Here is a 230,686-nt window from a genome sequence, read left to right as displayed (position 1 = left end):
AATCCAGAAAGTACTTTTCACCGTCGAATTCAACAAGCGGCTTAGGCAGAAAATCTCTCAGCTCAGAGATAACCCCGACTGCTCCTGAACCAGGCCCTCCACATCCATGTGGTGTCCCAAAGGATTTATGAAGATTGAAATAACACATATGGAAGCCTGCTTCTCTCGCTCTGGCAACGCCATACAAACCATTGGCATTTGCCTGGTCGTAGCAGTTCAAACCGCCCGCTTTTGTAACCAAATCGGTAAATTCCTTGATCCTGGGATTGAATATACCGGTATCCTCGGGATTGGCAACTACAAAAGCGGCAGTCCTCTCACTTACAGCAGCCTTAAAAGCCTCGTAGTCCGGCCTGCCATTTTCATCAGCCATAATGGTTATTATCTTATAGCCCTTAAGAGCAGGAGCTGCAGCATCTGATGGGTGAGAATAAACCGTAGTTATTATTTCGTCTCTCTGTTCTTCCTCTCCTCTAAGCCTGTGGTACATCCTTACGATCGATGCCATAGTCATAGTAGCCTGAGATCCACCTGCTGCCTGGAAGCTGAAGTGATCCATGCCTGATATCTCTCGCATCATCAGATCGGTCCTGTGGATTATCTCAAGGATCCCCTGGGTAGTTGATGTATCCTGTAAAGGATGAAGCTCTGACATCTTCTCCGATGCGGCCAGCTTATCATTTACGACCGGGTTGTATTTGACAGTACACGTTCCCTGACCTATTTCAATATTTATATTTCCACCAAGAGTCTCCTGGGAGAGTCTCAGGTAGTGCATAAGTACTCTTTTCTGGTTTATCTCGGGAAGCTTAAGCGGGACGCTCCTTCTCATTCCTGCTGGAATGCTGTCAAAGCCATTTCCAACCTTCTCAACTATTTCTTCCTCAGCCTTGGGTACGAGTATTCCACGCTCTCCGGCTGAACCAAGCTCAAAAATTATAGGTTCATTCCACCTAGCCTGATGAAAGCTTCTAACTCTATTTTTTCTTATTATCCGCTTCATGATATCAGTCCTTTCTATGGATTATTCTTCAACGATTTCTTTGATTGCAGAAACCAGCCTGTCGATATCTTCCTTCATGTGTACCTCTGTTACACAATATAGAGCGCACTGCCCCATCTCAGGGAAGGCCTTTGACAGGTCTTTGCCTCCGAATATTCCCTTTTGAAGCAAGGCTTCGTTTATCTCCTCCACAGTTTTTCCTGTACCATTGAAATCGACTACGAACTCCTTGAAGCTGAAACCTTCAAACCTTGAGCCGACAACGCCCTTTAACTCTGAAAGTTCCTTGATCGTATATTGGGACTTCTGGATTATGTTTTGTCCAAGCTCCTCCATTCCCTTTGGACCCATGGTTGAAAGGTATACCCCTGCAGTTATGCCTAAAAGCGCTGTTTGGGTGCCGACGTACTCCTTGCCCTTTTCCCTGAGGTTTCCAAAGGATGTCCTTTCGTAGGCAACATCTCCAAATCCGTACTCTCCCTCTACAATTGTCGGTGCCACACCGAACAATCTTGATGGGAACTCCATGACAAAGCGTTCCTCGTTTCTTGTGGAAATAAATCCTGATTGCCCGCCGCCATAGTTCATATGCATCCCCAGTGGTTGAAGATCACCACAGATTATATCAGCTCCATATGCTGAAGGAGGTTCGATCACTCCAAGGCTGCTTGGGTCTACCCCTACGATAGATACTGCTCCAGCTTCATGTGCCAGTCTTGATATCTCGCTTCCTTTGGTCTCAAGGAAGCCAAGGAATGATGGGTTTTCAAAGTATACAGCTGCAATATTGGAGGATAGCTTCACCTTAAGATCCTCAAGGTCCATCATTCCGGTTTTTTCATCGTATGCCAGTTTACTTATCTTAACTCCCGGGTCGCAATAGTTTTCTATTATCATCGATCTGTCAGGATCGATGGTACCAACTACAAGAGCCCCTCCCCTTCCGGTCATTCTGGAAGCCATTCTTATCGATGTCGCCGCTGCCTGTCCCCAGTCGAATGTGGGAACGTTCACTACCTCCATGTCCAACAGTTCCGCAACCAGCGACTCATATTCAAATAAGGTTTGAAATCTCCCGTGATCGTTGTACGGCTCACCAGCATATGCAGTTAAAAACTCTGATCTGCTGTTTACTTCATCGCATATAGCTGGTACATAGTGCTGCCAGCATCCGGCTCCTAAAAAGTTTAAGTATTCCTTGGCTGTCATGTTTTTGGACAGCAGCTTCTCGACCGCCCTCCTTAACTCATACTCTGAACCATATGGCTTTGGAAGATCAAGAGGTCTGTTAAGCTTAAGCTCCTCTGGGATCTCAGCATGAAGGTCCTCGAGAGATTTCAATCCAAGATAATCCAGCATTTTCTTCTGGACCTCAGCTCCGGAATTTGGTATGTACGGATGGTTTTTAAATCCATAGTCTTTCATTATCCTTTTCCTCCCTTTTATGCTATTCCGCCGCCGTCCACAACCAGTGCGGCTCCCGTTATCCACGAAGCCATATCGCTGCTTAAAAACAGTACCGCCTTTGCAATATCCAGAGGTGTCCCAAGTCTTTCAAGCGGCCTGCCCTTTGCAGAATCGGCAAGGAACTTGTCTATCTCGACTTCTCCAAGCTGCTTCCCCTCATCTCTTAGCATGGCTGTATCCGTATCCCCGGGATTTACTGAATTAACTCTTATATTTTGTGGACCGTGATCGATCGCCATCGCCCGGGTTAGATTTACAATGCCACCCTTGACGGCACAGTATGCTGCCGCTTTGTCTCCACCCTTCAAACCCCAGCCGGAGCCGGTGTTTACTATGCTTCCTCCGCCATTTCTTGCCATTACGGGGATGGTGTATTTTGAAAGAAGGAATGTTCCCTTAAGTCCGACGCCAAGGACGAAATCCCATTCCTTTTCGCTTAGATCCACCACAGTTTTTCTTACAGTCACGCCGGCGTTGTTGAAAAGAACGTCGATTTTGCCATATTTTTCATCGATGCTATTAATTACTGAGCTTACATTCTCCTCATTTGTAACATCACACTTCATAAAAATTGCCTTATTGCCTTCGGCTGCAATCTCCTCAACAGCCTTCCCACCCTGGCTCTCATTTATGTCAAGAAGAACCACAGATGCACCATGCTTTGCAAACAGCTTCCCTGTCCCAAGACCTATACCTGAAGCTCCACCTGAGATAACTACAACCTTTCCGGTAAAATCCAATGGATTATACATATACTTGCCCTCCTTTGTACTTGTTATACTTATTAGGATGTATTGCATTTCCCATGCCAACTTCCTATTATCTTAAAAATAATTTTGAAATATTGAGTTTCACCCGATTCAAAGAAAATAAAACCTTTTATTGTTGTAAGACTGCTTTTATGTGATATACTAAAATTGTCGCATTTGTCAATTTATTTGTCTATTTTGTCAAGGAGCTGGATATTATGAACCTGAATTCAATCAAAAACAACCTTAATGACATAATCTCGACTATGACCACTCTGACTAATATGGAATACGCGATATTTGATACAGAGGCAGAGCTTGTCAGCAGCACCGGTGTTTATCTAAAAAGAAAAGGTCAAAGTGTACATACCGCCTCCATAGAGGAGGTCCTAAGCTTGGGAAATGTCGTCGTCAATAAGCCTGGGCTTATGAAGTCCTGCATCGGTTGCCGTTTTGCCAACAACTGTCCATCAACTATTGAAATACTGTCCTGCGTGAAGCTGGATGGCCAGCCCATCGGGGTTGTCAGCATGACTTCCTTCACTCAAGAGGGGCATGCCCTGATCGAGGAAAATTTACATAAATATATGGAGATACTGGGTTATATGTCAAACCTCATCTCCATGTATGCACACAATGAAGTTGCAAGAAGTACTCCAGGGATCCTAAGCAAGGCAATTGAGCATCTGATCAGGGAATCAGGAATGAATTACATGGTCATTGACAGAAATGGATATCTGCTCCACTGGGATGACGGCACACAGGAGCTTCTCTCGTATTGCGACCTCTACACCCAAAGTCTTGGAATGATATTTCCACAGGAGTTTTCAGGCTGGATCTTCGGATCGTCATACCCCTCCAGCAAAAGCTTGGTCTTTGAAGGATTCAGCGGGGAGGTATTCTCTACTCCGCTATCAACTGAAAATGGAATCGAGGGCTATGTACTGCGGTTTGATAAACGGGATGGCGAAGCCCTGAAAAGGTCTCCTTCAGCAAGCTATCTTGATAGAATAATCACCCGGGATCCTAAGCTTATGGAGGTTAAAAGGATAATAGATAAAATATCCTCGTCGCCTTCATCGGTCCTTATAACAGGCGAATCAGGTACCGGCAAGGAAATAGCAGCAAAAGCGATCCACTTTACCAGCAACCGCAGCAATAAGCCGTTTATTCCGGTCAATTGCGCAAATATTCCCGAGAGCCTTTTTGAATCTGAGCTATTCGGTTACGAGGAGGGAGCATTTACAGGAGCCAGGAAAAGAGGTAAGCCAGGAATACTTGAATTGGCAAATAATGGGACAGTCTTTCTTGATGAGATAGGCGAGCTTCCTCATCATTCCCAGGCTAAGCTCTTGAGATTCCTGCAGGATGGAGTTATACAAAGACTGGGCAGCATTACAAACATCCCGTTGAATGTGAGAATAATAGCAGCAACGAACCAGGATCTTGAGCTATTGATGAGCGAAGGCAAATTCAGGGAGGATCTGTTCTACAGATTAAATGTGGTCCCGATCCATCTTCCGCCGCTTAGAGAAAGGAAATCAGACATCCCCATTCTGATCGACCATTTTATCAAGGCTATGAACTCAAAGCTTTCAAAAAGATTGTTGGGAATCGATGATCTGGCTTTAGAGGCTATGATGGACTACTCCTGGCCAGGGAATGTCAGGGAGCTTGAGAATTCAATAGAATATGCTATGAATATGGAGGAGACCTCCAGAATAAATCTGACAAGTCTGCCGGCACGCATATTCAGTAACTGCGAATTAGAGTCAGATCTTCGTTCTAAGCTATCCAAAAGCGAGTCATCGATAATCATATCTGCATTGGATAAAAATGGCTGGGATATGAATGGGAAGATCAAAACCGCTGAAGAACTGGGTATCAGCCTAAGAACCCTCTACAGAAGACTAAAATAAGCCACCGGGGACGGTCCTTTTTGGCAGGAATTGTTTATTATTTTAGAAAACTCCAGCCAAAAAGAACCGTCCCCGGTGGCCCAGTGTCCTTATCTTGTTCCTGTCATTTCTTCCTCTCCCAGGAGGATCGCCGCTATTTTTTCTGCTGTCATTATGCCTGCCTTCACTTGAGCCTCCCTGGTGCTTGCCCCAAGATGTGGAGTAGCTACGACATTGTCAAGCGTAAGCAAGGGATTGCCAGTACAAGGCTCCTCGACAAACACATCAATGCCGGCCCCAGCTATCCTGCCTTCCACAAGAGCTGTATAAAGAGCATTCTCATCTACCAAACCACCTCTTGCGCAGTTGATTATCCTAAGATCCTTTTTCGCAAGCTTGAGCTCTTCCTCACCTATAAGTCCAATGGTATCCTTAGTCTTTGGCATATGCACTGTGATAAAATCACATATTTTCATAAGCTCATCTATTGTGTCTACCTTTTTCACATTCAACCTTGCCATATCCAACTCAGGTATAAAGGGATCATATGCCACAGTTCTCATCCCAAATGCCTGAAGTCTTGCCGCAACCATTTTCCCGATCCTTCCAAGTCCTACTATCCCAACGGTTTTATCGTAAAGCTCAACTCCCATCAATCTGCTTCTCTCCCACAGACCATCCCTGAGAGTGCTGTCTCCTTTGGGCAAGTTTCTGCAGACAGCAAGAAGCAGAGCAATTGTGTGCTCAGCAGCTGCTATCGAATTTGAATCAGGAGCATTGATACACTCTATCTTCCTCTCAACTGCATACTTCACATCGATATTGTCCATACCGTTTCCTGCTCTACCAACTACCTTCATTTTCGAAGCTGAATCAAGAAGCTCTCTATCCACCTTTGTTGCGCTCCTTACTATAAGTGCATCATAATTCCCGATGATATCCAACAGCTCTTTTCTTTCGAGATTCAGTTTCTCATCAACCTGCAAACCTCTTTTTCTCATCAATTCGATGCCTCTTCCGTCGATTTTTTCAGTTACCAGTACCTTCATTTTGACCCCTCCTATTAGAATTTTTGAGAATAAAAAAACTCCTGCCCATGACATATCATTGTCAAGGGCGGGAGTATACTCGCGCGGTGCCACCTTAATTCATCATCCAGACTTCGAATGAACTTTTCGCGTGTAACGGCGCTACGACCGGACAGGTCTTCCCTGTCTGCTCAGGAGTGGATTCGCCGTTTTCATTCACCAATTCGCACCAAACATTGGCTCTCTTTATCCTTACTTGCGGTTACGATCTCCATTTTCGCAAAACTATTCTCTTGTCTCGCTTTACTGCATTAAATATATTACTGATATTCTAATCCATCCTGGAGCTTGTGTCAACCTTTTTATTTATGAATTTCCACGATCCTTCCCATCAGGATCAAATGGTGATCGCCCTGAGGATAGCTTCCTCTATTGATCGAGGGAGCAAGCTTTTCAGGATCCAGTTGAGCCTTATAATCAACCTTGCACTCATAGCTTATTTTGCAGTCGCCAATATGGGGTACAGACACCTTTGAGCCTTCGATCATCTTAAAACCGCATTCATTGATTTTATCGATGTCCCTGCCAGATTTTGTGCCGCAGATCCTAAGCTCTTCCTTCATTTTCCCTTTATGGGGGATACTTACGACAAATTCATCTGCATCCTTCAATAACTCATAGGTATACCTTGTCGGCCTAACGGCGACCATCATATGGGAATGATTCCACATAAAACCTAAAAATCCCCATCCTATCTGCATTACATTGACCTTGTCATCCTTCCTGGCAACAAGGAAAGCCCGGCCATCTTGTATATCATTCAACACCTCTTCCGCATCCACAAAAAAATGTTCTCTCATGTCTCTGCCTCCTGGTAATCATCTATGCCAAAATCATAGCTTCGCGAAGCTTTGCTCAAAGTCCTTTATGAGGTCTTTTACATTCTCAAGACCAACAGATAATCTTATCAATCCGTCAGTTATGCCTACCTCAAGTCTGCTCTCCGGTGGAACGCTGGCGTGTGTCATGCTTGCCGGGTGTTCGATCAAGGTGTCCGGATCTCCCAGGCTTACTGCTATCGAGGCAATCTTTAGATTGTTCAGGAATTTCTTTCCTGCTTCAAAAGCACTCAGGCCTTTAACATCATCCTTAAGCTCAAATGCTATCATACCTGTATACATACCATTCAACATCTTCTTAGCCAGTTCATGCTGTGGGTGGGATTTCAAGCCTGGGTAGTATACCGTTTTTACATACTCACTTTTTTCAAGATATTCAGCCATTTCCATCGCATTCTTACAGTGCTCTCTCACCCTGATCGGCAGGGTTTTCATGCCCCTCATGACCAGATAGGAGTTGAAGGGACTTGGAGGAGTACCACATATCTTTGTGACATAATTCCCCCTGATTACTGCTATGTCATCCTTTGGTCCAATGATAACGCCGCCGATGACATCGCCATGTCCATTTATGTATTTAGTTACACTGTGAATAACAAAATCTGCACCCAGCTTAAGTGGGGAAAGGATAGGAGGTGGCGAGAATGTATTGTCCACGACCAGCTTTACTCCATGTTTCTTAGCAATTTTAGCTATCTCTTCGATATCTGCAAGCTTAAGAGTCGGATTAGTGACGGTTTCGAAGTATATGACCTTGGTCTTTTCATTTATGGCCTTTTCAACTTCCTCAGGCTTCGTAGTATCTACAAAGGTAACGTCGATCCCTAAATCCGGCATATTGGTCCTCATTACCACTGAGGTCCCTCCGTATATTGTGTCTCCACAAACTATGTGGTCGCCCGTTTTGACAAGACCCAATAGAACAGCACCTATCGCTCCCATTCCCGATGCAGTTGCAACGCAGTCCTCTCCGCCTTCAAGAGCGGCACATTTAAGCTCCAGGGCTCGATTAGTCGGGTTTCCTCCTCTTGAATAGACATACCCGGGTATCTCCTTACTGAACTTTGCAGCTCCTTCCTCTACAGTCTCAAAGCAGAAGGTTGAGGTTTGAAAAATCGGGGTCGACAAAGCACCTGTTCCCTTGTCAGGCTCCTGACCGGCATGGATCACCATGGTTTCAAACATCACGTCATTCAGGTCAATTTTACTCATTGATTACCCCTCCTCAAAATTTAATAGTATTCTTTAACCTCAGTATCATAGTATCTGTTAAGATCATATGGTATGAATATTCCTTTATCCGTGACCACCCCGCTAACCAGGTGTGGAGGAGTGATATCAAAGGATGGATAGTAGCCTTTTACGCCTTCCAAAGTATTTTTAACGCCTCTGGCTTCAAGCACCAATTGTGGATCTCTTTCCTCAATAGTTACAGAATCAATGGTTTGATGAGCTTTATCAGGTATTCCTGTGACAAAATATGGTACTCCATGATATTTTGCAGATATTGCTATCTGATAAGTCCCAATTTTATTTACCACATGACCATCCATGCATATAACATCAGCCGCTGATGTGAAAAGATCTATCTTGTTCCTCTTCATAACAAAAGCAGGCATGTTGTCAGTAATTACAGTAGTATCGAATCCCATATCACAAGCTACGCTGGCGGTAAGCCTCGCCCCCTGAAAATATGGCCTGGTTTCCGGGACAAATAGCTTAATATCCTTTTCTCTTTTCCTTGCTACCCTAAGCATCATCCCTACAATGGTCTCTCCAAAGCACTGAGTCATTATAGTTCCCTTATCCGGAAACATGGTAACCAGGTGCTCAGCTACCACCTCGATGGTTGAATATCTCCTGTTGAGAGAATCGATCGTTCTCATAAATATTGCTTCATCGACCGGTCTTCCTTCGTCCATAGCCTTTCTTGCAGCCTCGAGACATCCATTGGTGGTAAGAACCATTCTATTTGCCGTGGTAGGTCTGGCATGAGACAGGGTGTATGCTGCCTTCTCAAGGTAATCCAACATTTCCTTCCTACCAAGATCCCTGCACTCAAAAGCTGCCAAAGCCATACCCATCCCGGCTGCCGTATAAGGTCCGGCACTCTGCGTAACCATATCAGCGATCGCCTGAGCTACCTCCTGGTGTGTGCTGCAGGTCACAAATTCAATCTTTGTCGGGTACATCCTTCTATCCAAAATCCTGACCTTACCATTCTCATACCATGCAACATTTTCATATCTGAGCATAAAGGCCAGATCATCGTCAAATCTTTTCACAATATAGCCTCCCTAAACAAGTTCTGAAAGTATCCTTTCCTTGATCCCAACTGCTTTGTGCATGACCTTCTCGATATCTATCGTTTTAAACTCCCCATCCTTATATACGATTTGACCGTCTATCATGGTCATACAGATGTCATCTGATTGTCCCGAATACAAAATATTGGCCAACTCGTCAAAAACAGGCTGAAGATGTGGCTTATCCATATCGAAAATAACTAAATCAGCCTTGTTGCCGACCTTGATGGATCCGCAATCCTCTCTGTCTTGAGCCCGGGCACCATTTATTGTGGCAAGCTTTAAAAGCTGAGCAGGATACATAAACTCAGGATCCTGGGTTGAGCCCTTGTTTATCATTGCTGCAAGATATATCTCCTCGACCATGTTCAGATTGTTATTTGAGGAAGCCCCATCAGTACCTATAGTAACGGGTATCCCTGCTTCTATCATCTGCTTTATTGGAGCAAATCCGCTTCCAAGCTTCATGTTGCTGGATGGGCAATGTACAGGTACAACTCCCTTGGATTTTATGATCTCAATATCGCTGTCCTCTACCCACACACAATGGGCAGCTGTAGTTGGCTGATCGAATAAACCACATTCAGCAAAATACTCAGCAGGAGTCTTACCATACTTTAGCTTGCAGTTATCATGCTCCCCCTGTGTCTCGGATAGGTGAGTATGAACGATCAGGTTTCTCTCTCTGGCATAATGAGCAACCTCCCGAACGAGACTTTCTCTTGATGTGTACTCTGCGTGCAGCCCTATATCTATCTTAAGTCTCCCTGTCTTATCCCGGGAAGCAATGTCCAGCAACCTCTCAGTATCCTTGTAGCCTTGCAATTCAAATATCGATGGCTTTTTTGAGTTATAAGAAAGTCCATGGGACAGATTGACTTTTATACCGCTTTCAGATACTGCCTGAGCCATCATCTCTATCTCAAAGTACATATCCGTGAAGGATACGACTCCACTCTTTATCATCTCTGCTATCCCCAGAAGGCTGCCCCAATAAATGTCCTCACCAGTAAGCTTTGCCTCAAAAGGAAACATTTTTTCTGCAAGCCATCTGTGAAGCGGAAGACCTTCACCATAGCCTCTTAACAGCGTCATGGGCACATGGCAATGATTGTTGAAAAATCCAGGAAGTACCACTTTATTCTCCCCATTGTAAGTCTCGCCAAAATATCCTTCCGGATGTTTATCGCCAATATAACTGATCCTGTCATTTTCAATCAGGATATACTTTCCTCTTTCAACCTGAAAGCTTTCATTTACAAGGCAAGTGTTCTTTATAAGCATAAAATTCCCCTTTCAGAAATTATTGATCCTGAATTCCTTTCCTCTGTATCTTTTTTCTGCCAAATTTAATTATATTGGTTATATCGTTAGTAATAGATTTTAATATCGTCTTATGACTCTCGGCAATCAGAAGATCGATTGTCGATCTAAGCTGCCTTTGGGTCTCCTTATCCAAGGTTTTAAGAGCCTTTATCATTGCATCGGCAGCATTGATTTTCTCATTGTTCAAATCGCTCAGGCTCTTTGCACCTGTTCCCTGAAGAATATCAAACAATGTATTTACAAATCTCTCCCTGTCTTCATTGGAGAGCTTTGTAAGCCATGACCTTACTGCTTTGTTTATATTTATACCTTCCTTGCTTAGCCCCGATTTGTAAATAAACTCATTGCCCATGATCTCCCAAAGAAATGGATTATGCTGATACATTGCAAGACCGCTGCTCTTTACGACATAGTATTCCTCACCATGTTCAAGAAGCATTCCGATAATTGATGACTCTGGAAGGAATGTCACGATCTTCTCGATTATAGCCTGATATCCCGGCGCTTTAACAACCTTAGGTTGAAATCCGGGACCATCATTATTGTATATCTCGACTATACTCTCCCTGTAGGCTCCCTCCATATTTGCCGAAGCATATACCGCAAGATTTCCACCCTTTGAATGACCTCCAAGATAAAACTCGCCTGAGTAGTTTTCCATCACCCATTTAGTGTACTTTACTGCCTCCCTTTGTGAATGGACCTCATCTTTGAAGCTCATCTGCAGATCCTCCTTCCAGCCTGCAATTGAGTCATCAGTTCCTCTAAAGGCAATGAAGTGAAGGTCGTCAAATATTGTAAATACCATTGCAGAAAACTGCTTTGCCCTTTCAATGTCGATCTGGTCCACATATCCTGAAAGCTTCAGTTCTCCAAACCTTTTTGTTGCTGCAGCTCTCTCCAGAAATACGGGGGTATCCTTCAAAAATGGAAGGTCTTTAAGGTGTTCAGTCGTTTTAGTTTCCTTAAATCTCAATGCCGCATCCTTCAGGAGTATATGCCCGCTCTCTCCGGCTGCTGGGACGATGCCGCTAAAATCGTTATAACAAAGTACAGACAAGACAAGGTTGTCCACTTCATTGAAGTCATCCTGTTTAAAGGAGAGGTCACCTCTCCAATCTAAATAATCATAGATGTTTCCCATAATCGCACCTCTTAACTCATATACATTCCTATTGATATAGATTATACCTCAATATTAGTAAGTTTCTTCAAATATTTGATCGAGTAGGGGAAAATTAATTCCCCTCTCACACCACCGTACGTGCCGTTCGGCATACGGCGGTTCAATTCAAATAATAATCCAAACAACTAATGAGACCTCGCTTTGCGAGGATTTCTTTTGATATTTTACGTAAACCTGTGGTTTTAGCCACTGCCTGGTAATGGTTGTTAAACCCTACCGACTGTCTTACCATCCATTCCGGAGCACCGAGTTTTCTTAAGCCCCACATTCTCTTCTGACTGGTTTTCCACTGCTTCCATATCACGATACGGATTCTTGTACGCAAGTGTCCATCTATTCGTATCATATTAGTCTTCATTTTACCTATTCGAAAGTAGTTTATCCAGCCTCTGATTACCCAATTGAGTCTCTTTATTCTATCGTCCATGCTGATTGACCATGAGCGTTTTGTGAGCTGCTTGAGTTTTCTCTTGAATTTAACTATGGAGTCCCGATGAGGCCTTGCCTCCCATTTACCATCCATCTTCACAAAACCAAATCCTAAATATTTTAGCTTTGTTGGTTCTGTGGTTCTTGTCTTTTCTGCGTTGACTTTTAATCCGAGTTTTCTCTCTATCCATTTTGTTATGGTGTTCATAACTCTGTTGGAAGCTGCACTACTTCCTACTGCTATTACACAGTCATCTGCATATCTAACAAAATTAAGTCCTCTTGCTTCAAGCTCTTTGTCAAGCTCATTGAGCATGATGTTACTGAGTATTGGGGAGAGGTTTCCTCCCTGCGGGGTCCCCTCGTTGGTTTCTTCATATTTTCCTTTGTCCATCACTCCTGCCTTTAGATATTTAGCTATGAGTGATTCTGTGTCAGGGTCTTGTATGATTTTGCCTACAAGGGTCATCAGCTTGTCTTGTGGTACATTATCAAAGAACTTCTCAAGGTCAATATCCACTATGTAGATATATCCGTCATTCAGATATTCCAATAGTTTGATGACTGCCTGTTGTGCTCGTCTACCCGGCCTGAAACCATAGCTGTATTCGCTGAAATGTGGCTCCACTATGGGTGTGATTACCTGCACTATTGCCTGTTCTATGATTCTGTCCATCACTGTGGGTATACCAAGTTTTCTTACTCCACCATTTGGCTTTGGTATTTCAACTCTTAGCACCGGCTGAGGTTTGTACTTTCTGTTACGAATACGTTCCTTGATGTCTTCCCAGTTTCCTTTCAGATATTCATCAATTTCGTCTACACTTATGTTGTCTATGCCTCCTGCTCCTTTGTTGGCTTTTACCTTCTTGTATGCAAGCAGCATATTCTCTCTTGATAATATCTGTTCCATTAGTTGTGACATGATTTGTCTCCTTTTCCTGTTTTGCTTTCATGCATATCAACCTTACCTCCTGTGAACCCTTCGCTCCGTTACGTCTTCGCTACTGAGATTCTCGTCAGGCCTATGCATTTACATCCGTAAGTCCATTTGACTTTGAATTGTTCAGTCCTTCCTTGTTTCCAAGTACTATGACCTCTGCTGACTTCTCATGGTTCGTTATTACTACGGTTTTAGCCGCCCATGAGACCTCACGGGATAAGTCCTCTGTCTTTCCTCGTCTACCTGCCTGATCTACCTGCATGGGTTACGATTGCCTTTTGGACTTCACTGCTTTTGGCCAGCTTATCCTCCATGCAAGCCTTGGTATCAGGTTTCTGTCCGTCAGGCTACGATTTCGCTATTGCTTCCTCTCGCCCACACCTCACGATGTGAACCTTGCAAGTCGCTATAGGGTTCGTCGGCAACTACGCCCCTTGTGGACTTTCACCACAGACAGAAGGCATGCCCGTCGTACCAAATAAGGGATGCCTTTCCAGACATCCCTCGTACTAATCAATTATTCCTTTCAAGTAGCTCCTGAATTCCTCTCCTATGTCCTCTCTTCTGAGAGCATACTCCACTGTAGCCTCAAGAAACCCTAATTTATTGCCAACGTCATATCTCTTCCCCTGGAATATATAGGCATACATAGCCTCTCTTTCAACAAGGAGCTTCAATGCGTCAGTCAGTTGGATCTCTCCATTTTTCCCGGGCTTTGTCATTTCGATGCATTCAAAGACAGCCGGATTTATTATATATCTTCCAAGGATAGCAATATTGGATGTAGCCAACTCCCTTGCCGGCTTCTCAACCAGATCCTTTACCTTGTATATCTTATCCTCAATATACTTCCCGTCAATTATGCCGTACTTTGATACATCATCATCTGAGACCTGCTGTACTCCAAGGATCGTGGTCTTGTATTTGTCATAGACCTCTATCATCTGCTTCAAGCATGGCTTCTCACTGTATACGATATCATCCCCCAGAAGTACTGCAAATGGCTCGTCTGCTATAAAGCTTTTTGCACAGTGGATCGCATGGCCTAGACCTCTGGGCTCCTTCTGTCTTATGTAGTGGATATTAGCCATATCGGATATCCTTCTTATCTCCTCCAAAAGCTCCCGCTTGTTTGATCTTTCCAGTTCCAGCTCCAGCTCTACGGATTTATCGAAGTGGTTCTCGATCGAAGATTTATTTCTGCCTGTGATTATTAGTATTTCCTCTATCCCTGAATCAACGGCTTCCTCAATTATGTACTGAAGCGTCGGCTTATCGACAATGGGAAGCATCTCCTTTGGCTGAGCTTTTGTCGCCGGTAAAAACCTTGTTCCCAAGCCTGCTGCCGGGATTACTGCCTTTCTGACCCTCATTTGACTACCTCCTGTTTCAAAGAAGCAAAGCTCCTTTCTTATCTGTCATTTATCTTACAACATTTATCATTCAGTTGAAAGCCTGAAAAACAAAAACCACAGGTTCATTGACCTATGGCTATACCTTACGATGCATTTATTACAGCAGATCTGTGGTAAGCTTCCTTCATTGAAGATCTGTTTGACCTAAGCAAGCTTTCCGTTTCCAGATATTCATTTGCGACAGGACAATATTCGTAGCTTGCGGGGTAATGGATCTCTTCCCCCTTGTATTCTCCGCATTCCATGATCTCAACTATTTCAACCTCATGCTCCTGCATACACAGGTAGCAAAACTTCTTCCCTTCGACCCTTCGCACAGCAGCATCACGTCCTTTCGCAGATAGGATAATTGCATTTGCCCCTATAAAGCATTATAGCAAAATATAGCTGTTGTGTCACAATATTTGGATATTTGATGTTTGTTTTTTTTGATTTGTCAAATCCTATCCTTTATCTCTTGGCAGCTCAAGCTGATGTTTCCTCTCTAAAGCCTTCTCCTTGGAAATCCTGTTTTTCCTTACCATATCAGAATTTTCCATGTATCTGTGCGATTTCCTGCAATATTCATAGATTGCATTGAACATGATCTCTTCACCCTTGTATTCAACACAGTCGATGCTTTCAACTATGTCGACCTCGTGGACTTCCTTGCATAATATGCAATATTTAACTTCGCTACCAAGCTTTTTCATCCATGCACCTCTCTCTTCCATGCCCAATTACTATGTAGTCAATTAAAGTTTCCCACCTAAAATTTAAGTTAAAAAAAGAAATTGGTCCTAACAGATATTCCCTTCACTCATGCAGCCCATAGCTTCAAGTCCCTTTTCCATAGCCTGAACAAGCAGCTTCGACCTTTCCCAGTTGGCTTCCGAGTTGTTTATTATAACATCACAATATCTGTTAGTTAATTTTACCTCCATCTCATAGGATGCCAGACGCCTCTCTATCTCAGGTTCGTTCCTTTCTCTCATCCTCCTGACGCATTCGATCGCAGGAGCAGTGATACCAATTACAAGAACCTTGTCTCCATATCTATCCTTTAGCTTCTTAGCTCCATTCTTGTCAACAATTATTGAAGCAGTGCCATTCATATCGATCACCCGGGATATTGCTCTTAAGCTGGTTGCATAAAAATATCCATGATACTGTGTATACTCAAGCAGCTCACCCTCCTCATGCATTCTTAGGATTTCATCTCCTGATGAAAAATGATAGTGCACTCCATCCACTTCACCTTCTCTTGGAGCTCTGCTTGTGTATGTAATTATCTTCTCCATGCTGAGCTGATTTCTTAGAGTTGTCTTACCGGAACCGCTTGGCCCGACAAATACAATTATGTTTATCATAAGCTTACTTCCCCCTTAAAAACCTATTGATTATTGTTTACTTCAAATCTCCAGGCGTCCCTTACCATGTCCTCGAGGCTCTTATTGGCTTTCCACCCGAGTTCCTTATAAGCCTTGGAAGGATCCGCATAGCAAACGGCAATGTCCCCAGGTCTTCTTTCCCCGATCACAAATGGTACATCTACCCCGTTCACTTTTTTGAAGGTCTCAATCAACTCAAGTACAGATGTTCCCTTACCCGTTCCAAGGTTATATACACTGACACCTTTCCCCATATTCTCAATTGCTGCAATATGTCCTTCTGCAATATCAACTACATGAATGTAGTCCCTTACACAAGTTCCATCCTCAGTATCGTAATCATCACCAAATATTGTCAGTTTTTCAATATCCCTATTTGCCACCCTGGTAATGAATGGCATCAGGTTATTGGGTATCCCCCTTGGATCCTCCCCTAACAGTCCGCTTTCGTGAGCGCCAATTGGATTGAAATACCGTAGGAGGCATACAGAAAACCCTAAATTTACTTTTGCAGCATCTGTCAGGATCCTCTCGCTTATGGCCTTTGTTTCCCCATAGGGATTTGTTCGCTCCTTAAGGTCCATGATCTCTGACAAAGGAGATGGTTGGTTGCCATATACTGTTGCCGAAGAGCTGAATACAAATTTCTCCACGCCAAACTCAATGCAAAGCTTGCTTAGTACCATAGTGCTAACAAGATTATTGTAATAATACTCTATTGGCTTTTTTATACTCTCACCCACAGCCTTCAATCCTGCGAAGTGGATCACTCCATCAAATGAACTTGCCTCAAAAATTCTTCTCATCGAAGCCTCATCCGTTGCATCTTCTATGAAAAGCTTTGACTTTATGCCAGTTATCTCTTCGATCCTTGTCAGTACATCCTCTCTTGAATTTGAAAGGTTGTCCACTATCACAACCTTGTGGCCTCTTTTGGCGAGTTGGACAACCGTATGGCTTCCGATAAATCCAAGACCTCCCGTTACAAGCACCTTCATGATCAGTCCTCCTCACATATCGCTTTCGTAAACCGCTCTTATGCTTAGATTATAGCAAAACTATGGCTCTATGTCCTTGATTGATACAAAACAATAACGGCTTTATTTGATAATGCCGTCAGCTTTTTCTTTATATCCCATAGATATTAGTCAGTGAATCTTTGAAGCAACCAATTTTAGGAGGATCAGAAGATCCGGAACAGGCAAGTTTTAAACCTGAAGGATGCCCTGGTTCCCCGGGGCATCTTCTTGTAAAATGATTTATAGATCATATTCCTTGATCTTGTACCGCAATGACCTTTCACTTATCCCAAGGCTCTCTGCAGTCCACCTTCTGTTTTGCCTGTTATTCTCAAGTGCAAACCTGATAACTTTCTTTTCTATGTCCTTAAGTGATTCACCCTCATAAATCTTTATGTGCTTTTCGCTGGAATCATGATCCCCTCTAATAAGCGTAGGATTGTTAAGATTGAGTGCATCCACACCAATCTGGTCCTCTCCACTCAACAGTACAGCCCTTTGGATTATATTTTCAAGCTCTCTTACATTTCCCGGAAAGCTGTAGCTTTTCAACTGTTTCATTGCTTCTTCTGTCACACCATCGACATCTTTGCTGTAGGCTATCCTGTATTTGTGGATAAAATGTGGGACCAGAAGCTGCAGATCCTCAACCCTGTCCCTAAGGGGAGGAGCTACGATATTTATGACGTTTATTCTGTAATATAGATCTTCCCTGAAGTTTCCTAACCTGATTTGCTCCTTAATATCTCTGTTTGTGGAGCAAATGACCCTGACATCTACGGGGAAGTTTTTTTCATCTCCGATCTGCCTAACTTCCTTCTCCTGAAGAAATCTCAGGATCTTTGACTGCAGCCTTCCATCCATTTCGCCTATCTCATCAAGAAAAAGCGTTCCTTTGTCGGCCTTTCTGATAAGCCCGATATTCTCCTTGAAAGCACCTGTAAAGGACCCCTTCTTATATCCAAAGAGCTCACTTTCCAGGAGTTCACTTGGCATTGCCGCACAATTTATTGCAATAAATGGTTTCTTAGCCCTGTTGCTGCTGGTGTGGATGGTTTGAGCTATCAGCTCCTTACCGGTTCCACTTTCCCCGGTTATAAGGACAGTTGCATCAGTATCCTTTATCTTATCAACTACTTTCCTTATACCAAGGATAGACTTTGATTCCCCAATCAGCGTCTTCCTCAAATGACCCTGAAGCTGATCAAGCTCTTTCTTAAGATCCAGCTTCTCAGATGCAGTACTCAGTAATATCAATAGCTGTTCATTATCTATCGGCTTGGTTATAAAGTAGTATGCTCCTGCCTTTATTGCCCTGATCGAATTATCTATTGTCGAATATGCCGTCATGATTATAATTACAGCACTTGGATCTATGGAAAGGAGCTCTTCCATAAGATTTAAACCGCTTCCCTCTGATAATCTTAAATCAAGAAGCACAAGATTTATTTTCTCCTCAATAAATATCCTTTTTCCATCAGTCATGTTGTCACTTGTAAATACCTGGTACTCATCCTCAAGCAGAAATTTAAGAGCCCTGAGTATTTTTGCTTCATCATCGATAATAAGAATCTTTGTTTTCATATGCTAACACCCCTCATGACCTTGAGATATACCCCAAATCCCTTGCTTGCTCCATTAGGTTTGGCCTGGATGCTCCCTCCGTTCTCCTCGATCAGCTTTTTGACGATAAACATGCCAACGCCGTTGCCATTTTCCTTTGTCGTGTAGAAAGGCTCAAATATATAATCGAGTTGATCCTCCTTCATTCCGGAGCCATTATCTATGAACTCAATATTAACTATCTTCCCTTCCGGATACCCTCTTATTATGATGGTTGGATCTTCAGTATCAGCCAACGCATCCCTCGAATTTAGAAGGATATTTATTACTATTTGTTTAAAATGTCCCAGATCAAACTCAATAAACAAATCCTCAGGAACATCTATAACAATATTGATATCCCTAACCTGAAGTTTGATAAACTTGATCGCATTCTCAAGCTCATTTTTCAGGTTAAGCAGCTTCTTCTGAGGCTTGCGGGGAGATGTAAACTCCATGAATTCTGAAATGAGAGCATCTATCCTGTCTATTTCCTCAGGTATGTCCTCAGAGGCAGCTATCATAAATTCCTTATTATCAAGCTTGTCCTTCATCTGGGTTGTGTATATCTTTACAGACGTCAGCGGATTTCTGATCTCATGCGCAAGGGAGGATATTATCCTGTCCATAAACTGAAGCTTGTCATAGTTTCTCAGCTCGTTGATAAGAGCCTTTTCCTCTTGAGTCTTTTCATCTATGATCTTCTTTAGCCTTCTGTTGATAAGCTGTACTACAAAAACCAGCATCATGAGAGCAAAGATAGAAAGCAATAGTATTTTTATCTGAAGCTCTGTCTCTTCACCTGTGTTTCTTATGGGAGTGCCAAACCACTTTCTATGGATGGCATCATACATACCATTGGACTGGATCTCGTCTAAGCCTTCATTTAGCTTTCTCAATAGTACAGGATTTTCTTTAGAGACAGCCATGGAGTACCTTTGTTCGTTTAGTGTCTCGCCTACTATCTTGACCTGATCGATCCAACCTCTCTCATTACAGATATAACTGACTGTAAGAGTGTTCCCTACCATGGCATCCACCTGTTGGTCAACTAATGCAGCAACTGCTTCCTCCATAGTGTCATGCTGAATTATCTTTATGTCTTTTATTCTGCTTAACTCTAAATATACTACGTCCTCCTTCTGGATAGAGACCGTCTTCCCAACGAGATCCGAATTATTGCTTATGGAGTAATTAGAATCCATGACAAAAATTGACTGTGAATTCATCAACAAAGAGTCGGTAAAGCTAAACCTCTCCCTTCTTTCATCCGATTCCTTCATACCCTGGATGATATCAGCCTGCCCTCTATCGATTGAATGAAATGCATCCTCCCATTTCATGGGCATAAACTGAAACTCCATCCCGGTGACAAGGCTTATAGCCTTAAGAATGTCTACATTAAAGCCCTTGTAGACTCCGTCCACATCCAGAAACTCATAAGGTGGAAACTGTATGTCCCCGGCTACCCGATAGGTCTCAATATCTCCATAGCCATAGGCAGCATGGGTAATTAGCAATATAAGTATTAATGTCAAAGCAAGTGTTCTCTTTATCATTCTTCCCAGCCTTCCAATACTAGTGGATCAATAGCTATATATTACCATGAGGATAAACTTAACTCCAGAAAAAGCTTGTTACATATCAAAGATGCCTCCATCAAACCAATGGAGGCATTCTTGTCATTTCAAAATATACTCAGCAACTATAACCGGTGACTCTGCATTAAATATCCTTATCCACTCTTCACTATCCGTCTCAAGGACATATAGAGAGAATCCTTCAATGCCTATTCTTTCTTCATAGCTAATATGCTCGATCTCAAAATCATCCATGGAGAAAAATGCTGCAATTGCAGACTCCCTTACAAAATATTCCTCTCCCTCCAGAAGTACCTGAAGTCTGGCCAGGCTTCCGCTTTTTACTATAAAATTAAAGTCTCTGCAGTCAGGAGAGTTAGTGGATCTCGTTGTCCAGGCTCCGTCAAAGTACTCCACTTCATATGGCTTTAAGTGTCTGTCATACAGGCCATTGTGATATATAGAAAGCTCGCCCTTTAATGGCAGAATATACCTCTGATACCCTGTAAAATCGGAAAAAGTCGACTCTGTTGCCGTAAAGGTTGCAGAGGATATCCTCCATAAAAAATCCCTGTCTGCGAATACTGCATTCTCAGGGTATATGGCAAGTTGAGTGGTTTCACCACCTGCCCATTTGGCGGTAATGAAATCTTCCCTTTTTATTATTTTAGCCTTCATATGACCCACCTTCCTTTTACTCGAAGGAACCTTAACTAGTCTATCCTCAGCTCAACCAGAGCTTTATTGAACTCGGCTATCTTAACTTCGTCCTTTACCAGAGGAAGATTGGCCTCAATATTCATCAGACAGCCGTTAGTCCCGATCTTCGCAAGCTCGAATCCGATAACAAGGTCAGATTGACAATTTGGATTTGTTTTCCCGTCAAGCTCCTTGCCGATATCATAAACCCTTCTGCAAAGCTTTGCATTCTCCATTGGTGCTGATGCTCCAACAATTCCAGCATCAGCGATCGCCTTCTTCCTTATTTCCTTTTCTTCGTCAGTCTCCTTTGGAAGCTTGTAGGCATCAATGATCACACCATACGCATTTGCATCGGTGACGATCCCTTGAAGAAGCTTTTCTCTTATATCCTCAAGCTCCTTTGCATACTCAAGCTGAGCCTCTGCAGACAATCCGTAATCCTTCTTTGTGGATAGCTTGCATACCATTCCGATAAGACCGCAAGCCAGGGCTCCGGACAGCGCTGATGCACTTCCTCCCCCGACTGTTACATCATCTGTATCGAGTATAAGCTCCATTATACCCTTGTAATCCATATTCCATTCTCCTCCTGATTTCTTAAGACATAGGGCCCGCATCAGGCAAGCCCTATGGGGTATCCCATTATTCTTTATTGCTCGTCAAGAAGTCTCTTCTCAAGTATTTGCTCGATACTGAAGTTTTCAATTTGAAGATAGTACTCTGCTACATCAATCAGCGACTTCATAGGAATAGTTCCAATCACCTCGCTTCCAACTACGTTGACACCGTATCTTCTGGCTTCCATCTTAACCATTTCGAACGCCTGATATACTGCTGACTTTTCATAGTTTACAAGGTTCATTGATACTTGAGTCTGGTTTCTCTCCTCAAGCTTAAGTCCAATTGCCTTGACGTATCTCAAACCGCCGCCAAGATGTCTTACCTTCTTAGCTATTTTATCAGCGATTTCAACGTTTGGAGTATCGAGGTTGACGTTGAAGGCCACAAGAGGTACTCTGGCACCAACTGCAGTTGCTCCGCTCTTTGCATTCATCTCCTGCGGGCCAAAGTCCGGCTTCCATTCCTCGTCCTTTATCTTCTCAAAGAACCCTTCGTATTGACCCTTTCTCACTGATGCAAGGTTTCTTCTGTCTTCTTTAGTGCAAGCATCCTCATACAGGTATACGGGTATCCCCCAGCTTCCAATCTCAGCTGCTACTTCCTTCGCAATCTCAATGCACTCAGCGATTGTTACGTTCGATACGGGAGTAAACGGAACAACATCCGTCGCTCCCATCCTTGGGTGTGCTCCCTCGTGCTTGGTCATATCGATAAGCTCTGCAGCCTTTTTAGCTGTGTTGATGGCTGCTTCCTTGATTTTGTCGGGTGCGCCGATCATAGTTAAAACTGTTCTGTTGTGGTCCTTGTCTGAAGAGTAGTCAAGTATAGTTATGCCATCTATCTTTCTTGCTTCATCAACTATATTTTCTACTACCTCCAGATTTCTTCCCTCGCTGAAATTTGGAACACATTCCATTAATTTCTTCATATTAACCTCCTTCTAATACTATACCAAGCTTTCAACAAACGTCTTTATAAACCAAATAGTCTGTGGCTGATAGATAATGTCTACAAGAAAGGCTCCAACTATTGGAACTATCATCATAGCCTTTCTGCTCATACCGTACTTCTCATTTACTGCTGTCATATTAACTATAGCTGATGGAGTCGCTCCAAGTCCATGACCTGCAAGACCTGCAACCATAACTGCTGCATCGTAGTTCTTCCCAAGTATTCTGAAGACTACGAAATAGCCAAGAAGTGAAAGAACGACAACTTGTACGAAGAGCACTATCAGTACTCCACCGATAAGACCCGAGAGCTCCCAAAGCTTCAAAGTCATAAGCGCAAGTGAAAGGTAAAGATTAAGCATTACATTACCAATTTCATCAACAAGTGCAAAATCAAACTTGTAAAGGTGAAACTTTTCGTTTACGTTTCTAAGAATAACTGCTACAAACATCGCTCCAACATATGTTGGGAAGCCCATGTTGATTATCTTGCTGATCCATCCGGCTATTATTGTACCAAAAGCCATACAAATAAGTATCGCTGATACATTCTTTATTATATCAAGTGAGCTTAGCTTATGGCCAGTACTAACGTTGATGTCAGTAACAGAAGTATCAAAGGTTGAATCCTCTTCCGGCTTCAGGTCGTACTTTACGATAAGTCTTCTTCCAAGAGGTCCGCCAATAAGAACTGCAGATATCAAACCAAAGGTTGCCGCTGCTGCTCCAACGAGTGGTGCAACCTCATAGCCCATTTCTGCAAATGTCGTACCGTAGGAAAGTGCTGCTCCGTGTCCGCCTATCATTGATATTGCACTGGCAAGAAGTGCATATGGTGCTTCAAGCCCAATTACCTTTGCTACAGCAATTCCCAATGTATTCTGGATAATTGAGATCACGCCGGCAACAAGCCAGTATACTATAAGTAATTTACCACCCTTGACAAGGAGCTTGTAGCTTGCCCCAAGCCCTACTGTTGTAAAGAATGCAAGCATGAACGCGCTTTGAAATATATTTTCAAAAGAAAATGCGAACGATCCCGAAAGATGACCTAACCAGGTAACGAACATGAATATGAAGCCGCCGATTACAGGTGCAGGAATACAGTATTTATCAAGAATTTTGACCTTACCTTTTACGAAAAAACCAATAAGTAATAATGCCGCGGCGAGTGCCAGAGTAACTGCTGAGTCAAGACTAATTGACATTAGACCTTCAACCAATTCGAATTTCATAATATCCTCCTTTAGTATTTGAAAGTATGTTGCAAATAATTCCAGTTTATTGCTAACGCTTTCCCCTTACACTCCCTTCTATGGTCAATTTTCAATACACTTATTCACAATACATATATGCAATTTTCGAGCCAAGTATTTTCGATAAAATAAAATGTCTATTTTGTAGCGATTCTTTTTTTTAGCGATAGTAGATTGCAAAAAAGCAACAAAAATAGCCCTGCAATATTTGCATGGTGCAAAATTTGCAGGGCTATTTCTGATCTTCTATACTAACTTTACTTTGAGATAAAAGATATCTGTCCGTACTATTTACCAAACCCTCATCAGCTGCCTGAATGTAAAAAATAACATAGATATCCTTTTCTTTGAAGCACTTAGCATAGGTCCTTCCAAATAAGGTCATAGGAGGGAAATCAAAATCTTCTTTATAAGTTTTTGGCTTACCAAATTGAAGGTAATGCTGCTTAAATCCATTCGCTTTGTGAGCCATTGCTCGAGTTTTAATTTTTGCGTCGATCTTCACCCATCCATCTGATCCAAATGCGTTAATATAATTACTTATACTATCTGTTTCTGCCTCAAAATACAGATCCTCACTGTTCAATCCAAGCTGGGAAAGTATAAGGTTCGTGTAATCGTACATAGTAACAGACTCAATGAGTTCCATCAAGCTGAGGTCAACGGAGCCTTCCACAGGCTTTAACCTTATAGTATAAGCTCCATAAAAAGCACTGCTATACGGGGAATCAATGTCATATATCGTAGATCTGCCTTGGACAAAATCTCCAAAGGTGTAGTAAATGGAAATATCTGCAGTCCCCTCTTCGGAAATATATAGATCGGAAAGTGGGACCCCAGTAGCATTGAATAGGAGCATGCGGGGAAACCAGCTTAGACCCTCAGCTCGGGCACTACCAGGATCAGCAAATTGAATGCTCAATCCGTCATTCTTGCCGACAACATTAAATGATTCCTTCCATGATGCTGCTCCCATGATGATATGGCTTCGTATAGAAGGCATAATAGCTATGGTAACAAAAATCAAAATTAGAACTGTGAGGGAGTAGATCGGAAACTTAATATGCTTTTTCATTTTTGTATTTCCAGTATCATATCATACCAAACTGCCCCTCCATGAGTAGAATCAGATACACCCAAGTTTACAAACCCAACCTTGGAGTAGTAATGGATCAAATGCTCCTTGCAGGTGAGGATGAGTCCCTTGCGTCCGTTTTTCAAAGAAGCGTCTGTCAGATGCTTCATAAGCTTTGCTGCTACACCTTGATTTCTATACTCCGGAATAACGTCCAGATCCTCCGGCTTTACTTTTCTGATTGTTATTTCCACGCTTTATTACCTCCTGAAAACTATAGTAGTCAATTAATGCTGATGCTTTAGTCAAATATATGATTTCATCCTCATCACAAACCTCTGAATCAACAGGAGTATTTAAGCTATCAATGAAGTTTTCATCCTTTGATTTTAATGACTCCATAAGCTGGTTCAAACTTGTGTCCAAGTCATTTATTTTATATAGATCATATAAAAATTTATTCCCAATCATAACCCAGATCCTCTCCAAGGTATTTAATAAACTTAATCTGTCTTTCTCCAATCAATTTTAATGGTACATAACTCGATATAATATTGAAAAGGTCCGCTTTATCTCTACTGAATAATTCGTTCAAATCAAATACCTCATATAATTATTATCCAGTTCCCACAAGACTCCAAAGCCTCTTTCCTTAAGTTTTACCTTTAAGGTATCCAAAACTTCCTCATAGCTTTTCTCGGTCTTTACTTTATGCTAAAAAAGGTACGCACTTTTCGAGTAATATGAAAAAGCTTAGAACGTTGTTATTACAACATGTTCTAAGCTTTTTTTGATTTTTAACTGTCAAATGTGGGATTATACTAGGCAGTTACTAGGCATATACCTAATATAATATATGGCTAATATAGAATAATACAACAGTCTAAATTTTATTTTCAAATTTTCTTACTATACTCAACTTTTCTTTAATTATATTATTCATTCTATCAATTTCTTTACAGATCTTTCTAGAGTATAGCTTCCTGCTGTTCCTATCATTTTCGTCTACATGACTTTCTATTTCATCAATAACATCGTTATTAATTATTTTGGAATACAGGGAGCAGTAGGTTTTGGAATGGTCGTGGCCAACAATTCAATTGAAGATATGAAGTAAATGAAAATACCCAAAACGTCGGGGACGGTTCTTTTTGTTTTAAACAAAAAGAACCGTCCCCGCTTGTTTAATACTTGATAGTAATAACTGGCTTGATCAAGTCAGCTGGCTTCCTATGCATAAGATCTAAGGCTTTATCCAAACTCTCCATGCCCTCAAATCTGTGGGTAAGCAGTTTTGATGGATCCAAACGGCCAGCCATGATCAAGTTAGCTAGTCTTTCAGTTCTCATTCTACCTGCTGGCATCAATCCACCCACTATTTTAATGTGGCCCATACCAACTCCCCATTCAACTCTTGGTATTTCAATATTCTCACCACTACCCAGGTAATTTATGTTTGAGATTATACCTCCAGGTTTTATGACTTTTACACCGGTTTTGAATGTTTCCAAGCCTCCTCCTGCAAGAATAACCTTGTCAACACCCTTACCCCTTGTAAGTGACATAACCTGCTCTTCTATTGGACCTTCCTTGTAGCTGATTATGTCTGTGGCACCGTACTCTTTTGCAACTTCAATGCAGTTAGGTCTTGTGCCCACAGCTAATATTCTAGCTGCCCCCTTCAAAGCAGATCCTGCAACCGCCATCAATCCCACAGGACCAATTCCAACTACCAATACATCTTCTCCATAAGTTACTTCAGCCATCTCTGCACCATGAAAACCTGTTGGAACCATATCACTAAGCATTGTTCCCGTTGCTGGGTCCATACCTTCTGGCAATAGGGCCAGGTTTGCATCTGCTTCGTTAACGTGGAATAGTTCTCCAAAAACTCCATCTTTGAAATTTGAGAATTTCCATCCTGAAAGCATTCCCCCTGAGTGCATGGCAAATCCTCTTTGGGATTCCAGCGCCCCCCAATCAGGAGTGATTGCCGGTACTAAGACCTTATCACCAACTTTAAAGTCATTGACCAACTCACCAACTTCAACTATCTCTCCAACAGCTTCGTGCCCAAGTATCATGTCTTCCCTCTCCCCAAGTGCACCTTCATATACAGTGTGTATATCAGATGTGCAAGGAGCCAATGCAATTGGACGGCAAATGGCATCCAAGGGCCCGCATTTTGGAGCATCTTTCTCAACCCAACCAACTTCACCGATTCTCTTCATTGCAAAACCTTTCATTTTGAAGCCTCCTTCACTGATACCTAAATTCTACGTCGCTTTACGAAAACCATTAAACATCGATATTTCCGATGAACCTACGAAGAATTCAAGTAGTTGCTTCTACATTTTAACATTTCATGCACCCCCTTTCAACAAAATCATTTCTAATACTCTTATAGCACTTGATTTTGAAAGCGCTTAATAAGCCCCTTATTGAAGCAACATTAGACCTGAAATATTAAGGACATTCTTTTCAAAACTCAACATAAACATTTTTCATACACTTCCTTATAAGGAAATTTTTCAGACAGTTTCATAATGACAGACCTAGCCGTTTTAATAATTTTGGCAGCAAGAAACACGTATTTCAGACGGAATGTTTTGATTTGCTGTCTGTATTCAGACACGGCAAGGTAGTCAAACTTAAATAACAGAAACAGATTGTATGATAACATCATCATTTGAAAGACTGCTTCATTTGCCCAAAATGATTTTAGCAGAAGTTGACCCACTGCCATGTCGTATTTAGCTTCTTTGATATAATTTTCAGCGTTCCCACGCTTTTCATATGAGATAACCACCGCTTCTGACAGCAATTTTGTATTTGTCACAAAGAAAAAATACTCGTACTCATAGCCTTCTAAAAGTGATAATTGCGCTCTCTCTTTTTCTGGTTTTAGTACGCGAGATACTACAAATCTTCTTTTTTTCTCCCACTTATCTAACTTCGTAAACAATTCTGTAGTTTCTCTACCTTCTGTACCCTTAACGAATGGAATGGATAAATCCGCCACCTGAGATGTAAGTGTTGAATAAGCTTTTGCTTTGATTAAGTATTTGCATCCAAGAGACTCGATTGTTTCAATGATTTCTTCATCAAAGTAACCACTATCCATTCGAAATAAAATTTCTAAGTCGTCTTTTTTCAGGGTAGCTACGATTTCTTTAATCAGTTCAGCAGCACCATTTGCAGTGTAAGTATTGCCACTTCTAAAAAACCCAGTGACGAATGCTTTCAATTCGTCGCAAAATGCAAACTGGATATTGTAGCACCTGTTGCCTAGCTTTTTAGGATTGTATCCTTTGGTAGCGCCTTCTTGATGGCCTTCTACGTTTATAACACTGCTATCAATATCAATAGTGATGGATGTCAGTTTGCTTTTAGACAGTAGTTTTTTGAATACTTTGAAGTTGATTTCTCTGAACATTTGTGTTGTCTTAAAGTTGAATTTCCCCAAGAACCTTGATACTGTTTCAGGTTCTTTTACAGAAATATCGAATTCACGAACGAGCGGATCGGTTTTTAAGAGCTTCAAACGTTCTAGCTTATCTATACCTATAAAATGTCCACAGAGCATGGTCTTAATATGATTCATTTTGATTTTGTTTACAGAGTCACTCTCAAAGATGAGATTATTTTCAATCATCTCAAAAATGGCATTGTTTTTTACATTCTCTAGCAGAAGGAAAAGTCCTGCATTTGAGGTTAGATTCTTAGCATTAAAATCAATTTTATTAATCATAGGCCATCTCCTTCGCAGCGTTTCTATTGCTATATTCTTACCCAATGAGCAAGGCAAAAAACATATAAATAGTATCTTTCTGCTATTGTTTTCTTTCACCCAATGGGTGAAAGATCGGTTTTGGCTTAATCATTATTACAGCTTGCTTTAAGGGCTATTTCGATGTCTCACACGTAGAATCTAGGTATTATTATATCGTAATAATCAATCTGCCTCAATGTGTTGTGTTATGGGAGATTTAAGGGTTAATTATAAATATTTTCGAGTTACCAAAATGAATAGGTCACAAAATTGGGATTTTCTTCAAGCAGCTCAAAAATCCTTCTTGCTGGTCCTGGGAGAGTATTCTTGCCATTTTCCCAAGCTTCTATCGTCTTCTTAGATACTCCTAATAATTGTGCAAAATTTATCTGGGTAAGGTTCAATTTTCCCCTTAGTGTTTTGATTTCTTCCTTATCAAAATTAGAAACCGGTCTAATTATGATTTTATGTCTTCTTCCTTTAAGCTCACCTCTACTTATTCTAACTGCTTCATCAAGACACTTTATTATACTATCATAGCTCATTTCTTAGCCCTCCCCTCAATAGAATATCCCTTTAATTTATCAATATATTTCTTAGTCTTTTTATTGAAGAATACTAAATAATTTAATGAGATAAATTGTGATAAAAGAAAAAGAATCCGATTACCATACAAATTGTACCACCTGGAGAAAATATTACCCACTATAGTGTTTGATTATGTCATATTCTATCCCATAAACATTACATATTTGTAAATATTTTCAATTAGGTCTATAATAATATTAGATAGCATTACTTTAAACCAAAAGGAGGTCAAAAATGGCAAGGTTCAAAACGAGTGATAATGTAGAGCTTTATTATGATGTCCAAGGAGAAGGAAAACCAATAGTTCTGGTTCACGGTTGGTCGCAAAATAATGTAGGATTTGCTCCACAAATTCAGGAACTAAGCAAGCAATACAAGGTTGTTTCTTATGACCTCAGAGGACACGGCCAATCCGATAGGACAGAGAAAGGGCTTACTCTTGACAGATTTGCCCAAGATTTAAGAGAGTTGATGGAACACCTGGATCTCCAAAATATAACACTTGTTGGATGGTCAATGGGGGTTTCGACAACATTTAACTATGTAAAGAAATATGGCGTTGAAAAATTGTCTGGAATAGTATTATTCGATATGACGCCAAAGTTATTGAATGATGAAAACTGGAATATGGGGCTATGGCATGGAAAATATTTCTTGCAGGATGCACTTGATGACATGACTATTATGTGCAACGATTTTGCCGATTTTGCCGATCCATTCTTAAGGAAAGTAGCTCCTTACTTAGATGAGAACATGGTAAAAGGTGCAATGGCAGAGACGTTGAAAAACACTCCCCATGTAATGTATGCAATGTGGCATGCCATGGCATATAACGATTACAGAGATATATTGGGCAACATTACTGTTCCAACTGTAATAGCTTATGGCGAAAAAAGTACATTGTACTCCAGGGAAACTGCGGAATACTTAAATAAAAAAATTCCGGATTCTAAGCTTGAGCCGTTCAAAAATTGTACCCATCTACTGGTAATAGAAAATCCAGACAAAGCTACTCAAGTCATTGCAGATCTGGCTGCCAGAGTTTAATAAAGAAACAGCCCACTGGATCATAGAAATCTGATGGGCTGTTTTCTCATATTTAGTTCAATTCCGGACAATAAGGAAGCTGCGTTCACCAAATCAAAGATTTGGACTTCGCTGCATATGACCTGCGACGAAATCAAAAATTCTGTTAGGTCACAAATAGGAAGAAACTTGTTCTAAAACAAAAAATGTAGCTCATCTCATAACTGAGGTGGGTTATTTTTTTATGTCTTTATGCTTATCCTTTTCGTATTTTCTTGCTTATCCTTTGCTACTCGGGGCGAACACCAAGTGGGGAGTACAAAAAAGATTTCAGCAAGGTATAGTCCACATGCCTACAACTTACTTTTTAGGCTACGACACAGATAAGGATGGAAACATAATAATAGATGAAGAGCAAGCTAAAGTGGTAAGAAGAATCTTTGAAGAATTCTTAAACGGGAAGGGTACTCCCTCAATAGCGAAAGGATTAACAGAAGATGAAGAATTAACTGCCAGAGGGAATGTTACATGGACTTGTGATGCAGTTTATAAAATTCTAACGAATGAAAAGTACATGGGTGTGATTGCCTTGCTCAAAAAACAGTAACTTTAGATTTTTTAACACACAAGCGAGTTCGAAACAGAGACCATCAGCCAAAATTCCTAGTTAAAAATAACCATCCAGCAATTATATCAGAAGAGGATTGGAATGCAGTGCAACAGGAGCTTAAAAGAAGAAGTAAAATGCTACGTGACCCAGATGGGAAGTACAGCATGCGATATATCGGAATTGCAACATTTTCGAATATGCTTTTCTGCGGAGAATGCCAAAGACCGGTAACAAGAAGAAGACTAACTACCCATACTAAGAACAGAGAAAAAGTCCTTTTTTACTGTATGGCAGTGCAGGTCGGCTGCAAGGCTTGATAAAGAGTACAAAGGCTGTAGTTCAAAATATATCTGGGAAGAAGATTTAGAAAAAGAGTTTATGAAGCTACTAATTGGATTAAAGCAAGAAGAAAGACGTTATAGTACAGGAAGCACAAAATATTATAGATGAATATTCATTATCTGAAGCTGAAGAAGCAAGGCTTGAAGAACTTACACTCCAGATTGAAAAAATAACTGATAGAATCAGCGAAATGGCTGGCAGAGCACCTTCAAGAAATGACCCGATTTATGAGGCTACGATGCAACATTTAATGTACGAACAGGAAATTCTAAAGATAGAATTTGAAAGATTAAATGAAAATAATCAGGATACTATTTACATTAAGAACCATCTTGATGAACTCCTTAAATACATTGATGAAGTTGAAGATGAAGACTTCAGGGAAGATATTTTTAGAAAAACAGTTGAAAAAGGATGTGAAGTGGTCAACTTTTATTATGTCATTTACAAAAAAGGAATACTTTTCAACAATCATAGGGTGGAAGTACATTTTAAATGTGGAATTACATGCACCATTTGGGTAAATCATAAGAAAAAAGCTAAATAAATATAAAACCCACTAAGTAAGCAGATAGCAATTATCAAGCTACTTGGTGGGTTTTTTTATTAAACCACAGGATATAAGGAAACCATTGCTTCAATGAATTTTCCCCATTCCGGATTTATATTCTTTTCTTGCTTGGTTAAATAATATTGATACTTGTACAACATTTTAAGGGACTTATTATTACTGTTGTTCGTTTTATAAAGATAAAAAATAAGTTCATACATTTTAATAGCTTGTACATTATCTAAACCAGTTCTCCATGTTTCAGCCTTTTCTATTAGCTGAATAGCATTTGAATCATGTGCGGCAAAATAAGGTAGTCCCTTTACAGCAATATATGACAGCGATTTAACTTCACCACGATCATCTTTATTATCAAGCATTGGGTCATATTTTGTTAAAGGATATGTTTTTCCCTCTATTGAATTCCTAAGTATCTGCTCTTCCATAGTCAATGAAGAATCCTTATGAACTATCAACTTAGTAGGATTAGCATTAATATTTGTATCTACATAGAGTTTTAATGATGTAGACTTGAATTCATCATATACCGCTTCATGAATTGCTAAGTTAGGAAAGGCTTCTAATATAGGTTCTATCCAAATTCGTTTAAACACATCAAAGTCAAAGCTAACTTTAGCATATTTGCTTCTGTCTGGCGGAATAAGAAAATTAGCATCTAAAGTTATAATCTGATTAGGATTACTGAAGATGCTTTCTAATGCTGGGTTTGAGGAGGTTAAATCAACTTTCATCTCCAACCTCCCCATTAAAGAATTCTTCAAATTCTTCTATATCTTCATCTGATACTTCAAATTCATAACCAAAGTCATCGGGGTTTTTATTAAAGAGAGCTAATGTATTAGTAAATTTATCCTCATCTATAAGCTCATCTTCAAAGTTACGAATAATGATTTCTATATCTTTAGGAGAAGTACCAATGTTGTTTGTTGCCTTATTTAGCTTTAAAAATACTTCTTCATTAATTGCTCTACCCATGCGGCCATATTCACCAGCCATATCTCGTTCATCAATTGCAAATAATTTATAATATTGGTCATCAGATATAGCATTAATTTCTTTTAGTCTTTTGACAAGCGAGCGGTATGGAAGCCACCAAGTGCACTGTAATCTTGCAATGAAGCGTAGCAATGTTTTTGTTTGCTTTTTCTCAAGAGATGAAATTTTAAACTCTTTAAGAACAATGCTCTTTATATTGCTTTCTGGTAATAAGAACTCTGCAGCGAATCGGTTAGCTGTTTTTTCAATTAAGTCATTTTCTTCTTCAGAAGGACGGCTTAGATGAGAGCCAGTTTTAGTGTAATAATGATATAACTCATGAGCAATAGCAAAGATTTGTTTATCAAAATAATCAGCAGTATTTAAACCAATAAAAGCAAGTTCCTTATTGCCTTCTTTTGAATACATAAGAGCAGCAGAAAAAGCTGGCTTTTCACCCTCTGATTTAATAGGGTATTCTAATAATAAAATTCCCTCATTATCAAGAATTGTAAATATATCGTTAGCAATAGGAGTGTCTCCTACAAACCCTAAACTTTGACGTGTTCTTTCAGCAAGTTTGCGGATTTCCTCAATTTGTATTTCACTAAGAACGACTGAATGACTCATTTTCAAACTTGCTCCTTAAATTGATTTGTTGTCTAAGAGATAGCATCATTGAAAAAAGTTTTTCAACACCTTCTTTTTCACTATCGCTTAAAGCTTCACTGCGCATAGCCACAAAAGAGTTTTCATATTGGTTTTCTTCTATAAACAAATCTGTGATATCAAATTCTAGTGTATTAGATAAAACTTCGAATTGAGTAATAGAAGGAATAAAATCCTCTTTTTCAATACGACCAAGCATTACCCTATTTATGCCTGTAAGTTCACTTAATTGTACAAGTGTCAATTCTTTTTCATCTCTTTTTGTTTTTACAGTTTTGGCAAGTTTAGAAGTAGATAATTTTTTCATAGCTGGGCCTCCTTTCAATACTATACGTATGCCCTTTGTTTATTAAATGATACTATAAATTACACCAAATGTCAAATTTTAATTATAAATCAAAATAAAATTGATAAAATGAAATTTAAAGTAACATTTGATTATTATACTATCCAATTTATAAAAAATTAGTCTATAAATTATTGTAGGATATAAACAGGTACATTTATATTATTGATGATTAAAGATTATGTTAATGAAGTTTTTGTGAACAGCCAGACTTTTCCCTGCAAGTATAAGGGACTCGTTTCTTATTGCTCTTAGCCAGTAGTAATATTTACTTGGGCTTACTGAGTTCTCCTCACACCAACCCCTTACCGATTTCCCACTGTTTCTGCATTCTGCAATCAACTCGCGCCATTCTTTTACATTCGCTTGATGCTCTAAACTTCGCATATCCATAAGTCCTGAGTTTTGGAGTTCAAAAGAAGAGAACCCTTGATCTGACTTGTTTCAAGTCAGATCAAGGGTGATTTTTTTGTCCGATTATTTCAGATTCTTCGTCAGATCCAGTTTTGTCGAGCTGCGAAACTGCGTAAGGGTCATGTTCTTTCTCAGCGGCTTCATCCCAAGGATTCTGCCCAGGGTCAGGTAGGTTGCATTTACGCGGGTCGGTGTGACAATCAAATTCGGGAATTCACCTTGCACAAGTGCAATGGGGTCATGGATGGCTTCCATGAGTTTTGCGGCTGAAGCATCCTGCTCACCGTTTTGCACCAGAAGATGCTGGGCATAGCGCAACATACTCAAGGCCAGGAAGCAGAGGGTGAAATGCCCTCTGATATGTCCATCGGTATGGACATATACCGGCCGTGCCTTCAAATCGGTCTTCAAGACCCGGAAGCTTTCCTCAATCTTCCACAGTCCTCGATAGATGTCATAGACCTCCTGTGTAGAAAGGTCCAGATTGTTCGTGATAACGGCGTAGTATCCATCATAGCGCTCTGCTTCGCGGATCTTCTCTTCGCTCAAGGTCCAGTTTTCGGTCTCCAGCTCCATTTCCAGAAACTGGTTCATGCCACGCTTGATGGAAGCCTTCAGCTGCTGACTGACTACCTTCTCTCGGGAAACCAGTTCCCCGGTGGTCTTATCCAGTGTGTCCTTCCATCCGGACTCCTCCCAGACCAGTTCTTTGAATTCCTGTGAGGATCTTTTCAGGGTATAGCTGATCACGAAGTCATGTCCATGGGTATAGAGATACTCCAGATTTGCACCTCCATTCAGTCCCCGGTCGGCTACGATGGTGATCTTCTCCATTTTGTATAGGGATTTCAACCGATTCACCGATTGAATGAGTGTGTTCTGGTCCATGGTGTTTCCCTGGAAGAGTTCATAGGTAACAGGAATCCCGTTATTGTCGATGAGCAACCCCATGACCATCTGGACTTCATTATTCTTGTGTTCCTTCGGAAAACCGAACATCCGCAATTCGCCCCATCTGGTGCTTTCAAAGGAATAGGTCGTGACATCGTAGTACGCCCGACCGTTGTCACGGTTCGTGTTCTTCTCGAAAAACCTGCAGAGATGGGCGATCAGATCGTCTTTACAGGAGTCCAGGACATCGAGCACATCATACATCCGGTCCAGTTTCATCTCCTCCAAACCTGCATAATAGGTCTGGTCCTTGGCACAAGCCAAGACACTGCTCGGATCTCCACAACGGTGCAGCAGGAGGTAGAATATGGCTTCGATGACCTTCTGTGCATCACGTTTTCCTGACCGCTCCACAAAGAAGCTATCCAGCTTCAGCTGATCCCATAGTTGAAGAACCAACGCATGTCCGAAGTAATAAGAGGAGGTGACATCGGAGGCATCCAGAATCTCTTCGGAAGACACTTCCAGAGTCACCGGGGTTGCAGACAACTTCTTCTCCGCAGTCATCCGTTTGGCTTCCGCCTTCAGCTTTTCGATGATCTCTGGGTCCTCTGCCAACATGCGCTCATAGTTACCCAAAGTCTGGATCACATGGGTTTTCTTCTTGGTGGTTCCCGGTATTCGTGTATCTTCCCGGAATTGGATCACCCGGTACTTTCCTGATCCTGTAATTGCTACGTACATACTCCACCTCCATAGGATAATCTCAGCTATAGTATATCACATTATAACCGTACATAACAGGACATAATAAATATTTATTCATGAACAATAAAGATCCCTGAAATCAGCTCAAATGAACTGACTTCAGGGATCATGAATTGTCATATTCGTTACTTAACTCCAAAACTCAGGGTCCAATTCGGGACAAGAAGGAAGCTGCGTTCACCAAATCAAAGATTTGGACTTCGCTGCATATGACCTGCGACGAAATCAAAAATTCTGTTAGGTCATAAGATCGTCCCTCTTGTCTTAAATAATCTCTTTGATCAATTCGATTCCTTTTTCCAGCTGCCATTTTTCAACGAACTCATCCTCTGAGTGAGCCTGCCTGATGCTTCCAGCTCCAAATACCACTGTGTTTATTCCAGCCTCCTGAAAAAGGCTCCCCTCAGTCCAAAAATCCACCTCATGAAATTCACCATCGAACTTAGGGTCTCCATTTATGAGGGGCGGTCCATTGAATCTGTTTTCTATCCTTGTATCAACACAGTTAGACTTAATTATATCCAGAATGCTTTCAAGAGATTCAAAGGTCCGTATGGATGCCCTGTAGGTACATCTTTGGGAGACCACATTTCCTGCGGTCCCCCCTTCGATTATCCCGACATTGAAACCAAGCTCATCAAGCCTGATAACGTTGTGAGCTGCTTTAATGATCGCTCCCTTGGCTTTCGTTGAGGAATGGGCTGACTCTGCTACATCCTCCAGAGTAAAGGAGTAATAGCCCCTGTGCTTGTTCACAAGCTTAAGCTCTGTAGGTTCAAATACAACAGCCCGCTTGATCCCATTGACAAGTTCCGATTCAAGGAAATATTTTACCCCTGTCTTTACACCTGACTCCTCATCAACTGAGAATAATACCATAAGGTCCTCTGGTTTAGCCCTCTCTATCGCCTTTAGAACCATATAGATATTCCCTTTTGTGTCACAGGATCCAAGTCCATAGATCCTGCCATCCTTCTCATACATGCTCAATGGGTCCTGACTCCATGCATTGGAAGGCTTCACCGTATCCATATGACAGTTCAGAACTATCTCCGGCTTGCCGAAAATGCCAATCACATTGGTCTTGTTCTCGCTGATCCTTTGGATATGGACCTTACAATCGTCAATCGCTTCAAGTCTTTTGACCAGATAGTCGATCATTTCAGTATAGTTACCTTCGTATGTGTTTATTCCAATCAGGTCAGACAACAATTTCATCTGGTCCTCCTGCTCTCTTATTATTATACTTCCTGATCTGCTGCTATCTCGGATATAAGGAAATATGATATGTTGTTCTCAAAATTCTTGCCCTTTATGATATATTTCTTGCCGTTCTTGATCTCATCGTTGATCATTCTGTACACCTTGGCATTGTTTTGCGGGATCCAGAAGGTATCTCCCAGACTCTCCAGGTCATCCTTTGCCATCGGATAGTCACTAAGCTCATATTTTGCAGGAGTATTACCCAATATAGTTTCGAATACATTCTCCTTAGGTACCTTAGTCTTTATGAGCATGCTGTTCTTACGGGTGTGAACAAATCCGTATGACAGGATATTCAAAGGATATATATTCTTCAGGTAGATATATGAGCTTGCATTGTCAGTCTGGATTATGAATGTCAGATAATCCTTATCCTGAACAAAGTGCATAGCAAGTGCGAAGGTCAAAGATCCCAGCCCCTCACCCTCATGGGCTGGATCGACCAGCAGGGTCCACTCATGAGCCACCTTTGGATCAGAAACATTTCCAACCAGGCAAAGCTTTGCAACAGGTATTCCATCTATCATAAATCCTGCAGTAAGTCCTGCACCGATAGTTCCAAAGTTAGCAAAAGCCCAGTCCGGTGCAGCCATTCCCACTCCATATGCCTTTTCATTCAGCTGGACCATTTCATAGGTAAAATCATACCCTTCAGTAATTGCCGGGTCGATGAATTTTGTCTTAAAAGGGAAATCCTTCATAAGCTCTTTATATTTATTCCAGTGCAGTCTGTTTACAACAATAAAAACTTCAAGGTTAAGCTTTTCATATTTCTTTAACAATTCGATCATCATTTATTCCTCCTATTTAATATTTGCAAGTCTTTGCTGCATCGAATAAAGCTTTATAAATCCATTTGCTTCAGTTCCGCTCCATTTTGATTCCTGTGCATACATGGCAATGTTGGCATTGACCAGTGAATTAGGCGAGCTAAGCTCCACAACCTGTATGCTGTAAGGCTGGACCTTAATAATGACTGTGCCGTTTACCTTCTCCTGCACTGAGTCCGTATAAGCCTCGATGTTCTTTACAAGCGGCTCGTAATAAAGTCCTCCGTAAACAAGATCTGACCACTGGGTCGAAGCCTGCTTGCCAAACATTATCTGTCTCTTGGTAAGGACGATCTGCTCAAGCTTTTTGTGTGCCTCAATGATCGCAAGAAGTGCTGGAGATTCAAACATTATTCTTCCCTTTATCCCAATTATGCAGTCACCGACATATATCTTGCTCCCGTATCCATAGGATCCAAGCATCTCGTTAAGCTTTGATATAAGCTCAATTCCCTTGATTTCCTCATCATTTAGCTTTACAGGAAGCCCCTTCTCAAACTCTATCTTCAGATACTCTTCAGTCTTTGATTCATCTCTTCTTGTAAGAGTATATGCAAACTCGTCAGGTTCCTTGTTCTGGTCTATCTCTGTACCTGAAACTGTTATTCCAAAGATATTCTCATTTATCGAGTACTTCTTAAGCCCCTTGTCTACCTTAAAGCCTTTTTCCTCAAGATACTCGATCTCTTTTGCCCTTGTGATGTTAAGCTCCTTTATGGGCGCTATGATCTTTCCATTTGGACTAAGGGTCGTAAGCGATGCCTCAAATCTGACCTGGTCGTTACCAACAGCCGTCGATCCGTGAGCGACGATGTCAGTTCCCTCCAGCTTGGCAATTTTTAATATCTCCTCAGCTATGATATATCTGTCAGCGCACATCAGCGGATACTCGTCCTCGTAAAGACCGTTGAGCTTTATGAGGTACTGCATGATCTTTTCATATATCCCCTCTGTTGCATCGACTGTGTAATGCTTGATACTGCCGAGAAGCTTTGATTTCTCCTCTATTTCCTTGAGCTTCCCCTCACTGAAGCCTCCGGTGTTTACTACTGCTGTTACCACATCATAGCCCTTCTCCTTAAGATACAAAACACAAAACGATGTATCAAGTCCTCCTGAAAAGGCCAGTACCACTTTATCCATATTTCAGCACTCTCCCATCTATTTCTTTAAGAAATCCTTTCCCCTCTGGGTAGACTTCATTACTGCCTCCCTAGAAGGTCCTCCAATAAGGTTCCTTTTACTAACACACGTCTCAACAGAAATCTCCCCGTATATGTCCTCATCTATAAGCTCGCTGAACCCCTTAAGCTCATCCAAAGTAAGCTCAGACAGCTTCTTTTTCTCCTTTATCCCGTATTGGACGATTTGACCTGATATCTCATGAGTCTCCCTGAAGGGTACCCCTTTCCTGACAAGGTAGTCCGCAAGATCTGTGGCATTCGTGTAACCATCCTCAGATGCCTCATACATCCTGTCCCTGTTAAACCTCATCGTCCTTATCATTCCATCAAACACCTCCAAGCAAGCCTTCACGGTATCTATAGCATCAAACACTGCCTCCTTGTCCTCCTGCATGTCTTTATTATATGCCAGCGGCAGTGACTTCATCATGGTGAGAAGAGTCATGTTCGATCCGTATACCCTTCCAGTTTTGCCCCTTATAAGCTCGGCCATGTCAGGATTCTTCTTCTGAGGCATTATACTGCTCCCTGTGCTGTAACCGTCATCCATCTCAACATATGAGAACTCGCTTGTAGACCAAAGTATCAGTTCCTCGCAAAACCGGCTTAGGTGCATCATTATTATGGAAAGACCTGATACCAGCTCTATTGTAAAGTCCCTGTCGCTTACTCCGTCCAGGCTGTTGTAGGTTATGTCGTTGAATCCAAGGAGACTGCAGGTATACTCTCTGTCAAGGTCAAAGGTAGTTCCCGCTAAAGCACCAGAACCCAATGGCATTATCATGATCCTCTTCTTTGCATCCATGAGCCTTTCGATGTCACGCCTGAACATTTCAAAATACGCCATAAAGTAGTGGCCAAGTGTCAGCGGCTGAGCCTTTTGCATATGAGTGTAACCTGAGATTATGGTGTCGAGGTTACTTTCAGCTAATTTGAGTAAGGTCTCCTCAAGTTTTTTAAGAAGAGCAACTATATTGTCAACCTCCCTGCCAAGGTACAGCCTGAAGTCCGTTGCAACCTGGTCATTCCTGCTTCTTCCAGTATGGATCTTCTTTCCAAGGTCTCCGATCCTTTCAGTCAATGTGCTTTCAACGAAGGTATGTATGTCCTCATGGTCCATCCCGATCTGTACTTTGCCATCCTCAATATCCTGCAAAAGCTCATTCAAAGCCTTTTCTACCTTCGATGTTTCATCCTCTGTAAGCACCCCGCACCTGTTCAGTGTTTTGGCATGGGCAATGCTTCCAAGAATATCCTCCCTGTATAACCGCCTATCCACGTGAATTGAGGATTGGAAATCAAAGGCTGCTTTTTCAGTCTGATTTTCAAAACGTCCACCCCATAGCTTCACAATTATCACCTCTTTTAGTAGTTATATACAATAAAAAAATCCCGATCTCTTTAAAAACTAAGAGACGGGATCACCGTGGTACCACTCAAATTGACATATACATGTCCACTCAACACCTTAACGCAGGCTAACGTTCCTCCTACTGCTGTTTCAAAGGAATTCTCATTGGCTCTTTTCCCATAAGGCTTTAGTATCAGGCTTCCACCATCCCCGACTCTCTATACCAAGCTATTTATTGGTACTTCTCCAATTCATCGACATAAAGTATTAATATATTGTGGTAGATTATATAAAATAAATGCTTCTCATGTCAAGATTAATTTTTATGTAAATGACATAATAAAAGCTGACCACTTCGATGCCTTTTGACAGCGAAATAGATTACCACAAACAGAAGTATCACGGGAAGTTAAGGGTACTATTCCAGTAACTGAAGAAGATCATTCAATGGCTCATATCCTTTATCGTTAAATACATACTTCCGTACCTCACCATTGATAGTCGCTGTGATCAGTCCCATCACCTGGCCAGGTTTTTTCTGAAAGGTCATGGGCAGCTCACCAAAGAATTCTGATCCGAAGGATGATTCTATGAAGTCCAGTTCATTAAGGTGGATCGTTCTGATGAAGTTCAAGATGTTAAACTTGATCTGTTCTTCAAGACTCAAATCCCCGGCTTTAAGCATTTTCTTTACTGCAAGTTCTGAATACTTCAATTTGCCATCCCCTTTCAATACTCATAGGTTCTACTAAAATGAGACGATTTGCTCTTTCTCATATTGCTCTCCATCTGCATCTTCCCACATCGTTTTCACAGTAAGTTTTGACGGCGTTCCCATAGAATAAACAATATGTTCTTCAAAGCTCTTTCCAGCTTCAAGTATCTCATAAGGAACTTTGTCCCGCATAACAATATTCCTTAGATCTCCTGGGACATCGTAATCAACATGATACGCAGTAGCTTGACCAGAATTCCAAATCTTTAATCTGTACTTACCTTTTGAACGCCTTGATACGAGATGGATAAAAATATATGCAAAATATCGAGTTGTTTTTGAAATATGGCCTTTATTGAGCATATTCAGGGTTGACTTTGCTCGTTAATTATTCAATGAATAGAAGTGATTGCATAAAAATAAGAGCCCACCTCGGCTAAGAGATGAGCTCCAAAATTCAGGTAAATTCTATGAAATTATTAGCTATAAACCCTAATATTTTGACCCTGTTTCGATAGAAATTAGCGGTCATTTTTTTGTTATTTATTAAAATAAAAACCTTCTCCCAAAGTACACTCGAGTGAAATCTTCTTCAGTTAAACTATTTCTAAGTAGCTTTTCTGGATAAATCTATCCTAAAAATCCCGTTCAAGAAGAATTGCCCCACTGCTTCTTGCTATCACACAATCAAATAAATGAGCAAGTGCATCAAAATACTTAGGATGATCCTTTTGGCTGTATTTCAGTAATAGCTCTTTTATCAATTCTCTACATTCATCCCATTCCGAATTCTTCATTAGATTCTCAATCTTTTTGTACTCAGGCATTTCTAAAGGTATAAATCTCATTTCATACACGCTATCAGGATCAAGAACAATAAACTTGGAATAGAATATATGGCCCGCTTCCAATTCCAATAGATATCCGTATTCTTGTAATTTCTTCAAATAATCATAAATCACTTGAGTTAAGTCAGGTACATCGTTATAACCAGCTACATCTTTCATATATACTAAATCATAAATTAGTCTCCCTTTAAATTCTTCTTTTACATTTTCCTGAATCCTCTTCACTGATATAGGGTAGGTCTTGTCCCTGAATAGTTTCACCTTATTATTGACGTAACGATAAAAAATGTATGCTTGCCAAACTCTGCGATCACATCCAAAAACAACCTCTCCAGGAATTTCTACATTTATATACTCAGGAACTTTATGTAAAGAGATGTTCATTCCTTTTGAAGCTTTAATCCAGATTGGATCTGATGATAATCCCTTTTCCCACGTTTGTCTCAATTCTTCTTGATAATTACTATCGAGCAGTTTCTTAATTCTCTCGGCTTTGCCCTGTCGCTTTTCTTCATGGAATTTTTCAAGCCGTTTTCTTTTTTCTTCTGCTTTCTTCTGGGCTTCTTCTTCCTTTTTGAGTATCAGTAAGTACTCTTTTTTTAAGCTTTCTTTTTCCTTTTCTTCTACTGCGTTATAAACCCAGTATTTGTTCTCTGTACTATCGATAATTTGATTTCTCAAAAATTCCGGATCAAAGTCTGTATCCATATCAGATAGATCAATTTCCAAAGTGGAAATTCCTAAATTTTCAATCTTCTCAAATTTTTCATCATCAATTCCATGAGTTATGGTTATTTCTATCATTAAAGGACGCTCTTCTTTATAGGCGAGTATATCCGGAATAATATTCCCTACACGGCGTTCTAACGCAACACGGTCAAAAGATACTTCACGTTCAGCAGATACTTCTTTAGATAGATTATGATAACAAGCTATTACTCTAGGAATAATCATTCTTTTTTCTCTCTCAATTATTTCCTTGGCTTTCATATGTAAAGCAGTCTCAGTAGCATAATCACAGGTATCTGCATTGTGATGAGCAAACCGAGGTGTAAAATCTTCTTTAGTTTTGGGCAGCCTTGCTTGAAGTCTTTCTCCACAATTTGGACAAACACAATTACACCTCAAACCAGATTCATGTGGTAGTATTTCAGAAATATGTAAAAGCCTATCGACTTCCCCTTCTTTTCTTAATCCATATGGTAATTTAAATGAATACGCCAACCCATCACCCCACTCTACACTCGATTTACTTGCAAAATCCTACAGAAACTTCCCTAAGGTAAAGTTTATTCACTCTAGCTCCCTTGTAACAATTTCGAGATTTCCCCAAGGTATGGAAGAAGTGCAATTCCCACTTCAATACCTTTATCTGCCACATATTTAAGAATGGATCCCAATTTTTTAGATGCCTTTTCCTTATCCCCGCTTTTAGTCAAAAGTTCAAGAGAAGCTACTTTTTCCTCTAAACTTTCTTTTTCTTCTTTTGAAAGGACATCTTCAGGAAAATTGTTAATACTTTCTAAGGTTTGTTTTATCGTCACATTAACTGCCGCACTTGCCTTAGCTGTCGATAATGCTTCATTATTATTTGTGTTATTGATATTTAAATTTAAAATAGACTGTTTTAGTCTGAGCATTTCCAACTCAGCGCCTCTAATGTCATCCTCACGTTTTAAATTCGCTCGATAATTTGTTAGAATAGCCTTTATCACCGCTAAGTCTTTGAAATAATTAACAGAAGGCGCACCCCAACCATACATTGTTAGCTGGGACTTAATATCCGGAATCTCTGCTTCGAAAACGCCAATCACTTCATCCATAAGCATTTCTGCTTTAGATTGATCCTTCTGCTCAATATTCTCATCACACTTCTCAATATAACTATTTAAAATACTCATTTTGTCCATATAGACCCTCCGCTTTAGTCAATCCCATTTGTTTCATCTAAAAACACCCCACCAAGTAGCTGGATAACTTCAATCTGCCTACTCAGTGGGGTCGTTTTTCTATGTGCTACATCTTATACTAGTTGCGAATTGTAACATCTGTTTGGAGCTTGATGTTGTTGTGCCAGAAGTTATATTCATTTAGCTTTTGGTTTGCTTCATTATATACAGGCTTTGTCCCAGTCGGATCCTTGATTGTTACAATGAGGCAGAACTCTTGGCTTGGCACTGTACCTTCCATTTGAGACTTAACTTCGATGTGTTCTCTGTAAAGTCCCTTTATGTACAGATACCAGTTCTTGTCCTTCGTTAAGTACTTGAGTTGATTGCCATCAGTCATCTCAGATAAGTCAACTGCATACTTCTTAACAGGATAATACTTATCCCCGTATTTAATCAGCAATCTTTCTTTGAGAGCAAATTCATCCGTATTGCTTCTCATTTTCTTCTTGCTGTAATAATCTTCAAGAAGTACATTCTGAGAACCATCTCGTCCTACTGGATTAAGGATATTTCTTTTCGATGTGTCCCTGTCCTTCTTCGCATCATAGGTACCCATTTTGATATCCACATTAGACTGGCAATACTCTGCTCTCTGTGTTGAGTCAAGAATAGGGTTGTACACCAAGGTTACAATGATTTGTCCTGTGAAGTAATCACCATCCACAAGACAATCAGGCATCGGGAAGTCCATCATATCAATGTACTCACCCTTTGCAATTTCATCTCGTAGGATCAAGGTTACTTCATGAGGTGAATTATATAAGATTTCTCTTACGGGCTGTGGTTTCCCAAATCCCACCTGATTTACTCTTTCAGTTACTGGAACACTTAGATTCTCTGAATAACTCGCAGAGTGAACCATCAGCGCCTTGATTAATAACGGATCAAACTCCTCTTCCATTTCCTGATGCAAACCGGCTGCTAGCGCTGCAATACGAGGTGTGGAAAAGCTTGTCCCTACCGATTGACGGATAGCGCCATCCAATCCGAATGATTTAACCCCCGTTGTCACCATCCTCCCTGAAGCATCTACTCCAGCATTTCCGCCATAATGTACTACTTCTGGCTTAATGATGTAGGATGGCCCACGACCAATTCTTGTAAATGGGGATGGATTATCAACATCAGCTAAATCGAGTGCGGATTTTTTATGTGCTATAGATCCTACCACCATTGACCTTACACTATCAGCACCTTGATGAATCTTTCCTTTTGGATGGCCTGTCTTAAAATTTTTGCAGTTTCCCGCAGACTTACAGATTAATACTCCATACTGATCCTGCAGCGCATCCAGCGCAACAGCAAAATCGGAGAAACTATATTCATCCACTTCGTTGATAACGCTGATTGACAGATTCCACACTTTCACATCTCTGTGATGGGCTTTTACAGCCTCTTGTATATTTCGAATTAGCTCATCTTCTTCGATGCCTTCCTTATCAGTATCAGGATAAACACATGCATCCAGCACTTTAACGCCTTCAGTTCCTACCCAATTCTCACCTTCCAAGTGATCACCATAGACAACGACTCCAGAAACAAAGGTTCCATGATCCCTTTTTACATAAGGTTCTGGATATGCAGTGTAGCTTTCTTCTGCAAGCCATGGTTCTAGATGAGGTATGCCTGCTATTCCGTTATCCAAGATGCCTACCGTTGCATACTTCTTTCCTTCTTTAGGCCTTGAAATATTAATCGTTGCATCATCTTCTTCCATATCAAGCGCAACTGCATACTTTGGCATAGGTTCGATGGAAAATATAGCTTCAAAGATTTCATTTTTATTTAGTGTCATAAACTCATCAAGGTTAACACCTTTTACATTGTAGACTATATGACTTGATGTATAGTTGGTCCTGATTACTTCGTGTCCCATTTGCTTTATTGTTCTTTCAAAGTAGTTTCTAATGGCTGTATTTTGCTCGTAGTTTTGGAAATCAATAAGTTTAACTTTATAGTCAACAGGCTCAGCACTTTCGCTCTTATCGATCATCGGTTCAAAATCAGATATGCTGTCAATAGCAGATAAAGCGTGGGCATAGCGCTGAGTATTCTTCAAACGCTCAAGAATTTTATCTACTTCACGAGAATCATCTACTTTGATGATCAGTTCGTCTTCATCAGCTAGCCCCAAAACGTTATTATCTGTGCCAGTCCTAAACAGGTTGCTTACCTCTCGTCGATGGGTTTTTGCTGCTGCATCATCAATAATTTTCGTTTTGAAAACAACGGGAATTAAAGAATTTTCTCTTTCCTTTTTCAGCACTTCTGTCCTAAACTCCTGAAATGTATCAACAAAAACTCTCGACTTAATCTCTAGTTCTTCTGGACTTAATACGAACTTCGGTGGATCTCCTCCGCCGCCAGCTTCCACGCGCATATTGTCTACATCTCTTTTAGCAAAGAACTTAATAGGTAATCTTTCATCAGCCATTTTTTACACCGCCCCTTCTTTTACTCCGGAGAGTTAGCTACATCTCTCACCTTCCTAATCGAAAAATCATAATTATCGCTTATCTCCTTTTGCGTTACCCCATATTGCAAAAGGTATTTAATGAAGTCATTCTCGCTGATAATCTTATGGTTTCTGTATAAATACACTTCCTGCAGCATATCCCAATTGTGAGTCGTTTCCTTTTTGTTTATAATGGATTTCTTTATCGCGTTGTTCACTACTGTTTTAACATCTGCATGACTAATTCCATCGAAAGCAGCTGCCAGCATTTCCAGTTTCTTTTCATTCTCCATCACATTACTATTTTGGTTTTTTGTATGCAGCTTGATTAGCTGCATGATCTCATCTCTGTTGGGTTTCTCTAGTGTGATGATCTTAGAGAACCTTCTCCATACCGCCGGGTCTAATAGTTCATGATGATTAGTAGCTGCAATTAGAATACTGTTTTGACTAAAATCATCAATGTTTTGAAGCAAACTGTTCACAACCCTTTTAAGCTCTCCCAATTCGTGCTTGTCATCTCTAAGCTTTGCTACGACATCAAACTCATCAAGGAACAGGATACAGTCCCCTTTCGACGCATAGTCAAATATTTTTCTAATGTTCTTTGCAGTGCTCCCAAGTAGAGATGAGACCAGACCGTCAAGTCTTACGGTCACCAGTGGTAGCCCTGTCTTATATGCGATAAATCTAGCTACCGTTGTTTTTCCGCATCCGGGTGGCCCATACAATAACAGAGAGCTCACCATCTCAATTCCAGCTCGTAAAATCTCATCCCGTTGCCCATAGCTATTAATAAACTCATCGATCTCTTCATGAATGTAAGGCTTCAATATCGGTACCTCAAATGATTTATCTGGTATGAAGATATCCACCATATCCATACGGCTTTCAGAATCCACCGGTTTAGTGGAAAAATCATCTAAGGAGGCCATTCTCGTTTTCTTATTCACTAATAGAGATCGTATTTTCTTGGCTAGAGAAGCATCGCCAGATTTTTCTAGGTTTTCTGCTAGAACCTGGGCATAATTATATACTTTCTCTTTATCACCAATCATTCCGCCTTCTATAATTTTCACAATCTCTGTGTACATATCTCATTCCTCCAGACATATATATTCTAACCTCTCAGCGTTCACTTTGTCAATGTATTTGTTATTTTAATACCCATTTTTATTATTTTTATTCTGATTTTGTTATTTTATACTCGATATTCGTCACTTCAACCTTAGTTTTTGTCATTTTCCAGCACCTTCTTAAATGCCAAAATAAAACAACCAAGAAAACCTCCTTTAGTAAAGGCTTCTTGGTTGATTCATTTAGTCTATTAAATTGACGTGTATCGCTGATGCCTATTCATACCATCTTCTGGTATGGTGAACTTCAACTTTCCTTTCTTCATCAAAGGTCTTATCACCAGTTTCCTGAAATAACTGTAGGAAACTTCTTTTCTCTCGCACATAAAGGCATGTAATTCAGAATAGCTCTTAGGTTCCTGGCAAAATTCCAGCAGTTCTTTAACTTCCGGTCCCTCGAGATAAGCCTCTTTTTCTTCTGACCTTTGTTTATCTTTCCACTTTATAAGAAGCTTCTGAAATGCGCTGTATTTAAAGTCAATGGTCCACTGGATCCCGAGGCTTAGTTCGTAGACGATCCTTCCATCGCTATAAAGCTGTGCACTCTTTACTACTCTTTCAAAAATATCTTCTCTAAAGTATATCTCTTCACCGTGGCCTATTCCTTCATTTCTTTTTACTCGAGCATCATCAATGGTTTCCAGCTTCTTTAGGAACCATTCAAGCTCCGCTTTAAGATCCTCAACCTTTGCCTTTCGGTCCCTGAACACCTTTAATTCCTCTTGAAGATCAACCAGTTTTTCTGTGAGCTCATCAACTTTCTTGGAGTCCTGACCTTTCTTATTAAGCTCCTGGTCTACCGCATTATAAAGCTCTCTGTTAAGATCTTTGATTCGTTTATCAATACCTTTGATTCTCCACTCTTCCTTTTCATCTACTTCTTGGGTTCGTATATAGATGAGCACCTCATCTTTGAAAGAACGATGCTTTTTAATATCGAGAAGAGTCTTCATAAAATGCAGCTCCAGGTGCTTCTGATATACGCTTGTGGACTTACACGAGTCCACCAAGAAAGACTTGGCGGCTTTTGTGCAGATCCAGGAATGAATCTCATTAGAGCTCTGGATGCTTCTTCTATGGCCTATTTTACTTCCACATTCTCCACAGGTATAAATGTTTTCAAGAGAAGCGTTTTTCATTTTATCTTCCGGATAAGCTATGGACTTTTTATTCTCATATTTTTCTCTTCTAGCATCTAGTACCTTCTGCACCTTCTCCCAGGTCTCATTATCGACAATGGCTTTATGATGATTCTCTATGAGATACTGTGGCAGTTCTCCTCGATTCATTACCACCTTCTTCTCGATCGTGTCCTTGATATAAGCCTTTTGATAAAGGTAGTTACCCCTATAGATTTCATTTCTCAAGATATTTCTAATGGTTTGAAGATGCCACTGTTCATTGCCACCAGGGCCCTTCTTCTTCTCCATGGAGAGTTCCTTTGTAATTTCATGAATACTCTTTCCCCTTAGGAGCATCCGATAAATTCTTCTTATGATCGTAGCTTCTTCTTCAACCACCTCCCATTCACCTTTTCTGACCGTTCTAAAGCCATAAGGTGCAACACTGGGGTTTACTATCCCTCGTTCAGCATATCTCCGTTTTCCCCAAGCCATGGCTTCTCCCATGTTTACGCTCTCTTCCTGAGCAATACTTCCAAAAATAGAAATCATCAGCTCACTCTTCTCATCTTTTGTATGAATATTCTCTTTCTCAAAATACACATAAACTGGACTTGGCAGCGACTTCAGCATCCTGATCTGTTCCAGACAATCTAATGCGTTTCTACTAAAGCGTGAAATTGACTTGGTTAAGATCAAGTCCACATTCCCGGCTTTACATTCTTCGAGTAGTTTGAGAAATTCTGTACGGTTTTTCATAGAACGCCCTGATATACCTTCATCGGCATAGATGCCTGCATATTCATATTTGGGATCCTTTAGAATCAGGTAAGTGTAATAGGCTACTTGGGTTTTCAAGCTTACCTTTTGTTCTTCTGAATCTGTTGAGATTCTGCAGTAAGCAGCTGTCTTAAGTCTAGGTTTGTTAATGCTTGCCGTGTGGACTGAAGCATTCTGCATAATCATGTTGGCGCTAAGGCTTTTGTGCAGATTCTTCATAATATAGTCCCTTTGCCAAGGCTCAATTTTGATAATTTCTGCATTACTGTTTAAGTTCAACTCAAGCTCCTCCTTTCCCGTAGATTTATTTTCTGGTCGATTATAATCTTCTTGTTTCAAAACTTCTTTATTGTTTAAAAGGTCAAGTTCTCCTTGGCCTTCGTTAATTTCACTAATATCGGTGAGTTCGAATTTTGTCTTGAGACTCTTGTTATCTCTGGTTTTTTGACTCTTTTTATTTCTATCCTTCACAAGATAATGCTTGCAGTTTCCAATCTCAGTATGAGTTCCGTCAATCCACTGCACTAAAAAATCATCTCGTGTATAAGCAGTCATATCTGAAACCCAAGCTCGCAATATTTTAGTGGTGACCTTAGCGATAAACGAATCCAGCGTCTTGTTTTTCTTTAACCACTCCACTGCATCGATTCTGATGTACCTGTTATCCTCAATTTTCGCAATCTTGCTTTCAAAGGTGCGGTATTCTTCTTCCATCTTTTCTATGCTAATAGCTGAATATCTATCTGAAATGGCCTGCTGCCTTTTTACGATTTCAATTTCAGTGATAAACTTAAGCCTATGAAACTCAAAGTGATCATTTTGATTGATGACCTGTAGTTCTTTCAGCAGCTTAAGTACTACATCTTCATCGGTGAAGTCATATTTTTTATACATTGCTCTAAGCATCATTTCTCGAATATCCGCATCCCGATAAAGTTCAGAATCACAGACCCCCATGATTTTTGGGCTACACTTAAAGTGATGAGAAGCTCTATTGTGAATTATGGTAAAACTGTATCCACATCTTCCGCAAATTAGGCGACCTGACATGTGGTTTTTCTCTCGCTTCTCACTGGGCTTTCTTTCCTTCGTATTGGCCTCAAGCTTCTTTTGAACAAGATTGAAAATATCATTGCTAATGATCGGTTCATGAGTGTTCCCAATAAACACCTGATCCCGTTCACCACTATTAACCTTGTTCGTAAATAAATCTCTTTTCAGCTCACGTGTCAGCTTGTTCCCTGTGTAGGTGACGTTGGATAAAATATGCTTTATCATACCGCCTATCCAGACATCCTTCCCTTTGGCTGTTTTAACCCCGGCTTCTGTTAGTGCCCTGGCGATGTCCGTGAAAGTCTTTCCTTGAAGGTACTCTTCATACATCATTCTTACGATTTTTGCTTCATCTTCAAGAATAACCAATTGGGAATCATCCCCTGCATGGATGACTTTGTATCCATATAAGCGGTTGAACTTTGGGATACCCTTTAGAAACCTTTTCTCATAACCCCACATCGTAGAGTTTGAAATAGTTTCTATTTCCTCCTGTGCAAGCGCAGCATAAGTGCTTAAGAGGAATTTATTGTATTCTCCTGAAGTATCAATATTCTCTTTCTCGCCTCGAATCTAAAAGGATAAAAAGGAAACCCAATACACAGAAAAATGTCAAGAAATACTCTGTTTTTAACCAGTAATTCAAGAAATTTGAAGTCTATAACGCAAAAAAAGCCCACCACATTGTGATGAGCTGTAAACTTGATCTATATATACGCTCTCAGAGCGATTTAAAATTATCTGGATTAATCTTGGTTCATCTGAAATATGCTGAGTCGAATATACGACGTCTCATTATGTAATGCAAAACCACGAAAAGTCCACGCCTGAACTATACTATACTTAACTGGCAGATCGTTGCTTTTCAATTCTAATAAAACGATAAAACGAGTTTCTTCTATTATTTATGTACTTATTTACGCGGCTCTCATTCTAAATGATAATCTGCCCCAAGAGACGAAATTTTGAAGGGTCACTAAAAAAACGACGCTTCAGTTTGCCCTGTAACGAATTTTTATTGATTTTATGACCCGTAGTTCCACCCAAGGGCTAATTCCCTGAAATTAGCCGCAAAAGCGATTTAGTCATTTTTGCTTTAAAAAAGTTAATAACCCACCAATATTCAGTCTAAGTTTGGGACTTTACCGATCCTAGATGCCTTCTTGGTGGTTTATTTGATAAGTTGGATGAATAAAAAAAGCCCACCACTATGTGATGAGCAATCCTCTTATCTGTCTGAATAGTATTTTTGATTTTTGCTGGTTGGAGAATCTGGTAATGTCAACTTCAGAAGTCCCCCTTTAATCATTGGATTTAGTATTGTTTTCCTGAAGTGTTCTCTATCTTTCATCCCGAGCAAATCTTGAATTTCTTGTCTACTTTTTGGTTCATTACAAAATTCTAGAATCATCGTAATTCTCTTATCTTCTTGCGGGGAATCTTGCGGGGTATCTTGCGGGGTATCTTGCGGGGTCAATGGAATAATTGTCTTAAACACATCTCCCTCAATGAATTCAGGATCAGCACCCGAGTAGATCTTGTTGTATTTATAAATGTTCCTAACCCCTGATCCGAGTTCATCAACCCATCCAATCTCTTTAAAGAACTTTGCAATCTTCGGATTCTTGGGATAAGGTGAGAAGTCCTCAGGGTCAATCATTCCATTTCCGTGAGGCTTATTTCCATTTTCGATATAGACTCTGTCCTTCTCCACGACCAGCTTCGCAGGAAATGGATTGGAAAACTCCCTATGAATCAGTAAATTTGATATTGCTTCTCTGAAAATCTTATCTCTCAAGCTCACACGCTGATCACCTTCGAGATAGAATTTGTCATTGAGATGCTTGGCAATAAACTGCATTAATCTTTCATAGCTTCTTAGAAGATTCACTCTAATGTCATCCCGATCATCATATCGGTCAAGATTCTCTCTTCTTAAAATTGCATCTGTCCTATAGTGTGGAAGCGCTGTTTGTATCATCAGTTCACTACCAAAAATCAAGATACCTGCAAGGGTAATACCTTGCTCACCTGTGCTCTGATCCTTCAAATACATTCCTGCACTTTTCAACAGCTCGATGTTATCCATCGAAACCCATGGGTGACCGGGTTTTAAGTTTCCAACCGTTTTTCTAACTCTTGTGAACAATTCGTCTTCCAGCTCATCCATGTCAGCATAGGGAAAAATTCTGTTTTCTGTATATGTACTTTGTTTTCTCATGTACAATCCAGACACTAGATTTGTATTATTGGTAATGTCAAAATCTCCATCTTCATTTCGATCAAATATTTTCCCCTTACAACGATGTACCTGAGAACTCTCCGGTACGTTAATATACAGGATCGTCTTCCCATCTACTTCAACATCTTCTACCGCCAAGTAAAAAGCGGGATTAAGAGTTTGTGGATTATTAAGTGATGTAACAAAATCTTTCTTCAGCTGATCCACAGCTTCTTTATCGACGCCTACAATATCACCGTTATCCTTCACCCCAAGAAATAGATGTCCACCGTGGCGATTCAAAAATGCGCATACCGAATCATACACATCCTTATTTAACTTCTTTTTACTCTCTTTGAATTCTACAGTGATGCTTTCACCACTACTGATTATTTTCTTCAAACTTTCTATCTTCACTTACAACACCTCGTTTACGCCAAAGCATGGCGCCATAATTTAGTTTATCCATTCAATCAAATAATAATCATGCTTTTGAGAATTGAGATATCAATCCAAAAATATAAGCGGTATTTCTTGATTGCTCTCTTACTTCCTGACGTAGGTGAGTTTCTCCATTTTTCCACCGTTCATAGTATCCAGCTACATTTAGAAAATCTTCTTTAGTGATTCTTCTGGCTCCACTTAGCCGAACAGATGGGCTATTATCTGATGTGTTATCAACGTACAAATGTGCTTCTTTTGTATAAACATTAAACCACAGTGGTGTTCTATTATTCTGAGGAACTGTCGCTACATCAAAAGCAGCTTCAGTTGCTGTTAAAAGAATCTGATGCCATAGCTTTTCAAAATCCATTACTCAACACCCTCCTTCAACTGAATAATATTTCCAGGTAAAGCTTCAAACATTTCAGGGTAATGTCCACATCTTGCTCGGATCTGATTGTACATCGCCTGAGTCCCATCTTTCTTCAGGTACAACTTCCTTCTGTATATTTCATCTGAAAGCTCTGCAGCATGCATCTTTCTGCCTTCCACTTCCTTAAGTACAATTTTCATAGCTTCTTGTAAGGTTCTTTTTGGAATCGAGGGGCCTAGTATTTTTTCAATTGGCCCAGCACTCCGATCATACTTTAGTAGAATATACACCGGCTCGTTATCTTTTAGAATGACTACCTTACCATTCTTCTCAACGACTTTAAAAACATCATCCAGATCTGTTTTCAGTTTTTCGTAAGATATTAAACTCTCTAAACTCACTTCCATAGCTTTCACCTCACCTGTAGTATAGCACAACACTTAGTACAAATTCAATATTTTTGTACGTTTTTGTACTGATGTTATTTCCCTCAATTATTTCACAAAAAATAACCCACCAAGTAGCTTGATCATCATCCTTAACTTCCTGAAAAAATTAACTCTCAAACCCTATTTTAGGGTTTTTCATCCTCGTTTTCACTCATAAATGCCAAAATTTCATCCAGACTTTTGCTGGTGTTTACGAATGCATTTAGGAGTTCTTTTCCTTGCAGTTCCTGTTTCTTTTTCATCAAAACATTCAACTCGTTAAGCGCTGAATCGTACTTATCTTTCAACTGGGAAACCACTTCTTTTTGCTTAGATATTTTTTCGTCAATGGATATGCTTCGTCTGCCCATCTGCCTGCCCCCTTACAATCCTTCAATCATTTTTAGTTGACTGTTAATGCTTATCGCTTGTTCACGAATGTTTCTTTCAGTCAGATCAAATGCCTTAAGTATTTCCTTTTGTGTTGCAGTCACGGCATGATCCAAACGGTAATTACCATCACTCTGACGAATCATCTCTATTTTTTCCAGTTCCCTAAGAGCTGCTGGAACCGTCATGTAATTCTCGCTTTTGTTGTTTTTCTTCATCTGGTCTTTCAGATATGTGTAAAACTTGTTGCGTATGATCAGTGCGACAAACTCAATGAATATCTTGCTATTGACCGATTCACTTCCATGTACCCTGAAGCTTTTGTTGCCCAGATACGACTTGTCTCCTTGGAAGAGTTTCTCAGAACCATCTCTGCTTTTATACAGCTCAAGCGCTTCTTCTGCTGACATTTTTTCAGATGTGATTATTATGAAATATCCGCACAGCTTGATTTCCCTATCGATCACATCTTGACGCTCTCTTGCGAACATAAAGACTCTTTCATCCCCCTGACCATGATAAAAGGGTTCAAAGTAGTGGCATAAGGCACTCGGACATTCATATCCCATCTTCCCTTCCTGGGATTTTAAATATGAGGCCATTCTGTCGATTTTTTCTTCCAGTTGTTCGCGTTCGCCTGTTCTCTTGCTTTCGTTAAAGTATATATGAAAATATCTGTCTTTCTCATCTGAAGGGAACAGTTTCCCTTTCACGGTGCTTCCGCTTACTTTATAGTCCCGAATACTGTGTTTTCGGCTCTCTTCGAAAGTTCCTTTATTCTCCATCACCAGACTATGGGCGTACTTTTTCATTCCTTTCATCATGATGACGAAGTCATAACCGCATTTGTCCATATATCGGATGTTTTCTTTACTGAAATACCCTCGATCCAGAATGAATCCAACGTGTCGATAGCCATAGCCTTCTGTTTTTTCAAGCATGTACTGCAGCTGTGACACGTCTACTACGCTTCCGGGATACATTTCATAAAATAGCGGTTCTCTATTGTTCTTGTCGTATGCTATGGAGTAATTCAATATCGGTTTGTTCTGATCATCCTTGGCATGGCCAAATTCAACAAAATCCACATCTCCTGCCTGACAATTTTTGTTCGTCGAATCATAGGATATGTAGATTTTCTCTCTGTGATCCCGGTTTTCATTCCATCTGTTGAGAAATTCAACGCTTTGATCTTTCTTGATTGAAGCTATGAAATCAGACACTTTAGAATCGCTGTAAAGCCTCATTTTACTGGTAAATAGCGGATGGTTGTATGCATAATCCGGATAGTATTGACCAGCATTATTTTCAGTAATGATGGTATATATCGCAAGATCCAGAAAAAGGCCACTGTCTTTTCCTATTAGATCTCCAAGCAAAACATCCAAGTGATATTCAGCGACAATTCTTTTCAGAACCATATGTGCACCAACTCTTAAGCAAGCACTTCTGCGGGAGGATTTCTTTTCTTCAGGAAGCTTTGCTTCCGGATAAAAAATCAAGTATTTCTCGTTCGGAATCATCATCGTCTGATCATCTTCACAGAGCTTTCCGATAGGTGTACTTTTAGGAATGCTATACTTTTTTTCCGGGTCATAAATGCGATCTGTTTGATAATAAATGTAGGTGGTTCCTCTGATTTTCTTCCTAGTTACTTTTCCTTTTTCATCAGGTATTTTTACTCTCACATCAGTGTACATGTTGGCCTCCTATAGAGAGTTAATTAACTCTCTATAATAATACCATATTTCACTGGGAAAATCAATAAAAATCTGCTTTTCCCGTTGAAAAACAGACGTTTTCAGAGCATCAAAAACACTATTCGAATCCCTGAGAGTTAATTAGATTGGAAGTTCAGATTGGAAGTTCAGAACTAAGGTGCAAGTGAAATCGTAACAAAATCCGCTTGTTTTCAGTGGCTTGAGCTGTTTTTCAATGCAGTAAATAGAGGGAGCAAACAATTGAGTGTGATAAAGTTTGAGAAGTTAGCATCTGAGATCATCTCCATAATTTTTACAAGGCATATATTATTGTGCGCTTACTGTGGTTGAAGCCTATTCACTAAAACCCTCAGCAAGTTTATTGCAATACTAGCGATGCCATCCAGCTTGCCTTGGTCACAGTAACTATCACATGGAATGCAAGATCGTACAGACCCATAAGATCCACCTGAGTCTACTTAAATGTGAACTTTGCATCTAGGTTACACTAAGTCGTAAAAATCTGTGTGAAAAAGTCTTAAAACCCCTGTAAAATCAATGGAAATCGCTTGCAAAACGTAGGGAAAAGTAGTATAATTTTAGTGTAACAGTTACACTAAAGGAGGCTGCTCATGTACTACGATTACACGGTCAAAATCCCTCAGGTTAGGGGCAAGATAATCACCAAGAAAAAGGGCGATTCAACTTATGTCCTTTTTCAATACGGCCAACAATATAATGCTGAAAAGAAGTATGTCATACCCCAGCGTACTATCATTGGAAAAATTCATGAAGATAATCATGATCTGATGTATCCTAACGAAAAATTTCAGGATTACTTTCCGGATGTTACCCTTCCAGAAGAACTGCCGGAGTCTTATCGTAGCTGCGCTTTAAAGATTGGTTCATATGCGGTAATTCAAAAGGTTCTCCAAGAATATAAGTTAGAGAGTCTTCTGAATACATGGTTTCCAAAAGACTGTGGATTACTACTCGATCTAATGGCATATCTGATTGTTAATGAAGAAAATGCAGGCCAGTACTATCCTGATTTTGCATTTAACCACCCGCTGTTTTCAGAAGGAATGAGGATATACAGCGATTCAAAAGTAAGTCGGTTCCTTAAATCGGTTACTCGGGAACAGATTATTGGCTTCCTAAATGACTGGAACAAAAAACGTGATCACAGACAATGCATTTACATCTCGTATGATTCAACAAACAAGAACTGCCAAGCCGGTGATATCGATCTTATAGAATATGGCAAAGCGAAGGATGAAAAAGGACTTCCGGTGTTCAATCTTGCATTAGCATTTGATAAGACCAATCGAGTTCCGCTATTTTATGAAGAGTATCCAGGTTCAATAACCGATGTTTCCCAATTTGAGTATATGGTAGACAAGGTGAAAGAGTACAATTATAAATCGGTCGGGTTTATTCTGGACAGAGGATATTTCAGTAAAGCCAATATAAAATACATGGAAGATAATGGTTACTCCTTCATCATCATGGTTAAAGGTCGTAAAAACCTCGTATCTGAGCTGATAACAGCGAACCGAAATACATTTGAAACTGATCGTGAGTGTTCTATCCGTTCATACAGAGTATATGGAAAAACAGTTTTAGCTAAGTTGTATGAGGACGATGATGCCCTTAGATATTTCCATTTATACTTCAACCCTTCCAAACAGGCTGCTGAGAGAGAACAGTTGGAGCAACTGATTGAAAGACTTGGATTATATCTGGAAAAGCATATTGGAAAAGACATCACACTCGGGAACGTGTATCATGAATATTTTGACCTTCACTATAACAGCAAGCATACGCTTGTCTCGTATACAGAAAAAAAGGATGTAGTACGGAAAAAGTTGGAGCAATGCGGTTATTTCTGCATTATCACCTCTACTGAAATGACTGCATCACAGGCACTTATCCATTATAAAGGCCGAGATATCTCTGAAAAACTGTTCAGTACGGACAAATCGTTTATTGGCTCAAAAAGCAACCGAGTCCAGTCTTCCGAATCATTATCGGCAAAGCTGTTTATCGAATTTATTGCACTGATTGTCCGTAACAGAATCTACAACCTCTTGAAGGAAACGATGCTTCGATTAGAGACTAAACCGAATTATATGACGGTGCCTGCAGCGCTTCGCGAACTGGAAAAAATCGAAATGGTTAGGCGGGGTAAAGGCCATTATCGGCTTGATCACGCTGTAACAAAGCGGCAGAAGGTAATTCTCAGTTCATTCGGCATGGACGAGAATAATATTCGTGATATTGCAGGTGGAATCGGCAATCTATTGTCAAAGAACCAGTCGCTGATTACAAATACAGATATCCAGGATGAGGAGGAATACGACGATGGCTCGGACGAAATCGATAACTTCGATTGAAACTGAAATTGCAAAAATAAATAGTGAGCTAGCAAAACTTCACGAAAAACAGGAGGCTCTATCCGACAGACTGTTGGAACTTCAAAAGCGTAAGAAGGAACACGAGGCAAAACAAGTAATGGAGGCTTTTCAAAAAAGTGGTAAAAGCTTGCAGGAACTGATGACATTCTTAGATATCTGAGGCAACGTTTTTCAGCTTCAAAAAGTATTTAGTGTAACTTTTATGCAAAGTTCAGGTTAGATGGAACAACATTCAGATTATCCCCAGCTCTTTCCCATTGATCATCAGGTGCTCTGCCTTCTGCTGCTCCACTCGCTATATCTTCTACAACTCTGCTCAAGACTTTTTTTAAGCTGCCAGGAAGTTCTTCAATCCCTTTCTGTACAAAATAATCATCCAGGTCTAATACCTTATTCATTAAATCACGCCTTTCATTTACTATTAATACAATATTCTGTAAACTCATCTTCTTAAAAAACGGACATCTTTGCCTCTAAAAATGCCCGTTCTCTTTCACTGCTAATCTGGAAAGTTACTATCACAGCACATCCAGGTGTCAAAGTAATCACTACCGATCTGAAAAGTTTCCATCACTATGTATCTGGGATGTGTACCATCACAGCGCATTCAGGTGTTACCATCACTACTTATCTGGGGTGTCAATGTAATCGGTTCTGTCTGGGATGTCAAACTAATCAACCAGTCTAACATCTTCACCCTGTATATACCCTTATTACTTCTAACGCCTCATATAAGATTCCCAAAATTTACTTATGTGGATGAATAGGTTCTTGGGGAGTTGGTGCTCAATCACGCATACCGGAAGTGAAAACAAATTTAGAGAAACTCTCTATGCAGCTCCTCTTCCAAGCTTCTTCTTAATCGCTCCAACGATTACGTCAACATCTTCAATCTTCATAAAGTAGATAATCACGAAATATGATACCGCTCCAACACCGATTGCTATTAAAAGCGAAAGATTCTGAGACAAAGAAGTTGTTAAGTAATTAAAGCTGAGTTTTGCTAATCCGCCCATAACCAATGAAGCAAATAGGATTTTTAGGAATGAAATGCTGATTTGCTTCATGCCGAATGGGCCAATTTTTTTTCTGAGGCTTACAATTAACATTACTGTAGTAAATGTTGCAGCTATTGATGTAGCTAAAGCAAGTCCACTTATTCCAAAATATTTTGATAGAATAATATTTAATGCAATATTAGTACACATTCCAATAGCTGCATTTTTAACAGCAACTTTAGTTTCTTGCATAGCATAGAAAACCCTAGAAAGGATTTCTCTCAAGCCAATACCCAGTATACCAAATGAATAAAAAAATAACGCTGATTCCGTCAACATTGTTCCCTCGACACTGAATGCTCCTCTTGCAAAAAGCAACTCAATTATCTGTTTGGAAAAAACCATCAATCCTATTGCAGATGGTAGAATAAGCAACATCATTCCAACCATCGATTCTTCAATAATTCTAAATAAATCCGAACTTTTTCCCTTTGCTACTATAGATGAAATTTTAGGATAATAAACTGTAGCAATTGTTGTAACAAATAGTCCTTGTACAAAGTATATTAATCTATTTGAGTAATTTAATGCAGCTATTCCCCCTACAACTAAAGTTGAAGCTATTGTTCTATCCACAAGAACATTAATTTGATCTACCGAAACACCTATACTAGCAGGAAATGCTTGTTTCATCATCAATCTCAAGTTTTTACTTTTTAGATTAAAGACCCTCTCATAATTCAATCCATTAATTGCCGCACTGGGAGTTAGTATAATGACTTGTATTGCTACAGCAAATACACTCCCCAAACCAAGTACAAAATAATTATTGTCAAAACTTAGAATTATTGAAATAATGATTACAATATTATAAGGTATTCCAATTAATCCCGTTATTAGAAACTTATCTTTTATTTGTAAAAAGCTTTTTAAAACATATATGATTCCTGTAAAATAAATACCGACAACACTAATCCTTGTCAAGGTAACAGCTAACTGTAAAGTTTCATCATTAAAACCAGCTGCGAACATTTTAACAATAGAAGTTGTAAATAATAACACTAAAATTATTACTATGGTACTAATAATCAGAACAGAATTGATTACGTTATTAGTAAATTTAATTGCCTCATTATCTCCATGTTTATTTTGTATCTGATTATACATGGGGATGTAGCTTGTAGCAATTCCGACTCCAACGAAAGCAAATATTGTAAGTGGTATTGTCGTTGAAATTAAGTATGCGTCAGCTACATATGATACTCCATAAAAGTAAGATAATACAATATCACGGGCAAATCCAATTAATTTAGATAGTACAGTAACTGATATTAAGTAAAATATCGTTTTTTTCATATTAAATCCTCACTGGTATTATTGAAAAAAATAGTATTACAACTCATTTAGATGCCTCCATATTTTATCTGCCTGTTTCTCCCATACATAATTTTCCAAAATATGTTCACGAGCTTTCTTTGCTCTATCCAAAACTTTATTGTAATTTTCAGGATTTGTTATGCTGCTAATCTTATTAGCAATTGTAACCGGATTAGTATCGTCAATATAATTTATAAACTGATTCAAATCATTTGGAATGCTTGAAATTCTATTTGATATAACTGGAGTTCCACTGGCTAAATATTCTATAATCTTCGATGGAAGTCCATACTTATTGAGTTCAGGATCAGTTCTAATTAACAAAAGTATATCAGCAAATTGTTGAGCTTTCACAGCTTCCTTGTTTGATACTAATCCCATATATCTTATTCTTTTGCTATCAGATTGAATATTTATAATTTCTTGAACTAATGAGCCTTTTCCATATAATTGTAGTTTGAAATGAGATGGTAGGTGTAACACTGATTGTATCATTTCATGTACTCCATAATATTCTTCAATAGCACCAGTAAATGTGATATTAATTTGTGTTTTTTCCACTGATCTTTTATCATCATCTTTATATTTGATTTTTGCAATATCACTAACGCAATAATTTATCACTTTATATGGAACGTTAGGAGCAAAATCATTTGCAGTTTTTTCTACTAAAGTAACCATTGAATCATATTTTCTAAATGCCTTTAATGATACAAAATTATCGAGATATCTTGCTATTTCAAGGTACTTATGTCGTTTCTTTTGAAAAGTAATTGGTATATCAACGACTAAACATACTTTTATAATATTAAACAAGAGGTCGATTAGAAAAACTGGTATTGATAAGAACGACATGGAATTATATGTCATAATAACAGTCTTATTATCTGATTTTTTATTAGATTTTAACAATTTTATAAGTTCAATTATAAGTGTTAACATTATAGACAGTTGTTTTATAATTGGAATATTAATAAACCCTATAGCATTAGTTTTGATATAGTCACTTATTTGATATGTCTGCTTTCTGTGTAAGACTTGTTTCTCTCTTGGATAGCTTGCAATAGGAGTAATTGAAATAACATCAATCTGGTTCTCATATTTCTCACACAAGTGATTTAAAATTCCAATTTCCATATTGTTTCCTGCAACAGAAACAGCTTTTGATTTCTGAACTATATTTTCGGGAACAGCAAATCCAATATATATTAATCTCATATTATGCACTCTTTTCTTTCATTTTTTTTATACTTAATAACCATATCATAAGCCAAAACATGTTTCCAAATAACCCTTCATATGATTGAAACAATTGGTTATTTGCCGGAAGATAAAAGCATAATAACATCAATTGAACGAAAACAACTAAAGATATATAATCATTCTTATCTTTCGCTCGTTTCCATGTTCTAGCTAGTAGATAACCTATAAAAAACATTAGGATGACAACCCCAATAAAAGATATGTCAGATGCTACCCAAGTATAAAAAGTAGACCACTGCATGTGCCAATCCCAACCATCATTTAAATAATTTCTATAAACATACGTTCTCTCGAATAGATAATTTGTATTAAATAACCGCGATACATTAATTAATATAGCCATTGAACTACCGATTCCAAAAGTTGGTAAAAACGGTTTGCTAATAGCTAGTCCCAGTGCATAATATCCCTGAGTGAAATAATGGATAAATGCCCCAACAATTAGCTTTAACTGTCCTGACTTTATCCACGACAAAGAAATATGATTAACATCTAAAAAATATTGACCTGTAGGACCATATATCCTGATTCCATACCTATTTGGCGCACTATTACTAAAGTAAACAAAAAATAATAAAAACATAATAGATATTACTACAAGCAATTTTAATAATTTATTAAAGAATGTTATATTAACATTCTTATATAGAGAAGGGTTTAGTAAACTTTTTTTTCGCACTCTTGCAGATTTTACCGATTTATATAAAAATAGTACTAAAAAAATTATTAAGTAGTCAGCTAAAGTTTTATTTGTTCCTCTGAACAAATCAAGTCCTAACCCACCCAATACTCCAATTAAATACAAAATTTTCGTACGTTTTTTTAAATTTTCCCAATAAAATAACCCTAAAGGTATAAACGCTATTAGAAAAGGTGAAAAGAAAATTCTTAAATATGAAATGATAATTGAAAACCCTCTACCTTGTCTTAATGTTAACGATTCTGTATAAGCACCACCCAAATTATTAATTGCATTAAAATTAAAAATAAAACTACCTGTATTTAAGAAGTTGGTAAAAGGTATAAATATTAAAAATATAAGCATTGATCTCTTGAAAAATTTTATACCTCTTTCTAAATTTTTCGGAAATGTATTATCTTTCTTTTTAATTCCAACATAATAACCAAATAAAAGCATAACTTCTACAGAGACCAAGAACAAGTACAGCAATCCTTTATTTTCTACTGGATAGTTATAAGGTCCAAATGCAAATAATAGAACAGTTATTGTTAAATATGCTAATACAATGATTATTGGAAAGATATTTTGTAACGGCTCTCTCCTAATTGCTTTTCTCTCCAAATTTCCACCTCCAACTTTTAAATAAGTTATTTATACTATTTTAGATTCCGTATTAAGCAATTTTCCTTCTATATTATATATTTCAACATTATATCCGCTAAGGCTTTCTCATCGTACGGATCAAAATAATTCACTTTTTCATATCTATCCAAGATCTCATTTGAAAATGCACAATCAGAAGCAACTATTGGTGTTTCATACATTCTAGCCTCCAACAAAGGTAGTCCAACTGTTTCTAAATAAGATGGGAAAACTAATATTGATTTCGTATATAATTCAAACACTTTGCTTCTTTCTAATCTACCAATATATTCTATTGGTAGTTTGTTTTTCTTTACAATGTTTGATAAAGCTCTTACATGTTCATTTTCATTCCCTTTTAAAGTAAAAATAACTTTATAGTCATTTATTCCTTCTTCTTTAAGTTTTAAACAAGCTTCAACTATAACTTTATGATTCTTAAAAACTGCACCGTTTGCGGGATAAAAAAAAGTTGATAGGCTCTCTTTTGTTTCTTTAAAAAAATCCTTTACTGTAGTATTTATACTAGGTGGTTTCACTTCAATATTATCATGATGAATATTAAGTTCATCAGCAATCTTATCTGCCATCCATTTCGTTTGAACAATAACATTATCTGCTTTTCTAATAGACTTTAGTATGTTTCTCCCTATAAAATTCTGATATACCCATAAAAATCTGTTCTCATGAAAACTAAACCTGTGTTCAGAAAAAGGTATTGCATTGTGTAGGAAAACACTTTGCTGAACTTTCGTATGTGGTATTATAATGTTTTGTAATGATAATACCTTGTCAACATTATGTCTTTTTATTAATTTAGGTGCAATAAAATGGTCAAAATATAATCTGTGACCCCAGCTCTTTTTAATCCAAGGAAATCTGAGAACCTTTATATTTGAGGTTTCTTCTAGTTCCGGTAAACTTAATACAAAAATATATTCATTTTCATGATCAAGTTTAAATTCATTATAGAACTCATATAATACTGAAAGGGCACCACCACTCTCTGCCGGAACATCAAAAACCATTATTCTCATGATTTCCTCCACACCATCTTATTTACTATACCTGTATAACTCTGTATCAACTTTACAACCTTAGTACTTACATTCTCATCTACATAATTCGGAACGTCTTCTCCAATATCTCCTTGAGTATTCATTTCAACTGCCATATCTACTGCTTGAAGAACTTGTTCAGTAGTTATGCTCCCAATGACCATATTCCCCTTATCCAAGGCTTCTGGTCTCTCTGTACTAGTTCTCACAGACACTGCTGGAAACTTAAAATAAGAAGCCTCTTCTGCAATTGTCCCGCTGTCAGACACTACACAAAACGAATTCTGCTGAAGATGATTATAGTCGGCAAATCCAAATGGCTGTAAACTTCTCACATTTGAATGAAATTTAAATCCTCTTTGCTCTATGAACTTCTTGCTTCTTGGATGAGTACTGTAGATAACCGGAAGATCATAGTTTTCAGCCATAGCATTGACAGCATTCATTAAGGCCATAAAATTATCTTCATTATCGATGTTTTCTTCACGATGAGCTGATAATAGAATATACTTACCTTTTTCTAATCCCAATGTCTCAAGCACCTTACTACCATCGATTTTCTCTTTATTTACTTTTAATACTTCAGCCATAGGTGAACCAACAACGTAAGTCCGTTCCTTTGGGACACCTTCCCAATTCAAATAATTCCTTGCGTGTTCTGTATAGCAAAGATTTACATCACTTGTATGATCAACAATCCTCCTGTTAATCTCTTCTGGAAGGTTTTCATCAAAACATCGATTCCCTGCTTCCATATGGAAAATTGGAATCTTAAGCCTCTTGGCAGAAATTACACTTAGGCATGAATTGGTATCACCTAGAACAAGTAAAGCATCTGGTTGTTCTTGCACCATGATTTCATAAGATTTAGCTAATACATTCCCCATGGTTTGGCCTAAATTATCACCTACAACATTAAGATAAAAATTGGGCTCTCTTATTCCTAGATTTTCAAAAAACACTTGGTTCAGTTCATAGTCATAATTCTGACCTGTATGAACCAATATATGTTCAAAGTACTTATCGCTTTTCTTAATCACTTCAGAAAGCTTTATGATTTCAGGGCGAGTACCCACGATTGTCATTAATTTTAATTTCTTCATTTAAACTTGCCTCCTACTTGAAATAGTGTGCATAGAGATCTTTATGATTATCTATCCATTCTTTCATCTCAGCTACCATAGTCTCATAACTTGGTACTTCAAATGAAAAATCAGTCCGATTGTTAATTAAAGATTTGTCTAGCGAAAGATTATCACTTGGCAGAATCTCAATTTGACCATCTCTCATATATTTATTAAATAGCTTTAACAACTCGTACTTACTTATAGTTTCATTATTAACCAGATTATAAAGTCCTGTTAAATTTTCTTTTAGAGCCTGTTCCATTGCTTTTGCCAATGTCAATGTTGTTACACCTGTCCATATGGCTTTAGTGAAACCATTAATTTGATCATCTTGCTTCATGAACCAATTGAAAAGGCCTATTCCTCTTTCGCTCATATCTGGACCAATGATTGAATTTCTAAAAGTTAAATCCTTATTATTTTCTAATTCCCCCAACGCTTTTGATCTGTCGTAGAAGGTTTCTCCATCTCTGAATGAAGTCTCTGAGTAACCACCAGTCCTTCCAGAAAAAACACAGTCCGTACTCATATGAATAACTCTCGTCTTCATATCTTTCGTCGTATCACTTAGGAAATGTGGTAAGTAACTATTCAATAAAACTGCATTTGATTTGTGATTTTCTGCGTCTTGATTTAATATTCCAATGGCATTTATAATTGCGTCATATTGACCTTCATTGATAATCTTCTTTAGATTCTCGAAATCAGTGATATCACCATTTACATTGTTGCAGTAATCAACTTTACTTCTACTAAAAGCTGTTACATCATGACCAGCTTCTTTAAAATAGATTGAAATGGTATGCCCTGCCATGCCTGTTCCACCTAGGATTAAGACCTTCATTATCTTCCCTCCCAGTTTTGTAACTCTTCCTGTATATAATCAAGCTTAAGCAGCTTCTCTTTAATCTGCTCCACGTTGAGTCTTTCTGTATTATGAGAGTTGTAATCTTCTACTTGTTGAAGCTCTTCATTTCCTTCGATAAAGTACTTATCATAGTTAAGATCACGTTTATCTGCTGGAACCCTATAGAAACCGCCCATGTCTTGTGCCCCAATATGTTCTTCCTTAGTTAAAAGCGTTTCGTATAACTTTTCTCCATGGCGAGTACCAATAATTCTTATCTCGTTTTCAGCGTTAAATAGTTCTTTTACAGCTTGTGCTAAATCTCCAATTGTAGATGCAGGAGCTTTTTGTACCATAATATCCCCCGCTTCAGCATTCTCAAATGCAAATACAACAAGTTCAACCGCTTCTTCTAAACTCATCAAGAATCTTGTCATATTAGGGTCTGTAACGGTCAAAGGTTGTCCATTCTTAATCTGATTTATAAACAATGGAATTACTGACCCTCTTGAAGCCATCACATTACCATATCTAGTACCACAAATAAGTGTTCTATCAGGATCAACGGTCTTTGCTTTAGCTACAAATACCTTCTCCATCATAGCTTTTGAGATGCCCATTGCATTGATAGGGTATGCAGCTTTATCTGTAGACAGACAGATAACCTTCTTAATGCCCATCTCAATTGCTCCAGTAAGAACATTGTCTGTTCCCATTACATTCGTCTTGACCGCTTCAAGAGGAAAGAACTCACATGAAGGCACTTGCTTAAGTGCAGCTGCATGGAATATATAATCAACTCCATGCATAGCATTTTTAACACTAGCCAAATCTCTAACGTCGCCTATATAGAACTTTAATTTATCATTCTTATAAAGTTTTCTCATGTCATCCTGTTTCTTCTCATCACGAGAAAAAATGCGGATTTCTTTTACATCTGTATGTAAGAATCTCTTCATAACAGCATTTCCAAAAGAGCCTGTTCCACCAGTAATCAGTAATGTTTTATTTTTAAACATATTATTTTTCTCCAATCTTATACTTTATCTTTTCTAATGCATTTATATATTTCTTAGTTGCCATTTTTCTTGAATTATTTTTTGTTACATACTCCCTAGCATTCAATCCACACTGGTATGCATATTCTTTATTTTCATACATAGTTAGAATCGCATCCTTAAGTTTTAAAGAATTATCGGGTTCTAGAGCAATCCCACAATTTCCATTTTCAACAGCTTTACTTAATTCACTATCTATGTCGAAGCAACTTATTATGGCCTGTCCAGAAGCCATCATTGTCCATGTTTTACTTGGAAATCCATTTTTTGATGTACCACTCTTACCAATAACTACCCCTACGTCTCCTAAACTATAAACGTATGATACTTCTTCCAAAGGTTGCAAAGGAAATAGTTTAACATTCTTCACATCTAATCTACTTATATAATCTTCAACAAACTGCTTTCTTACGCCATTACCTATGATAACAAATTCTAGATCTTCAATGTGTTCTAAATCTTTTGCTGCATCAATTAATATTTCAACATTTTGAGGCAATCCAAGATTACCACAATAAGTAACATAAAACTTTCTTCTATCTAGTTTAAATCTTTCAAATAAAAGGTTCTGATTCCTTTCGATAGGTTTAACTTTATCTGTATCTATCCAATTATGAATAACTTCTATCTTGTTTTCGGATATTCCATTTCTGATGTTACGTTCTTTGAATAAATTTGACACAGTCACAATATAGTCACTACCTTTAAGAGATACTTTTTCTAAAAATTTCCCAAAAGAGTACATTAATTTTCTTTTCATACCTTTTTTTACAACTCCAGTAGAGATTAAAGATTCTGAAACTACATCACTCTCTAAATAGAGTAACGGTAATTTCTTAATTCTACTAATTAAAACACTCGTAGGTCCTATGAAGACTGGCATTGAGTGACTCATGATTATATCAATGTTTTTTTCTTTAACGCCTCTTATCGCCATGCCAACAGTTAACAAAAACATTCTGATTGCTCTTGAAATTAATGATTTTTCATTAGCTGAAACATAAACTCTACGTATGATTAATCTACCATCATATTGTACTTCTGTTTTCATCTCTTTATATTTATTTTTTACCTCTTCAGAAACTCTCCAAGGTGCTGGAGTCACTAAAACAACTTCATGACCCGAATTGATTATATCGTCAATAAGATCAATTCCTAGATGAGTTCCCCCTGCAATTTCAGGGTAATGGCTTGGTCTAAACATCAATATTCTCATAATGAACCTTCCTTATCATTGTAGTCAAATATTAATTTGCTCATATTCTTATATATCAAATCAAATAACCTTGTATTGATATTTTCTGAAACAAATGAATTATGAGGAGTAATTATCACATTTTCAAAATTCCATAATGGACTTTCTCCCAAAGGTTCTTCTTTGAATACATCTAACGCAACCCCTAAAAGTTTTCCATCGTTCAAAGTTTTGATTAATTCATTTTCATCAATTATCTCACCACGAGCAACATTGATGAGAACAGCATTCTCTTTCATATTATCTAATTGTTTCTTATTAATCAGATGTCTTGTCTTACTATTTAATGGTAAAGTTAATATCACTATGTCTGATTTTTTTAATGCAACATCTAACTCATTAATATTTATTGACTCATCAACATAATTAGATTGAATACTATTTCTCCCTACACCAACTATATTCACATCAAAAGCTTTCAATCGTTTGGCAACTTCACAACCTACATTGCCATACCCGATTATTGAAGCTGTCTTGCCTCTTAGTTCAAGCAAATCTCTTCTTTTGTCCCATATTTGGTTTTCCTGGTTTTTATAAAAAAATTTACTTTTCTTGTATATTTCTAAAATTTTTAGAATAACCCATTCAGCCATTGGAATGCTGTAGACTCCTTTGGCATTAAGAACAATAATTTTGTTTTCTCTAGCGTACTCGAGGGGTATTCTGTCTAGTCCAGAACTAGTAACCTGGATAACCTTTAATTTTTTAAACAGCGAAATGTCGCTATATAAAAATAAACTATTGCAAACAACTACATCAATGTTTGAAACATCAAAATTCAAAGGAACCCTTTCATCTTGAACCAAGATAACCTCATAACCCAATCCTATCAATTTATTTATTTGACCCGTTCCAAATCTATACGCACCTGCAAGTAATAATCTCATATTAAACAACCTCTTTTGGGGTTCTAGTTTTCATAAAAATACTTGTCAATCACAAAAGATATTCACTAAACTTATTACTGACTAAATATAATAGATATGCAGATAATATTATCAAAGTTGTAATAATTACCCAATTTAGAGGGAATACCATATCTGAGAACATTGGGATGATTACATACTGTACCGCATATATTTGTAAAGTAATTTGAGCAATAAAAGCAATAGGTGATTTTATAACACTTGGTAACTTAGTTAGCTTGTTCTCAATACTTGAAAAACATTTAAATGCAAAAAATAATGTTGCAAATAAAATTATCTGATTAAGTATCTGAAAGTTGCTGATGTATTGAACTCTAGAGAAAGTTATTTTTGTTAAAAGATAGGCCACCATTAGAAGTAACAAAAAAATCCAGTTGCTTAATCTCTTCTGATTAACGTATTTAAAATGATTTACTCTAAAATATAATCCTAAAAGCATAGACTGCAAAAATAGAAATCTAATCATCGGCTCTCTGACAGTGTCGATATGATAATAAGTTTTGTCATAGAAGAAAATGTAAATAATTAATTGAGTGAAGAACAGTCCAACCATAATAACAGGAGTTCTATTCTTTAAAAAATCATTTTTTACCACAATATAATACGGAATATATAGTATGGCAATTGATGCTATGAAGTGATAATAAGTTGGATAAATAAAATATTCAAATACTGACCAATTATCAAATGTATAAAACCCTAAAATTATATATATTAATGTTATGATCCAAATACTTGGATAGATTCTTAAAATTCTCTTTTTATACCAACTAGTGAATTTTTCTTTTATATTAACCAATACAAATCCTGACAGGGCAAAAAACAATACATCACCAAGTAGTCCGCCACTTGCAAGAATATCTATTGGATAAACACCAGTATAATGAGAGTTTGTTATTAAAATTGCAGCAAGTGCTCTTAAAAAAGTTGCATATTCAATCATAAATTCAACTCCATCTCTTTAATTAAAGTACTAAATAAGGTCAAACAAAATAATTCCTTACTTAGTTTTTTTGCTATTCTTGATTTCTTTAATTTTTTCACAAGTAATAATTCTATTTTCTTCAAAAAACTCTTTACTCTTATCTTTTAAATTCTTCTCATACTCACGCACTTCAGAAACCCCTCTATCAAATACTTCCTGAGCTTCTTCAATACCTTTTATCTTATTCACATTACAGAAGCTTCTGGAAAGAATCGCCATAGACGAACCTATTCTGTGATGTTCCGCTATGACATATTCAGCTGGAAGATCTCCCTGCCCTAGTTGAGCAATACCTCCAAAACCATAAGGAATGCCTCTACCCCTAATTTTTTTACACAGGTTTTCGACAGTGCCATCTGCTAAAAGCTCAAACATAAACTTCATACCATATCCAAGATGAAGATCATTAAGTCCAATATGAATATAGTCAATTCCATCAACGCTTAAAATGTCATCTATGCTTTCTGCTGCTTCAGGAGTTTCTAGTAACAGCATTGTCTTTGCTCTTCCACCTACATAATTAGAGAATTCTGCAACCTCTTCCTTAGACTGAAAAAAAGGAAGCATGACAATGTCTGCCCCATCATCAATAACTCGATCTATTTCAGCTTTAGATCCTTCAAATATTGGATTCACTCTAACTAAAAGTTCCGATGTGCTAAGTACTTCTTTTATTTTTTTTACATCATCAATATGATGACGCGATATAACTGTATCTAAATGACCTTGTCTTTCTTCTTTTCCATTTATCTCAAGGTCAATAAATATCCAATCAACCCCACTATTCTCTGCAATTTTTGCTATATAAGCATTATTCGTTATATACATCAACTTCAAAGCCATACAATACCCTCCAAACAAATATTTTTACACGCTAGTATTTTTCTTTGATGCGGTCTCTTTTACATTGAGGTTATCTTCCATTCGTAATACTTTGAAAATGGTCTTGAAGAATATCATCAAATCAAAATAAAGCGACATCTTATCTACGTACTCAACATTTAATTCAATTCGTCTTGGCCACTCAACTTCTTTTCTCCCATTAACCTGTGCCCAACCAGTAACTCCCGGTCTAACGTGAAACATTCTCTTTTGTTCCTCTGTGTACTCATTGTATGGCCATGGATGATATGTTAATGCTGGTCTTGGACCAATAAGAGACATCTCACCTTTTAATATGTTTACAAACTGCGGGAGTTCATCTATGCTTGTTTTACGTATAAACTTCCCTACTTTGGTAACTCTAGGGTCACCTTTTTTCTCATATACTCCACCTTTTTCAGCATCAACGCACATTGATCTAAACTTATAAATCTTAAAAACTTTACCGCTCAAACCTAATCTCTCTTGTTTAAAGATGATAGGTCCTGGAGATTCAAGCTTAATTACTATTGCTGTTATTATCAGTATTGGAGAAGTAATTATTAATCCAATCATTGAAATTGTGATGTCGAATAACCTCTTAAAAAATTTATAAATCATATAAGTCCAATCCCCTTTAACTTCCATCGCTTTTATGTAAATAGCTGGTCTAGTTAGCACCTCTAATTCCTAATTTATGTATAAAATCTATATGTAGTATGCCTCGCTTTTCCAAACACTATATCTTGCATAATTCTAAGTGTTGATTGGATGCTTAGACGTGTAATGCTTCTGTAACATTCGCCCTTATCCACCAATCCCTGAAACCCCTGGTATTACTGACTTGCAGCTTCTTTATCCTTTCACCATACTCACGTCGAAAATACATAATTCTCACAGTTTGTGAGTTTTTATCTACCACCATCTACCACCTTTTTCTGAAACCATTGATATCAATAAGTTTCAACGGTAGTCGATAGTTTTTTATGTTCCACTTTTGTGAGAATCCGATAACTACATGTTGTGGTCCGACATTTTTGAGCTACTATATCTTGTAATCCTATTAGCATACTCACGTCGAAAACCGATTTGACAGAATATTCCAAATTATGCAATATATTGTGGTTGAACATTTGTTCTACACAAGATGTTGTGTTTAGTGATTTCTACTCATCCTTACACTATACTCACCTTGACATTAATATGCGGAAAGGATAAATAAATGCAGTGTATTTTTTTTGAACATCTGTTCTCGATATTATAGATATTATATGCTCTTTTCATTTTTATTCGGAAACAATCCGGCACTATCCGGTATAATCCGGCACTATCCGGTACTGCCGGATTATTTCAACTTATAAAAAGTACTTGGTCCTTTTCCTTTTTTATCAATGACTTGTTTTTCAACCAAATCTTTTAGAATTTCTCTTGCTCTACGTTCCTCAACACTCAAAACAATTTTTGCATCTTTAGTTCTAATGATATCATCATGTTCTTTGAGAAACTCAACGATTTTTTGCTCTTGATCGGTTAGAAAGCTTCCGCTTCCAATATTTTCAGTTGAGCTTGCAACTTCCCGATACAAGCTCACATCCACAAAGTCACCTTTCTCCAAAATCTCTGGTTCTTTCAAGCCTCTATCTTCACAGCTCGATTTAATTCTGCGGATGCCGCTGCCCCACTGTTCGATATAGTTTAGTTCTTTAAAAACCCTGGCAATTACTTTATTCCGAATTTCAGAGCGTCCTTCCAGAATATCCTCTTGAGTGATAGTACTAGGAAACCCACCCGGAGACACAACATTAACTATATCATCATAAATGCCAATCTTTATATCCCTGCCGCCATTCGAATAATCTCTATGAACAACAGCATTGACTAGGCTTTCTCTAATGGCTTCTAATGGAATTTCATATTGGTCTTCTCTTTGCAAGCCTTTGATTTCGCTACTAAGTTTGATGTGATTTTTAATAAAATTTTCAGCATCCTCAAGTTGTGAAAAAAGGTCACCCTCATACTCTTTTCGATCCAAGAAAACATCCATAGAAGTACCTTTGAACCTGCTGCATTTCATCCTAACATGTTCGAGTTTCCCAAGTAAAATCAATAATCCATTGGATGGATAGAGTGTATTATTGTCTTCGATAACCAATTTAAAATTTTTCATCACCGCTTGGTCTAACACTTTTCCAGCCCGAGCGAACCTACCTTTTAATGTAGTAATATCTAAAGAATCAAGATCCACCTCTCTATTTGCTTCCTGGTCAAAGCTTATGTTCATTCGCTGTCTTTCCAGCTCAAGAATATTTTCATAACTTGCCTTGCGATTCGTTGCCCCTACTCTAATGTAAACGCCTTCGCTCTTTCCCTTGCTTTTCAGGTAGTATGGTAGAAGATTTCCTCGATAGACTTCAATGATCAGCAATAAATGGTCATCAATCGTTGTCGTATAGATATCGGGAAGAACAGTTGGATAACATGTTTCATAAATGATTGAAGCCACTTTATCCTTCAGTTCAAAAATATTGACATCGTGTTCAAGTCCAATGATTTCCCCTTGATCGTTAACACCAATAATAAGCTTGCCACCACCAGTATTGGAAAACGCAATGATTGTTTTTGCTAACGTATTGCTATTTGGCAGCTCGACCTTAAACTCTATAGTCTTACCTTCACCATTTTGTATCGATTTTTGTAAACTCATTTGGCGCCTCCTTTCTGGGTGTTTCTCAGGTTCCCATGAACATTTCTTTACACTGCTATTGCTATGTTTATTATAACTCATTCTCAAAAATCCAACTCATCGAATTATTCAAGTAGTTGCCTGGATCTAAATCTTGCATAACAAACTTAATTCTTGACATCTCTTATGCTACATCTTGTGGTTTTGGTCTTTCAGGATACTCACGTCGTATTATACACCCAATCTAGCGGCTACAAATAAGGAACTTCCCCATTTCCATCTCCGCCCTCTTCGTCTTCATCATCCAATTCAGCATGGCTGTGAATATTGCATATAAAAGTGGTTCCGCTAAAGGCTATTACACCTTCACATGGACATACACGATAAATACAGTTGGTCTGTTGGACTGTTGGAAAGTTGGTTAGGAAAACCATAAATCTTAGTTTAATTTGTGTTCCAAACTCTTGATCAATCCATTAAGTAATTTCCCAACATCATCTGCTATCATGAATGTAATTTCAAAACTATCATTTGAGATATATTTGAGGTCTTTGGAAAGAAGTAGCTGATACTTCACTTCTTCAAGTGATCCTCTTGATATCAATAAGAATCTCAAGTAATCTCTAACTGAATTCCTTGCCTTACCTTCAACAATGTTGCTGGGTATCGAGACCGCAGCTCTTCTAATTTGTGAAGTTAGACCAAATTGCTCTTCCTTAGGAAATTCTTTTGTTATCTCGTATACTTTGAGTACTAGCTCGTGTGATCTTTTCCATACAAGTAATTTGTTGGTTTCAGAATACATTGCATCCCCCTTATGTCATTAATTAACTCTCTGTAAAGAATGTAAGTATCTTTTCTTTGTTGTAACCTTTCTTTACCAGCTGTTGTTTAATTGAGTCTTCATAAGTATAGCTCGAAATAAATATCCCATCATGCTTATACTTCTTAATATCTACTGAAGATATTATCGGATATCCTACGATAGTTGTTCCTCTTTTTTCAAGATCATCATCTACCACAGCAACTATATCAATATTAGTACCTGAGCCATATTTAAGGACCCCAAGAATTATTTCTGCTACCTCTCCTGCTCCATACAGTAGAAGCTTTTTGAAATCTCTTTGCTCCAGTTCTCTGAAAAATAATTCTATGCCTTCTCTGGCAAGCTTATGCATATCCATTAGTTGTTCAATAAAGCTTATATTTAGGAAGTTTTTTCTCTTTAAGCCTTTTGAGGTTATGTGGTACTTCACTGTCTTTGATGTTATGTATTCTCTGGTTATATAGCCATTGGCTTCATATTCGTCCAGGTAAGCATTTATCATTGAAGCTGCTGCTCCAATCTCTTTGCCTAATTCTTTTTGTGTGGTATCTGGGTTTTGTTCTATGTAGTTCAGGATCATTAGTTCTTTGTATTTTGGGGTGGGAAGGAAAAAGCCGTTTTCTCTCATATTTATCTCCTATGTATTTATTCGTTCGGTGATTGAACAATATTATGATAGCATATTTACTTGTGGTATTCAATATAAATAGAGATAGTTGTGACAAATGTTTAGGATAAATATGAAGTTGGAAAGTTGGAAGAGTTGGAATGAAATGAAAAAGACAGGATCAACTCCTGCCTAATGATTGAATCAAGCCATTTAGTAATCTGCCTACATCTAAAGCAATATTAACAATTTCCGAATATCTTTTTTCTTCAAGATAACACAAATCTTTAGACAAAAGCAGTTGATATTTAACTTCTTCGAGGGATCCCCTAGCAATGAGAAGAAATCTCCGATACTCGAGATTACTACCTCTAGCTTTTCCTTCAACAATATTACTTGGTATCGATACTGCAGCTCTCCGTATTTGGGACGTTAGTCCGTATAGTTCTTCTTTAGGATAATTCAATGTTGCCTCATAGATCTTAAGTGTCAACTGATGTGCCTTCTGCCATGCTAATAATTTAGATGTGTCTTGGTACATGTCTGTCCTCCCTATAGTGTATTTAATAATATTATAGCAATTTTACACATTTTTGGAGGTATACAATAAGAAAACCTTCCCGATGAATGGAAGGTTTGGGACGGGATTTGTTTAATTGTTGATTTCTTTAAGTATACGCTTTACTTCATCGTCGTCGACCTGAGTGAAGTCTTCGTAGTAGGCTCCTACTGCACCAAGGAAGTCACTGGTTGCTTCTACGTAGACTACTTTGTCTACCATACCTTCAAGCTTAAGTGACGTTAGGTAAGGAACTATTGGTATTGCAACCACTATCTCCTTTGGTTCATGAAGCTTCATTTCTTCTATGGAGGCTATCATTGTAAGGCCTGTTGCTATTCCATCATCGACTATGATGGCTGTCTTTCCTTTAATATCCTTTTGAGTTGTATTACCAACGTATTCTTCTCTTCTTCGCTGGATCTCTTCTCTGGCTTTGTGCTTCTCTTCCTCAAGCCACTGGTGACCAAGCATTTCCAGCTCTGATTGATTACATATTGGTGCTCCATCCTCTGCCAATGCGCAGACTGCATACTCTGGGTTTGAAGGGTGCCCGATTTTTTTTGTTATTATAAGGTCTAATGGAGCATGGAGAGCTTTTGCAATTTCAGCACCAAGGATCACTCCTCCTCGGGGAAGAGCGTAAACGATGACATCCTCGGAGGCATAATCGGACAGCAGTTCTGCCAGTTTTTTGCCGGCTTCGGTTCTGTTTTTGAATAGCATAGGAATCAGCCTCCTTCGGAATAGGGGTCAGGGGTCAGTTTGTTAGTTGGTTAGTTGGTTAGTTGGTTAGGAAAACATCAAGAAAAAGTAATAATCTTAAATACATAAAATATATACCCTTTAGTTAAGGGAAAGCTACAAGGGGAAAGGGGAAAGAAAAATAGTAGTTAGGAAAAGATAAACCAATTGACAATTGACAATGGACAATTGACGATTGACAATTAAAAAATCAAAAGCAAAGACGAGAAACGAGGATCCCTAAACGTTGGTCGGGATGACTGGATGCAAAAAAAGCTCCAGTATGGTTAACCGGAGTTTTTTTGGTACATATGACTTTTTACTTGCTTTTATACATCTGGTGCTTCGTAGACAGTAATTGTCAAGTTGTCGATATATACAGCGACAACAGGCTTAGTAATAGACCAATCGGTTGTAAACTCCCACTTGATTGATATAGTCTCAGCATCAGGGGCTACAGGTATTACATAGCTCATCTTTTGCCAAGCGCTATAGCCTGAATTTCCGTTAAGGTAATTCCAACTGCCTTCATCCAGCTTATAGTACACACTGATATAATCGAATCCACCTTCAGTATTCCAAGCCTGCATCCATTCAATAGTTATTGAATCTGAATCAGGAAGATCCATTGGCTGAGTTGTAAGACTTATTAACATGTCGTCTGTGTACGTACTGGTTCTCCAGCTCATTATGCCTACTTCTTCATTATAGCCTGGGTATGCTGCCTCTGTAGAGTGAGTTGTGTATATCCAGTCATCTGTTCCTGACGAGATGTACCCTCCGTCGTTTTCTTCATAAACATCCAGTGTAACTGTATTTGTTTCAACGCCCTCTGTGTTTCCTGCTCCCAACAGCTTGAACTCGATCGTTCCATCTGCCGGATCATTTACAAATCTGATCCTTATGGATGTACCATCCGGAGATACAAGCATATCCAATAGACCCAGACCTGATGTTCCAAAGTCTATGTCCCAATTGGAGGAGTCTGCTGCGTACTCATTAAAGAGTGCACCTTCGATCTCTATCTCTGTAGTAAGTGCATTCCAGCCTGAGTCATTAACATAGTGTAATGCTGTTGGTTCTCCAAGTGTTACTATTACTTCTTCATCCCTTGCTATCCTTTCGGATTTCGCTAAGGTCCACACCGTACGTGCGACTTTCATCGCATACGGCGTTCCATCGATAACAGGATAATCAAAGCTGGTACCCCCATACCAAGCTCTGTTAACTTTAAATTATCATCAAGCTTTACTGATGTAAATAATAATATAGTCATATGTCACATATGTTTCCAGAGTAGAGATAGTAGGTATGATGTAGAAAAAGATAAACCGATTGACAATGGACAATTGACGATTGACAATAAAAAATCAAAAGCAAAGACGAAAAACGGAGATCCCTCCACGTTGGTCGGGATGACAGGAGTAAGGTTGGTCGGGATGACAGGAGTAAGGTTGGTCGGGATGACAGGAGTAAGGTTGGTCGAGATGACAGATCATGAACATAGACTCTGTAATATTGTTATATATTTGTCATCATTATCGGTTTTAGGAGAGAATTTATTCGTTAATTTCGTAACTTAATATTACGACATTTGCGTGAACATCATATATATCGTTTCTAATGTTTGCATTTTTACACATTTTTGTGCGTCAATTGTCTATCAATATTACTTGACATATGATTAATTCGGGTATATTATTTAAATATATATTGTTATATATTTAACGGTATGAATATAAGTAGTTCGCAGGAGATAATTCACAATTCACAATTAAAGGATTAGATCCTTCGCTGACGCTCAGGATGACAGGAACAAAGCAATTGACAATGGACAATTGACGATTGACAATGAAAATTCAAAAGCAAAGACGAAAGAATGGGATCCCTCCACGCTGGTCGGTATGACAAGGGAAGAATGGTCGGGATGACAAGGACAGAGATCCCTCACGGGCAGACAGGGTCGTCTGCCCCTACAACGCTTAAACTAATGAAAGGAGCTGATTTATTTGAGCAGACTTAGTATCATCACCAAGGATATGGCTCAGGCCACTGTTGAGGAGATGTATAAGGATCTTGAGAGGCGTATAGTAGCTTCTCCACCGGGCTTGTGCCCTATCGACCTTGCTTCCTCGTTCCTGAAGATGGCCCATGCCCAGACCTGCGGCAAGTGCGTGCCCTGCAGGATAGGCCTTGGACAGCTTGAGAATCTGTTGGAAGATGTGCTTGACGGGAAGGCAACTATGGAGACTATCGACTTTATTGAAAAGACAGCCCGGAGCATTTATTACACAGCTGATTGTGCTATCGGATATGAGGCTGCAAACATGGTCCTTAAGGGGATCGAGGGCTTCAGAGATGACTACGAGGAGCATATACTTAGGAACCGCTGCAACTTCGGTATCTACCAGTCAGTTCCTTGCGTTTCTCTGTGTCCTGCAGGTGTTGACGTTCCTGGCTACATAGCCCTTATTGCTGAGGGCAGAAACGAGGATGCAATAAGGCTTATCAGGAAGGACAACCCGATGCCTGCTACCTGCGCATTCGTTTGCGAGCATCCCTGTGAGACAAGGTGCAGAAGAAACATGGTCGATGACCCGATCAATATCAGGGGTCTTAAGAGATATGCGGTTGAAAATTCCGGTAATATACCGCTGCCTGAAAGGGCTCCCCTTACCGGCAAGAAGGTCGCTGTCGTCGGGGGAGGTCCAAGCGGATTGAGTGCAGCATATTACCTTACCCTTATGGGTCACGAGGTCGAGATATATGAGCAGAAGAAACACCTGGGCGGAATGCTCCGTTATGGGATCCCAAGCTATCGTCTGCCCCGCGAGATACTTGATCAGGAGATCGGGACAATGCTCTCCCATGGAGTGAAGGTCCACCTTGGAGTTACTATAGGTAAGGATATGTCAGTAATGGATCTTAAGGAAAAGTTCGACAGCATATACATAGCTATAGGGGCTCAAACCGACAAGAAGATAGGTCTTGAGAACGAGGATGCCGAGGGAGTTTACTCTGCCGTTGATATCCTTCGTGATGCAGGCGACGGATATTATCCTGAACTGAAGGGAAAAAGAGTGGTCGTTCTTGGAGGCGGAAACGTAGCGATCGACGTGGCAAGATCAGCCGTAAGACTGGGGGCAGAAAGCTCTGATATAGTATACAGAAGAAGAAAGGCTGATATGCCTGCAATGAAGGAAGAAATAGAAGCAGCAGTAGCAGAGGGCTGCGAGATCTATGAGCTTTACAGTCCCAAGAGGATCGAAACGGATGACGATGGCAGGGTTACTGCTCTTTGGGTCCAGCCGCAGATCGTAGGACAGATCGATGGCGGGAGGCCAAAGGCTGTGGATGCCAAGGAAGCTCCTGTAAGGATCCCCTGCGATGTTGTCGTAATAGCCATAGGTCAGGGTATTGAATCCAAGGAATTCGAGAAGGAAGGGATCCCCGTAAGAAGGGGCCTTATAGATGCTCTTAATACTGCCGGTGTAGTTGGAATGCCTGATGTGTATTCGGGCGGAGACTGTATATCAGGTCCTGCTACTGTAATCCAGGCGATTTCAGCTGGCAAGGTTGCAGCTGCTAATATTGACAATTATCTTGGCTTCCATCATGAGATAGTTGCGGAGGTCAAAGTACCCGAGCCGAGGATAGCTGACAGAGTGCCTTGCGGCAGGGTCAATATGAAGGAAAGACCTGTTGAGGAGAGGTCAGACGACTTTGAGCTTTCCGAGCTTGGCATGAGTGACCAGGAGGCTATGCAGGAGTCGAGACGCTGCTTAAGATGTGACCACTTCGGCTTTGGAGTATTCAAGGGAGGGAGGATCGAAAGATGGTAAATCTGGTTATTAACAACATAGCTGTCACTGTACCGGAAGGTACTACAATTCTGGATGCGGCTAAGAAATGCCATATCGATATCCCTAACCTTTGCTATCTTGAGGGTCTTAACGAGATCGGTGCCTGCAGAGTATGTGTTGTGGAGGTCGAAGGAGTTGAAAGACTGGTCACCTCCTGTAACAATACTGTTGAAGAGGGCATGGTAATACACACCAATAGCCCCAAGGTAAGAAATGCAAGAAGGAACAACGTCGAGCTTATACTTTCACAGCACGATGCGACCTGCACCACTTGTGTTAGAAGCGGCAACTGCAGCCTTCAGACAATAGCAAATGATCTGAATATAATAGAAAGTCCCTTTAAGCTTGAAATGCCTCATGCCCGCTGGACTGAAGGCTTCCCGCTTGTAAGGGATTATGAGAAGTGTATAAAGTGTATGAGATGCATCCAGGTGTGCGACCATGTACAAAGCCTTAAGGTTTGGGATGTTGCCAACACCGGTTCGAGAACTAACGTAGACGTATCGCATAACAGAAGGATCGAAGAATCCGACTGTGCCCTTTGCGGCCAGTGCATAACCCACTGTCCGGTTGGAGCTCTAAGAGAAAGAGACGACACCGATAAGGTGTTCGAAGCTCTTGCTGATAAGGACAAGGTTACGATAGTCCAAATAGCTCCTGCTGTTCGTGCGGCCTGGGGCGAAGGCCTTGGACTTTCAAGGGAGTTTGCGACGGTCGAAAGGCTTGCTGCAGCTCTTAGAAGAGTAGGCTTTGACTATATCTTCGATACAAACTTCACTGCTGACCTTACTATTATGGAGGAAGGAAGTGAATTCCTTGAGAGACTTAAGAATGCAGATAACGAGACCTTCCCAATGTTTACCTCCTGCTGCCCGGGCTGGATCAGATTCATAAAGACCCAGTACCCGGATATGGTCGATCAGCTTTCAACGGCGAAGTCGCCACAGCAGATGTTTGGTGCAATAGCCAAGAGCTACTATGCCAAGCTTTTAAATGTTGATCCGTCAAAGATCTTCAGCGTTTCCATAATGCCTTGTACTGCAAAGAAATATGAGGCTGGTGTTCCTGTACTAAGCGACGCCGGTGCAGGTCAAGACGTAGATGTAGTACTTACGACCCGTGAGGTGGAAAGACTTATAAGGTCTGAGCATATCACAGTCAAATACCTCGACGAGGAGCCACTGGATACCCCTCTTGGAATAGGTTCAGGTGCTGCTGTAATATTCGGAGCTACAGGCGGAGTTATGGAGGCCGCTCTAAGAAGTGCCTACTTCCTTGTAACAGGCGAGAACCCTGCTCCGGACGCCTTTAAGGATGTACGCGGCAGAAAGGGCTGGAAGGAAGCAAGCTTTGACATAGCTGGCACTACCCTTAAGGTGGCGGTTGCAAGCGGTCTTGGAAACACCAGAAGACTGATAGAGGCCATTAGACGAGGCGAAGTAGAGTATCATTTCGTCGAGATAATGGCTTGCCCAGGCGGCTGCGCCGGTGGCGGCGGACAGCCTATATGGGACGGTAAGGAGCTTGCTGAGAAAAGGGCTGAGGTCCTCTATGGCTTGGATCAGATCAGCAACCTGAGATTCTCCCATGAGAACCCATCGATCACAAAGGTTTATGATGAATTCTTTGGAAGTCCTCTTTCCCACAAATCACATGAGCTCTTACACACTGACCATCATGCCTGGGAGCTTGATCCCACCAAGAAGTAATCCAATGAGCCTCGGTCCACGACCGGGGCTTTTGTGATATAATAAACATATATTATTTGACTGGAGTGTATAAATTATGAAGAGATTTTTAAGCCTTATGCTTGTACTGTTATTGTCAGCTGGCCTTATTACAGGATGTGCTGCTCCATCCACTCCCCCTCCCGCTCCTGAGGAGCCACCGGTAAGTGAGGGGCCTGACGCACCTGAGCCTGTTGAAGAGCCTGCGGAGAGTATAAATATCAGATTCGCATTTATGGAGGGTGTTACTGCCCTTACTGCCGGTAAGATGATGAAGGAGGATACTCAGGTTGACTCTGCCTTCCAAATCCAGTATGACCTTTTAAGATCCACCGATCTTCTGACATCATCCATTATGAATGGCGAGGCTGACATTGCAATGATCCCCTCTACTCTCGCTGCATCTGCATACAATAAGAATTTGGGATATACTGTAGCCGGTACCTCCACATGGGGAAATCTTTACCTTATTGGAACTGAGGATGCGCCGTTTTTGGGGGCGCTTGTTGGCAGAGAGATCACTACCTTTGGAAAGGGACTTACACCTGATCTCATATTCAGGATGCTGCTGCTTAAGGATGCCATCGAGCCTGATTCAGATCTGACTCTGAACTATCTTGCAACTGCAGCTGAAGTAGGACCATATCTATTGAGTGGAAAGGCGACCTTTGCAATTTTGCCCGAGCCTGCTGTTTCAGGAGTTATTGCAAAGTCTGAAGGCAAGGTAAAGATTTTATTTGATCTTAACTCCCTCTGGGCTGAATATATGCAGGTTGAAAAGGGATATCCTCAGGCAAGCCTTGTAATAAAGACAAGCCTTATCGAGGAACACCCTGAGTTTGTGGAGAGCTTCCTTGCGGCCTATGAGGAAAGCATCCAGTGGGCTATGGAGAACCCCGGAGAGCTTGGATCAGTTTCTGAGGAATTAGAGCTTGGGCTTGCTAAAGAAGCTGTAGTTTCGGGTATCAAGAGAATGAACATAGGCAGCTTCCCGATTGAGGATTCTAAGGCGGAGTATGAGGCATATTACAGGGCTATAATGGATTTTGCCCCTGACTTTATTGGAGGAAAGCTCCCGGATGAAGGATTATATTACAGGTAAAAGGGGTTTAAGAGCAGCTGCCTGGGTCACCCTGATGGGTGGTTGGGTCCTCCTTTCCCTCCTTGTGGACAATGAGGTCATTGTTCCTGGGGTTGGGTCTACCCTGTTGCGCCTTTTGTTAATAGTCTCAGGCAGGGATTTCTTGAATATCGTGGGCTATACCTTCTTAAGGTGCATTGCAGGCTTTTTGGCATCGCTTCTTATTGCCGTAGCCCTTGGGGCTCTTTCGAGATGGAGTGTATTTCTCAGAGAGCTTATGGAGCCTGTGCTTTCATTCTTAAGCTCGGTGCCCATTATGGCGATAATAATCCTTGCCCTTATATGGCTTGACAGCCAGCTGGTGCCTGTATTCGTAGGCTTTGTCATGGTGTTTCCAATCCTTTATGAGACTGTGTACAACTCTATCGTAAATGTTGATGGGGACCTAATAGAAATGGCTCATATATTTGGGGTGGATCGAAGGACTATGGCAATAGATATCTACCTCCCCTCCATCCTTGCAGGGATAGGCCGTGTCAGCTCCTCTACCCTTGGCACCTCCCTTAAGATGGTCGTTGCAGGCGAGGTTCTTGCTCAGCCTAAATTTGCCGTTGGAACAAGGCTTATGCTTGAAAAGACCTATCTCAATACTGACGGAGTGTTCGCATGGATAATAGTTATTCTCCTTATGTCCTGGGTGCTGAAGCTATCTATGGATCGGATAAAGGCGGCCTGGGAAAATAAGGGATGGATGTGATCAGTATGTATGCTGTAAGGAATATATCAAAAAGCTACAATGAGCTTAAGGTGCTTGATGATATTACAATTGAATTTGAGGAATTCAAGACCACGGCTATCCTTGGTCCTTCCGGTTGCGGAAAGACGACGCTGCTTAACATAGTGTCTGGATTGGATCAGCCTGATTCCGGTGAGGTCGAGGGATTTCTGTATGAAAAGATTTCCTTTGTGTTCCAGGAGGATCGGCTGATCCCCTGGAGGACCGTAGGTGATAATATCCGCTTTGTGCTTAAAGGAAAGATGGATAAAGAGAAGATGGAATGGACTGTCAATAGGTATCTGGAACAGGTTGGACTTAAGGAATACATTAACTATTACCCTAAAAAACTTTCAGGGGGGATGAAGCAGCGTATAGGCATGCTTAGGGCCTTTGCCTACCCTTCGGATATGCTTCTTATGGATGAGCCCTTCCGTTCGCTTGATATTGCAAATAAAAGGGCTTCAATGGATTTTCTCAAGGAACTAATTGCGTGTGAAATGAGGACATGTATACTTGTCACTCACGACCTTGATGAAGCCGTTGAGCTTGGAGACAGGATAGTGATCCTTTCTGACAAGCCAACTAAGGTGAAGAAGGTAATCACAAATATGTACCGGGTCGATGGTACGGAGGAAAGCAGGGTCAAGGCAAGAAAATTGATCGAAAATGAGATACTGAGCGTTCGCTGCGAAGTTAAGGAATCTCAAAAGTAAGTAAAGTTGGAACGTTGGAATGTAGGAAAGTTGGAAAGGTGGAAAGGAGCAAGGGACTGGGGAAAGAAAGTTTAAATTGACAATTGACAGTTGACAATTAAAGAATCCTGTCATTCCGAGCGAAGTCGAGGAATCTCTTGAGGGACTGGGGACTATGAACTTGGGAAAAGTAGATAGTAGATAGTAGGTGTAGTAGATAGCAAAAGAAAAAATATCAAAAGACGGGGATCCCTCCACTTCGGTCGGGATGACACATTAATCTAGTAAATTAAAAGATCCTTCGCAATCGCTCAGGGTGACAGATAAGATTTTTGTCATCCTGAACCAATGTGAAGGATCTGGTTTTTATTGTCAATCGTCAATTGTCAATTATTGGTATTATATCGCCGTCCAGCCGCCGTCTACTGCAAGGTACTGACCGGTAGTGTAGCTTGATGCATCTGAAGCGAAGTATACTATTGCTCCGTCAAGCTCTCCTCTTTTACCTATTCTACCCATTGGGCAGTAGGTCTTTACAACCTGCGCAAAACCTTCGTTCCCAACAATTCCTGCAGTCATTTCGCTTTCAAAATATGCAGGTCCTATTGTGTTTACTGTAATGTTGTACTTAGCCCACTCATTTGCAAGAGCCTTGCTAAGCTGCATTACTGCACCTTTTGAAGCAGCATAGGCTGAAATAGGAAGTCCTGCCATAGCTACTACACTGTGGATCGAGCCAATGTTTATGATCTTGCCATATTTTTGCTCGACCATCAGCTTTCCTACTTCTCTTGCTGTGAAGTAAACTGCATTCAGGTTGATGTCTATGGTCTTGTTCCAGGTTTCGTCTGATTGAGTCTCAGCCGGCTCACCTGCCCCTATTCCTGCATTGTTTACAAGAATGTCTATCTTGCCGAAATGCTCTTTGACCTTAGCAACTGCTTCCCTTATCTGAGCGTTGTCTGTCACGTCGCATTGAATTGCAAGTGCCTTAACGCCAAGTTTTTCAATGTCTTTCTTTACTTCATCCAGTTTCTCGACTCTTCTTGCCAAAAGAGCTACATCTGCTCCCTGTCTTGCCAATGCTGTCGCAAATTGTACGCCTAATCCTGATGATGCACCTGTTACCAATGCTACCTTGCCTTTAAGATCGAATAAATCGCTCATTAAATCACTCCTTTTAGGTTGTGGTTATTCTACCGTTCTTGCTATTTATACCCAAACGGATTCAGATGTATCAACAGATTGCGACTTTGTCGCTAGAGGCGATTAGCATTATGCAGCAGGCGCTTGTAAGGGTGGTCTTTGACCGCCAGAAAGCGATGGATCGGTATCAATCGTCAATTGTCAATTATTCTTAACGCTTAACGCTTATTCTACGACATTCTCCTTCTTCTTACAGCTCCTGCCTGGAATTTTTTCTGACCCAGGATCAACAGCATAACAAGGAATAGTCCGACTATTGTTATTGCAAGAGTTGTGATTATTGTTTCATATTGATTGTTATAGCCTGACGGCAGTGCATGCTTCATTAGGATCCCAAAGTATCCCCACATAGGGACGAAGCTGAAAGCAAGGTCCATGTTTATGATGGCTATTATGCTTGTAAATATCGCACCAATAATAGCCACATACCTTACCCAGTCTACCTCAGGTATCCCGAAGAACCCAAAATTCAGGCTTACAAGCATTACTACTGTGTTCGCTACAAGTGCTACTGTTATCCATCCAAAATAGATGCTGAATGGAAGCTTAAGATATATGTATTGAAGTCTTGTCAGCTTATTTCTTTTTATATTTAATACTATCATGAACAACACAATCCATAATCCTACCATAAATATCTCAGAAAGAACCATCATGTCATAATGCCATGCGAACAACCAGGCAATATTAAGAACCGAGGAAATGGTAAACAATATTGCTGTTCCATCGAGTATCTGTGGATCGCTTAGAGAATCAATGGCCTTTATTATGTTGAGACTATACAATACGTATACTAATAGCATGAAATATATGAATCCCCAGATCGAGAAAGTCCATCCTGCTGGCGTAAACATATTTGGATACAGCTTATCTGTTATATCTGCCGTATATAGCCCATTCAACGGAAGAGCATTGGCCATATAATTGGTTAATATCATAAATAAATAGGATATCGCTGCCACTATGCTTAGTGTTTTGTTGTTATCATTCCTTGCTGCCATCTGTTTTCCCCCTGGTCTGGTTTGATTAATTATACTACTTACTTTAGCTAAAAATATTGAATTTGTCAAACAAACAAAGCCCCGACACAAGGAAAGCGGGGCTTTGTTCTAATGGTGATGCATTTATTAGGGTTTTACTGTTGGCTGTTAGTTGTTGCCATTACCTTTACCGTTGCCACCCTTATTGCCTGGGTTGCTTTCAGGTTTGTTGTCATTCATTTCTTGGTCCTCTTCAGTATCTTGTTCAATATTTCTATTTTGTGTTTCTACTTCTTCCTGTTTCTTTAGTTGTCCAGGTGCGGTTTCTTTGCCCCTGGATTCAGTGAATATTTTCATTAATTCTTCTGGTTTTTCTTTAGCTAGTACTATAAGAGCTTCTTCTAGGCTTTGGCCTCTTTCAACAGTTAATGCATAGTCTTTCTCTAAGTCAACCACTTTTTCATCATCAGCTAACAGCAGTTTATTGACAATATTCAGCTTACCAGGAGCAATGCCTTCTTCTTTGGCTTCTCTTACTATTTCATTTGTTATAGCATCAATGTTTCCAGGGCCTTTTTCATAGCCTTTCTCTACTTCATCATTTGTTGAATTCTCTTCTCTTACTCTGTCCTTATCTCCTTCGCCTTCATCTTCAGCCATACGCTCTCTGATTCTGTTGATAAACTCCTCTGTATTTTCCTGATTACGAGATGATGCGGTAATATATAGATTTTCATAGTCTTCATCTATTTTCAACGCAAATCCTCTAATAGCTTCTTCAATTTCTTTCCCTTTAAGGTCTTCAAGGCTTCCATACAAGTCATCAAATTCTTCATCTTCATCATCATCGTCATAATATACATCTACCACTTTACCGTCTTTATTTACTTTGAATAAAACTTCAAAATCTCCATCATCTTCTACATAAACATCAAAGCTCGGTGCTGCATTTACATAAGTCCCGGTTCCAACCATCGCAAATATAAGTAGAGCTGCAACCAGTGTACCCCACTTTTTGTTGAATAATGGCTTCTTATCCTTCATTCTGATAACATCTCCTACTTTATAGTCTTCATCCTTTATCTTAACTACTGTACCATCATCTTTTAGCACTGCTGCATAGCCGTTTTTCACTTCAAGTATTACTGCTTTCATAACTACCTCCCCTCCTGCCTTACATATTCATTTAGCCACGGATAATCTCCGGCCAGTATTTCTACCACTGCTATTATATATTTACGATGTCTTTCGAGAATTTTTCGGGGTACCCCTGAATTATTTTCAATAATTTTTATTGGCAGCTGATTGCTTTCTTTCATTTGATTTATAATCAAAGGATTCTCAATGATCCAGTTTATCGCCTTCCGGCAAGCATCCCTCGTTTTTTGTGCCTTTGGAGACGCATCTGCCAGATCCATGAAAGATATGCCGTACAGTCTAAGATCCTCTTCAAGTGCCCGGATCTCCAGCTTTATCTCATCAGATTCTCTTGATGTGTCCGGCTCATTTTCTATATCTTCAACATGGATAACTTCATTATTTCGACTATTTATCCTGAACCAGTCTATCAGTCTGCGTCTTATCAACAGCTCTGCAAAGGCCATGAAGCTGCCTTTCTCGAGGTCGTATTTTTCTACAGCCTCCACAAATGCAGACAGAGCAATCGACCATTCGTCGTCGCTCCTCGTTATATAGTGCTTTGAGGTTCTTGAAGCTGCTTTGATAATGAATCCCTCCTGAGATTTTACGAAATCCTCAAGGGCTGTTTCATCATCCTTAACTTGAACTACCATGTTGTCGATCTCCCGCATGTAAAACACCTCTGGCTTGGTTATAACATTATTCTACCACCGCTTTGATCAAATATGCAAAATACCATTAAAAAAAGGCCTCGAAGGCCTTTTACCTGACTGCTGCTATTATCGATATCTCAACAAGAATGGATTCATCTGCCAGCTTTGCTTCTACACATGCTCTTGCTGGCTCATGCCCCTCTACTACCCATGCATCCCAAATCTGGTTCATTGCATCGTAATCTTTTATGTTTTTGAGGTATATGGTAGCTGACAAAATATGCTCCTTATCTAAGCCATGGCTTTTAAGCAGCTCATCGATCTGCTTCAGTACGACCTGAGTCTGGAATTTAACATCGATGATCTCCTCATCACAGGTCTGCCCGCACAGATATAATACATTATTATGTACTACAGCACTGGAGTATCTTCCGTTGCTCCCAAATCTTTTTATATCCATGATACATCCCTCCCATTCTTATGTTATTAGTTTACCAGTTTATTGGGCCTTAGACAATACTTACAAATTTAATCGAACCTTCGAATTGTTACAAAAAAGAAAGACCCGGGTTTCCCCGGGAGAAAATTTTATACTGCAGCATCGTCATTGACGACAAGTACTGGGCAATGTGCTTCTGATACTACTCTTTGAGAAACCGACCCTACAAAGAATCTTTTTATCCTTGAATAGCCCCTTCTGCCGATTACTATAAGGTCTGCTCCCATTTCTTCAGCAGCATCTGCAATTTCTTCTGAAGGAGTTCCCACTGCTATCCTCTTTTCAGTCTTGATTCCAGTCAAGTCCAGTTTTTCGACAAATTCATCCAGTATCTTCGTCTGATGTTTTTGAAGCTCTTCTGTCAGCATATCCTGGTTGTAGACACCACCATATCCGCTGCTGCCTGTCCCGATTATCTCAGGCCTTCTGGCAACCGTCATAAATATCAGCTCACTGCCATACTTTTTAGCTATATCGATCGCCATATCTGCAGCTTTCCGGGATGTTGGGGAGCCGTCGATCGGTACGAGTATCCTGTCCATAAGCTACCTCCTCTCATTAAATTCCCTTGTATCTTCTTTTTATATATACCCAAATGGTAATAGTTTTGTGAAAATCCGAAAAATTTGTGATAAAATTATATGGACTAATAGGAGATCGATAGAATGTTAAAGAATAATTACCACAAAGTAATAAACACACATAATAGGAAGCTTCAAATAATCGCTTCTTGAGCTGCAGCTTGAGGCTAAGCAGGCCGAGGCGTCAGAAATGGATTCATATAAAGGGCATTGATATTACTCCTCATGGTGATACTGTGATAAGGGCTGAAGATTATCTGGTAGTATTGACCAATGTAAAAGATGAACCAAGAGTCAGAGAGTTGATGGCTGAGCTTACTGAAAGCTGATTAGGGAGGTGGATGATATGAGAATTGAATATCATGAATTTTACAGCTCCAGTCTTAACAGGATGATGCCTTTTAAGAGCTACGGGCATGGAGGTAAGCCCATTATTGTTTTCCCGTCATCGGGAGGCAGCTTTTACGAATATGAGGATTTTGGAATGATAGAGGCATGCAGCAGTCTTATTGAGGAGGGTGTCGTAAGATTCTATACTCCTGACAGTGTAGATCAGGAAAGCTGGCTCAATAAGGGTAAGTGGCCTGGTGATATGGCAAGAATGCATAATGCTTATGATCATTACATAGTCAATGAACTGGTCCCCTTTATATGGGCTCACAGTGGCTGGCAGGGAGGTTTTATGACTACAGGCTGCAGCATGGGAGGCTATCATAGTGCAAACTTCTATTTCAGGCATCCTGACGTGTTTGATTCGGTTATAGCGCTTAGCGGGTTATATGATGCAAGGTTCTTTGTAGGGAATAACCTGTCCGACCCCGATGTTTACTTTAATTCACCGGTGGATTATCTTTCAAATCTTAACGACCTCAAATATCTTGAGGCTTATAGACACGGAAACATAATTATCTGTACCGGGCTTGGAAAATGGGAGGAGGATACCATAAGGGACACCAGGCTATTAAAGGATATCCTCGACAGCAAAGGAGTACCTGCATGGATCGATTTCTGGGGGTATGACGTGGACCATGACTGGACATGGTGGAGAGTTCAGATGCCGTATTTCCTTAATAGCCTTAGGGCTCAGGGAAAGTTGTAATATAAAAATGCTGTCATAGGTTGTAGTTGGCTGAACCAGGGTGACCTGAAGCAGCAGTTTCTGGGTCGAGGCTGGATAGCTTGACGGAAGGAATCCGTATCTTGTTTCATTAGGATTTATATAGACCTTTGTTAATTATTTAATTTGGTGCAGAGATCTGTCATGATATTTGACATTAAAAAACAGGATGAGAATTTATCCCATCCTGCTAAGTGATATGAATTAGATAGTCTTATCAAGAGCCTGCTTAAGGTCTGCTATTATGTCATCGGCATGCTCGAGGCCTATGGAAAGTCTTACAAGACCTTCTGAAATACCAGCTTCTACTCTTTCTTCAGGTGTATATGGTGAGTGGGTCATTGATGCCGGATGCTGGATAAGCGTCTCAGTATCTCCAAGGCTTACTGCCAGAGTGCAAAGCTCAACGGAGTTCATAAGAGTCTTTCCTGCTTCGAAACCGCCCTTAAGTTCGAAGGCGATCATTGCTCCAGGAAGCATCATTTGCTTTTTAGCCAGTTCATACTGCGGGAAGCTCTTAAGTCCAGGGTAAAGGACCTTATCAACTGCAGGATGAGCTTCCAGGAACTCAGCTACAGCCTGTGCATTTGAGCAGTGCTTTTCCATTCTAAGGTCAAGCGTCTTCATTCCCCTGTTTATAAGCCAAGCATCGAATGGGCTCATTGAAGCTCCGGTCATATCTTTTACGCCAAACAGTCTTACCTGGTCGATGAATTCCTTCTTACCTACTGCAAAGCCTGCAATAACGTCTCCGTGGCCGTTAAGATATTTAGTAGCTGAGTGAACAACTACATCGCATCCAAGGTCAAGCGGTCTTTGAAGGTAAGGTGTGCAGTATGTGTTGTCTACAACTACGATACAGCCCTCGACCTCATGAGCGATCTTAGCGATCTCAGCAAGGTCTGAGATATTCATATTAGGGTTTGCAGGGCTCTCAAGGTAAACAAGCTTTGTATTAGGCTTCATTGCCTTTCTTACATTCTCAGGATCTGATGTGTCAACAAAGTCTACCTCGACATTGAATTTTGAGATCCCGTGGTTAAGGAATGCGAAGGTACATCCGTAAAGAGTCTTGGCTGCTACTATGTGGTCTCCGCCGCCAACCTGTGTCCATATGACAGAGGTAATAGCTCCCATGCCTGAAGACATAACTATAGCTGCTTCAGCATTCTCAAGGTTTGCAAGCTTCTCTTCAACCTGAGTGCAGGTTGGGTTTCCAAGTCTTGAGTATATGTATCCCTCTTCCTCCCCTGCAAATCTTCTGCCACCTTGCTCGGCTGAATCGAAGATGAATGTTGATGTTTGGTAGATAGGTGTTGCCAATGCTCCAAACTCGTTCTTTTGGTATCCTGCGTGTACTGCTCTTGTTGAGAAATTCATTTTGCTCATTTTTTCCTTGTTCATTTGAATCCTCCCTTTAGATAGTGAATAGTTAACAGTGAATAGTGAATAGATAAATACAAAAGCTGATAATGGGGGAAAACGTTTTACAGTCCCATAAAGTATGACTGCTTTATAACAATATTAAACCACATTAATCAAAAATCTTCAACTGGCAAATAAATACCCGGAACCGATATATTTCGATTCCGGGCTTAATTTCAATGTTATTTCGCGTTTTGGAGTGCCAGGGCTACAGCTTCCTTGATTGCCATTGAAGTGTAGGTCGCTCCAGATACTCCATCTACCTCAGGTGAGTTGGCTTCCACTATGGCAGCTGGAACTCCAGCTATAGCAGGATCTGAAATACCTTCTGTCTCCTCATGGGCGATGACCTTAACACTTGCTATCTTTCCGTCAACTACCTCAACGGATACCTTTAGACCCGGGTGCATTCCTGCATCACTTGAGCCTTCATAGACCCCGTCGACATATACTGTAGGTGCTACTGCTCCCTCAAGTGCAAGAGTAACCGCTTCTTTTATGGCCATAGATGTATAGGTTGCTCCTGATACTACGTCAACACTTGGAGTGTTGGCTGCTACGATTGCCTGAGGCATCCCAGAGATTGCCGGATCACTGATCCCCGGTGTCTCGTCATGAGCTATAACCTTAACAGCAGCTATTTTACCACCTGCTATCTCAACTGAAACCTTAAGGCCAGGGTGCATCCCTGCATCGCTTGAGCCTTCATAAACTCCGTCGACATATACCCTGTCAGCCGGTATGATCTCTTCTGCTGGCTCCTCTGCCGGCTCTTCCGCTCCAACAGGCTCAGATGCCAATGCATTTTGAACTGCTTCTATGATCGCTGTAGAAGTATAGGTAGCTCCTGATACGACGTCAACTGCCGGTGAGCCTGACTCAACTATTGCTGCAGGTACACCAGATATTGCAGGATCGCTTATTCCCGGAGTCTCTTCGTGAGCGATCACCTTTACTTCTGAGATCCTGCCATCTGTTACCACTACTGAAACCTTCAGGCCAGGGTGCATTCCTGCGTCGCTTGAGCCTTCATAGGTTCCGTCAGCATATGTAACTGGCACCTTGTATCCCGGTTCTGCTGCAAGGGCGTTTGCAACTGCTTCCTTGATAGCATTTGAAGTCATAGTTGCCCCTGACACTGCATCTATTTCTGTTGATTGAGCTGCGATTATGTTTGCGGGCATCTCTGCTATTGCCGGATCACTTATCCCTGGAGTCTCGCCATGTGAAAGAACCTTGACATCAGTTATCTGCTCACCCGCCACCACTACCTCTACTATTAGGCCGGGATGCATTCCTGCATCACTTAATCCCTGATATGTACCGTCTGCAAGTCCTGCTGCCATCCCCTTACCCATCATGGAATTTCCTGCGAACAATACTAAAGCTGAAATCACGATCATTATTATTGCACTGACTGCTCTGCTTTTTGGCATATCCACTTCTCCCTTTCGTAATGCTTGTATTTTTATGGGCTTCGGGTGTTGATCCCTCTACCGATGGTAATATTGATAATAGTCTAACCGATAAATATATTATCAAAAATACACCCCTTCTACAATAGAAAACGAGAAATTAAATATGGATAAAATGTTACAAAATGGAGGTTTATGGGCTTATGTCATTAATGCTGGATGAATTTAATCGATTACTGGGACAATAATAACCTGTCATCAGATAACTCATTACCTTTTGATCTTTTGTAGAATTTCATCAGTTTTTCGAGAGAAAACTCCTTTCTTTCCTCTTTAGTACATGAAAAAGCACCCTTTGCCACTCTTCCATAAGCCAGTGACAGGTTCTCAAGCATTGACAGCGAAGGAGCCGTGCCCAGGAAGAATACTTTAATACTGCTCTTCCCACCCATATAAGATCAGCCGATCCTTCCTGAAGAAGTTTTCCAACGGCAGTTGGGGCAGAGAAAACCCAGAGAAGACAAATGTCAGCTCTGGGTCATTGAAGTTAATGCAGAAGCTTTATCGATTTACAGTTTTGTTTCCGATTCTGTAGAAGTGTAATCCCAATTCCTTGAGTCCAGGTCCTTTATTGCCTCGACTACGGCATCTACCAGGACCTTTGTCATTTTTTCACCCTTTTCCGGAGTTGCCTTAGTTGCATCACCGGTTTGAGCAGTATTTGTTATCTCTGCAAAATCCCATTTCATTTCAACATACTTCGGAAGCTTGTCCGGGATCACACAGGTTGCGAGTTCCTTCTCGCACCATTCAGGGAACATGTAGTATGCGATCGAGGACTCGCCTTCACCAGCATGCCCAAGCCCGTTCCAAACCTCGAAGGTCCCCTCAGGCAGCAGGTCTCCTGCTGTTACCCACCATGCAGGCAGCGCTGCTATCCTTGCCTGGGGATACTTTTCTTTTATTTTCCTTGAAGCGATCTCCATGGGGGCGATGTTTCCGTCGTGGCCATTCATCAGGAATATCCTGTTCACGCCATTCCTTAGAACAGACTCGATTATGTCATAAATAACCTGTGTGACAGTATCATATCCAAGGGATATTGTGAATGGAAAGGTGTCATAGTGTGCACTGTACCCTACTGTTACGGGAGGAAGTACAAGCAGCCCATCTACCTTGTCTGCAATCATGCAGGAAAGCTTGTACGAAACTATGGTGTCAGTTCCCTCGGCAAGGTGCTTTCCATGGGCCTCGCATGATCCAATGGCAAGTATCGCCTTGTTATAGCCTCCTTCTTTAACCTGATTAGCTGTAAGCTTTAATAGTTCGTGATTAGCCATTAAGTGACCATCTCCTTTTTATTGCTTTTAATTGATTGTATTAGTTGGACATGCTGACTTCCTTCTGGAATACGAATTTACCGCCTTCAACTTTATTTATGGTTACTGATTTGTTTGGTACATGACTTCCGTCCTCATAGGTTATTACTCCTGTGACCACTTCAAGTCCTTTTGTTTGAGCGATTGCATCTCTTATTGCTGTTGGATCGGTTACATCTGTTGCTCTACCCAAAGCATCGGCTATTAGATACATTGCATCGTAGCCAAGGGCTGCAAATGCATTTTCAGGTGCTCTTCCATATGCATCGTTATATGCCTTAACGAAGTTTTGTACTTTCTCGTCTGTGTTCTCCAATGAAGTATGGGTTGCAACATAAGTATCCTCTGCAGCCGGACCAGCTACTTCAATTAGCAGTGGAGTGTCGAAACCGTCACCGCTTATTACAGGAAGTGTTACGCCCTTATCTCTGAATTGCTTTACTACAACACCTGCATCGTCGGGAACGCCTGATATGAATAGTATTTCTGCTCCGTTTTGATTAGCAAGGAATCTGTCGATTTGAGCTGAAAAATCCGGATCCTTATTCATATAGTTGTCCTTAAGTACGATCTCCCCACCCTTTTCAACAAATCTCTCTTCAAAGAAGAATGCAAGGGTCTTTGTGAACTCCATGGATTGGTCGATCAGCATATATGCCTTTGTTACTCCCAGCTCATCGATTGCATACTCTGCAGCTGCATATGCCTGGATGTCGTCGCCAAATGGAGCCAGGAATGCGAAATCTCCTACCTGGTCAGGCAGTGTCGGGAGAGTTGCCCCTGATGTAATGAACGGGATACCTTTCTCCTGGGCTACGTTTCCTGCTGCCAGTGCGTAGTTGGAATCTGACAAGCCTGAGATTACAACGCATTTGTCAACATCGATCATCTTCTTTACGTTACTTGCAACGGTTGTTTGCTCTGTTTTTCCATCATAGGATACTACGTTGATCATCTTGCCGTTTATCCCTCCGGCAGCATTTATTTCATCTGCTGCCAGCTTGAAGCCGTTGTACGAAGGCTCATCAATAGATGCCTGTCCGCCAGTGAGGTTGAATATGGCACCTACGTTTATTGTCTCTGCCCCGGCTTCCTCTTTTGTACCACAGCCAGCTATTGATAGTACCATTGTCAATATTATCAAAATGGAGACTGCTCTTTTAGTCATTTTGCTTTTCACTTCTACTCCCCCTTCTTTTTTCTTTTTTTATTTGAGATCCAGACACTTATTCGTGTCGGAATACTGCCAATACTTTTTATGCTGCCCTTTAGAGATTCCATGAATATCCTGTATTCACTTTTGTCAAATACGCTTTTGTATGTTTTAAGCGAGAATATGCTTTCAGTTATTATCTCGCTATATCCCATGATTCCCTGCCTTCTGAAGATAATTAGAACAATCAGAAACGACGAAAGAATGATGTTTGATATTCCATATAGCTCAGGTAGTCTCGTTCCGAATATCCTTAGTCCGTTCTCCAGCGGAGCCAGGAATTCCGGGATATACGTCATCAGGATAGACCCCACAACTGATCCGCTAAGGGATGACATCCCCCCAATTATGGAGGTTTGTACTATTTTAAAGCTGTAGTCGATGTAAAAAAACTTTCCGGATATTACACTTTGCATATGTCCCCAGAGGCCGCCTCCAACTCCTGCAATAAATGCGCTTATGCAAAAGGCTGACAGCTTTTTGGTGGTAAGATTTACACCCAAGGTCTGCGCCGCTACGTAATCATCCCTCATGGCTATTAGTCCTCTTCCGTATGCGCTGTTTATAAGTCTGTGAAGAAGGTATAAAACCAGGATCACGATTGTAAAAATGATCCAGGTAGATGCATACGGCGGAAGACCAGTCACTCCCCTCGCCCCGTTTGTAAGCTGGTCCTCGTTGTCCAATACCGCCCTTACAATTACAATCAGTCCGATAGTGGCTACTGAGAGATAATGCCCCTTGAACCTCAATACAGGAAACCCTATAAGTATTGCAACTATTGCTGCGAATATACCTCCTGCAAGAAGTGCCAAAGGAAATGGTAGAACCAGGTTCATAAGCCATTCGGGAAGTCCAGGCATGTAGGTTGCCTTTTGTGCTGCATTCAGGGTCAGAGTTGCAGACGTATAGGCCCCTATAGCCATGAAGGCTGCATGTCCCATTGAAAACATCCCTGAGAAGCCGTTTACAAGGTTCAGGCTTGCAACCAGGATTATGTTGATGCCAACCAGATTGATAAGCCCTGCGTAATATCCTCCACTGTCAAGACCTGCGTAAATGATTACTGCCAACGGAATAAGCACGAACAGGATGAGGCGGAATATATTGCTGTCTTTTAGCTTCATCAGCTTCGCCCCCCTTCGTTGGAGCCAAGTATTCCATTTGGCTTTATCAGGAGGACCAGGATGAGAACAAGGAAAACAAAGGCATCTCTGTAGGGAGTTATCTCTGTCGGCATCAAGCCTGCAAAGAGCATTTCAATGATTCCAAGAATGAACCCTCCCAAAACGGCTCCTCCAAGACTTCCGATCCCTCCCAAAACCGCTGCACAGAATGCTTTAAGTCCGGGTACAAAGCCCATCAGGGGATCTATTGTCTTGTATTCGCCTGCAAGCATCAGGCCTGAAAGAGCTGCCAATGCCGAGCCTATTGCAAAGGCGATGACGATTATTGTCGTTACGTTGATCCCCATCAGCCTTGCTGCGTTCATGTTGTCAGAGCATGCTCTCATAGCCATTCCAACTCTTGTATTCTTTATCATGTAGGACAGGGCAATAAGTATTACAAAAACTGCCACAAAGGTTATGATATTCATCGTCGATAATCTCACTGTCCCGAATGTATGAAGCTTTGACAGATAGTCCGGGAGGTGGAATGCGACTCTTTGAGGTGAAAAAACCATCACAATGATGTTTTGAATAAGTATCGAAACAGCCAATGACGATATAAGTGTAGTTTCCTCTCCGGAGCTTCTTAATGGCCTGTATGCCACCCTTTCTGCAGTTAGCCCGACTATTATTGAGAGAGCAACAGAAATGATTATGGTCAGCCACAATGGCATTCCATAGGTCGTGAAAAGGACCAGTATGGTATAGACCCCTACGGTCATTATGTCTCCGTGAGCAAAATTGATCAGCCTGAGTATCCCGTAAACCATTGAGTAACCAATGGCAACCATGGCGTATACGCTGCCAAGCTTTATGCCGTTGAACAGCTGACTTAGAAAATATCCAAAATCAGGCATCGTATTCACCTCCCAGGTAGGCTTTCTTGATCCCGGGGTCCTCAATTAGCTCCCTGCTCCATCCAGTTATCTTAATTACTCCAGTTTCAAGGATATATGTCCGGTCGGATATCTCAAGAGCATCATAAGCATTTTGCTCCACGAGAAGCATTGTGATCCCGTCCTTTTTAAGTTGTCTAAGTACATCAAATACATTTTGAGTCATCAGTGGAGAAAGTCCCATTGAAGGCTCATCCAGGAGTAAAAGCCTTGGAGCCCCCATAAGCGCCCTCCCTATTGCGAGCATTTGCTGCTCCCCTCCGGAAAGAGTACCTGCGGTTTGCTTTAGTCTCTCCTTAAGGATTGGAAAAAGCGTCAGTACCCTTTCAAAATTCCTTTCAACCTTCTCTTTATCCTTTTGCAGGAATGCTCCGAGCTTTAGATTTTCCTCTATGGTCATTTTCGTAAATATCTGTCTGCCCTCCGGTACTTGTATAATCCCTCTTTGGACTATGACATGACTGTCGACACGAGTTATATCCTCGCTATCCATGGTGATTTTACCGGATTCTGCTTTCAAAAGTCCTGATATGGTCTTTAATATGGTGCTTTTCCCAGCTCCGTTTGCTCCTATCATTGCAACGATCTCGCCGTCATTTATGTCCAGCGAAACGTTGTGGACCACTCTTATGGAATCGTATTTTACGCAAAGGTTCTCAATCTTAAGCATGCTCTCTCGCCCTCCCCAGGAATGCCTCGATAACCTTCGGGTCATTCCTGATCTCTTCAGGCAAGCCCTTGGAAATTACCTCGCCAAAGGCCATGGCGTAGATATAGTCACATAATCCCATGACTACCTTCATGTCATGCTCTATCAATACGATCGTAAGGTTGAACTGCTTACGGATATTTCTCAAGATATGTATCAATTCAGCACTTTCATGGGGGTTCATACCGGCTGCCGGTTCATCCAGCAGCAACAGCTTAGGCGATGCAGCCAATATTCTGGCTATTTCAAGTTTTCTTTGAGCTCCATAGGGCAGTGAGCCGGATACGTGCTGAGACATTTGATCTATTCCCATGATCTTAAGCATATCCATTGCCTTTTCATACAACTCTCTCTCTTCATTTTTAAAAGCCGGAAGCTGAAGAATAGCCTGAACATTATTGTAGTTTCTATGGATCTGTGCTCCAATAACGACATTCTCAATGACAGTCATTTTCTTAAAAAGCCTTAGATTCTGATAGGTCCTCAGTATTCCGAGCCTAGCTATCTTATGGGGCTTCATGCCTGTTATGTCGTTGCCCATATAAAAAATATTTCCGGAGGTAGGCTTTAATACTCCTGAAAGCATGTTTATTACAGTGGTTTTCCCTGCACCGTTTGTGCCTATCAAACCATATATCTTGTTCTCTTCAATCGTTGAATCAAAACCCTTTACTGCTCTTAGTCCCTTGAAATGCATCTCTAGAGCTTTGGTCTCAAGTAAAATGCTCATGTCTCTACTCCTTTGATTTTATGTATTTACTGCGCTTTATTATCGCATTAGTTTATTAATAATTCGATATTATATCACTTCTCAATAATGTTGTAAATTAATGCTAAAGCATAATTTATTCAGGGTATCGTGCTCACTTAAAAAAATATTTTCATCCAGGGCATAGAAAAAGCACTCTTTCCAGAGTGCAGTTCATTTTATCCGATCCTATTGTTTTAGCATCAGCTTTATTTTCAATATATCAGATGATCCAGGCCTATAGCCTTAACATCCTCAAGATTTACGGCTCCTGAGTCAATAAGGTATTTCATCAGCACGGGTCCGTTCTTTATTGATCTTTGCAGCGCCATGTGGGATATTATTGCAATATCGCCTCTATAGAATGCTTTGTTATTGTCTGCGTAATCATCTGATGTCAGCTCGAGCTCCCTTGTCAGAGGTGTTGGGTCATCCCATCTGAAATCCCCTTCAGAATCATTATAGCCCAGAGCTCTTAAGGCAAATGTCAGGTATTGGTAGGTTGTCACCAGGTCATTGGCACCAAATTTATCGGTGCTTACACCCTTGGTCAAGCCGTTCGCGAATGCATAGCCCACATAGGGCTCTGCCCATTGGTCGACGTCAGTAAACGGATGTTCCCAGGTCTTTGACAAGGCTTCTGCCTCCTTGCCAAGGAGCCTTACCAGCATCGTCAAGGCAACCTGTCGTGTGGGTGCCACTAACAGATCGAACTTGGGTCTTCCGAGGGCGTCTGTGCCTGTCCCCTTAAAAAGACCCAGTGCATAAAGATCATTTGCGGCTCGCTCCATCCTTCCAGTATCAGGACCGCCAGGTCCTCCAGATGTGCCTCCCAAGCCTCCGCCTGTGTTTCCTTCTCCTAAAATGCTGCCATTCAGCCTTAGATTTTCTATGGTTTCAACGTGAAGCATCCCATTGTTGTATATATTTCCATCAACGATGAGATGGCTGCCGCTTCTAAGCTCCAGCATTCCATTTACCACAAGATCCCCATCTATCCTAAGTCTGTTGTTCTCCATCACCATAACCGTGGTACCCTTAGGGACTTCAAGACTCTTAAGACTCATATCTAAGGCGATGTTGAAGTAGCCGGGATTCGCTACTGCACCGTTTATGATAAGCATTCCACCGTTATGCATGATCCCCTTTTCACCTGTAAGAGTTCCATTAACTACAAGGACTCCTCTTTGTTCCAGGGATAAGGATGAGCCTTCAGCTATCTTTAGGTCATTTACTACCAGCAGAGTATGGAGCTTTGCATTGCCCGTAAGTGTTCCATATTCTATGACTGCGTTGCTGCTCTTGAACGGATTGTTGATTTTGTCTACAGCGTGGGCGTTATCGACCAATATTCCATCCTCAAGCCATACATCGCCGAATCTTCCCGTATAGGTCCCGCTGTTTATAACAGTCACACCCATTATTCTTAAAGCTGATGCAGCTTGTCCAACAAAGTCCCCTCCATTTATAACCAAAAGTGAGTCACCAGTGTTTTCTATGGCTACAAAACCGCCTGTTATTTTACCGGGACCGTTTATGGTAAGTATATTATTCCCCTGCTGAGTAATTGGGACTCCGGAGTTTTCCCTGGCGTCATTCACGTAGGTATATGTGATCGAAAATCCATTCAGGTTCAGTGTGTGAGTTCCCCCTGTTATGATTATTGCAGTATCTGACCTGAGTGACGAGGGTATAACGATATTTGCGCCAAGGGTTACATTGCTTCCTGTGGTCGTCTCCAATGCCTTCTTTAACTCCTGATAGGTCGATACTGTAACAGCTGAAATATCCGCTGCAATAGCGACATTACCCAACAGCATTGAAATAATCAAAACAAAGATCAAAGGCTTCTTTATCCTGGTCATTAACTTCCCTCCTTATGAGCGTTATTATAAATAGGTATAGGTGACCATTATGCTTAAAAACAATAGCCGCAGGGCTTGTAGCCATTCATTATGGCGTGATCAAGGCTTTCAAAGTATATGAGGTTCTCTTCGCTGATCTGTCCGGGATGGGTGTAGTAAAGCTTATGGTATTTGTCGCTCTTTATGCTTCCCTTGTACTGTGCCGTCTCGGGATCACCGATTGGTCCTGACAGGGCTTTTGTCTTATCAATCACAAACAGATTTGATACCGGTTCTGAAGGCTGAGGCAGCGGGTTACCCCAGATCCCAAGCTTCTTCTCTTTCGCAATGCTCTCAAGGGCAGTAAACTCCTCCAGGTATTTTACATTCGGCGGATATGTTGCAACACTAGCTATGCCATTTTCAAGAAGAACCTTGTTTAGCATGATCCCATCCAGCCATATGTAGGCAAGAAGCCTGCCATATTGGTCCCTTTCCTCGATATCCAGCTCCAGCTCAGCATATCTTCCAGTAAGGGCTGCTTTTGCATATTCAAGTGCAGCGACTGCCTGAGGGTCATTGACCTGTTGACCATTAACGAATATCTCAGGTGTGTCGACCCCTATGAGGCGAACAGTTTCCTCAGCTCCGTTCTTTGATGCTACCAATGTGTCACCGTCGATTATCCGTACTATTTTATAAAGCATTATCTCGTTTATATCTGAGTTTACAAGTACGGTTTTTGAGTTACTGTCCCAGCCGACCTGTGCTCCAAGGCTTTCAGCTATGAATCTTGCGGGGACCATTGTCCTGCCTGATACTATGACTGCCGGGGCATCAAGCTCCTTTGCACTTCCGTTTATATATGCGATTTTACTGTCGATTGTCAGAGTTACGACTGTGCCATCTTTTGTTCCTGTTACAGTTCTTGTGCCGGGGTCCCAATTTAGCTCTGCACCTAATGCTTCAAATATTGCCCTTAGGGGGACCAGGGTCCTTCCATTTTGGATCTGGGGCATTACTTCCATATCCAGCCTGGAGTTGTCTACGTATACCTTGATAGGCTCTGCTGCAAAGGCGATATTTCCAATCAAGACGGATAATATCATAATGACGGTCAATAATATATTTATCTTCTTCATAGCGCACCTCCTTAGGATGATTATAACATAAAGGTACCGGTACCTAAATGGGAAGTATCCCCATGTTTTAGTACCAGTACCAATGGTCATTTGTTGGGCTTGCATACATACCAGTTTGAGTTCTTACCAATATTTATGACTCTCACTTCGGAGAAGCAGTTCTCCATTTCCTTCATGCAGTCCCTCATCTCCGGCTCAGCATGCTCGATAAAGTGAAAATAGTCTCCTCCTTCAAGCCATTCCACGAATGATGTGATCGGGGTCCTTTTATTATTGTAATCGTGTATTATGACGTACTCCCTGGCTACTCTGCTCATCTCTATATACATTTTCTTCCTTGAATCTTCCTTCATTCCATGGGCTACGTGAGATGCTATGGCTATGTCAAAGCTGTTGTCTTCAAAAGAAAGACCATCCAGGACACTACCAAGAATGAATTCCACTTTGCTATTCTCAGGTTTACCTTTGGCAACCTGCAGCATCCTCTCTGCGGGGTCGATCCCGGTCACTTCCAAGTCTTTCGAGGCTAAAACCGAGCACAGAGCCCCAGTTCCACACCCCACATCGAGTATTGTTTTGTAAGCTGTAATATCAATGTCTCCTTTTACCTCTTCTATAACTTTTATGAAGCTTCTTTTTTGATAATCGTAGAACCAGCCATATATTCCTGCAATTGAATTGAATATTCTTCTGCTTTTTTGTTCAGACAATTGATATCACCTCTTCGATAGTAAAGTCTGTTGTTAAATGATATCCCTAATGGCTTAAGTTCAAACATAAACACAAGACAAAAGCTGCCTGTAAATTCAAGCAGGCAGCTTTAGAGTAATTACATTCACTTGATAAATTACAGCAGTCCTATCCTCTTCATCGTAGCTTTCAATTCTCTTCTTTGGATCTCATCGATAGGCTCCATAACTACCTTGCATACGTCTGTCCTAATAACTCCCATCCAGTAAAGTGCTGCCTTATATGCTGGTATGTAGGAGAGAACATTAGGGAACGCGAAAGAATTGATCGTTGCCAGCTTCTCCAGGAATATTTCTCTTGCTTCATCGATCTTGCCTTCCTGAATAAAATTGAACATGTCTGTCTGTTCTCTTGGCAGGATATTGCTTGCAGCAGATGTCATTCCCTTAGCTCCATATAACAGCATCAGGTAGTTCATCTGATCATGGCCTGACCAGGCTTGAAGCTTGCCGCCTGTTGCTTCCTCATAGGCTGCGATCTTGGGTGCATATGGAACAAATAATTTAGCGCAGTGAAGATTCGGCATGTCGTCCGCCATTTTTTTCAAAAGCGGCAATCCCATCTCGATGCCAGCGCCTCCGTCGTAAACCATTATAGGATGCTCAGGCACTGAATCAGCTATATGCTTTATGTGTCTGTAGATACCATCTTGTCTATGAGGATGGTAGTATGGACCTGTGGTGAATATATAGTCTGCACCGTGTTCTGCTGCATGTTTCGCAAGCATTGCAGCTCTGTCGCTTGAAGAGTCGTTTACTCCCACTCCAACAGGAACCCTGCCCTTGGTTTGATCCAAAACTATCTCTACATATTGCATTCTTTCTGCTTCAGTAAGGGCGAAAACCTCTCCCGTGCTTCCAAGAGTCAGGATCCCATGAACTCCTCTGTCTATTACGTAGTCTACGAGATTTCTTGTGGATTCCTCGTCTATGGTACCATCCTCGTGAAGCGGTGTTACTGTAAGTACATGATTCCCGAAGAGTTTGTCTTTTCTTTGTTGTAACAATTCACTCATTACATCATCTCCATTCCCTCGTTATATTATTGATTATTCGAACTCCTTGAACAACTTCTGGAAGTCTTCAATGCTGTCCTTTATGTGGTAAACATGTTGGTCTTCTGGGAATTTCCCAGTCTTTACATCATCCACATACTCTTTGAATGCATTTGTGATAACTTCCGCTACATTGGCATATTTCTTAACAAATTTAGGTGTGAATGCCTGGAACAAGCCCAGCATATCTCCACATATTATCAGCTGCCCGTCGCATGGAAGTCCAGCACCTATAGAATATACAGGTATTGTCAGCTTATTGGCTATGAACTCGGTTAGCTCAGGTGGTACTGCCTCAACCAACAGGGCAAGAGCTCCAGCTTCCTGTACTGCAAGTGCATCCTTTATCAAGTCTCTTGCACTGTCTACATAAAGACCCTGTGCTTTGAAACCACCTAATTGTCCTGCACTTTGAGGCGTCAAGCCTATATGGCCAAATACTACAATACCAGCATCAGCAATCGCCTTGATCCTGCTTGCAACCCTTACTCCACCCTCAAGCTTTATAGCATCACAATCTGCTTCTTTCAGGAACCTGACAGCATTTGCAACTGCCTCACCATCGGTTGTGTGGTATGAGCCGAATGGCATATCTCCGATAACGAAGGTATTGGGAGCTCCTCTTCTTACTGCCTGGCAGTGGGATATACAGTCATCCATAGTTACCGGAACTGTCCCCTTGTAACCGAGAACTACCATTCCAAGTGAGTCTCCAACAAGAATCATATCCATTCCTGCCTGCTCAGCAAAGGAAGCCATTGGGAAGTCGTAAGCCGTTATCCAGGTTGCCTTTTCCTTGTTTTCCTTCATTTTGTAAAGATCCAATATACTCTTTTTCTTTGCCATAATTTTCCCTCCTATTTATTGTTAAATTCTTTACCTTTTCATAGGTTGTGGCAGTAGTATTTGCTGCAATTCTATTTACTTGTTTATTCGATCCGCCTATCCTGATGACCTACCTCCGAAATTTTACCTGCTGACTTCGTATTATTGTATATACTATTTAGCATCTTTTCCCATGAATCTTGAAAGATAGATCATAGCCAAAGGCGATACTAAAGCTCCTATACCAACTATCATGAAGGGCAATCCCCAATTGGGATATTCGATAGTCATTGAAAGACCCTTGTTGATGCTTCCCAATACGCGTCCAAATACATAGGGAGAAATGATGGTCGCACCAAATCCGACTGCAGACTGCACTCCAAGGAGTGTGGCGGTCTTGTCCGTGTCAGCGTATTCAGTGAGTATGACCTTATATATCCCGGAATCGGCAACGGCCCAAAAACCTACCCATAGAGCTATGGCTATTACCATTGCAGGGTTCATGCTGCTCATAAGACCGAATGCAAGCTCACCAAGTATGCTGAAAATTGAGGCTGCCATAATAAGCTTTATCTTGTTTAGTTTATCTGACATATAGCTAACTATAAATACTGAAGGAGCACCCAGAAGTATTACGTATGCTGCTATCCTTCCTCCATTTGCAACTGCCTCTGCCTGAGTCGCACCACCAAGATATATGACAGATGACAAGTAACTGCCTATCCAGCCCCAGAAGGTGTAAAGCTCCCACATGTGTCCGGCATAGGCTATTATCGATATTGCTATTACTGTATTTTTGAAATTCTTATTTATTATCTTCTCAGAGGGATGACTTGATTTTTGAATTGCAGGACTCGCTGTATCCTTTGGTTTTTCTTCAATAAACAGTATCAGCAGAAAACCTGCGATAAGGGCTGGTACTGATGTCCAGAATATCCCTGATCTCCACCCGCTGGCTGCAGCAATAGGAGAAGCAATGAAGTAACCTCCGGCATAAGCTATCGTCAATGCAGCTGTATAAGCACCAACAGCCATCCCTCTTTCCTTTTTGTCAAACCAGTTGGTCAGAAGTGCAATCCCTGGTGCATAAATCGCTCCAGCGCTTAGACCTGTTAGTATTCTGAAGAATAATGTGCTCTCAAATCCATTGGCAAGAAGTGAGAACATTATCGAGAATAAACCGGTAAGAATGGTTGCTATGGAAACAATTTTTTTCCTTCCAAATCTGTCAGCAAGCCAGCCTGTAAATATTACGGTCAGTACATAACCGGCCTGAAAAACAGAAAGTATTGTGCCCATTTCTGCTGTGGTCAGCGAAAGATCTGACTGAATAAAGCTGGATACTGCTGAGAAATTATACCAAGGCAAGTACCCCAGTATCATTGTGAATACCATTATCAATAGAACCTTGTATTTTTTTGCCATATTTATCCCCCAGTTGTTCAATTGTATAATCAACGTTAGAAAGGTTTATCTTTCTTTATTGCTTAACTTCCAGCCAATTGCCTTTGACATTTCTCCTGCGGTCTGTAATACAAATTTGAGATTTTTATCAAAATTATCCTTTATCCTGAATGCAGGACCAGAAATACTTATTGCTGCTGAAACCAGGCCGTTTGAATCTTGAATTGGTGCCGCGATACAATATAGTCCTTCCTCAGCTTCCTCGTTGTCTATAGCATAACCTTGATCTTTGATTTTCTTAAATTCAAGCCGAAGCTCCTCCCTATCAGTTATGGTGTTTTGGGTCCTCCTTGAAAGTGTCGTGCTGGCAAGGTATTCTTCGATTTTATCGTCACTCATGTTTGCCAGTAAAACCTTCCCAAAGGAAGTGATATAGGGTTCATCCCTGAAGCTCATATTTGAGGTGTGAGTAAGATTCTTGTTTGATCTTACTTTATCGACAAGGTAGGTCTTATAATCCTCAAGCACGCAGAAATGTACAGTCTCACCGGTTTTATCAGACAGATCCATAAGGAATGGCCTTCCCAATTCTGCCAGGGAATTTTCCCTTACAAGCTTTCCCGATATGGAAAACAGGACCCTGCCAGGGGTGTACTTCTTGCTTATCTTGTCTTGGGTCATATAGTTCAATTCAACAAGGGACGAGAGTATCCTGTGAGTAGTACTTGCAGGCAACTCAACTGCCTCGCTTATATCTATAACACCTATCCCGTCCCTTGAGTCGACAACCGCTTCTATGATCTTACATATTCTATCTACGCTTTGCATCTATTTCACTCTCCGATAATTCCACTGATTGGAATCATATTCTATTGGTTGATATAATTATATGGCTAAAAAAATACCTTGTCAATTGAATGACAAGGTATTTCGTAAATTTTTGATTATTTTATCCTCTTTTTAATGATACAATTATCAATCCAGCAAACACAAGAGCTATCCCAATCCATGATATAGGCGACAACTGCTCCTTCAACAGGAATACGCCCAGCATTGATGCTGTTGCAGGCTCTGTAAGAGATAGTGTCACTGCCTTATGCAAGGGTATACCTGACAGACCGTAAGTAAAAAGGACATAGGCCATGGCTGTCGCAAGGAGTCCCAAGTGAAGAGCTACTCCTATTCCTTGAATTGATCTAAGCCAGCTTAAGTCATACACAAACAGTAACGGTGATAAAAGTATAGCTCCAATGAAAAACACTACACCTGTAACTGCTAATGTTGAGTACTTGTCCAGAAGCTGCTTGCTGAACGCAGTGTATCCGGCGTATGCCGCTCCAGCGGCAAGTGCCAATAACACGCCACTTACATTAGCTGTAAGTTCCTGCCCTCCAGTTATTAGGAGAATACACCCTATTATTGAAACGATAGTTGCAACGATCCACTTGGAGTCTGGCTTTTCTCTTCCCATTACCATTGAGAATATACCTGCAAAAACTGGAGCACTCCCGATGGCTACAACAGTACCCATTGCAACACCTGTCTTCAGTACAGCTGCAAAAAAGAATAGCTGGTACGCTGCTACACTTACCGCAGATATGTAAGTATTTGGATTCAGCCAGATCTCTTTACCCTTTACCGCGCCCTTTGATAATGCAAGGATGGTTAAGGCTGTTCCTCCAACTGCAAGTCTTACTGCTCCTATTGATAACGGAGATGTACCGACTGGGGCAAAATGCTGAGCGGTCCCGGTTGTACCCCAGAGCACTGATCCGGCCAGGACCATGAGTATGTAAAATGCTTCGTTTTTCTTCATTATGCTGCTCCTTAGTAAGGTTTTTGATATGACTGTATTCTATCACCTTTAGCTAATCAATGCCATATATTGGACCTACCATTTAAAATATAAAGCACCACATTCTATAATGTCTACTATAGATTGTAGTGCTGTTAGACTTGGTACGCCCAGAGGGATCCGACCCCCGAACAACGATTTAATTGAACTTAAAAAGCAGGGATAGTCGTAAGAGATCGGAGTAAAAATAGAGAAATCATTTGGGATGGTACCCCATAGCTGACACAAATGTAAATAATAAAAACAAGGGTTGAAATTTCTCTAAGCCGTATACTTGATATATCTTAGAAGTAAAATCAGCAAGACCGCCCAACAAAAATGTTCCTACAAATGCAGCCTTCAAGGTAATTACTGAATCTTCTTCTCTTTTAAAGTTTATTATCATTATTGCAATAAGAGCCAACGCTATACCAATTACTTGTGAAATTTGGGTACTTCTCGGTAAGTGTGACGGATAAATCATAGTAGTGTTGTATCCTTGATACTGCTCCACAAACTCATTTATGAATGATTGGATCCATAGATAGATCATAAACTCACTACTTGCGATGATTTGTGAACCAATGCGCAATTGCATACATTTTGGTATATCTTTTTGGTTTTATCCTTTCTAATCAAATTTCCTATCGTAAAGCATCGCTGCAATCATAACGACGAATATTGATCCAGCATTATGAACTAATGCACCTGTAGTTGGAGTCAGCCAACCAAAAAATGACATTATGATAGCTAAAAAATTGATAACCAAAGACAAAAATATACTGAATTTTATCGTTCTAACTGTTGCATTGGAAAGACGCTTTAAATATGGTATCTTAGATATATCGTCACTCATAAGCGCTATATCAGCAGCTTCAACAGCTATATCACTACCCATGGCTCCCATTGCTACGCCTACTGATGCAGCCTTGAGAGCAGGAGCATCGTTTACACCATCTCCTATCATACATACTGACTTACCATCCTTGAGAAGTTTAATAATATTATTCACTTTATCTTCAGGAAGTAATCCAGCCTGAACAGAAGTTATCCCAACTTGCTCTGCAAAATAATTTGCCGTCCAATGATTGTCTCCTGTTAGAAGAATTGTTTGAGTTCCCATACTGTTTAGATCAGCTACCATACGATTAGCCGTATTTCTCAATACATCTGAAAGACCTATTACTCCTACGCAAATCCCATCCACCGCTGCCAAGATCGAAGCTTTCCCTTGTTTTTGAAGATTATCCAGTATATTGCTTATTTTATTTGAAATCTCGATACTGTTTTCTTTAAGATAGCTAACGTTTCCACAGTGCAAATCCTTATTTTCTACTTTGGCAAATATTCCCTTGCCTGCACTCATTTGAAATCCAAGTGAATCTTTTAATTTAAGCTTCTTTTCCTTTGCATGCTTGACTATCGCTCTCCCTACAGGATGCTCACTTCTTAGCTCTGCTGAGGCTACCAATATTAGGAGTTCATCATCACTAATATCATCTGACAAAGGTATTATATCACTTATTTCCAGACTCCCATGTGTCAATGTACCTGTCTTATCAAATGCTATCGTGTCTACTTTCCCCATCTTCTCTAATGCTTCCCCAGATTTAATAATGATGCCATGCTTCGTAGCTTGCCCGATCGCTGCCATAATGGCTGTGGGAGTAGCTAAAACTAAAGCACAAGGACAGAAAACAACAAGTATTGTAACTCCACGAACTATATCCTCAGTAACTAAATAAGTAATGATCGCAAGTAGCAATGCAGCAGGAACAAGCCATATTGCCCATCTATCTGCTACTCGTTGTATCTTAGCTTGTTTGTTCTCGGCATCTTTTACCATCCGGATAAGCTTCTGTAAAGAACTGTCTTCACCTACGTTTGTCGCCTCAATATCGATTGCGCCAAATTGGTTGATCGTGCCGCAATATACATTATCTCCAACTTCTTTATCTACAGGGAGTGATTCGCCTGTCATGATCGCTTGATCAACTGACGTAGCTCCAACGACTATCTTTCCATCAACTGGAATTGCTTCACCAGGAAGAACTCTAAGTCTATCGCCCACTCTTATTTCTTCTACATTAACCATTTTCTCATTACCTTCATTGAGTACACGCCCTTGTTGAGGTGTAAGTCCGATAAGTTTCTTAATTCCTTTCTTTGACCTTTCTGCAGTCTTATCCTCTAGAATTCCACCTAAAGCCATTATGAAAGCTACTTCACCCGCTGCGAAAACATCTCCAATTGCTATCGCTGCTATCATAGCTATGGATATTAATAACGCAGACGAAATTTTACTCATCCCTTCATTGTATATGACTCTCCAAATGGCTAGAGATAAAAGAGGTATCCCTGATATTAAAACTGAAAACCATGCTGGATCAAATAAAATATCTATTTTATTCAGCATGAATACAAGACTTACAACCAGGAATATACCGCTTATGATTGTCAAAGGAACTCCAGATAAAATGTGATTCAATTTTTTCATTGTCTAACCTCCAGTTGAATTATATCTTGAGTAGTGGTACAATATATTCAATATCGAACATAATGTCCATTATAATTATAGAAATGATTTAATTGACTTTCAACAACTAAAAAAGAGGTTATGTAAGATATTGGACAACTTATTGATTTTGTATGGAGGGAACAATATGGATAGAAGGCAAAGAAAAACTAGAGATTCTATTTTTGAGGCATTTAGTAATCTCCTTGAGAAAAAGCGATACAGCAATGTTACCGTCCAGGAAATCATTGAGGAAGCGGATATTGGGCGAAGCACTTTTTATTCACATTTCAATACTAAAGATGATCTATTAAAATCAATGTGCACTGATATCTTCAGTCACGTATTTTTAGACGATCTAACGGCAGAAGTAACACATGACTTTTCAAGCAGAAATAATGGGCTTGAAGCGAGATTATCCCATATACTTCATCATCTAAAAGATAATAAGAACAATATGATCGGCATACTATCGAGTGAGAGTGGAGAACTTCTAATGAAATATTTTAAAGAATATCTCCAGATTATGTTTTCCGATTATCTTGATGAAATTGAAACTAATGCACCTGTTGATTTTGTTTTAAACCATCTAGTTGGAAGCTTCGCTGAAACTGTGATGTGGTGGATTAGAAACAGAATGAAATATACCCCTGAAGATACAGCCAAATATTTCATTGAAATTAACAGATTTGACATCTCAGATAGAAGTACTTCGTAAGCATCAAATGATTGAGGAAATCGCATATTGATTTGAAACATCGAACGATTGAAATCTCAATATTATCTTAGGATTTTTTAAAGCAAAAAAAGGATTTCACCCCATTCGTGTCGAATATATTAAGTGAGAACAAAACATTTCAACTCGACAGGAGTGAATCCCTTACTATGTATATTTGACAAACGACTCTATTTCCTTCGAAGAAATTATTAAATTTCAGCAACAATCTAGGATCGAAATGATCTTAGACCAGATCGACCTATCTGTAGTTGCCAGGAAACTTAAGAAATCAAATTTCATGAGATGTCCTAAGGGCTACAGACCTGAAACTCTCATAGCCGCATTGATCGCAATGCAAGTTGAAAAAATACCGACCATCAAGCATCTGGTTAAACGAATCAATGAAGACCCTGTATTCGGGTACTCTTGTGGTTTTGAAGTACTCGGCAGCGTACCTCCTGAGTCAACATTCTCAAGGTTTTCAGACAAGCTCTCTAACTCTGAATGCCTCAATGATCTTTTCCATGAGCTTGTGCCCAAAGCTAAAGATATGAGAATTATTGATGGAACAAGAGTTGCCATCGGCTCAGCAAAGATCGATGCTTTTGAAGCATCCAAACCAAAGAAGGATATCATTAATGATGGAGTTCATCCCAATTGGGGGATGAAAAGGGACACTAATGGCAACAAGATCAGGTGGTCATGTGCAACTATATCCAATTTAACCTCCTCACCCTGACATCAGCCGCAATCATTTGTAAGGAGAGCAGCCCTAATAAAGCACCCTAGACCACTCTCCCATAACACATTACTGTTCCTTCTTGATTACTCTAATTATACCTTTTTTCCACATTATCCTTGCCCCTATAAGGGTAACAGGCAGCATAAGAATTATAGCTATCCCTTCAAGTCCAGGCCTTAAAACTCCAAAAATTGCTCCTGCAGAAACTAAAATAACGGGCAAAAGTATTGATAATAACTTATTTACAATTATATATTCGCCCTGTTCCTTTCCGATTAATCCCATTAGCATCCCTCCAAACAATGCTGGCAAAATATACGCTGTTGCCTGCCTTACAACCGGTGTTTCCAATACCGGTCTAAGAGGTACTATCAATAGAACACCTAAAGTTATTACAAACATGGTTAAGATTGATGAAGCTGCGACTGCAACAGTAGCTATTGCATCTCCTTCTGGTGTATTCTGCTCAGTCTTGGAAATCCTTTGTGCATTAAGAACGCAAGGAATTTTGAGGTTTAGAATATTTCCAGTTAGAAATGTCAAGTAGCTTGAAGATCCAAGTATCGGCGTATAACTGATTACCTCTGAAATTGTTATGGGTATGAAAAGCGCCAGTAACCCCACACCTCCCTTTACAACTGCTGAAATGGGAGGAAAGGCATCATATACGAAACCTATTATAAATGGAATTAAAAGCATGTATATTATTGCCACCAATGCTCCCAACCTTCCAAACCTATGTACCCACTGGTTATAATCATCAAGTATTATTCGTTCCTTAGATGTTTTCATTATATCCCTCCTACCCCAATAGTCTCTGCCAGAATACCGATGTAGCCATAGCCAGTATAAGTGTAAGTGCTAAAACGAAGTTACCTAGCCAGTATACTTTGAATTTCTTTATTATGATTCCAAGTATAACCGTAATAAATGCACTTGTTCCAAGTGTCAAGGCACTTATCCTATCAGAAATCACCATTATAGGAATAAAGACCGCTAATAGTGTCAGCATAAAACTTGAGTTCATTACCACACCCCAAGTATTTTCCTTCTTTTCTCTTGCTGCCATAAGCCCTACCATCATCTTTTTCCCAAAAGGTATAAGAACCATAAGCCCACCTAATATTCCAATTGTCATCACTATCATCATCGAAACAAAAACCGTCGGGTCATTTGCCTCTACCATAGCAGCTATGGAAGAGTACTCCATGCCTTTAGCAGCCATATCCGCAGCCATCAGTTCATAGCTAACCGAACCAATTACAGACAATCTCCACCATGGCCAAGGTATTCCCAAAACAGCCGCTAAAGAGAAAAATCCAACTACTATTGCAATACTAGGAACTACAGTAAAAGCTAGGGATGATTTAATTACATCATTAACTTGTTTTTTTGACATCCCCAGTTCTAATGACCTCCTGTAACTCCTAACCAGAAATATGGACGCATATATTGTTATATATATAAGGCCAATAATTACCAGAGTATAAAGTAGTGATCCGTTAGAAATTTCCGTAAACCCCAATGCTTTTCCTCCTTTCAGTTTTTTTATTTATTCTCTTCAAGCCATTTTATTGCAGCATAAGCGTAGATTGCAGCACCTCTTGGCAATACTGCCTCATTAAAATCTGCCTTTGGATGGTGTTGTGGATATGCATAACCATTGTTTGAATCTCCTGCCGAAAGTGCCAACATGATGGTTGGAACCTTTTCACTTACAAAAGCAAAGTCCTCAGATCCTGACATCGTGGTATTTCCCATTACATCTTCCCACTTAAGAACGCCTTCTCCATCGAACAGTTCATTCAGGGATTCAAATACTTCCCTGGAAAGCTTCCCATCCACCAACAATGAAGGACAGCCATCTATTATATTGACATCCGCTTTTGCTCTCAACGCTACTGAAGTATTTATAGAAATATCTTTGATTCTTTCCTTAATAAAATTTCTGATTTCAGGATTGAAGGTTCTTATTGTACCATTCATTTGAGCCTTGTCAGGTATAACATTTGATGTATCGCCAGCCTTGAACATCCCTATAGTGAGAACCGCTGTTTCTGAAGGTGGAATTTCTCTTGAATTGATTGTCTGAAGCGATTGGTAAATATGAGTGGCTACGTTGATGGGATCAATGGTTGTATTAGGCATCGCACCATGTCCACCCTTTCCCTGAACATGTATCTCAAACCAATCAGAAGCCGCCGAGCAGGTCCCCTCCGGAGGTATCACAACTATCCCTTCGGGTGATGGCACACCTGTCATTACATGAATCATAAGTGCCGCATCCACGCTTGGGTTCTCGAGCACTCCAGCTTTAATCATATCCTTTGCTCCCATTAAGGTTTCTTCCGCTGGCTGAAACATTAATTTAACCCTTCCGGGTATTTCATCCTCTACTTCTTTTAATATCTTTGCGGCTCCAAGCATCATTGCTGTGTGAAAGTCGTGTCCACAAGCATGCATCCTTCCAGATTCTGACTTAAACTCAAGGTCTGTTTCCTCCTTCACAGGTAGGGCGTCCATGTCCCCTCTTATCAGGAAAACCTTCCCATCATGATCAGAACCGGCAATGGCAACCAATCCAGATTTACCACAGTCCTGAACATCATAGCCCATTTCTGTGAGCCTCTTTCTTACATACCCCACTGTAACAGGTAATTCCAGGCCCAGTTCAGGATTCTGATGCAAGAAACGCCTGTCCCTTACAAGGTCTTCGCTGATTTCATTTGCAAGTTCAACTATCCTTTTGCTTTTTAGCATAATACCACCCTTTCATTATTGGTCATTATTGGTCATGTCTATTTATAGATATATTAGCAGAAGTTTTCTAAATAGTCAACCTATTATTTACATCTGCATCCATTGATTATCTTTGCCTTTTAATGTCATTTATTGTATTATGTTTGTGAGGTGATACACTTGAAAGTTTCCATAGGTTTAATAACTTCACAGCCACATATCCCCAATTTACAGATTGTGGAGTCAAGACTTAACAAGTTATGTAATATCAAATATCTGATCATAAATAAAAACGAGGATATTATAAGCCACTTTATTGAAAACTTCAATGAAGTTGATGCATTTGTCTTTTCAGGCACGTTGCTTCACAAGTATCTTACACAGAATGTTGATACCGCAGGCAAACCTTGCTATGTTATTTACGATTATCTGGCCAACGTTTACAAGGAGATTTTCTCAATATTTATGCACAACCCCCATATCGAACCAAACAGAGTCTACATAGACTTTGTAAACAAGGATTATATCCACGAATTTGAAGACATCTTTCAGCCAGACAATATGCCCTATGTATTTGCACACGCCCCCGAAGACCCATTAGAATACGTTGAATTTGTCCGTAACAACCATCTTAGACTATGGAGAGAAAAAAAAATTGACTTGTCAATTACAAGGTTTGGAATGCTTACAGAGGAGCTTGATAAAGAAGGGGTTAATTATCATTTCATCCACCCACCCGTGGAATATCTAATGAATCTTTTTATGAGTGTAATCAACGAAATAAAACTAATGAAACTCGAAAGCAACATGATGGCAACGGTTTATATCGCACCAGTAGCAGGAACCTACAAGTACCTGGACAATTTGGAAATGGATATTAAACTTCTATCTATTCAAAGAGAACTGCTAAACCTTATCAAGGAAGGAACATACGATTTTATAATTCAATCAAATAGCAAGAGAATTGAAATGCATTCAACAATAGAGGAGCTCATGAGGCTGACGGATCAATTTAATACTTGTGAAATCAGAAACTTTCTCAAGAGAAACATTGATATAGATTTTTCAGTAGGTTATGGTAGCGGCAAGAATCCTACGATATCAAAGGTCAATGCCCAAAAAGCCTTTGCCAAATCAGAAGAATCTGGGGGGCAGTACAGTTATTACAAGGCTGAAGATATAGATTCAGTAATTTGTCTGGGCGGTGAGAATCCCCAGGGTCAAGTGTTCAAATCAAACCCATTTGTGGATTCCTTAGCAACTAAACTAGATCTCAACCCAACCTATCTTTACAAAACGATTATTCACGCTACAAAAATTCAATCAAATAAGTATACTTCTCAAAACTTATCTAGTCTTCTCGGAATATCAACAAGGTCTGGCAACAGAATACTTAACAAGCTAGTGGAAAAAGGAGTTGCCACCGTAAATCATATTAAGAATGAGTCAAAAGGAAGACCTATTAAGGAATATAGGCTGTTGTTTCTTGAAAATGACGGAAGTATTAAGTTCTCTTGATTCTGGTCTAATAGATTTTAAAAAATCATAATGCAATTCAATGCAAAAGTGAGTTTGAGATATCTTGTAGGCTGTCTCAAACTCACTCGTATTTAGTAGTTTTTCATCAAATCCCCTATTCCAACACTTCATCAAGGGAAAATTTCTAGACTACCTTAAACTGATCCCCGTCTATATGGATATTGAGCCTCCCTCTGCATACATTTGTAAAGCTTTCTGCGATGGATAATACAAGCCCTGAACCCTGGCTTGACCATCAGATTTATGTAAGTCTACAAATATCCATGTACCTTCAAGGGAGTACTTAAGTGCATTGTCCAAGAGGTTTTGAATAACCCTGTAAAGCTTCTTTCTATCTGAAACCACCTGAACCGGCTCATGAGGAAGGTTCCGCTTAACCACCAAACCCGATGACTTGATGCTGTCATCCATATCAACAACTGTCTGTTCCACCAGTTTTTAAGATCCAGGGTCTCCAAATCAAGACTGATGTTCCCGCTGGTGCTTTTGGCCAGGCCAAACAAATCTGAAACATTGTTATTGAGCCTTTCTGACTTTTCAGACAGGATCCTTACATAATCCCTGAAAACCGGAGACAGATCCTCCGCCCTGGATAGTACGTCCACATATCTTATGATAGAAGTAAGGGGAGTCTTTAGGTCATGGGATACGTTGGGGACCAGGTTGATCTTCATCCTTTCTGCTTTCAGCAGACTACTCGGCCACAGTTCAAAGAATTCGAGGTTTTAGATGAGCAGTTTCATTCAATAATTGCCAATGCAGCATATAACGATGTTCTTCTAAAGTTTGCTCAAAACATAAATAAACTTAGAGGAAGCAAGTTGTGGGGAAACATGAAATACAAGAGTCTTCAAAAGGAAGGAAGAATAACAAGATATAAAGTCGAGCATAAAGCAATCTATTTAGAATTAGTAAACAGAGATTTCAACGAGGTTGACACCTTACCAAAAAATATTTGATTGATATAAAGGCTGATATTTGGATGACGTAGATTAAAAAACAATAAATATTAATAACTATTTATTCATTTAATTAAGGTATTAGTCCGTAATATAGAAACCGGAGAGGAGACCTTGTTAATGGTCTCCTCTCCGGTTTGACGACACTAGTTTTTAGAAAAGTGTATACACGCCCGATCCTGCTACTAAAGCAACTACAAAAACACCTCCTATTGCAACAAGGAACATCTGTACAAACAGTTTTCTTTCCTCTTCCTCTGAAGCTCCTGATGCCTGTACATACGAAGCTAAACCTAAAGAACCTCCAGTCGAAATAGGACTTGTACCAGCAACGTGAGCTGTATTTGTTATCGCTGAAACTAATGCAATAGCAGAAACCCCATCACCCACTGCTTCAATTACTGTATTAACAGTAGGTATAAGTGTAGGCATTACAACTCCTGATGTAGAACTAAACCAAGACATTATACCAGCAGTTAACCCAATAATACTAGGTGCAGTCGATGGAGTCATTATAGAGGCTAGTCCATTTGCCAACAAATTAATTCCACCGAGCTTTATAACCACACTCATAAGCACATTTACTCCAGTTACAAGTATTAGAGTACTCCATGGTATGCCTGCAATAACCTTCTTTTCGTTTGATACTTTTAATAGCAGTAAAAATACACCAATTGTAAATGCTAATAGTCCTACATTAAGTTTAAAAATAATTACTCCAATTACTAAAGCAGCCATTCCTGCTAAGGTTATCATTTGCTTAGTGTTAAACTTCGGCAGCTCTCTCCAGTTTAAAACCATATCTGACTTCATTTTATGACCTTTAAGTACGAAATAAATAACTATAAAATATACTGATTGCGCTATCAAAGAGTTAATGAAATACGGTGTTGCAATTCCTGTAATACCTTGATCAGCCGCTAATGAAATTCCCAGTATGCCAGTAGGAGCAATTGGTGATATACCGCCAGCAGCAGCTCCCAATACAGAAGTTGCTCCTAATAAAAGAGGCGAATACCCCATCGATGCCGCTAGTGCGCAAGTATATGGAGCCATCAATGACATGACTGGTATTGTTCCTGGACCGACTGCAGCGAGAATAGTTGAAAAAACAAAAACTATGATTGGAATAAGGTTTGTTCTCTTTCCTGCAAGAGATACTGTTTTCTTAGCTAGTAACTCTAAAGTACCATTTTCTTGAGAGATACTGAACAAAAACATAACTCCGAGCAAAGTGATAAAAAGACTGGTAGGAAAACCACCTGTAATATCCTTAACACTGACACCCCCAATTGAACCTAAAATCAAAGATAAACCTATAGCTACTAAACCGGTGTTAATCTTTCTAAAGAAACCGATTGCAATAGCTCCTACCAAGAACAATAATGATAACACTTCTAAACCCATCTTAACTCTCCTTTCAAAATTAGATTAATATAAATTAAAAGCAAGTTGATTGCAACTTATCCTCCTCTTTTTAATAAATTATATTAATTAATTGTTATAATTTTTTTACTAAACCCCTGCATATTATATCTCCAACAGATGATGTGGTACCTTTACCTCCCAAATCTGGAGTTAATTTTGCCTTATCTTTAAGTGCGTATACTATTGAATTCAATAGTGCTTCTCCTATATCTTCGTGTCCTAAAAAGTCCAACATCATTTTAATTGACCAAATCATTGCTATCGGGTTAGCAATTCCTTTCCCAGCAATATCAGGTGCGGATCCGTGAACTGGTTCAAACATTGAAGGAAATTTCTTTTCAGGATTTAAGTTTGCACCAGCAGCGAAACCCAAACCACCCTGAAGTGCGGCACCTACATCAGTCATAATATCCCCAAATAGGTTTGAAGCGACCACTACATCAAATCTTTCAGGCTTCTGGACCAAGAACATGGATGCAGCATCTACATGCAGTTCTTCTGTTCTTATATCTGCATATCCCGAAGCTATCTCTTTGAACAATGAATCCCAAAAAACCATGCTGTGATTTAACGCATTGGATTTTGTTATGCTGGTAAGCTTTTTTTCTTTGTTTCTCTTTCTGGAATACTCGAAAGCATATTCCATAGTTTTCTTAGTTGTTTCTCTTGTGAAAATACTTGTCTGAACTGCCAGAGTATCTACACCACCTACTGATTGAATTCCTCCGCTACCTGCGTATTCACCTTCAGTATTCTCTCTTATAAAGACCATATCTATCTCATCTGGGCCTTTCCCTGCCAACGGTCCATTTACATGGGGTAAAAGTTTTATGGGCCTTAAGTTTACATACTGATTAAAACCCTGCCTTATTTTTAAGAGAAGATCCCTAAGTGAAATATGATCTGGAACGTTTGGATAACCTACTGCTCCAAGAAGGATCGCATCGTGCTGCTCAAGCTTTTTCAAGCCATCCTTCTCCATCATTACACCAGTTTTCAAATAATATTCACAACCATAATCATAAAAATTAAGCTTAAAGTCTATATTTCCAGTAAGATCAGAAATTGCTGATAAAACCTTCACAGCTTCCTGCATTACTTCTTTTCCAACTCCATCTCCAGCAATTACAGCTAAATCATATCTTTTCATTTAGCACGTCACCTCTCAGTATCGCAAATTGATACATTCGACATATGGCTTACTAGCTCAGGCTTAATTTTGCCCTTAATTATGTTAGTTGTATCGAGAAGCTTATTTAAGTCAACACCTGTTCTAATTTCCATAGAGTGCAGCATATTTATCAAGTCTTCTGTAGCTACATTTCCAGCTGCACCCGGAGCAAAAGGGCACCCTCCCAGTCCACCTGTTGCTGCCTCAAACTTGTCATAACCGTTTTGTAAAGCTACCAGGATATTTGCAAGGCCCATCCCGCGGGTATCATGCATATGGAAACCAAACCTTAAATCAGGATATTTGACCTTTAAAACTTTCAGCATCCTATCTACTTGCATCGGATTTCCTATCCCAATAGTGTCTGCAAGAAAAATCTCATCTGCACCTATCTGGATCGAATTGTCAATCATGAATTCAACCTGTTCTAAAGGTATATCCCCGAGAAATGGGCATCCAAAAGCCGTGGCTATATCAACCTTAACTCTTAAGTGTGGAAGATTCGACTTTATTATCTTGAGTTCATCGAATGATTCACTTATACTTCTTCTAACATTTTCCTGATTATGCCTCTCGCTTGCCGAAACTACATAGCTGACTTCTTTTATACCGCAATCGCTGGCAAGCTGTGCACCTTTAAGGTTTGGCACCAAAGCCGTAAAAAGTATGTCAGGGTATTTGCTAATCATGTGTTTTGCTACCTCGGTTGCATCTCTCATCTGAGGAACAGCCTTTGGGTTTACAAAAGAAGTAACTTGTATCTTTTTAAATCCTGCCTGGATCAAGCTATCAACAATCTCTATCTTGGTCTCAGTCTCAATAAATTTATCTATGTTCTGGAACCCATCTCTGGGACAAACTTCTGTTATTAAAACCTCTCTAACATTCATAATTTTCTCCTTAAATAACCCTATTAGCCTTAAGCTCATTAACCATCTCACTGTCATAACCCATGTACTCAGCTAGAACCTCTTCATTGTGCTGACCAAGTAGCGGTGCAGGTGTTTTTACAATTGGCTTTGTTTCTGATAGTTTTATGTGTGATCCTGTTATTTTCATTTTCCCAGCAACAGGATGCTCAATATCAACAAACATTTCTCTGGCTTCAGCTATATGTGGGTCTTTAACTATCTGCTCGATATTATAGATTGGGGCACATGGAATGCCTGTTTCTAATAAAGCATCGATAATCTCATCAACTTTCTTGGTAATGGACCACTTTTCGACTATTTCTTTGATATCAACATGTTTTTCTACTCTTTTAGCGTTAGTATTGTATCGTTCATCAGTGATATATTCAGGTGTATTCATTATCTTACAAAGAATAGACCACAGCTTGTCGTTACCGCAAGCTATTACCAGACTACCATCAGATGCTTTGAATGAATCATAAGGATAGGTAGATTCATATCTATTCCCAATTCTCTGAGGTATTCTGCCTTCAACCAGGTAAATTTGATTTATTATTTCCATGCTTGCTACGACTGAATCTACAAGTGCTACATCTACCTTTTGTCCTTCTCCAGTTTTTTCTTTATGCTTTAATGCTGCCAAAACACCTATAGTTACGGATAATCCAGCAAGAACGTCTCCCATAGCAGTACCAGTCCGAGTTGGTTCACCATCAGGCCAGCCTGTTGTACTCATTAGTCCACCCATAGCTTGCGAAATTATGTCATACCCTGCTCTATCCATGTATGGCCCATAATGGCCAAACCCTGAAACACAACCATATACGATCCCTGGATTTATTTTTTTTAGGTTTTCGTAGCCAAGTCCAAGCTTCTCCATTGTTCCTGGTCTGTAGTTCTCCATGACTACATCAGCTTTTTTAATTAGCTCAATAAATATTTCTTTTCCCTTCTCAGATTTGAGATTTAGAGTAATACCCTTTTTATTTCTATTTAGATTCATGTAATACGAACTCTCTCCATTCTTAAAAGGTCCAAATGCTCTACTGTCATCTCCTTTTTCGGGAACCTCGATTTTTATTACCTCTGCACCTAAGTCAGCTAACATCATAGTTGAAAAAGGACCTGCCAATACCCTAGTTAAATCTAACACCATCACCCCAGAAAGTGCTCCTCGATGTGAATTATGCATATTTATCACTCCTATTCTTCATTTCTTTTTTTAAGAAATTCTACTAATCCGCCAGCGTTAATTATCCTCATCAAATGATCCGGTATTATTGTACACTTGTATCTTTTATCCTTAGTTACATTTATAATTTCTCCCTTTTGATAATTGACTTCCAATATATCTCCTTTCTCTATATCGTCAGTATCAGGTGATTCGAGAGCTAAAATTCCAAGGTTAATGCAATTTCTATAAAATATCCTTGCAAAATCCTTAGCAATTATTATATCTACACCAAGATACTTAAGAGTGAGTGGGGCAGTCTCTCTGCTGGATCCTGATCCAAAATTATGCCCAGCTACCAAAAGGTCTCCCTTCTCAAAGTTCGATGCGAAATCTGGATCGATTGGACTCATTGCGTATTTTGATGCATCCTTTGTACTCAATTCCATATATGCGGGAGGAGATATAATGTCAGTATTAATATTGTCACCATACTTCCAAACCTTACCTTTAATTGCATCCTTACTCATCATAATCCTCCTACTATAAATATTTTCTAGGATCAACTATCTTACCTTCAATTGCAGCTGCCGCTACTGACACAGGAGACGCGAGATAAATAAATGAATCCTTGCTGCCCATTCTGCCAAGGAAGTTCCTATTAGTTGAGGATATACAAACTTCTCCAGGTGCAAGTGCGCCTGAGTGCAGGCCTAAACAAGCACCGCAGCTTGGTGCGAGTACAATAGCTCCTGCTTCTGAGAGAGTCTGAAGTATCCCATCTTTAGCGCACATATCCCATACTTCCTTCGATGCTGGTGATATAAGTAATCTTACTCCTTTTGCCACTTTTCTACCTTTGAGTACCTCAGCTGCCATCATTAGGTCATAATATCTTCCTCCTGTACAAGAACCTATATATGCCTGATCTATCTTGACATCTTCTAACTCAGAAATATTTTTTACATTGTCTACCTCATGTGGACAAGCAACAACTGGTTCCAACTCATCTGCTGAAAATTCAAAAGTCTCACAGAATTCAGCATCATCGTCACTAATAAATGCTTCATAGTTACCTCTAATGTCTCTATCGTCAAGATACTTAATTGTTTTATCGTCAGCAGGAATAATCCCATTTTTTGCACCTTTCTCAACAGCCATATTAGTAATAGCCATTCTCTCATCCATATTTAGGTCGCTTATTGTTTCTCCTACATATTCTACTGCCTTATATGTCGCACCTGAATGACCTATGACTCCTATGGTTTTTAAAGCAATATCCTTTGCCATTACTCCTTTGCCCAGTTTTCCTCTCCATTCCACTTTTATAGTTTCGGGAACCTTAAGCCAAATCTCTCCTGTAACTAAAACACCAAGCATTTCAGTTGAACCAATTCCTGTTGAAAAAGTTCCTAGTGCACCATACATACAAGTGTGAGAATCTGTCCCAACAACAACCTGCCCTGGAAGAGCAAATCCATTTTCAACCATTATCTGATGACAGGGACCAACAAATTCAAAGTAATTGTCTATCTCATTCTCTGCAGCCCATTCTCTGGTGAACTTTACTATTTCAGCCTGTTTTGAATTTGCCGGCGGAGTATAGTGGTCAGAAATTATTACTACCTTATCCTTGTCCCAAACCTCTGCATTAAGTTCCTTCATTTTTTCGGCAATTTCTACCCTTGGTCCAAGTATGTCATCCATCATAGCTTTATCAACTTTGACCCATAGAATCTCTCCTGCTTTAGCCTCTGAACTACCTGAAGCTTTTGCAAGAATTTTTTCAGTTATAGTCATTCCCATGTAACTCAATCCTCCTTTTGTTTATGTTATTTAAATAAATCTCATTTCAACTAGTTATATTTGCAATTATCATGCCAATATTTTTCTAGCCTAAAATGCTCAAAAAAGCAGTATAAAAATAACACACGTTCATTATTTTAACATAATAATGAACGTGTGTTATTTTTATGAACGTTTATCTGTTTAATTTTTTCCATATTGTGGTTCTACTTACTCCGAGTCTGTCTGAAAGAATAGTTGAATTTTTGCCGTATTTTTCATAAAGAATATTGATTATTTCTTTCTGCATATCTCTAAGATTACCTTCTTTTAAGAAAATATAACCTTCTTGAGCTACGTTATTGATACTATCTTCTTTTTCTGAGCTGCTAAAATGATCTAGACAAATCTCTTCAATCGGAATGTGTTCATGCAGTAGCGATATCCTTTCAACAAGATTCTTTAATTCCCTAACATTTCCAGGCCAGTTATATGAGTAGAATTTATCCATCAGCTCATCACTTAAGTGTATAGTTTTCCCCATAAATACTTTCGAGAAGTACTCGAAAAGTTCTTTTATATCTTCCCTTTTGTTTCTTAGTGATACAGTCTCTAGCTTTAGAACGTTGAGCCTGAATAAAAGGTCATTTCTGAACTTTCCTTTTACTACAAGATCAGCAAGGTTTTCATTTGATGCAGCGATTACTCTAACATCGATATTAACGACATTGTTAGATCCAACACGCCATACTTCTTTCTCCTGAAGAACTCTTAATAGCCTTGATTGCAAGCTTATTGGAAGTGAACTAATCTCATCAAGAAAAATGGTTCCTTTATGAGCTAACTCAAACAATCCCATCTTACCGCCCTTCTTTGCTCCTGTAAAAGCACCTTCAGCATAACCAAACAATTCACTTTCAAGGAGATTTTCTGGTATAGCAGAGCAGTTTACGGCTACAAATGGATATTTCTTTCTGTCACTATTATTATGTATTGCTTGAGAAATGATCTCTTTTCCAGTGCCTGATTCACCTGTTATAAGAATTGTAGAACTTGATTTCGAATAAATTTTTGCCTTAGCTATGAGTTTTTTAGCTGAATCACTCTTCCCTACATAATCATCAAATGTATATTTCGCTACCAAACCCTTTTTATATAACTCAGATCTTATTTTTAGCTCATAATCTTGTATTTTGCTTATATCCTGAAATGTAGCAACTACACCTTGTATTTCTCCTTTAACCTTGATCGGAATTCTATTTGTAAGTATAGTTATATCATTTAATCTCTGGATCTCACCGACTTCTTCTTTGCCTGTTTTAAGTACTCTCAATAGCTTAGTTGTAGGTATATGTTCATCTGCCTTCTTGCCTATGACATCAACTGCTTTGATGCCGAGAATCTTCTCAGCAGCAGGATTGAAGAAAGTTACTATGCCTGAAGCATCGGAACCTATTATACCCTCATAAGAAAAATTTAAAATATTATTAAATCTCGCAGCCTGAAACATTTGTCTTCTGGAAACACTAATTATTTCTATTGCATTATCAATTGACTGCTTTACTGTCTCATAAGATGTTTTTAATAGTATGCTTTTTAGTCCTAAGTTTTCAGCAATCCTCTTAGTTACAATACCGCCAACTATTACTTCAGAACCCTTATCAACTGCCTCCTGAACCATTTCGCTGACTTCATTGATATTCTTGTACTGTGACTTATATAATAATTCAATATCAAAAATATCCTTGATCAGTTCATTTAGATATGGTGAATGCTCCGCAAGAACCAATCCAATTTTATTAGACACTTTAGTGGCTTCATTGATCGAATTTAATATATCTATCGAAGATATTCCACAGTTTACTACTGGAATATTTACAACATCAGATATATTTGAATAAGTAGCTCCCCTACTTATTATTATGTCATAGCCCATTTTTTCAAGATCTTTGCCCAGCTTCGCTCCTTCTTCAAAAGCTCCATAAAATACGTCTATAGGGACACCTATCTCTTTAGATATTCGAGAAACTAAGTCACCTAACTCGGTATAAGGTGATATAAAAGCAATTCTCATATATAGCCTCCAGACTTTATTAAACGTTTTATAAACTTAAATGAAAATTGAGGACCCCAAACTCTCTGTGGTACAATGTTTTTTGCCGAAAACAAATACCTCCCAGAAAGGATGAAGTCCTCATGCAAAAAATTGTATCAATCAGTTGTCCAAAGTGCAACGATAATCATTCCTTCTATCGTTACGGTAAAGATAACCTCGGTTTCCAAAAGTATCTCTGCCGTAAGTGTAACCATCAATTTGCACCTTACAATCCCGGTAAGAGGGATCCTGACAATCGGAAGTACCCAGATTGTCCTATGTGCTCCAAGGCTACTTTTCTTCACCATGACCATGAGCACTATTCCAATTTCAGGTGCTGCGATAAAAAGTGTAACCACTCTTTCTTTGTTGTAAAACCTTCGGCCTTCTTACCTGCTTCTGTTTCTAAGCTTGCTGGTAAGAATGATTTTTAGCGTATGAGATATCCTGTTCATGTCATTATTTCGGCTCTTTCCATGTTTTATCTTGGAAAGAATTCCTTCAGGAATATCGCTTTGATTCTTAGGGTTACCAATAATATCAAAGTTTCCCATACTACCATCGCCAACTGGTGCAGGAAGTTTGCCCCTTTGTTTAATAATCTTTCTTTGGAGCTTATGCCTTTGATGAACTTTGATTCTGAAACTCGTTTTGTCCTTGGATTTCACCTATCACCCTACAGAGACTCTGCTCAGGCCTTTACTATCTTTAATTCTGTAAAGGGTATAGGAAAGGTTTCTTCCATCGTCAGTGACCGTTACAGCGCCTACAAGGTGCCTGCCAAGTCTGTGTTTGACTCTGATATCAAGCACATCAGAGTTGAGAGTTTCAAGGATGATATCTCGAACAATTTGATTGAGTCTTTCCACCATCAATTCAAAGCTTGGTATAAGACAAAACAGGGTTTTAATTCATTTGACTCTGCAAATAATCTGATCAGCATGTTTGTGTTCTTCTACAACTTTGTCAGGCCACATTCATCTCTTAGTGGACTTACACCAGCTCAAGTTGTTGGACTAAGCCTTACTAAGAAGCAAAAGAGAAAGTATATTCTTATTGCTTGATTCTTCTATGATTTCGCCTAATTGTTTCTTAAAGGAGCGGCCTTGGAATGGTCAAGGGCGCGCGTAAGCGTGTTCATTTTACCCTTGACCTGGACTAGGATGATCCTTTATTGTCTTCCTGGCGAAATCCGAAGCAATTTTGAGCTATTCTATGAATACATTGTGCTAATCTTTCATATTTAGTTTACAGAGCCTTTAATTTTTGAAGCTATTTGGTTTATTTGATATTTTTAATCTACGTCATCAAAAATATCAGCCTTTATATCAATCAAATGTTTTTTGGTAAGGCTCTCAACCTCGTTGAAATCTCTGTTTACTAATGCTAAATAGATTGCTTTATGCTCGACTTTATATCTTGTTATTCTTCCTTCCTTTTGAAGACTCTTGTATTTCATGTTTCCCCACAACTTGCTTCCTCTAAGTTTATTTATGTTTTGAGCAAACTTTAGAAGAACATCGTTATATGCCGCATTGGCAATTATTGAATGAAACTGCTCATCTAAAACCTCGAATTCTTCAATTTGGTTTTCTGATAAAACTTCAGTCTCTTCTACGACATCTTTCAACCGATCCAAATCCTCTTGAGTTGCTCTTTGAGATGCCAGCTTTGCCAGCTGCGGTTCAATAATAATTCTTGCCTCAAAGATTTCAGTTGGGCTGATTCCGTCATTTTCTGTCAGTTCGTAAAACTCATCTTCAGCAGTATCTTTACATTCAGCTACAAAAGTTCCCAATCCGCTTTTTACTTCTACCAAACCCATTATTTCTAATGCGCTTATGGCTTCCCTGATAGTAGCTCTAGAGACCCCAAACCTTTCAGTTAAGACCCTTTCAGCTGGCAATTTATCTCCAACTTTTAGTTCTCCACTTGTTACTAGTGTCATGTATCGTTGATATATAAGTATATTAATATGTATATAAATGCTGCAATTACTACCGTTTCGTGATATAATAAAAGAAACGGCGGTGATATGAAAATGGCAAGGAAAAAGAAATATGTGATCAAATTAACAGAGGAAGAATTAAACAAGTTGAAATCTGTCATACGCAAGAAATCGACTACACGAACCATCAAATGCAGATGCCAAATCTTAATGGCCCTTGATGAAGCACATGGAAAACAGTATACGCAAGAACAGTGCGCCAAATCCATCGGTGTGTGTAACGCGACTGTTTATAATGTAATCAAGTATTATGTGGATGGCGGCATTGATAACGTACTCACAGTGGGAAGAAGCGTCAACTCAGACAACGCCCGCCGAAAACTGGATGGTCGAGCAGAAGCCAAACTCATTGAAATAGCTTGTGGACCAGCGCCCGAAGGTTATTCCAGATGGACACTGCGCCTGCTGGAAGAAAAAGCAAAAGTTGAACTTGAAGTTCCTGTTAGCAAAGATGCCATAGGTCGAGCCTTAAAAAAAACGAATTGCGACCTCACAAAAACAAGTACTGGTGCATCCCGCCAAAAGAAAACGCCGAATTCGTAGCCTGCATGGAAGATGTCCTCGACGTCTACGAATTGCCGTACAACATACTGAGGCCAGTTGTTTGTATGGACGAAAAACCCTATCAGCTTCTTGGGGAATCAAGAGAACCACTTCCCATGCGCCAGGGCAATGATAAGAAGACTGATTCGGAATATGTGCGAGAGGGCACTTGCAGCATCTTCGTCTTCACAGAACCTCTGGGCGGCTTCAGACATGTGAACGCCCGCAATCAGAGAACCGCTGTAGACTGGGCTGAGGAAATCAAATACCTTGCAGACGTTTGTTATCCGGATGCGGAGAAAATCATTTTGGTACTTGATAATCTGAACACCCATAAAATCAGTTCACTCTACAAAAGATTTCCACCTGCAGAGGCCAGAAGAATCGCCAGGCGCCTTGAAGTCCATTACACGCCAAAGCACGGCAGTTGGTTGAACATAGCTGAAATAGAATTGAACGTAATGACCAGTCAATGTCTTAATCGTAGAGTCGATGATCTTGAGAAGCTCCGTTGTGAGCTGGCGGTATGGGAAGTGAATCGAAATGAAAGATCATCCACAATCAACTGGCATTTTACAAACAACCAAGCCAGGACAAAGCTTGTTTCACTGTATCCTAAAATCGAAATCCACAACAACTAAAATGGCTGGCAGGGCTGGTCTATATTCTAATTGTCAACGATACATGACACTAGATTAGATATCTGTTCTACTACTAACATATAAAGCTTTTTGCTTTTTATTACTTCTTTAAACATATGACCACCCCATATTATTAACTAATATTTGCTTTTACCAGCGCTAAATACTTAACCATATTAAGTCTAGTATAAACACTAATTACATTCTATTCTTTATTAAAATATGTTTGACTCATTGTAAAATAAAATTGAACTAATATAAAAAGCCCATAGATGACTATCTATGTCAGAGATTAGACAAACCCTCTTTTAAGCGTAAGCCTGATGGAGGGTTTGCTCATTTAAAGAATTAAGTAAGATATTTTGTACTTTATCTAAAATAAATCCTCGATTTTTACGGGGATCTCCACCCAATTTACCATCTTTTTTCATCATCTTCGTCAGCTTCTTCAAATTTAGACATGCATAAGTAAGAGCTGCCTTGTATCTCATCTTTTCAGCCCCTACCATGGTTGTGTATCTAAAACCATGGGATTCTTTGGCGGTTCCAAATATCCTCTCTATGGTTTCTTTTCTTAACTTGTACAATGCTTTGCCTTCCTGAGTATAACGGATTGCTTCACATGCCTCTATGTAGTTCTGCCATATGTGTCGGGTCAGTATCTTTGTTCTATTTTTGCTTTTTGTGCATTCTTCCAGCCTACTGCAATTCTTGCAGATGTTAGGATCACTTTTGTATTCTCTGTAGCCTTCTCTGTTGGTTGTTCTGTACTCTAATCTTTGAGACTCTGGACACGTATAACTGTCATCTTTAGTGTTATATTTGTATTCTGACTTCTTTATCTGACCTCTTAAACCCTTAGGCCTTGTGTATGGCAGTACTGGAAGGATTCCTTTATCTAAAAGCGTCTTCGCTATGTATGGTGTCTTGTAGCCTGCATCCATTACTATTGTTTTTGGTTCAAATGATTCGATCTTCTTGAAAAAATCGCTGAAGGTGACGCTGTCATTCTCATTTCCTGGATATACCTCATATCCCAATATCCAGCCATTCTTATCACAGCTTGTCTGAACGCTGTATGCAAATACATCTTTATGTTCTCCCTTATGGAACAATCCACTTTCAGGATCTGTGGTGCTTACTGTTTTCTCAACTGTTTTCTCTCCACCGTCTTTGGGTGGCTTCAAATCTTTTTTATCGTGATCTTCTCTATCTTTGTTGATTTCTTCCATCAGTTCTTTCTGGTATGTTCTTGTGGCTCTTTGTACTTTCACTTTCTGAAGCTTGTGTCTGTTGGCACTTGCTTTTACATGAGTTGAATCTATGAATTGAAGCTCTGGGTCTACATATCCCTTCTCAAAACACTGCTCCAATATGTGCTCAAATATTTTTTCGAAAAGATCTGTGCCCTGGAACCTTCTGGTGTAGTTTTTACCAAATGTAGTAAAATGAGGCACTTCATCGTAGAAATCTAAACCAAGAAACCACCTGTATGCAACATTTACCTCGATTTCTCTCATAGTTTGCCTCATGCTTCTTATCCCAAAAAGATATTGAATGAAGGGTATTTTGATTAAAAGAACAGGGTCTATGCTGGGTCTTCCGTTATCAAGGCAGTATTTATCTTTTACAAGGTCATAGATGAATGAAAAATCTATAGCTTTATCTATGTCTCTAAGGATATGATCCTTAGGTACTACTTGATCGATCGAAAAGATTTGGACTTGATCTTTTTTCTCTTTTGGATCTCTGGTAAGCATATTTTACACCCCCTAATATTAGTTATATTATATCAAAATATCAGGTATAAATGTTGCAATTGCAGTGAAAAATCGGATTTATTTGCATGAAAAAGCTCAACAATCTTTATTGATTGCTGAGCTTTGTCTTCAGTCTGCCATAGATGACTATCTATGTTATGATTTTATCACCATAAAAAATCTGACACGGATGATAATCACTATGGACTACCATAATAATATCACTGATTCGATGGAAAACAAACACCTAACCTACGAGGAGCGAATGTTTATTCAATTCGGGTCTTTGACACTTACTTCAAAAAATAATCGCTAAAGCCATTGGAAAGGCTTTATTTTTTTGTCAATTTTCGGAAATATTTATTGCGTAATATATCGTAATATATTATAATATAAAGCAGAGGGGGAGTTTTAATATGAGATTATCATTTTCAAAGTCTAAGAATTCGACTTCACTTTATGTTATCAAAGATGTTATAGAAGGAAATAAACGTACTACTAAAATAGTTGAGAAATTAGGTACTGTAAGAGAATTAGAAGAAAAATTAAATGGACAAGATCCTATTGAATGGGCAAAAGAATATATTGATGAATTAAATAAAAAAGAAGATGAACAAAATAGAGATGTTATTGTGAAATATAGTCAATCAAGGCAAATTGATAAGAATATCCAAAGGTCTTTTAATGGTGGATATTTATTCTTACAGCAGCTTTATCATATGCTTGGATTAAATAAGATCTGTGATAATATCTCTGCTAAATATAAGTTTGAATTTAATCTTGACTCAATTCTTTCAAGGTTAATTTACGGAAGAATCCTTTTTCCTTCTTCAAAATTAAATACTTATCAGGAGTCTAGTAATCTTTTAGAAGAGCCAGACTTTGATTTGCAGCATATTTATAGGGCTTTAGAGGTTATTTGCTAACTTCTCATGATTTTCCTACTCAACATAAGAACGCCATCAGTGATTACTCAAAATGGATAGTGTTGAACCTTCTGTTAACTTTCAAGAAATGCCAACACCTCAGCTCTGGTTTTAGAACTTCGGGCTATTGCATTCAACAACTCCTTGGCTTCTAACGCTTTCTTCTCCTCGTAGAGATCGTCAAGCTCTCCAGATATTTTATCGCATCGTTCTTTCATTTTACGGAGTTTTTCTTCTTGTTCACGGATCTTTTCATCGATTGTTTTAGTAGACTTCGTTCGCGCCATCTTCGTCCTCCTCCTGTTCTGGAGCGGCTGCTCCCATAAGTTCTTTTCCTATTGACAATGCTCTTGCTCGCGCACTGTCTTCATCTATTCCGAATGCTCCTAAAATGGTCTTTTGTGTTGCGGTAATTGCATGATCTAATTTATAGTTACCACCAGGCTGCCTGATTAGTTCAATCTTTTCCAATTCTCGAAGCGCAGCCGGAACTGTCATATAGTTTGGTTTTTTTGCCATCTCAGCCATACGTTTTCTCAACTGGGTATATATCTTGCTTCTGATAATTAGAGCAATGAATTCTACAAATATTTTAGATTCAAGAGCGTCATTACTGGAAACTCGAAATGATTTATTATCAAGGAAAGATTTGTCGCTGCAAAATAACTTCTCAGAAGCATCACGACTTTTGTATAACAAAAGTGCGTCGCTGGCATTCATCTTTTTTGATGTCACAATTGTAAAATAACCACATAATTTCAGTTCTTTTTCAATAACATCCTCTCGTTCTTTATAGCCATAAAATTTGCGTTTACCATCTTTTTCATGATAGGTCAGTTCGTAATAGTGCTCATATTTTTTCCCGAAGTCTATATCTTTTCCCTTGCTCTTATTCATCATTTCTTCCATACGTTGTAGTTCATTTTCCAACTGAGCACGTTCCGCGCTTTCGCGGTCTACCTTATGATAAATATGAAAATATCTGTCCTTAGTATCATCTGCATAAAGTTTGTCACATACCGTCATTCCATAGGTTCTAAAGGCTTTGATCGCACAGTTTCTATTGGTTTCGAACTCTCCTTTATGATCCATGATTAAACCATTCACAAATGAAGCCTTTCCTTTAACCATAATCACAAAATCATAGTTGCATTGGTCCATGTAATTCAGATTATCCCTGCTGAAATATCCGCGATCAAGAACAAATCCAATGTTCTTGTATCCATATCCCCGGACTTTTTCTATAATATACTGTAGCTGCGAAACATCAACGATACTTCCTGGGTAACTCTCATATAGCAAAGGCTCCTGATTGTTTATATCGTAAGCAAGAGAATAGTTGACAACTGCAGCTCCAATGTCTTCCTTTGGATGACCATACTCAGCTTTTTCAATATCTCCAGCCTTACAATTTTTGTTGGTCGAATCGTAAGTTAAATATATTTGTTCTTTATGGTTTCTGTTTTTATTCCAGCTATTTAGAAAATCAATTCGATCATCTTCCGTGATCTCAGAAAAAAATCTGGAAATGGTTGAATCGCTGTATATTTTCTGCTCTGGAGTAAGAACAGGATGATTATAGGCATAATCAGGATAGTATTGAGCAACATTGCTCTCACAGATAATGGAATAGGTGGCTAAATCAAGCAATAGTCCTTTTCCACGATCGTCCCACGATGAAAGATGATTGGCAAGTTTGTAATCATCAATAATTTTCTTGATCACCAAAAAAGCTCCAACTCGGATGCAAGAACTGCGCGAAGCTGGGTTATTTGCTTCAACGGGGAGAATAATATCCGGAAAATACTTTTCAAAATTGGGGTTTGGATACATCATAGTTGGATCATCATTAGACAATTTTCCAATAGTAGTACGCATAGGCACATTATACTTCTTTTCAGGAACATATTTTCTGTCATAAGTGTACTCAATATAAGTTGTATCGCCACGTTTATTTCTTGAAATTTTCCCTGTTTTCTCGGGGATTTTTATCAGAAAATCGTAATACATCTCGCACCTCCAAAGTATGATATCCTACTCAATAATTATAACAAAAAAACCACTAAGGTGCAAGTGAAATCGTAACAAAATCCGCTTGTTTTCAGTGGCTTGAGCTGTTTTTCAATGCAGTAAATAGAGGGAGCAAACAATTGAGTGTGATAAAGTTTGAGAAGTTAGCATTATTGCAAAAGAAAGTGATTATATTCAGTCAAAATTCTATGAAAATAGTTTATCTGTTTCAAAAAGAAACGACCGTATTCTCTATTATGATTGCACTAATTATTTTTTTGAGATAGAAAATGAAGATGGACTTAAACAATATGGATTTTCTAAGGAACATAAGCCTAATCCTATAGTGGGAATGGGACTATTTATGGATGGTGATGGTATCCCCCTTGCTTTCGATATTCATAGTGGTAATACCAATGAACAAACTACTCTGAAACCGCTAGAGAAGAGAATTTTTAAAGACTTTGAGTTATCTAAATTCATTGTATGTACTGATGCTGGATTATCTTCAACAGATAATCGTAAATTTAATGACATAAATGGTAGAGCATTTATTACAACTCAGTCTGTAAAAAAATTAAAGAAACATTTGAAAGAGTGGGCTCTTGATCCAACAGGATGGCACCTAGCAGGCAGTGATAATTTATTTGATATTAACCTAATCGATCAAGATGGAGAAAACTATGATAAGTACAAAAATAAAACCTTTTACAAAGAACGTTGGATAAAAGAAGATGGGCTTGAGCAAAAGCTTATTGTTACCTATTCTCTCAAATACAGAGATTACCAACGAAAGATTAGAGCTGGGCAGCTAGAACGTGCAGCTAAGTTAATTACAAACAGAAAATCAGATATCAAAAAGAAAAATCAAAATGACTTCAGAAGGTTTATATCATCTACAAACGTTACAAAGGATGGAGAAATTGCAGATGAAACTATATATGGTATAGATACAGATGCAGTGGTTAAAGAAGAAAAGTATGATGGATTTTATGCTGTATGTACAAATTTAGAAGATGATGCTGAAGCTATTACAAAGATTAACCACAGAAGATGGGAAATTGAAGAATGTTTTAGAATTATGAAATCAGAATTTAAGGCAAGGCCTGTTTATTTAAGCAGAGACGATCGTATACAGGCACATTTCACTACATGTTTTCTTGCATTAGTTTTATATAGATATTTAGAGAAATTATTAGGTGAACAATTTACAAGTCAGGAGATTATTAATGGTTTAAGAGATATGAATTTCTACTCTATTCCAACAGAAGGATATATTCCAACCTACACGAGAACTGATTTTACTGATGCTTTGCATGAGGCATTTGGGTTCAGAACAGATTATGAGATAGTAAGCATAAAAAAGATGAAAAATTATTTTAAGGAAACAAAAAAGAAGAATACATTACGCAGTTTTTAAACAAAGCGAAAACTCTGAAGTGCACTAATTACAATGCATTCCAGAGTTTTTGTGCCTCTCAACTGTCAAAGATGGAATATTAAACATGCTAAACTAATTCGAGATAAATTGCAATAACAAATTGAACTAATTTTCAGATAATGTCCCGGGAGTTTGACAGTTTAATTAGAGAGTAACCCGGGAGTTTGACACTTACATATTACAAAACCCGGGAGTTTGACACTTACATATTACAAAACCCATTCAAAAGCTCTAAATAGCTTATTTTTTTTGCCTTTTTTGTTTTTTATATATCGCACTTTCTCGCAATGTGTTATAATATTGCTAATAGGAGGTGTTGTGTATCCTGGATTCCCGCAAACTCATAACGAGGCTGGGGGATCGATCCCTATGTTGTTGTAGAGAGCAATTTGCTCTTCAAGCATTTCTCCAAGACGTAGCTTCTGATGCGATTCTTCAAAGCATTCAATGACATCCAGTTTATCCAGGACACCTTGGATCGTGTATTCCTTAAATAGATTGGTATCTTGCATTTGTTTCTTTATGTATGACAAATAAATCAGCGCAATGAATTCTACAAATAGCTTCCCGTCTAAACTTTGTTCTGATGAGACCAGTGTTCTTCGCATATTCAATCGCTCTTTAAGATTGCCAAACGCCTTTTCGACCAAGTCCTTATTGCGATAAATTTCCAGGGCTGTTATTGCATCCATTGTCTCATTAGTGATTAAGGCAAAATACCCATAGTATCTTTTAGCAGCCCTCACCACATCTTCTTTGATCATCGCTTTTGTACCACGTTTTGGTGTTGTTTTGGTGTCGAAGTACTTCTTATACTGACTTTCATGCTCGGGAACTTTTTTCCCGGATTCCAACTCACGACGAAGTGCGATCAGATTTTTGTCAAATCGTTTTTCATCCTCAGCAGCCTTATCAATATTGAAATAGTAATGGATATAGATGCGTCGTTTATCTTCCACTGTGTCCCCTTTATTGGGGCGATCTTGACTATAGTGCCAATCTGATTGTACTGAGCGGTAGTAGAGTTCATATTTTTCGCTATAGTTCTCAAAGCTTCGAAAATCGTTATAAATCGGGTCCAACGCGCTCTTAATCAAGCTTGATGACATTTTTGCCGACATGAGAAACTTAAGATGATCTTTATAAAGAGCATTAATGTTTTTTTCACTGTAAAAGCCGCGATCCATGACGAGCTTTACTTTGGGATAGCCGAGAATATTGAAATCAGCCAACAAGTTTTTGATGGTTTTTGAATCAGGGATATTGCCGGCCAGCTTTCGATAACAAAATGGAAGATTGGATACTTCACCGAATACCATAGCCAAATTGATCTGAGGAAGTCTGTCATTTTCCTTGTTCAAGCCATATTGAACTTGACGCAATGACTCAGAATAGCTTGATACAGAAGTAATATCATAGGCCCAGTATTCCTTTTCGGCTCTTCGTTTACCTTGCAGCCTAAAGAAGTCGTTCTTTGCTTCTTCGGTGATGGATGCGAATAACTCGCTGCTGCACTGAGAAGTGATATCCTTTCCATAAGGATGCTTATGCAGGCTTCCCCATTTTTCAAATCTATATAAAGGATTGCTATCTTCCAGAATCAAATAGTAAGCGATCGAAAGCATCTGGCGGTAATCTTTTGGGAAGCATTTTTTCAAATCATCGGTAATACCAAGCTTTTCGCCTATCGCATCCAGCAGATAAGTTGCACCATAAAATGTTCTGGCAGTATGTTTCGTAAGCACGGGCCCCGGCTTTAAAGGTCCTTCAAGATCTTTGGACTTCTTTCCGCGGCCATCCGTTGGGATGATTTCGCCAGTCTCTTGATCAACTCTGCCAATCAGTGTGCGTTTAGCTCGAGATTGTTTCTTTTCTTTGTCCCAATAGGAAACCGATTCGTAAGCGTAAGTGATACCAGAACGCTTATCTGTTTGATGAATTATCGTTGCCATCAGCCTCACCTCGGTATGTGTATTATATTACATAACGAGTTTAACTAAAAGGATTATTTGTGCTAAATGTTTATTTTTCAATAGTTTGAGAGAATTACACCCGCATCATCGTTATGTATCGTGCGGAATCCAGGGTATATATCTAGCTTAGCGAACAAATAAAAGGACTGCATTGCTCCGGCTATTGCTCCAGAGAGAGGAAATGAACCCTATCCCTCCCTGGGGTATAACGCTACAATGCAGTCTTTTCAATGTTTCTATGTGGTACGCCCAGAGGGATTCGAACCCCCGACCAACTGGTTCGAAGCCAGCTACTCTATCCAGCTGAGCTATGGGCGCATGCTCAGTTGATTCACTATATTAGTATAATTCCAAACTAGTTAAATGTCAATCGACCTCAACTATCACTTCTATCTCTACAGGCATGTTAAATGGCAATACACTTGTCCCTATTGCAGATCTTGCATGTCTCCCCTTCTCTCCAAATACCTCGACCAATAAATCCGATGCACCGTTCAATACTTTTGGCTGGTCATAGAAATCATCAGTGCTTTGAACGAATCCGAGGATCTTGACAAATTTCACTATTTTGTCCAAGTCGCCCAATTCACATTTCAATACGCCCAAAATATTTATCATTGTCTCTCTTGCTGCTTGGTAACCTTCTTCTATAGAGAGCTCTGCCCCAAGCATTCCTACCGCCAGGATCTTTCCATCCCTTGTTGGTCCGTTCCCGGATGTATAGATCAAATTGCCAGTTCTTCTTGCCGTAACGTAATTGCCGGCTGCCTTCGTCTGTCCTGGAAGATCAATTCCTAATGCCTCCAGTTTTTTCTCAATTTCTGACATAAAATCATCTCCTGTCTTGATTCTTAATATAATAAGTTAATTCGAAAAAGTGAAGATAGAAAAATAAGGCTGCCTTACAGCAGCACTATGAGAGAATTAAAATCAAGCATGCAACCGATTGATCTTAGCGGCAATTTGCTATTTATTAATGTCGCAGTGAAGTACTCCACCCTGTGCATAATCTTCGAACTCCATCTCTCTGATTATGATCTTAACCGCCTCAGTTTTGCATCCAACCGTCTCCACCAAGGCCTCAGTAACCTTTTTCGCCATGGCTCTCTTTTGTTCTACTGTTCTTCCTTTAAGCATTTCTACTTGAATAATTGGCATTTGTATTCCTCCTTAGATATGTTAAAGTACGCCCAGCTTTCCAAGGGCAGCTTTTACAACTTGTTTTTTGTCTTCCTCAAGAGGTCTTAAAGGTCTTCGTGGAATACCACCCTGGTAACCAAGCATATCCATACCAGCCTTTAATGCTGGAACTCCCATTCCTCCGGTCACTATGAAGTTTATTTCAATAAGCTTTAATTGCAGCTCTCTTGCTTCTTCTAGCTTACCTTCTTTAACAAGCTTTACCAGTTGACAGCACTCATTGGGCAATATATTGCCTAGAGCTACAGTTGCACCTCTTGCTCCTACTGTTAGTGCAGGTAAAAGATATCCGGCATTACCTGCAAATACAACAAAGTCATCGTCCGTATCTCTTACTATCTCGGATAGCTGGACGATATTGCCTGATGTATCCTTTATTCCAACGATATTTGGATGCCTTGCAAGTCGTGCAATGAGCTTTGAGGACATATTTATGCCTGTATTGCCTGGCATATTATAAAGCATTACAGGGATAGGCGACTCATCCGCAACGTCTACAAAGTGATTATAGAGTACTTCCTCATTCATACTTCCTTTGTAGTAATGTGGTGGAAGGATCAGGGCTGCGTCTGCACCCAGCTCTGCTGCTTCCTTACAGAAGCTTATAGTCTCGAGTGTGGAGTCATAGGAAGTACCTACGATTATTCTTTTCTCCCTGGTGAAATTTTCGATACAGAACTTTATAAGCTCAAGCTTTTCAGCGTGAGTAAGGTATACAAACTCACCATTTGAGCCAAGAACTACGATCCCATCCAGATCAGTCTTTGCCAGTAGATCAAGATTGTGCTTCAGCTTTCCATAATCGATCGATTCATCCTCTGCAAATGGGGTGACGATCGGTGTGTAAATTCCTTTAAGCATTTTATACCTCCTAAGTATATTTTGGAGCTGGTGGTGGGAATCGAACCCACGACCTGCGCATTACGAGTGCGCTGCTCTACCTCTGAGCCACACCAGCAGATGTTACTATGGACATTGTATTACTCCCTGAGCCCAGAGACATCCTCCGCAAACTGGTGAACTATCAGTCCTGCAGTCTGCTTCATTTGAATTGATATCCTTGCATCCACCACATAAGACACAGGGTGAAAATTCAAATTCATATACGTTCTCTCTGAATTCTTTGTATTCACTGCTTTCCCAGATTTCCTTCAAAGATTTTTCTCTGATGCTACCAAGTGTATACTCATTCATCCTGCGTTCATTACCATTTAGAAAGGTCGTGTATGAATGCAGTAGCCCCATACATGGAGAAACCATTCCATCCCACCTTATGAAGGATATCCTGTCATGGACAAATCTGCAGTGGTCATCGTATGCCTTAAAGGTCTCGTTTAGGAGCTTCACCTTCATCATAGAACCTCTGATATCATGGAGAGCATCCTTTGTGGTCTCATTATAATCTATCCTTGGAAGACTTATCTCTGGGATTATTATCTCCTTAAATCCTATCCTCTCCTCCTCAGCCTTTGTGTAAGCCAGAGGCTTGAAGAGTACTTTTCTGCAAAGCATTTTACTTTCCATTTCTCTGTCGTATGGGATCACATTGCTCACTGAAATTTTTTCTGCCCAGACGTTTGCTGCAAAGCTTCTTAATTTTGAAAGTTCGTCGACATTATCTTTTGTAGCGACAAAGGCAATTCCTAAGGTCATTTTTTTGTCGCTCTCCTGATTCATTCTTTTGAAAAGCTTAAGATTATCATGGATACCCCCAAAATCAGCTCCCTCTCTTATTGCATTGAAGGTTGAAGTCTCTGTGCTGTCAATTGAAACCCACAATGTGTCCAGTCCGGATGAAAATAGTTTTTCAAAGCTTTCCTTATTCAGCATAGTCCCGTTGGTGGTTATCTCGACCTTTAGTCCCAAGACCTTAAGTGCAGCTATCATATTGAATATTTCAGGGTGGTGCATCGGCTCACCAAATCCGCCAAACATTATCGACTCCAGAGACGAAAACTCCTTTAGCTGGCTAACCAATGCATTAAAAGCAGACATTTCCATGAAGCCTGGCTTTTCGCTCCATGTCCTCCTTATGCAGGTAACGCAGTTAAGGTTACATGCCGAGGTAGGCTCTATGTATAGTCTTGATAGTGAATGGATGGAGGGTGTGAGTATTAGTTTGCCATTTTCCTCTGTGAGGATATACTCCATGTGTTTACCGGCTGAATCGGTACCGATATACTCAGCATCAAGCTTTATAGAACCATTGGTATCTCTTTGTATGTATTTGATTTTCCCCATCCTCTCACCTCCTTGATGATACTATTATAATGGGATTGTACATCTGTACCACGAATTTTTCAACATTATAACTAAGCCGGTATGAGAGCAAAGGCTGCCATAATGACCAGGTTTATTGTTATCATGCTTAGTATTGTTGAGGTGAAAACTGCCTGCGAAGCAAATTCAGGCTCATTATCCAGCTCGATGGATGTTAATACTACATTTACTGCAGTTGGTGCTCCAAGTCCAATTACCAGAACTCTGGCAAGCAAACCATCAATACCTAATAGTGTTACTATTAAAAAAGCTATCGCAGGGGATACAATCAATCTAATAAAGCTAGACAGATAGAGCCTGGAGTTGCTTATTGTAAATTTAGTTTCAGATAATTGAGCTCCCAAAGTCAAGAGTGCTATAGCCATATAGCCATCAGTTAAGATCTTCAGTGGATCTAAAATCGGATCGGGAATAATAACCCCTGAAGACTTCATAATTGCCGCAAAAGCCATTATATATAGCAATGGCATTTTTAACACATTGATCAAGGCTTCTTTTGGACTTCTATTTCCAGAGCTTGCAGTAAATATACCAATAGTGAAAAATGCAACATTATGAGCCATTAATATGATTGCCTGTATAGAAACTGCCACTGGGTCATTGAATAAAAGCTGAATCAACGGCAAGCTGTAATTCCCTGAGTTAAAGAATGTTGATGAATTTACAAAGACACTGCTCTCAGATTTTGAATATCCTCTGAATCTGGCTATTATCATAGACATAGCTACTATTGATATGATCGCAGTTAATGTTACCGTAGTTGCTGCTTTAATTACCTGGCTGCTTAGCTGACTTTCATAGACCTTGAGAAATAGCATTGAGGGCATCAATATATAAAACTGAAGCTTTGTAAGTGATTTGATGTCGATATGAAATGCAGTATTCATGACAGCGCCTGCAGCGATAACCAGGAAAATCGGTAGTATGACATTTATGAATGTAAAGCTGAAATAGGTCATTATAATTCTCCATGTAGTGTAGTCAGACAGGCCGTTTTATCGGTCTGTCCATGATCAAAATCTTATTTTGTCAAAAGTTATATCCTCTAGTGTTGAGCATCCGGTCATTAGCATTGTATCCTTAAGCTCTGCCATAAGTTTTTCAGCATAGATCTTAACTCCCTCTGCTCCTCCGCCAAAGGCCGAGATGGTAAATGTCCTGCCGATCAAAACAGCATCTGCACCTAAAGCAAGTGCTTTAAACACATCAGCTCCGGTTCGGATGCCTCCGTCTACGAATATCTTGATGCTCTTACCGACAACTTTTCTTATTTCAGGTAGCATTTCAGTAGTTGCCGGAGTATTATCCAGAACTCTGCCTCCATGATTTGAGACCACTATACCATATGCTCCCGACTGGGCTGCTTTTTCGGCGCCTTTACCGCTCATTATACCTTTTATAATGAAGGGCAGCCCGGTTGAATCGACTATTGACTTAAGATCCTCGACGGTCTTTGAGTAAACAGGTTTGCCGGAAGCAGCCAAATGAACCAGACCTGCTGAATCTATATCCATTGCAAGTGCAAGGACATTTAGGTCTTCGACAATTTTTATTTTTTCAAATATCTTTTCCTGAGACCATGGCTTAAGAGTAGGGATGCCCCATCCACCTACCTCCTTAAGAGGCTTTAAGGGTGCATTGAAATAGTCATCATTAGCACCATCCCCAGTGAATGCAGCTATTCCTGCTGCCTTTGCTCCCATAAGGGTCCTTCTGTGGTATTCTTCCTCTGACAGCTTCCCGCCGAAGTTAATGTCCATTCCTCCTATTGGAGCTACAAAAATTGGTGCTGAAAATTTTTTATCGAAAAGCTCGATTGAAATATCCTGACCCTTTCCCTTATAAATGGTATCCATTACTACCTTGACTTCGTTTAAATAGTTGAAGCTCCTTATAAATGAGCTGCCTGTCCACTTAGCACCTACTCCCGGTACCCATCCCCTGCAGGCGACACCATTGCATTCCTTGCAAACCAGGCAATTTGGAGTCAATATCTCCTTTGCCTTTTCTCTTACTTCGTCATAATTCATATGTATTCCTCCCCAGTCCCTATTGGAAATATTATGTTTAATATTATATCACTTTAGCCTGATATTTAGAAACCCTAAGTTCTTGCAAAAAAATATGAGGGGAATTTGTCCCCTCACATTATATCACTAATTAATCGTCATCTCTATCATCATCGTCATCATCATCGTCATCATCATCGTCGTCATCGTCGTCATCGTCGTCAGCTCTATCATCGTCATCGTCATCGTAGCCGTCCCAGTCATCATAAAGGTCATCGCTCTCGAATTCAAGAACCTTCCCGGTATACGCGTCTAACTCTATTTCATATTCTCTTCCTTCGCTGACTATTTCGATTTTGTATTCCAAATCATCGTCGTCATCCTCAAGCTCGATACTTTTGATCTCGCCTTTAACCATACTAAGTGCAATATTTTTTGCTCCTTCCACTCCGATGATCTGTTTCTGCTGATTTGCTGCATCCACTCTGACAGATTCAGATATACTGTTTGCATCAGTTTTTTTATCGTCTTTATTGTCATGATCATCATCATCGTCGTCCATTTCATGCTCTGTTATAGTTCCATTAAAAGCGTCAATTTCTAATTCATGCTTAACACCGTCTGCAATTATGTGAATCTCGTATTCAGGTTTGCCATCATCTGATTTGTCATCCAACTCCAGCTTTATGATCTCACCATTTACTCTCGCAAGTGCAATTGCCTCCGCATCAGCTCTGGTAATAATCTCTTTTGGTTCAACTGTTCTTTCATCGTCTTTATCATCCTCATATAAATCGTCATCCAGGCTATCTTTTAGCGTTTGTTTTATGACTCTGGCTTCTATCTGTTTGTTTTGCAGCATTGCTGCGATAGCTTTATTGACTCTTTCCACCAGTTCTGAATCCACTGTGTCATCGTTGACGGTTAAGCGCACCACATTATCCTTTCCCCCGGAGATATAACCTGTCAGTATCATTAAATCAACCAGATCATTCACCGTTCCCTCAAGGGATTTATCCTTAGGCTCGAAGTTCTCGAGCATCTTCTTTGCATCCAGGTTGAGAGGATTTATCTCTATTACCCTATCCAGCCTATTAGTTACAATTTCTATACTTGGATTTACGTCCATTTTGATAGCACCTGCAGGAACTGCCGTCAAATAACCTCCTGCTCCGACTACTATAGCTAATACCAATGCGATACCCTTTAGAATTTTTGTTTTGTTCTTCATTCTTATCCCTCCTGTTGTATTTGATACGTTAACTGATGAGGGATGACTTTTATTGCATCCATTTGATAATTATTTTCATAATTTCTATCAATCGTCATCTCTGTCATCGTCGTCATCTCTGTCATCGCCGTCATCGTCTTCATTGTTATCATCATCTTCTTCATCATCGTCTTCGTCATCTTCGTCATCTTCGTCGTCTTCGTCGTCATCGTCGTCATCGTCGTCATCGTCGTCTTCGTCGTCATCGTCGTCATAGTCATCACCATCAATGATTGAGGGTGCAGGTGCCAACCTTTCTATCTTCTCCATATCCTTTGTTTCAATTATCCTTTCAAGATCAAGTCCTATACCCTGACTTAATCTAACAAGCTCTTGGATCGACATGTCTGCAAGCTCTTCAACCTTCAGATCAGGATCAAGCACCATAAGATTCCTTATAAAGGTCATCATACTAACAGATACTCCGTACTCTTTCGCATATCTTTCAATGGATGAGGTCTCTTCCAGTCTCTGCGTCAGTACTATAGGCTCAATTTCATTCTTGTTAAGGTACTGATGGATCGACTGATCAAGTATTCTCTTTTTCTCTTCAGCCTTTTCATGATTCTTGTTGTAAACAGAAAGCAACAGAAATTCATTGTTTTCGCCTAGATATCCTTCGGACATCATTTTTTCCAGTATCTCCTCTGATACCAGAAGTACTGACTCATCTTTGTAGGAAATACCCTCGATTATTTTTTCTCCGTCCTTATTCCCTGCTTTAAGTGCTATGACCTTGTCTCTCCTGTTGGTTTCGATCGTTATACTTGGGTTTACATCAAGATATACTCTGCTGTCGACAGTGTTTGAAACCAACTGCCAGTTTAAAAAGACAGCGAGAAATACTGCTGCAATTGATGCATAGGGCACCAGTCTTCTTATTGACTTCATTACATTTCCTTGAGATGTTATTTCATCGTGTCTAAGCATCTTAGTTCGAGGTTTTGCTTTGATTTCCTCAAGAAGATCTATGGGCGCATTTTCTATTGAATTTTTAATGCTTTGTAGTATTTCGTGATCTTTCATGCCCTGACCTCCCTTTCTTCAAGGTGTCCCCTAAGCTTTTTAAGGGCTCTATGATACTTGGATAGTGTTGTAGAAAGGCTTAAACCGATGCTCTCGGCTATTTCCTTATGCTTAAGGCCTGTCACAGCATAGAGGAGCACTATCTCCCTCTCCTCCTCAGTCAGTTTATCCAGAACTGTCTGGAGCACTATTTTATCATCCATATCAGTAATGTAAGAAAACCTTTTGTCATCCTGTATGGTTTCAGGCTCAAGATTGGTTGTTCTTGACCCTTTACGCACTGATGAGTAATGAAGGTTTTTAGCTATGGTGAACATCCAGGCCAGGGGCTTGCCCATAGGCTTGTAAAGATGAGCAGCAGATAGTATTTTAAGATATGTCTCCTGCATTAGGTCCAGACTCTCCTGATGATCTTTTACAAGTGATAGGCTGAAGGCATACATGGTCCTCTCTGTAAGCCTGTAAAGCTGATCGAAGGCCTCCATGTCATTTTGTCCTATCTTCTTAAAAAGGCTTTCATCTATATCGATATTGTTGTATTTTTCAGGCTTTGGAGCCTGATCTTCGTATACGAAGGCAAACATCAGCATGGCTTTATCCCCTTTGATATTATAATGCATAGATACTTGGTTTTATTGCATACAATCGAACATTTTCTTGTATTTACCCTGTTAATTATTTTTTAAGACAAATATCTAAAGGTTACATTTCATTTACAAAGCTGCTCAATGGGTGTCAAACGATATACAATGGGTATCAAGTTATTTGAAATCATTTTCAAGGAGGCACTATGAAATATTTTAGACTGCTAATAATCACTCTTATGCTTTTGATCATGTTACCCCTCCCGACAGCTGAGGCTTCATCTGGAATAACAGAGTATAACATCCAGGTAAACGACCATTTTTCATACTCTCAACGTGAATTCAGGCTTCCTGATAAGGGATGGTTTTTTATAAGAAAAATCAGCAGTTCAGCTGATGACTCATATTTGACAAGCTTTGAGATCCCTGGAGATTCGGGGGCCTTGAGGTATTTCGATCCAGATGGATCTCTCGTAGAAACTGATTTGACAGGTGGAGTTCTTCCTGCAGGAAAAATGCTTTTTTTATCCACTGAAAAATATAACTATATATTAGGTCAGCCCTATTCCTATAAGGATCTGGGCTCTGGCACTGTTCAGAGTATAGGCGCTCACTCAATATCGATCAGTAAAGGTGAAGGGAAGTGGCTCGTGACTCAACGATTCAACCTTCTCCCCGGAAGCTTTGGGATCATGTGGGGTATAGGCTCAAGTGAGCCATTGGTCGATTTTAGCAATAAGTACCAAAGAATTGTATGGGGCAGCTATGATCTAAATGAGAATGCAAGACTTCTATATGATGGATACCATTATAAAAGTCCTTCGACTTATATTCCCTATGCCGAAGGATCATATTGGCGAATACCAAGTGACTACTTGACTAATTCACTCATTAAAAAAGGAGGCAGTCCGGCTTCAGATGTTCTCGGAAATGCTCTGTTAAGAATAGCTCACGGGAATATAAATGAAGAGGGTTATATCCCCAGTCTTCCAAAAAGCCTTTGGCTATATAATGACTATGGAATAAATGAAGGCTTCTTTGATACAAGGTTCAATGCCGACACTCTTGAAACGAATGTAATTGCTCACAGGAAGTTTGGAGATCAGGTTTTTAGAGATGCCTACCTTAGGCTTGCTGAGTACTACCTTATGCATGGGACCACAAGAAAAATCGTAAATTACGACAGTTTTGGAAATGAGGGTTGGCTGGTTGAGGATTACTATGGAACAGGCGGAAGCCCTACACATATTTCGCTTAATCATCAGCTTCAGGCTATCCATACATTCTATATGCTATATGAGGATGAGAAGGATGAAAGATACCTGGATTTTGCAGAAAAGATGCTCCAGGGCATAAAAAATACCACCTATTCATGGATAAATCACGATGGCAATCTCGAGTATGCATATCTTCAAAATGGTGAAATGGGACTAAGGGATTATGATTATCTGACATACAATGATCTTCTGAATGTACAGGATGATCTGATGAGGATTAAAGGTCAAAGAGATCCGGACCTTGATCTTTTGATACAAGGTAAGAAGTTTTGGATGGATGCAAATGGAATAACTGGATACAGAAAGTGGTAAAGGAAAGGTCTCTAAAAGAGGCCTTCCCTTTATTTTATAATTATCTCTGAAATTTGCACTGGATTAAAAAGCCTGATTGGCAATACGCTGTTCCCAAGTCCGCTGTCGATATATAGAGTAGTGTCCCCAATTTTCATTAACCCCTTGTCATATTCAGGGAAAAAGCCTTCACCTGGTGATAGTACTCCCCCAACGATAGGAAGTCTTACCTGACCGCCATGGGTGTGACCTGAAAGCATGAGATCAATTTCTCCGTGGAGGTACGGTATTGGTCTGTTAGGTGAATGAGCAAGGAGAATATTGTAATATCTGGCGTCAACAGAAGAAAATAGCTTCTCATAACCATCACTTGTCGAATAAAAATCTGAACCGTAGATCATTATGGTGTTATCCCCGATTGGAAGCTCAACTGACCTTTCATCCAGTATATCTACTCCTCTATCCTCAATACCATTTATGAATTCCCTGAAATGTTGATTGCCATGCTCGTGATTCCCGTAGACAAAATACACTGGCTTTCCTGTTTCCACGAGTCTATCAATAAGCTCATAGGAAAGTGAAAAGTCAACCGTTTTAAAATCTATGATGTCGCCTGTCAATGCAATGAAATCAGGATCAAAGAGCCTTACGCTTTCTAATACTCCATTCAGGTCCACTCTATCATTGGAGTGAAAATCTGTTATCTGTGTTATCCTTATCTCTTCTTCCAGCTTCTCAGTCTGGAGCTCCACTCGATTCACCCTAAAGTTTGAAATCTGATCATCTATATATAGAAATAACAATAAAGCCATTGCTAAAAGCAATATGAATATTTTCGACTTTTTCATATTTTCACCTGCTATCACAATTCTTGATCTATTGTGTGATTATATCATAAATAGAGACGATAATTAAGGCTAAGCAACCTAAATGATTATCATTTTATCATTTGAACTTGTCAAGTATTGTGACTATTTTGTAATTATTTGATGTCAGTTTTATCATGTTACTATACAATAGTGATAAGAGAATGATAAGCATTAAGCAAGCGAGGAGGTGTCGATATGAACAAAAGACTTATTTCGCTGCTGCTGGTATTTGCAATGATAATACCCCTTGTGGGCTGTGGTGGTGGTTCATCAGAGCCTGTTATGAAGGAAGAGTTGCTGATTGAAGGGATCGTTAATGGAGAAAACCTAATCCTGGGCTCTGAGGGTGTTGAGTTAAGACTCGATCCGGTATTCATATCATCGGATGTTAATGCAAGGATATCAAGGATTTTCAACGCTCCACCTCTCGATGAGGAAGGGGAAATAAATCTGCAGGTATATGACTTTTCACTTGAAGGTATTACTAAGGTCGACGGTGTAATTCAGCTGGCCATTCCTTTAATACTTGCCGAGGGAGAGATCCCTGGTGCAGCGTACTTAAACGAAGCAACCGGTCAATGGGAGCCTGTAGCATTTATGTATGATGAAGCGTCAGGATCTGTCGTTATACTTACAGACCATCTCTCCAAATATGGAGTTTTTACTTCAAGCAACAAAGGAAAGAGAAAAGCCAGGTTGGAATTTTTAGGTCTTTATGGTGAGGGCAGGGACGAGGACTTCCTTGAAGCTGTGGAGGAATATTCCATAGGTGGTGTTCCGGCATCTGAATGCTATGAAATAGGTGCAAGTGCCGTTGGAGATTCACTCCAGATCGGAGCTGATATTCTCGGAAACATAACTCAAAGTGCAGGATATCTTGCTTATGGTGAGGATGTTCTTTCGACTATAGGCGACCATGTTGGAAATATTGGGCTCCTCCTTTCAGTAGTACAAATAGGAACCAATATCTATCAGGGAAAAATACATGAAGCCGTCGTCGCAAGTCTTAAGACTTCGTTTACATACGTTATGGGAAAGGCAGCATCCAAGCTTAGCAGCTCGGTTATGTCTGCAAGTATGGCTGCAGTTGCTATCGTCGACTACTCTATAAATAAATTTGGTACTGAGGCAGTTGAGGGAAGATCTGAAATATACAGAGAAGCATATGCCCTGTATCATTCAAAGGGGAATCCCGGCTTCAAGGGCTCTGATTATTGGTATAAGACCTTCTACCCAATGTTTTCAGATCCGAAGATGACAGAGGAAGGACTCAAGACTGAAATCGATAGGATCGTTGTTGAGCATTGCAATGAATTCTGGCTTCCTCAAAATGAAGTTGAGGTAGCAGATTATATGTCTCAGGCAAGAGACAAATTTGGATTCTCTGCTGGAGGAGGCTTGAATAAGGGTCTTATGGAGGAGATAAGTAATGAGAGAAGATCCATGCTATATCAGGATGTCCTCCCTGGAGTGTTCAACCAGATAGCATTAAGGATCAATATGGATAACGAAAAGAGGCTTAGAGAAGAATATAAGTCGCTTTCTGACTATTTAAATACCTCTATTGCGTTTAACGTCACTGACCCCTCAAAGACATATGCAAAGCATCAGGTAAGGTTCTCAACCTTGAATGACAAGGCTGACGCAGCAAACTGGACCGGTAGATTTAAGGATGATGGCACCCTAAGCACAAGCTTTACACTTTATGGTCACTTATATTCAGGATCACCAAACAAGATAGAAATATATGGTCCCAATGCAGATTTGGAAAAAGATGAGCCTGTCGAGACCATAGAGTTCAAGGTGACTCCTCCTTCCGTTGATATAGTTATCAAAAAAGAAACCGGAAGACTGACAAGGCTGGTTTCTGCCAAAACATCGGAGGATGCGGTTTCCAACCTTCTTGTTGAGGATGAGTACAAATCATATTTTGCTGAGGATATGCATCCACTGCCAATGGAACATTTGCTGAGTCAACAGCCTATTACGATTCTTGAGAATAATGTTATAGACGTTAGCTTAAGCGGCAGCTGGGCAACAGATACTGTCAGCGGGAAAAATCAATACGCTGAATGGAGTACTCAATACAAGTATGACGTAAAGAATTTTCATCTAAATATACCAATAACCGTAAACAATGACCTTCCCGTTATAGGGACCGATAAGACAGCGCTTCTTCTCGATGGTAAGGGCACCTATAGCTACACTGTTACAATAACAACTGTGACGACATCAAACCAGGAGGTTCCTGCAATAGGTGAAAAGGCCTGGATTTCGGGTTCTGTAACTAGAACAACTACCTTCACTTCCTCTGGTGATGTAGAGCTTTATACACATAGCAATGCCATAGACAGCTCAAAACCAGTGACTGTACTTGAGAACGGGATTGAAAATCTTGAAACGAAGGCTGTGGTTCTTAATTTCCAAAACCCTGTAAATCAGGCGAATGTGGTGGAAAATCACTATTTGAAAACAACCTGGGAGGACAAGACTGAGAAGGAGGAAACCAGTACCAATGAGTATCCGATAGATGCAACTTATATTCTTGATAATGGATACCAAATATTTTTCAAGTATCCGGTTGAATAGAACAAAAACAGGAGGAGGCCAAATATGAACAAAAGACTTATTTCGCTGCTGCTGATATTTGCAATGATCATACCTCTAACAGGTTGCGGAGGTGGTGACACCAGCCCTCAGGTCAAAGAAGAATCACTTGCAGAGGGTGTTTTGAACGAGGAAAATCTGGTCCTTGGCTCTGAGGGTGTTGAGCTAAGACTCGATCCGGTTTTAATATCATCTGACACAAACGCTAAGATTACAAAGGTATCAAACGCTCCACCTCTCGATGAGGAAGGTGAGATCGATCTTGAGGTATACGACTTTTCACTTGAAGGTATAACTCAGGTTGATGGTGTAATTCAACTGGCTATTCCATTAGATCTTGCTGAGGGAGAGATCCCTGGTGCAGCGTACTTAAACGAAACAACCGGTCAATGGGAGCCTGTAGCATTTATGTATGATGAAGCGTCAGGATCTGTCGTTATACTTACAGACCATCTATCCAAATACGGAGTTTTCACTGTTACAAATGAAGGTACAAGGCGTGCCAGACTGGAATTTTTAGGTATCTATGGAGAGAACAAGGATGAGGATTTTCTTGCAGCTATTGAGGAATACTCCATAGGTGGTGTTCCAGCCGCACAGTGTATAGAGATCGGTGCTGGTGCTGCAGGAGATGCTATGCAGCTTGGATCTGACTTTCTTGGCGGTATAGTTCAAAGTGCGGGATATCTGGCATATGGTGAGGATGTGGTATCAAACATCGGTGACCATTTGGGCAATATCGGACTTATGGTATCCGTAGTGCAAATCGGAACTAACATTTATAACGGAAAGATAAATGATGCCCTTGTAGGCAGTATGAAGCTCTCTCATACATATATTATGAGTAAGGTTGCCTCAAAGCTTAGCAGCTCAGTTATGTCTGCAAGTATGGCTGCCGTTGCAATCGTCGACTATGCTATCAACAAATTCGGTACTACTGCAATTGAAGGAAGGGCTGATATCTACAGGGACGCATACTCTATATACTACACAAAGGGCGAGGACGGCTTCAAGGGATCAGATTACTGGTACAAGACCTTCTACCCTATGTTTAAGGATCCAACTCTGACTGAGGAAGCTTTGAAGGCAAAGATCGATGCGATCATAACTGAGCACTGCAATGAATTTTGGACTGGAACCAATAAGCTTGGTGTTGATTACTTTGTCTCTGAGGCCAGGGAGAAATTCAATTGGACCGGTGGTGGAGCTGGTCTCAATAAGGATCTTCAAGACAGCATTAGTCAGGAAAGGCGGGCCATGCTATATAATGATATACTCCCTGGAGTGTTCAATCACATAGCTCTGAAGATAAATATGGAAAATGAGATTAGACTTAGAGAAGAATATAAAGCACTTTCTGACTATCTGAACACATCGGTCAAATTTACCCTTAAAGATCCAAAGAAGACCTATGCCGGCCACCAGGCCAAGTTTTCCCCCCTTAGTGAAAAGGCTGTTGTTAAGGATTGGTCCGGAAAGTTTCAATCCGACGGCAGTATTACTACCTCCTTCACATTATATGGCCATATGCTTGCAGGATCTCCGACAAGCCTTAAGATTTGGGAGCCGGATGCTGATATAGAAAAAGATGAACCAGTCAGGGTCATCGATTTCAAGGTCACTCCACCATTGGTTGAGATAGTCCTGGGTGAAGAGATTGGCAGCCTTAAGTATGAAGGCGGCGACGAGACCAAGATACTTCAGCTTGGATTACATGCAGCGCTCCGAGAGGCTGACACTATCACCATAAACAAGGATGGCAGCTTCAAGGTCGAGGTTGGCTATGCAACTGCCAGTGGAGGCAGCGGAGATACCAGATATACAAGTGAGGTAAATGGAATCACTATAAGCGGCAATATAGATGCAGGTACTTTATCAGGAAGCGGTACCGTAGCGGGATCATTCAGGTTCACGAGGAAGGAGATAAGCCCTCTTGATGCCATGGAGGGAGAAACCAAAGAGTATGTAACCACTGATCTTTACGACGACTCCTTTGAAGGAACTGTTGATATCACAGGTTCTGGTGATAAGGTTACTTTCGAGATCAATCTGCAGGGTACAAGGATTGGTTCGTCGAAGCTTCAGTACCACTCAATAGACCCCTCAGGAAATGAATTCTGGGGTGATAATCCTACGGTCACGGACAAGTCTGGTGAAATATCTACGACAGGAAAATATACCTTCACAGTTCAAAAATAACGTAAAAAATGCTCCGACGGCTTTCAATTAAGCATTCGGAGCATTTTTATTATGGTGCGGGAAAGAGGACTTGAACCCCCACGTCGTTGACACTAGATCCTAAGTCTAGCGCGTCTGCCAATTCCGCCATTCCCGCAGGTGGTGGTTCATCAGGGGCTCGAACCCTGGACACCCTGATTAAGAGTCAGGTGCTCTACCAACTGAGCTAATGAACCATGATTTAGAATGGTGATCCATCCGCGACTCGAACGCGGGACACCCTGATTAAAAGTCAGGTGCTCTACCGACTGAGCTAATGGATCAGCTAAATGGGGTGGATAATGGGACTCGAACCCACGACCTCCAGAGCCACAATCTGGCGCCCTAACCAGCTAGGCCATATCCACCATGTAATTTTGGAGCGGGTGAAGGGAATCGAACCCTCGCACTTGGCTTGGGAAGCCAGTGCTCTACCACTGAGCTACACCCGCAACAATAAAACCTTTGCTGCCGATCCCAATTTACTGCCGCACTCCCAGCACTTTTTGTGCTGACTTATATGATTATAGCAGGGTTGATTTATGATGTCAATATAACCTTTGTGGTTCATCGGAAATTTTCATCCTCAAGAAATGATAGCTGGTGAAGGTTTTTATCCATCAGATTGCTTAGAGATATCCCGAGCAGTCTCAGGCTTTTATCCCACTCCATTTCATCGAAGAGTGCCCTGGAAAGCTGATAAATCTCATCCTTGTCGCTGATGTACCTATGATAGGTCCTTGATTTTGTATGGCTTTCAAAATCCTCATCCTTGATCTTCACAGTAAGTGTGCGGCCATGGAGATTCCTTTTAATAAGATCATCCTCAAGCTCCTTCGCATAATCCATCAGGAATTTATCCAGGAGCTTTTTGTCCCTTGTAGGTCTGAAGGTCCTCTCTACGCCTATGGACTTTCTCTTTCTTGTGGTCTCAATTTCTCTTGGATCGATCCCTCTTATCCTGTCGTATATTTCCTTGCCCCATTTGCCAAAGAAATCGACCAGGAAATCCTCGCTTAGCCCATACAAATCTTCTATAGTATATATTCCTATGTCCTCAAGCTTCTTTCTTGATTTTGCGCCAATCCCATAGACCTTGCCAACAGACAATGGGAAGAGGATCTGTGGCATCATATCCTCTGTGATCTTCATGAAGCCGTTTGGTTTGTTCCAATCCGAAGCAAGCTTTGCAAGGAATTTATTGTATGATACTCCTACTGATAATGTCAGACCGGTTTCCTCCAGCACCCGCTCCTTGATCATAGCAGCCAGCTCCTCAGGCTTCATTTCGATTCCGGAGATATCCATGTATGCCTCATCGATCGACAAAGGCTCTATCCTTGGAGTGATCTCCCTAAGTATTGAGAATACCTTCCTTGATACCTCCTGATACCTGCTCATTCTGCCCGGCAGATATATCCCATGGGGGCATCTTTCTCGTGCCATAAAAATCGGCATTGCCGAGTGGATTCCATACTTCCTCGCCTCGTAATTGCAGGTTGTTACGATCCCTCTCTGGCTTCTGCCTCCAACGATAACAGGTTTTCCTCTCAGTAAATGGTTATCTGCCTCTTCGACTGATGCAAAGAATGCATCCATATCAAGGTGTAAAAAATCAAGTGGTGACTCCATCTGTTATCCCTGCCTCATATAGCATATCTTTGCGTCTATCTTTGTCCCTATCTCCAGGACTCCGTAGCTGCCTGTGGTAAGCCCGCCTCTGGGCAGAGAAGGACTTCCCGGATTCATCATTATCAGATTCTCGTCGATCCTTCTCATCGGTATGTGAGTGTGTCCGTAAAGCACAACATTTGCACCAGATTCAAGGGCATGATAGTACAATCTGTTAAGGTCATTTTTCACATTATACTTATGTCCGTGGGTCAGTAGGATCTTTTTCCCCTCAACAGTTATGTGCTGCTCTCTGGGGTAATTGGTTTGCCAATCTCCATTCCCGGCTATTATGTGCGACGGTATTTTAAGCATTTCCTTGATCCTTTCGCCATCGGAAGCAAAGTCTCCGAGGAACACAAGCATATCGAATTCCTTTTCCTCCTTGAGCTTTGAAAGTATCCCCTGAACATGGCTGTGTGTATCGCTAACGACTAGTATTCTCATTTTCCTCACCCAATAATCCTGCCAATACTTCCCTTAAGCCGTCTATTGCCCTTCTTCTATGGCTGATGGAATTCTTGACCTCGTAGGACATCTCAGCGAAGCTTTCATGGTATCCCTCAGGAACAAAGAGCGGGTCATACCCGAAACCACCTGAGCCTTTTTCTTCCTCCAGGAGGCTGCCTCTGCAAATACCTTGCATTACATATTCATTGCCGTTTTCATCTATCAAAGCTATTACTGATCGAAAGGCTGCAGTTCTATCCTTGTCTTTCAAATTCCTCAGCAATGTCTCATTGTTTAGCTTGTCGTTGCCGTCATCACCGCCATATCTTGAAGAATAGATACCCGGTTCACCATTCAGAGCGTCAACGAATAGCCCGGAATCGTCAGCCATCACCATATAAGGAGTAAGCTCTTTAAGAGCTCTCGCCTTCTTCAGACTGTTGGACTCAAGTGTGTCTCCGTCTTCGACCACCTCAAGGCGTCCTAACCCGATCTCCTCCTTGGATAGGATCTCCACCGGCAGATCCTTAAGTATCTCTCTTATTTCATTGACCTTGTTTTTGTTGCTGGTTGAAAGTACAAGCTTTCTCATACTATGCCTCCTGGATAATTGCTGTGATCTCAGTCCCCAGGATCTCCTTTTGAAGGGCAATAAGCTCCCTGTTTCCCTTTTCAGCCAGATCCAGAAGTTGATCGAGCTGAGCTCTTGTATATACAGCCCCCTCGGCGGTCCCCTGTACCTCAACGAAGTTTCCTTCATCACCCATGACCACATTCATGTCGACCAAAGCGACATGATCCTCATCGTAGCAGAGGTCGAGTATAGGTCCCTCCTCCGATATTCCAACGCTTATTGCTGAAAGAAATCCTGTTATGGGGAACTTATGGAGAAGCTTTTCTTCTCTAAGTTTGCATACGGCATCGACAAGTGCTATGTACGCTCCGGTGATAGCCGCTGTCCTTGTGCCTCCATCGGCCTGAATTACGTCACAGTCGATCCAGATCGTCCTCTCACCCAGCTTTGACATATCAACAACTGATCTTAATGATCTTCCGATCAGCCTCTGGATCTCCTGGTTTCTTCCGTCTATCCTGCCTTTTGTCGAATCCCTTATTTTCCTTTGCATGGTGCTTCCTGGCAGCATTGAGTATTCCGAGGTTACCCATCCCTGTCCTGTCCCTTTAAGGAATGGCGGTACCTTTTCCTCGACCATGGCTGTACAGATAACCTTAGTGTTCCCCATCTCTATCAATACAGACCCATATGGATGCAATAGGTAGTCTCTGGTTATTTTTACGGGCCGCAGCTGATCGTTACTTCTGTTGTCTATTCTCATTTATTTTCTCTCCTTAGATAGATTGATACTTACATTCTATCAAAAATTTAAACTCTTATGTTAAAAGACAGCAAAAAACCCCTCATGGGGTTTTGTTATTTCTTCATAGGTGCAAAGTAGCCGCCTCTGACAGGTGTTATATTGTTTATGGTTATGAAGGCATTAGTGTCTACTGAGTCTACCGCCGATTTCAGCTTTTGCATATCCTTCCTGTTCAGAACTACGCTTAGGATCTCTCTTGGCCCCTCGATACCCTGGCCCTCCAGGATCGTCACACCAAAGCCATTGTTCCTAAGTGCATCAACCAAATCGCTTTCGCTGGAGCTTTTCAATATGATCTGAGCAGAAAGGTTACCCATTGCTATTTTGTTTTCTATGGTTATTCCGACGAAGTTGCCTGCAGCAAATCCCGCACAGTAAGCCAATAGATTAAGCGGGTTATCAAGAGAGCTTACGACCTTCCCAAGTGCAGTGACGTATATCCCAACCTCAAAAAATCCTATGGCAGCAGCTTGGAGTCTTCTGCCCTGGACAACCATGAGAGTCCTTGTAGTTGCCATGGATACGTCAACTACCCTTGCCATAAATATCAGTGCATAACCTAAAAGTGCCTCCATATACTATCTCCTTTCAACATATATAAGGGAAGGCTAGCCTTCCCTTGTTTCAATATTCTTATTCTAATATAATCTATCGCTTCAATTTAGTCCATACCGGCATTAGTATAACTGAAAATACTGTGCTATCCCCTCAGTAATACCCTGAACCACCCTCATTTGATAAGCAGGATCCCTAACTAAAGCTTCATCCTGTGGATTCGACAGATAGCCTATCTCTATCAGGATAGCAGGCATGATGGTCTCTCTGAGGACTACAAGCTCAGGCCGCTTGATAACACCTCTCCCAGGAATTCCAGTATTTCTGATTATGCTTGAATAGACGGTATCGGCAAAGGGATATTGGTCCTCCAGCTTGAACTCACTTGACGTTGCAGGGCAATATAATACCTCAAGGCCTGTTATGCTGCTTTTGATGTTTGAATTAGCGTGCATGCTTATGAATAGGTCTGCATTAAGACTATTGGCTATTCTGCTCCTGTCATAAAGATCAACGAATAAATCCTCATTTCTTGTAAGGATTACGTTGTATCCCTGAGCCTTAAGTGCCTCCTCAAGCTGAAGAGCCATTGAAAGGTTTACTGCCTTCTCCTGGAAACCGGTGATAGAAATTGCACCAGGGTCCTTTCCGCCGTGTCCCGCATCGATTACGACGGTTCTGGCATTTGGATCGATATTCTCATTCCTTGCTGCAAGAAGCTCGAGCGAATAATCTCTTTCTCTGGATAAAAGCTCAATATTAACGCTTCTTCTGAAGCCTACGGTAATTTCTGTAGTGGATCTTCCTCGTGAGACCTCGACCTGATCAACAAAATTATCCTTTATGACGAAGCTCCCTTCCGGAAGATTGGTTGAATCTGAAGGAATCTTAATAAATAGCTCTTTTCTTACTTCATCATACTCGAAATCGGCCTCAACTCTCTCCAAATGTCTGAACAAAAGCTTTGCTTCCCTGCCCAAGTTTTCATAGGAGAAATCCTCCCATATGTTCTCCTCAGGGTATATCCGCAACCCTTCCTCAGTTGGAACTATGAGGACCTTTGGATTGTCTACTCCATCCTTTATATCCAGAACTACCCTTACTATCCTGTCATTGGAGCTGTAGTTTTTATCAGCTACAAATTGAGAGGCTCTAACCTGCTTTATTATTCCCAGACTATAATCAAAGGTCTGGTATTGCTCGCCATGAAGTGTTGCGTCCATGATATCTATTACTGTTCTGGTCGGATTTGTTAATTCTATGACATTGTATTCTGGTATCGTGACTCCCTCGACGAGTATGAAATCCCTGTTGTCCTCTTCATCCTGATATATCCCTGTGATCTGATTGTCGTCGAATGCAATGACTGAGGATGTCCCATCCTCTGATGCCACAAAGCTGAATTCGGCTTTTTCTCCAAGGGTAAGCACCAGTCTCGTGGTGTAGGGATTCGGTGGAATAGTAAACTGAGAATATTGAACTCGTTGGATAAGGTCCTCCTCCAGAGTAAAGTCTCCAGGAGCATCAGCCTCTCCCGGTATATTTAGCCTGGCATCCTTAAAATCCAGCACCAGCTTGCCTGATCCTTCAAGATACATAGAATCATATTGCAGGGGCTTATCGCTTGTTATTTTTATCCTATACTTTCCAGTACTTCCTTTTACAGCTGATATCGATGTTATTGTTGAAGTTCCTGTTGTTTGAGGAGCCTCCGTCTTTGGAGAATCTATTATGGCGGTGTAGCTTATTGGATCCCAGTTCACATTATAGCCAAGAACCTGGGATACGAATCTTACAGGAACCATTGTCCTTGAGTCGTTGTTCATAGATGTGAAGGTCACTAACTTTGGAATTGAACCCTGATCTAGTTGCATAGATTGCCCGTTCACCAGTACCTTATGGCTGTTTATACTCATGCTCACCACTGTCGAGTTATGTACAACTGTGGCAGTTTGAGTTGCATTATCCCATCCGATCTGTGCACCCAGACTCTCCATGAACCTTATTGGCACGAGAGTCCTGTCGCCCAGTATTACCGGCGGGACCACAGTAGAAAGGCTGCTTCCATCAAGCATTAGAGAAACCTTTGGAACCTTGATAGACTTGCCGTCCACCTTGACGTCCACCTGAGGTATATTCGAGCTTCCAAAGGATATATCAAAGGATGCTATTATAATCATTAGTAGTGTAAGTAAAATCAAGCTACGCTTCATAAGCCCCTCCTTTCAAAACATGCCTTGTCCTGTTAGCATATTTATATCAAAATATCACCGCCCTTTCAACGAAAGGGCGGATAATGTAACCATAATGTAATATGTGAAATTATAGCTGAAGAGCTCTGTAAAGCTCATCACTTCCAGGAGGTGGTATTGGTACCTTCCTGTCTCCTATTGCTGATTCGATACCTCTGTGGGTGATCTCTCCCACTATAGTTGCCTTTACCCCATTTTTATCAAGGTCTCTTAATAGAGCATCAGCATTCCTTTCGGGGACTACCATTATCATACTGCCGCTGGATATAAGCTTTCTGGGATCTATTTCGAGTATATGGCAAATCTTTTTCGTAACGTCTTTTATTGGAAGTTTTTCCTCATAAAGAGTCACGCCCTTTCCGGTCGCTTCACCTGTCTCCCAGATAGCTCCGTAAATGCCGCCCTCCGTCACATCATGCATATACAGCACCCCATGATTTTTGGCTAAAAGTCCCTCTCTTACAACGCTTATATACTGCGAAAGCTCTTTTGCCTCATTTAATTCTTCCTGAGTAATATGCTCTTTAAGCCTGGCTCCCAACTCTGATGCCAGAATGTGGGTCCCTTCAAGCCCGATCCATTTAGTAAGTACGACCTTGTCCCCGGAGCTTATCCCCTGATAACCCTTGAAGTGCTCCCTTTTCATCCTTGCAATAACCGTTGAGCTTATCACTATCCTTGTGACTGCGTCAGTCACCTCTGTGTGTCCTCCGATTATCTCGACTCTTGCCTCTCCCGCTGCTCTTCCGGCATCCTTCATGATCAGCTCAAGATCCTCCTCGGTTGTCCCTGGAGGGCATAATATGGTAAGGAGTATTCCAACAGGCTCTGCTCCCCTTGTAGCTGCGTCGTTACAGGATACGTGAATTGCAAGAGCTCCAAGTCCCTTAGTAGCTCCTGTTATCGGATCTGTGCTGACTACACACAACTCTCCCCCAAGATCCATAACGCCTGTGTCCTCTCCGATACCTGGCCGTGCGAGAACTTCATCTCTCTTATATGTAATGTTGCTGAAAACAATCTTTTCAAGAAGTTCATTAGGTACTTTACCAATTTCCAATTCCATCAACCTCCCAAGATATATCCTACCAGATTGAATGAGATAAGAAAACCCCCTAACTATTGGTCAGGGGGCAGATAAGCATTTATTTAGCTGTTGAAAACCTCTAAGTCCATTGCATTTTCACTCTTTGCGATGATAGACGTACAAACAGCATCTCCTGTAACGTTTATCGATGTCCTTCCCATGTCTACAAGTCTGTCGATGCCCATTATAAGTCCCAAGCCCTCAAGTGGAAGACCTACTGATTGAAGCACCATAGAGAGCATTATTGCACCTGCTCCAGGAACTCCTGCTGTTCCAATGGATGCCAAGGTTGCTGTGAGTACTACGGTCAGCATCATAGGTAAAGTCATTTCTATACCGTAAGCCTGAGCTATAAACAATGAAGCAACGCCTTGCATTATTGCTGTACCATCCATGTTGATCGTTGCTCCCAATGGAATTGTAAAGGAGGATATTTCCTTTGATATCCCAAGCTCCTTTTCACATATATCCAGGGAGAAAGGTATTGTCGCATTGCTGCTGGCTGTTGAGAATGCAACGAACATTGCCGGGGAAAATTTCTTGTAGAATTTTCTAAGACTTAGACCGGCAAAAACCTTAAACAGGGATCCGTAAATCACTGTAGCATGGATCAATAAACCCAGGTATACTATTCCGACGTACTTCATAAGTGGAATGAGCGCTGAATACCCCACTGTGGCGAAGGTCTTTGCAATAAGACCAAATACTCCTATCGGAGCGAAAAGCATTACTATCTCGACCAGCTTCATAATAAGGTCATTCAGCTTTTGGAACAGATCAGTAAGATACTCGCCCTTCTCTCCTAACAGAGAGAGCCCGACTCCAGTCAGCAGTGCAAAAACGATGATCTGAAGCATACTACCATTTGCCATTGCGCTTATTATGTTGTTAGGAACCATTTCGTATAATATCTGCACAAGAGGTGCCTTTTGGTTTATAGTCGTCTCAACAGTTTGTATTGCTCCCATGTCGAGACCTACTCCCGGCTTAAGAACTACACCAAGAATCAAAGAAATAATAATTGCCACTGCAGTTGTCGACATGTAGAAGATTATAGTTTTTGATCCTACTCTTCCGAGCTTCTTGACATCGCCCATATTTGCTGCTCCGTTGATGAGTGAAACAAATACCAATGGCACTACCAGCATCATGATCCCTCTTAGGAATACTTGCCCTAAGAATTGAAATAATCCGTTGATAAGTACTGTGTCCTTTAGCGTTCCTGCAGGCAGATTGTATACCAAGATCCCTGTAACAAGACCTACCCCAAGAGCAACCAGGACCTTTGTTGTAAGATTCATTTTGCCCTGCTTCATTTCTTCGCCTCCTTTGATTGGTTTAAGAGTATAAGAAAACACTCTTTACTTGATTATAGCTGTATTAACAGATAAATGTCAATTAAATTACAAAGACAGAGCAGCCGGCTCTGTCCTTGTAATTACCTGTTCTTAAGCTTTTCACTAAGAATTGTGCTAACAACTTGTGGATTGGCCTTACCCTTTGTCTCCTTCATTATCTGGCCCATTAAAAAGCCTACAGCTCTGTCTTTACCGTTTTTATAGTCCTCAACGGACTGTGGATTTGCATCAAGGATCTTGTCTACAGTTTGAGCAAGGGCTCCCTCGTCGCTTATCTGTATCAAGCCTTGCTCAGAAACTATGGTCTCAGGAGATTTTCCTGTTTCGAACATATCTCTAAGAACCTTTTTCCCTGTATTGTTGTTTATCTTGCCATCTCTTACGAGGATCAACAGCTCTGCGAGGTCTTTAGAGGAAAGCTGGAGCTCCTGTATCTCCTTCTCCTCCTCCTTAAGTCTTCTTAGGACATCGCCCATCATCCAGTTGGCAACGAGTTTGCTGTCGTCAACATACTTCACTGTTTCCTCAAAGAAGTCTGCCAGCTCCCTGGACTGGGTAAGTACTGAAGCGTCGTAGTCGCTCAAACCATAATCGCTGATGAACCTGACCTTCTTTGCATGCGGCAGCTCAGGCATTGCAGCCTTGATTTCCTCCAGCCAGCCTCTGTCTACTATTAGCGGAGGAAGGTCGCCATCGTAGCAGAACCTGTAGTCCTCAGCGGTATACTTTCTTCTCATAAGTATGGTCTCGCCTGCTACTTCATCCCAGCGTCTTGTTTCCCTATCTGTATTCTCTCCTTTTTCGAGGAGCTCTATATGTCTTTTTTCTTCAAACTCAATTGTCTTTACCACTGACTTGAATGAGTTGAGATTCTTGATCTCAGTAATTTTTGATTTTATTCCTCGTTCGTCGTCGATGACATTTATGTTTACGTCACAGCGGAGTGACCCCTCCTCCATCCTTACGTCAGAGATCCCTACATACTTTATGGTGGACCTTAACTTATCCAGGAACAATCTTGCTTCCTCAGCTGATGAAATGTCAGGCTTTGATACTATTTCGATCAAAGGGACTCCGCAGCGGTTGAAGTCGAGAAGAGTTGTTCCGTCATCGTTGTGGATCTGTTTTCCAGTATCCTCCTCGATATGGATCCTCTCAAGGTTTATCCTCTTCGGACCTTCGGGCAGATCTATCTCAAGGTAGCCGCCGTTACACAACGGCAGGTCAGACTGTGATATCTGGTAACCTTTTACAAGATCCGGGTAGAAATAGTTCTTTCTGTCCATCCTCACTACCTCGGCGATCTCCGAATTGAAGGCAAGACCTGCCTTGATGCCAAACTCAAGACACTCCTTGTCTATTACCGGCAATGCTCCGGGCAATCCAAGACAGACTGGGCAGACGTGAGTATTGACCTCTCCCCCGAACTCATTTTTGCAGTTGCAATATATTTTCTTTTTGGTCATTAGTTCAACGTGGATCTCAAGACCAATCAGTGTTCTCCAGCCCATTATTTCACCGCCCTTTCATAGCCAAGTCCTGCTTTTATTACAGTCTCCTCCCCAAAGCGCTTGCCTGTTATCTGCATTCCTACCGGAAGTCCGCCTACGTCTCCCATGGGAACGCACATAGACACCAGCCCAGCAAGGTTAATAGGTACTGTGAACAGGTCTGACATATACATTTCCACAGGTGAATTCACAAGCGAGTTCAGTTTGAATGGCAGGATCGGCGATGCCAGTGAAAGTATTACGTCATATTTCTCATAGGTCTTCTCGTAGTCCTGCTTGATTAAGGTTCTGACCTTCAAAGCCTTTTTGTAATGCTCCTCCTGGTAGCCGGCACTAAGTGCATAGGTACCCATCATGATCCTTCTCTTTGCCTCTTCTCCAAAGCCCTCTGTCCTGGATCTTGTGTATAGCTCATCAAGAGTCTCGTAATCGTCTGTCCTGTGACCATACCTGATCCCATCGAATCTCGACAGGTTAGTGCTTACTTCTGATGTGGATATTATATAGTAGGTTTCAAGGGCATACTTCAGGTATGGAAGAGATACATAATCAATTTTTGCTCCAGCATTCTCGAAAACCTTGACGGCATCGTCATAAAGCCTTTGAATTCCCTCAAAGTTGCTGAATTTTAGGTCTCTGTACTCTATAGGGAGAGCAACCTTAAGTCCCTTAAGAAAATCCTCACCCTCCAGAGAAAACCCTATCCCTGATCTCTTGGAGGAGGTGGCATCAAGAGGATCAAAGCCTGCAATAGCCTTAAGAAGAAGATATGCATCGCTTACGTCTCTTCCGAAGGTTCCAACCTGATCGAGGGAGTTGGACATGGGGACTACTCCATAGCGGGATACCATCCCATAGGTTGGCTTTATCCCAACTACTCCACAGTAGCTGGCAGGCTGTCTTACCGACCCCCCCGTGTCGCTTCCCAAAGCAAGTGCCGCTTCTCCTGAGGCAACAGCTGCAGCTGATCCGCCGGAGCTTCCTCCCGGGACCACCTCAAGATTCCTGGGATTTCTTGTTATGCCGAAATAGGAGGTTTCAGTTGAGCCACCCATGGCAAACTCGTCCATATTGGTCTTTCCTATTACTATTCCGTCTTCGTTTATTATCTTTCTGATAACTGTTGCATCATAGGGTGGGACAAAATCCTCCAGCATTTTCGAACCGCATGTGGTTCTGAGGTCCTTAGTCATAATATTGTCCTTGATCCCTATTGGGATCCCTGCCAGAAGACCCGTCTCCTCGCCATTCTTTATCTTCTTGTCAACATTTCTGGCTGTTTGGACAGCAGCTTCACTGTTTACTGTAATGAATGCATTCAAATCCTTATCCATTGCTTCTATTTTATCCAGGTGGGCTTTTACTAACTCTTCAGAGGAAACCTCCCTTTTTTTCAAGAGCTCCTTCATCTCCCACGCACTAAGTCGCGTAAGTTCCATCATATCCCCCCTATTCCACTACCTTGAGTATTTTAAAGTATCCGTACTGGGTCTCATGGGCATTCTTTAAGACCTCTTCTCTTGTCAAAGTCTGGCTCTCCCCATTTTCCTTCATAAAACCGTCCTCGTCGTTTATGCCGAAGGTTGGCTCTACATTCTCGGTGTCTACCTCCTTGATCTTCTGAACGAAGCCGATGACCTGATCAAATTTTTCTGTAAAACCATCCAACTCCTCATCACTGAAGCTTAGCTTTGCGATGCTTGAGATATGGACTACCTGATCCTTTGTTATCATTGCACTCTCTCCTTCCCTATACAGGATATCTATCGAATATTTCCTTAAGCTCCTCTTCCTCCATTAAAGGGATCCCAAGCTCTCTGGCTTTATCAAGCTTGCTTCCTGCCTCTGCTCCTACTATGACCACATTAGTCTTTTTGCTTACGGAGCCTGAGACAACACCTCCCATTTTCTCAATCCTATCCTTAATCTCTCCACGTGTCAATCCTTCTATGGTTCCCGTAATGACTACAGAACTGCCTTTGAAGGGGTTGTCTGGGACGTCCTTCTCCTCATAAACAGGATCAACCCCCTCTGAGAGAAGTTTGTCGATCGCCTGGGATATCCTTTCATCGCGGAAGAATTCCAGTATGCTCCTTGCCACTGTCTCTCCGATGTCTGGTATCAGGATCAGCTCGTCGTAGGCTGCGCCCCTCAGAGCCTCGAGACTCTTATATTTGTCCGCAAGATCCTTTGCCGTCTTGCTGCCCACATTGGAGATGCCAAGTGCGTAGATAAACGCCTGCAGAGTTGGTCTTTTACTGTTTTCTATGGCCTTCAGGAAATTGTTTGTTTTCTTTTCCTTAAAGCCCTCAAGGTTTATTATGTCCTCGTACTTGAGCTCGTATATCTCAGGAAGATCCTTTATATCCAGCTGCTCCACAAATAGCTCTGCTGTCTTTTCGCTGAATCCCTCTATATTCATCGCATCCCTGCTGGCGAAATGCACCAGCCTCGACACCAGCTGCGGCTTGCAGGATAGTGTATTTGGGCAGAATATGTGTACTCCGTTTTGTATAAGCTCACTTCCGCAGGACGGGCAATGAGTCGGTTTTTCGATCTCGCAGGTCTCGACACCATCTTCCTCGATGCTGCCAAGGATCTCTGGGATCACGTCATTTGATCTTCTTATCAGCACTTTGCCGTTCAGCCTGACCTTTTTCCGGAGTATGTCGTCATAGTTATTCAACGTCGCCCTTTGGACTGTAACTCCTCCAATATCCACAGGCTCCAGAATAGCCGTGGGAGTTACCTTTGCGGTCCTTCCCACATTCCACTGTACTCCAATTACCCTTGTAGTTGTCTCCTCTGCCTCAAACTTGAAGGCTATTGCCCATTTTGGGAATTTGCTTGTATATCCAAGAACCTCTCTTGTCTTCATGTGGTTGATTTTTATGACCATTCCATCAGTAAGGATATCCAGCTTAGAACGTTCGACGCTTCTTACTCTGATCTCATCAATGACATCATCTATGTTTGAATACTTCTTTATATATGGAAATACAGGAAGTCTGTTATCCTTTAGAAATTCCACCATCTCCATGTGAGTCTGGAAGACCTTTCCCTCAATATATCCCGCGTTGTAGAAGTAAGCTGACAGCTTTCTTTTCTCAGTAAGTCTTGGATCCAAATTCCTCAAGGCACCTGCCGCAGCATTCCTGGCATTCTTAAGCGGTTCGTCTGCTGTCAGATTGTATTCCTCAAGCACTGACAGGGGCATTACACCCTCGCCCTGTATCTCAACTCTGCCCTTGAATGGTATCCTTAGTGGTATGGACCTGATGGTCTTAAGCTGAGGAAGTATCGCTTCTCCCTGTATGCCTGTCCCTCTGGTTGCGCCCTGTATCAGCTTCCCATCCTCATAGGTAAGATTAACGGTCAGTCCGTCGAATTTTAGTTCAAGTACATATTCAGGGTTTGGAAGCTTCTCATCGGCAGTCAGGTTGTAGTCAGCTATCGACTTCTCAAGCTTTATTGCCCAGGCTTTAAGCTCTTCCTCACTTTGGACCTTATCAAGGCTCCAGAGCCTTCCCAGATGATTATGCTTTTTGAAGCCCTCTATAAGCTCTCCCCCAACTCTCTTGGTGGGAGAGTATTCCGGTTGATATCCAAGGCTTTTCTCAAGCTCAACCAGCTGATCATACAGATTGTCATACTCTGCATCGCTGACTTTGGGGTTATCCAGAGTGTAATAATGGTAGTTCAGTTCATCGATCAGCTTGATAAGCTCCTCCAGCCTGTCCCTGTCGGTCATAGTCTCCCTCCATTCTCTAATCTACTATTGTAAGAGGTGCCATCGACTGCATCAGGAACTTGATGCCATTTTTGTCGAAGGCTATGGTAAGTTTGTTGTCGTCTTCCTTTTTCTCTATTGCTACGATCATTCCATTTCCGAATTTCTCGTGTTTAACCTTTGTTCCTATGTCTATCTTTTCGTTTGCGATATGTCTTCTCTCGGGGATCCTTGGCATGATATTGTCCCTTAAATAGTCCCTCGTGAGGATATCCTGGGTTATTGACTCTTCGGGCTGCTGTATGATCCTCTTTCTTGCTTCGCTGTACTCATGCTCAATGGTGTCACCCATTTCCTCAAGGAAGGATGACGGCATTGTGTAGCTCGTATTCCCATAGAGTGTTCTTTTTCTTGCACTGGTTATAAACAGCTGCTCTGCAGCACGGGTCACTGCTACATAGCAAAGTCTTCTTTCCTCCTCGTACTCCTCCGGTGATTCCTTTGCTCTTGACAGAGGAAACAGTCCCTCTTCCATCCCTACGAGGAAAACTATGGGAAATTCCAGTCCCTTGGCGCTGTGAACCGTCATAAGAGAAACCACGCTTGAATCCTCCTTTGTCTTGTCCACATCGGACAGCAGTGCTATGGTCGCAAGAAAATCTTCAAGGGTCGCATTTGGATCCTTCTTCTCAAACAGGAGCGCAACAGAAAGGAAGTCCCTGATATTGTCGATTCTGGTCCTTGCTTCTATGGTCCTCTCCTTCTCAAGCTCCTCGATATAACCCGTTGACTCCATTACCTCCTCCATGAAGTCCTTTATCCCCATCAGCTCCTTCTTGGCCATCAAAAGTGACATTGATTCTGCAAAAGGCTTCAATAGTCCCCTTGCTCTGGAGGTTATCCCTGGGGCAGACTCGCATTCCAGAACCGCCGAATAGAGAGATTCCTCTTTTTCAAGCGCATAGGCTTCAAGTTTCTCGATGGTCGTATTGCCAATACCTCTCTTGGGAGTATTGATTATCCTTTTCAAGGCAATATTGTCGTTAGGGTTTTGTATGAACCTAAGGTAAGCGATTATGTCCTTGACCTCCTTGCGGTCATAGAACTTAATGCCTCCAACCACCTTATAAGGAATCTCCTCTGCCATAAAGGCTTCCTCAAAGGGCCTTGACTGAACGTTGGTCCTATAGAGGACAGCTATATCAGACAAGCTTGCTCCTCTGTAAATAAGCTGCTGGATCCTGGTGGCAACGAACTGTGCCTCTTCTTCTGAATACTCCAGCTCGATATGGGTAACGGGTGGCCCGCCCTTTTTATCTGTCCAAAGGTTCTTGTCCTTCCTTTGGGTGTTGTTTGCTATTACCCGATTTGCAGTCCTTAGGATCGCATCTGTGGATCTGTAATTCCTCTCAAGGAGAATAACCTCAGCTCCTGGGAAGTCCTTTTCAAAATCAAGGATATTCGATATATCGGCATATCTCCAGGAGTATATCGCCTGGTCTGAATCTCCGACTACGCAAATGTTGTTATGATAACCCGACAGCATCTTTACAAACAGGTACTGGATCTTATTGGTATCCTGGTATTCGTCCACGAAGATGTATCTGAACCTTTGCTGATACTGCTTGAGGATACCAGGGTTTTCCCTTAAGAGCTCCACTCCCCTTATCAGCAGGTCATCGAAATCAAGTGCATTATAGAACTTAAGCTTTTTCTCGTATAAAGCGTAGACCTCTCCTGCATTTCTCTCATAAAAGCTTCCATAATTAATGGTGATATATTCTTCAGGAGGAATCATGAGGTTCTTCTGCTCGCTTATTATTGCAAGCATTGAGTTCTCCTTGTAGGTCTCCTTGTCAAGATTTAGCTCCTTAAGGCACTCTTTTACAAGCGTTTTCTGATCATCCCTGTCGTATATCGTAAAGCTTCTTTCATAGCCAATGCGGTCAATGTGACGTCTTAGCATCCTTACGCATATGGAGTGGAAGGTTCCCATCCACATCGCATCTACATCGACGTCGATAAGGCTTGATACCCGTTCCTTCATCTCGCTTGCTGCCTTGTTGGTAAAGGTTATCGCAAGGATCTCATTAGGGGAAACCCCCTTATCAGCTATAAGGTATGCAATCTTGTGGGTAACTACCCTGGTTTTCCCAGAGCCTGCTCCTGCCATAATAAGTAAAGGTCCTTCAGTGTGAAGAACCGCTTGTCTCTGTCTTTCGTTCAAACCTTTAATGTAGTCCATTGCTCACCATCCTAACTATCATCTACTGATAATTATATAGTATAGAGACCTACATTTCCACAAAAATGCTACGCGCATCGGTACTGGTACTTTCAGTTCGTTCTATATTATTTATTTTAATAGCTGAATTTGATTTTGTCACAGGGACATTTATCGTGACAAGCAACTTATAAATTCCAAACAATAGTTTATAACAGGGGTATATTTATATTGTAATGATAAATTGAGAAAGGACAAAACTATGAAAAGGATAATATCAGCTATTCTAATATTTATGATCGTTTTTACACTATTTCCTGGATCGATATACAGTTCTGCACCTGGAGTATGGGTTTTAGTAGATAAAACCTTTAGAGGGTACTCAGGGGACGGAAGTCTTACTACTGCAGCATCGGATGGTTCAGTAGTAGAGACCATCATTTCCGGAGAAAATAAAATTATCGGCTCTGTGTACTGGAGCAGCGTGCCGGCTTCTATACCTTCAGGACAAGCTTTTTCAATCACGTTGACAGCCAAAATCGACGAGATGAAATGGGAGACTAAGAAAGCGTTCGGATCGAGTATAAAAGCAAGTATTGATGGAGCAGAGGTCTCCCCGGGGTTTCTGAGTTCATCCGGGTACTATCTTACTGATTCAAATGGTAAATACACAGCTGAGGCTGTTGCCAGGGACAGTAGAATAGAAATTGGGTCTGATACTCTGACGGTATCAGGTTCACTGCGGGAGGGAAAGGATGGAGATAGGCTTGCAATTATTTTTACGACAAGTCTTAATGGTGGTGCGAAGTACATATATGAGTTTTCTGCAGATAGTGATCCCTCGTTGACATTACCCCCGCCTGTTGAGGTTGTTACAGATGTGCCTATCACAGTGGAGCCTGAAACAAGGGAATATTATTTTCAGTTATCAGGAAGAGTACTTGGAATCAAAGACAGACCAATGAGAAACATGAGAATAATCATTGAGCCAAACTTTGGAGATTCATTTACAACTAAGACAGACTCCAACGGATACTATACCTACACAGGAAGCATTAAACCAGTCATAGGCAATGAGTATACTGTTAAGGTGATATTGCAATTTGCATACATCAATGAATCAATAAATACATCCGACGGTATAGTTTTCTATATAAAGTCAAGTATTGAAGACCCTGTTAGAGTAGAGACTACTATGCGGGTTTTACCGGAACAGCTTGTTAACGTAAATGATACTGGTTTAGTGATCAACCGAGATATTAAATTCTCAGATCTTGCCACAAATGGCTGTATTAGTTATTCTTCACCTGGTTCCGGGGATGCATTCTATTCTTTGTCACCTAAGGAAAAAATATATGGCTTCACAAATGTGTATGATTCCTTATCTAATGCTCTATATACAGGAATATCTGCTTTCCAGGGAAGAACAGTCTTGGCTTCTGGTTTCCCACTAACAGTCAATGTTGATGATAGCAGCGATGGTGCATTCTCATACTTCGACCCAGACAGTTCAACTGCATACATCAACCTTAAAGATGTTGATTCAACTGTCAGTGATAAAACTCGTTCAGTAGTTTATCATGAGTTTGGACATTTTTTAGACTACTATTCTAACGGAAAAGTATTTAGGGGCAACATTGGCTCAAAATTAGTAATGTGGGACCCATTACTTACTGAAGGAAATGATTGGCATAAGGGCTTTCTGAACTCAGATACCTCGTTCTCAGTAATTGAAGGCTATGCGACTTGGTATGCATCCATGGTCAGAAAATATGGGTTATATCCTGTTGAGAATTATAATGTCATACCTGGGATCACTAATCTGGGTTCAAAGGTAACTAAAGCCTGGCGAGATCCTCTTGGAGAAGAGTTTGCTATAGCATCTTTTTATATGCGTCTGGAAAAAGGTTTTGGTTTGGACGAGCTATGGAAAATCATGAAAATAGATAGAGAAAACTTCTGCGAAACGTATCAAGAGATATTGCTAACGCCACTTGGTACTACTTATATAAGCAAGATCCAAAATATAGCTTTCGGGTTGGGGCTATATGCACATCCAGTTGGCAATGGTGAATTGGATCCCTTTGAATACTTCATAGACTATGATGGCAGCAGATCCTTTGAGCAAGGGAGCAATGATGTACTCATGGATCTAATGTATGACAATAGAGGCAGCAGACTCTCTGGTGCGACCAAAGAGGCAATTATACAAGGTATCGGAAGGACCTCCGATAGTGTAAGGAGTAGGGATGTGATTCCAACTACATACCAGTATGATAATATGTTTGTTCGTGTTGAAAAGGATGTAGATTGGTCATATGCAAGAGTAGCAATTTTTGCTGATGGAGAGGAACCATATGCTTATATTGATGATATAACTGAAAAAGGTATATATTTACCTATTCCTATAGGATATTCAGGAGGCTATATTGAAATATCAGTTCCTGGAGGTGCCTTGCTATGGAGTGGAAATATCAATGATTTGATCGATCACTATTATGCAACGATTGGAACTGCTGAGCCAGTTGCAACTATTTATTTGGACTCTTCAGCGTTGCCCCCTCCTGGAGGTGTAGTTGAACCAATAGAAGGTAATATTGAGATGGATGGATATTATATTTTAATGCCGTACTCAGAATATTATCCATCGTTAAATCTATTTAGTGAACAGAGTGAATTCGGAGTTCAGGAGTATTCATTAGAATTCGATTCACTTGGTTTTGAATCCTCAGAATTTAATACGGAGTATATCGACTTGTTAGCTGATGAACAAATAACTATAGACCAAAATCAGGAGGAGCAGTCTGAGGATGATCCAGTTTCTTCTGTGCTGGTACTTACACTATCGGCTGGCACCCTGTTTTTATTTGCCTTAGTGTTCTTAGTTGTTAGAAAATCCAGGAAGAGATAGAACAAATTAATTTGTTAATTATAAAACCCTGATTAACAAAATAACCGGTACCTTTAAGGGAATTTCCCTGGTTGGGTACCGGTGCCGATCGTTAGATGTCCAAAAGGTTTCGCTTGTAATGAGTATAAAGCATTCTAAGATTGTCCATCTTTTGATATATGGTTTTTTGAAGCTCAGATGCTAACTGAAGATTTTCCCTGTCCAGGGCTTCCTTTAAAAGAGTGAACAGACTCGTCTTGTTAAGGCTGTCCTTCATCAGCTCAAGCCTTAAGTCTCTTATGGCAAGCCAGTTCGAGATGTCGAGGTCGGACGCATTAGCAGGATCATGAAGGGCTTTAAACCCGCATATCTCCTTGATCATATCTGGAATTATCCTGTGTTCAATTTCTGTTCTCCACTTGTTAAGGGCAGCTGCTTCGTAGCTCTCGATTATCGTATCCCTGAATACCCCGCCTTTTTTTAACACCTGCAGCTTTTCCGGGTAATTCTTGAAGGACATAAGGTTCTCGTATACTGTGGAGGGAACTTTTCCAAAGAATCTGTCTCTCTCATCATCTGTATAATCATCAAATACGTTGTTTTCACTTCTGTATGCCCGGCCGGTCTCAAGGTATAAGCCCTTGTCCTCAGGCCTCTTTGACAGCTCCGATAGAAGGCTGTCCTCATCCCTTTTATTCTTGAACACATGACTGATGCCATCCTCCATAGCCATAAGCATAGTCGCCATGCAAAGGAAAGTGTTTGTGTGAGGATTCGGAGCTCTCAGCTCAAACCTTGTGGCCATTGGGTTATTTGAGTCTCTTATGAGACCTATAAGGATAGTTCTGTTCCTCGATGGTATCTCTACAGTCCTACCAAGTGACGTAACTATACAAATAGGCGCCTCAAAACCCTTCTTCAATCTCTTAAAGGCTTCATTTGAGGATGTGATGAAGGGATTCATTATCTCATAATTCTTAAGTATCCCCATAAGAGAAGCATAGCCAATGGGGCTCATAAAATGGTCTTTTCTTTGTGGATAGAAAAGATTCACCCGTTTGCCATCCTTAAGCTCCGCAGCAACACCTATGTGGGTATGCTCGCCACTTCCGGCAACTCCAGGTATTGGTTTGGCCAGGAAGGTCACATCCATACCATTCCTTCTGAAGGCTTCCTTGATTATGGTTTTTACGAATAGCTCGTTATCACCGGCCTGCATTGCATTGGAATACTTCCAGTCGATTTCAAGCTGCTCCATTATACCGGAAAAAGACCCGTCATGCTGGAGTCTTGCCTTTACTCCACCTACCTCCTTGTGACCCATCTCGGGCTCCATCCCATACTTACCCATAAGCTCGAGACTGGTTTCAAGTGCTGTTCGCACACTGCCCCTCGTCTTTGCCCAATATTGTTCATTAAGCTCCTGGGAAGTTGTCAGCTCTTCAATATCTCTTGGATCATTTGGAGACCTCACCCAGAATTCGAGCTCGGTGGCAGCTGTCACATGGACCCTCTTAAGCTGCTCTGGATCTATCCCATGGGATTTTGCAAACTCAGAGTCATCCTTTATCATTCTCTCTATACTATCTTCAAAAAATTCCAGGGCATTTTTCAGTATATGCCTTGAATCTACAGGAATCCCTTCATGGAGCAAAAAACAAGGAATTTTAAGCATGCCTGTGGGCCTTCCTGATTCCTCATGTATGTTGTCATAGTTATAGTCTACGAACCAATTGACGTCAATATCTGCCTTCATGTCGATCTTGGCATTATCGAGGCTTGCGATCCTTGGGAGATATACTGATGACCCATCTGTCTGAACGGCTATGCCGACGAGAAACTGGTCAAGATCCTCCAGGAACAGCTTCACCGGTATCTTAGCCTCTGTCTCATGGCCTATCAAGTCCACTCCACCAAGGGAGACGAACCTGATCTGGGGGTTATTGTCCAATATCTCCCTTAGATCCTTTTCATTGTGATTCTGCTTTGGAATCACATAGCACATTTCTTTCATATCCCATCAACTCCCTCAGTAAATTTTAACACTCTACTATATTAAACCTCTCAGGAAAACATGTCAAGATATTTTTCCCAACAAGAAAGAGCCCTAAGGCTCTTTCTTAAATATCTATTTTTATCGCCTGGTTATTCAATGTATCCACGTATAAGATCGAGTTTCTAACAAGCTCTCCTTTTCCAAAAATAAGCTTTATGAACTCAGCTACTTGAAGCGAAGCGACGAGCGCAGGTATGAAGGGAGGATTGCCCAGGTGCTTCTCAACGCCAGTCATTTCCTCATTGGGGTAGAGCCTTGATAGAGTCCTGTCACCGGGCATTACGACACAGACCTGGCCAAACCAGCCTCCAATAGCTCCATGTATCAAAGGAATCCTAAGCTCCTCACATAGTCTCTGAAGCAAAAGCCTTGTTGGGATATTGTCTGTGCCATCCATAACAACATCCGCATCCTTGAGAAGCTGGAGTCCATTGGATCCATCTATCCAGGTCTGGTGTGAAATCACCTCGACCTCAGAATTCACATCCTTAAGCTCGTTTTTTATACATTCAGCCTTCCCTAAACCAAGCCTCGATTCGGTGGAAAATCTCTGCCTGTTAAGATTGCTTTCCTCAAAGACGTCACCATCTATGACAATGACCCTTCCTATTCCAAGTCTTGCAAGCTGCTCCGCAAGATGGCCTCCAAGGCCTCCTCCTCCAACTATGGCAGCAGACTTGGTTCTTAAAAGCTCCTGCTCATCCTCAGATATAAGGGAATGGTTCCTTAGATAGCGATTGGGAAGCTTCATAGTGTTCACTCATCCTCTCCGTACAGATCCTGGATCAATCCATCGAGTCCTCCGATACTCTTAAGAAATTCTCGTGAAGGTATTCCTGTTTCCGGATCCCAGTCCAGCTCGTTAAAGAAGTTTTGGCCAAGCAGCAGGTTGTCTATCTCCACATCCTTAAGGGGCCCATCAGTAAGAGGTGGTTTTCCCAATGCCCTCTGGGTTATGTACATATCCTTGGGAGTGATCCCCTCCCTAAGGTTAAATGCATGTCTCATGGTGTAGATCCTCAGTCCTGTGGTTTTGCTTCTCTCTCCTTTGAAATCCATTCCGGTGATAGCTTCAACATAGTCATCTATCATCCCTCCGGGGGGCGTTCCAAACCTGCTGAAAAGACAAAAGCCTGCTGAATTAAGTATTTCTCTGGCAGCTGTAAGCTCCACATCCTGATCTCCGGTGCCCTCATATACATATTTTGGCCTCGTTTCCTTTCCACCCATTTGTATGGAGCCTACTCCACCCTTAACATGTCTTCCGGGGGTTGGGTCGTACTGATATGTCCTCGCAAGACCCGGTGCAAACCTGGGATCATGCATAGGAAGCTCTATTCCTGAGGCAGTCTGGAGATATTCCTCGCCTTTTCCAAAGTGCTTTGCAGCATATAGCGATCCATTTGCAAGAACGGCTCCAACTCCCTCACCGTCAGCAATTTTCTGAGTGATCGAAACGATGGCCTCACCGTCTCCCCACTTAAGATCTATTCCATCAAGCTCATCCTTTGTAAGTACTCCCTCATTGTAGCATTCCATAGCCCAAGCTACAGTCATGCCCGTTGAAATAGTATCTATCCCGTATCTGTTGCATACTTCATTTACCTTGATGATAGCATCCATATCTCCACACAATAGCGTAGAGCCAAAGGAAGATGCAGTTTCATACTCTGGCCTCTCTGTATGACCTACCGGCCATCTTCCGTCGTTTACCTCGTATTCTGCTCCGCAGCCAAGCGGGCAGCTGGCGCAGGCATATTTTTTGGTTTTATACTTATCCATTACCTTCGCCGACAAAGCTACGGCTTTTTCTTCACCATAGTCACGTATACCCACTCCACCCCAGTTTTTGACAGGACTGTCTCCGCTAAGGGCTGAAGCCGCAGTCCCAATACCGGTACCGTGATCTCCAAATGCCAGCGAAGAGGGTGAACCCTTAATAGTTTTGACTACGTCTCTTGTTATTCCCTGGAGCCTATCCATATCAGCTACAGGAACAGTTCCGGTGCCTCTTACCAGGATCGCCTTAAGCTTTTTTGAGCCCATCACGGCTCCTCCGCCGCCTCGGCCGGGTGCTCTATGCCCGTCGTTTATCGGACATGCAAGCAGTGACTGTCTTTCTCCGGACGGCCCTATAGCAACTATTTTAGCTTTTTCATCCTCGTGCTCTTCCTTTAGCTTATCCCAGACATCTTTGGTATCCATGCCCCAAAGATGCGCTGCATCTCTAATTTCAACCACTCCGTCTTTTATCCATATGTATACTGGTTTTTCCGAGATCCCGGATATAAACAGGGCGTCGAAGCCAGCTTTCTTTAGCTCCGGTCCAAAATAGCCTCCTGAATTGGAATCATTCCAGCCTCCGGTAACAGGCGATTTATGGACCATGGTGAATCTCCCTCCAAACATGGCTCCTGTTGCATTGCTGAGACCAGTGATAAATCCCAGAATATTATCCGGACCAAGCGGGTCTGCACCCTTTGGCATCCTGTCATAAAGAATCTTTGCGCCGAAGCCGTAGCCTCCTATGTAATCCTCAACCATTTTTTGCTCCAGGGGTTCGATGTTTATCGCACCTGTAGTTAGGTCGATAAACAATATCTTTCCATTATACCCGTACATAAGATCCCTCCTTCTCCTTTATTATAGCCTATATATGGATAGGCTTCAATGATTAGAATGATAATGCCTGGACGTGAATGCACATCCAGGCATTATCATTCTACCTTAAAAGCAACCAGACTCCTACTGCAAGACACAACACTGCAAGTATGTAGAAGAAAATCACTGTGCCGCTTTCCCCCAAAGCCTTTCTGAACATCCTTATCTTTGCCATATTCCAGATGCCTTCGGGTTTCATCGCTGCTATGGATACTACTGCTCCTGCGTAGAGTACCAGAAAAACTCCAAGAAGTGCCATTCCATCCATAAAAATACCTCCATTCAACACTTTATTCCGTATTTAACAACGTCCAGGAAGCTTTCTACCACATCCAGCATCTCCTTGCTGTAGGTTTTAGTTTCGTTTCTTTTCATATAATAATCAGAAACTGATATATTAAGAGATGTCAACAGGTATGCTACCAGGGACAGGTCAAGACCAGACCTTATTTCTCCTCTTTCCTCAGCCATTTTTAAGAGCTGGTGAAATACCTGGTCAGATTTTTCCTTGTTTTCCTCGACTATTTCCTTATACAGATCATGATTTGGATCACTCAGTAGTCTATTGGATATTTCAAGAAACTCTGGATTGTGGAGTGCAAAGTTAAGACCAGATACATACATTTCCTTGATTAGAGAAAAAATATCCAGGTCCATGGGATTCATGAGTGTTGGAGTCATATATTCCAGTTTTTTCTGTATTATTATATTCATGACATGCTTGTACAGATCCTTCTTGTCCTCGAAGTACTGATAAAAGCTTCCCTTGGCGATCCCTGCCTCTTCCACGATCCTGTTAATGCTTGAAGCGTCAAAGTAATAGTCTCTGAATTCCTTTATTGCTGAAGCCTCGATCCTCTCGCGCTTCTCCGGAGGTAGATTGAAAAAGGTCTCCTTTGGCATTTTTGCACCTCCTGGTATTATGACCTTGTAGTCATATGACTCTTTGGTCATATTATACCCAGGAAAGTATTGTTTAGTCAATAAAAAATGATAAGCGTTAGGCGATAGGAGTTAAGTGAACGAGGAAAGCTAAATAGCAGGTAGTAGACAGTAGAAATACCAGGCAGGAGTGAAGAAGTAAGAGCTAAGAATTAGAAGAGGTGAAATAGTTTCACGAAGCCTTGTTGTGGTATAAATGATACAAAATACACTTTGGGGGTGTGCCTTGAAGCTGCAGAATACATTTGGCATAGGCGAGACCATGACTGGCACGGTCATGTCCATGGATAATGTGCTGGCACTTTTTCTGTTACCTTTCTTTGGTGCACTATCAAACCGTACTGATACAAGACTTGGAAAGAGAACCCCGTTTATAGTCTTCGGTACAATAGCAGCTGTTATATTCATGATACTTATACCGATTGCAGATAATATGAAGAGCTTTCCACTATTCTTTATTTCCCTTGGAGCAGTTCTATTTGCGATGAGTCCATATACCTACCTTGAAGGAGGCTCTGGAGGCAATAAACGGGCCGAGTGCCTCTTATAGTAGAACTGAAGGTACACCAAGGGGATGATTTGAGTGTGTGCGAAAAAGCACAAGAGATTCTGGATGATTACAAGGGGCTTTATTGTGTTGAGTCTTTCCACCCTTTTGCAATGGTCTGGTATAGGAGGAACAGGCCCCAGATACGAAGAGGCCAGCTGTCGCTGGACTATTTGAAGGAAAGGTCTCATGGACTGGTAATGGATTTTCTTCTTAACAACCTGCTGTTTAATTTTATTGCCAAGCCAAGCTTTATTGCTTACAGACATCAGGACAAAAAAGGTATCAGTATTTGGCTTTCAAAAAGTATATACAGGTGCTGTATGGTGGCATACACTGTTATGACACCTGAAGAATACTATAAAAACAGTCCATTTTCCCATCTTCAGATTTTTGAAGGATTCCTTCCATAAAAAAAAGGATTTCTCACTCGATCTGAGAAATCCTTTTCCCGCTATTCAACACTATTCCTTTTCAATCAAGCCTAGCTTCTCGAACACTATTTTATAGCCATCGGCTCCATAGTTGAGAGATCTGTTGATCCGACTTATAGTTGCTGTTGAAGCTCCTGTTAGCTCCTCAATCTCATTGTAGGTCTTGTTTGATTTTAGGAGCTTTGCAACCTCAAGCCGCTGGGCAATCGCCTGTACTTCCTTGATAGTACAAATGTCTTCAAAGAATCTGTAGCATTCATCCATAGTCTCAAGCTGAAGGACAGCTTCAAACAAACTATCCGCTTGTTTGCTTTTGATCTTTGAGTTGTAGACCATTTTACCCTCTCCCATCTTTTATAGATTAATTTAACTATATATTACAGTATAAAAGTGTTCTTGTAAATAAAAAGCTGGGTTTTTTTACCCAGCCATTTTTACTCTTAGAACAAACCTACGATCTCTCCACTTGGCAGAATGTCGATGCTCTCTGCTGCCGGAACCTTTGGAAGTCCTGGCATCGTCATTATCTCTCCTGTCAGTGCGACAAGGAAGCCTGCTCCTCTTGATACCTTGATGTCTCTTACTGTTATTCTGAAGTTTCTCGGTCTTCCTGCGATCGTCGGATCGTCAGTCATTGAGTATTGAGTCTTAGCCATACAGATCGGCATTTTGTCGAAGCCCATCTTTTCAATATTTGCAATTGTTTTAAGACAGCTGCTTGTGAAGTCTACACCATCAGCCCCGTATATTTCCTTGGCTATCTTTTCTATCTTAGCCTTGATAGTCTCCTCCACGTCATAGAGAGGCTTGAAGTTAGCTGTTCCCTTTTCAACGACCTCAACTACCTTTCTGGCCAGATCCTCTCCACCTTCTCCGCCTTTGTTCCAGACCTCGGAGATTACGGCTGTAGCACCAAGAGCTTCACATTTTTCGACTACAAAATCCAGTTCAGCCTGAGTGTCAGTTGGGAATTTGTTAAATGCAACAATAGCGGGTACTCCAAACCTATTTACGTTTTCTATATGCTTCTCAAGATTCTCGAAGCCCTTCGCCAGAAGCTCAAAGTTCTCTTTTCCCCAGTCTTCCTTCTTGACACCGCCGTGATGCTTAAGAGCTCTTACTGTTGCGACAATAACTGCTGCATCTGGCTTGAGGTTTCCGAATCTCGCCTTGATGTCGAAGAATTTCTCTGCACCAAGGTCTGCACCGAAGCCAGCTTCTGTAACAGTGTATTCTGCAAGCTTAAGACCAAGCTTAGTTGCAAGCATTGAGTTACAGCCATGTGCTATATTTGCGAATGGCCCACCATGGATAAGCGCTGGTGTATTCTCAAGAGTCTGAACCAGGTTTGGTGCTATGGCATCCTTCATCAAAAGCGCCACTGCTCCCTGAGCCTTCAGGTCTCTTACGAATACCGGGCTTCCATCAAACTTGTATGCTACTATTATGTTGGCGACTCTTTCCTTAAGGTCCTCAAGATCACTTGAGAGGCAGAATATAGCCATTATTTCAGATGCAACCGTAATGTCGAAGCCGTCCTCCCTTGGCATTCCGTTAGGCTTTCCACCAAGACCTATAACTATGTTTCTCAGTGCTCTGTCATTCATGTCCAGTACTCTCTTCCAGACAACCCTTCTCGGATCTATTCCAAGAGCATTGCCTTGCTGGATGTGGTTGTCCAGAAGTGCTGAGATAAGATTGTTTGACGTAGTTATTGCGTGGAAGTCACCGGTAAAGTGAAGGTTAATATCCTCCATTGGAACAACCTGCGAGTATCCTCCTCCGGCTGCACCTCCCTTTACTCCGAAGCTTGGCCCAAGTGAGGGTTCTCTTAAAGCTGTTATTGCTGTCTTGCCTATCCTGTTGAGTCCCATCGAAAGACCTATGTTTGTCGTTGTCTTTCCTTCACCGGCAGGTGTCGGGTTGATTGCAGTAACCAGAATAAGCTTTCCATCCGGCTTATCCTCGAGTCTTTTGAATACGTCAAGTGATACCTTGGCTTTGTACTTTCCGTAATTTACGATCTCATCCTCTGAGATGCCAAGCTTAGCTGCAACATCTTTGATTGGCAGCATTTTAGCTTCCTGGGCTATTTGCACGTCTGTTTTCAAGTAAACTCCTCCTAACAAAGTAATTTCAGTTGTTGATACCCAAAGTTTGTTTGCTTTAAATTACTATAAAAGCTCATACTGGTATTTAGTATACCAAATATGAGCCTCTTTTCAACAAAAAACATCGTTAATATTATATCTTTTCAGAGATAAAGGCTTTCCAATCCAGCCATTGTCACAAGCTGACCCCATAATATATTTACAGCTTTGCGATATCTGTCCTGTAGCTCTTATCCTTGAAATCGATAAGACCGATCGATTTGTAGATCCTTGATCTGGCTTCCTCATAGGCTCCTGTTGCTGTGAGGCTTAGAACTCTTCCACCATTGGTAAGGAGCTTACCTGCTTCAAGTCGTGTTCCATTGTGGAATAGTACAAGATCCTCTGGCAGCATCTCGATTCCCGATATCTCATACCCCTTTCTGTAATAACCGGGATATCCTCCCGACGTCAAGACCACCGTGACGCATGGATCCTCATCCCATTCCATGTCCTCTTCCTTAAGGTCACCTGACAAAGCCTTGAAGAAAATCTCTCCAAGGTCGCTTTTTAATCTTGGAAGCACGACCTCGGTCTCAGGGTCCCCGAAGCGGACATTAAACTCCAGAACCTTAGGGTCATCACCCTCGATCATGAAGCCTATGAACAGTATACCTGTAAAGTCGTGACCATCTTTCTCCAGACCTCTTTCTATTGGATCGAGTACTGAATCTCTGATTTTCTGCTTAAGTTGTGGTGTAAACAAAGGACTTGGAGAAAAACAGCCGACTCCTCCAGTATTAGGTCCCTTGTCGCCGTCATAGATCTGCTTGTAGTCCTTTGCGCTTTCCATAGGGAACAGCTTATTGTGTGAAACAAAGCATAGCAATGAGGCCTCTGTTCCAGTCAGAAACTCCTCAACTACTACTCTGTCCCCCTCCTTGCCGAAGATTTTATCCTGAAGACTCTCCTTAAGAGCCTTCTCTGCTGACAACCTGTCCTCGCAAATTGTGACTCCCTTGCCAAGGCATAGCCCGTCTGCCTTTACAACAAGTGGATAGGTAAATTCATCGATCCCCTTCAGTGCATCGTTGAGATCAGTGTAAGTCCTGTACCTTGCAGTCGGGATTCCATGGCTCATCATGAACCTCTTGGCGAAATCCTTGCTGCCCTCAAGCTGAGCGCTGAACGCATTTGGTCCAAATATGTTAAGGCCCGCCTCCTCGAAGGAGTCAGTTATACCCAAAACCAAAGGCTCCTCTGGTCCTACTATAGTAAGGTCTATCTCGTTCTCCTGAGCAAATTCCAATAGTCTGTCGATATCATTAGCAGCTATTCCGACATTTGTAGCAACCGATGAGGTCCCGCCATTACCTGGCGCACAGTACAGCTCCTCTATCAGCTCAGATTGTGAAAGCTTCCAGCAAAGTGCATGCTCTCTGCCTCCACTTCCTATTACAAGTATTCTCATGATTTACCTCCTAGTGTCTGAAATGCCTTATACCGGTAAAAAGCATTGCAATGCCATTCTCATCTGCTTCTTCGATTACCTCTTCATCCTTGACAGATCCTCCAGGTTGAATAACTGCAGTTACTCCTGCTGCAGCCAACGCTTTTAATGAATCCCTGAATGGGAAGAAGCCGTCTGATGCAAGCACTGAACCCGGGGCCCGGTCGCCTGACCTTTTTATAGCCTCCTCGACTGCCCAGAATCTGTTAACCTCACCAAGACCTATACCTACAGTCATCTTGTTCTTTGCGAGGACCACTCCATTAGAGGAAATATGCTTTGCAACCTTCCAGGCAAAGAGCAAGTCTTCAATTTCCGCATCGTCAGGGAATCTCTTTGTGACAGACGGTATTTCCTCCCCAAGAAGCCGCTGATTTGAATCCTGCAGAAGGAGCCCTCCCTGCACCTGTTTCAGCTGGAGCCTCGGAGACTCAGCATTCATTAAACCATCAACTGCCAACAGCCTTAGATTCTTTTTGGCTGTGAGTATATCAAGGGCTTCGCTGCTGAAGGAAGGTGCTATTATTATTTCAAGAAATATTTCCTTAAGCATTTCTGCAATTTGACCGGTTACTTCTCCATTCAGAGCGACTATTCCTCCAAATATGGACTCCGGATCGGCTGAGTATGCTTTTTCAAAGGCTTCCAACAGTGTAAGTGCGCTGCCAACTCCACAGGGATTGGCATGCTTTATGGCAACTGCAGCAGGCTCGTCGAACTCCTTTATCAAAGCTATCGCACCATTTGCATCATTGATGTTATTGAATGAGAGAGCCTTTCCATGGAGCTGTTTAGCCCCTGCTATGGTCCCTGACAGCTTGGTGCTCTCAACGTAAAACGCTGCCCTTTGGTGAGGATTCTCACCATATCTCAGACTGTCCCTCTTCCTATAGGGAAGAGTCAATAATTCAGGAAAAGAAACTCCCTGAATTTCGTTGAAATAGCCTGCTATAAGGGCATCATAGAATGCGGTGAGTGAAAATGCCTTTCTGGCTAGTGCAGTCCTGGTCTCCAGGGTAGTGACCCCGTTCATTCTCAGTTCTGCCAGGACAGTTCCATAATCAGACGGATCTACTATTACTGTAACATCCTTGTAGTTTTTTGCAGCCGCCCTGATCATTGAAGGTCCACCGATGTCAATGTTTTCTATTATTTCATTTGGAGTTGCATCAGCTCTTGAGACTGTCTCCTCGAATGGATAGAGATTATTTATTACTATATCTATTGGTACAATGCCCATCAATTCAACTACTGACCTGTGGGATTCCAGGTCCCTTCTAAACAAAATCCCTCCGTGGATCAGAGGATTAATGGTTTTTACCCTCCCGTCAAGTATCTCCGGAAATCCGGTCACCTGATCTATTTCCACTGCTTCTACTCCGTTTTCCTTAAGTAATCTGTATGTGCCTCCTGTCGATACTATCTCCCAATCAAGACTTTCCAGACCCTTTGCAAAATCTACAATCCCTGCTTTGTCATAAACGCTTATAAGAGCTCGCTTCATCTAAATCTCCTGCCTTTCACAAAAATCGGCGACTGCCTTTACCAGAAGCCTGTGCTCGACCTCCAGGACTCTTTTCTGAAGCGTCTCAACGGTATCTTCGGAAAGTACGTTGACAGCCTCCTGAAACAGTATAGGTCCGGTGTCTGTACCCTCATCCACCATGTGTATGGTTGCTCCTGTGACCTTTACTCCCGCTTTCAGGACTGCCTGATGCACCTTCTCCCCGTAGTAACCCTTGCCGCAAAAGCTGGGTATGAGCGAAGGATGGATGTTTATGATCCGGTTTTTGAAGTGCTCGATGAAATGCCTGGTAAGAACTCTCAGCCATCCCGCAAGAACAACCAGCTGAACTCCCTCATCCTTTAGGATAGCAGCAAGTTTTTCGTCGTATTCTTCAGGTGCCATCCCCAGCCACTTTACGTATTCAGCCCGGATCCCTGCCCGTCTTGCACGCTCCAGACCAAATGCATCCTCCTTATTTGAGAGGACAACTGCAATCTCGCCGTTGATCTCGCCATTTTCACAGGCATCGATCAAAGCCTGGAGATTAGTGCCCCCACCGGATATCAGCACTCCTATTCGTTTTTTCTCCATAGCTCTACACCCTTCTCTCCTTTTATTACCTCTCCAAGGACATAGGATTCCTCTCCTTTTCCCTCGAGGAATCCAATTATTCTATCAGCCTCTGAGGGTGATGCTGCAAGAACCATTCCTACGCCCATATTAAAAGTGCCATACATTTCTTCCTCGTCAATGTTCCCCCAGGACTGGATCAGCTTGAATATGGAAGGGGTATTTATCGTTCCAATATCTATCTTTGCCCTCAAGCCCTCCGGAAGCATCCTTGGTATGTTTTCATAGAAGCCTCCGCCAGTGATATGTGACATCCCCTTAACTTCAAATTTTTCTATTATCTCATATACAGGATCCCTGTATATCCTTGTAGGTGTAAGAAGCTCCTCGCCAAGGGTTTTTCCAAGTTCAGGATAAAACTGATCCAGGGAAAGCCCAAGCTTTTCAAGAACCAGCTTTCTTACAAGGGAGAACCCATTGCTGTGAAGTCCGCTGGATGGGAGCCCGATTATCAAATCTCCCTCATCAATGCCTTCACCTGTTATTATTTTTGATTTATCGACTACTCCAACTACGAAGCCGGCTACATCATACTCACCTTCGTTGTAAAATCCCGGCATTTCAGCCGTCTCCCCGCCAATAAGGGCACACCCGGCTTTGACGCAGCCATTGGCAACCCCCTCTACTATACTTGCCATCTTCTCAGGTACAAGCTTTCCTGTAGCAATATAGTCCAGGAAAAACAGGGGCTTTGCCCCTTGACACAGGATGTCGTTGGCGCACATGGCAACGCAGTCCTCACCTATCGTATCGTGCCTGTCTGTTAAAAATGCCAGCTTCAGCTTGGTACCTACACCGTCAGTGCCGGATACCAGCACAGGTTCCTTCATTCCTGTCATATCCAGCTGGAATAGCCCGGAGAACCCTCCCAGCTCCGAGAGCACTCCGGGTATATGTGTTTTCTTGATAAAGCTATTTATAAGCCGGACCTCACGGTAGCCTGCCTCCTTGTCAACGCCTGAATCCTTATATGTCAAAGACATTTCTCTATCCTCCTGTTATTCTTTATCCACCGGATAGCTTCCACTAAAGCAACCCTTGCAGAATCCGTTGTCACCGCCAGTTGCTGCTACAAGCCCTTCCAGGCTTATGAAGTACAGTGAATCTGCTCCGATTTCCTTTGCCACTTCACTTATACCCATTCTGCTGGAAATCAAGTTCTCCTCTGAAGGAGTATCCACTCCCAGGTGACAGCTGTGCATTACCGGTGGGGACGCGATCCTTACGTGGACTTCCTTGGCACCAGCATTTTTAAGCATCTCAACTGTCCTCTTCATAGTGGTACCTCTTACTATGGAGTCGTCGACCAGCACAAGTCTTTTCCCTCTTATATTCTCCTTAAGCGGATTAAGCTTGATCCTTACGCCCTGCTCTCTTATCTCCTGGGTAGGTTCGATAAAGGTCCTGCCTACATATCTGTTCTTGATCATGCCCTCTGCATAGGGTATGCCTGATGCCTCAGCGTAGCCTATGGCAGCTACTATACCAGAATCAGGTGCTCCGATTACGATATCTGCCTCGATTTCCGGGAACTCCCTGTAAAGGCGTTTGCCCACCTCAAACCTTGCCATATATACGCTCTTTTCATCCATTGTGCTGTCTGGTCTTGCAAGATAAACAAGCTCGAATATACAAAGACTTCTCTTGGCCGACTCCTTATAGATACTTTTCAATCCATCCTTATCGATAACGATGATCTCACCCGGCTCTACATCTCTTACAAAATTTGCACCTACAGCATCAAACGCACAGGATTCAGATGCTATCACATAGTCTCCGTCAAGCTTGCCTATGGAAAGGGGCTTTATCCCGTGCGGATCCCTTGCAGCAACCATCCTCTCACTGGTCATTGCAACGATCGCGTAGGACCCCCTGACCTCTTTCAGCGACTTTATCATAGCTTCGCTCAAATCGTCCTTGTGATATTTCGCGATCAAAGCAGCTATTACCTCTGTGTCAAGGTCAGTCTGGAATATGGAGCCTGAGTCCTCCATTTCGCCCCTCAGACTTCTGAAGTTTACGATACTGCCATCCATGGCGATGGCAAGAGCTCCTCTTCTGTAGCCCACTACCAAAGGCTGGGCATTGACCTTGTTCTTCGCCTCAAACTGGGCTGCATACCTTACGTGACCTATAGCGATGTTTCCTCTGAATCTTTCAAGAGATTCCTTGGATACGACCTCATGTATAAGACCAAGATCCTTGATGTAGTCGATGAAGCCATTGTTGTTGACCGCCATACCCGTGCTGACCTGTCCTCTGTGCTGCAGTGCATAAAGTCCGTAGTATATAACTGGCGATACATGGTTCTTTTCGGCACTGAATATTCCAACTATACCACTCAACGGTATTCCTCCCTATTTTTGGTTTAATTCCTCATCAGATTTAATTGTTTCCTCAGCCATCCTTACCTTATAAGCCTTGAACTTCTCTCTAAGTTCGGGATACTTGACAGAAAGGATCTGCACTGCCAAAAGCCCTGCATTCTCTCCTCCATCGATCGCAACTGTTGCCACAGGTACCCCCTTGGGCATCTGAACCACTGACAGCAGAGAATCAAGGCCGTCCATGGTTGAGGACTTTGCAGGCACTCCTATGACAGGTAGTGGAGATATTCCCGCCAGCACTCCAGCCAGATGTGCTGCCTTGCCGGCGATTGCCACTATTACCTCAGTGCCTTTTTCTTCTGCGTTTTCAGCAAACTCCTTAGCCACGTACGGTGTTCTGTGAGCAGATATGACTCTCAGCTCATTTTCCACACCAAATTCCTCCAGAACCTTTATGACCTTATCGCCTACAGGCTTGTCTGATGCGCTCCCCATTATTACACTTACTTTCATCCCACATCCTCCTATTCGAAGTATCTGACTCCGGAGACGAAAATTCTCTCCTGGCCTCTTATTTGGACATTCTTATATATGTCTGCTCCCATTCTGTCTATTGATGCCACTGTTCCCAGAACTCTTCCGTCAGGGCTTGTCATAGACTCGATTGCCAATTGTGATCCCACGGGATTGAACTCTCCATCCCCCGTAGGTCTTTCGCCCATCACAAATTGTGTTGCGACCTGACCTTTGCCTATCATAGACTGACCATTCCTCCCAAGAATGACTCTTCCTTCTTTGGTGGCTACAGGAGCTGTGTATATCTCTCCTGCCATCATCTCGTTGAACCATGGTGACAGATTGCTTACAACCTTTATATCTGCCAATTTTGAAACAAACTCACCCATCCTGTTATAGGAGACCACTGTCGACCCTTCATTTCTTTCAGATATCTTGCCGTCTTCTATCAGACCCAGCTTCATAAGACTGTTGAAACCTGTTCCTATTCCCAGTATCAGTCCGTCCTTTACGGTTAGATGTCTTTCGATCGCCTCTTGAAGCCTTTTGTTTCTGAAAAGTATATCTATCAGCTTACCTGCTGCCTCAGGCTCATTCCCTAATAGGAAGCCATGGGCAAGTCCCAGTATCTGGCAATTATCTATCCTATCAGCTAAAATCCCAATCGATTCCTCTATATGGTTTCTGTCAAGGCTTTTGAATACCAATGTCTCTACATCTGCCCCGGCATTTTTGAATGCGGCTTCCATGTCGTATTCACCGTGAGTGCCTGTAAATACCGGGATCAATACCTTTGGTCTGGCAAATTTTATCTTTGATGAGGTTCTCTCTCCCTTGGTATATACAAGCTCCTGTAGGAATGGTTCCCCATCGTCCTTTATCGGGAATACATCGCTGAGGACTGACGTATATCTATGCTGCAGTTCTAATAGAGGTATCTCTTCTCCGTCAATTTCCAAAGCTTCCTTTTCTTGAGTATGTCCAACCAGCTTCCAGTCCCATTCATTCGCCTTTCCAACCGCTGCCTCATCCAGCTCAAGAAGCAGATTCCCAATAAGAGGCATATATATTTCTTTCCCCCTCATCTCGAAGCTGAAGCCGATCCTGTTGCCAAGAGCCATCTCTGCAGCAGCTCTTGCTATTCCGCCAGCTTTGACAGTCGATGAGGACAGGATCAAACCTGCGTCTGCAAGCTCCTTTACTCTCCCGTACTCTTTCTTTAGCTGATCCATATCTATGAGCATATCCTTGTCTCTATTAAGCTCCACCAGTACCACAGGTGAGCCCGTCTTCTTGAATTCCCTGGAGACCAGATTGTCAACTTTATCTGAAACCACAGCGAAGCTGAACAGTGAGGGTGGAACATTTATATCCTCAAAGCTTCCGCTCATGCTGTCCTTTCCACCAATCGAAGGTATATCCAGAGCCTTTTGGACTGTAAATGCTCCAAGGAGTGATGTAAATGGCTTTGCCCATTTTATCGGGTCGTCGCCAAGCCTCTCGTAAAACTCCTGGAAGGACAGTCTTGCTCTGGTAATGTCTCCACCCATTGCAGCAATTTTTGCAAGAGATTCCACAACTGCATAATATCCACCATGGAAGGTGCTCCATTTAGCCATTTCAGGATCGTACCCATAGGTCATTAAGGAGCATGTCTTAGTGTTTCCATTCAGTACTGGCAGCTTTGCCGCCATACCCTCCTGAGGTGTAAGCTGGTGCTTGCCTCCAAGCTGTAAGAATACACTTCCTGACCCAATCGTATTGTCAAATCTCTCAACCAGTCCCTTTTGTGAGCAGGTATTGAGCTGAGATATATTTGCGAGGAAATCCTCCTTCGTATTTTCTCCCTTTATCCACTCCGGGAGCCTTGTAAGGTATGCCGATCCCTCTGGCCCGGCAACGTGAACTCTGCTCTTCTTTCTTATCCCGCTGGTTTCAATGAACTCTCTGTCTATGTCGATTATGGTGCTGCCCTTCCACACCATCTGGACTCTATTCTCATCAGTTACCTTGGCGATCACTGCTACATCAAGATCCTCGTCCAAGCAGAGACCCCTGAAGACCTCCAGGTCTTTTTCAGCTATTACTAAGGCCATTCTCTCCTGAGATTCTGAAAGCGCAATCTCTCCTCCATCCATACCTGGGTATTTGACCGGAACCTTATCCAGGTCAATGTATAAACCGTCTGCAAGCTCACCGACTGCCACTGCCACTCCGCCAGCGCCAAAGTCGTTGCATTTCTTTATCAGCCTTGTCGCCTTGGGATTTCTGAAAAGCCTTACTATTTTTCTCTCCAGAGGTGGATTCCCTTTCTGTACCTCTGCCCCTGCCGTTACCAATGCATCGCTTTTTTGCTCCACAGATGACCCTACCGCTGCTCCAAGACCGTCTCTGCCTGTTTCTCCTCCTATAAGAAGCACCAGATCCGTAGGCTCCGGCTTCCCTCTTTGCACCCAATCCTTAGGAACTGCAGAAACCAAAGCGCCAAGCTCCATTCTTTTTGCCATGAAGCCGTCATCGTAGACCTCGTGGATATAGCCTGATGTCCCACCGATCTGATATCCATAGGAGCTGTAGCCGTCCATCGCCGTCCTTGTTATCTTCCTCTGCGGGAGCTTGCCTTTTCTCGTCTCCTCAAAGGCTCTTCTCGGATCTGCCGCACCGGTTATCCTCATAGCCTGGTAGACGTAGCTCCTGCCTGAAAGCGGGTCACGGATACCTCCTCCAAGGCATGTGGATGCGCCGCCAAATGGCTCGATCTCAGTTGGATGGTTGTGTGTCTCATTTTTAAACATCAACAGCCATCTTTCAGTTTTCCCATCTACATCGACATCGATTTCTATGCTTGCCGCATTTATCTCATCCGATACTTCCTTGTCATCGAGAAGTCCCTTCTTTGTTATCTCTCTCATGTTTATAGTTGCAAGGTCCATAAGAGAAATCACCTTGCTGTTTCCATGGGCGAACTGTCTGGACTCCATATAGCTGTCCAATGCACTTTGAAAGAGCCCCTGGTATTTGCCTGCATCGACCTTTACCTCAGTAAGCTCAGTCATGAAGGTAGTGTGCCTGCAGTGATCGGACCAGTAGGTGTCAAGCATCTTCAGCTCTGCTATTGTCGGGTTTCTGTCCTTGCTCCTGAAGTAGTCTCTGCAATGGGCGAGGTCATCAATATCCATCGCAAAGCCGATCTCCCTCTTCAGCTTTTTAAGCTGTTCCTCATCGGATGCTATGAATCCCTCAACAACAGGGATAGCCGACTCATTCTCCTTTTCCTCCTGCCATAGGAATTTATCCAGGGGGACCTCCTTTGCCTCGATGGGATTAATAAAGTACGACTTGAGCTTTTTAATACCTTCTTCATCCAGTCCTTTAGCCTTTACAAGTCTTGAGGTCTTGACTCTGATTTCATCGAAGCCCAGGTAATTCCTTATGATCGCCTCTGTTGAATGTTGTCTCTGATCATACTGGCCCTTATGGTATTCAACTCTGAAGGCAAGCTCTCCATCCTCCAGCTCAACCTTTGATACAGGATTCATGTCCATTGCAGGGTCGAACAGAAGCTTGTCCGTTATATCCTTTGCTTGCTCACGAGTTGCATACACCAGATCATAGATTGTTGCGACCGAAAGTCTTTCTATGCCCTTTAGCCCCAGATAGTCCACAGCATCCTTAAGTAGCTTTTTGCCTTCGATATTGTGTTGAGGTTTTTTCTCGATTATGATTCTTTGATGTTCCATTTTATCCTCCTTTAAAATGAAAAGCCCAGGCGGGTAGGTTTAAAAGCGAAACCTACCCGCCTGGGCTTTTCTCCCTTCGGTGTAATACAACTCGTTGTATCTGTGTCGCTTGGGCCAGCGGAGAAACCCTCCCGGAACCCTAGACACACTTTCGCTCATAGACAAATGATTTACGGTCATTTAGTAGAGACGTCTCCCCCCTATTAAGAGACTTATATGAGCATTTTTTTATTCGTTGAGCATCAATTGTTCCAGCTTAAGCGGCTCGATGTACTCTGGACCCTTGAAAGCCCTCATGTTCCCTCCGGAAATCTCATCGATCAGAGCGATGTGTTTATCCTCCCCAACTCTCCCGAACTCAAACTTGATATCGTAGAGCTCAAGACCCTTCTTAGCCAGTTCTTCCTTTACAACTGCGCCAATCTTCTTAGTCAATTCGGTTAGAGTTTTATACTCCTCCAAGGTCATTATACCAAGCATCGCCAGACCGTCATCTGTTATCAGAGGATCATTTCTGTCGTCGTCCTTAAGGGTTACCTCCACATATGCGTCAAGCTCCTGACCTTCAGTCACGTACCTTCCGTATCTTTTTAGGAAGCTTCCTACCGCCCTGTATCTGCAGATAACCTCGACACCCTGCCCGAACAGAGTTGCAGGCAGCACGGTCATTGTGTTGTTATCTATATCAGCCGATACAAAGTGTGTCGGTATACCCTTCTCGTTTATTTTCTCAAAGAAGAATGTTGTCAGTCTCAATCCGGCCTTTCCAGCTCCTTCAATGCTAAGTCCAACTGTGTTGGCACCTGGGTCAAACACCCCATTCTCTCCAGTAACGTCGTCCTTGAACTTGAGAAGATAATTCCCGTCTTCAAGCTTATAGACATTTTTTGTTTTGCCGGTGTAGACTAATTCCATGTTTTTCTCCCCCTACATCAAAACGAATTTCAAAACGAACAATACTGCAAGAAGCCACATGACCTTTGATATCTCTTTGGTTCTTCCTGTCAGGGCTTTAAGTATTACATAGGATACCATACCAAATACGATACCATCAGCGATACTGTATGCAAATGGCATCATTACGATTGTGAGGAATGCCGGTATGGCTTCGGTGAAATCCTCAAAGTCGATCTTCTTGATCGGGCTCATCATAAATAAGCCTACTATTACAAGAGCGGGTCCTGTTGCCGCTGCAGGTATCATGGTAAACAGCGGTGCGAAGAACAATGCCAGTGCAAACATCCCTGCAGTCGCAAGAGAAGTCAGACCTGTTCTTCCGCCTCCAGCTACTCCTGCGGCGCTTTCCACGTATGTTGTAACAGTGCTTGTACCCAGACACGCTCCTGCAACCGTTCCAACAGCATCAGCCATCAAAGCCTTGCCTACCCTGGGAAGCTTTCCGTCCTTATCAAGGAAGCCCGCTTTAGAAGATACACCTGCAAGTGTACCAACTGTATCGAATATGTCTACAAACAGGAAGGTAAATACTACTACAAGCATTTCCATGGATAGTATCTCTTCCATACCCACAAACTTGAATGCCACAGGTGCCAACGATGGAGGAAGGCTTAATATGCTGAAGCCCTCAGGGATCATTGTAACTCCTAATGGGATACCTATAAGGGTTGAAGCGATTATACCTATTAGGATAGCTCCGCTGACATTTTTAGCCAGTAGTACACCTGTTACCAGTATACCAAAAAGAGCAACAGCCACTGGACCTGATGTAAGATCCCCAAGTGCAAGGACTGTGCCATTCCCTGGAACCACGATCCCTGCTCCGCTAAGTCCGATTATTGCTATGAAAAGACCAATGCCGACTGACACTGCATGCTTGAGATTCATTGGTATCGAGTCGAATATTGCCTCACGAGCCTTGACGAATGATAAAAGAATAAAGATTATACCTTCAATTAATACTGCTGTAAGCGCAAACTGCCAGCTTTTGCCCATAGGTCCAAGAACTACGGTAAATGCAAAGAACGCATTCAAGCCCATTCCTGGTGCAAGTGCAAATGGATACTTGGCGTAAAGAGCCATTATAAGGGTTGCTATCATTGAAGAAACTACTGTTGCGGTAAAAACACCGCCTGCATCCATTCCTGTAGCTGATAGCATACCCGGATTGACTGCAAGTATGTATGCCATAGTCATGAACGTTGTGATACCTGCAAGAACCTCAGTCTTTACTGTTGTGTTGTGCTCCTTCAATCTAAAGAAACTCTCCACTTATTGATCCTCCTCCAAATTTTATTTTGGAAAAAAATATAGCCCAGGCGGGTAGGTCTAGCGAAACCTACCCGCCTGGGCTTTTATCCCTCCGGTGTAGTGCGGTGAGCACCTGTACCGCTCGGACCTGCTGGGAAAATCCCACGGAACCCTAGGTACACTTTCGCTCATAGTGATGTGATTCTCGGTCACGTCCTAGATACATCCCAACCATATTTTGGGAACTATATGAGCCATATTCTCTTCACATACTGAGTGTAGCAATATTAAAAGGATATGTCAACTTGATTTTAAATTAAACAAATTTCTTTAATAAATCTTTGATTTCTGACGTTTTGAGCACCTTTCCAGCCGAGACTACCTTTTCATTGATAACTAACGCAGGGGTGGACATAACTCCGTATCCCATGATCTTTCTGAAGTCAGTTTCCTTTACGACCGTAGCCTCTATTCCATCCTCTTTAATTGCGGTTTCTGCATTCTTTGTCAATTCTTCGCATTTCTTACAACCTGTTCCAAGAATCTTAAGTTCCATATTAATTCCTCCCTTTATCATATAAACAAATGGCTGAAGCCATTAAATGCAAACCCTATAATAAGTATACCCACTGATACTACTCCTGCGAAAACTCCTAAAAGCTTTGGCTTGACAACCTTTGAAAGCATTATCATTGAAGGAAGCGATAAAGCAGTTACTGCCATCATAAAGGACATTACGGTTCCAATTCCCACACCTTTAGTTACCAATGCCTCTGCTATGGGCAGAGTCCCGAATATATCTGCATACATAGGTATTCCCACAAAAGTGGCTACAGGCACTGAATACCACTTGTCCTGTCCTAAAACCGCAGTGATAATGTTTTCGGGGATATAATTGTGGATCATTGCTCCTATTCCAACTCCCACCAGAATATATATCCAAACCTTTTTGATTATGTCATCCACCTGGAGCTTGGCAAACCTGAGCCTCTGGCCGGTTGTTAGCTCGTCCTGGTCCAGGTCTATCAAAGGGTTATTAAACACATATGATTCCACATATTTTTCAAGCTTTGCTTTGCTTATTATGGTGCCGCTGATGACTGCAAGTATTACCCCGACGACAACATATGCTATTGCTATCCTCCAGTTGAATATGCTGGCAAGAAGGAGCACGGATGCCAGGTCAACCAATGGTGAGGATATAAGAAATGAGAAGGTAACACCTATAGGGAGTCCTGCGCTTGTAAAGCCAATAAAAAGAGGTATAGACGAGCATGCGCAAAAAGGTGTTATTGTTCCAAGAAGCGCAGCCAACAGATTCGCTGTAACTCCTTTAAACCGACCGATGATCTTTCTGGTCCTTTCAGGCGGAAAGAAGCTTTGGATATATGAAATACCAAATATAAGGAATGATAGCAGCAAGAATATCTTAATGGTATCGTAGATAAAAAAATGAAGACTATTCCCGAACCGGGTTGTCATACTCAGCCCGAATACATCCTCGACGAGCCGTTGGATCAAATCGTAAAGCCACTCCATTTTAAGGAGCTGAGAGTTTAGCCAGCTAAAAGCAGACATTTTATTCCTCCTGTGGTTGATGTTAAATCGAATTATTTCGATCTATATATTCAGTATAATCCAGTGTTAAAAAAGTGTCAAGAGAAGAAAGTGAATAAGTAAAAGTGAATAGTGAATAGTTCAAGACAAAAGTCCGATCAGTGATATAACACAAGTATAGGTAATTTTCGTTTTTGGCATTGCCTTACTCATAGTTCGTTTCACTGTTCACTGTTAACTATTCACTATTCACTGTTCACTGTTTCTACTTCATCGCTCTTGTTGAATTGAGTACAGCAATTATAGCTACACCCACATCAGCAAATACAGCTTCCCACATGGTGGCCAGGCCTCCCGCTCCAAGCAGGAGCACTATTCCCTTGACGCCAAGTGCAAAGGCTATGTTCTGCCATACGATCCTTCTGGTTTTTCTCGCTATTCTCAAGGCCTGAGGAAGCTTCTCAAGATCATCGGTCATCAGGACAACATCAGCAGCCTCGATTGCCGCATCTGAGCCCATGGCACCCATTGCGATCCCGATATCTGCTCTTGCCAGAACAGGAGCATCGTTTATTCCGTCTCCCGCAAAGGCAAGTTTTTTCCCATTAGAGCTATTCTCCATCAATTCTTCGACTATACCTACCTTGTCCTGAGGAAGCAGCTCATAGTATACCTTGTCTATCCCAAGCTCTGCAGCAACTCTTTCAGTGGTGTTTTTATTGTCTCCAGTAAGCATAATTACCTGACTTACCCCCATCGATCTCAGCTCCGATATTGCCTTACCTGCATTAGACTTTATCCTGTCTTCAACTGTTATGTGACCTTCATATTTTCCATCTACTGCGATATTTACAACAGTGCTGTCAGAATTGCCACCCTCCATGAGAATCCCTCTTTTATTGAAAAGTGCATCATTCCCAATAAGAACATTCGCACCATCAACGGTTGTCTCGATTCCCAGGCCTGCATGCTCTTTATGGCCTGGATCGCTTCCATTCTCTACAGGCTTACCATATGCCTCCAGGATTGACAGGGCGATGGGGTGAGATGAGTGGGCTTCAGCGATAGCCGCAACTCTGAGCAGTTCTTCCTTAGTGAGCCTGCCATTTGTATAAATCTCCGAAACCTTGAATTTGCCCTCAGTCAGAGTCCCTGTTTTATCCAAAACTATAGTATCCATATAGTTCAGAGCCTCAAGGTAGTTGCCTCCCTTAACCAGGATCCCGTTCCTGGATGCTCCACCTATACCTCCGAAAAATCCCAGAGGGATAGAGATCACAAGTGCACATGGACAGGATACTACGAGGAATATAAGGGCTCTGTATACCCAGTCATAAAAGCTTGCCCCTTCTATAAAAAGAGGTGGCAGTACAGCCAAAAAAAGTGCCGTAAAAACAACTGCAGGGGTGTAAACTTTTGCAAATCGAGTTATGAAGCTTTCTGTCGGGGCTTTTCTTGCTCCGGCGTCCTCTACCAGCTGTAAAATCCTTGAAACCGTCGATTCTCCATAGGGTTTCGAAACCTTAACCTTCAAGAGGCCTTGCCGGTTTACAAATCCTCCAAGCACTGAGTCGCCAACAGTCACATCTCTTGGCAGCGATTCTCCGGTGAGGGCTGCTGTATCCATTGATGAGGAGCCACTGGTGATAATGCCATCAAGAGGAACTCTTTCACCTGGCTTTATAAGTATGTCCTCCCCAATAGAAATAGTCTGAGGCTCGACTCTTCTGCTTCCCTCTCCCTCAATTAGGTTTGCATAATCAGGCCTGATGTCCATAAGAGATGCTATTGACCTTCTTGACTTGTTTACGGCAAGGTCCTGAAAATATTCGCCTACCTGATAAAACAGCATTACGGCAACACCCTCCGGGTATTCACCAATAGCAAAGGCTCCTATTGTAGCTACTGTCATAAGAAAGTTTTCATCAAATATCTGACCTCTGGATATATTCCTCAAAGCTCTCAGGACGACCTCTCCTCCTGCCAGAGCGTAGGCAGCAAGAAATAAAAGAAGACGTGGTATACCTTCTATGGGAAGCATTAGGCCGAATATAAAGAGAACAGCCCCTGCTGCTACATATTTCATGCTCTTGGAAGAGTAAAATCCTCCGTGACCGTGTTTATTGTCAAGCTTTGCATTTTCGATCGTTTGATCCTTATCCAGTACCTTTACATGCGGTTCAAAAAAGTTTACAATCTCAATCGCCCTTTCAGATATGGATGATACCATCTCCTTATCCTCAATGGTTACTCTAAGCGTCCTGCTCGTGAAATTAAGAGCGGCTTCGTTTACGCCTTCCATAGAATTTATCTTAGCTTCTATCCTAGAAGCACAGTTAGCTCAGTCCATCCCCTCAAGGTAAAACTCCTTGATTATCATTATTTCGCCTCCTCCTTGTGATGATCATGTGAAATATGGACAAGTCCCTGATCAAGGATATTTTTGACGTGATCGTCATCCAAGGAATAATAAACAACCCTGCCATCCTTTCTGTACTTTACAAGCTCAGCCTGCTTCAATACCCTCAGCTGGTGGGAAATAGCGGACTGATTCATATCAAGGAGGACAGCTATGTCACAAACACAAAGCTCCGATTCAAAGAGAGCCAAAAGAATCTTCATCCTTGTTTTATCCCCAATTATTTTGAAGAAATCAGCTGCTTTGTATGCCAGCCTGTCGCTTGGCATCTTTTCCATAACCTTATCGACTTTGTCCTGATGTATTACATTGCAGTCGCAGGTTGCTGATTCTGACTTTCTGTTTTCCATACTATGACCTCCTCATATGAATACTTGTTCATATATTCAAGTATATTATACACACTCACTACTCGAATTTCAATAATATTATTTATTGGTCTTATTTACAGGATCATATGTGTGAAAGGCCTCAAGTTAAGTTTTTAACAAGGCTCCAGCGATTCTTGTAACCTGATTGTCACACACTGGGTAAAATATTGATGTATAATTTACATATGAAAGGAGCTCTGGCTATGAGGAAATTTTATCCGGCTCTGACGATTTCGATTCTCGCATCAGCTTTATCATTATCAGGCTGTGGTTCTTCTCAAAAGGACATGAGGGTAATGACGGCTGCTGAGGAACAAGCTCCAATGGAGATGGCTTCCTCAGCTGTAATTGAAGAAGCTCTTGAATCTGATTATCTGAGAAGCCAAATAGAAAATCATATATCAGACATAAATCCAAAGGTTAAGTTGGAAAAAGGCCATTATTCCATAGGTGATTTAACCAATGATGGGATACCTGAGCTTGTACTCTTTGTCGAAAGGAATCCAGAGGATGTAAATGATCATGGAATGCTTGAGGTTTACGGTTTCAATGAGCTTGAGCACTATCTTATTGATAAGGTCCCTATGAACTATGACAATACAAACCATATTTTGAGAACAGGCCTCTTGTCCAACACTCAGCAAGGTATTCTCTTAAGCAATCAGGTGGGATCCCAGGCCAGCGTTACCTATGGATTTATTCTTGAGGATGGAAAGCTTAAAAGCATACTGAATCCCAAAAAGATAAATCTGGTAAGCGTTACTGCCAACAACAGTATTGAGGATATGAATGGAGATGGTATCCTCGACTTCAGTATATATACCATCGATCCGGAAACAAAGCTAAGTGACTCCAAGGAAGCCGATAGGATCCTGCTATGGTATAACTGGGATGGCAAAGACGGTGCAAGGGTACTTCAGCCTGATTGGACGACACTTCAAAGGTCATCAATAAACAGCGATGCTTCTGCTGGAGCAAGGAGCTTCACAGCGGCTGGTCAGCCTGTTCCCGGGAGTGTTGATTTTATACCGGCCCTGAAGGAGTTAGCAAAGAAAGCACCCAAGGATGAGATAGTGTCTCTTCTGTCTTCCCATATTGATAATCTGGAGATGAATTCCCTATATAGGAGCCTTGATATAGCAGCTTTAATAAACAGATTTGCAAATGGATCCTCCTTCGATGCTTTTCTGGCTTCTAATTCCTTAAGGGTAGAGGATATAAACAATTCTGATGTAATAGGAAGAAAAGGAGTGCTATCCGATCAGTCTGAGCTTAAGGATCTGCTGTTAAAAAATCTCGAGCTTGGATATTTGCTTAAGGCTGAGGATGGAAGATATGAGTACAAGGTAGATTACAACGGTATTGCTGAGCAATTCGGAGATATTCTTACAAATGAGTTCAGAGGATATCTGAGGATCATGTCGAAGGAATCCATCAATCCTCATATTGTGGAGGGGAGCCTTAAGCTTGACAGGTCTGAGCTTGCCCAAAGACTTATTGAAATCGAAAAATTCAGACTCACCTATAGCTATTCCCAAAGACTGGATAAGGTGCTTGAGCTTTATGCGTCATATATGGACTCACTTCTTTATAGAAACAAGAATGGATATGGTGTGGATCCGTCGACCGGTAAGGTTGCACCTGGTCATATTCAGGAGCTTAAGGAATTGACGATCGAGTTCCCTGGGAGCTATTTCACTGATGTTATAAACAAGCTTTTAACATCACCTTCTGTAACCTCCAGTGGAATGGTCGATCAAAAAACTAAGGAAGAGATCAGGAATCTCATCCCATAAGAAAAACCTGTGCGGCAGCACAGGTTTTTTGTTGTATCTAATATAATTGATCCATATCATCCTTTTCTGGTCCAGACTGATCCTCTGATGGAAGCCCCATACCGCTTCTGTAATGCTGATACAGCTTTGCCACTGTTGCTTCGTGGTATGGTTTTACAAATATGCCTCCTATTCCGAAGAACAGACTTCCGAGCAGATACCAACCGATGAAGGATAGGTCAAGGACAAATATTTCCCCCTTCTGTCCGTTTGTCATCATTGTGCTTAGTTCCTTGGCATCAGCGAAATTTAGCTCGGGATCCTCAGCTAAAATATATGGTATCATTCGGTATTGGTAGTATTTTATTATCCCTGGGATTATCAACAGAAGTCCCCAAAGAAATATGAAGAGGTCCATAATAAACATCTTGGTCGCAAGGGGGATCCATTCGCCCTTTCTGAGAGTTGAGAAAAGTGTTCCAACGGAAGCCTCACCCTTAAATCCCCTTATGAAGAATCTCTTTTCACCTACCTGGAGTACATTCCCAATAATTATTGCTAACACTACGGAGAAAAGTATGAATAGTGCAAAGGCAGTTGCACCCACTGCAATCTGGAATGGATTGTCCAGACCTATACCTTCTATCATAGTTCCAAATTCATTCCCAGGTCCAAAATTGATTTCGAAGTTGTATTCGCCATAATCCGGTGACTTATAGTCAGTCTCACGGGATGAACTCCCGCTTCCTCCTGTGAGCAGGCTTACTATAAGACAGACCGCAAAAGCCTTCCAGTAGTTCCTCTTGAGAAACTCTTTGGCCTCTTCTTTCAAATCTCTTCTTGTCCACATACTAAACACCTCTTCCTGTCATTGTAGCACTTTTACCAATCTAAAACAACAGAATGAGCTATTATAGCATAAGAACCCAGTTTTGAAATCCAAGCTGAAATTCCTCTTCTTCATTTGGCAGCTCAGGCAATATTTTTTCTCTTGCCACTGCAAGCATAAGCTTGATCCTGTTTTCCTGATTGACTCTTGTAGCTCCGGGATCGTAATCTATGGGAACTATGTTGGCCTCAGGATATTTTCTCTTGATGTTTGAAACCACTCCCTTGCCTACTATATGGTTTGGCAGACAGCCAAATGGCTGTGTAACTACTATGTTGCCATAGCCGTTCTTTATTAGCTCGACCATCTCAGCTGGAAGTAACCATCCCTCTCCCATTTTGCATCCAAGTCCGATTATATCCTTAACAAGCTCCTTCATGTGGACAAATGGAGAGGGAGCGATGAAGCTGCTATAGGTCTTAACAGCATCTATCATCAATTCCTCCATTTTTCCCAGATACTCATTCACTTTACCTAAAATGAAGCTCTTAAAGAAGGATCCTCCATAAAGCTGGTAGTCGATTACTCCGTTTTCCATACAATACATGAGAAAACCCAGAAGTCCAGGGACCATAACCTCACAGCCCTCTGACATCAGAAAATCCTCAAGGTTATTGTTCCCAAGACTGGAGTACTTCACATAGATTTCTCCCACTATGCCTACCTTGGTTTTTTCCGTATCCTGTCTTTGAATTTTATCAAAGCTGGTTACTATATCCCTTAGATTGCTTTTCAGCTCCGCCAGATGGATACCTCTCATTACTTCAAGTTGCTGAGCCAACTCATCAACCCATTTATCCACAAGGGCATCGGTCTCACCCTGGTTGATCTCATAGGGCTTGACCTGATTCTTCAAAAGCATGAGAAGATCCCCATATACGATTATCGCTACAGATTGTCTCAGCATTGGTATCGAAAGCCTGAAGCCGCTGTTTTTTTCCATCCCCCCTGCATTTAGTGATATTACGGGGACATGGCCATACCCCGACTTTATCAAAGCCTTTCTTAAGAGATGTATATAGTTGGATGCTCTGCAGCCTCCTCCTGTCTGAGTTATCATAAGGGCTACCCTGTTGATGTCATACTCTCCTGACTCCAAGGCATCAATCAGCTGACCAATTACCAGCAATGCCGGGTAACACGTGTCGTTATGTACATTTCTCAGACCGGATTCCACCACTGAACGTCCCTGGTTTTTAAGTACCTTTAGGTTATAGCCAAAATTCCTAAACACTTTCTCAAGTAGCGCGAAGTGAACCGGCAACATGTCGGGGCAAAGGATAGTATAGTCCCTCATATCTCTGGTGAATTCCACTCTCTTTACTCTTGTACTCATATCTAAAAAGCCTCCTTAAGACCTTTGTTCAATAGCCGCCAAAAGACTTCTGATACGAATCTTTACTGCTCCAAGGTTCGTTATCTCATCTATTTTCAATTGGGTGTAAATCTTCCCGTTGTCTTCCAGAATTGCCTTTACTTCATCAGAGGTGATTGCATCCAGACCGCATCCGAAGGATACCAGCTGGACCAGCTCCATATTGGGTCTCCTTGATACCAATTCAGCAGCTTGATATAGTCTTGCATGGTAGGTCCATTGGTTAAGTATGTCGGTTGGGGTCTTTCCTCCAAGATGACTTATTGAATCCTCTGATAATACAACAGTATCAAACTCTGAAATCATCTTTGCTATCCCATGATTGACCTCCGGATCAACATGGTATGGTCTGCCCGCCAGAACGATCGCCAGCTTATTTTTTTCTTCTGCGATTTTTAAGTACTCCTCGCCTTTTTGCCTTAATCTCTTCAAGTACCCTTTGTATTCGATGATACCTCTGTCGACAGCCAGCTTAACATCATTAAGCTTGATATCCTTGTGCCATTCTCTGAGGATCTCGTGAAGTCTCTTCGCCAGTATCCTCTTATTGTTCAATCCCAGATATTCATAGAAAAATCTTGTACCTGCAATTCTATCGACATTTGCTGCAATGACCTCAGGATAATAGGCTACGACAGGGCAGTTAAAATGGTTGTCTCCGGATTTTTCATCCAGATTATAAGTCAGGCACGGGTAAAATATTGCATCAACACCCTGATCCAACAGATACTCAATATGACCATGCACTACCTTGGCAGGGAAGCAGACTGTATCCGAAGGGATGGTGTGCTGCCCTTTGATAAACATCTCCCTGGTCGAAAAAGACGATGGAACAACCTCAAAGTCGAGCAGAGTAAATACTGTATGCCAGAATGGCAAAAGCTCAAACATATTCAATGCCATCGGCAAGCCTACCCTTCCTCTTCTTCCTTTTATCGGAACATAGTTTTTTAGGAGATCAAGCTTGTACTCATATATATTAAACCTTTCCTCAGGAGCTTTCTGTCTTATAGGTCTCTCACATCTGTTTCCACCTATGAACTTTCGATCATCTCCAAAGGAGTTCACAGTAAGTCTGCAGTTATTCTCACATAGTCCACAGAGTACCACTTTTACCTTATGGTCAAACCCCTGAAGGTCCTCCCTGGACAATAGACTGGTGGTCTCGGAGCTTCTTCTTTCCTTGGAGTATAGCGCTGCTCCATATGCTCCCATAAGTCCTGCAATGTTTGGTCTTATTACCTGATGCTGAAGTTCATCCTCAAAAGCTTTGAGCACAGAATCATTGTGGAAGGTTCCTCCCTGGACAACAATATTATGTCCCAGATCTTTGGCTGAGGATGCTCTGATTACCTTGTACAATGCGTTTTTGATAACACTTATGGAAAGACCTGCGGAAATATCCGCAATGGTTGCTCCATCCTTCTGCGCCTGCTTTACAGATGAATTCATAAAAACAGTGCACCTGGAGCCCAGATCTACAGGATTTCGGGAATATATGCCAAGCTGGGCAAAATCCTTTATATCATAGCCCAAAGCTTCTGCAAAGGTCTGAAGAAATGAGCAACAGCCAGACGAGCATGCCTCATTTAGGAATATGCTGTCGATTACTCCATCCCTGATCTTGAAGCACTTTATGTCCTGGCCGCCTATGTCGATAATGAAATCGACATCGGGCTTGTACTTCTTTGCGGCTGTATAATGAGCTATAGTTTCCACAACACCAAAATCAAGCTTGAATGCATTCCTCATCAGATCCTCGCCGTAGCCAGTCACTGCAGAGGATTTGATTTTAATAGCCGGATAGTTCTCGTAAAACTTCATCAGAAAATCCTTTATGAGAGGTACAGGATTCCCTTGGTTTTGGGTGTATATTGAATGGAGGATCGTATCGTCCTCTGCCATTATCACAGCCTTAACTGTAGTAGAGCCCGCGTCTATGCCAAGATAAGCATCCCCTTTATATGTGTTGGGATCTGTAAAGGATACCTGTTCCCTGTCATGACGTTCTTTGAATATCAAGTAGTCCTCCTCGTTTTCGAAAAGCTTTCCAAGGCCGTTAAAGCTTCCCTCTTCGCCTGTGTTAATCAAATCCTCCATAAGCTCATCCAGATCCAGCTTTCTTTCATCTGAGCTGTAGGCAGCTCCTATCGCTACATAATAAAGGGAGTTTTCAGGACATACTCCATTGACTCCAAGGGTATGGTTGAAGCTCTCCCTCAGCTGGGAGAAAAAAGTAAGGGGCCCGCCCAGGTACACTATTTTCCCCTTGATCGGTCTGCCTTGAGCAAGACCGCCTATGGTCTGATTTACTACTGCACGGAAAATGCTTGCTGCCATGTCGCTCTTACTTGCACCCTGGTTAAGGAGGGGTTGAATATCCGACTTAGCAAAAACCCCACACCGTGATGCAATAGTGTAGGTCTTGTCATATTCCGCTGCAAGCTGGTTCATATCTGTCAAACTAACTCCCATAAGGGTCGCCATCTGGTCGATAAAAGCTCCTGTGCCACCTGCACAGGATCCATTCATCCTTACCTCCATGCCGTTGGAAAGAAACAGTATCTTTGCATCCTCTCCCCCCAGTTCGATAACGACGTCTGTCCCTTCTATCAGCTTCATGACAGAAAGTCTTGTAGCATAAACCTCTTGTACAAAGGGTATATTAAATTTTTGGGCAAGACCCATGCCTGCTGAGCCTGATATTGACAGATAAGCCTCATTCAGGTAGGGGAACCTGTCTCTTATATCCTCCAATAGTTTGACTGTTTTTTCCCTTATCTGGGAATAATGCCTTTCATAAGAGTGAAAGACAAGCTTCTCATCCGAATCCAGCACCACACACTTGAGTGTTGTTGACCCTACATCCAGACCGATCCTCATTTATGATCACCTTGATTCCTCATATTATAGTTCTATCTTATAACAAATATTTACAAAAGTACATACGTTAAAAGCTGGTTAAAGAGTGTCTTGAAAGTTGGAGGTTAAATCAATTGACAATGGACAATTGACATTGGGATCCCTCCACTTCGGTCGGGATGACAGAAATGTGTCATTCTGAGCTTTAGCGAAGAATCTTAGCTCTTGGCTCTTAGTTCTTAGTGGCGACCGTCGGTCGCCACTACCCTCTCTGATAATTGGGTGATTCCTTGGTTATCATTATATCGTGAGGATGATTCTCTACAAGCGATGCGGCAGTTATCTTGATCATCCTGGATTTCTCCTGAAGCTCAGAAATGTCTTTTGCACCCACATATCCCATTCCTGACTTTAGTCCTCCTATCAACTGATAAACTACATCACCGAGCTTGCCCTTGTAGTGGACTCTGCCTTCTACCCCTTCCGGAACATACTTCTTCGTATCCTCCTGGAAGTACCTGTCCCTGCTGCCAGAATCCATTGCTCCCATTGAGCCCATCCCTCTGTATTCCTTATATCTCCTGCCTTCATAAAGAACTTCCTCACCGGGGCTTTCCTCAGTGCCTGCAAACAATGATCCTGCCATCACTACATTAGCCCCTGCGGCTATAGCCTTTGTAATATCTCCCGAGTACTTGACTCCTCCATCAGCTATAACGGGGATCTCATATTCAGCAGCTGCCTTCGAGCAGTTCATTACTGCAGTTATCTGTGGTACTCCAATACCTGTAACTACTCTTGTGGTACATATGGAGCCAGGACCGATCCCCACCTTGATGCAATCAGCTCCAGCCTTAATAAGGTCGATGGTTGCTTCTGCTGTAGCAACGTTTCCGGCTATTACCTGAAGATCAGGATAATTGGATTTGATTTTTGAAACAGCATCGAGGACTCCTTTGGAATGACCATGCGCTGTATCAACAGTAATTACGTCTACCTGACTCTTAACAAGAGCTGCGATTCTTTCCATCATGTCATTTGTTACTCCCACAGCTGCCCCTGCTAAAAGTCTTCCCTTTGCGTCTCTGGCTGAATTTGGAAACTCAATGGACTTCTCAATATCCTTTATGGTGATCAGCCCGCTAAGCTTGAAATCATCGTCAACCAAGGGCAGCTTCTCGATTTTGTACTGCTTCATGATCTCAAGGGACTCATCCATGCTTATATCTATAGGCGCCGTCTTAAGGTTCTCCTTAGTCATTACCTCGTCGATCTTCCTTGTGATGTCCTTTTCAAATCTTATATCACGATTTGTTAGTATTCCGACCAATGTGTTTGATCCATCTACAATGGGAACTCCAGATATTTTGTACCTCTCCATAAGCTCAAGAGCATCTGCAACTATATGGTCTCTTGACAAATAGAACGGGTCAGTGATGATACCATGCTCACTTCTCTTTACTCTGTCTACCTCCAGCGCCTGCTTCTCAATAGACATATTTTTGTGTATTATTCCTATTCCGCCCTCTCTGGCCATAGCTATTGCCATTCTTGATTCAGTGACTGTATCCATGCCTGCACTCATCAATGGAATATTTAGCTTAATTCTCTTTGTCAGTTGTGTCCCAACGTTCACGTTCCTCGGCAGCACCTCAGATTTGCCGGGCAGGATGAGAACGTCGTCAAATGTCAAACCCTCACCTACGAATTCCAAATCATACCCCCCTTTTTATTTCCTGTCCAAAGATATTTTCTTAATAATGTAACAAACCTTGAGTTTTATGTCAAGGAATGTTTGAAAAGAAAAACCCTGGATTTAAAACCAGGATTTACTTGGATTTACTTATATACTTACTTCATTTTCATAGGGGTCCTGATGAAGTTTTCCCAGTTGTGTGCAATCGGCCTTATTATTTGAGGCCCAATTTTTGAGATCACCACCAACTTAGGTCGTTCTCCGACAGCTGTTTCCTTAATGTGCAGCCTGTTACCCACTACGTCGATCTGGCTCCAGTCACCATCTACCCTTGCGAAGCCCTTTATCCTGTAAGCGTCTCTTTTTACACTATCAACAAATGACTCAAGACCAGATATCGTAATATCCTCGTCAAACTCTATCATTATTGTCTTTGGCTTATTCTCAGGTGTATTTGTCGTGTCTTCGCTTTCATTCCAATGATACTTCATAAGGTCTTCCTCAAGGAAGCCATAATCAAGTTTTCCATAATTGGTAGTCTCGATTGGCACGATCTGATTTATTTCCCGAATCCTTTTAATTACCTCAGATAGCTTGTCATCATCAACAAGATCGGTTTTACTTAGAGCAACAAGATGGCAATGTCTTATCTGCCTCTCCACTGTTTCCAGATCTTCCAGCTGTTCCAAAAAGTTCTCAGCATCGACTACACATATCGCTCCCTTATAATTATAAACATCGCCTTTGAAATCGCTAACTCCTGCAAGGATGTCCCCGATATTCGACGGGTCAGCTAAGCCGGATGATTCAACAAAGAGGTAGTCTAAGTCCCTTTCAGCCATCTCCATCATACCATGTGCAAAGTTCAGCTTTAGGCAGGAGCAGAAAATTGAACCTTGGTTTATCTCAATAAGCTCAAATCCTTCTTTTCTTATTATATCTCCATCGATACTTATCCTGCCAAATTCATTCATTATTACTCCCAGCTTCTTTTCTGACAGATCATTTAGTATATTGGTCAATAGTGTGGTCTTACCCGCTCCAAGGAAGCCAGTAAGTAGATAAAGGTCGATTTTTTTATTCAATTCTTTCCCTCCAAAATCATATATGATTCTAATGCAAACAGGTTCAGTCGCCTCCGGCAAATGAACCTGAAATACAAGTGCTTGATCATTAAGCTTTATTGATTGCTTGCCTTAGGTTTCCGATTGCAAATACAATCTTTTTTGGGACCAACTATGTAGTTGATGTATTCGAACAAATCATCCACCACCGGTTTGTTGATGGAGTAGCACATCCACTTACCCTGCTTTTTGCACTTTACGAGCCCCGCTCTGACCAGGATCTTCATATGGTGAGAAATAGTAGGCTGTGTAAGCTCTAAACCTTCCATAATGTCGCAAGCGCACATTTCCCCACAGGAAAGCATGTCGAGAATCAAAAGCCTGTTCCTGTCGGATAATGCTTTGAGAACTTCAACTCTTCGATCCATTTTATCCTCACACCCCTTGAATCAATCAATAAATATCTATCTATGTGATTATGGTATATCATTGTCCATAATTTGTCAATGTGTTTGAGGAAAATTGTCCCAATTTTGTCAATATATTTACCGGCACGAAATAAGAACTGAAGAAATCTTATAAATTACACATAATTTCCTCCTGGATCGTGCAATTAAATTTGAGATGTGAACCATATCCTCCTGTTACTTTTAGATATGTTTGTGTCAATTAAATAAAAAACCTGTGATCTGAGATCACAGGGCTACTCGATAATTTCCATTGGCATAATCCTTAAGATAGCCTGAATACACAAACTCCAACTCCCTGTTCCCCATTATATCCATAGGGGAGGTCAGGCCAGGGTCTTTCTGAGTTATGGTGACACCGCTGTTTATAAGGACCTCAGAGACGAACTGAGAGCAGAAGTAGTTATAATGTCTGCTGAGCGGATAGTTGAACATGGCACTAAAAAGGCCAAGAAAGTTATAGCCATATCTGTTGCTCTCTCTCTTGAATTTGTTCAGCTGCATAACGAGAGATTCATACTGTTCCTGACTGACCTTAAGTGAGTAAAGGGCGCATACTGTATCTGGAAATCTTTTAAAAGTTCCATTGTCAATATCCTCCCTGACGAACCCTGCCAATAGAGGGTTATAGGGTCTTAACCTGCCAAAGCTGTAAAGCTCTTTTAGGTCCTGGTCTAATGCTATTGACACATGGGTAAAAGGATGTCTGGTATATATATTTATTGCTTTCGAGAACATGGATCCACTATGGGAAAGAAGTATGTAAACGGTTGCTTTGGACTCCACCTTAAACACCTCAACTTTTGAATATTCTATTTTCTAATTCTACTTCTTTACCATGATCCATGCAAGAAAAAAGTTAATCATATTTTTATCAGGCAATGACAGAAAAATTTCTCACAGAAAAATTTTTTAAATAATATAAATCGAGGAGACCAAACAGACAAAGCCTGTTGATCTCCTCGATTTAAAACTGACTTCTATTGTTACTACATCATACCGCCCATGCCGCCCATACCACCCATTGCAGCCATTGGGTCTTCCTTCTCGATCTCAACTACTGCACTCTCAGTTGTGAGGACCATTGCCGCAACGCTTGCCGCATTTTGAAGCGCAGAACGAGTTACCTTAGTTGGGTCTACTATACCTTTCTCTACCATGTTGACATACTCTTCAGCCATTGCGTCGAATCCTATTCCCGGCTCTGCAGCTTTTACCTTTTCAACTATGATTGAGCCTTCAAGTCCAGCATTTGCTGCGATTTGTCTTACCGGTTCCTCAAGTGCTCTCAGTATTATGCTGACACCTGTCTTTTCATCTCCCGTCACTTCAGCAAGAAGCTTCTCCACTCTTGGAATCGTATTAAGAAGAACTGTTCCGCCTCCAGGGACTATTCCCTCTTCAACGGCTGCTCTGGTTGCTGCCAGGGCATCCTCAATTCTTAGCTTTCTTTCCTTAAGCTCAGTTTCAGTTGCCGCTCCAACCTGGATCACCGCAACTCCACCTGATAGCTTAGCCAATCTTTCCTGAAGCTTTTCAGAATCGAACTCTGACTCGGTTATTTCAAGCTGTGCCCTGATTTGTTTGATCCTGTTTTGGATATCCTCTTCACTGCCCTCGCCATTAACGATAACTGTTGTCTCTTTATCTATCTTGACCTTTGCAGCCCTTCCGAGCATGTCTATCTTTGCTTCCTTAAGCTCATAGCCAAGCTCCTCGCTGATGACCTTTCCGCCTGTAAGGATAGCAATGTCCTGTAGCATTTCTTTTCTTCTGTCACCAAAGCCTGGAGCCTTTACTGCTACGCAGTTGAAGGTACCTCTCAGTTTATTTACAACAAGTGTTGCCATTGCCTCGCCTTCGATGTCCTCAGCAATTATTACAAGAGGCTTGCTCATCTGGACTATTTGCTCAAGTACAGGGAGTATTTCCTGGATATTTGAAATCTTCTTATCTGTAATAAGGATGTATGGATTTTCATATTCAGCTACCATTTTCTCAGTGTCGGTTACCATGTAAGCTGAAACGTATCCTCTGTCAAACTGCATCCCCTCAACGACCTCAAGTGTTGTACCCATTGACTTGGATTCCTCAACAGTAATTACTCCGTCGTTTCCAACCTTCTCCATTGCAGCTGCAATAAGGTGACCGATCTCTTCATCGCCAGCCGAGATGGATGCTACCTGAGCTACAGCTTCCTTTGATGCGACAGGTACGGAAGCAGCCTTGATTCCTTCAACGGCTTCATCCACTGCTTTCTTGATTCCCTTTTGAAGTACCATAGGATTAGCCCCTGCTGCAACGTTCTTAAGTCCTTCTCTTATGATTGCCTGAGCAAGAATAGTTGCCGTAGTAGTTCCGTCTCCTGCCACGTCGTTAGTCTTTGTTGCTACCTCTTTAACGAGTTGAGCTCCCATGTTCTCATATTTATCCTCGAGCTCTATCTCTCTTGCAATTGTTACACCGTCATTAGTTATCATCGGTGAACCGAATTTCTTCTCAAGGACTACGTTTCTTCCCTTGGGCCCAAGAGTTACCTTTACTGTATCTGCCAGCTTATTGATTCCTTTTTCCATTGAACGGCGCGCGTCTTCACCGAATTTTATCTCTTTCGCCATATAAATACACTCTCCTTTTAATGATAATCGACAATTGACAATGCATACCCTTCCAATTTAATTCGGGATCCTTCGACAATGCTCGGGATAACATACTCAATTTCATTGTTCATTGTTCATTTAGTATTTCTTCTTAGTTGTGAAATGTAAATTTTAAATTGTGAATTGGTTTACTCAACTACCGCAAGGATATCCACCAATTTAAGAATAGTAAGCTCTACTCCGTCTACCTTGACCTCAGTTCCGGCATATTTTGAGAATATAACCTTGTCTCCAACCTTAACCTGCTCTTTCTTCTTCTCATCGTTAAGGATCTCATCCCCAATTGCCACTATTTCAGCCATCAATGGCTGTTCCTTTGCTGTCGAGGGAAGTACGATGCCGCTCTTGGTCTTTTCTTCTGCCTCTACCTTTTTGATTATGATTCTGTCTCCTAAAGGTCTTAGATTCATCAATATTCCTCCTTATCGCTATCTTTTTATTGTTAGCACTCACTTAAATCGAGTGCTAACATCTACCTATAATAATACTCGAAAATATAAAGCTAATCAAGTATATTTTTTTACTAAAAAAACTTGATTAGCTTTAATCTTTGAAAATATCTCGGTTAATTTTCTTATTTCTGTATAATACTCGATTTTTCTTCCAATATCTCGATTTTTAAAACAAACCTGCTACCAGATAGTAAATAATTGGTATAAATACTGCAGGCAGCATGTTGGCCAGTTTGATCTTCTTAAGGCCCAGTGCATTGACCCCTATTGCCATTATAAGGATGCCTCCAACTGCAGACATTTCGTTTATCACCTCAGGCGTCATAAAATTCTTTACTCCTCCTGCCAAAAGAGTTATTCCTCCTTCGTACAGCAATACAGGTATTGCAGCAAATGCAACTCCTATCCCCATGGTTGATGCAAGTATTATTGAGACTATGAAGTCCAGTACTGCTTTTGCGAATAGAGTCTCATGATTTCCGGTCAAACCGGATTCAACAGCTCCCAGTATCGCCATTGCACCAATACAATACATAAGGGATGCAGTAACAAATCCCTTTGAGAAAGTAGAATCCTTTTGACCAAATCTTTTTTCCAGATTTTTCCCCAGATTTTCAAGTCCGGAATCTATATTCAGCCATTCTCCAATAATAGTCCCAATGACAAGACTTGCGAGCACAAGTATCACGTTCTGCATCTCAATTGCACTCATAAGACCCAGTACTATAACTGCAATTGATATTCCATCCATTATAGTATTTGTGTAGCACTCCTTGATCCCCTTCTTCAAAACCAACCCTATCAGTGCCCCGAATAATATACCGAGGCTGTTAGCAACCGCACCAAGCATTCTATCACCTGTCCATTCTTAATAGTTTATTAATACAATGATACAGTAAAATGCTTCGATGTGCCAGAGAAATCAGTGAATAAGTAAGAGTGAAAAGTGAATAGTTTTTAAATTCACCTGTTCTCTATACACTATAAACTATTCACTGCCGAGAGGTACTATAAAGCTATTAGTCCAATCGGGCATAGGTGGATTTGTGCCATCCTTAAGCATAGCCTGCCAGTCCTCATCAGTAAGTCTTGTTGGATGCATAAATTCGTGGAAGCTGAATACTGCTCCCCTTGTAAGATAAACCTGACCCTTTATTGGGACTGCTACGTATATCTCATAAGCCGGCCCTACACCTGAGTGCATTATCCCGTCACGTCCAACTGTATGGTAATCAGCTATCACTGCCATATTTTTATCAGCTTCAGAGGTAATCTCAAACCATCTCATCCCATCTCCAGCAAAGGAGCTGGTCAAATCTTCAAGAATTCCTCCATATATCTTGATCCTGTCGTACTCCTCCTGGGTAAGAGGCTCTCCGGCCAGCTGCTTCTCAGTTGCGGATACAAGAAAATCAAGGAGCCACTGGAATCTTTCCATCTTGATATCGATCTCGTCCACCGGTATATTCCATGTCTTAAGGGATTCCCTTGAGAATTCGGTCAACCAGGAAAGCCTTTTATAAACCTCAAGATTTGGCTCTATGTAGCCAATGCCCTCGACGTACTCCTCTCCTCCCATTTCAGCTCCTGACTGCTTCCCATAAAGAACGGTGTCATGCTTGAGCTCGGCCCATGATCCCAGTGCTGTATTCAAGCTTTTGTCAAGCCAGGCATCGTTCTTCATAAAGTAGGGATACTCCTCCTTAGGCAGCTCGATCAAAGCCTTCAGTACCCACATCCAGCCTGAATACATATTGTTCTTCCAATCCTTCTCCTCGTACTTCGAAAATTCCTCTCTAAGTCTCTCCAGCTCCTTAGGGTACTCAGTCCATTCCCGGTTTATTGGATTTTGAAGCTGTAGTTCCTTGGCTCTGTCCGAGCCAAGCACAGCCATTACGTCCAGACCTGAGGGGATAGGTCTTAAAACGGGATAAACAAGCTCCTGGATCATCTGAGCATCCATTACATATCTCTGTCCCATGAACCTGAACTGCTGCCCGACAGGGTAATCAATGCCTGCATATCTTGCCTGAATTTTAGGCTCAGGCAATTTTTCAACCTCAGAATAAAATGTATCAAGCTTTGTCCCATTAGAAATTTCATCTGCAGCAAAGCCTTGTCCATAGACCAAATTCGCTATGCCTATATAATCTCTGATCCCCAAATCATCTGAATTGCCTACAAAAAATGCGGTTGGTGAGTAGATCTTTTCCCATGAGCCCATAATGTCCGGATTGTCATCTGCAATTTTAGCCATCAGTATAGCCTGCTTCGTCAGGTCAAGGTATCTCGTTTGTTTGTCCTTATATAAAGGCATAGGTGCCTGTCCGTACCACATCATAGACAGGAAATAGGTGCCAAGGTCATCGCTTCTGGTGTAATGTCCTCTGACCTGGTATTGGCTGTAATCAAGCTCAAACGGAAATATCGAGGATTCCTGAAATCCAGCCTTGCTAATGATCTTATCGTACTCAGAGTCTATCATGCTTAACACTTCTGAAGGTATCCCTTCCGGCAGATCCTGCTTCAACAGCCTTTGAGCCACTCCAAAGAAAGCAATATTCCTACCCTGTATGGTCTTCAGATCAGTATCTTTCAGCTCTCCATAAAGCTTAATTGACTCCTCCAGCATCCTGTTAGTCATATTTTTATTGATCTGGATCAGATGCTTATCCTCCAGGGTCCTTAGGGTATAATCATAGAAAATATGATATACCTGAAGGACAGAATCCGTAGTAATAAATGATGGTATCTCTTCATATTCATTGTGCTCATAGATGAAGAACAACTGCTCTTCCCTGGAAGGATTTACAAAGAATCCATTCTCTCCCAGCATCCTTTTTTGCTCCTCACCAAGTCCAGGAAACTTATCCAGATTTACTATGTTGGAAAGATCACTGGATACAACAAGCTCCGCTGGTTCGTCCTCAATAGCCGGAGCTTCCACCGGGTCCCCAGATGGACCGGGGGAGGTCTCTGACGGTTCCTTTCCGCCAGTACCAAGGCCGCAGCCTGTTATAAGGATTGAAACAGCGATAAACAGCATCATCAGTCTTAGCCTTTTATTATGCCTCATCAATACTCCCTCCATTCAAGTTCATCATCACTTATCCTAACTACCGCCTTGATACTCTTATTATTAAGAGATCCAGTTAATGATAGCTCTCCTTCACTTGCATAAATTTTTTTTATCGTCTGTAGCTCAGCGGTTTGAAGGAATCCCTCAAAACCGAAACCCCTCCACTTGTAGCTGTTAATGACCATACTCCCCTCCTCAAGGTATTCAGAGGACACTATCTCACATATCCCATCTCCATCAAGGTCATAAAGAATGAAATCATCAAACGGTTTTGAAAGCCTCGATCCTCTCCAGAAGGGCAATAACTTTTCACCGTCGAAGGTGTAAATAAAGGGACGCTTTGCCATCACCTGATGTAACAGTGACTTCTTATATACACCCAAGGCTATTTCTTCAATTCCATCGCCGTCTACATCTCCCGTCATGATCTTCCAGGGCTTAAGCTCCGAGGCATTCCATCTGAAGAGCTCTTTTCTGCCACCCTTCAGAGAATAGATTATTACCTCGTTCCCATATTCCTGCCACCGTCTTCCTTTAAGTACGACCAGATACTGATCCTCGCCTCCGGTCAATGTTCCTATGGCATGATCCTTGGTGCTGTCAAGAATGAAGCCCGCAAAAAACAAAAAAAGGAGCATCAGCACAAGAATCTTCAACACTTGAAAACACTTATACATAACGCTCCCTCCTTCTATTCAATTTGATTATAGCAACTGTTTCAGGCAGATTGGTTACGATTGGGTGACAATATCACTTTCCAATGCCCAGTTCCCTTGCGTAATAGAACAAGTACTGCTGTGCATAGCCTGCCAGACTCCCAAATAGCCTCTCTCCAGAGTCCTCCAGTTCTTTTTTTGTTGCAGGCCGCTTGAAGTAGAAATATTCCATTACTCTCTTCACCCAGACATCTACAGGGAAGGCCTCGCCCTTGTCAAATGCGAATAGCAGAATACAGTCGCTTACCTTGGGCCCCACGCCGGGTAATGTTGTCAAAAGCTCCTTGGCATCCTTGTGCTCAATATCGAAGATACAGGAGGTGTCAAATTCTCCATCTGCAATCCTTTTGCTTACCTCTCTCAGTCTGTCAGCCCTGAAGCCTACCCTGTATGCTTCTCTGATGTATTCCTCTGTCTTTTCAGCAAGAGCTCCAGGTTCAGGGAAGCTATAGTGGTCCCTTCCCCTATAGGTGCGGATATAACCCCCCAAATCGTTCGCGATGGCTTCAACTGCTTTCTTTATTCTTGGTATCTGATTGTTTGCTGAGATTATAAAGGAGATTATTGTCTCGTAGGGGTCCTGATTAAGAATCCTCATCCCGTATCCAAATGTTATGGCTTCCTTTAGTACCGGATCCAGTGACAGCTCCTCCTTTATCTTCCCGTAGTCTCTGTCAAGATCAAAGTAGTTGTGCCAAAAGCCTCTCCATTCCTTTTCATTTACCCCGTCTACATACAATATTGTCCCTTCCTGAAGAAAGTTTGCCACCATACCGCCTGCGATGGCTGTATAGCTTCTGTCATCCTCCAGGTACCACCTGAAGCACTGTCCGCATTCAAAAATATGCTTTATATTGAAATGTTCGAGGTCTTTTACAATAAGTTTGCCGTGCGATTGCTCCAATGTATAGTTCATTAATTTCTCCTTGGTCGTTTGATAAGGATATTATACTATAAAAACCAAGTGGTTAGTAGGTAGTAGAATTAAAGGAACAAATCAATTGACGATGGGCAATTGACAGTTGACAATGAAAGGCCAAAAGATAAAAGATTGGGATCCCTCCACTTTGGTCGGGATGACAGAAACCCGTCATTGCAAATTAACGACAAAAACTCCCTTCATGATCAACAGTGTTTTACTTTTTCACTGTCTTTCATAAAGGGAGCATATCATTTCTCAATCATCTGAACGGTAGTGAAGGATCTTGTTCATCGTTCATTATTCATTTGATCTAATTGTGATCTGTGAACCGTGAACTGTGAATTTTTCTATGTCAACCTATTGAGCTGGTAATTAATACCATCCTCTAAGCTTCATCGCAGTTGCAACCTTCTTAACTGAATGCATATAGGCTGATTTTCTCATTGTAACATTGTACTCTTCCTTGATCTTCCAAAGGTCGTTGAAAGCATTGACCATAGCGATCTCTTCTTTTTCTTCAACTTCCTTCTCACTCCAGTAGTAGCCATAGAGGTTTTGTACCCACTCGAAATAGGAAACAGTTACTCCACCGGCATTTGTTAGGATGTCTGGAGTTACAAGGATCCCGTTCTTTTCAAGAATTTCATCAGCTTCAGGAGTTATAGGTCCGTTAGCTGCCTCAGCGACTAATTTTGCCTTGATCTTACCGGCATTTTCCACTGTGATGGCATTCTCAAGAGCTGCAGGTATCATTATATCAACATCAAGTGCCCAGAACTCGTCCAAGGAGATCATTTTTGCCTTTGGATAGTTGACAAGGTTCTTGTTCTCTTTTACCCAGGCAGCCATATCCGCATAGTCAAGTCCGTCTGGATTGTAGATCGCATAAGTTCCAACTTCTCTTGCCCACTCACCAAGTGCGACTATCCTGGCACCAAGCTTTTGAACGTTCTTAACTGTAAAGCTTCCAACGTTTCCAAAGCCCTGGATTGCAACTGTTGCATGTTTGATATCTATTCCAAGTTTCTTGGCTGCTTCTCTTGTTACTACAGCAACTCCAAAGCCTGTTGCTTCATTTCTTCCAAGCGATCCGCCCCACTCAACTGGCTTGCCTGTTATAACGCCAGTGTTCATTGAGCCTGTCAGTTTGCAATATTCATCAACCATCCAAGCCATGATTTGGCCGTTTGTATTTACGTCTGGTGCAGGGATGTCTATTTTCTCGCCAAGATACTTGTAGAGGCCTTGTATGTATCCTCTTGAAAGTCTTTCCAATTCTCCTTTTGACAGGGTTGATGGATCAACTATAATACCACCTTTTCCTCCGCCATAAGGGATACCGGTAACGCAGCACTTAAAGGTCATCCAGATAGAAAGAGCCTTTACCTCGTCAGCATTTACTCCGGGATGAAAACGTATTCCACCTTTGCCTGGTCCAACAGCGTCAGAGTGCATAGATCTAAAGCCTTTAAAAACCTTTACAGAACCGTCATCCATTTTAACAGGGATGGATAGCTCGATAATTCTCTTGGGCTCCTTAAGAAGCTCGTAAACAGCCGGTTCCAGACCGAGAGCATCGCAGGCGTCTTTAACTTGCTTCTGCGCATTCTCCAATGGATTTAGAATTTCCTTTGACATAAATTAACCCCCTTTAATTTAGCTGTGGGCAATCCCCACAAAGACTATTAATCTCGACAAAATTATATCATAGGGTAAAATTAATAGCAACCTCATAAAATGAAGTTGCTACTTAAGTCATGGTCTTGTTTAAGCTTACTTCTCCTCAATTGTTTTCAGGAAGTATGAAAGGATAAACAGGCTCTCATTAAGCCTTACATTCTCCACTACTACATTACCCGGAACTATCAGGTCTGTTGGTGCAAAGTTCCAAATCCCCTTGATCCCGGATTTGATATAGATATCAGCTATCGCCTGCGCACTTTCTTTTGGAGTGGTGATGATCCCAATCTCAACATTATGCTCCTCAATAAACTGTTCGATATGATCCATGTCCCTTATTTCGATATCTCTGATCCTAAGGCCAATTACCTTTGGATTTCTGTCAAACAATGATAAGACCTTAAATCCTGCATCCTCAAATCCCTTGTAGTTCGCTATTGCCTGGCCAAGGTTTCCTGCACCTACAACTACAGCATTGTACTTTGTGTCCAGACCAAGAATTTTTCCTAGCTCCCTGTGAAGGTCTTCTACATTATAGCCATATCCTTGCTGTCCAAATCCCCCAAAGTTGTTTAAGTCCTGTCTTATTTGAGAAGCGGTAAATCCAGTCAGCACACTTAATTCCTGTGATGATATTCTGCTAATGCCCTTGTCGATAAGCTCTGCAAGATATCTGTGGTACTTAGGCAGTCTCCTTATAACCGTAATTGATACCTGATTTTCTTTGTTCAAAGTCAATTCACCACCCATTTTCATTTGTGAAGTTATTATATCATTCTAAAAAAATCATGTCAATTTATTCACATTTCATTAAATTTACTTTTCGTTGTATTTCTTCATATTATTACCCTTTTTTATGCAGGAAAGTTCTGGTAAAATGGTCATATGACTTATGGAGGGATAAATATGCCTGTATTGACAGTTCAAAATATTTCAAAATCCTATGTTGTCGATCCAATAATTGAGAACATATCATTTATGGTCGAACAGGGTGATAAAATTGGTGTCGTAGGATTAAATGGAACAGGAAAAACCACTCTTTTTCAGATAATATCCGGAAAACTGGCTCAAGACACTGGCCAGGTAATACTACAGAAAGAATTAAAGATGGGGTATCTTGAGCAGCAGACGAGAATAGAAAGCGACCTCACGCTCTTCGATGAATGTCTGACTGTTTTTGAAGACCTCATAATAATGGAAAAACGTCTTAGAGAAATGGAAAATGAAATAGCGACAAGAAGCGAAATGGATCCGGATGACTTATCACGATTAATGCTCGATTACGGCCATTTGCTTGAGGTTTTTACTGACCTGAACGGTTATGCGTTTCGATCAGAAGCACGAGGGGTGCTCAAAGGACTGGGATTCCAGGATGAGGAATTCGATAAGGAGGTCTCGGTACTAAGCGGCGGTCAGAAATCCAGACTTTCACTGGCGAAGCTATTACTGCAGAAGCCTGACATCCTTTTAATGGACGAGCCCACCAACCATCTGGATATTGATGCGATAGGCTGGCTTGAAAGGTATCTCAAGGAGTACAGAGGTGCAAGCCTGATCATATCTCATGACAGATACTTCCTGGATAATGTTGCAAGCAGGATATTTTTTATGGAAAATAGGAAACTGCATCAGTACAACACAAATTACTCAAGGTTCATAGTGCAAAGGAAGAGAGACCTTGAAATCCTGAAGAAGCAATACGAAGACCAGCAGAAGGAGATCACAAGGCAGGAGGAGATCATTCAAAGATATATCCGTTATGGTGGCGAGAGATACATCAAGCAAGCCAGAAGCAGGCAAAAGATGCTGGACAGGATCAAGCTTCTTCCTAAGCATCAGGAATCCAGGAAGGCAAGCTTCAGATTTTCTCCGGATATCAAATCAGGGAATGATGTACTCATTGCTGAGGGAATCAGAAAGAGCTTTGGCGAAATGGAGCTGTTAAGGGGCATCGACTTGACGATCTACAGGGGAGATAAAGCAGGCCTCATTGGACCGAATGGCATTGGCAAGACTACTCTTTTTAAGATCCTGCTGGGGCAACTCGAGTCCGATGAGGGAACGATCCGCTTTGGCCATAACATAAAGCCCGGTTACTTCGATCAGGAAATGTCGGATCTGAATCCTGAGAAAACCATAGTGGATGAGATTTGGGACGCTTATCCAAAGCTGGATCACTATGAAATAAGGACTTATTTGAGCCGCTTCCTTTTTATTGGCGATGATATCTTCAAGGAAATAGCTGAGCTAAGCGGTGGAGAAAAAGCAAGAGTTGCGCTTCTCAAGCTTATGCTCTCAGGTGCAAACCTTTTGCTGATGGATGAGCCCACGAATCATCTTGACATCGATTCGAAGGAGATTCTGGAGGATGCTCTTAAGGGCTACGAAGGCACTGTCCTGGTTATTTCGCATGACAGGTACTTCCTGAATCAGGTTGCAAATAAAATCCTGGAGCTGACCGAGACTGGTCTGGCGGAGTTTTTAGGCAACTATGATTACTACCTTGAGAAAAAAAGAGAACTATCCTTTGAGGCTGATGAGGAAGAGGATACCAGGACAAAAACCCAGATAAAACTGGATAAGAAAAAAGAAAAGGAGCTTCTCCAGAGAGAAAGGGACAAAAAAAAGGAGCTTAAGGAGCTGGAATCAAGTATAACCTCTCTTGAGGAAAAGATAGGCGAGATAGACTACAGGCTTTCAAGTCCTGATACCTATGATGACCATAATTTGGTTCTCAAGCTTTCAAAAGAACGGGAGGAGCTTAAAAAAAGGCTGGATCCAATTTATGAGAAATGGATGGAATTGAATGATTGATCCATGTATTAAAACTAAAACCATCCCCTGGTTTTCCACAAGGAAATGGGGCTGGTTTTTTATTCCAGAAATCCAAGGTTTGGATCTACCTTAAGGTCCAGCGGCGATCTTACACCCTTGATAAAATTATAATACCCGGCTGATCCTATCATTGCTGCATTGTCAGTACAAAGAACAGGTGATGGGTAGTAGATTTTTACTCCTTCCAGTTTTCCTCTCTCCTCCATCGAATTCCTCAGGCCTTTATTGGCAGCGACCCCTCCGGCAATAACGATCTTATCTCTCCCTGTTTCCCTTGAAAGCCTGAAGGTCTTCTCTACCAGAACCTCAAGAACGGCCTCCTGAAAGCTTGCGGCGACGTCCTTAATATCAGGCTCTTCTTCTCTTTGCTTCAGCTGGTTCAAATGGTTCAATACGGCTGTCTTAAGTCCGCTGAAGCTAAAGTCATAGCTTTTTTCCTCAAGGAATACCCTTGGAAATAAAATAATCTTCCCATCACCTTCAGAAGCCAGCTTGTCTATTACCGGACCTCCCGGATATGGCAGCCCCATAGCTCTTGCGACCTTGTCAAAGGCTTCGCCTGCAGCATCGTCTCTTGTTCTGCCGAATAGCTTGTACTTAGCATAGTCCTCAACGTCAATAAGATAGGTGTGTCCCCCTGATACTATAAGACAGGTAAATGGAGGCTCCAGATCCTTATGCTGGATGAAATTAGCACAGATATGACCCTCTATGTGATTTACTCCTACCAGGGGTATATCAAGTCCATAGGCTATTGCCTTCGCTGACGCGAGTCCCACCAATAAGGCCCCCACAAGACCAGGCCCTTGCGTTACGCTTATAAAGTCGATATCCTTGAAGCCGACCTTTGCCTCATCCAAGGCCTCCTGAATTATAAGATTTATGTTTTCGATGTGTTTTCTCGAAGCTATTTCAGGTACAACTCCTCCATAAACTCTGTGGATCTCGATTTGGGAGGATATAATATTTGAAAGCACCTCTCTGCCGTCCCTGACGACGCCGCAGGAGGTCTCGTCACAGGAGGTCTCTATAGCCAATGTTAGCATTTCTTCACCTCACTTGATTCTTTCGCCACATTATAAGTGCATCCTCATGGTTGTCAGTGTAGTAACCGGGCCTTGTGCCTTCCTCCTTGAAACCATGCTTCCTGTATAATTTAATAGCAGGCTCGTTTGAAACCCTTACCTCAAGAGTCATATTCGGTACCCTGTTTATCCTGCAATAGTCAATCATCCCCAGAAGGACAGTATCTCCTATTCCCTTGCCTCTCATGGAGGCTTTTACAGCTATATTGGTTATGTGCGCTTCATCGAGTATCCGCCAGAATCCACCGTAACCGGCTATCTTACCCTCATATTCTGCGACTATATAGACAGCAAGGACGTTCTCCTCAATTTCAGTCCTAAAGGCTTCCTCGGACCATGGAGTTGTGAACGACTCCTTTTCTATCTCCAAAACCTGCTCAATATCTGAAGTTGTCATTTCTCTGATTATGATCTCCATATTCTACCTCTTGTCCTTAAGAGTTCTTTGCGCCTGAGAATCTCTTAGATAATCAGGTGCCATTATAAAAATATCCTCAATGTGTCCTTCTCTGTATTTCCTCGATCCCAACCTGCAAACAGCAGAGCCGCTGCTGAGGTTAATATGTCCTGGGGCAAAAACTGCCTTATCACCAAGTGCGGACCTGAATTTATCCCTGTATGCGACTGCTCCGTCGCCTATAAGTATAATATTCCCATCCAGGCCTTTTAGGTATTCAATAAGCTCATCCACCGGGATCGCATCCGGGGACAAAAGCACCTCTGGGTATTCCTCCAAGCGATATACTCCAGTAAAAACCCGGTCTCTCCTTGCATCCATCATCGCTGCAACCAAAGGTTGATATGGAACAGCCATGGATAATGTCTCAAGAGAAGAGACTCCAACCAATGGTTTCCCTGTTACATGGGCGAAGGATTTCGCAGTTGCAAGTCCAATTCTAAGGCCTGTAAAGGAGCCTGGCCCCGAGGCCACTGCAAACAGATCGATGTCGTTTATTTTTAGCTTCAGGTTATCCATAAGTTGTCGGATCATTGGGACAAGTGCTTCTGAATGACTCATATCAAGGCTAAGGGAGAATTCTCCAAGAAGGTTATCATCCTCCATAACAGCACAGGTAGTCATCAAGGTTGATGTATCAATTCCAAGGACTCTCATATTTTCAATTCCTCCATCAATATCCCAAATCTATCCCCGAAGGCCTTCAGCTCGAGGATCCTCGACCCATCGAGCACTCCAAAGGTCATGGATATCTCCAGCCTTTCCTTTGGAAGGTATTCCTCTATGGTTTCAGCCCATTCTATCAGGCAGACTCCATCACCGTAAAAATAATCCTCTGCCCCTATGTCCTCAAGCTGATGCCAGCCATCCAGTCTGTATACATCGAAGTGGTACAGAGGTAGTCTCCCTTTGTATTGGTTCATTATTGCAAAGGTTGGACTGGTGATGTAGTCTTCAACATCCATTCCTACACCAATGGCTTTGCTGAGAGTGGTCTTTCCCGCACCAAGATCTCCATTCAGGCAGACAACATCTCCCTTCTGAAGCAACCTCCCCAGCTTTCGTCCAAATAATTCAGTTTGCTCTATGTTTCTTAGCTCAATTATCATAATTACCTTCCCGGTATAGTTCTCGTCTATTGTCAACTTTTGATTATACCAAAGAGTGCTTGTTTTCACAAGTAAAGTATTACCCTAAAACAAAAGAGTCCTGCGAAGGCTCTTAGCAAAGTCTTCGGGGGACTCTTTTTAACACATATCAAATGGGAATTATCTGTGGAGAATTGGTGATACCTTCTTGTAAAGGAGTATTGTAATAGCTGAAAGCAATACACCCTTCAGTAAATTAAATGGTACAATTGAATACAGCATAAGTGACCAAAGGTCAGTAATTTTGTCGCTAATGCCCGCTCCCATATCTACCAGTGACTGTATCGGCATTCCAAACAGCTTTGCATAGAACGGGAAGATGAAATAGTAGTTTGCAATTGTAATGACTACGGTCATAACTACTGTTCCAATGAGAAGCCCTGCAACTGCTCTTCCAAATGTCTTTTTCCTGAAATATATTGCTCCGGCTGTGTATGCAAAGGCACTTCCCACAACAAAGTTTGCAAACTCTCCAACTCCTCCTGTAGTAGATCCTTCAAGAACTACGTTTAAAACATTTTTCAGAAGCTGGATAATGACGCCGACCATTGGTCCCATTGCAAATGCACCTAACAGTGCTGGCAGGTCCGATATGTCGATTTTTATAAACGGTGGTGCGATCCACAAAAGTGGAAATTCGAAAAACATAAGGATAAAGGCAATTACTGCCATAATCGATACCTTGACCATGGTCCTTGTGGTCCATTGATCTCTGCTTAACGTGTACATAATGATCCCTCCAAAATTTTTATTACCTCAGGGAATCAAAAAACCCCGAAGCAATCTTCGGGGCATTTAAAACAGATTATACCATCTTCTTTCATCCAGACTTTAACTGTCGGCCCTGGAATTACACCAGATCAACCTTTCGGTTCGCGGGCTTTACCGCCGGTGAGGACTTGCACCTCGCCCTGAAGATATATCTATCATTATAATATAGAAGCGCATCAATTTTGTCAATAGGGATAACGATAAATATTGTGAAAAATTTATTATAGTTGGAAAGTTGGACTGTTGGAAGGGGTGAAGATAAGTGTTAGGCGATGGGAGTTAGGGGTTAGGGGTTAGGAGTTAGGAGATAGACGTTAAGCGATAGGCGGTAAGCGTTAGTAGAGGCAGACGACCCTGTCAGCCCGAAAGAAATGACCCTTCACTGCGTTCAGATTGACAGAAATGAGACATTCTTAACGCAGCGAAGAATCTTAGTTCTTAGCTCTTAGCTCTTACTTGGTTTCCAATTGTGCATTGTGCATTGTGCATTGTGCATTGTGCATTGTGCATTGTGCATTGTGCATTGTGCATTGTGAATTGATTACAGACCCTTTATCGGCTGAAGGCTTTCAGTATAATAGTCCATGATTACAGTGATATAGCCGTCAAGACTCCTGTTGACCTCTTCATCCCCTGTATCCGCCAGGAGAGGTCTTCCATCAAGCGATAACATCTTGCTTCTGGGAGCCACAACAATGATATTTTTCTTGCCTACTCTCTTGATGACCTCGGCACTTATCTGCTGATTTCCCCTTCCAAATACGTAGCCTTGACCACCTATTACAGTGACTATTATTTTTGCTTTACTGTCTCCAATAATTTCCAGGATCTGTTTTTCGTGGACATCTGAGGCCACAAGCTCCTTGTTTCTGATTATATCGATCCCAAGAAGTGTATTGGGGATACCCAACTCCTCCATGATCGGCCTTATTGTAGTTCCAGAGCCCATGATGTAATAGACCTCATCCTCCATCTCCTCGATCACCTTTTCGGCAATTCCGGCAATAGCCTCTGATTCGTCTGCAAAGCCACTGGATTTCTGGGTCTGGGTAAGATCAGGCATATTCGGGATCTTCATATAGCCATAGAGTCTTGCGGATACAACTCCGTCCCTGAATGCATCCTCATCTATATCCATTACCTCAGCATCCTTCGTCCCTATATCCATATTGGTCAAATATGTGTATGCGATCTCGCCGGCACTCCCAGGATGATTTGCAAAAACACCTGAATGGATCTTTACCCCGGCAGGGATCCCTATCACAGGGATTTTATCACCTACAGCGGAATAGACGTTTCTTGCCGTTCCGTCTCCCCCGGCAAAAATTATCAGATCAACTCCCTCATCGAGCATACCTATCGATGCCTCAACGGTATCCTCAGGGCCGGTCTCTTCTTTGGGATCTCCAAGGACGGTTGGTCTCCATCCAAGCTCAAGGAGCTCTCTTTCTCCCATTTCTCCTGGGAATGTCAATATTTCAAGGTCAACGAGCTCTTTAAGCTGAGTCAGAGCTTTCATTGCCTTTTTTGGAGACTCGGGGACTGCCCCCATCTCTCTGGCAAGCCTTAGAATCTCTGGGCCGTCTGTGCCCTTCAGTCCAACTCTTCCGCCCATACCTGCAATGGGGTTGACTATAACTCCCAGCTTCATTCGATCACCCTCCTAAGAAAATTATATATCCTTCATGCTTAGGGATATCCTTCCCTTGTCCTTGTCTACATCCAGAATCTTGACCTTCACTATGTCCCCTACCTTGGCAACCTCTTTTGGATGCCTGATAAACCTGTTGGAAAGCTGTGACACGTGAACAAGTCCATCCTGCTTGACTCCGATATCGATAAATGCTCCAAAATCCACAACATTTCTGACCGTGCCATTGAGAACCATATCCCTGGACAGATCCTCAAGCTTTAGGATATCCTCTCTAAGGATCGGCTTCGGCATTTCATCCCTTGGATCTCTCCCGGGCTTTTCAAGCTCCATAACTATGTCGGTCAGAGTTGGAAGACCAACGCCCAGTTCTTCAGCCAGCTTTGGCAATTCCCTGTCATTATACCCAATTTTTACAAGTTTTCTCGCAACCTCATAGGATTCAGGGTGGACCCCAGTGTTATCCAGTGGATCGGTCCCATCAGGTATCCTCAGAAATCCCGCGCATTGCCTGAATGTCTTATCACCGAGTCCCTTTACCGTTAAAAGCTCTTCCCTCGACCTAAAGCTTCCCTTTTCCTCTCTGTGAGAGACTATACCGTTGGCAACCTTGGCGGAAATCCCGGAAACGTACCTAAGCAGTGAAGGGCTTGCTGTATTAAGATCTACTCCAACCCTGTTTACAGAATCCTCCACAACACCTTTAAGAGCTTCATCCAGCTTGGTTTGGTTCAAGTCATGCTGATACTGACCTACCCCTATATGCTTGGGATCGATCTTAACGAGCTCAGCCAACGGATCCTGCAGTCGCCTCCCTATAGAGGCTGCGCCTCTTACAGTTACATCATGGTTTGGAAAATCCTTCTGTCCAACCTCAGAAGCGGAGTAAACTGATGCTCCAGCCTCGTTCACGATCGCATAGGGGATCCTTCTGTCCAGCTCCGTTATAAGGGATGCTACAACTGCCTCAGTCTCTCTAGATGCCGTTCCATTTCCTATGGATATTATTCCTACGTTATACTTCTCAATCAGCTTTTTAAGGGTCTTCTTTGTTTCATCTATCTTGTTCTGAGGCTCAGTTGGATACACAGTAGTATTGTCAAGGAGCTTGCCTGTCTCGTCGACAACTGCGACCTTGCACCCTGTCCTAAAGCCAGGATCTATTGCAAGGACTACCTTGCCCTTGATCGGTGGCTGCATCAGAAGCGGCTCAAGGTTCAATGCAAATACCTTTATTGCCTCCTCTTCTGCTCTCTCGGTAAGATCGTTTCTGATCTCCCTTTCAACTGAAGGAAATAATAGCCTTTTACAGCCGTCATCCACTGCCGATTCCACGTAGTTTGCTGTATATGTCAGTCCTTTTGCAGTCTTTGCCTTGATTTTGTCCGTGGCAAGTGTTTCATCAAAGGCAAGGCTAACCTTCAGAAGCTTTTCCTTCTCTCCCCTGTTTATAGCAAGCACACGATGATTTGGCACCTTAGAGACAGGCTCTGTATAACTGTAGTACATCTCATATACAGATTTAGTCTCCTTGTCTGCCGCATCCACGACGAGCATTGCATTTTTCCAGTAAATATTCTTGACCAAAGCTCTGAAATCCGGATCATCTGCTATGTCCTCAGCTATTATATCCATTGCACCCTGAAGAGCATCCTCCACAGTTTCAACGCCTTTTTCAGGGTCGATAAAAGACTTAAGAAATGACGTAAATTCTGCTTCACTTTTCCCAAGTCTCATGAGCTCAGCTGCAAGAGGCTCCAGGCCTTTCTCCTTAGCCATGGAGGCTCTCGTCCTTCTCTTTGGTCTGAAGGGTCTGTAAAGGTCTTCAAGCCTTTGAAGGGTCTCTGCCACATCTATCTCAGCCTTAAGATCATCAGTAAGCTTATCCTGCTGTGCAATCAGCCTTGTGACCTCTTCCTTTCTGGCCTCAAGGCTTCTCAGGTAATTAAGTCTTGTAAACAGCTCCCTCAAGGTCACGTCCGTCATTTCGCCGGTTTGTTCCTTCCTGTACCTGGCAATAAAAGGGATTGTGTTGCCTTCATCCAGCATATCGATAACGTTTTTAACGTAAGCAGGCTTTAATCCCAGCTCCTTTGATAGTCTTGCTGCAATATCCATATTTGATCATCCTTCCCTATATGTACGAAAAGCTCTTCATAAGAAGAGCTGTATATCTTAGGCAGGCAGCGCTGTCCGCCCCTACACTCGATTGATCCTAAAGCTTGAGGTAACAATAAAGCTATTATGATTGGAGGCTAATCGTTTTGAGGACATTTCTTTTCCAAGCGGCCGTGAGCGGTCCGGGGAAACGACTTAGTCTCCATTAACTTCTCAAGTATATGCGCTTTCTCAAGATCTATTACAACATTGATTTATACTTCAGGTATTCATTGATAAAGTAATCCAGATCCCCGTCCATTACCCTGTACACATCCCCAACCTCAGCACTGGTCCTGTGGTCCTTAACCATGCTGTAAGGGTGGAACACATAGGATCTTATCTGTGAACCCCACGCTATCTGTGAGTAGGACCCCTGAAGATCCTCGATCCTCTCCTTGTTTTCCTCTTCCTTAAGCTGGATAAGTTTGGCTTTAAGCATATTCATTGCCGTAGCCTTGTTGGAATGCTGTGACCTCTCGGATTGACAGGTAACTACAATGCCTGTAGGCAAATGGGTTATCCGGATAGCTGAATCAGTAGTGTTTACGTGCTGTCCCCCAGCGCCTGAAGATCTGTAGGTATCTATCTTCAGGTCCTTTTCGTTTATATCGATCTCCACAGTGTCATCTAACTGAGGATAAACGTCTATACTGGCAAATGATGTATGCCTCTTGCCTGATGCATCGAAAGGAGATATCCTGACAAGTCTGTGGACCCCCTTCTCAGCCTTCAGATACCCATAGGCATTAAAGCCTTCTATCAGAAGTGTAACTGATTTGATGCCGCCCTCTGTGTCAGAAAGAAGATCAAGTGTCTCCACCCTGTATTCCTTTCTGTCAGCCCATCTTCTGTACATTCTGAGGAGCATCTCTGCCCAATCCTGGGCTTCAAGTCCACCAGCTCCGGCATGTATTGACAATATGGCGCTTTTTGAATCGAATTCCCCACTCAACAAAGTTGATATCTTAAATTCGTCAGCTTTTTTTTCTATCTCCCTGAGGCCTTTTTCAACCTCTCTGTAGTCCGCAAAGCCTTCGTCCTCAAGTATAAGCTCTATTAGAGTCTCTGTATCCTCAATCTCGGCCATCAGGCTTTCATAGCCCTCAATTTCACTGTTGATTGCCTTGATTTCCTGCATTGTGTTTTGCGCTGATTTCACGTCACTCCAAAAGTCCTCCCTGTAGCTGTCCTCCTGAAGCTGCTTCACCCTTTCCTTCAACCCTGGAAGGTCAAAGTGAAACACCCAGCTCTCTGACCATCTCCTTGATCTCTGCAAGGCGCTCCCGATCTAAATATATGCTTTCCATTCCTAAATCATCCCCTCAATCAGTTTTCCCTGTTTGGATCCCCATGGCACTTCTTATATTTCTTACCGCTGCCGCATGGACACGGGTCGTTTCTTCCTATCTTCTTTTCCTTGTTCACAACGGGCTTCTTCTTAGTCTGACCGTCGGTATTTGTCATAATAGGGGTTGCCACTCTCTGTCTTTGGACATTATCTGCTTTGGCCACATGGAACAGGAAACCTACGGTGTCCTCCCAGATGCTTCTGGTCATATCGTCAAACATATCAAAGCCCTCAACCTGATAAGCTCTTACAGGGTCCTGCTGTCCATATGCTCTGAGGTTTATACCCTGTCTCAGCTGATCCATTGCATCTATGTGATCCATCCATTTGCTGTCTACGACCCTTAGAAGGACAACTCTCTCGATCTCTCTGAATTGCTCTGTTCCAAACTCGCTTTCCTTCTGCTTATAAAGATCTTGAGCCTTTTCAAGAATATGCTCAACAAGACCCTCCTTGGTCAAGGTCTCCTTGTCAAGGCCATAGAAAACATCTTTCTTCATTCCAAAGATCTTCGCCACGTACATTTCAAGACCTTCAAAGTCCCACTCTTCAGCAAACTTCGATTGTCTCGTGTACATCTCCACATTAGATTCAACTATATTCCTTATCATCTCAGCAATATGCTCGCTCAGGTCCTCGCCCTCCAGAACCTTCCTTCTCTCTCCGTATATGATTTCTCTTTGCTTGTTCATTACATCATCATATTGGAGAACATGCTTACGTATTGCAAAGTTGTTGCTCTCTACCTTCTTTTGGGCTCCTTCGATGGTTTTTGTCAACAGACTGTGTTCAAGGGGTTCATCCTCCGGCATATTGATGCCGTCGATAATCGACTTCATCCTCTCACCGGCAAACAATCTCATCAGATCATCCTCAAGCGAGATATAAAACCTCGAGCTTCCAGGGTCTCCCTGACGTCCTGAACGACCTCTAAGCTGATTGTCGATACGCCTCGACTCATGCCTTTCAGTTCCTATGATATGAAGTCCGCCCGCCCGTACCACTTTCTCGTGTTCCTCGGCGGTTTGGGCTTTGTACTTCTCAACGAGCTGACTGTACTGAAGTCGTGCTGCAAGGATCTCCTCGTCGTCAGTATCAAAGAAGCTGTCCACCATGGCAAGGATTTCTTCAGGCAGGTTCTTTTTCTTCATTTCCTCCCTGGCCATGTACTCAGGATTACCGCCAAGG

Annotated in this window: 203 protein-coding genes, 7 tRNA genes, 5 pseudogenes, 3 riboswitches and 1 other annotated feature (2 of these 219 only partly in view); of the genes and pseudogenes, 32 read left to right on the top strand and 183 right to left on the bottom strand. The window is 41.2% G+C overall.

Annotation, left to right across the window (positions count from 1 at the left end):
- The 3 genes in view from gcvPB to EC328_RS03385 are tightly spaced (at most 21 nt apart) and all read right to left on the bottom strand, a layout consistent with a single transcriptional unit that may run on beyond the window.
- Positions 1 to 1,003: the 5' portion of an aminomethyl-transferring glycine dehydrogenase subunit GcvPB gene (gene gcvPB / locus EC328_RS03395; RefSeq protein WP_206363909.1), read on the bottom strand. It extends 560 nt beyond the left edge of the window; the window shows 1,003 of its 1,563 coding nt (coding positions 1-1,003); the start codon lies at positions 1,001 to 1,003; its stop codon lies beyond the left edge, outside the window.
- A 21-nt stretch (positions 1,004 to 1,024) separates the two neighbouring features.
- Entirely contained in the window at positions 1,025 to 2,428 is a 1,404-nt protein-coding gene (gene gcvPA, locus EC328_RS03390) for an aminomethyl-transferring glycine dehydrogenase subunit GcvPA (RefSeq protein ID WP_128425497.1), read from the bottom strand.
- 17 nt (positions 2,429 to 2,445) lie between these two features.
- Entirely contained in the window at positions 2,446 to 3,222 is a 777-nt protein-coding gene (locus EC328_RS03385) for an SDR family NAD(P)-dependent oxidoreductase (protein ID WP_128425496.1), read from the bottom strand.
- Between the two features lie 215 nt (positions 3,223 to 3,437).
- Between EC328_RS03385 and EC328_RS03380 the strand changes: the two genes are divergently transcribed.
- Complete coding sequence (locus EC328_RS03380; protein WP_128425495.1) at positions 3,438 to 5,138, top strand: sigma-54 interaction domain-containing protein; 1,701 nt, start codon at positions 3,438 to 3,440, stop codon at positions 5,136 to 5,138.
- A gap of 89 nt (positions 5,139 to 5,227) precedes the next feature.
- Here EC328_RS03380 and EC328_RS03375 read toward each other — a convergent pair whose 3' ends face one another.
- The 25 genes from EC328_RS03375 to EC328_RS03255 all read right to left on the bottom strand — a co-directional run bounded on the left by EC328_RS03375 (position 5,228) and on the right by EC328_RS03255 (position 29,141).
- The gene (locus tag EC328_RS03375; RefSeq protein WP_164906014.1) at positions 5,228 to 6,166 is read right to left on the bottom strand and encodes a hydroxyacid dehydrogenase; all 939 of its coding nucleotides are present in this window, start codon (positions 6,164 to 6,166) and stop codon (positions 5,228 to 5,230) included.
- 341 nt (positions 6,167 to 6,507) lie between these two features.
- Positions 6,508 to 7,005 carry a flavin reductase family protein gene (locus EC328_RS03370; protein ID WP_128425493.1) on the bottom strand — a complete coding sequence of 166 codons (498 nt, stop codon included), beginning with the start codon at positions 7,003 to 7,005 and terminating at the stop codon, positions 6,508 to 6,510.
- 33 nt (positions 7,006 to 7,038) lie between these two features.
- Positions 7,039 to 8,256 carry a trans-sulfuration enzyme family protein gene (locus EC328_RS03365; RefSeq protein ID WP_128425492.1) on the bottom strand — a complete coding sequence of 406 codons (1,218 nt, stop codon included), beginning with the start codon at positions 8,254 to 8,256 and terminating at the stop codon, positions 7,039 to 7,041.
- A 20-nt stretch (positions 8,257 to 8,276) separates the two neighbouring features.
- Complete coding sequence (locus tag EC328_RS03360; RefSeq protein ID WP_128425491.1) at positions 8,277 to 9,329, bottom strand: S-methyl-5-thioribose-1-phosphate isomerase; 1,053 nt, start codon at positions 9,327 to 9,329, stop codon at positions 8,277 to 8,279.
- Positions 9,330 to 9,341: 12 nt separating this feature from the next.
- On the bottom strand, positions 9,342 to 10,634 hold the full coding sequence (locus EC328_RS03355; RefSeq protein WP_128425490.1) for an amidohydrolase: 1,293 nt from the start codon (positions 10,632 to 10,634) through the stop codon (positions 9,342 to 9,344).
- Between the two features lie 19 nt (positions 10,635 to 10,653).
- The gene (locus tag EC328_RS03350; RefSeq protein ID WP_128425489.1) at positions 10,654 to 11,820 is read right to left on the bottom strand and encodes a DUF2974 domain-containing protein; all 1,167 of its coding nucleotides are present in this window, start codon (positions 11,818 to 11,820) and stop codon (positions 10,654 to 10,656) included.
- A gap of 142 nt (positions 11,821 to 11,962) precedes the next feature.
- Positions 11,963 to 13,204, bottom strand: a complete 1,242-nt coding sequence (ltrA, locus tag EC328_RS03345) for a group II intron reverse transcriptase/maturase (RefSeq protein WP_240671456.1) — start codon at positions 13,202 to 13,204, stop codon at positions 11,963 to 11,965.
- Positions 13,205 to 13,316: 112 nt separating this feature from the next.
- Complete coding sequence (locus tag EC328_RS03340) at positions 13,317 to 13,496, bottom strand: hypothetical protein (RefSeq protein ID WP_128425093.1); 180 nt, start codon at positions 13,494 to 13,496, stop codon at positions 13,317 to 13,319.
- Between the two features lie 247 nt (positions 13,497 to 13,743).
- Positions 13,744 to 14,607, bottom strand: a complete 864-nt coding sequence (gene galU, locus EC328_RS03335) for a UTP--glucose-1-phosphate uridylyltransferase GalU (RefSeq protein WP_128425488.1) — start codon at positions 14,605 to 14,607, stop codon at positions 13,744 to 13,746.
- A gap of 125 nt (positions 14,608 to 14,732) precedes the next feature.
- Positions 14,733 to 14,927 (bottom strand): hypothetical protein, encoded by a 195-nt coding sequence (locus EC328_RS03330; protein ID WP_128425487.1) that lies wholly within the window; start codon positions 14,925 to 14,927, stop codon positions 14,733 to 14,735.
- A gap of 165 nt (positions 14,928 to 15,092) precedes the next feature.
- A complete protein-coding gene (locus tag EC328_RS03325) occupies positions 15,093 to 15,341 on the bottom strand; it encodes a hypothetical protein (protein WP_128425486.1) in 249 nt (82 codons plus the stop codon).
- Between the two features lie 87 nt (positions 15,342 to 15,428).
- Positions 15,429 to 15,998 (bottom strand): guanylate kinase, encoded by a 570-nt coding sequence (locus EC328_RS03320; protein ID WP_128425485.1) that lies wholly within the window; start codon positions 15,996 to 15,998, stop codon positions 15,429 to 15,431.
- Between the two features lie 23 nt (positions 15,999 to 16,021).
- The gene (galE, locus tag EC328_RS03315; protein WP_128425484.1) at positions 16,022 to 17,017 is read right to left on the bottom strand and encodes a UDP-glucose 4-epimerase GalE; all 996 of its coding nucleotides are present in this window, start codon (positions 17,015 to 17,017) and stop codon (positions 16,022 to 16,024) included.
- Between the two features lie 261 nt (positions 17,018 to 17,278).
- Positions 17,279 to 18,622, bottom strand: a complete 1,344-nt coding sequence (locus EC328_RS03310; protein ID WP_128425483.1) for a sigma-54-dependent transcriptional regulator — start codon at positions 18,620 to 18,622, stop codon at positions 17,279 to 17,281.
- The gene (locus EC328_RS03305; RefSeq protein WP_128425482.1) at positions 18,619 to 20,199 is read right to left on the bottom strand and encodes a transporter substrate-binding domain-containing protein; all 1,581 of its coding nucleotides are present in this window, start codon (positions 20,197 to 20,199) and stop codon (positions 18,619 to 18,621) included. The genes EC328_RS03310 and EC328_RS03305 overlap by 4 nt, the downstream gene beginning before the upstream one ends.
- A gap of 123 nt (positions 20,200 to 20,322) precedes the next feature.
- A complete protein-coding gene (locus EC328_RS03300; RefSeq protein ID WP_128425481.1) occupies positions 20,323 to 20,898 on the bottom strand; it encodes a HutD/Ves family protein in 576 nt (191 codons plus the stop codon).
- 35 nt (positions 20,899 to 20,933) lie between these two features.
- Positions 20,934 to 21,497 carry a cyclodeaminase/cyclohydrolase family protein gene (locus EC328_RS03295; protein ID WP_128425480.1) on the bottom strand — a complete coding sequence of 188 codons (564 nt, stop codon included), beginning with the start codon at positions 21,495 to 21,497 and terminating at the stop codon, positions 20,934 to 20,936.
- A 74-nt stretch (positions 21,498 to 21,571) separates the two neighbouring features.
- Positions 21,572 to 22,471, bottom strand: a complete 900-nt coding sequence (ftcD, locus tag EC328_RS03290) for a glutamate formimidoyltransferase (protein WP_128425479.1) — start codon at positions 22,469 to 22,471, stop codon at positions 21,572 to 21,574.
- An 18-nt stretch (positions 22,472 to 22,489) separates the two neighbouring features.
- Positions 22,490 to 23,728 (bottom strand): sodium/glutamate symporter, encoded by a 1,239-nt coding sequence (gene gltS / locus EC328_RS03285; RefSeq protein WP_128425478.1) that lies wholly within the window; start codon positions 23,726 to 23,728, stop codon positions 22,490 to 22,492.
- A gap of 253 nt (positions 23,729 to 23,981) precedes the next feature.
- Positions 23,982 to 24,824: a hypothetical protein gene (locus EC328_RS03280; protein ID WP_128425477.1), complete on the bottom strand. Its 843-nt coding sequence runs from the start codon at positions 24,822 to 24,824 to the stop codon at positions 23,982 to 23,984.
- Positions 24,821 to 25,078 (bottom strand): GNAT family N-acetyltransferase, encoded by a 258-nt coding sequence (locus EC328_RS03275; protein ID WP_128425476.1) that lies wholly within the window; start codon positions 25,076 to 25,078, stop codon positions 24,821 to 24,823. Before EC328_RS03275 ends, EC328_RS03280 begins: the two co-directional genes overlap by 4 nt.
- Positions 25,020 to 25,346, bottom strand: a complete 327-nt coding sequence (locus EC328_RS03270; RefSeq protein ID WP_128425475.1) for a hypothetical protein — start codon at positions 25,344 to 25,346, stop codon at positions 25,020 to 25,022. Before EC328_RS03270 ends, EC328_RS03275 begins: the two co-directional genes overlap by 59 nt.
- Positions 25,347 to 26,008: 662 nt before the next feature.
- The gene (locus EC328_RS03265) at positions 26,009 to 27,070 is read right to left on the bottom strand and encodes an NAD(P)-dependent alcohol dehydrogenase (RefSeq protein WP_128425474.1); all 1,062 of its coding nucleotides are present in this window, start codon (positions 27,068 to 27,070) and stop codon (positions 26,009 to 26,011) included.
- Between the two features lie 242 nt (positions 27,071 to 27,312).
- Entirely contained in the window at positions 27,313 to 28,575 is a 1,263-nt protein-coding gene (locus EC328_RS03260; RefSeq protein WP_128425473.1) for an IS1380 family transposase, read from the bottom strand.
- A 266-nt stretch (positions 28,576 to 28,841) separates the two neighbouring features.
- Complete coding sequence (locus EC328_RS03255) at positions 28,842 to 29,141, bottom strand: helix-turn-helix domain-containing protein (RefSeq protein WP_128425472.1); 300 nt, start codon at positions 29,139 to 29,141, stop codon at positions 28,842 to 28,844.
- A 277-nt stretch (positions 29,142 to 29,418) separates the two neighbouring features.
- On the opposite strand from EC328_RS03255, the gene EC328_RS03250 reads away from it, so the two are divergent.
- The 5 genes and pseudogenes from EC328_RS03250 to EC328_RS03235 all read left to right on the top strand — a co-directional run bounded on the left by EC328_RS03250 (position 29,419) and on the right by EC328_RS03235 (position 31,709).
- Positions 29,419 to 30,231 (top strand): alpha/beta fold hydrolase, encoded by an 813-nt coding sequence (locus EC328_RS03250; RefSeq protein ID WP_128425471.1) that lies wholly within the window; start codon positions 29,419 to 29,421, stop codon positions 30,229 to 30,231.
- 328 nt (positions 30,232 to 30,559) lie between these two features.
- Positions 30,560 to 30,817 (top strand): recombinase family protein, encoded by a 258-nt coding sequence (locus EC328_RS03245; protein ID WP_164906013.1) that lies wholly within the window; start codon positions 30,560 to 30,562, stop codon positions 30,815 to 30,817.
- 11 nt (positions 30,818 to 30,828) lie between these two features.
- Positions 30,829 to 30,936, top strand: a pseudogene (locus EC328_RS11910) (recombinase family protein); the annotation flags it as partial.
- A gap of 18 nt (positions 30,937 to 30,954) precedes the next feature.
- The gene (locus tag EC328_RS11705) at positions 30,955 to 31,137 is read left to right on the top strand and encodes a hypothetical protein (protein ID WP_240671513.1); all 183 of its coding nucleotides are present in this window, start codon (positions 30,955 to 30,957) and stop codon (positions 31,135 to 31,137) included.
- Positions 31,138 to 31,352: 215 nt separating this feature from the next.
- Positions 31,353 to 31,709 (top strand): hypothetical protein, encoded by a 357-nt coding sequence (locus tag EC328_RS03235; protein WP_128425469.1) that lies wholly within the window; start codon positions 31,353 to 31,355, stop codon positions 31,707 to 31,709.
- Between the two features lie 59 nt (positions 31,710 to 31,768).
- Here the strand turns inward: EC328_RS03235 and EC328_RS03230 are convergent, their stop codons facing one another.
- The 21 genes from EC328_RS03230 to EC328_RS03135 form a co-directional block, all read right to left on the bottom strand.
- On the bottom strand, positions 31,769 to 32,464 hold the full coding sequence (locus EC328_RS03230) for a hypothetical protein (protein WP_128425468.1): 696 nt from the start codon (positions 32,462 to 32,464) through the stop codon (positions 31,769 to 31,771).
- The gene (locus EC328_RS03225; RefSeq protein WP_128425467.1) at positions 32,454 to 33,338 is read right to left on the bottom strand and encodes an ImmA/IrrE family metallo-endopeptidase; all 885 of its coding nucleotides are present in this window, start codon (positions 33,336 to 33,338) and stop codon (positions 32,454 to 32,456) included. The genes EC328_RS03230 and EC328_RS03225 overlap by 11 nt, the downstream gene beginning before the upstream one ends.
- Positions 33,316 to 33,684 (bottom strand): helix-turn-helix transcriptional regulator, encoded by a 369-nt coding sequence (locus EC328_RS03220; RefSeq protein WP_128425466.1) that lies wholly within the window; start codon positions 33,682 to 33,684, stop codon positions 33,316 to 33,318. Before EC328_RS03220 ends, EC328_RS03225 begins: the two co-directional genes overlap by 23 nt.
- Positions 33,685 to 33,885: 201 nt before the next feature.
- Positions 33,886 to 34,110 carry an IS66 family insertion sequence element accessory protein TnpA gene (tnpA, locus tag EC328_RS11905; RefSeq protein ID WP_420841490.1) on the bottom strand — a complete coding sequence of 75 codons (225 nt, stop codon included), beginning with the start codon at positions 34,108 to 34,110 and terminating at the stop codon, positions 33,886 to 33,888.
- A gap of 90 nt (positions 34,111 to 34,200) precedes the next feature.
- On the bottom strand, positions 34,201 to 35,772 hold the full coding sequence (locus EC328_RS03215; protein ID WP_128425465.1) for an IS1634 family transposase: 1,572 nt from the start codon (positions 35,770 to 35,772) through the stop codon (positions 34,201 to 34,203).
- 288 nt (positions 35,773 to 36,060) lie between these two features.
- Positions 36,061 to 37,014 carry a M20 family metallopeptidase gene (locus tag EC328_RS03210; protein WP_128425464.1) on the bottom strand — a complete coding sequence of 318 codons (954 nt, stop codon included), beginning with the start codon at positions 37,012 to 37,014 and terminating at the stop codon, positions 36,061 to 36,063.
- Positions 37,015 to 37,037: 23 nt separating this feature from the next.
- Positions 37,038 to 37,850, bottom strand: coding sequence for a GNAT family N-acetyltransferase (locus EC328_RS03205; RefSeq protein ID WP_128425463.1), 813 nt, complete (start codon positions 37,848 to 37,850; stop codon positions 37,038 to 37,040).
- A gap of 12 nt (positions 37,851 to 37,862) precedes the next feature.
- Positions 37,863 to 39,032 carry an argininosuccinate synthase gene (locus EC328_RS03200; RefSeq protein WP_128425462.1) on the bottom strand — a complete coding sequence of 390 codons (1,170 nt, stop codon included), beginning with the start codon at positions 39,030 to 39,032 and terminating at the stop codon, positions 37,863 to 37,865.
- An 18-nt stretch (positions 39,033 to 39,050) separates the two neighbouring features.
- The gene (gene argH / locus EC328_RS03195; protein WP_128425461.1) at positions 39,051 to 40,424 is read right to left on the bottom strand and encodes an argininosuccinate lyase; all 1,374 of its coding nucleotides are present in this window, start codon (positions 40,422 to 40,424) and stop codon (positions 39,051 to 39,053) included.
- 57 nt (positions 40,425 to 40,481) lie between these two features.
- Positions 40,482 to 40,688 (bottom strand) — a binding site (T-box leader).
- Between the two features lie 154 nt (positions 40,689 to 40,842).
- Positions 40,843 to 41,139 carry a hypothetical protein gene (locus tag EC328_RS03190; RefSeq protein ID WP_164906012.1) on the bottom strand — a complete coding sequence of 99 codons (297 nt, stop codon included), beginning with the start codon at positions 41,137 to 41,139 and terminating at the stop codon, positions 40,843 to 40,845.
- A 33-nt stretch (positions 41,140 to 41,172) separates the two neighbouring features.
- The gene (locus EC328_RS11585) at positions 41,173 to 41,331 is read right to left on the bottom strand and encodes a hypothetical protein (protein WP_206363908.1); all 159 of its coding nucleotides are present in this window, start codon (positions 41,329 to 41,331) and stop codon (positions 41,173 to 41,175) included.
- Positions 41,332 to 41,774: 443 nt separating this feature from the next.
- Positions 41,775 to 43,211, bottom strand: a complete 1,437-nt coding sequence (locus tag EC328_RS03180) for a competence protein CoiA family protein (protein WP_128425459.1) — start codon at positions 43,209 to 43,211, stop codon at positions 41,775 to 41,777.
- A 74-nt stretch (positions 43,212 to 43,285) separates the two neighbouring features.
- Positions 43,286 to 43,897: a hypothetical protein gene (locus EC328_RS03175; RefSeq protein WP_128425458.1), complete on the bottom strand. Its 612-nt coding sequence runs from the start codon at positions 43,895 to 43,897 to the stop codon at positions 43,286 to 43,288.
- 118 nt (positions 43,898 to 44,015) lie between these two features.
- Complete coding sequence (locus EC328_RS03170; RefSeq protein WP_128425457.1) at positions 44,016 to 46,373, bottom strand: S8 family peptidase; 2,358 nt, start codon at positions 46,371 to 46,373, stop codon at positions 44,016 to 44,018.
- 20 nt (positions 46,374 to 46,393) lie between these two features.
- On the bottom strand, positions 46,394 to 47,488 hold the full coding sequence (locus tag EC328_RS03165) for an AAA family ATPase (RefSeq protein WP_128425456.1): 1,095 nt from the start codon (positions 47,486 to 47,488) through the stop codon (positions 46,394 to 46,396).
- Between the two features lie 233 nt (positions 47,489 to 47,721).
- The gene (locus EC328_RS03160) at positions 47,722 to 50,946 is read right to left on the bottom strand and encodes a recombinase family protein (protein WP_128425455.1); all 3,225 of its coding nucleotides are present in this window, start codon (positions 50,944 to 50,946) and stop codon (positions 47,722 to 47,724) included.
- 766 nt (positions 50,947 to 51,712) lie between these two features.
- On the bottom strand, positions 51,713 to 53,122 hold the full coding sequence (locus EC328_RS03155; protein WP_128425454.1) for an RNA-binding domain-containing protein: 1,410 nt from the start codon (positions 53,120 to 53,122) through the stop codon (positions 51,713 to 51,715).
- Between the two features lie 67 nt (positions 53,123 to 53,189).
- Positions 53,190 to 53,519 (bottom strand): hypothetical protein, encoded by a 330-nt coding sequence (locus EC328_RS03150; RefSeq protein ID WP_128425453.1) that lies wholly within the window; start codon positions 53,517 to 53,519, stop codon positions 53,190 to 53,192.
- The gene (locus EC328_RS03145) at positions 53,519 to 53,929 is read right to left on the bottom strand and encodes a hypothetical protein (RefSeq protein ID WP_128425452.1); all 411 of its coding nucleotides are present in this window, start codon (positions 53,927 to 53,929) and stop codon (positions 53,519 to 53,521) included. The genes EC328_RS03150 and EC328_RS03145 overlap by 1 nt, the downstream gene beginning before the upstream one ends.
- Before the next feature lie 167 nt (positions 53,930 to 54,096).
- On the bottom strand, positions 54,097 to 54,321 hold the full coding sequence (locus EC328_RS03140; RefSeq protein WP_128425015.1) for an ErpK protein: 225 nt from the start codon (positions 54,319 to 54,321) through the stop codon (positions 54,097 to 54,099).
- Between the two features lie 12 nt (positions 54,322 to 54,333).
- Positions 54,334 to 56,040, bottom strand: a complete 1,707-nt coding sequence (locus tag EC328_RS03135) for an IS1634 family transposase (protein ID WP_128425014.1) — start codon at positions 56,038 to 56,040, stop codon at positions 54,334 to 54,336.
- 632 nt (positions 56,041 to 56,672) lie between these two features.
- On the opposite strand from EC328_RS03135, the gene EC328_RS03130 reads away from it, so the two are divergent.
- Both EC328_RS03130 and EC328_RS03125 read left to right on the top strand, forming a co-directional pair.
- The gene (locus EC328_RS03130; RefSeq protein ID WP_206363907.1) at positions 56,673 to 58,436 is read left to right on the top strand and encodes an IS1634 family transposase; all 1,764 of its coding nucleotides are present in this window, start codon (positions 56,673 to 56,675) and stop codon (positions 58,434 to 58,436) included.
- The gene (locus EC328_RS03125) at positions 58,405 to 58,617 is read left to right on the top strand and encodes a DUF4315 family protein (protein ID WP_164906011.1); all 213 of its coding nucleotides are present in this window, start codon (positions 58,405 to 58,407) and stop codon (positions 58,615 to 58,617) included. The genes EC328_RS03130 and EC328_RS03125 overlap by 32 nt, the downstream gene beginning before the upstream one ends.
- Positions 58,618 to 58,657: 40 nt before the next feature.
- On the opposite strand, the gene EC328_RS03120 is transcribed toward EC328_RS03125, so the two are convergent.
- The 19 genes from EC328_RS03120 to EC328_RS03030 all read right to left on the bottom strand — a co-directional run bounded on the left by EC328_RS03120 (position 58,658) and on the right by EC328_RS03030 (position 78,118).
- Positions 58,658 to 58,855: a hypothetical protein gene (locus tag EC328_RS03120; protein ID WP_128425450.1), complete on the bottom strand. Its 198-nt coding sequence runs from the start codon at positions 58,853 to 58,855 to the stop codon at positions 58,658 to 58,660.
- 432 nt (positions 58,856 to 59,287) lie between these two features.
- The gene (gene murJ / locus EC328_RS03115) at positions 59,288 to 60,811 is read right to left on the bottom strand and encodes a murein biosynthesis integral membrane protein MurJ (RefSeq protein ID WP_128425449.1); all 1,524 of its coding nucleotides are present in this window, start codon (positions 60,809 to 60,811) and stop codon (positions 59,288 to 59,290) included.
- A gap of 36 nt (positions 60,812 to 60,847) precedes the next feature.
- On the bottom strand, positions 60,848 to 62,050 hold the full coding sequence (locus EC328_RS03110) for a glycosyltransferase (RefSeq protein WP_128425448.1): 1,203 nt from the start codon (positions 62,048 to 62,050) through the stop codon (positions 60,848 to 60,850).
- A 1-nt stretch (position 62,051) separates the two neighbouring features.
- Entirely contained in the window at positions 62,052 to 63,398 is a 1,347-nt protein-coding gene (locus EC328_RS03105) for a hypothetical protein (protein WP_128425447.1), read from the bottom strand.
- 68 nt (positions 63,399 to 63,466) lie between these two features.
- On the bottom strand, positions 63,467 to 64,456 hold the full coding sequence (locus tag EC328_RS03100; protein WP_128425446.1) for a glycosyltransferase: 990 nt from the start codon (positions 64,454 to 64,456) through the stop codon (positions 63,467 to 63,469).
- Positions 64,453 to 65,580 (bottom strand): non-hydrolyzing UDP-N-acetylglucosamine 2-epimerase, encoded by a 1,128-nt coding sequence (wecB, locus tag EC328_RS03095; RefSeq protein ID WP_128425445.1) that lies wholly within the window; start codon positions 65,578 to 65,580, stop codon positions 64,453 to 64,455. Before wecB ends, EC328_RS03100 begins: the two co-directional genes overlap by 4 nt.
- Before the next feature lie 13 nt (positions 65,581 to 65,593).
- Complete coding sequence (locus EC328_RS03090; RefSeq protein WP_128425444.1) at positions 65,594 to 66,448, bottom strand: SDR family oxidoreductase; 855 nt, start codon at positions 66,446 to 66,448, stop codon at positions 65,594 to 65,596.
- A complete protein-coding gene (locus EC328_RS03085; RefSeq protein ID WP_128425443.1) occupies positions 66,448 to 67,470 on the bottom strand; it encodes a nucleoside-diphosphate sugar epimerase/dehydratase in 1,023 nt (340 codons plus the stop codon). The genes EC328_RS03090 and EC328_RS03085 overlap by 1 nt, the downstream gene beginning before the upstream one ends.
- 1 nt (position 67,471) lies before the next feature.
- Positions 67,472 to 68,725, bottom strand: a complete 1,254-nt coding sequence (locus EC328_RS03080; protein WP_128425442.1) for a glycosyltransferase family 4 protein — start codon at positions 68,723 to 68,725, stop codon at positions 67,472 to 67,474.
- On the bottom strand, positions 68,722 to 69,651 hold the full coding sequence (locus EC328_RS03075) for an NAD(P)-dependent oxidoreductase (protein ID WP_128425441.1): 930 nt from the start codon (positions 69,649 to 69,651) through the stop codon (positions 68,722 to 68,724). The genes EC328_RS03080 and EC328_RS03075 overlap by 4 nt, the downstream gene beginning before the upstream one ends.
- Positions 69,652 to 69,700: 49 nt before the next feature.
- The gene (locus EC328_RS03070) at positions 69,701 to 70,633 is read right to left on the bottom strand and encodes an acyltransferase family protein (protein WP_128425440.1); all 933 of its coding nucleotides are present in this window, start codon (positions 70,631 to 70,633) and stop codon (positions 69,701 to 69,703) included.
- A gap of 57 nt (positions 70,634 to 70,690) precedes the next feature.
- Entirely contained in the window at positions 70,691 to 71,518 is an 828-nt protein-coding gene (locus tag EC328_RS03065; protein WP_128425439.1) for an aldolase/citrate lyase family protein, read from the bottom strand.
- Between the two features lie 24 nt (positions 71,519 to 71,542).
- Positions 71,543 to 72,184 (bottom strand): sugar transferase, encoded by a 642-nt coding sequence (locus tag EC328_RS03060; RefSeq protein WP_240671512.1) that lies wholly within the window; start codon positions 72,182 to 72,184, stop codon positions 71,543 to 71,545.
- Positions 72,185 to 72,881: 697 nt separating this feature from the next.
- Positions 72,882 to 74,240 carry an ATP-binding protein gene (locus tag EC328_RS03055; protein WP_128425438.1) on the bottom strand — a complete coding sequence of 453 codons (1,359 nt, stop codon included), beginning with the start codon at positions 74,238 to 74,240 and terminating at the stop codon, positions 72,882 to 72,884.
- Positions 74,241 to 74,658: 418 nt separating this feature from the next.
- Complete coding sequence (locus tag EC328_RS03050) at positions 74,659 to 75,024, bottom strand: four helix bundle protein (RefSeq protein WP_128425437.1); 366 nt, start codon at positions 75,022 to 75,024, stop codon at positions 74,659 to 74,661.
- Between the two features lie 22 nt (positions 75,025 to 75,046).
- Positions 75,047 to 75,673, bottom strand: coding sequence for a winged helix-turn-helix domain-containing protein (locus EC328_RS03045; RefSeq protein ID WP_128425436.1), 627 nt, complete (start codon positions 75,671 to 75,673; stop codon positions 75,047 to 75,049).
- Positions 75,674 to 75,833: 160 nt separating this feature from the next.
- A complete protein-coding gene (locus EC328_RS03040; RefSeq protein ID WP_128425435.1) occupies positions 75,834 to 76,193 on the bottom strand; it encodes a four helix bundle protein in 360 nt (119 codons plus the stop codon).
- 111 nt (positions 76,194 to 76,304) lie between these two features.
- Positions 76,305 to 76,937 (bottom strand): phosphoribosyltransferase, encoded by a 633-nt coding sequence (locus EC328_RS03035; RefSeq protein ID WP_128425434.1) that lies wholly within the window; start codon positions 76,935 to 76,937, stop codon positions 76,305 to 76,307.
- A 347-nt stretch (positions 76,938 to 77,284) separates the two neighbouring features.
- Complete coding sequence (locus EC328_RS03030) at positions 77,285 to 78,118, bottom strand: hypothetical protein (protein WP_128425433.1); 834 nt, start codon at positions 78,116 to 78,118, stop codon at positions 77,285 to 77,287.
- Between the two features lie 846 nt (positions 78,119 to 78,964).
- On the opposite strand from EC328_RS03030, the gene EC328_RS03025 reads away from it, so the two are divergent.
- From EC328_RS03025 to EC328_RS03005, 5 genes are all read left to right on the top strand, one after another.
- Positions 78,965 to 80,797 carry an NAD(P)-binding protein gene (locus EC328_RS03025; RefSeq protein ID WP_128425432.1) on the top strand — a complete coding sequence of 611 codons (1,833 nt, stop codon included), beginning with the start codon at positions 78,965 to 78,967 and terminating at the stop codon, positions 80,795 to 80,797.
- Complete coding sequence (locus EC328_RS03020; protein WP_128425431.1) at positions 80,791 to 82,527, top strand: NADH-dependent [FeFe] hydrogenase, group A6; 1,737 nt, start codon at positions 80,791 to 80,793, stop codon at positions 82,525 to 82,527. The genes EC328_RS03025 and EC328_RS03020 overlap by 7 nt, the downstream gene beginning before the upstream one ends.
- 76 nt (positions 82,528 to 82,603) lie before the next feature.
- On the top strand, positions 82,604 to 83,647 hold the full coding sequence (locus tag EC328_RS03015; RefSeq protein ID WP_128425430.1) for an ABC transporter substrate-binding protein: 1,044 nt from the start codon (positions 82,604 to 82,606) through the stop codon (positions 83,645 to 83,647).
- Positions 83,625 to 84,383 carry an ABC transporter permease gene (locus tag EC328_RS03010; RefSeq protein WP_128425429.1) on the top strand — a complete coding sequence of 253 codons (759 nt, stop codon included), beginning with the start codon at positions 83,625 to 83,627 and terminating at the stop codon, positions 84,381 to 84,383. Before EC328_RS03015 ends, EC328_RS03010 begins: the two co-directional genes overlap by 23 nt.
- Positions 84,374 to 85,117 carry an ABC transporter ATP-binding protein gene (locus tag EC328_RS03005; RefSeq protein WP_128425428.1) on the top strand — a complete coding sequence of 248 codons (744 nt, stop codon included), beginning with the start codon at positions 84,374 to 84,376 and terminating at the stop codon, positions 85,115 to 85,117. Before EC328_RS03010 ends, EC328_RS03005 begins: the two co-directional genes overlap by 10 nt.
- A gap of 378 nt (positions 85,118 to 85,495) precedes the next feature.
- On the opposite strand, the gene EC328_RS03000 is transcribed toward EC328_RS03005, so the two are convergent.
- The 6 genes from EC328_RS03000 to EC328_RS02975 all read right to left on the bottom strand — a co-directional run bounded on the left by EC328_RS03000 (position 85,496) and on the right by EC328_RS02975 (position 90,116).
- The gene (locus tag EC328_RS03000) at positions 85,496 to 86,263 is read right to left on the bottom strand and encodes a glucose 1-dehydrogenase (protein ID WP_128425427.1); all 768 of its coding nucleotides are present in this window, start codon (positions 86,261 to 86,263) and stop codon (positions 85,496 to 85,498) included.
- Between the two features lie 209 nt (positions 86,264 to 86,472).
- Positions 86,473 to 87,303: a tryptophan-rich sensory protein gene (locus tag EC328_RS02995; RefSeq protein ID WP_128425426.1), complete on the bottom strand. Its 831-nt coding sequence runs from the start codon at positions 87,301 to 87,303 to the stop codon at positions 86,473 to 86,475.
- 147 nt (positions 87,304 to 87,450) lie between these two features.
- The gene (locus tag EC328_RS02990; protein WP_128425425.1) at positions 87,451 to 88,437 is read right to left on the bottom strand and encodes a hypothetical protein; all 987 of its coding nucleotides are present in this window, start codon (positions 88,435 to 88,437) and stop codon (positions 87,451 to 87,453) included.
- A gap of 2 nt (positions 88,438 to 88,439) precedes the next feature.
- Positions 88,440 to 89,093: a sigma factor gene (locus EC328_RS02985; RefSeq protein WP_128425424.1), complete on the bottom strand. Its 654-nt coding sequence runs from the start codon at positions 89,091 to 89,093 to the stop codon at positions 88,440 to 88,442.
- Between the two features lie 91 nt (positions 89,094 to 89,184).
- Positions 89,185 to 89,535, bottom strand: coding sequence for a RidA family protein (locus EC328_RS02980; RefSeq protein WP_128425423.1), 351 nt, complete (start codon positions 89,533 to 89,535; stop codon positions 89,185 to 89,187).
- Positions 89,536 to 89,663: 128 nt separating this feature from the next.
- Positions 89,664 to 90,116: a universal stress protein gene (locus EC328_RS02975; RefSeq protein WP_128425422.1), complete on the bottom strand. Its 453-nt coding sequence runs from the start codon at positions 90,114 to 90,116 to the stop codon at positions 89,664 to 89,666.
- A 188-nt stretch (positions 90,117 to 90,304) separates the two neighbouring features.
- On the opposite strand from EC328_RS02975, the gene EC328_RS02970 reads away from it, so the two are divergent.
- Entirely contained in the window at positions 90,305 to 90,484 is a 180-nt protein-coding gene (locus tag EC328_RS02970; protein ID WP_128425421.1) for a hypothetical protein, read from the top strand.
- Positions 90,485 to 90,501: 17 nt separating this feature from the next.
- On the top strand, positions 90,502 to 91,254 hold the full coding sequence (locus tag EC328_RS02965; protein ID WP_128425420.1) for an esterase family protein: 753 nt from the start codon (positions 90,502 to 90,504) through the stop codon (positions 91,252 to 91,254).
- A gap of 222 nt (positions 91,255 to 91,476) precedes the next feature.
- Here EC328_RS02965 and megL read toward each other — a convergent pair whose 3' ends face one another.
- The 19 genes from megL to EC328_RS02870 all read right to left on the bottom strand — a co-directional run bounded on the left by megL (position 91,477) and on the right by EC328_RS02870 (position 111,576).
- Positions 91,477 to 92,676 (bottom strand): methionine gamma-lyase, encoded by a 1,200-nt coding sequence (gene megL / locus EC328_RS02960; protein ID WP_128425419.1) that lies wholly within the window; start codon positions 92,674 to 92,676, stop codon positions 91,477 to 91,479.
- A gap of 203 nt (positions 92,677 to 92,879) precedes the next feature.
- The gene (locus EC328_RS02955) at positions 92,880 to 94,133 is read right to left on the bottom strand and encodes an FMN-binding protein (protein ID WP_128425418.1); all 1,254 of its coding nucleotides are present in this window, start codon (positions 94,131 to 94,133) and stop codon (positions 92,880 to 92,882) included.
- 212 nt (positions 94,134 to 94,345) lie between these two features.
- On the bottom strand, positions 94,346 to 94,564 hold the full coding sequence (locus tag EC328_RS02950) for a hypothetical protein (protein ID WP_128425417.1): 219 nt from the start codon (positions 94,562 to 94,564) through the stop codon (positions 94,346 to 94,348).
- A gap of 117 nt (positions 94,565 to 94,681) precedes the next feature.
- Complete coding sequence (locus EC328_RS02945; RefSeq protein ID WP_128425416.1) at positions 94,682 to 95,452, bottom strand: creatininase family protein; 771 nt, start codon at positions 95,450 to 95,452, stop codon at positions 94,682 to 94,684.
- 40 nt (positions 95,453 to 95,492) lie between these two features.
- Positions 95,493 to 96,671 carry an ABC transporter substrate-binding protein gene (locus EC328_RS02940; protein ID WP_206363906.1) on the bottom strand — a complete coding sequence of 393 codons (1,179 nt, stop codon included), beginning with the start codon at positions 96,669 to 96,671 and terminating at the stop codon, positions 95,493 to 95,495.
- 2 nt (positions 96,672 to 96,673) lie between these two features.
- A complete protein-coding gene (locus tag EC328_RS02935; protein ID WP_128425415.1) occupies positions 96,674 to 97,831 on the bottom strand; it encodes a branched-chain amino acid ABC transporter permease in 1,158 nt (385 codons plus the stop codon).
- Positions 97,831 to 98,730 (bottom strand): branched-chain amino acid ABC transporter permease, encoded by a 900-nt coding sequence (locus EC328_RS02930; protein WP_128425414.1) that lies wholly within the window; start codon positions 98,728 to 98,730, stop codon positions 97,831 to 97,833. The genes EC328_RS02935 and EC328_RS02930 overlap by 1 nt, the downstream gene beginning before the upstream one ends.
- Positions 98,723 to 99,439 (bottom strand): ABC transporter ATP-binding protein, encoded by a 717-nt coding sequence (locus tag EC328_RS02925; protein WP_128425413.1) that lies wholly within the window; start codon positions 99,437 to 99,439, stop codon positions 98,723 to 98,725. The genes EC328_RS02930 and EC328_RS02925 overlap by 8 nt, the downstream gene beginning before the upstream one ends.
- Complete coding sequence (locus EC328_RS02920; protein WP_128425412.1) at positions 99,432 to 100,208, bottom strand: ABC transporter ATP-binding protein; 777 nt, start codon at positions 100,206 to 100,208, stop codon at positions 99,432 to 99,434. The genes EC328_RS02925 and EC328_RS02920 overlap by 8 nt, the downstream gene beginning before the upstream one ends.
- A gap of 233 nt (positions 100,209 to 100,441) precedes the next feature.
- The gene (locus EC328_RS02915; RefSeq protein WP_128425411.1) at positions 100,442 to 102,091 is read right to left on the bottom strand and encodes a pectate lyase-like adhesive domain-containing protein; all 1,650 of its coding nucleotides are present in this window, start codon (positions 102,089 to 102,091) and stop codon (positions 100,442 to 100,444) included.
- 53 nt (positions 102,092 to 102,144) lie between these two features.
- Positions 102,145 to 103,212 carry a stalk domain-containing protein gene (locus EC328_RS11480; RefSeq protein ID WP_164906010.1) on the bottom strand — a complete coding sequence of 356 codons (1,068 nt, stop codon included), beginning with the start codon at positions 103,210 to 103,212 and terminating at the stop codon, positions 102,145 to 102,147.
- A gap of 86 nt (positions 103,213 to 103,298) precedes the next feature.
- Positions 103,299 to 103,922 (bottom strand): class I SAM-dependent methyltransferase, encoded by a 624-nt coding sequence (locus EC328_RS02905; RefSeq protein WP_128425410.1) that lies wholly within the window; start codon positions 103,920 to 103,922, stop codon positions 103,299 to 103,301.
- A gap of 137 nt (positions 103,923 to 104,059) precedes the next feature.
- On the bottom strand, positions 104,060 to 104,977 hold the full coding sequence (locus EC328_RS02900) for a dihydrodipicolinate synthase family protein (protein ID WP_128425409.1): 918 nt from the start codon (positions 104,975 to 104,977) through the stop codon (positions 104,060 to 104,062).
- A gap of 33 nt (positions 104,978 to 105,010) precedes the next feature.
- Positions 105,011 to 105,862, bottom strand: coding sequence for a 3-methyl-2-oxobutanoate hydroxymethyltransferase (gene panB / locus EC328_RS02895; protein WP_128425408.1), 852 nt, complete (start codon positions 105,860 to 105,862; stop codon positions 105,011 to 105,013).
- 153 nt (positions 105,863 to 106,015) lie between these two features.
- Complete coding sequence (locus tag EC328_RS02890) at positions 106,016 to 107,266, bottom strand: MFS transporter (protein ID WP_128425407.1); 1,251 nt, start codon at positions 107,264 to 107,266, stop codon at positions 106,016 to 106,018.
- Between the two features lie 45 nt (positions 107,267 to 107,311).
- Entirely contained in the window at positions 107,312 to 108,073 is a 762-nt protein-coding gene (locus EC328_RS02885) for an IclR family transcriptional regulator (RefSeq protein ID WP_128425406.1), read from the bottom strand.
- 121 nt (positions 108,074 to 108,194) lie between these two features.
- Positions 108,195 to 109,061, bottom strand: coding sequence for an EamA family transporter (locus EC328_RS02880; RefSeq protein ID WP_128425405.1), 867 nt, complete (start codon positions 109,059 to 109,061; stop codon positions 108,195 to 108,197).
- Between the two features lie 235 nt (positions 109,062 to 109,296).
- Positions 109,297 to 109,677: a hypothetical protein gene (locus tag EC328_RS02875; RefSeq protein ID WP_128425404.1), complete on the bottom strand. Its 381-nt coding sequence runs from the start codon at positions 109,675 to 109,677 to the stop codon at positions 109,297 to 109,299.
- Between the two features lie 33 nt (positions 109,678 to 109,710).
- On the bottom strand, positions 109,711 to 111,576 hold the full coding sequence (locus tag EC328_RS02870; protein ID WP_128425403.1) for a heavy metal translocating P-type ATPase: 1,866 nt from the start codon (positions 111,574 to 111,576) through the stop codon (positions 109,711 to 109,713).
- A gap of 166 nt (positions 111,577 to 111,742) precedes the next feature.
- Here EC328_RS02870 and EC328_RS02865 point away from each other — a divergent pair, with 166 nt between their 5' ends.
- Entirely contained in the window at positions 111,743 to 112,312 is a 570-nt protein-coding gene (locus EC328_RS02865; RefSeq protein WP_128425402.1) for a TetR/AcrR family transcriptional regulator, read from the top strand.
- Between the two features lie 175 nt (positions 112,313 to 112,487).
- Positions 112,488 to 113,051, top strand: a complete 564-nt coding sequence (locus EC328_RS02860) for a transposase (protein ID WP_476729733.1) — start codon at positions 112,488 to 112,490, stop codon at positions 113,049 to 113,051.
- Between the two features lie 69 nt (positions 113,052 to 113,120).
- Here the strand turns inward: EC328_RS02860 and EC328_RS02855 are convergent, their stop codons facing one another.
- From EC328_RS02855 to EC328_RS02845, 3 genes are read right to left on the bottom strand one after another with little or no spacing between them, the layout of a single operon-like run.
- Positions 113,121 to 113,846 carry a hypothetical protein gene (locus EC328_RS02855; RefSeq protein WP_206363905.1) on the bottom strand — a complete coding sequence of 242 codons (726 nt, stop codon included), beginning with the start codon at positions 113,844 to 113,846 and terminating at the stop codon, positions 113,121 to 113,123.
- A gap of 10 nt (positions 113,847 to 113,856) precedes the next feature.
- A complete protein-coding gene (locus EC328_RS02850; protein WP_164906009.1) occupies positions 113,857 to 114,579 on the bottom strand; it encodes a DUF5058 family protein in 723 nt (240 codons plus the stop codon).
- Positions 114,580 to 114,602: 23 nt separating this feature from the next.
- Entirely contained in the window at positions 114,603 to 115,814 is a 1,212-nt protein-coding gene (locus tag EC328_RS02845) for a M20 metallopeptidase family protein (RefSeq protein WP_128425399.1), read from the bottom strand.
- Positions 115,815 to 115,973: 159 nt separating this feature from the next.
- Between EC328_RS02845 and EC328_RS02840 the strand changes: the two genes are divergently transcribed.
- Positions 115,974 to 117,311, top strand: a complete 1,338-nt coding sequence (locus EC328_RS02840; RefSeq protein ID WP_128425398.1) for a hypothetical protein — start codon at positions 115,974 to 115,976, stop codon at positions 117,309 to 117,311.
- 272 nt (positions 117,312 to 117,583) lie between these two features.
- Here the strand turns inward: EC328_RS02840 and EC328_RS02835 are convergent, their stop codons facing one another.
- Positions 117,584 to 118,006 carry a sensor histidine kinase gene (locus EC328_RS02835; RefSeq protein WP_128425397.1) on the bottom strand — a complete coding sequence of 141 codons (423 nt, stop codon included), beginning with the start codon at positions 118,004 to 118,006 and terminating at the stop codon, positions 117,584 to 117,586.
- Between EC328_RS02835 and EC328_RS02830 the strand changes: the two genes are divergently transcribed.
- A complete protein-coding gene (locus EC328_RS02830) occupies positions 117,974 to 118,291 on the top strand; it encodes an FCD domain-containing protein (protein WP_128425396.1) in 318 nt (105 codons plus the stop codon). The two genes, EC328_RS02835 and EC328_RS02830, sit on opposite strands and share 33 nt — an antisense overlap.
- Before the next feature lie 153 nt (positions 118,292 to 118,444).
- On the opposite strand, the gene EC328_RS02825 is transcribed toward EC328_RS02830, so the two are convergent.
- The 7 genes from EC328_RS02825 to EC328_RS02795 form a co-directional block, all read right to left on the bottom strand.
- Positions 118,445 to 119,698, bottom strand: coding sequence for an ArsB/NhaD family transporter (locus tag EC328_RS02825; RefSeq protein ID WP_128425395.1), 1,254 nt, complete (start codon positions 119,696 to 119,698; stop codon positions 118,445 to 118,447).
- A gap of 94 nt (positions 119,699 to 119,792) precedes the next feature.
- Positions 119,793 to 120,869 (bottom strand): tartrate dehydrogenase, encoded by a 1,077-nt coding sequence (locus EC328_RS02820; RefSeq protein ID WP_128425394.1) that lies wholly within the window; start codon positions 120,867 to 120,869, stop codon positions 119,793 to 119,795.
- Between the two features lie 8 nt (positions 120,870 to 120,877).
- The gene (locus EC328_RS02815) at positions 120,878 to 121,780 is read right to left on the bottom strand and encodes a hydroxymethylglutaryl-CoA lyase (RefSeq protein WP_128425393.1); all 903 of its coding nucleotides are present in this window, start codon (positions 121,778 to 121,780) and stop codon (positions 120,878 to 120,880) included.
- A gap of 10 nt (positions 121,781 to 121,790) precedes the next feature.
- Positions 121,791 to 122,993: a CaiB/BaiF CoA transferase family protein gene (locus tag EC328_RS02810; protein WP_128425392.1), complete on the bottom strand. Its 1,203-nt coding sequence runs from the start codon at positions 122,991 to 122,993 to the stop codon at positions 121,791 to 121,793.
- An 11-nt stretch (positions 122,994 to 123,004) separates the two neighbouring features.
- Positions 123,005 to 123,502, bottom strand: a complete 498-nt coding sequence (locus tag EC328_RS02805; RefSeq protein WP_128425391.1) for a LeuD/DmdB family oxidoreductase small subunit — start codon at positions 123,500 to 123,502, stop codon at positions 123,005 to 123,007.
- Between the two features lie 13 nt (positions 123,503 to 123,515).
- Positions 123,516 to 124,778 (bottom strand): 3-isopropylmalate dehydratase large subunit, encoded by a 1,263-nt coding sequence (locus EC328_RS02800; protein WP_128425390.1) that lies wholly within the window; start codon positions 124,776 to 124,778, stop codon positions 123,516 to 123,518.
- A 175-nt stretch (positions 124,779 to 124,953) separates the two neighbouring features.
- Positions 124,954 to 126,831, bottom strand: coding sequence for a sigma 54-interacting transcriptional regulator (locus EC328_RS02795; protein WP_128425389.1), 1,878 nt, complete (start codon positions 126,829 to 126,831; stop codon positions 124,954 to 124,956).
- A 122-nt stretch (positions 126,832 to 126,953) separates the two neighbouring features.
- On the opposite strand from EC328_RS02795, the pseudogene EC328_RS02790 reads away from it, so the two are divergent.
- Positions 126,954 to 127,916, top strand: a pseudogene (locus EC328_RS02790) (IS6 family transposase).
- 230 nt (positions 127,917 to 128,146) lie between these two features.
- Here the strand turns inward: EC328_RS02790 and EC328_RS02785 are convergent.
- Entirely contained in the window at positions 128,147 to 128,815 is a 669-nt protein-coding gene (locus EC328_RS02785; RefSeq protein WP_276318554.1) for a FadR/GntR family transcriptional regulator, read from the bottom strand.
- Between the two features lie 78 nt (positions 128,816 to 128,893).
- Between EC328_RS02785 and EC328_RS02780 the strand changes: the two genes are divergently transcribed.
- Positions 128,894 to 129,403, top strand: coding sequence for a helix-turn-helix domain-containing protein (locus tag EC328_RS02780; protein WP_128426969.1), 510 nt, complete (start codon positions 128,894 to 128,896; stop codon positions 129,401 to 129,403).
- Positions 129,343 to 130,044 (top strand): IS630 family transposase, encoded by a 702-nt coding sequence (locus EC328_RS02775; protein ID WP_128425387.1) that lies wholly within the window; start codon positions 129,343 to 129,345, stop codon positions 130,042 to 130,044. The genes EC328_RS02780 and EC328_RS02775 overlap by 61 nt, the downstream gene beginning before the upstream one ends.
- Positions 130,045 to 130,484: 440 nt before the next feature.
- Here the strand turns inward: EC328_RS02775 and EC328_RS02770 are convergent.
- Positions 130,485 to 131,804 (bottom strand): annotated as a pseudogene (locus EC328_RS02770) (IS1182 family transposase); the annotation flags it as partial.
- A gap of 416 nt (positions 131,805 to 132,220) precedes the next feature.
- Between EC328_RS02770 and EC328_RS02765 the strand changes: the two are divergent.
- Positions 132,221 to 132,724, top strand: a pseudogene (locus tag EC328_RS02765) (IS1634 family transposase); the annotation flags it as partial.
- Positions 132,725 to 132,804: 80 nt separating this feature from the next.
- Here EC328_RS02765 and EC328_RS02760 read toward each other — a convergent pair.
- Entirely contained in the window at positions 132,805 to 133,017 is a 213-nt protein-coding gene (locus EC328_RS02760) for a hypothetical protein (RefSeq protein ID WP_128425386.1), read from the bottom strand.
- Positions 132,995 to 134,740, bottom strand: a complete 1,746-nt coding sequence (locus EC328_RS02755; protein WP_128425385.1) for an IS1634 family transposase — start codon at positions 134,738 to 134,740, stop codon at positions 132,995 to 132,997. Before EC328_RS02755 ends, EC328_RS02760 begins: the two co-directional genes overlap by 23 nt.
- Positions 134,741 to 134,903: 163 nt before the next feature.
- On the opposite strand from EC328_RS02755, the pseudogene EC328_RS02750 reads away from it, so the two are divergent.
- Positions 134,904 to 136,160 (top strand): annotated as a pseudogene (locus EC328_RS02750) (IS1634 family transposase); the annotation flags it as partial.
- A 362-nt stretch (positions 136,161 to 136,522) separates the two neighbouring features.
- On the opposite strand, the gene EC328_RS02745 reads toward EC328_RS02750, so the two are convergent.
- The 12 genes from EC328_RS02745 to EC328_RS02690 all read right to left on the bottom strand — a co-directional run bounded on the left by EC328_RS02745 (position 136,523) and on the right by EC328_RS02690 (position 146,559).
- Positions 136,523 to 138,133, bottom strand: coding sequence for an IS1634 family transposase (locus EC328_RS02745; protein WP_128425384.1), 1,611 nt, complete (start codon positions 138,131 to 138,133; stop codon positions 136,523 to 136,525).
- Positions 138,134 to 138,395: 262 nt separating this feature from the next.
- Positions 138,396 to 138,472, bottom strand: a tRNA-Arg gene (locus EC328_RS02740).
- A 48-nt stretch (positions 138,473 to 138,520) separates the two neighbouring features.
- Positions 138,521 to 138,982, bottom strand: a complete 462-nt coding sequence (locus EC328_RS02735) for a RidA family protein (protein ID WP_128425383.1) — start codon at positions 138,980 to 138,982, stop codon at positions 138,521 to 138,523.
- A gap of 138 nt (positions 138,983 to 139,120) precedes the next feature.
- On the bottom strand, positions 139,121 to 139,312 hold the full coding sequence (locus EC328_RS02730; RefSeq protein ID WP_128425382.1) for a 4-oxalocrotonate tautomerase: 192 nt from the start codon (positions 139,310 to 139,312) through the stop codon (positions 139,121 to 139,123).
- A gap of 21 nt (positions 139,313 to 139,333) precedes the next feature.
- Complete coding sequence (gene dapA / locus EC328_RS02725) at positions 139,334 to 140,215, bottom strand: 4-hydroxy-tetrahydrodipicolinate synthase (protein ID WP_128425381.1); 882 nt, start codon at positions 140,213 to 140,215, stop codon at positions 139,334 to 139,336.
- Between the two features lie 22 nt (positions 140,216 to 140,237).
- Positions 140,238 to 140,312: transfer RNA gene (locus tag EC328_RS02720), tRNA-Thr, on the bottom strand.
- A gap of 8 nt (positions 140,313 to 140,320) precedes the next feature.
- A complete protein-coding gene (locus EC328_RS02715; protein ID WP_128425380.1) occupies positions 140,321 to 141,595 on the bottom strand; it encodes a radical SAM protein in 1,275 nt (424 codons plus the stop codon).
- Between the two features lie 71 nt (positions 141,596 to 141,666).
- A complete protein-coding gene (locus EC328_RS02710) occupies positions 141,667 to 142,593 on the bottom strand; it encodes an AEC family transporter (protein WP_128425379.1) in 927 nt (308 codons plus the stop codon).
- A gap of 54 nt (positions 142,594 to 142,647) precedes the next feature.
- Entirely contained in the window at positions 142,648 to 143,664 is a 1,017-nt protein-coding gene (locus EC328_RS02705) for an alpha-hydroxy-acid oxidizing protein (protein ID WP_128425378.1), read from the bottom strand.
- Positions 143,665 to 143,794: 130 nt separating this feature from the next.
- Positions 143,795 to 144,874 (bottom strand): PepSY domain-containing protein, encoded by a 1,080-nt coding sequence (locus tag EC328_RS02700; protein WP_128425377.1) that lies wholly within the window; start codon positions 144,872 to 144,874, stop codon positions 143,795 to 143,797.
- An 87-nt stretch (positions 144,875 to 144,961) separates the two neighbouring features.
- Positions 144,962 to 145,939 (bottom strand): anti-sigma-I factor RsgI family protein, encoded by a 978-nt coding sequence (locus EC328_RS11580; protein WP_206363903.1) that lies wholly within the window; start codon positions 145,937 to 145,939, stop codon positions 144,962 to 144,964.
- Positions 145,936 to 146,559, bottom strand: coding sequence for an RNA polymerase sigma factor (locus EC328_RS02690; protein WP_206363902.1), 624 nt, complete (start codon positions 146,557 to 146,559; stop codon positions 145,936 to 145,938). The genes EC328_RS11580 and EC328_RS02690 overlap by 4 nt, the downstream gene beginning before the upstream one ends.
- 170 nt (positions 146,560 to 146,729) lie before the next feature.
- On the opposite strand from EC328_RS02690, the gene EC328_RS02685 reads away from it, so the two are divergent.
- A complete protein-coding gene (locus EC328_RS02685; RefSeq protein WP_128425376.1) occupies positions 146,730 to 148,112 on the top strand; it encodes a hypothetical protein in 1,383 nt (460 codons plus the stop codon).
- A 29-nt stretch (positions 148,113 to 148,141) separates the two neighbouring features.
- Here the strand turns inward: EC328_RS02685 and EC328_RS02680 are convergent, their stop codons facing one another.
- Positions 148,142 to 148,939, bottom strand: a complete 798-nt coding sequence (locus EC328_RS02680) for a metallophosphoesterase (RefSeq protein ID WP_128425375.1) — start codon at positions 148,937 to 148,939, stop codon at positions 148,142 to 148,144.
- Positions 148,940 to 149,155: 216 nt separating this feature from the next.
- On the opposite strand from EC328_RS02680, the gene EC328_RS02675 reads away from it, so the two are divergent.
- The gene (locus EC328_RS02675; protein WP_128425374.1) at positions 149,156 to 151,549 is read left to right on the top strand and encodes a hypothetical protein; all 2,394 of its coding nucleotides are present in this window, start codon (positions 149,156 to 149,158) and stop codon (positions 151,547 to 151,549) included.
- A 24-nt stretch (positions 151,550 to 151,573) separates the two neighbouring features.
- Positions 151,574 to 153,766, top strand: coding sequence for a hypothetical protein (locus EC328_RS02670; RefSeq protein ID WP_128425373.1), 2,193 nt, complete (start codon positions 151,574 to 151,576; stop codon positions 153,764 to 153,766).
- Between the two features lie 52 nt (positions 153,767 to 153,818).
- Here the strand turns inward: EC328_RS02670 and EC328_RS02665 are convergent.
- The 18 genes from EC328_RS02665 to pcrA form a co-directional block, all read right to left on the bottom strand.
- Positions 153,819 to 153,902 (bottom strand) — tRNA-Leu (locus EC328_RS02665).
- A 3-nt stretch (positions 153,903 to 153,905) separates the two neighbouring features.
- A tRNA-Lys gene (locus tag EC328_RS02660) sits at positions 153,906 to 153,981 on the bottom strand.
- Positions 153,982 to 153,992: 11 nt separating this feature from the next.
- Positions 153,993 to 154,068 (bottom strand) — tRNA-Lys (locus tag EC328_RS02655).
- Positions 154,069 to 154,075: 7 nt separating this feature from the next.
- Positions 154,076 to 154,152, bottom strand: a tRNA-His gene (locus EC328_RS02650).
- 10 nt (positions 154,153 to 154,162) lie between these two features.
- A tRNA-Gly gene (locus tag EC328_RS02645) sits at positions 154,163 to 154,236 on the bottom strand.
- A 115-nt stretch (positions 154,237 to 154,351) separates the two neighbouring features.
- Entirely contained in the window at positions 154,352 to 155,416 is a 1,065-nt protein-coding gene (locus tag EC328_RS02640; RefSeq protein WP_128425372.1) for a DNA polymerase IV, read from the bottom strand.
- Between the two features lie 3 nt (positions 155,417 to 155,419).
- Positions 155,420 to 155,902, bottom strand: coding sequence for a metallophosphoesterase family protein (locus tag EC328_RS02635; RefSeq protein ID WP_128425371.1), 483 nt, complete (start codon positions 155,900 to 155,902; stop codon positions 155,420 to 155,422).
- A complete protein-coding gene (rdgB, locus tag EC328_RS02630) occupies positions 155,883 to 156,497 on the bottom strand; it encodes an RdgB/HAM1 family non-canonical purine NTP pyrophosphatase (RefSeq protein ID WP_128425370.1) in 615 nt (204 codons plus the stop codon). Before rdgB ends, EC328_RS02635 begins: the two co-directional genes overlap by 20 nt.
- 1 nt (position 156,498) lies before the next feature.
- Entirely contained in the window at positions 156,499 to 157,242 is a 744-nt protein-coding gene (gene rph, locus EC328_RS02625; RefSeq protein WP_128425369.1) for a ribonuclease PH, read from the bottom strand.
- Between the two features lie 95 nt (positions 157,243 to 157,337).
- A complete protein-coding gene (locus EC328_RS02620) occupies positions 157,338 to 157,859 on the bottom strand; it encodes a DUF2179 domain-containing protein (protein WP_128425368.1) in 522 nt (173 codons plus the stop codon).
- Between the two features lie 102 nt (positions 157,860 to 157,961).
- Positions 157,962 to 160,052, bottom strand: coding sequence for an N-acetylmuramoyl-L-alanine amidase (locus EC328_RS02615; protein WP_128425367.1), 2,091 nt, complete (start codon positions 160,050 to 160,052; stop codon positions 157,962 to 157,964).
- 109 nt (positions 160,053 to 160,161) lie between these two features.
- On the bottom strand, positions 160,162 to 161,157 hold the full coding sequence (locus tag EC328_RS02610) for an AIR synthase family protein (RefSeq protein ID WP_128425366.1): 996 nt from the start codon (positions 161,155 to 161,157) through the stop codon (positions 160,162 to 160,164).
- 83 nt (positions 161,158 to 161,240) lie between these two features.
- On the bottom strand, positions 161,241 to 162,494 hold the full coding sequence (locus tag EC328_RS02605) for a dicarboxylate/amino acid:cation symporter (protein ID WP_206363901.1): 1,254 nt from the start codon (positions 162,492 to 162,494) through the stop codon (positions 161,241 to 161,243).
- A 122-nt stretch (positions 162,495 to 162,616) separates the two neighbouring features.
- Complete coding sequence (gene gatB, locus EC328_RS02600; protein ID WP_128425365.1) at positions 162,617 to 164,047, bottom strand: Asp-tRNA(Asn)/Glu-tRNA(Gln) amidotransferase subunit GatB; 1,431 nt, start codon at positions 164,045 to 164,047, stop codon at positions 162,617 to 162,619.
- Entirely contained in the window at positions 164,047 to 165,486 is a 1,440-nt protein-coding gene (gatA, locus tag EC328_RS02595) for an Asp-tRNA(Asn)/Glu-tRNA(Gln) amidotransferase subunit GatA (protein ID WP_128425364.1), read from the bottom strand. The genes gatB and gatA overlap by 1 nt, the downstream gene beginning before the upstream one ends.
- A gap of 10 nt (positions 165,487 to 165,496) precedes the next feature.
- On the bottom strand, positions 165,497 to 165,781 hold the full coding sequence (gene gatC, locus EC328_RS02590; RefSeq protein WP_128425363.1) for an Asp-tRNA(Asn)/Glu-tRNA(Gln) amidotransferase subunit GatC: 285 nt from the start codon (positions 165,779 to 165,781) through the stop codon (positions 165,497 to 165,499).
- Positions 165,782 to 165,797: 16 nt separating this feature from the next.
- Positions 165,798 to 167,798 (bottom strand): NAD-dependent DNA ligase LigA, encoded by a 2,001-nt coding sequence (gene ligA / locus EC328_RS02585; RefSeq protein WP_128425362.1) that lies wholly within the window; start codon positions 167,796 to 167,798, stop codon positions 165,798 to 165,800.
- 16 nt (positions 167,799 to 167,814) lie between these two features.
- Positions 167,815 to 170,022 carry a DNA helicase PcrA gene (pcrA, locus tag EC328_RS02580; RefSeq protein ID WP_128425361.1) on the bottom strand — a complete coding sequence of 736 codons (2,208 nt, stop codon included), beginning with the start codon at positions 170,020 to 170,022 and terminating at the stop codon, positions 167,815 to 167,817.
- A 241-nt stretch (positions 170,023 to 170,263) separates the two neighbouring features.
- On the opposite strand from pcrA, the gene EC328_RS02575 reads away from it, so the two are divergent.
- A complete protein-coding gene (locus EC328_RS02575) occupies positions 170,264 to 172,912 on the top strand; it encodes a hypothetical protein (RefSeq protein ID WP_128425360.1) in 2,649 nt (882 codons plus the stop codon).
- Between the two features lie 91 nt (positions 172,913 to 173,003).
- On the opposite strand, the gene EC328_RS02570 is transcribed toward EC328_RS02575, so the two are convergent.
- The 5 genes from EC328_RS02570 to EC328_RS02550 all read right to left on the bottom strand — a co-directional run bounded on the left by EC328_RS02570 (position 173,004) and on the right by EC328_RS02550 (position 178,511).
- Positions 173,004 to 174,905, bottom strand: coding sequence for a type I glutamate--ammonia ligase (locus EC328_RS02570; protein ID WP_128425359.1), 1,902 nt, complete (start codon positions 174,903 to 174,905; stop codon positions 173,004 to 173,006).
- A gap of 106 nt (positions 174,906 to 175,011) precedes the next feature.
- The gene (locus EC328_RS02565; protein ID WP_128425358.1) at positions 175,012 to 175,698 is read right to left on the bottom strand and encodes a HesA/MoeB/ThiF family protein; all 687 of its coding nucleotides are present in this window, start codon (positions 175,696 to 175,698) and stop codon (positions 175,012 to 175,014) included.
- Between the two features lie 5 nt (positions 175,699 to 175,703).
- On the bottom strand, positions 175,704 to 177,569 hold the full coding sequence (locus tag EC328_RS02560) for an aldehyde ferredoxin oxidoreductase family protein (protein WP_128425357.1): 1,866 nt from the start codon (positions 177,567 to 177,569) through the stop codon (positions 175,704 to 175,706).
- 100 nt (positions 177,570 to 177,669) lie between these two features.
- On the bottom strand, positions 177,670 to 177,876 hold the full coding sequence (locus EC328_RS02555) for a hypothetical protein (protein WP_128425356.1): 207 nt from the start codon (positions 177,874 to 177,876) through the stop codon (positions 177,670 to 177,672).
- Positions 177,877 to 177,890: 14 nt separating this feature from the next.
- Entirely contained in the window at positions 177,891 to 178,511 is a 621-nt protein-coding gene (locus EC328_RS02550) for a TetR/AcrR family transcriptional regulator (RefSeq protein ID WP_164906008.1), read from the bottom strand.
- 265 nt (positions 178,512 to 178,776) lie between these two features.
- On the opposite strand from EC328_RS02550, the gene EC328_RS02545 reads away from it, so the two are divergent.
- On the top strand, positions 178,777 to 179,100 hold the full coding sequence (locus EC328_RS02545; RefSeq protein WP_206363899.1) for an MFS transporter: 324 nt from the start codon (positions 178,777 to 178,779) through the stop codon (positions 179,098 to 179,100).
- Positions 179,101 to 179,210: 110 nt separating this feature from the next.
- Positions 179,211 to 179,510 carry a PI-PLC domain-containing protein gene (locus EC328_RS02540; RefSeq protein WP_206363898.1) on the top strand — a complete coding sequence of 100 codons (300 nt, stop codon included), beginning with the start codon at positions 179,211 to 179,213 and terminating at the stop codon, positions 179,508 to 179,510.
- 51 nt (positions 179,511 to 179,561) lie between these two features.
- On the opposite strand, the gene EC328_RS02535 is transcribed toward EC328_RS02540, so the two are convergent.
- From EC328_RS02535 to EC328_RS02465, 15 genes are all read right to left on the bottom strand, one after another.
- The gene (locus tag EC328_RS02535; RefSeq protein WP_128425352.1) at positions 179,562 to 179,867 is read right to left on the bottom strand and encodes a YerC/YecD family TrpR-related protein; all 306 of its coding nucleotides are present in this window, start codon (positions 179,865 to 179,867) and stop codon (positions 179,562 to 179,564) included.
- A 104-nt stretch (positions 179,868 to 179,971) separates the two neighbouring features.
- Positions 179,972 to 181,642 (bottom strand): formate--tetrahydrofolate ligase, encoded by a 1,671-nt coding sequence (locus EC328_RS02530; protein WP_128425351.1) that lies wholly within the window; start codon positions 181,640 to 181,642, stop codon positions 179,972 to 179,974.
- A gap of 199 nt (positions 181,643 to 181,841) precedes the next feature.
- Positions 181,842 to 183,092 carry a phosphoribosylamine--glycine ligase gene (gene purD / locus EC328_RS02525; protein WP_128425350.1) on the bottom strand — a complete coding sequence of 417 codons (1,251 nt, stop codon included), beginning with the start codon at positions 183,090 to 183,092 and terminating at the stop codon, positions 181,842 to 181,844.
- A 10-nt stretch (positions 183,093 to 183,102) separates the two neighbouring features.
- Positions 183,103 to 184,635, bottom strand: coding sequence for a bifunctional phosphoribosylaminoimidazolecarboxamide formyltransferase/IMP cyclohydrolase (purH, locus tag EC328_RS02520; RefSeq protein WP_128425349.1), 1,533 nt, complete (start codon positions 184,633 to 184,635; stop codon positions 183,103 to 183,105).
- Positions 184,636 to 185,229 carry a phosphoribosylglycinamide formyltransferase gene (gene purN / locus EC328_RS02515; protein ID WP_128425348.1) on the bottom strand — a complete coding sequence of 198 codons (594 nt, stop codon included), beginning with the start codon at positions 185,227 to 185,229 and terminating at the stop codon, positions 184,636 to 184,638.
- Positions 185,211 to 186,251: a phosphoribosylformylglycinamidine cyclo-ligase gene (gene purM, locus EC328_RS02510; RefSeq protein WP_128425347.1), complete on the bottom strand. Its 1,041-nt coding sequence runs from the start codon at positions 186,249 to 186,251 to the stop codon at positions 185,211 to 185,213. The genes purN and purM overlap by 19 nt, the downstream gene beginning before the upstream one ends.
- Positions 186,252 to 186,266: 15 nt before the next feature.
- Positions 186,267 to 187,613 carry an amidophosphoribosyltransferase gene (gene purF, locus EC328_RS02505; protein WP_206363897.1) on the bottom strand — a complete coding sequence of 449 codons (1,347 nt, stop codon included), beginning with the start codon at positions 187,611 to 187,613 and terminating at the stop codon, positions 186,267 to 186,269.
- Between the two features lie 12 nt (positions 187,614 to 187,625).
- Entirely contained in the window at positions 187,626 to 188,108 is a 483-nt protein-coding gene (purE, locus tag EC328_RS02500) for a 5-(carboxyamino)imidazole ribonucleotide mutase (RefSeq protein ID WP_128425345.1), read from the bottom strand.
- A gap of 11 nt (positions 188,109 to 188,119) precedes the next feature.
- Entirely contained in the window at positions 188,120 to 191,851 is a 3,732-nt protein-coding gene (locus EC328_RS02495) for a phosphoribosylformylglycinamidine synthase (RefSeq protein ID WP_128425344.1), read from the bottom strand.
- A gap of 138 nt (positions 191,852 to 191,989) precedes the next feature.
- Positions 191,990 to 192,091: riboswitch (purine riboswitch) on the bottom strand.
- Complete coding sequence (locus EC328_RS02490; RefSeq protein ID WP_128425343.1) at positions 192,080 to 192,766, bottom strand: phosphoribosylaminoimidazolesuccinocarboxamide synthase; 687 nt, start codon at positions 192,764 to 192,766, stop codon at positions 192,080 to 192,082. Its footprint overlaps the riboswitch before it by 12 nt.
- Before the next feature lie 12 nt (positions 192,767 to 192,778).
- Positions 192,779 to 194,080, bottom strand: coding sequence for an NCS2 family permease (locus EC328_RS02485; protein WP_128425342.1), 1,302 nt, complete (start codon positions 194,078 to 194,080; stop codon positions 192,779 to 192,781).
- A gap of 150 nt (positions 194,081 to 194,230) precedes the next feature.
- A riboswitch (purine riboswitch) is annotated at positions 194,231 to 194,332 on the bottom strand.
- A gap of 43 nt (positions 194,333 to 194,375) precedes the next feature.
- Positions 194,376 to 194,615, bottom strand: a complete 240-nt coding sequence (locus tag EC328_RS02480; protein ID WP_128425341.1) for a thioredoxin family protein — start codon at positions 194,613 to 194,615, stop codon at positions 194,376 to 194,378.
- 17 nt (positions 194,616 to 194,632) lie between these two features.
- Entirely contained in the window at positions 194,633 to 195,637 is a 1,005-nt protein-coding gene (locus EC328_RS02475; RefSeq protein WP_128425340.1) for a permease, read from the bottom strand.
- Between the two features lie 244 nt (positions 195,638 to 195,881).
- Positions 195,882 to 197,918 carry a heavy metal translocating P-type ATPase gene (locus tag EC328_RS02470; RefSeq protein ID WP_206363896.1) on the bottom strand — a complete coding sequence of 679 codons (2,037 nt, stop codon included), beginning with the start codon at positions 197,916 to 197,918 and terminating at the stop codon, positions 195,882 to 195,884.
- Between the two features lie 77 nt (positions 197,919 to 197,995).
- The gene (locus EC328_RS02465; protein WP_128425338.1) at positions 197,996 to 198,385 is read right to left on the bottom strand and encodes an ArsR/SmtB family transcription factor; all 390 of its coding nucleotides are present in this window, start codon (positions 198,383 to 198,385) and stop codon (positions 197,996 to 197,998) included.
- A 224-nt stretch (positions 198,386 to 198,609) separates the two neighbouring features.
- On the opposite strand from EC328_RS02465, the gene EC328_RS02460 reads away from it, so the two are divergent.
- Positions 198,610 to 200,202, top strand: coding sequence for a hypothetical protein (locus EC328_RS02460; protein ID WP_128425337.1), 1,593 nt, complete (start codon positions 198,610 to 198,612; stop codon positions 200,200 to 200,202).
- A gap of 37 nt (positions 200,203 to 200,239) precedes the next feature.
- On the opposite strand, the gene EC328_RS02455 is transcribed toward EC328_RS02460, so the two are convergent.
- The 15 genes from EC328_RS02455 to EC328_RS02385 form a co-directional block, all read right to left on the bottom strand.
- Complete coding sequence (locus tag EC328_RS02455) at positions 200,240 to 201,031, bottom strand: DUF975 family protein (RefSeq protein WP_128425336.1); 792 nt, start codon at positions 201,029 to 201,031, stop codon at positions 200,240 to 200,242.
- A 61-nt stretch (positions 201,032 to 201,092) separates the two neighbouring features.
- Positions 201,093 to 202,406: a 2-hydroxyacyl-CoA dehydratase gene (locus tag EC328_RS11870; RefSeq protein ID WP_128425335.1), complete on the bottom strand. Its 1,314-nt coding sequence runs from the start codon at positions 202,404 to 202,406 to the stop codon at positions 201,093 to 201,095.
- Between the two features lie 15 nt (positions 202,407 to 202,421).
- A complete protein-coding gene (locus EC328_RS02445; RefSeq protein ID WP_128425334.1) occupies positions 202,422 to 205,328 on the bottom strand; it encodes an acyl-CoA dehydratase activase-related protein in 2,907 nt (968 codons plus the stop codon).
- 241 nt (positions 205,329 to 205,569) lie between these two features.
- On the bottom strand, positions 205,570 to 207,021 hold the full coding sequence (gene guaB / locus EC328_RS02440) for an IMP dehydrogenase (RefSeq protein ID WP_128425333.1): 1,452 nt from the start codon (positions 207,019 to 207,021) through the stop codon (positions 205,570 to 205,572).
- Between the two features lie 137 nt (positions 207,022 to 207,158).
- Positions 207,159 to 208,088 (bottom strand): CobW family GTP-binding protein, encoded by a 930-nt coding sequence (locus tag EC328_RS02435; RefSeq protein WP_128425332.1) that lies wholly within the window; start codon positions 208,086 to 208,088, stop codon positions 207,159 to 207,161.
- A 95-nt stretch (positions 208,089 to 208,183) separates the two neighbouring features.
- Positions 208,184 to 208,495, bottom strand: a complete 312-nt coding sequence (locus EC328_RS02430) for an ArsR/SmtB family transcription factor (RefSeq protein ID WP_128425331.1) — start codon at positions 208,493 to 208,495, stop codon at positions 208,184 to 208,186.
- A 267-nt stretch (positions 208,496 to 208,762) separates the two neighbouring features.
- Positions 208,763 to 209,320, bottom strand: coding sequence for a hypothetical protein (locus EC328_RS02425; RefSeq protein WP_240671510.1), 558 nt, complete (start codon positions 209,318 to 209,320; stop codon positions 208,763 to 208,765).
- A gap of 203 nt (positions 209,321 to 209,523) precedes the next feature.
- Positions 209,524 to 211,152, bottom strand: coding sequence for a chaperonin GroEL (groL, locus tag EC328_RS02420; RefSeq protein WP_128425330.1), 1,629 nt, complete (start codon positions 211,150 to 211,152; stop codon positions 209,524 to 209,526).
- Positions 211,153 to 211,322: 170 nt separating this feature from the next.
- Positions 211,323 to 211,604, bottom strand: coding sequence for a co-chaperone GroES (locus EC328_RS02415; protein ID WP_128425329.1), 282 nt, complete (start codon positions 211,602 to 211,604; stop codon positions 211,323 to 211,325).
- A 208-nt stretch (positions 211,605 to 211,812) separates the two neighbouring features.
- Positions 211,813 to 212,496: a DUF554 domain-containing protein gene (locus EC328_RS02410; protein WP_128425328.1), complete on the bottom strand. Its 684-nt coding sequence runs from the start codon at positions 212,494 to 212,496 to the stop codon at positions 211,813 to 211,815.
- Between the two features lie 138 nt (positions 212,497 to 212,634).
- Positions 212,635 to 214,722 carry a DUF3160 domain-containing protein gene (locus EC328_RS02405; protein WP_164906007.1) on the bottom strand — a complete coding sequence of 696 codons (2,088 nt, stop codon included), beginning with the start codon at positions 214,720 to 214,722 and terminating at the stop codon, positions 212,635 to 212,637.
- Positions 214,722 to 215,402, bottom strand: coding sequence for a hypothetical protein (locus EC328_RS02400; protein WP_128425326.1), 681 nt, complete (start codon positions 215,400 to 215,402; stop codon positions 214,722 to 214,724). The genes EC328_RS02405 and EC328_RS02400 overlap by 1 nt, the downstream gene beginning before the upstream one ends.
- 73 nt (positions 215,403 to 215,475) lie before the next feature.
- Positions 215,476 to 216,357, bottom strand: a complete 882-nt coding sequence (locus EC328_RS02395; protein WP_128425325.1) for a DNA-3-methyladenine glycosylase family protein — start codon at positions 216,355 to 216,357, stop codon at positions 215,476 to 215,478.
- Positions 216,358 to 216,735: 378 nt separating this feature from the next.
- On the bottom strand, positions 216,736 to 218,001 hold the full coding sequence (locus EC328_RS02390; protein WP_128425324.1) for a Glu/Leu/Phe/Val family dehydrogenase: 1,266 nt from the start codon (positions 217,999 to 218,001) through the stop codon (positions 216,736 to 216,738).
- 135 nt (positions 218,002 to 218,136) lie between these two features.
- On the bottom strand, positions 218,137 to 218,793 hold the full coding sequence (locus EC328_RS02385; protein ID WP_206363938.1) for a redox-sensing transcriptional repressor Rex: 657 nt from the start codon (positions 218,791 to 218,793) through the stop codon (positions 218,137 to 218,139).
- Positions 218,794 to 218,949: 156 nt separating this feature from the next.
- Here EC328_RS02385 and EC328_RS02380 point away from each other — a divergent pair, with 156 nt between their 5' ends.
- On the top strand, positions 218,950 to 220,857 hold the full coding sequence (locus EC328_RS02380; protein ID WP_128425323.1) for an ABC-F family ATP-binding cassette domain-containing protein: 1,908 nt from the start codon (positions 218,950 to 218,952) through the stop codon (positions 220,855 to 220,857).
- Positions 220,858 to 220,916: 59 nt separating this feature from the next.
- Here the strand turns inward: EC328_RS02380 and tsaD are convergent, their stop codons facing one another.
- The 9 genes from tsaD to secA form a co-directional block, all read right to left on the bottom strand.
- Positions 220,917 to 221,924: a tRNA (adenosine(37)-N6)-threonylcarbamoyltransferase complex transferase subunit TsaD gene (gene tsaD, locus EC328_RS02375; RefSeq protein WP_128425322.1), complete on the bottom strand. Its 1,008-nt coding sequence runs from the start codon at positions 221,922 to 221,924 to the stop codon at positions 220,917 to 220,919.
- Positions 221,925 to 221,928: 4 nt separating this feature from the next.
- Positions 221,929 to 222,381, bottom strand: a complete 453-nt coding sequence (gene rimI, locus EC328_RS02370; RefSeq protein ID WP_128425321.1) for a ribosomal protein S18-alanine N-acetyltransferase — start codon at positions 222,379 to 222,381, stop codon at positions 221,929 to 221,931.
- A 3-nt stretch (positions 222,382 to 222,384) separates the two neighbouring features.
- Positions 222,385 to 223,077, bottom strand: a complete 693-nt coding sequence (gene tsaB, locus EC328_RS02365; protein WP_128425320.1) for a tRNA (adenosine(37)-N6)-threonylcarbamoyltransferase complex dimerization subunit type 1 TsaB — start codon at positions 223,075 to 223,077, stop codon at positions 222,385 to 222,387.
- Complete coding sequence (gene tsaE / locus EC328_RS02360) at positions 223,074 to 223,598, bottom strand: tRNA (adenosine(37)-N6)-threonylcarbamoyltransferase complex ATPase subunit type 1 TsaE (protein ID WP_240671509.1); 525 nt, start codon at positions 223,596 to 223,598, stop codon at positions 223,074 to 223,076. Before tsaE ends, tsaB begins: the two co-directional genes overlap by 4 nt.
- Before the next feature lie 90 nt (positions 223,599 to 223,688).
- Positions 223,689 to 224,297, bottom strand: coding sequence for an ECF transporter S component (locus EC328_RS02355; RefSeq protein ID WP_128425319.1), 609 nt, complete (start codon positions 224,295 to 224,297; stop codon positions 223,689 to 223,691).
- Positions 224,298 to 224,376: 79 nt separating this feature from the next.
- A riboswitch (FMN riboswitch) is annotated at positions 224,377 to 224,491 on the bottom strand.
- Positions 224,492 to 224,880: 389 nt separating this feature from the next.
- A complete protein-coding gene (locus tag EC328_RS02350) occupies positions 224,881 to 225,990 on the bottom strand; it encodes an ATP-NAD kinase family protein (RefSeq protein ID WP_128425318.1) in 1,110 nt (369 codons plus the stop codon).
- A 21-nt stretch (positions 225,991 to 226,011) separates the two neighbouring features.
- Positions 226,012 to 228,108, bottom strand: coding sequence for a Tex family protein (locus EC328_RS02345; RefSeq protein ID WP_128425317.1), 2,097 nt, complete (start codon positions 228,106 to 228,108; stop codon positions 226,012 to 226,014).
- Between the two features lie 241 nt (positions 228,109 to 228,349).
- Positions 228,350 to 229,457, bottom strand: a protein-coding gene (prfB, locus tag EC328_RS02340; RefSeq protein ID WP_128425316.1) for a peptide chain release factor 2 whose coding sequence is annotated in 2 segments (ribosomal slippage) — positions 228,350 to 229,381 and positions 229,383 to 229,457 — 1,107 coding nt in all. Because the reading frame shifts where the segments join, the coding sequence is not laid out codon by codon here.
- Positions 229,458 to 229,476: 19 nt separating this feature from the next.
- Positions 229,477 to 230,686, bottom strand: partial view of a preprotein translocase subunit SecA gene (secA, locus tag EC328_RS02335; protein ID WP_128425315.1) — the 3' end only. It continues 1,541 nt past the right edge of the window; only the last 1,210 of its 2,751 coding nucleotides appear in the window; the start codon falls outside the window, past its right edge — the gene reads right to left on this strand; its stop codon occupies positions 229,477 to 229,479.

The organism is Gudongella oleilytica (assembly GCF_004101785.1).
GTDB classification, from domain to species: domain Bacteria; phylum Bacillota; class Clostridia; order Tissierellales; family Tissierellaceae; genus Gudongella; species Gudongella oleilytica.
This window is presented reverse-complemented; position numbering and strand designations above follow the sequence as displayed.

Coding starts and splice junctions, on each gene's coding strand:
- gcvPA (WP_128425497.1), bottom strand. CDS start 2,428: ATGAAAGACTATGGATTTAAAAACCATCCGTACATACCAAATTCCGGA.
- EC328_RS03385 (WP_128425496.1), bottom strand. CDS start 3,222: ATGTATAATCCATTGGATTTTACCGGAAAGGTTGTAGTTATCTCAGGT.
- EC328_RS03380 (WP_128425495.1), top strand. CDS start 3,438: ATGAACCTGAATTCAATCAAAAACAACCTTAATGACATAATCTCGACT.
- EC328_RS03375 (WP_164906014.1), bottom strand. CDS start 6,166: ATGAAGGTACTGGTAACTGAAAAAATCGACGGAAGAGGCATCGAATTG.
- EC328_RS03370 (WP_128425493.1), bottom strand. CDS start 7,005: ATGAGAGAACATTTTTTTGTGGATGCGGAAGAGGTGTTGAATGATATA.
- EC328_RS03365 (WP_128425492.1), bottom strand. CDS start 8,256: ATGAGTAAAATTGACCTGAATGACGTGATGTTTGAAACCATGGTGATC.
- EC328_RS03355 (WP_128425490.1), bottom strand. CDS start 10,634: ATGCTTATAAAGAACACTTGCCTTGTAAATGAAAGCTTTCAGGTTGAA.
- EC328_RS03350 (WP_128425489.1), bottom strand. CDS start 11,820: ATGGGAAACATCTATGATTATTTAGATTGGAGAGGTGACCTCTCCTTT.
- ltrA (WP_240671456.1), bottom strand. CDS start 13,204: ATGGAACAGATATTATCAAGAGAGAATATGCTGCTTGCATACAAGAAG.
- EC328_RS03340 (WP_128425093.1), bottom strand. CDS start 13,496: ATGCAGGTAGATCAGGCAGGTAGACGAGGAAAGACAGAGGACTTATCC.
- galU (WP_128425488.1), bottom strand. CDS start 14,607: ATGAGGGTCAGAAAGGCAGTAATCCCGGCAGCAGGCTTGGGAACAAGG.
- EC328_RS03330 (WP_128425487.1), bottom strand. CDS start 14,927: ATGCAGGAGCATGAGGTTGAAATAGTTGAGATCATGGAATGCGGAGAA.
- EC328_RS03325 (WP_128425486.1), bottom strand. CDS start 15,341: ATGAAAAAGCTTGGTAGCGAAGTTAAATATTGCATATTATGCAAGGAA.
- EC328_RS03320 (WP_128425485.1), bottom strand. CDS start 15,998: ATGATAAACATAATTGTATTTGTCGGGCCAAGCGGTTCCGGTAAGACA.
- galE (WP_128425484.1), bottom strand. CDS start 17,017: ATGAAGGTGCTTGTAACGGGAGGTCTTGGATTTATCGGAAGCCATACG.
- EC328_RS03310 (WP_128425483.1), bottom strand. CDS start 18,622: ATGAAAACAAAGATTCTTATTATCGATGATGAAGCAAAAATACTCAGG.
- EC328_RS03305 (WP_128425482.1), bottom strand. CDS start 20,199: ATGATAAAGAGAACACTTGCTTTGACATTAATACTTATATTGCTAATT.
- EC328_RS03300 (WP_128425481.1), bottom strand. CDS start 20,898: ATGAAGGCTAAAATAATAAAAAGGGAAGATTTCATTACCGCCAAATGG.
- EC328_RS03295 (WP_128425480.1), bottom strand. CDS start 21,497: ATGGATTACAAGGGTATAATGGAGCTTATACTCGATACAGATGATGTA.
- ftcD (WP_128425479.1), bottom strand. CDS start 22,471: ATGAAGAAATTAATGGAATGTGTTCCAAATTTCAGCGAGGGAAGAAAT.
- gltS (WP_128425478.1), bottom strand. CDS start 23,728: ATGAAATTCGAATTGGTTGAAGGTCTAATGTCAATTAGTCTTGACTCA.
- EC328_RS03280 (WP_128425477.1), bottom strand. CDS start 24,824: ATGAAAAAGCATATTAAGTTTCCGATCTACTCCCTCACAGTTCTAATT.
- EC328_RS03265 (WP_128425474.1), bottom strand. CDS start 27,070: ATGAAAGGTTTTGCAATGAAGAGAATCGGTGAAGTTGGTTGGGTTGAG.
- EC328_RS03260 (WP_128425473.1), bottom strand. CDS start 28,575: ATGATTAATAAAATTGATTTTAATGCTAAGAATCTAACCTCAAATGCA.
- EC328_RS03255 (WP_128425472.1), bottom strand. CDS start 29,141: ATGAGCTATGATAGTATAATAAAGTGTCTTGATGAAGCAGTTAGAATA.
- EC328_RS03250 (WP_128425471.1), top strand. CDS start 29,419: ATGGCAAGGTTCAAAACGAGTGATAATGTAGAGCTTTATTATGATGTC.
- EC328_RS03245 (WP_164906013.1), top strand. CDS start 30,560: ATGCCTACAACTTACTTTTTAGGCTACGACACAGATAAGGATGGAAAC.
- EC328_RS11705 (WP_240671513.1), top strand. CDS start 30,955: ATGCTACGTGACCCAGATGGGAAGTACAGCATGCGATATATCGGAATT.
- EC328_RS03235 (WP_128425469.1), top strand. CDS start 31,353: ATGGCTGGCAGAGCACCTTCAAGAAATGACCCGATTTATGAGGCTACG.
- EC328_RS03230 (WP_128425468.1), bottom strand. CDS start 32,464: ATGAAAGTTGATTTAACCTCCTCAAACCCAGCATTAGAAAGCATCTTC.
- EC328_RS03225 (WP_128425467.1), bottom strand. CDS start 33,338: ATGAGTCATTCAGTCGTTCTTAGTGAAATACAAATTGAGGAAATCCGC.
- EC328_RS03220 (WP_128425466.1), bottom strand. CDS start 33,684: ATGAAAAAATTATCTACTTCTAAACTTGCCAAAACTGTAAAAACAAAA.
- tnpA (WP_420841490.1), bottom strand. CDS start 34,110: ATGCGAAGTTTAGAGCATCAAGCGAATGTAAAAGAATGGCGCGAGTTG.
- EC328_RS03215 (WP_128425465.1), bottom strand. CDS start 35,772: ATGTACGTAGCAATTACAGGATCAGGAAAGTACCGGGTGATCCAATTC.
- EC328_RS03210 (WP_128425464.1), bottom strand. CDS start 37,014: ATGAAATTGTTGTCTGACCTGATTGGAATAAACACATACGAAGGTAAC.
- EC328_RS03205 (WP_128425463.1), bottom strand. CDS start 37,850: ATGATCGAATTGTTAAAGAAATATGAAAAGCTTAACCTTGAAGTTTTT.
- EC328_RS03200 (WP_128425462.1), bottom strand. CDS start 39,032: ATGGATAAAGTGGTACTGGCCTTTTCAGGAGGACTTGATACATCGTTT.
- EC328_RS11585 (WP_206363908.1), bottom strand. CDS start 41,331: ATGCGGGACAAAGTTCCTTATGAGATACTTGAAGCTGGAAAGAGCTTT.
- EC328_RS03175 (WP_128425458.1), bottom strand. CDS start 43,897: ATGGACAAAATGAGTATTTTAAATAGTTATATTGAGAAGTGTGATGAG.
- EC328_RS03170 (WP_128425457.1), bottom strand. CDS start 46,373: ATGGCTGATGAAAGATTACCTATTAAGTTCTTTGCTAAAAGAGATGTA.
- EC328_RS03165 (WP_128425456.1), bottom strand. CDS start 47,488: ATGTACACAGAGATTGTGAAAATTATAGAAGGCGGAATGATTGGTGAT.
- EC328_RS03160 (WP_128425455.1), bottom strand. CDS start 50,946: ATGTGGGGTTATGAGAAAAGGTTTCTAAAGGGTATCCCAAAGTTCAAC.
- EC328_RS03150 (WP_128425453.1), bottom strand. CDS start 53,519: ATGGATTTTGAAAAGCTATGGCATCAGATTCTTTTAACAGCAACTGAA.
- EC328_RS03145 (WP_128425452.1), bottom strand. CDS start 53,929: ATGGAAGTGAGTTTAGAGAGTTTAATATCTTACGAAAAACTGAAAACA.
- EC328_RS03140 (WP_128425015.1), bottom strand. CDS start 54,321: ATGGGCAGACGAAGCATATCCATTGACGAAAAAATATCTAAGCAAAAA.
- EC328_RS03135 (WP_128425014.1), bottom strand. CDS start 56,040: ATGTACACTGATGTGAGAGTAAAAATACCTGATGAAAAAGGAAAAGTA.
- EC328_RS03130 (WP_206363907.1), top strand. CDS start 56,673: ATGTACTACGATTACACGGTCAAAATCCCTCAGGTTAGGGGCAAGATA.
- EC328_RS03125 (WP_164906011.1), top strand. CDS start 58,405: ATGGCTCGGACGAAATCGATAACTTCGATTGAAACTGAAATTGCAAAA.
- EC328_RS03120 (WP_128425450.1), bottom strand. CDS start 58,855: ATGAATAAGGTATTAGACCTGGATGATTATTTTGTACAGAAAGGGATT.
- murJ (WP_128425449.1), bottom strand. CDS start 60,811: ATGAAAAAAACGATATTTTACTTAATATCAGTTACTGTACTATCTAAA.
- EC328_RS03110 (WP_128425448.1), bottom strand. CDS start 62,050: ATGAGATTAATATATATTGGATTTGCTGTTCCCGAAAATATAGTTCAG.
- EC328_RS03100 (WP_128425446.1), bottom strand. CDS start 64,456: ATGAGAATAATGGTTTTTGATGTTCCGGCAGAGAGTGGTGGTGCCCTT.
- wecB (WP_128425445.1), bottom strand. CDS start 65,580: ATGAAGAAATTAAAATTAATGACAATCGTGGGTACTCGCCCTGAAATC.
- EC328_RS03090 (WP_128425444.1), bottom strand. CDS start 66,448: ATGAAGGTCTTAATCCTAGGTGGAACAGGCATGGCAGGGCATACCATT.
- EC328_RS03085 (WP_128425443.1), bottom strand. CDS start 67,470: ATGTTTAAAAATAAAACATTACTGATTACTGGTGGAACAGGCTCTTTT.
- EC328_RS03080 (WP_128425442.1), bottom strand. CDS start 68,725: ATGAGAATATTGATGTTTAGACCAAGCCATTACCCTGAAATTGCAGGG.
- EC328_RS03075 (WP_128425441.1), bottom strand. CDS start 69,651: ATGAGATTATTACTTGCAGGTGCGTATAGATTTGGAACGGGTCAAATA.
- EC328_RS03070 (WP_128425440.1), bottom strand. CDS start 70,633: ATGATTGAATATGCAACTTTTTTAAGAGCACTTGCTGCAATTTTAATA.
- EC328_RS03065 (WP_128425439.1), bottom strand. CDS start 71,518: ATGGCTTTGAAGTTGATGTATATAACGAATAATGCTTATATAGCAAAA.
- EC328_RS03060 (WP_240671512.1), bottom strand. CDS start 72,184: ATGGAAGTTAAAGGGGATTGGACTTATATGATTTATAAATTTTTTAAG.
- EC328_RS03055 (WP_128425438.1), bottom strand. CDS start 74,240: ATGAGTTTACAAAAATCGATACAAAATGGTGAAGGTAAGACTATAGAG.
- EC328_RS03050 (WP_128425437.1), bottom strand. CDS start 75,024: ATGTATTCTGAAACCAACAAATTACTTGTATGGAAAAGATCACACGAG.
- EC328_RS03045 (WP_128425436.1), bottom strand. CDS start 75,673: ATGAGAGAAAACGGCTTTTTCCTTCCCACCCCAAAATACAAAGAACTA.
- EC328_RS03040 (WP_128425435.1), bottom strand. CDS start 76,193: ATGTACCAAGACACATCTAAATTATTAGCATGGCAGAAGGCACATCAG.
- EC328_RS03035 (WP_128425434.1), bottom strand. CDS start 76,937: ATGCTATTCAAAAACAGAACCGAAGCCGGCAAAAAACTGGCAGAACTG.
- EC328_RS03030 (WP_128425433.1), bottom strand. CDS start 78,118: ATGAAAGTCGCACGTACGGTGTGGACCTTAGCGAAATCCGAAAGGATA.
- EC328_RS03020 (WP_128425431.1), top strand. CDS start 80,791: ATGGTAAATCTGGTTATTAACAACATAGCTGTCACTGTACCGGAAGGT.
- EC328_RS03015 (WP_128425430.1), top strand. CDS start 82,604: ATGAAGAGATTTTTAAGCCTTATGCTTGTACTGTTATTGTCAGCTGGC.
- EC328_RS03010 (WP_128425429.1), top strand. CDS start 83,625: ATGAAGGATTATATTACAGGTAAAAGGGGTTTAAGAGCAGCTGCCTGG.
- EC328_RS03005 (WP_128425428.1), top strand. CDS start 84,374: ATGGATGTGATCAGTATGTATGCTGTAAGGAATATATCAAAAAGCTAC.
- EC328_RS03000 (WP_128425427.1), bottom strand. CDS start 86,263: ATGAGCGATTTATTCGATCTTAAAGGCAAGGTAGCATTGGTAACAGGT.
- EC328_RS02995 (WP_128425426.1), bottom strand. CDS start 87,303: ATGGCAGCAAGGAATGATAACAACAAAACACTAAGCATAGTGGCAGCG.
- EC328_RS02990 (WP_128425425.1), bottom strand. CDS start 88,437: ATGAAAGCAGTAATACTTGAAGTGAAAAACGGCTATGCAGCAGTGCTA.
- EC328_RS02985 (WP_128425424.1), bottom strand. CDS start 89,093: ATGCGGGAGATCGACAACATGGTAGTTCAAGTTAAGGATGATGAAACA.
- EC328_RS02980 (WP_128425423.1), bottom strand. CDS start 89,535: ATGGATATAAAAAGATTTGGGAGCAACGGAAGATACTCCAGTGCTGTA.
- EC328_RS02975 (WP_128425422.1), bottom strand. CDS start 90,116: ATGGACAGGATACTCGTACCGATCGACGGCTCCCCAACATCCCGGAAA.
- EC328_RS02965 (WP_128425420.1), top strand. CDS start 90,502: ATGAGAATTGAATATCATGAATTTTACAGCTCCAGTCTTAACAGGATG.
- megL (WP_128425419.1), bottom strand. CDS start 92,676: ATGAACAAGGAAAAAATGAGCAAAATGAATTTCTCAACAAGAGCAGTA.
- EC328_RS02955 (WP_128425418.1), bottom strand. CDS start 94,133: ATGCCAAAAAGCAGAGCAGTCAGTGCAATAATAATGATCGTGATTTCA.
- EC328_RS02950 (WP_128425417.1), bottom strand. CDS start 94,564: ATGGGTGGGAAGAGCAGTATTAAAGTATTCTTCCTGGGCACGGCTCCT.
- EC328_RS02945 (WP_128425416.1), bottom strand. CDS start 95,452: ATGGCTAATCACGAACTATTAAAGCTTACAGCTAATCAGGTTAAAGAA.
- EC328_RS02935 (WP_128425415.1), bottom strand. CDS start 97,831: ATGAAGCTAAAAGACAGCAATATATTCCGCCTCATCCTGTTCGTGCTT.
- EC328_RS02930 (WP_128425414.1), bottom strand. CDS start 98,730: ATGCCTGATTTTGGATATTTTCTAAGTCAGCTGTTCAACGGCATAAAG.
- EC328_RS02925 (WP_128425413.1), bottom strand. CDS start 99,439: ATGCTTAAGATTGAGAACCTTTGCGTAAAATACGATTCCATAAGAGTG.
- EC328_RS02920 (WP_128425412.1), bottom strand. CDS start 100,208: ATGAGCATTTTACTTGAGACCAAAGCTCTAGAGATGCATTTCAAGGGA.
- EC328_RS02915 (WP_128425411.1), bottom strand. CDS start 102,091: ATGACCAGGATAAAGAAGCCTTTGATCTTTGTTTTGATTATTTCAATG.
- EC328_RS11480 (WP_164906010.1), bottom strand. CDS start 103,212: ATGAAGAAGATAAATATATTATTGACCGTCATTATGATATTATCCGTC.
- EC328_RS02900 (WP_128425409.1), bottom strand. CDS start 104,977: ATGAGTGAATTGTTACAACAAAGAAAAGACAAACTCTTCGGGAATCAT.
- panB (WP_128425408.1), bottom strand. CDS start 105,862: ATGGCAAAGAAAAAGAGTATATTGGATCTTTACAAAATGAAGGAAAAC.
- EC328_RS02890 (WP_128425407.1), bottom strand. CDS start 107,266: ATGGCAAAAAAATACAAGGTTCTATTGATAATGGTATTCACAATGATA.
- EC328_RS02885 (WP_128425406.1), bottom strand. CDS start 108,073: ATGCAAAGCGTAGATAGAATATGTAAGATCATAGAAGCGGTTGTCGAC.
- EC328_RS02880 (WP_128425405.1), bottom strand. CDS start 109,061: ATGAAGAAAAACGAAGCATTTTACATACTCATGGTCCTGGCCGGATCA.
- EC328_RS02875 (WP_128425404.1), bottom strand. CDS start 109,677: ATGCAATTGCGCATTGGTTCACAAATCATCGCAAGTAGTGAGTTTATG.
- EC328_RS02870 (WP_128425403.1), bottom strand. CDS start 111,576: ATGAAAAAATTGAATCACATTTTATCTGGAGTTCCTTTGACAATCATA.
- EC328_RS02865 (WP_128425402.1), top strand. CDS start 111,743: ATGGATAGAAGGCAAAGAAAAACTAGAGATTCTATTTTTGAGGCATTT.
- EC328_RS02855 (WP_206363905.1), bottom strand. CDS start 113,846: ATGAAAACATCTAAGGAACGAATAATACTTGATGATTATAACCAGTGG.
- EC328_RS02845 (WP_128425399.1), bottom strand. CDS start 115,814: ATGCTAAAAAGCAAAAGGATAGTTGAACTTGCAAATGAAATCAGCGAA.
- EC328_RS02830 (WP_128425396.1), top strand. CDS start 117,974: ATGGGATACGTTGGGGACCAGGTTGATCTTCATCCTTTCTGCTTTCAG.
- EC328_RS02835 (WP_128425397.1), bottom strand. CDS start 118,006: ATGAAGATCAACCTGGTCCCCAACGTATCCCATGACCTAAAGACTCCC.
- EC328_RS02825 (WP_128425395.1), bottom strand. CDS start 119,698: ATGGGTTTAGAAGTGTTATCATTATTGTTCTTGGTAGGAGCTATTGCA.
- EC328_RS02820 (WP_128425394.1), bottom strand. CDS start 120,869: ATGAAAAGATATGATTTAGCTGTAATTGCTGGAGATGGAGTTGGAAAA.
- EC328_RS02815 (WP_128425393.1), bottom strand. CDS start 121,780: ATGAATGTTAGAGAGGTTTTAATAACAGAAGTTTGTCCCAGAGATGGG.
- EC328_RS02810 (WP_128425392.1), bottom strand. CDS start 122,993: ATGCATAATTCACATCGAGGAGCACTTTCTGGGGTGATGGTGTTAGAT.
- EC328_RS02805 (WP_128425391.1), bottom strand. CDS start 123,502: ATGAGTAAGGATGCAATTAAAGGTAAGGTTTGGAAGTATGGTGACAAT.
- EC328_RS02800 (WP_128425390.1), bottom strand. CDS start 124,778: ATGGGAATGACTATAACTGAAAAAATTCTTGCAAAAGCTTCAGGTAGT.
- EC328_RS02795 (WP_128425389.1), bottom strand. CDS start 126,831: ATGAGAATTGCTTTTATATCACCTTATACCGAGTTAGGTGACTTAGTT.
- EC328_RS02780 (WP_128426969.1), top strand. CDS start 128,894: ATGGCAAGGAAAAAGAAATATGTGATCAAATTAACAGAGGAAGAATTA.
- EC328_RS02760 (WP_128425386.1), bottom strand. CDS start 133,017: ATGGCGCGAACGAAGTCTACTAAAACAATCGATGAAAAGATCCGTGAA.
- EC328_RS02755 (WP_128425385.1), bottom strand. CDS start 134,740: ATGTATTACGATTTTCTGATAAAAATCCCCGAGAAAACAGGGAAAATT.
- EC328_RS02745 (WP_128425384.1), bottom strand. CDS start 138,133: ATGGCAACGATAATTCATCAAACAGATAAGCGTTCTGGTATCACTTAC.
- EC328_RS02735 (WP_128425383.1), bottom strand. CDS start 138,982: ATGTCAGAAATTGAGAAAAAACTGGAGGCATTAGGAATTGATCTTCCA.
- EC328_RS02730 (WP_128425382.1), bottom strand. CDS start 139,312: ATGCCAATTATTCAAGTAGAAATGCTTAAAGGAAGAACAGTAGAACAA.
- dapA (WP_128425381.1), bottom strand. CDS start 140,215: ATGCTTAAAGGAATTTACACACCGATCGTCACCCCATTTGCAGAGGAT.
- EC328_RS02715 (WP_128425380.1), bottom strand. CDS start 141,595: ATGGGGAAAATCAAATACATACAAAGAGATACCAATGGTTCTATAAAG.
- EC328_RS02710 (WP_128425379.1), bottom strand. CDS start 142,593: ATGACCTATTTCAGCTTTACATTCATAAATGTCATACTACCGATTTTC.
- EC328_RS02705 (WP_128425378.1), bottom strand. CDS start 143,664: ATGAATTATGACGAAGTAAGAGAAAAGGCAAAGGAGATATTGACTCCA.
- EC328_RS02700 (WP_128425377.1), bottom strand. CDS start 144,874: ATGAAGAACAAAACAAAAATTCTAAAGGGTATCGCATTGGTATTAGCT.
- EC328_RS11580 (WP_206363903.1), bottom strand. CDS start 145,939: ATGAAAGATCACGAAATACTACAAAGCATTAAAAATTCAATAGAAAAT.
- EC328_RS02690 (WP_206363902.1), bottom strand. CDS start 146,559: ATGCATTATAATATCAAAGGGGATAAAGCCATGCTGATGTTTGCCTTC.
- EC328_RS02685 (WP_128425376.1), top strand. CDS start 146,730: ATGAAATATTTTAGACTGCTAATAATCACTCTTATGCTTTTGATCATG.
- EC328_RS02680 (WP_128425375.1), bottom strand. CDS start 148,939: ATGAAAAAGTCGAAAATATTCATATTGCTTTTAGCAATGGCTTTATTG.
- EC328_RS02675 (WP_128425374.1), top strand. CDS start 149,156: ATGAACAAAAGACTTATTTCGCTGCTGCTGGTATTTGCAATGATAATA.
- EC328_RS02670 (WP_128425373.1), top strand. CDS start 151,574: ATGAACAAAAGACTTATTTCGCTGCTGCTGATATTTGCAATGATCATA.
- EC328_RS02640 (WP_128425372.1), bottom strand. CDS start 155,416: ATGGAGTCACCACTTGATTTTTTACACCTTGATATGGATGCATTCTTT.
- EC328_RS02635 (WP_128425371.1), bottom strand. CDS start 155,902: ATGAGAATACTAGTCGTTAGCGATACACACAGCCATGTTCAGGGGATA.
- rdgB (WP_128425370.1), bottom strand. CDS start 156,497: ATGAGAAAGCTTGTACTTTCAACCAGCAACAAAAACAAGGTCAATGAA.
- rph (WP_128425369.1), bottom strand. CDS start 157,242: ATGAGAATAGACAACAGAAGTAACGATCAGCTGCGGCCCGTAAAAATA.
- EC328_RS02620 (WP_128425368.1), bottom strand. CDS start 157,859: ATGGAGGCACTTTTAGGTTATGCACTGATATTTATGGCAAGGGTAGTT.
- EC328_RS02615 (WP_128425367.1), bottom strand. CDS start 160,052: ATGAAGCGTAGCTTGATTTTACTTACACTACTAATGATTATAATAGCA.
- EC328_RS02610 (WP_128425366.1), bottom strand. CDS start 161,157: ATGGAATTGGAAATTGGTAAAGTACCTAATGAACTTCTTGAAAAGATT.
- EC328_RS02605 (WP_206363901.1), bottom strand. CDS start 162,494: ATGAAGCAGGGCAAAATGAATCTTACAACAAAGGTCCTGGTTGCTCTT.
- gatB (WP_128425365.1), bottom strand. CDS start 164,047: ATGGGCTGGAGAACACTGATTGGTCTTGAGATCCACGTTGAACTAATG.
- gatA (WP_128425364.1), bottom strand. CDS start 165,486: ATGGAACTTACGCGACTTAGTGCGTGGGAGATGAAGGAGCTCTTGAAA.
- gatC (WP_128425363.1), bottom strand. CDS start 165,781: ATGATAACAAAGGATCAGGTAGTCCATATCTCAAGCATCGCAAAGCTA.
- ligA (WP_128425362.1), bottom strand. CDS start 167,798: ATGACCGACAGGGACAGGCTGGAGGAGCTTATCAAGCTGATCGATGAA.
- pcrA (WP_128425361.1), bottom strand. CDS start 170,022: ATGGACTACATTAAAGGTTTGAACGAAAGACAGAGACAAGCGGTTCTT.
- EC328_RS02575 (WP_128425360.1), top strand. CDS start 170,264: ATGAAAAGGATAATATCAGCTATTCTAATATTTATGATCGTTTTTACA.
- EC328_RS02570 (WP_128425359.1), bottom strand. CDS start 174,905: ATGAAAGAAATGTGCTATGTGATTCCAAAGCAGAATCACAATGAAAAG.
- EC328_RS02565 (WP_128425358.1), bottom strand. CDS start 175,698: ATGAAGCTTCCCAATCGCTATCTAAGGAACCATTCCCTTATATCTGAG.
- EC328_RS02560 (WP_128425357.1), bottom strand. CDS start 177,569: ATGTACGGGTATAATGGAAAGATATTGTTTATCGACCTAACTACAGGT.
- EC328_RS02555 (WP_128425356.1), bottom strand. CDS start 177,876: ATGGATGGAATGGCACTTCTTGGAGTTTTTCTGGTACTCTACGCAGGA.
- EC328_RS02550 (WP_164906008.1), bottom strand. CDS start 178,511: ATGCCAAAGGAGACCTTTTTCAATCTACCTCCGGAGAAGCGCGAGAGG.
- EC328_RS02540 (WP_206363898.1), top strand. CDS start 179,211: ATGGTCTGGTATAGGAGGAACAGGCCCCAGATACGAAGAGGCCAGCTG.
- EC328_RS02535 (WP_128425352.1), bottom strand. CDS start 179,867: ATGGTCTACAACTCAAAGATCAAAAGCAAACAAGCGGATAGTTTGTTT.
- purD (WP_128425350.1), bottom strand. CDS start 183,092: ATGAGAATACTTGTAATAGGAAGTGGAGGCAGAGAGCATGCACTTTGC.
- purH (WP_128425349.1), bottom strand. CDS start 184,635: ATGAAGCGAGCTCTTATAAGCGTTTATGACAAAGCAGGGATTGTAGAT.
- purN (WP_128425348.1), bottom strand. CDS start 185,229: ATGGAGAAAAAACGAATAGGAGTGCTGATATCCGGTGGGGGCACTAAT.
- purM (WP_128425347.1), bottom strand. CDS start 186,251: ATGTCTTTGACATATAAGGATTCAGGCGTTGACAAGGAGGCAGGCTAC.
- purE (WP_128425345.1), bottom strand. CDS start 188,108: ATGAAAGTAAGTGTAATAATGGGGAGCGCATCAGACAAGCCTGTAGGC.
- EC328_RS02495 (WP_128425344.1), bottom strand. CDS start 191,851: ATGGAACATCAAAGAATCATAATCGAGAAAAAACCTCAACACAATATC.
- EC328_RS02490 (WP_128425343.1), bottom strand. CDS start 192,766: ATGGAATTAGTCTACACCGGCAAAACAAAAAATGTCTATAAGCTTGAA.
- EC328_RS02480 (WP_128425341.1), bottom strand. CDS start 194,615: ATGGAACTTAAGATTCTTGGAACAGGTTGTAAGAAATGCGAAGAATTG.
- EC328_RS02475 (WP_128425340.1), bottom strand. CDS start 195,637: ATGTCTGCTTTTAGCTGGCTAAACTCTCAGCTCCTTAAAATGGAGTGG.
- EC328_RS02470 (WP_206363896.1), bottom strand. CDS start 197,918: ATGGAAGGCGTAAACGAAGCCGCTCTTAATTTCACGAGCAGGACGCTT.
- EC328_RS02465 (WP_128425338.1), bottom strand. CDS start 198,385: ATGGAAAACAGAAAGTCAGAATCAGCAACCTGCGACTGCAATGTAATA.
- EC328_RS02460 (WP_128425337.1), top strand. CDS start 198,610: ATGAGGAAATTTTATCCGGCTCTGACGATTTCGATTCTCGCATCAGCT.
- EC328_RS02455 (WP_128425336.1), bottom strand. CDS start 201,031: ATGTGGACAAGAAGAGATTTGAAAGAAGAGGCCAAAGAGTTTCTCAAG.
- EC328_RS11870 (WP_128425335.1), bottom strand. CDS start 202,406: ATGAGTACAAGAGTAAAGAGAGTGGAATTCACCAGAGATATGAGGGAC.
- EC328_RS02445 (WP_128425334.1), bottom strand. CDS start 205,328: ATGAGGATCGGTCTGGATGTAGGGTCAACAACACTCAAGTGTGTGGTG.
- EC328_RS02430 (WP_128425331.1), bottom strand. CDS start 208,495: ATGGATCGAAGAGTTGAAGTTCTCAAAGCATTATCCGACAGGAACAGG.
- groL (WP_128425330.1), bottom strand. CDS start 211,152: ATGGCGAAAGAGATAAAATTCGGTGAAGACGCGCGCCGTTCAATGGAA.
- EC328_RS02415 (WP_128425329.1), bottom strand. CDS start 211,604: ATGAATCTAAGACCTTTAGGAGACAGAATCATAATCAAAAAGGTAGAG.
- EC328_RS02410 (WP_128425328.1), bottom strand. CDS start 212,496: ATGCTTGGTGCGGTTGCTAACAGCCTCGGTATATTATTCGGGGCACTG.
- EC328_RS02405 (WP_164906007.1), bottom strand. CDS start 214,722: ATGAGGCATAATAAAAGGCTAAGACTGATGATGCTGTTTATCGCTGTT.
- EC328_RS02400 (WP_128425326.1), bottom strand. CDS start 215,402: ATGTATAAGTGTTTTCAAGTGTTGAAGATTCTTGTGCTGATGCTCCTT.
- EC328_RS02395 (WP_128425325.1), bottom strand. CDS start 216,357: ATGAACTATACATTGGAGCAATCGCACGGCAAACTTATTGTAAAAGAC.
- EC328_RS02390 (WP_128425324.1), bottom strand. CDS start 218,001: ATGTCAAAGGAAATTCTAAATCCATTGGAGAATGCGCAGAAGCAAGTT.
- EC328_RS02385 (WP_206363938.1), bottom strand. CDS start 218,793: ATGGGTGGTGAATTGACTTTGAACAAAGAAAATCAGGTATCAATTACG.
- EC328_RS02380 (WP_128425323.1), top strand. CDS start 218,950: ATGCCTGTATTGACAGTTCAAAATATTTCAAAATCCTATGTTGTCGAT.
- tsaD (WP_128425322.1), bottom strand. CDS start 221,924: ATGCTAACATTGGCTATAGAGACCTCCTGTGACGAGACCTCCTGCGGC.
- rimI (WP_128425321.1), bottom strand. CDS start 222,381: ATGGAGATCATAATCAGAGAAATGACAACTTCAGATATTGAGCAGGTT.
- tsaB (WP_128425320.1), bottom strand. CDS start 223,077: ATGAGAGTCCTTGGAATTGATACATCAACCTTGATGACTACCTGTGCT.
- EC328_RS02355 (WP_128425319.1), bottom strand. CDS start 224,297: ATGTACACGTTAAGCAGAGATCAATGGACCACAAGGACCATGGTCAAG.
- EC328_RS02350 (WP_128425318.1), bottom strand. CDS start 225,990: ATGAAGCTGGGAGTTATAGTCAACCCCATTGCAGGTATGGGCGGAAGA.
- EC328_RS02345 (WP_128425317.1), bottom strand. CDS start 228,108: ATGGATATTGCAGCAAGACTATCAAAGGAGCTGGGATTAAAGCCTGCT.